Annotated in this window: 212 protein-coding genes and 11 pseudogenes (2 of these 223 running past the window's edge); 108 read left to right on the top strand and 115 right to left on the bottom strand. The window is 62.8% G+C overall.

Annotation, left to right across the window (positions count from 1 at the left end):
- On the top strand, window positions 1-318 hold the 3' end of the coding sequence (locus OKW28_RS08770) for a response regulator transcription factor (protein ID WP_429444814.1). 360 nt of this gene lie to the left of the window's left edge; only the last 318 of its 678 coding nucleotides appear in the window; the start codon falls outside the window, past its left edge; the stop codon is at window positions 316-318.
- A gap of 28 nt (window positions 319-346) precedes the next feature.
- On the opposite strand, the gene OKW28_RS08765 is transcribed toward OKW28_RS08770, so the two are convergent.
- From OKW28_RS08765 to OKW28_RS08730, 8 genes and pseudogenes are all read right to left on the bottom strand, one after another.
- Window positions 347-1090, bottom strand: a complete 744-nt coding sequence (locus OKW28_RS08765) for an SDR family NAD(P)-dependent oxidoreductase (RefSeq protein ID WP_429444811.1) — start codon at window positions 1088-1090, stop codon at window positions 347-349.
- Between the two features lie 22 nt (window positions 1091-1112).
- Window positions 1113-2255: an amidase gene (locus OKW28_RS08760; protein ID WP_429444809.1), complete on the bottom strand. Its 1143-nt coding sequence runs from the start codon at window positions 2253-2255 to the stop codon at window positions 1113-1115.
- Window positions 2252-2770 (bottom strand): nuclear transport factor 2 family protein, encoded by a 519-nt coding sequence (locus OKW28_RS08755; protein WP_429444808.1) that lies wholly within the window; start codon window positions 2768-2770, stop codon window positions 2252-2254. Before OKW28_RS08755 ends, OKW28_RS08760 begins: the two co-directional genes overlap by 4 nt.
- Window positions 2771-2774: 4 nt before the next feature.
- Window positions 2775-3152 carry a hypothetical protein gene (locus OKW28_RS08750; protein ID WP_429444806.1) on the bottom strand — a complete coding sequence of 126 codons (378 nt, stop codon included), beginning with the start codon at window positions 3150-3152 and terminating at the stop codon, window positions 2775-2777.
- A 35-nt stretch (window positions 3153-3187) separates the two neighbouring features.
- Window positions 3188-3656: pseudogene (locus OKW28_RS08745) on the bottom strand (acyl-CoA dehydrogenase family protein); the annotation flags it as partial.
- Between the two features lie 31 nt (window positions 3657-3687).
- Window positions 3688-4062, bottom strand: a complete 375-nt coding sequence (locus OKW28_RS08740; protein WP_429444804.1) for a tautomerase family protein — start codon at window positions 4060-4062, stop codon at window positions 3688-3690.
- Window positions 4063-4071: 9 nt separating this feature from the next.
- The gene (locus tag OKW28_RS08735; RefSeq protein WP_429444802.1) at window positions 4072-4572 is read right to left on the bottom strand and encodes an aromatic-ring-hydroxylating dioxygenase subunit beta; all 501 of its coding nucleotides are present in this window, start codon (window positions 4570-4572) and stop codon (window positions 4072-4074) included.
- A complete protein-coding gene (locus OKW28_RS08730; protein WP_429446898.1) occupies window positions 4569-5852 on the bottom strand; it encodes an aromatic ring-hydroxylating oxygenase subunit alpha in 1284 nt (427 codons plus the stop codon). The genes OKW28_RS08735 and OKW28_RS08730 overlap by 4 nt, the downstream gene beginning before the upstream one ends.
- A gap of 174 nt (window positions 5853-6026) precedes the next feature.
- Between OKW28_RS08730 and OKW28_RS08725 the strand changes: the two genes are divergently transcribed.
- Window positions 6027-6947 carry a LysR family transcriptional regulator gene (locus OKW28_RS08725; RefSeq protein ID WP_429444800.1) on the top strand — a complete coding sequence of 307 codons (921 nt, stop codon included), beginning with the start codon at window positions 6027-6029 and terminating at the stop codon, window positions 6945-6947.
- A gap of 15 nt (window positions 6948-6962) precedes the next feature.
- Here OKW28_RS08725 and OKW28_RS08720 read toward each other — a convergent pair whose 3' ends face one another.
- The 12 genes from OKW28_RS08720 to OKW28_RS08665 all read right to left on the bottom strand — a co-directional run bounded on the left by OKW28_RS08720 (window position 6963) and on the right by OKW28_RS08665 (window position 19455).
- Complete coding sequence (locus OKW28_RS08720) at window positions 6963-7931, bottom strand: PDR/VanB family oxidoreductase (RefSeq protein WP_429444798.1); 969 nt, start codon at window positions 7929-7931, stop codon at window positions 6963-6965.
- A gap of 120 nt (window positions 7932-8051) precedes the next feature.
- Complete coding sequence (locus tag OKW28_RS08715) at window positions 8052-9356, bottom strand: MFS transporter (RefSeq protein ID WP_429444796.1); 1305 nt, start codon at window positions 9354-9356, stop codon at window positions 8052-8054.
- Window positions 9357-9425: 69 nt separating this feature from the next.
- Entirely contained in the window at window positions 9426-10202 is a 777-nt protein-coding gene (locus OKW28_RS08710) for an enoyl-CoA hydratase (protein ID WP_184004534.1), read from the bottom strand.
- Window positions 10199-11407 carry a CaiB/BaiF CoA transferase family protein gene (locus OKW28_RS08705; RefSeq protein ID WP_429444794.1) on the bottom strand — a complete coding sequence of 403 codons (1209 nt, stop codon included), beginning with the start codon at window positions 11405-11407 and terminating at the stop codon, window positions 10199-10201. Before OKW28_RS08705 ends, OKW28_RS08710 begins: the two co-directional genes overlap by 4 nt.
- Before the next feature lie 206 nt (window positions 11408-11613).
- Window positions 11614-12516 (bottom strand): LysR family transcriptional regulator, encoded by a 903-nt coding sequence (locus tag OKW28_RS08700; RefSeq protein ID WP_090808166.1) that lies wholly within the window; start codon window positions 12514-12516, stop codon window positions 11614-11616.
- Window positions 12517-12652: 136 nt separating this feature from the next.
- Window positions 12653-13960: an MFS transporter gene (locus tag OKW28_RS08695; protein WP_429444792.1), complete on the bottom strand. Its 1308-nt coding sequence runs from the start codon at window positions 13958-13960 to the stop codon at window positions 12653-12655.
- 170 nt (window positions 13961-14130) lie between these two features.
- On the bottom strand, window positions 14131-15051 hold the full coding sequence (locus OKW28_RS08690; protein WP_187612472.1) for a LysR family transcriptional regulator: 921 nt from the start codon (window positions 15049-15051) through the stop codon (window positions 14131-14133).
- A 49-nt stretch (window positions 15052-15100) separates the two neighbouring features.
- Window positions 15101-15805, bottom strand: a complete 705-nt coding sequence (locus OKW28_RS08685; protein WP_429444790.1) for an EthD family reductase — start codon at window positions 15803-15805, stop codon at window positions 15101-15103.
- 2 nt (window positions 15806-15807) lie between these two features.
- Entirely contained in the window at window positions 15808-16329 is a 522-nt protein-coding gene (gene hpaC, locus OKW28_RS08680) for a 4-hydroxyphenylacetate 3-monooxygenase, reductase component (RefSeq protein WP_429444788.1), read from the bottom strand.
- A 19-nt stretch (window positions 16330-16348) separates the two neighbouring features.
- Entirely contained in the window at window positions 16349-17566 is a 1218-nt protein-coding gene (locus tag OKW28_RS08675) for an acyl-CoA dehydrogenase family protein (RefSeq protein ID WP_429444786.1), read from the bottom strand.
- Between the two features lie 35 nt (window positions 17567-17601).
- Window positions 17602-18957 (bottom strand): MFS transporter, encoded by a 1356-nt coding sequence (locus OKW28_RS08670; RefSeq protein WP_429444784.1) that lies wholly within the window; start codon window positions 18955-18957, stop codon window positions 17602-17604.
- A 321-nt stretch (window positions 18958-19278) separates the two neighbouring features.
- Window positions 19279-19455, bottom strand: coding sequence for a hypothetical protein (locus OKW28_RS08665; RefSeq protein WP_429444783.1), 177 nt, complete (start codon window positions 19453-19455; stop codon window positions 19279-19281).
- Window positions 19456-19950: 495 nt separating this feature from the next.
- Here OKW28_RS08665 and OKW28_RS08660 point away from each other — a divergent pair, with 495 nt between their 5' ends.
- Window positions 19951-21267: an NAD(P)/FAD-dependent oxidoreductase gene (locus OKW28_RS08660; RefSeq protein WP_429444781.1), complete on the top strand. Its 1317-nt coding sequence runs from the start codon at window positions 19951-19953 to the stop codon at window positions 21265-21267.
- Between the two features lie 13 nt (window positions 21268-21280).
- Window positions 21281-21685, top strand: coding sequence for a DUF3331 domain-containing protein (locus OKW28_RS08655; RefSeq protein ID WP_429444780.1), 405 nt, complete (start codon window positions 21281-21283; stop codon window positions 21683-21685).
- A gap of 561 nt (window positions 21686-22246) precedes the next feature.
- On the opposite strand, the gene OKW28_RS08650 is transcribed toward OKW28_RS08655, so the two are convergent.
- On the bottom strand, window positions 22247-22429 hold the full coding sequence (locus OKW28_RS08650) for a hypothetical protein (protein WP_429444779.1): 183 nt from the start codon (window positions 22427-22429) through the stop codon (window positions 22247-22249).
- Between the two features lie 519 nt (window positions 22430-22948).
- On the opposite strand from OKW28_RS08650, the gene OKW28_RS08645 reads away from it, so the two are divergent.
- Together OKW28_RS08645 and OKW28_RS08640 are read left to right on the top strand one after the other, a co-directional pair.
- Entirely contained in the window at window positions 22949-23305 is a 357-nt protein-coding gene (locus OKW28_RS08645) for a hypothetical protein (protein ID WP_429444778.1), read from the top strand.
- 58 nt (window positions 23306-23363) lie between these two features.
- A complete protein-coding gene (locus OKW28_RS08640) occupies window positions 23364-23576 on the top strand; it encodes a hypothetical protein (RefSeq protein WP_429444776.1) in 213 nt (70 codons plus the stop codon).
- A 480-nt stretch (window positions 23577-24056) separates the two neighbouring features.
- Here the strand turns inward: OKW28_RS08640 and OKW28_RS08635 are convergent, their stop codons facing one another.
- On the bottom strand, window positions 24057-24677 hold the full coding sequence (locus OKW28_RS08635; RefSeq protein WP_429446896.1) for a TetR/AcrR family transcriptional regulator: 621 nt from the start codon (window positions 24675-24677) through the stop codon (window positions 24057-24059).
- A 190-nt stretch (window positions 24678-24867) separates the two neighbouring features.
- Here OKW28_RS08635 and OKW28_RS08630 point away from each other — a divergent pair, with 190 nt between their 5' ends.
- From OKW28_RS08630 to OKW28_RS08615, 4 genes are all read left to right on the top strand, one after another.
- A complete protein-coding gene (locus OKW28_RS08630; protein ID WP_429444775.1) occupies window positions 24868-26376 on the top strand; it encodes an efflux transporter outer membrane subunit in 1509 nt (502 codons plus the stop codon).
- Between the two features lie 56 nt (window positions 26377-26432).
- The gene (locus tag OKW28_RS08625; RefSeq protein WP_429446894.1) at window positions 26433-27599 is read left to right on the top strand and encodes an HlyD family efflux transporter periplasmic adaptor subunit; all 1167 of its coding nucleotides are present in this window, start codon (window positions 26433-26435) and stop codon (window positions 27597-27599) included.
- 12 nt (window positions 27600-27611) lie between these two features.
- Window positions 27612-29153: a DHA2 family efflux MFS transporter permease subunit gene (locus OKW28_RS08620; protein WP_429444773.1), complete on the top strand. Its 1542-nt coding sequence runs from the start codon at window positions 27612-27614 to the stop codon at window positions 29151-29153.
- A 105-nt stretch (window positions 29154-29258) separates the two neighbouring features.
- On the top strand, window positions 29259-30335 hold the full coding sequence (locus OKW28_RS08615; RefSeq protein WP_429446892.1) for an AI-2E family transporter: 1077 nt from the start codon (window positions 29259-29261) through the stop codon (window positions 30333-30335).
- Window positions 30336-30395: 60 nt separating this feature from the next.
- Here OKW28_RS08615 and OKW28_RS08610 read toward each other — a convergent pair whose 3' ends face one another.
- The gene (locus OKW28_RS08610) at window positions 30396-31019 is read right to left on the bottom strand and encodes a TetR/AcrR family transcriptional regulator (protein WP_429444771.1); all 624 of its coding nucleotides are present in this window, start codon (window positions 31017-31019) and stop codon (window positions 30396-30398) included.
- 200 nt (window positions 31020-31219) lie between these two features.
- On the opposite strand from OKW28_RS08610, the gene OKW28_RS08605 reads away from it, so the two are divergent.
- From OKW28_RS08605 to OKW28_RS08595, 3 genes and pseudogenes are all read left to right on the top strand, one after another.
- Window positions 31220-32176 (top strand): LysR substrate-binding domain-containing protein, encoded by a 957-nt coding sequence (locus OKW28_RS08605; protein WP_429444770.1) that lies wholly within the window; start codon window positions 31220-31222, stop codon window positions 32174-32176.
- A gap of 13 nt (window positions 32177-32189) precedes the next feature.
- Window positions 32190-32717 (top strand): paraquat-inducible protein A, encoded by a 528-nt coding sequence (locus OKW28_RS08600; RefSeq protein ID WP_429444769.1) that lies wholly within the window; start codon window positions 32190-32192, stop codon window positions 32715-32717.
- Window positions 32718-32822: 105 nt separating this feature from the next.
- Window positions 32823-33877 (top strand): annotated as a pseudogene (locus OKW28_RS08595) (mechanosensitive ion channel family protein); the annotation flags it as partial.
- A 608-nt stretch (window positions 33878-34485) separates the two neighbouring features.
- Here OKW28_RS08595 and OKW28_RS08590 read toward each other — a convergent pair.
- From OKW28_RS08590 to OKW28_RS08580, 3 genes are all read right to left on the bottom strand, one after another.
- A complete protein-coding gene (locus OKW28_RS08590) occupies window positions 34486-35004 on the bottom strand; it encodes a hypothetical protein (RefSeq protein WP_184004560.1) in 519 nt (172 codons plus the stop codon).
- Between the two features lie 249 nt (window positions 35005-35253).
- Complete coding sequence (locus OKW28_RS08585) at window positions 35254-35733, bottom strand: DUF1348 family protein (RefSeq protein WP_429444767.1); 480 nt, start codon at window positions 35731-35733, stop codon at window positions 35254-35256.
- A gap of 13 nt (window positions 35734-35746) precedes the next feature.
- Entirely contained in the window at window positions 35747-36412 is a 666-nt protein-coding gene (locus OKW28_RS08580) for a TetR/AcrR family transcriptional regulator (protein WP_429444766.1), read from the bottom strand.
- 123 nt (window positions 36413-36535) lie between these two features.
- Here OKW28_RS08580 and OKW28_RS08575 point away from each other — a divergent pair, with 123 nt between their 5' ends.
- On the top strand, window positions 36536-37186 hold the full coding sequence (locus OKW28_RS08575; protein WP_429444764.1) for a YceI family protein: 651 nt from the start codon (window positions 36536-36538) through the stop codon (window positions 37184-37186).
- A gap of 41 nt (window positions 37187-37227) precedes the next feature.
- Here OKW28_RS08575 and tdh read toward each other — a convergent pair whose 3' ends face one another.
- Together tdh and OKW28_RS08565 are read right to left on the bottom strand one after the other, a co-directional pair.
- Window positions 37228-38259 (bottom strand): L-threonine 3-dehydrogenase, encoded by a 1032-nt coding sequence (gene tdh / locus OKW28_RS08570; protein ID WP_090810329.1) that lies wholly within the window; start codon window positions 38257-38259, stop codon window positions 37228-37230.
- A gap of 28 nt (window positions 38260-38287) precedes the next feature.
- The gene (locus OKW28_RS08565; RefSeq protein ID WP_429444761.1) at window positions 38288-39493 is read right to left on the bottom strand and encodes a glycine C-acetyltransferase; all 1206 of its coding nucleotides are present in this window, start codon (window positions 39491-39493) and stop codon (window positions 38288-38290) included.
- Window positions 39494-39630: 137 nt separating this feature from the next.
- Here OKW28_RS08565 and OKW28_RS08560 point away from each other — a divergent pair, with 137 nt between their 5' ends.
- The 3 genes from OKW28_RS08560 to OKW28_RS08550 all read left to right on the top strand — a co-directional run bounded on the left by OKW28_RS08560 (window position 39631) and on the right by OKW28_RS08550 (window position 41942).
- Window positions 39631-40278: a helix-turn-helix domain-containing protein gene (locus tag OKW28_RS08560; RefSeq protein ID WP_429444759.1), complete on the top strand. Its 648-nt coding sequence runs from the start codon at window positions 39631-39633 to the stop codon at window positions 40276-40278.
- 67 nt (window positions 40279-40345) lie between these two features.
- Window positions 40346-40744, top strand: coding sequence for a DUF2471 family protein (locus OKW28_RS08555; protein WP_184073414.1), 399 nt, complete (start codon window positions 40346-40348; stop codon window positions 40742-40744).
- A 115-nt stretch (window positions 40745-40859) separates the two neighbouring features.
- On the top strand, window positions 40860-41942 hold the full coding sequence (locus tag OKW28_RS08550) for a tyrosine-type recombinase/integrase (protein WP_429444757.1): 1083 nt from the start codon (window positions 40860-40862) through the stop codon (window positions 41940-41942).
- A gap of 69 nt (window positions 41943-42011) precedes the next feature.
- Here OKW28_RS08550 and OKW28_RS08545 read toward each other — a convergent pair whose 3' ends face one another.
- Window positions 42012-43241 (bottom strand): DNA-binding protein, encoded by a 1230-nt coding sequence (locus OKW28_RS08545; protein WP_429444756.1) that lies wholly within the window; start codon window positions 43239-43241, stop codon window positions 42012-42014.
- A gap of 1979 nt (window positions 43242-45220) precedes the next feature.
- Between OKW28_RS08545 and OKW28_RS08540 the strand changes: the two genes are divergently transcribed.
- Window positions 45221-46570, top strand: coding sequence for a replication initiation protein (locus OKW28_RS08540; RefSeq protein WP_184057688.1), 1350 nt, complete (start codon window positions 45221-45223; stop codon window positions 46568-46570).
- Between the two features lie 58 nt (window positions 46571-46628).
- Here the strand turns inward: OKW28_RS08540 and OKW28_RS08535 are convergent, their stop codons facing one another.
- The 3 genes from OKW28_RS08535 to OKW28_RS08525 form a co-directional block, all read right to left on the bottom strand.
- The gene (locus tag OKW28_RS08535) at window positions 46629-47684 is read right to left on the bottom strand and encodes a ParB/RepB/Spo0J family partition protein (protein ID WP_429444754.1); all 1056 of its coding nucleotides are present in this window, start codon (window positions 47682-47684) and stop codon (window positions 46629-46631) included.
- A gap of 24 nt (window positions 47685-47708) precedes the next feature.
- The gene (gene parA, locus OKW28_RS08530) at window positions 47709-48371 is read right to left on the bottom strand and encodes a ParA family partition ATPase (protein WP_013092840.1); all 663 of its coding nucleotides are present in this window, start codon (window positions 48369-48371) and stop codon (window positions 47709-47711) included.
- A gap of 718 nt (window positions 48372-49089) precedes the next feature.
- Window positions 49090-50520: an IS1182 family transposase gene (locus tag OKW28_RS08525; protein ID WP_429443949.1), complete on the bottom strand. Its 1431-nt coding sequence runs from the start codon at window positions 50518-50520 to the stop codon at window positions 49090-49092.
- Between the two features lie 213 nt (window positions 50521-50733).
- Between OKW28_RS08525 and arsC the strand changes: the two genes are divergently transcribed.
- Window positions 50734-51093 carry an arsenate reductase (glutaredoxin) gene (arsC, locus tag OKW28_RS08520; protein WP_018424018.1) on the top strand — a complete coding sequence of 120 codons (360 nt, stop codon included), beginning with the start codon at window positions 50734-50736 and terminating at the stop codon, window positions 51091-51093.
- A gap of 55 nt (window positions 51094-51148) precedes the next feature.
- Here the strand turns inward: arsC and OKW28_RS08515 are convergent, their stop codons facing one another.
- On the bottom strand, window positions 51149-52132 hold the full coding sequence (locus OKW28_RS08515; RefSeq protein ID WP_429444752.1) for a sulfonate ABC transporter substrate-binding protein: 984 nt from the start codon (window positions 52130-52132) through the stop codon (window positions 51149-51151).
- Between the two features lie 247 nt (window positions 52133-52379).
- Here OKW28_RS08515 and OKW28_RS08510 point away from each other — a divergent pair, with 247 nt between their 5' ends.
- Together OKW28_RS08510 and OKW28_RS08505 are read left to right on the top strand one after the other, a co-directional pair.
- Entirely contained in the window at window positions 52380-53756 is a 1377-nt protein-coding gene (locus tag OKW28_RS08510; protein WP_429444750.1) for a gluconate:H+ symporter, read from the top strand.
- A 133-nt stretch (window positions 53757-53889) separates the two neighbouring features.
- Window positions 53890-54179: pseudogene (locus OKW28_RS08505) on the top strand (DUF1272 domain-containing protein).
- A gap of 24 nt (window positions 54180-54203) precedes the next feature.
- On the opposite strand, the gene OKW28_RS08500 reads toward OKW28_RS08505, so the two are convergent.
- A complete protein-coding gene (locus OKW28_RS08500) occupies window positions 54204-54416 on the bottom strand; it encodes a zf-HC2 domain-containing protein (RefSeq protein WP_429444748.1) in 213 nt (70 codons plus the stop codon).
- Window positions 54397-55005, bottom strand: coding sequence for an RNA polymerase factor sigma-70 (locus tag OKW28_RS08495; RefSeq protein WP_184052738.1), 609 nt, complete (start codon window positions 55003-55005; stop codon window positions 54397-54399). The genes OKW28_RS08500 and OKW28_RS08495 overlap by 20 nt, the downstream gene beginning before the upstream one ends.
- Window positions 55006-55468: 463 nt before the next feature.
- On the opposite strand from OKW28_RS08495, the gene OKW28_RS08490 reads away from it, so the two are divergent.
- Complete coding sequence (locus OKW28_RS08490; protein ID WP_018424013.1) at window positions 55469-55603, top strand: hypothetical protein; 135 nt, start codon at window positions 55469-55471, stop codon at window positions 55601-55603.
- A gap of 153 nt (window positions 55604-55756) precedes the next feature.
- Here OKW28_RS08490 and OKW28_RS08485 read toward each other — a convergent pair whose 3' ends face one another.
- On the bottom strand, window positions 55757-55972 hold the full coding sequence (locus OKW28_RS08485; RefSeq protein WP_013092833.1) for a hypothetical protein: 216 nt from the start codon (window positions 55970-55972) through the stop codon (window positions 55757-55759).
- A 291-nt stretch (window positions 55973-56263) separates the two neighbouring features.
- Here OKW28_RS08485 and OKW28_RS08480 point away from each other — a divergent pair, with 291 nt between their 5' ends.
- The gene (locus OKW28_RS08480) at window positions 56264-56818 is read left to right on the top strand and encodes an NADPH-dependent FMN reductase (RefSeq protein WP_429444746.1); all 555 of its coding nucleotides are present in this window, start codon (window positions 56264-56266) and stop codon (window positions 56816-56818) included.
- Between the two features lie 104 nt (window positions 56819-56922).
- On the opposite strand, the gene OKW28_RS08475 is transcribed toward OKW28_RS08480, so the two are convergent.
- Together OKW28_RS08475 and OKW28_RS08470 are read right to left on the bottom strand one after the other, a co-directional pair.
- Window positions 56923-58092 carry a hypothetical protein gene (locus OKW28_RS08475; protein ID WP_429444744.1) on the bottom strand — a complete coding sequence of 390 codons (1170 nt, stop codon included), beginning with the start codon at window positions 58090-58092 and terminating at the stop codon, window positions 56923-56925.
- A 235-nt stretch (window positions 58093-58327) separates the two neighbouring features.
- Window positions 58328-60625, bottom strand: a complete 2298-nt coding sequence (locus OKW28_RS08470) for a response regulator (RefSeq protein ID WP_429444742.1) — start codon at window positions 60623-60625, stop codon at window positions 58328-58330.
- Window positions 60626-61229: 604 nt separating this feature from the next.
- On the opposite strand from OKW28_RS08470, the gene OKW28_RS08465 reads away from it, so the two are divergent.
- The 8 genes from OKW28_RS08465 to OKW28_RS08430 all read left to right on the top strand — a co-directional run bounded on the left by OKW28_RS08465 (window position 61230) and on the right by OKW28_RS08430 (window position 69100).
- Entirely contained in the window at window positions 61230-61595 is a 366-nt protein-coding gene (locus OKW28_RS08465) for a response regulator (protein ID WP_429444740.1), read from the top strand.
- A complete protein-coding gene (locus OKW28_RS08460; protein WP_184031036.1) occupies window positions 61588-62211 on the top strand; it encodes a chemotaxis protein CheC in 624 nt (207 codons plus the stop codon). Before OKW28_RS08465 ends, OKW28_RS08460 begins: the two co-directional genes overlap by 8 nt.
- Window positions 62208-63158 (top strand): sensor domain-containing diguanylate cyclase, encoded by a 951-nt coding sequence (locus OKW28_RS08455; protein WP_429444738.1) that lies wholly within the window; start codon window positions 62208-62210, stop codon window positions 63156-63158. The genes OKW28_RS08460 and OKW28_RS08455 overlap by 4 nt, the downstream gene beginning before the upstream one ends.
- Before the next feature lie 238 nt (window positions 63159-63396).
- Window positions 63397-64245, top strand: a complete 849-nt coding sequence (gene hpnD, locus OKW28_RS08450) for a presqualene diphosphate synthase HpnD (RefSeq protein ID WP_429444736.1) — start codon at window positions 63397-63399, stop codon at window positions 64243-64245.
- A 4-nt stretch (window positions 64246-64249) separates the two neighbouring features.
- Window positions 64250-65518, top strand: a complete 1269-nt coding sequence (gene hpnE / locus OKW28_RS08445; RefSeq protein ID WP_429444734.1) for a hydroxysqualene dehydroxylase HpnE — start codon at window positions 64250-64252, stop codon at window positions 65516-65518.
- Window positions 65515-67593, top strand: a complete 2079-nt coding sequence (shc, locus tag OKW28_RS08440) for a squalene--hopene cyclase (protein ID WP_429444732.1) — start codon at window positions 65515-65517, stop codon at window positions 67591-67593. The genes hpnE and shc overlap by 4 nt, the downstream gene beginning before the upstream one ends.
- 3 nt (window positions 67594-67596) lie before the next feature.
- The gene (locus OKW28_RS08435) at window positions 67597-68355 is read left to right on the top strand and encodes a phosphorylase (RefSeq protein ID WP_429444730.1); all 759 of its coding nucleotides are present in this window, start codon (window positions 67597-67599) and stop codon (window positions 68353-68355) included.
- A 259-nt stretch (window positions 68356-68614) separates the two neighbouring features.
- Window positions 68615-69100 carry an acyl-CoA thioesterase gene (locus tag OKW28_RS08430; protein ID WP_429444728.1) on the top strand — a complete coding sequence of 162 codons (486 nt, stop codon included), beginning with the start codon at window positions 68615-68617 and terminating at the stop codon, window positions 69098-69100.
- A gap of 127 nt (window positions 69101-69227) precedes the next feature.
- Here OKW28_RS08430 and OKW28_RS08425 read toward each other — a convergent pair whose 3' ends face one another.
- Window positions 69228-70247: an MlaA family lipoprotein gene (locus tag OKW28_RS08425; protein WP_429444726.1), complete on the bottom strand. Its 1020-nt coding sequence runs from the start codon at window positions 70245-70247 to the stop codon at window positions 69228-69230.
- 2 nt (window positions 70248-70249) lie between these two features.
- Entirely contained in the window at window positions 70250-72865 is a 2616-nt protein-coding gene (locus OKW28_RS08420) for an MMPL family transporter (protein WP_429444724.1), read from the bottom strand.
- 211 nt (window positions 72866-73076) lie between these two features.
- On the opposite strand from OKW28_RS08420, the gene OKW28_RS08415 reads away from it, so the two are divergent.
- Entirely contained in the window at window positions 73077-73679 is a 603-nt protein-coding gene (locus OKW28_RS08415; protein ID WP_429444722.1) for an MlaC/ttg2D family ABC transporter substrate-binding protein, read from the top strand.
- Window positions 73680-73821: 142 nt separating this feature from the next.
- On the opposite strand, the gene hpnH is transcribed toward OKW28_RS08415, so the two are convergent.
- Both hpnH and ispH read right to left on the bottom strand, forming a co-directional pair.
- The gene (gene hpnH / locus OKW28_RS08410) at window positions 73822-74976 is read right to left on the bottom strand and encodes an adenosyl-hopene transferase HpnH (RefSeq protein WP_429444720.1); all 1155 of its coding nucleotides are present in this window, start codon (window positions 74974-74976) and stop codon (window positions 73822-73824) included.
- A 10-nt stretch (window positions 74977-74986) separates the two neighbouring features.
- On the bottom strand, window positions 74987-75931 hold the full coding sequence (ispH, locus tag OKW28_RS08405) for a 4-hydroxy-3-methylbut-2-enyl diphosphate reductase (protein WP_429444718.1): 945 nt from the start codon (window positions 75929-75931) through the stop codon (window positions 74987-74989).
- A gap of 376 nt (window positions 75932-76307) precedes the next feature.
- Here ispH and hpnC point away from each other — a divergent pair, with 376 nt between their 5' ends.
- A complete protein-coding gene (gene hpnC / locus OKW28_RS08400; RefSeq protein ID WP_429444717.1) occupies window positions 76308-77174 on the top strand; it encodes a squalene synthase HpnC in 867 nt (288 codons plus the stop codon).
- A complete protein-coding gene (locus tag OKW28_RS08395) occupies window positions 77174-78346 on the top strand; it encodes a glycosyltransferase (RefSeq protein ID WP_429444715.1) in 1173 nt (390 codons plus the stop codon). Before hpnC ends, OKW28_RS08395 begins: the two co-directional genes overlap by 1 nt.
- Before the next feature lie 90 nt (window positions 78347-78436).
- On the opposite strand, the gene OKW28_RS08390 is transcribed toward OKW28_RS08395, so the two are convergent.
- Both OKW28_RS08390 and hpnA read right to left on the bottom strand, forming a co-directional pair.
- On the bottom strand, window positions 78437-79003 hold the full coding sequence (locus tag OKW28_RS08390) for a hypothetical protein (protein ID WP_429444713.1): 567 nt from the start codon (window positions 79001-79003) through the stop codon (window positions 78437-78439).
- A gap of 122 nt (window positions 79004-79125) precedes the next feature.
- Window positions 79126-80136, bottom strand: a complete 1011-nt coding sequence (gene hpnA, locus OKW28_RS08385) for a hopanoid-associated sugar epimerase (protein ID WP_429444711.1) — start codon at window positions 80134-80136, stop codon at window positions 79126-79128.
- A 138-nt stretch (window positions 80137-80274) separates the two neighbouring features.
- On the opposite strand from hpnA, the gene OKW28_RS08380 reads away from it, so the two are divergent.
- Complete coding sequence (locus OKW28_RS08380; RefSeq protein WP_187617609.1) at window positions 80275-80568, top strand: acylphosphatase; 294 nt, start codon at window positions 80275-80277, stop codon at window positions 80566-80568.
- 103 nt (window positions 80569-80671) lie between these two features.
- Here the strand turns inward: OKW28_RS08380 and egtD are convergent, their stop codons facing one another.
- Complete coding sequence (egtD, locus tag OKW28_RS08375; RefSeq protein ID WP_018423989.1) at window positions 80672-81655, bottom strand: L-histidine N(alpha)-methyltransferase; 984 nt, start codon at window positions 81653-81655, stop codon at window positions 80672-80674.
- A 559-nt stretch (window positions 81656-82214) separates the two neighbouring features.
- Between egtD and rarD the strand changes: the two genes are divergently transcribed.
- On the top strand, window positions 82215-83111 hold the full coding sequence (gene rarD, locus OKW28_RS08370) for an EamA family transporter RarD (RefSeq protein WP_187630216.1): 897 nt from the start codon (window positions 82215-82217) through the stop codon (window positions 83109-83111).
- A gap of 14 nt (window positions 83112-83125) precedes the next feature.
- Here the strand turns inward: rarD and OKW28_RS08365 are convergent, their stop codons facing one another.
- Entirely contained in the window at window positions 83126-83665 is a 540-nt protein-coding gene (locus tag OKW28_RS08365) for a DUF962 domain-containing protein (protein ID WP_429444709.1), read from the bottom strand.
- Window positions 83666-83765: 100 nt separating this feature from the next.
- On the opposite strand from OKW28_RS08365, the gene OKW28_RS08360 reads away from it, so the two are divergent.
- Complete coding sequence (locus OKW28_RS08360; protein WP_429444708.1) at window positions 83766-84473, top strand: Crp/Fnr family transcriptional regulator; 708 nt, start codon at window positions 83766-83768, stop codon at window positions 84471-84473.
- On the opposite strand, the gene OKW28_RS08355 is transcribed toward OKW28_RS08360, so the two are convergent.
- The 3 genes from OKW28_RS08355 to OKW28_RS08345 all read right to left on the bottom strand — a co-directional run bounded on the left by OKW28_RS08355 (window position 84470) and on the right by OKW28_RS08345 (window position 87345).
- Entirely contained in the window at window positions 84470-84787 is a 318-nt protein-coding gene (locus OKW28_RS08355) for a hypothetical protein (protein ID WP_429444706.1), read from the bottom strand. The genes OKW28_RS08360 and OKW28_RS08355 overlap by 4 nt on opposite strands.
- Before the next feature lie 220 nt (window positions 84788-85007).
- The gene (locus tag OKW28_RS08350; protein ID WP_429444704.1) at window positions 85008-85379 is read right to left on the bottom strand and encodes a hypothetical protein; all 372 of its coding nucleotides are present in this window, start codon (window positions 85377-85379) and stop codon (window positions 85008-85010) included.
- A gap of 148 nt (window positions 85380-85527) precedes the next feature.
- Window positions 85528-87345 carry a putative bifunctional diguanylate cyclase/phosphodiesterase gene (locus OKW28_RS08345; RefSeq protein ID WP_429444702.1) on the bottom strand — a complete coding sequence of 606 codons (1818 nt, stop codon included), beginning with the start codon at window positions 87343-87345 and terminating at the stop codon, window positions 85528-85530.
- On the opposite strand from OKW28_RS08345, the gene OKW28_RS08340 reads away from it, so the two are divergent.
- Entirely contained in the window at window positions 87331-87576 is a 246-nt protein-coding gene (locus OKW28_RS08340) for a hypothetical protein (protein WP_429444700.1), read from the top strand. The genes OKW28_RS08345 and OKW28_RS08340 overlap by 15 nt on opposite strands.
- An 82-nt stretch (window positions 87577-87658) precedes the next feature.
- Here the strand turns inward: OKW28_RS08340 and OKW28_RS08335 are convergent, their stop codons facing one another.
- From OKW28_RS08335 to OKW28_RS08295, 9 genes are all read right to left on the bottom strand, one after another.
- Entirely contained in the window at window positions 87659-88384 is a 726-nt protein-coding gene (locus OKW28_RS08335; RefSeq protein ID WP_184073471.1) for a GGDEF domain-containing protein, read from the bottom strand.
- Between the two features lies 1 nt (window position 88385).
- Window positions 88386-88781 carry a DUF1987 domain-containing protein gene (locus OKW28_RS08330; protein WP_429444698.1) on the bottom strand — a complete coding sequence of 132 codons (396 nt, stop codon included), beginning with the start codon at window positions 88779-88781 and terminating at the stop codon, window positions 88386-88388.
- A 19-nt stretch (window positions 88782-88800) separates the two neighbouring features.
- Complete coding sequence (locus OKW28_RS08325; RefSeq protein ID WP_184052787.1) at window positions 88801-89364, bottom strand: SiaB family protein kinase; 564 nt, start codon at window positions 89362-89364, stop codon at window positions 88801-88803.
- 12 nt (window positions 89365-89376) lie between these two features.
- Entirely contained in the window at window positions 89377-90492 is a 1116-nt protein-coding gene (locus OKW28_RS08320) for a SpoIIE family protein phosphatase (RefSeq protein WP_429444695.1), read from the bottom strand.
- A gap of 309 nt (window positions 90493-90801) precedes the next feature.
- A complete protein-coding gene (locus tag OKW28_RS08315; protein WP_184057752.1) occupies window positions 90802-91062 on the bottom strand; it encodes a hypothetical protein in 261 nt (86 codons plus the stop codon).
- Window positions 91055-91804, bottom strand: coding sequence for a DNA/RNA non-specific endonuclease (locus OKW28_RS08310; RefSeq protein ID WP_429444693.1), 750 nt, complete (start codon window positions 91802-91804; stop codon window positions 91055-91057). The genes OKW28_RS08315 and OKW28_RS08310 overlap by 8 nt, the downstream gene beginning before the upstream one ends.
- Window positions 91805-92124: 320 nt before the next feature.
- Window positions 92125-92484: a DUF3564 domain-containing protein gene (locus OKW28_RS08305; RefSeq protein ID WP_129956126.1), complete on the bottom strand. Its 360-nt coding sequence runs from the start codon at window positions 92482-92484 to the stop codon at window positions 92125-92127.
- A 217-nt stretch (window positions 92485-92701) separates the two neighbouring features.
- The gene (locus tag OKW28_RS08300; protein ID WP_429444691.1) at window positions 92702-94414 is read right to left on the bottom strand and encodes an acid phosphatase; all 1713 of its coding nucleotides are present in this window, start codon (window positions 94412-94414) and stop codon (window positions 92702-92704) included.
- A gap of 101 nt (window positions 94415-94515) precedes the next feature.
- Window positions 94516-94812, bottom strand: coding sequence for a hypothetical protein (locus OKW28_RS08295; protein WP_184030734.1), 297 nt, complete (start codon window positions 94810-94812; stop codon window positions 94516-94518).
- 406 nt (window positions 94813-95218) lie between these two features.
- On the opposite strand from OKW28_RS08295, the pseudogene OKW28_RS08290 reads away from it, so the two are divergent.
- Window positions 95219-95700 (top strand): annotated as a pseudogene (locus OKW28_RS08290) (MFS transporter); the annotation flags it as partial.
- A 95-nt stretch (window positions 95701-95795) separates the two neighbouring features.
- Here the strand turns inward: OKW28_RS08290 and OKW28_RS08285 are convergent.
- The 5 genes from OKW28_RS08285 to OKW28_RS08265 form a co-directional block, all read right to left on the bottom strand.
- Window positions 95796-96257 (bottom strand): N-acetyltransferase family protein, encoded by a 462-nt coding sequence (locus OKW28_RS08285; RefSeq protein ID WP_429444690.1) that lies wholly within the window; start codon window positions 96255-96257, stop codon window positions 95796-95798.
- Between the two features lie 142 nt (window positions 96258-96399).
- Entirely contained in the window at window positions 96400-96603 is a 204-nt protein-coding gene (locus OKW28_RS08280; protein WP_429444688.1) for a DUF3562 domain-containing protein, read from the bottom strand.
- A 235-nt stretch (window positions 96604-96838) separates the two neighbouring features.
- Entirely contained in the window at window positions 96839-98137 is a 1299-nt protein-coding gene (locus OKW28_RS08275) for a TAXI family TRAP transporter solute-binding subunit (protein WP_429444686.1), read from the bottom strand.
- 589 nt (window positions 98138-98726) lie between these two features.
- Entirely contained in the window at window positions 98727-99758 is a 1032-nt protein-coding gene (locus OKW28_RS08270) for an AI-2E family transporter (protein WP_429444684.1), read from the bottom strand.
- Window positions 99759-99805: 47 nt separating this feature from the next.
- Window positions 99806-100477 carry a DedA family protein gene (locus tag OKW28_RS08265; protein WP_429444682.1) on the bottom strand — a complete coding sequence of 224 codons (672 nt, stop codon included), beginning with the start codon at window positions 100475-100477 and terminating at the stop codon, window positions 99806-99808.
- Window positions 100478-101014: 537 nt separating this feature from the next.
- On the opposite strand from OKW28_RS08265, the pseudogene OKW28_RS08260 reads away from it, so the two are divergent.
- Window positions 101015-101882: pseudogene (locus tag OKW28_RS08260) on the top strand (IS110 family transposase); the annotation flags it as partial.
- Window positions 101883-102019: 137 nt separating this feature from the next.
- Here OKW28_RS08260 and OKW28_RS08255 read toward each other — a convergent pair.
- Window positions 102020-102998, bottom strand: a protein-coding gene (locus OKW28_RS08255) for an IS5 family transposase (protein WP_429444680.1) whose coding sequence is annotated in 2 segments (ribosomal slippage) — window positions 102020-102082 and window positions 102084-102998 — 978 coding nt in all. Because the reading frame shifts where the segments join, the coding sequence is not laid out codon by codon here.
- 74 nt (window positions 102999-103072) lie between these two features.
- On the opposite strand from OKW28_RS08255, the pseudogene OKW28_RS08250 reads away from it, so the two are divergent.
- From OKW28_RS08250 to OKW28_RS08235, 4 genes and pseudogenes are all read left to right on the top strand, one after another.
- A pseudogene (locus tag OKW28_RS08250) lies at window positions 103073-103216 on the top strand (IS110 family transposase); the annotation flags it as partial.
- Between the two features lie 369 nt (window positions 103217-103585).
- Window positions 103586-104041 (top strand): GNAT family N-acetyltransferase, encoded by a 456-nt coding sequence (locus tag OKW28_RS08245; RefSeq protein ID WP_429444678.1) that lies wholly within the window; start codon window positions 103586-103588, stop codon window positions 104039-104041.
- 200 nt (window positions 104042-104241) lie between these two features.
- Entirely contained in the window at window positions 104242-104691 is a 450-nt protein-coding gene (locus OKW28_RS08240) for an NUDIX domain-containing protein (protein WP_429444676.1), read from the top strand.
- Window positions 104692-104896: 205 nt separating this feature from the next.
- A complete protein-coding gene (locus tag OKW28_RS08235) occupies window positions 104897-105307 on the top strand; it encodes a nuclear transport factor 2 family protein (protein ID WP_429444674.1) in 411 nt (136 codons plus the stop codon).
- Window positions 105308-105326: 19 nt separating this feature from the next.
- On the opposite strand, the gene OKW28_RS08230 is transcribed toward OKW28_RS08235, so the two are convergent.
- Entirely contained in the window at window positions 105327-105467 is a 141-nt protein-coding gene (locus OKW28_RS08230) for a hypothetical protein (RefSeq protein WP_429444673.1), read from the bottom strand.
- Here OKW28_RS08230 and OKW28_RS08225 point away from each other — a divergent pair.
- The 3 genes from OKW28_RS08225 (at window position 105466) to OKW28_RS08215 (ending at window position 107702) form a co-directional block, all read left to right on the top strand.
- Complete coding sequence (locus tag OKW28_RS08225; RefSeq protein WP_429444670.1) at window positions 105466-105921, top strand: GNAT family N-acetyltransferase; 456 nt, start codon at window positions 105466-105468, stop codon at window positions 105919-105921. The two genes, OKW28_RS08230 and OKW28_RS08225, sit on opposite strands and share 2 nt — an antisense overlap.
- 253 nt (window positions 105922-106174) lie before the next feature.
- A complete protein-coding gene (locus OKW28_RS08220; RefSeq protein ID WP_429444668.1) occupies window positions 106175-107197 on the top strand; it encodes a Type 1 glutamine amidotransferase-like domain-containing protein in 1023 nt (340 codons plus the stop codon).
- 112 nt (window positions 107198-107309) lie between these two features.
- On the top strand, window positions 107310-107702 hold the full coding sequence (locus OKW28_RS08215; RefSeq protein WP_429444666.1) for a hypothetical protein: 393 nt from the start codon (window positions 107310-107312) through the stop codon (window positions 107700-107702).
- 171 nt (window positions 107703-107873) lie between these two features.
- Here the strand turns inward: OKW28_RS08215 and catB are convergent, their stop codons facing one another.
- The 3 genes from catB to OKW28_RS08200 all read right to left on the bottom strand — a co-directional run bounded on the left by catB (window position 107874) and on the right by OKW28_RS08200 (window position 110778).
- Window positions 107874-108515, bottom strand: a complete 642-nt coding sequence (gene catB / locus OKW28_RS08210; protein ID WP_429444664.1) for a type B chloramphenicol O-acetyltransferase — start codon at window positions 108513-108515, stop codon at window positions 107874-107876.
- A gap of 247 nt (window positions 108516-108762) precedes the next feature.
- On the bottom strand, window positions 108763-109314 hold the full coding sequence (locus OKW28_RS08205; protein WP_429444662.1) for a GNAT family N-acetyltransferase: 552 nt from the start codon (window positions 109312-109314) through the stop codon (window positions 108763-108765).
- Window positions 109315-109833: 519 nt separating this feature from the next.
- Entirely contained in the window at window positions 109834-110778 is a 945-nt protein-coding gene (locus OKW28_RS08200; protein ID WP_429444661.1) for a LysR substrate-binding domain-containing protein, read from the bottom strand.
- A gap of 124 nt (window positions 110779-110902) precedes the next feature.
- Between OKW28_RS08200 and OKW28_RS08195 the strand changes: the two genes are divergently transcribed.
- Window positions 110903-111997: a tartrate dehydrogenase gene (locus OKW28_RS08195; RefSeq protein ID WP_429444660.1), complete on the top strand. Its 1095-nt coding sequence runs from the start codon at window positions 110903-110905 to the stop codon at window positions 111995-111997.
- 188 nt (window positions 111998-112185) lie between these two features.
- Window positions 112186-113496 carry an MFS transporter gene (locus OKW28_RS08190; protein ID WP_429444659.1) on the top strand — a complete coding sequence of 437 codons (1311 nt, stop codon included), beginning with the start codon at window positions 112186-112188 and terminating at the stop codon, window positions 113494-113496.
- An 81-nt stretch (window positions 113497-113577) separates the two neighbouring features.
- Here the strand turns inward: OKW28_RS08190 and OKW28_RS08185 are convergent, their stop codons facing one another.
- The 3 genes and pseudogenes from OKW28_RS08185 to OKW28_RS08175 all read right to left on the bottom strand — a co-directional run bounded on the left by OKW28_RS08185 (window position 113578) and on the right by OKW28_RS08175 (window position 115465).
- Window positions 113578-114183, bottom strand: coding sequence for a hypothetical protein (locus tag OKW28_RS08185; protein WP_429444656.1), 606 nt, complete (start codon window positions 114181-114183; stop codon window positions 113578-113580).
- Between the two features lie 405 nt (window positions 114184-114588).
- Window positions 114589-115203 (bottom strand): annotated as a pseudogene (locus OKW28_RS08180) (hypothetical protein).
- A 7-nt stretch (window positions 115204-115210) separates the two neighbouring features.
- Complete coding sequence (locus OKW28_RS08175) at window positions 115211-115465, bottom strand: helix-turn-helix transcriptional regulator (RefSeq protein WP_429444654.1); 255 nt, start codon at window positions 115463-115465, stop codon at window positions 115211-115213.
- A 224-nt stretch (window positions 115466-115689) separates the two neighbouring features.
- Here OKW28_RS08175 and OKW28_RS08170 point away from each other — a divergent pair, with 224 nt between their 5' ends.
- Window positions 115690-117957, top strand: a complete 2268-nt coding sequence (locus OKW28_RS08170; protein WP_429446890.1) for a beta-glucosidase — start codon at window positions 115690-115692, stop codon at window positions 117955-117957.
- Window positions 117958-118037: 80 nt separating this feature from the next.
- Here OKW28_RS08170 and OKW28_RS08165 read toward each other — a convergent pair whose 3' ends face one another.
- A complete protein-coding gene (locus tag OKW28_RS08165) occupies window positions 118038-118442 on the bottom strand; it encodes a DUF3224 domain-containing protein (protein ID WP_429444652.1) in 405 nt (134 codons plus the stop codon).
- 83 nt (window positions 118443-118525) lie between these two features.
- Entirely contained in the window at window positions 118526-119476 is a 951-nt protein-coding gene (locus tag OKW28_RS08160) for a LysR family transcriptional regulator (RefSeq protein WP_429444650.1), read from the bottom strand.
- A gap of 82 nt (window positions 119477-119558) precedes the next feature.
- Here OKW28_RS08160 and OKW28_RS08155 point away from each other — a divergent pair, with 82 nt between their 5' ends.
- Window positions 119559-120278: an SDR family oxidoreductase gene (locus OKW28_RS08155; RefSeq protein ID WP_429444648.1), complete on the top strand. Its 720-nt coding sequence runs from the start codon at window positions 119559-119561 to the stop codon at window positions 120276-120278.
- A 23-nt stretch (window positions 120279-120301) separates the two neighbouring features.
- On the opposite strand, the gene OKW28_RS08150 is transcribed toward OKW28_RS08155, so the two are convergent.
- From OKW28_RS08150 to OKW28_RS08140, 3 genes are all read right to left on the bottom strand, one after another.
- Entirely contained in the window at window positions 120302-121711 is a 1410-nt protein-coding gene (locus OKW28_RS08150) for a DHA2 family efflux MFS transporter permease subunit (RefSeq protein WP_429444646.1), read from the bottom strand.
- A 54-nt stretch (window positions 121712-121765) separates the two neighbouring features.
- The gene (locus tag OKW28_RS08145; RefSeq protein WP_429444645.1) at window positions 121766-123028 is read right to left on the bottom strand and encodes a multidrug effflux MFS transporter; all 1263 of its coding nucleotides are present in this window, start codon (window positions 123026-123028) and stop codon (window positions 121766-121768) included.
- A gap of 187 nt (window positions 123029-123215) precedes the next feature.
- Window positions 123216-123545: a hypothetical protein gene (locus OKW28_RS08140; protein ID WP_429444643.1), complete on the bottom strand. Its 330-nt coding sequence runs from the start codon at window positions 123543-123545 to the stop codon at window positions 123216-123218.
- Window positions 123546-123634: 89 nt separating this feature from the next.
- Between OKW28_RS08140 and OKW28_RS08135 the strand changes: the two genes are divergently transcribed.
- A complete protein-coding gene (locus OKW28_RS08135; protein ID WP_429444641.1) occupies window positions 123635-124519 on the top strand; it encodes a LysR family transcriptional regulator in 885 nt (294 codons plus the stop codon).
- A 131-nt stretch (window positions 124520-124650) separates the two neighbouring features.
- Here OKW28_RS08135 and OKW28_RS08130 read toward each other — a convergent pair whose 3' ends face one another.
- The 4 genes from OKW28_RS08130 to metC are packed head-to-tail and all read right to left on the bottom strand — an operon-like array spanning window position 124651 to window position 128112.
- Window positions 124651-125421 (bottom strand): amino acid ABC transporter ATP-binding protein, encoded by a 771-nt coding sequence (locus OKW28_RS08130; protein ID WP_429444639.1) that lies wholly within the window; start codon window positions 125419-125421, stop codon window positions 124651-124653.
- Complete coding sequence (locus OKW28_RS08125; protein WP_429444637.1) at window positions 125418-126068, bottom strand: amino acid ABC transporter permease; 651 nt, start codon at window positions 126066-126068, stop codon at window positions 125418-125420. The genes OKW28_RS08130 and OKW28_RS08125 overlap by 4 nt, the downstream gene beginning before the upstream one ends.
- Window positions 126069-126070: 2 nt before the next feature.
- Window positions 126071-126910, bottom strand: coding sequence for an ABC transporter substrate-binding protein (locus tag OKW28_RS08120; protein ID WP_429444636.1), 840 nt, complete (start codon window positions 126908-126910; stop codon window positions 126071-126073).
- A gap of 38 nt (window positions 126911-126948) precedes the next feature.
- The gene (metC, locus tag OKW28_RS08115; protein ID WP_429444634.1) at window positions 126949-128112 is read right to left on the bottom strand and encodes a cystathionine beta-lyase; all 1164 of its coding nucleotides are present in this window, start codon (window positions 128110-128112) and stop codon (window positions 126949-126951) included.
- A gap of 100 nt (window positions 128113-128212) precedes the next feature.
- Between metC and OKW28_RS08110 the strand changes: the two genes are divergently transcribed.
- A complete protein-coding gene (locus OKW28_RS08110; protein ID WP_429444633.1) occupies window positions 128213-129127 on the top strand; it encodes a LysR substrate-binding domain-containing protein in 915 nt (304 codons plus the stop codon).
- Window positions 129128-129347: 220 nt separating this feature from the next.
- On the opposite strand, the gene OKW28_RS08105 is transcribed toward OKW28_RS08110, so the two are convergent.
- A complete protein-coding gene (locus OKW28_RS08105) occupies window positions 129348-130331 on the bottom strand; it encodes an aldo/keto reductase (RefSeq protein ID WP_429444631.1) in 984 nt (327 codons plus the stop codon).
- A gap of 164 nt (window positions 130332-130495) precedes the next feature.
- On the opposite strand from OKW28_RS08105, the gene OKW28_RS08100 reads away from it, so the two are divergent.
- The 6 genes from OKW28_RS08100 to OKW28_RS08075 all read left to right on the top strand — a co-directional run bounded on the left by OKW28_RS08100 (window position 130496) and on the right by OKW28_RS08075 (window position 135997).
- The gene (locus OKW28_RS08100; RefSeq protein WP_429444629.1) at window positions 130496-131488 is read left to right on the top strand and encodes a LysR substrate-binding domain-containing protein; all 993 of its coding nucleotides are present in this window, start codon (window positions 130496-130498) and stop codon (window positions 131486-131488) included.
- A 120-nt stretch (window positions 131489-131608) separates the two neighbouring features.
- Window positions 131609-132208 carry a cytochrome b gene (locus tag OKW28_RS08095; protein WP_429444627.1) on the top strand — a complete coding sequence of 200 codons (600 nt, stop codon included), beginning with the start codon at window positions 131609-131611 and terminating at the stop codon, window positions 132206-132208.
- Window positions 132209-132287: 79 nt separating this feature from the next.
- Window positions 132288-133739 carry a glycosyltransferase family 2 protein gene (locus OKW28_RS08090; protein WP_429444625.1) on the top strand — a complete coding sequence of 484 codons (1452 nt, stop codon included), beginning with the start codon at window positions 132288-132290 and terminating at the stop codon, window positions 133737-133739.
- 214 nt (window positions 133740-133953) lie between these two features.
- A complete protein-coding gene (locus OKW28_RS08085; RefSeq protein ID WP_429444623.1) occupies window positions 133954-135144 on the top strand; it encodes a Rieske 2Fe-2S domain-containing protein in 1191 nt (396 codons plus the stop codon).
- A gap of 220 nt (window positions 135145-135364) precedes the next feature.
- Window positions 135365-135490: a hypothetical protein gene (locus tag OKW28_RS08080; protein ID WP_260327592.1), complete on the top strand. Its 126-nt coding sequence runs from the start codon at window positions 135365-135367 to the stop codon at window positions 135488-135490.
- 72 nt (window positions 135491-135562) lie between these two features.
- Window positions 135563-135997, top strand: a complete 435-nt coding sequence (locus OKW28_RS08075) for a rubredoxin (protein ID WP_429444621.1) — start codon at window positions 135563-135565, stop codon at window positions 135995-135997.
- A 33-nt stretch (window positions 135998-136030) separates the two neighbouring features.
- On the opposite strand, the gene OKW28_RS08070 is transcribed toward OKW28_RS08075, so the two are convergent.
- Together OKW28_RS08070 and OKW28_RS08065 are read right to left on the bottom strand one after the other, a co-directional pair.
- Window positions 136031-136885 (bottom strand): oxidoreductase, encoded by an 855-nt coding sequence (locus tag OKW28_RS08070; RefSeq protein WP_429444619.1) that lies wholly within the window; start codon window positions 136883-136885, stop codon window positions 136031-136033.
- A gap of 229 nt (window positions 136886-137114) precedes the next feature.
- On the bottom strand, window positions 137115-138053 hold the full coding sequence (locus OKW28_RS08065) for a LysR family transcriptional regulator (RefSeq protein WP_429444617.1): 939 nt from the start codon (window positions 138051-138053) through the stop codon (window positions 137115-137117).
- 120 nt (window positions 138054-138173) lie between these two features.
- Here OKW28_RS08065 and lysA point away from each other — a divergent pair, with 120 nt between their 5' ends.
- Window positions 138174-139430: a diaminopimelate decarboxylase gene (gene lysA / locus OKW28_RS08060; protein ID WP_429444616.1), complete on the top strand. Its 1257-nt coding sequence runs from the start codon at window positions 138174-138176 to the stop codon at window positions 139428-139430.
- 29 nt (window positions 139431-139459) lie between these two features.
- Here lysA and OKW28_RS08055 read toward each other — a convergent pair whose 3' ends face one another.
- Window positions 139460-140380 (bottom strand): LysR family transcriptional regulator, encoded by a 921-nt coding sequence (locus tag OKW28_RS08055; RefSeq protein ID WP_429444614.1) that lies wholly within the window; start codon window positions 140378-140380, stop codon window positions 139460-139462.
- A 114-nt stretch (window positions 140381-140494) separates the two neighbouring features.
- Between OKW28_RS08055 and OKW28_RS08050 the strand changes: the two genes are divergently transcribed.
- From OKW28_RS08050 to OKW28_RS08040, 3 genes are all read left to right on the top strand, one after another.
- Window positions 140495-141262, top strand: coding sequence for a transporter substrate-binding domain-containing protein (locus tag OKW28_RS08050; RefSeq protein WP_429444612.1), 768 nt, complete (start codon window positions 140495-140497; stop codon window positions 141260-141262).
- A 37-nt stretch (window positions 141263-141299) separates the two neighbouring features.
- Window positions 141300-142415, top strand: a complete 1116-nt coding sequence (locus OKW28_RS08045) for a succinylglutamate desuccinylase/aspartoacylase family protein (RefSeq protein ID WP_429444610.1) — start codon at window positions 141300-141302, stop codon at window positions 142413-142415.
- A 257-nt stretch (window positions 142416-142672) separates the two neighbouring features.
- Window positions 142673-143590 carry a dihydrodipicolinate synthase family protein gene (locus OKW28_RS08040; protein WP_429444608.1) on the top strand — a complete coding sequence of 306 codons (918 nt, stop codon included), beginning with the start codon at window positions 142673-142675 and terminating at the stop codon, window positions 143588-143590.
- 109 nt (window positions 143591-143699) lie between these two features.
- On the opposite strand, the gene OKW28_RS08035 is transcribed toward OKW28_RS08040, so the two are convergent.
- A complete protein-coding gene (locus tag OKW28_RS08035; protein WP_429444607.1) occupies window positions 143700-145856 on the bottom strand; it encodes a phosphocholine-specific phospholipase C in 2157 nt (718 codons plus the stop codon).
- A 99-nt stretch (window positions 145857-145955) separates the two neighbouring features.
- A complete protein-coding gene (locus tag OKW28_RS08030) occupies window positions 145956-146303 on the bottom strand; it encodes a hypothetical protein (protein ID WP_429444605.1) in 348 nt (115 codons plus the stop codon).
- Window positions 146304-146503: 200 nt separating this feature from the next.
- Here OKW28_RS08030 and OKW28_RS08025 point away from each other — a divergent pair, with 200 nt between their 5' ends.
- The 4 genes and pseudogenes from OKW28_RS08025 to OKW28_RS08010 all read left to right on the top strand — a co-directional run bounded on the left by OKW28_RS08025 (window position 146504) and on the right by OKW28_RS08010 (window position 154240).
- Entirely contained in the window at window positions 146504-148474 is a 1971-nt protein-coding gene (locus OKW28_RS08025; protein ID WP_429444603.1) for an amylo-alpha-1,6-glucosidase, read from the top strand.
- Between the two features lie 336 nt (window positions 148475-148810).
- On the top strand, window positions 148811-151621 hold the full coding sequence (locus tag OKW28_RS08020) for an MGH1-like glycoside hydrolase domain-containing protein (protein WP_429444601.1): 2811 nt from the start codon (window positions 148811-148813) through the stop codon (window positions 151619-151621).
- Window positions 151622-151731: 110 nt separating this feature from the next.
- A pseudogene (gene zwf, locus OKW28_RS08015) lies at window positions 151732-153352 on the top strand (glucose-6-phosphate dehydrogenase).
- Between the two features lie 63 nt (window positions 153353-153415).
- Window positions 153416-154240, top strand: coding sequence for an ROK family protein (locus OKW28_RS08010; protein ID WP_429444599.1), 825 nt, complete (start codon window positions 153416-153418; stop codon window positions 154238-154240).
- A gap of 137 nt (window positions 154241-154377) precedes the next feature.
- Here OKW28_RS08010 and OKW28_RS08005 read toward each other — a convergent pair whose 3' ends face one another.
- Both OKW28_RS08005 and OKW28_RS08000 read right to left on the bottom strand, forming a co-directional pair.
- On the bottom strand, window positions 154378-154839 hold the full coding sequence (locus tag OKW28_RS08005) for a type VI secretion system amidase immunity protein Tai4 (protein ID WP_429444598.1): 462 nt from the start codon (window positions 154837-154839) through the stop codon (window positions 154378-154380).
- Window positions 154836-155336, bottom strand: a complete 501-nt coding sequence (locus OKW28_RS08000) for a type VI secretion system amidase effector protein Tae4 (protein WP_429444596.1) — start codon at window positions 155334-155336, stop codon at window positions 154836-154838. The genes OKW28_RS08005 and OKW28_RS08000 overlap by 4 nt, the downstream gene beginning before the upstream one ends.
- A gap of 200 nt (window positions 155337-155536) precedes the next feature.
- Here OKW28_RS08000 and OKW28_RS07995 point away from each other — a divergent pair, with 200 nt between their 5' ends.
- Window positions 155537-156103 carry a YbhB/YbcL family Raf kinase inhibitor-like protein gene (locus OKW28_RS07995; protein ID WP_429444594.1) on the top strand — a complete coding sequence of 189 codons (567 nt, stop codon included), beginning with the start codon at window positions 155537-155539 and terminating at the stop codon, window positions 156101-156103.
- A 47-nt stretch (window positions 156104-156150) separates the two neighbouring features.
- Here the strand turns inward: OKW28_RS07995 and OKW28_RS07990 are convergent, their stop codons facing one another.
- A complete protein-coding gene (locus OKW28_RS07990; protein WP_429444592.1) occupies window positions 156151-157146 on the bottom strand; it encodes an aldo/keto reductase in 996 nt (331 codons plus the stop codon).
- 277 nt (window positions 157147-157423) lie between these two features.
- On the opposite strand from OKW28_RS07990, the gene OKW28_RS07985 reads away from it, so the two are divergent.
- The 5 genes from OKW28_RS07985 to OKW28_RS07965 all read left to right on the top strand — a co-directional run bounded on the left by OKW28_RS07985 (window position 157424) and on the right by OKW28_RS07965 (window position 162238).
- Entirely contained in the window at window positions 157424-159604 is a 2181-nt protein-coding gene (locus OKW28_RS07985; RefSeq protein ID WP_429444590.1) for a TonB-dependent receptor, read from the top strand.
- 80 nt (window positions 159605-159684) lie between these two features.
- Entirely contained in the window at window positions 159685-160368 is a 684-nt protein-coding gene (locus OKW28_RS07980) for a Fe2+-dependent dioxygenase (RefSeq protein ID WP_429444588.1), read from the top strand.
- Complete coding sequence (locus tag OKW28_RS07975) at window positions 160365-161087, top strand: PepSY-associated TM helix domain-containing protein (protein ID WP_429444587.1); 723 nt, start codon at window positions 160365-160367, stop codon at window positions 161085-161087. The genes OKW28_RS07980 and OKW28_RS07975 overlap by 4 nt, the downstream gene beginning before the upstream one ends.
- A 110-nt stretch (window positions 161088-161197) precedes the next feature.
- The gene (locus tag OKW28_RS07970; protein WP_429444585.1) at window positions 161198-161887 is read left to right on the top strand and encodes a nitroreductase; all 690 of its coding nucleotides are present in this window, start codon (window positions 161198-161200) and stop codon (window positions 161885-161887) included.
- 36 nt (window positions 161888-161923) lie between these two features.
- Window positions 161924-162238 (top strand): high-potential iron-sulfur protein, encoded by a 315-nt coding sequence (locus OKW28_RS07965; RefSeq protein ID WP_429444583.1) that lies wholly within the window; start codon window positions 161924-161926, stop codon window positions 162236-162238.
- 28 nt (window positions 162239-162266) lie between these two features.
- On the opposite strand, the gene OKW28_RS07960 is transcribed toward OKW28_RS07965, so the two are convergent.
- Window positions 162267-162617 (bottom strand): DOPA 4,5-dioxygenase family protein, encoded by a 351-nt coding sequence (locus OKW28_RS07960; RefSeq protein ID WP_090810310.1) that lies wholly within the window; start codon window positions 162615-162617, stop codon window positions 162267-162269.
- 30 nt (window positions 162618-162647) lie between these two features.
- The gene (locus OKW28_RS07955; protein WP_184052875.1) at window positions 162648-163151 is read right to left on the bottom strand and encodes a GNAT family N-acetyltransferase; all 504 of its coding nucleotides are present in this window, start codon (window positions 163149-163151) and stop codon (window positions 162648-162650) included.
- A gap of 391 nt (window positions 163152-163542) precedes the next feature.
- Here OKW28_RS07955 and OKW28_RS07950 point away from each other — a divergent pair, with 391 nt between their 5' ends.
- The 5 genes from OKW28_RS07950 (at window position 163543) to OKW28_RS07930 (ending at window position 167853) form a co-directional block, all read left to right on the top strand.
- Complete coding sequence (locus OKW28_RS07950; RefSeq protein ID WP_429444581.1) at window positions 163543-163815, top strand: DUF1488 domain-containing protein; 273 nt, start codon at window positions 163543-163545, stop codon at window positions 163813-163815.
- A gap of 875 nt (window positions 163816-164690) precedes the next feature.
- Entirely contained in the window at window positions 164691-165164 is a 474-nt protein-coding gene (locus OKW28_RS07945; RefSeq protein WP_429444580.1) for a hypothetical protein, read from the top strand.
- A 402-nt stretch (window positions 165165-165566) separates the two neighbouring features.
- Window positions 165567-165920, top strand: a complete 354-nt coding sequence (locus tag OKW28_RS07940) for a YciI family protein (RefSeq protein ID WP_429444579.1) — start codon at window positions 165567-165569, stop codon at window positions 165918-165920.
- A gap of 167 nt (window positions 165921-166087) precedes the next feature.
- Window positions 166088-166501 carry a YciI family protein gene (locus OKW28_RS07935; protein ID WP_018423912.1) on the top strand — a complete coding sequence of 138 codons (414 nt, stop codon included), beginning with the start codon at window positions 166088-166090 and terminating at the stop codon, window positions 166499-166501.
- 77 nt (window positions 166502-166578) lie between these two features.
- Window positions 166579-167853: an RNA polymerase sigma factor gene (locus OKW28_RS07930; protein ID WP_429444577.1), complete on the top strand. Its 1275-nt coding sequence runs from the start codon at window positions 166579-166581 to the stop codon at window positions 167851-167853.
- 53 nt (window positions 167854-167906) lie between these two features.
- Here the strand turns inward: OKW28_RS07930 and OKW28_RS07925 are convergent, their stop codons facing one another.
- From OKW28_RS07925 to OKW28_RS07895, 7 genes are all read right to left on the bottom strand, one after another.
- Window positions 167907-168524 carry a LysE family translocator gene (locus OKW28_RS07925; RefSeq protein WP_429444576.1) on the bottom strand — a complete coding sequence of 206 codons (618 nt, stop codon included), beginning with the start codon at window positions 168522-168524 and terminating at the stop codon, window positions 167907-167909.
- Between the two features lie 52 nt (window positions 168525-168576).
- Entirely contained in the window at window positions 168577-169164 is a 588-nt protein-coding gene (locus tag OKW28_RS07920) for a DUF4337 domain-containing protein (protein WP_184030515.1), read from the bottom strand.
- A 124-nt stretch (window positions 169165-169288) separates the two neighbouring features.
- Entirely contained in the window at window positions 169289-170257 is a 969-nt protein-coding gene (locus OKW28_RS07915) for a quinone oxidoreductase family protein (protein WP_429444574.1), read from the bottom strand.
- Between the two features lie 137 nt (window positions 170258-170394).
- On the bottom strand, window positions 170395-173463 hold the full coding sequence (locus OKW28_RS07910; RefSeq protein ID WP_429444572.1) for an efflux RND transporter permease subunit: 3069 nt from the start codon (window positions 173461-173463) through the stop codon (window positions 170395-170397).
- Window positions 173464-173479: 16 nt separating this feature from the next.
- The gene (locus OKW28_RS07905; protein ID WP_429444570.1) at window positions 173480-174631 is read right to left on the bottom strand and encodes an efflux RND transporter periplasmic adaptor subunit; all 1152 of its coding nucleotides are present in this window, start codon (window positions 174629-174631) and stop codon (window positions 173480-173482) included.
- Window positions 174632-174684: 53 nt separating this feature from the next.
- Window positions 174685-176256 (bottom strand): efflux transporter outer membrane subunit, encoded by a 1572-nt coding sequence (locus OKW28_RS07900; protein WP_429444568.1) that lies wholly within the window; start codon window positions 176254-176256, stop codon window positions 174685-174687.
- A 433-nt stretch (window positions 176257-176689) separates the two neighbouring features.
- Window positions 176690-177424: a GNAT family N-acetyltransferase gene (locus tag OKW28_RS07895; protein WP_429444565.1), complete on the bottom strand. Its 735-nt coding sequence runs from the start codon at window positions 177422-177424 to the stop codon at window positions 176690-176692.
- Between the two features lie 126 nt (window positions 177425-177550).
- On the opposite strand from OKW28_RS07895, the gene OKW28_RS07890 reads away from it, so the two are divergent.
- The 3 genes from OKW28_RS07890 (at window position 177551) to OKW28_RS07880 (ending at window position 180436) form a co-directional block, all read left to right on the top strand.
- On the top strand, window positions 177551-179143 hold the full coding sequence (locus OKW28_RS07890) for a PLP-dependent aminotransferase family protein (RefSeq protein WP_429444564.1): 1593 nt from the start codon (window positions 177551-177553) through the stop codon (window positions 179141-179143).
- A gap of 194 nt (window positions 179144-179337) precedes the next feature.
- Window positions 179338-179670 carry a hypothetical protein gene (locus OKW28_RS07885; protein ID WP_184030473.1) on the top strand — a complete coding sequence of 111 codons (333 nt, stop codon included), beginning with the start codon at window positions 179338-179340 and terminating at the stop codon, window positions 179668-179670.
- Between the two features lie 184 nt (window positions 179671-179854).
- Entirely contained in the window at window positions 179855-180436 is a 582-nt protein-coding gene (locus OKW28_RS07880; RefSeq protein WP_429444562.1) for a flavin reductase family protein, read from the top strand.
- Window positions 180437-180442: 6 nt separating this feature from the next.
- On the opposite strand, the gene OKW28_RS07875 is transcribed toward OKW28_RS07880, so the two are convergent.
- The 3 genes from OKW28_RS07875 to OKW28_RS07865 form a co-directional block, all read right to left on the bottom strand.
- Window positions 180443-180940, bottom strand: a complete 498-nt coding sequence (locus tag OKW28_RS07875; protein WP_429444560.1) for an N-acetyltransferase family protein — start codon at window positions 180938-180940, stop codon at window positions 180443-180445.
- Window positions 180941-181079: 139 nt separating this feature from the next.
- The gene (locus OKW28_RS07870) at window positions 181080-182552 is read right to left on the bottom strand and encodes a PQQ-binding-like beta-propeller repeat protein (protein WP_429444558.1); all 1473 of its coding nucleotides are present in this window, start codon (window positions 182550-182552) and stop codon (window positions 181080-181082) included.
- Between the two features lie 508 nt (window positions 182553-183060).
- Complete coding sequence (locus tag OKW28_RS07865; RefSeq protein ID WP_429444556.1) at window positions 183061-183444, bottom strand: hypothetical protein; 384 nt, start codon at window positions 183442-183444, stop codon at window positions 183061-183063.
- A 152-nt stretch (window positions 183445-183596) separates the two neighbouring features.
- On the opposite strand from OKW28_RS07865, the pseudogene OKW28_RS07860 reads away from it, so the two are divergent.
- Window positions 183597-184398 (top strand): annotated as a pseudogene (locus OKW28_RS07860) (AraC family transcriptional regulator).
- Between the two features lie 288 nt (window positions 184399-184686).
- Entirely contained in the window at window positions 184687-186051 is a 1365-nt protein-coding gene (locus OKW28_RS07855) for an MFS transporter (RefSeq protein ID WP_429333238.1), read from the top strand.
- Between the two features lie 74 nt (window positions 186052-186125).
- Here the strand turns inward: OKW28_RS07855 and OKW28_RS07850 are convergent, their stop codons facing one another.
- The 4 genes and pseudogenes from OKW28_RS07850 to OKW28_RS07835 all read right to left on the bottom strand — a co-directional run bounded on the left by OKW28_RS07850 (window position 186126) and on the right by OKW28_RS07835 (window position 190056).
- On the bottom strand, window positions 186126-186959 hold the full coding sequence (locus OKW28_RS07850) for an AraC family transcriptional regulator (RefSeq protein ID WP_429444554.1): 834 nt from the start codon (window positions 186957-186959) through the stop codon (window positions 186126-186128).
- 45 nt (window positions 186960-187004) lie between these two features.
- Complete coding sequence (locus OKW28_RS07845; protein ID WP_429444552.1) at window positions 187005-188498, bottom strand: DHA2 family efflux MFS transporter permease subunit; 1494 nt, start codon at window positions 188496-188498, stop codon at window positions 187005-187007.
- 129 nt (window positions 188499-188627) lie between these two features.
- Window positions 188628-188765 (bottom strand): annotated as a pseudogene (locus OKW28_RS07840) (glutathione S-transferase); the annotation flags it as partial.
- An 88-nt stretch (window positions 188766-188853) separates the two neighbouring features.
- Window positions 188854-190056 carry an MFS transporter gene (locus OKW28_RS07835; RefSeq protein ID WP_429444550.1) on the bottom strand — a complete coding sequence of 401 codons (1203 nt, stop codon included), beginning with the start codon at window positions 190054-190056 and terminating at the stop codon, window positions 188854-188856.
- A gap of 103 nt (window positions 190057-190159) precedes the next feature.
- Between OKW28_RS07835 and OKW28_RS07830 the strand changes: the two genes are divergently transcribed.
- Window positions 190160-191086 (top strand): LysR substrate-binding domain-containing protein, encoded by a 927-nt coding sequence (locus OKW28_RS07830; RefSeq protein ID WP_429444548.1) that lies wholly within the window; start codon window positions 190160-190162, stop codon window positions 191084-191086.
- A gap of 252 nt (window positions 191087-191338) precedes the next feature.
- Here OKW28_RS07830 and OKW28_RS07825 read toward each other — a convergent pair whose 3' ends face one another.
- Window positions 191339-191941 (bottom strand): SRPBCC family protein, encoded by a 603-nt coding sequence (locus tag OKW28_RS07825; RefSeq protein ID WP_429444546.1) that lies wholly within the window; start codon window positions 191939-191941, stop codon window positions 191339-191341.
- Here OKW28_RS07825 and OKW28_RS07820 point away from each other — a divergent pair.
- Window positions 191870-192292, top strand: coding sequence for an IclR family transcriptional regulator domain-containing protein (locus tag OKW28_RS07820; RefSeq protein WP_429444544.1), 423 nt, complete (start codon window positions 191870-191872; stop codon window positions 192290-192292). The genes OKW28_RS07825 and OKW28_RS07820 overlap by 72 nt on opposite strands.
- On the opposite strand, the gene OKW28_RS07815 is transcribed toward OKW28_RS07820, so the two are convergent.
- On the bottom strand, window positions 192287-193222 hold the full coding sequence (locus OKW28_RS07815; RefSeq protein ID WP_429444542.1) for a helix-turn-helix domain-containing protein: 936 nt from the start codon (window positions 193220-193222) through the stop codon (window positions 192287-192289). The two genes, OKW28_RS07820 and OKW28_RS07815, sit on opposite strands and share 6 nt — an antisense overlap.
- 95 nt (window positions 193223-193317) lie before the next feature.
- On the opposite strand from OKW28_RS07815, the gene OKW28_RS07810 reads away from it, so the two are divergent.
- Entirely contained in the window at window positions 193318-194565 is a 1248-nt protein-coding gene (locus tag OKW28_RS07810; protein ID WP_429444541.1) for a DUF1479 domain-containing protein, read from the top strand.
- Between the two features lie 138 nt (window positions 194566-194703).
- Here OKW28_RS07810 and OKW28_RS07805 read toward each other — a convergent pair whose 3' ends face one another.
- Window positions 194704-195789 (bottom strand): LacI family DNA-binding transcriptional regulator, encoded by a 1086-nt coding sequence (locus OKW28_RS07805; protein ID WP_429444539.1) that lies wholly within the window; start codon window positions 195787-195789, stop codon window positions 194704-194706.
- 117 nt (window positions 195790-195906) lie between these two features.
- Between OKW28_RS07805 and OKW28_RS07800 the strand changes: the two genes are divergently transcribed.
- From OKW28_RS07800 to OKW28_RS07745, 12 genes are all read left to right on the top strand, one after another.
- The gene (locus OKW28_RS07800) at window positions 195907-196926 is read left to right on the top strand and encodes a Gfo/Idh/MocA family protein (RefSeq protein WP_429444537.1); all 1020 of its coding nucleotides are present in this window, start codon (window positions 195907-195909) and stop codon (window positions 196924-196926) included.
- A gap of 45 nt (window positions 196927-196971) precedes the next feature.
- On the top strand, window positions 196972-198543 hold the full coding sequence (locus tag OKW28_RS07795) for an acyl CoA:acetate/3-ketoacid CoA transferase (RefSeq protein ID WP_429444535.1): 1572 nt from the start codon (window positions 196972-196974) through the stop codon (window positions 198541-198543).
- On the top strand, window positions 198536-199318 hold the full coding sequence (locus OKW28_RS07790) for an enoyl-CoA hydratase/isomerase family protein (protein ID WP_429444533.1): 783 nt from the start codon (window positions 198536-198538) through the stop codon (window positions 199316-199318). The genes OKW28_RS07795 and OKW28_RS07790 overlap by 8 nt, the downstream gene beginning before the upstream one ends.
- 1 nt (window position 199319) lies before the next feature.
- Window positions 199320-200861: an aldehyde dehydrogenase family protein gene (locus OKW28_RS07785; RefSeq protein WP_429444532.1), complete on the top strand. Its 1542-nt coding sequence runs from the start codon at window positions 199320-199322 to the stop codon at window positions 200859-200861.
- Window positions 200862-200953: 92 nt separating this feature from the next.
- The gene (locus tag OKW28_RS07780; protein ID WP_429444530.1) at window positions 200954-202210 is read left to right on the top strand and encodes an ABC transporter substrate-binding protein; all 1257 of its coding nucleotides are present in this window, start codon (window positions 200954-200956) and stop codon (window positions 202208-202210) included.
- An 81-nt stretch (window positions 202211-202291) separates the two neighbouring features.
- Window positions 202292-203260, top strand: coding sequence for a carbohydrate ABC transporter permease (locus tag OKW28_RS07775; RefSeq protein WP_187632690.1), 969 nt, complete (start codon window positions 202292-202294; stop codon window positions 203258-203260).
- 54 nt (window positions 203261-203314) lie between these two features.
- Entirely contained in the window at window positions 203315-204172 is an 858-nt protein-coding gene (locus OKW28_RS07770) for a carbohydrate ABC transporter permease (RefSeq protein ID WP_376776311.1), read from the top strand.
- Between the two features lie 4 nt (window positions 204173-204176).
- On the top strand, window positions 204177-205283 hold the full coding sequence (locus OKW28_RS07765; RefSeq protein ID WP_429444527.1) for an ABC transporter ATP-binding protein: 1107 nt from the start codon (window positions 204177-204179) through the stop codon (window positions 205281-205283).
- Window positions 205283-206836: an FAD-dependent oxidoreductase gene (locus tag OKW28_RS07760; protein WP_429444525.1), complete on the top strand. Its 1554-nt coding sequence runs from the start codon at window positions 205283-205285 to the stop codon at window positions 206834-206836. The genes OKW28_RS07765 and OKW28_RS07760 overlap by 1 nt, the downstream gene beginning before the upstream one ends.
- Window positions 206829-207608, top strand: coding sequence for a 3-ketoacyl-ACP reductase (locus OKW28_RS07755; protein ID WP_429444523.1), 780 nt, complete (start codon window positions 206829-206831; stop codon window positions 207606-207608). Before OKW28_RS07760 ends, OKW28_RS07755 begins: the two co-directional genes overlap by 8 nt.
- Window positions 207609-207619: 11 nt before the next feature.
- Window positions 207620-209302 carry a GMC family oxidoreductase gene (locus tag OKW28_RS07750; RefSeq protein ID WP_429444521.1) on the top strand — a complete coding sequence of 561 codons (1683 nt, stop codon included), beginning with the start codon at window positions 207620-207622 and terminating at the stop codon, window positions 209300-209302.
- A 9-nt stretch (window positions 209303-209311) separates the two neighbouring features.
- On the top strand, window positions 209312-210481 hold the full coding sequence (locus OKW28_RS07745; RefSeq protein WP_429444519.1) for a dihydrodipicolinate synthase family protein: 1170 nt from the start codon (window positions 209312-209314) through the stop codon (window positions 210479-210481).
- 318 nt (window positions 210482-210799) lie between these two features.
- On the opposite strand, the gene OKW28_RS07740 is transcribed toward OKW28_RS07745, so the two are convergent.
- The gene (locus OKW28_RS07740; RefSeq protein ID WP_429444517.1) at window positions 210800-212110 is read right to left on the bottom strand and encodes an Nramp family divalent metal transporter; all 1311 of its coding nucleotides are present in this window, start codon (window positions 212108-212110) and stop codon (window positions 210800-210802) included.
- 317 nt (window positions 212111-212427) lie between these two features.
- Here OKW28_RS07740 and OKW28_RS07735 point away from each other — a divergent pair, with 317 nt between their 5' ends.
- Together OKW28_RS07735 and OKW28_RS07730 are read left to right on the top strand one after the other, a co-directional pair.
- Window positions 212428-213444 carry a YncE family protein gene (locus OKW28_RS07735; RefSeq protein ID WP_429444515.1) on the top strand — a complete coding sequence of 339 codons (1017 nt, stop codon included), beginning with the start codon at window positions 212428-212430 and terminating at the stop codon, window positions 213442-213444.
- Window positions 213445-213452: 8 nt separating this feature from the next.
- Window positions 213453-214418, top strand: a complete 966-nt coding sequence (locus OKW28_RS07730) for a sterol desaturase family protein (protein ID WP_429444513.1) — start codon at window positions 213453-213455, stop codon at window positions 214416-214418.
- A gap of 1024 nt (window positions 214419-215442) precedes the next feature.
- Here the strand turns inward: OKW28_RS07730 and OKW28_RS07725 are convergent.
- The 3 genes from OKW28_RS07725 to OKW28_RS07715 form a co-directional block, all read right to left on the bottom strand.
- Entirely contained in the window at window positions 215443-215889 is a 447-nt protein-coding gene (locus OKW28_RS07725) for a YybH family protein (RefSeq protein WP_429444511.1), read from the bottom strand.
- Window positions 215890-216758: 869 nt separating this feature from the next.
- Window positions 216759-218741, bottom strand: coding sequence for a phosphatase PAP2 family protein (locus OKW28_RS07720; RefSeq protein WP_429444509.1), 1983 nt, complete (start codon window positions 218739-218741; stop codon window positions 216759-216761).
- 516 nt (window positions 218742-219257) lie between these two features.
- Window positions 219258-219539: a DUF4148 domain-containing protein gene (locus OKW28_RS07715; RefSeq protein ID WP_429444507.1), complete on the bottom strand. Its 282-nt coding sequence runs from the start codon at window positions 219537-219539 to the stop codon at window positions 219258-219260.
- A gap of 88 nt (window positions 219540-219627) precedes the next feature.
- On the opposite strand from OKW28_RS07715, the gene OKW28_RS07710 reads away from it, so the two are divergent.
- The 4 genes and pseudogenes from OKW28_RS07710 to OKW28_RS07695 all read left to right on the top strand — a co-directional run bounded on the left by OKW28_RS07710 (window position 219628) and on the right by OKW28_RS07695 (window position 222338).
- A complete protein-coding gene (locus tag OKW28_RS07710) occupies window positions 219628-219774 on the top strand; it encodes a hypothetical protein (protein WP_429444505.1) in 147 nt (48 codons plus the stop codon).
- Window positions 219775-219972: 198 nt separating this feature from the next.
- Window positions 219973-220095 (top strand): annotated as a pseudogene (locus OKW28_RS07705) (UTP--glucose-1-phosphate uridylyltransferase); the annotation flags it as partial.
- A 462-nt stretch (window positions 220096-220557) separates the two neighbouring features.
- Window positions 220558-221214 (top strand): peroxiredoxin, encoded by a 657-nt coding sequence (locus tag OKW28_RS07700; protein WP_429444503.1) that lies wholly within the window; start codon window positions 220558-220560, stop codon window positions 221212-221214.
- Between the two features lie 56 nt (window positions 221215-221270).
- Window positions 221271-222338: a rhodanese-like domain-containing protein gene (locus tag OKW28_RS07695; protein ID WP_429444501.1), complete on the top strand. Its 1068-nt coding sequence runs from the start codon at window positions 221271-221273 to the stop codon at window positions 222336-222338.
- A gap of 32 nt (window positions 222339-222370) precedes the next feature.
- Here OKW28_RS07695 and OKW28_RS07690 read toward each other — a convergent pair whose 3' ends face one another.
- Window positions 222371-223390: a DMT family transporter gene (locus tag OKW28_RS07690; protein ID WP_429444499.1), complete on the bottom strand. Its 1020-nt coding sequence runs from the start codon at window positions 223388-223390 to the stop codon at window positions 222371-222373.
- Between the two features lie 479 nt (window positions 223391-223869).
- Between OKW28_RS07690 and OKW28_RS07685 the strand changes: the two genes are divergently transcribed.
- Entirely contained in the window at window positions 223870-224487 is a 618-nt protein-coding gene (locus OKW28_RS07685; protein WP_429444497.1) for a dihydrofolate reductase family protein, read from the top strand.
- A 36-nt stretch (window positions 224488-224523) separates the two neighbouring features.
- Here the strand turns inward: OKW28_RS07685 and OKW28_RS07680 are convergent, their stop codons facing one another.
- Entirely contained in the window at window positions 224524-225468 is a 945-nt protein-coding gene (locus OKW28_RS07680) for a LysR family transcriptional regulator (RefSeq protein ID WP_429446888.1), read from the bottom strand.
- 173 nt (window positions 225469-225641) lie between these two features.
- On the opposite strand from OKW28_RS07680, the gene OKW28_RS07675 reads away from it, so the two are divergent.
- Together OKW28_RS07675 and OKW28_RS07670 are read left to right on the top strand one after the other, a co-directional pair.
- Window positions 225642-226859, top strand: coding sequence for an FAD-dependent monooxygenase (locus OKW28_RS07675; RefSeq protein ID WP_429444495.1), 1218 nt, complete (start codon window positions 225642-225644; stop codon window positions 226857-226859).
- Window positions 226860-227050: 191 nt separating this feature from the next.
- On the top strand, window positions 227051-227578 hold the full coding sequence (locus tag OKW28_RS07670) for an acyltransferase family protein (protein WP_429444493.1): 528 nt from the start codon (window positions 227051-227053) through the stop codon (window positions 227576-227578).
- A gap of 313 nt (window positions 227579-227891) precedes the next feature.
- On the opposite strand, the gene OKW28_RS07665 is transcribed toward OKW28_RS07670, so the two are convergent.
- On the bottom strand, window positions 227892-228227 hold the full coding sequence (locus OKW28_RS07665) for a hypothetical protein (RefSeq protein WP_429444491.1): 336 nt from the start codon (window positions 228225-228227) through the stop codon (window positions 227892-227894).
- 260 nt (window positions 228228-228487) lie between these two features.
- Between OKW28_RS07665 and OKW28_RS07660 the strand changes: the two genes are divergently transcribed.
- Window positions 228488-228960, top strand: the start of a protein-coding gene (locus OKW28_RS07660; RefSeq protein WP_429444489.1) for a TIGR03118 family protein. Its footprint extends 733 nt past the window's final position; only the first 473 of its 1206 coding nucleotides appear in the window; its start codon is at window positions 228488-228490; its stop codon lies off the right edge, out of view.

Raw genomic sequence — 228960 nt, 5'->3', positions numbered from 1 at the left:
AAGCCGTACAACTCGCAGCAGATGCTCGAGCGCATTCAACGCGCGATGAAACTCGCGTCCCAGCGTCACGCGAAACACATGCGCCAACTCGAACTGCGTGAGCGGATCAACTCGCTCACGTCGCGCGAGAAGGAAGTGCTGCACGGTTTGATCGAGGGGAAGCCGAGCAAGGTCATCGCGGTGGATCTGTCGATCAGTGTGAAAACCGTGGACGTGCATCGCGCGAGCATCAAGGAAAAGCTCGGCGCTTCGTCGATTCCGACCCTCGTGCGCGGCGTGCTCGAAGTATGGAGCCCGTCGGACGAGCGGCCGGAATGACCCGGCCGCCTCGGCCCTTGCAGACGCATCAGCGCATGTACAGGCCTCCGTTGACGTCCCAGCACGCGCCATTGGCGAAATAAGCGTCACCGGAAGCGAGCATCACCGCGACATCGGCAACATACGACGCGGCCCCGAGCTTGCCGACCGGTAACGCTTCGATCACTTTTGCCAGCTTGTCCGCCGCCACGCTCTCGTGAACGATCGGCAAATCGAGCGGCCCCGGCGAGATCGCGTTGACTGTCACACCGCGCGCGGCGAGATCGCGCGCGAAGACCTTGGTCAGCGTCAGCACGCCGCCCTTCGCGGCCGCATAGTGCGCGCCCGTTGCCGAGCCGCCATTCTGCCCCGCCAGCGACGCGATATTGACGATGCGGCCCACGCCGCGCTGCGCGAAGTACTGCCCGAATACCTGGCAGCCGAACAGAACGCTGCGCAGATTCACGTTGATGACCTGATCGAACTGCTCGGCGGTAATGTCCATCACGGGCACGACCTTCGAGGCGCCCGCATTGTTGACGAGCGCGTCCACGCCGCCCCAACGTTCGAGCAACGCGTCGCGCGCCGCTTCGAAGTCCACCTTGCGCGTGACGTCGAGCCGGATTGCGCAGGCGCTCGAGCCGTCGCTGCTGAGTTCATACGCGAGCGCTTGCGCGGGTTCGATCGCGATATCGGCCAGCGCGACCCTGTAGCCTGCTTCGTGAAAACGACGCGCTACAACGGCGCCAAGTCCGCGCGCGGCGCCGGTCACGAGCACGATTCTGTTCGACATGTTGCTGACCCCTTGATTGCGTTCAGGCGGATTGCGCGAGGCGCGCATCGAGGTGCGCGGCGACCGCGCACACCGTTTCGTCGTCGTTCTTGCGACCGATGATTTGCAGGCCCGCCTTCAGCGTCGAGCGTTCGATCGGAACGGGCAGGCTCAGCGCTGGATGCCCGCTCAGGTTGAACGGCCGGATCAACGACGACATGCCGATCACCGACGTGCCTGCGCGTGCCGCTTCGAGCGTGATCGGCAATGCGGGCAGCGTCGGCAGCACGAGTACGTCGACCCGGTCGAGCGCGCGGTCCACTTCGTCAGTGAACGTGCGGCGCACGCGTTCCGCCGCGTCGAGATCGGCGGCGCTCGTGGCCGCGGCCGCGCGCAGGCGCGCTTCGATATCGGCGCCGAGCTTGCCGCTTGCCACCAGATGGCCAAATGCGCGCGATGTCTCCGCGTTGATCACCGCGAGGCCGGCCGTGAATGCGTCCTTCAGCGACGCGAGTTCGATCGCTTGCGTGGCGAGTTCGGACTTTCCGACAGCGTCGGCGATTGCTTTGGCGATGTCGTCATCCGCGTCGACTGCGACCATGCCAATGCGCAACTGCGAAACGTCTCGACGCGCATCGTCAACGCGAAACGAAGGATCGATCGCCGTCATCACGCGAATCAGCGTGTCCGTCTCGCGCGTAAACGGTCCAACGCAGTCGAGTGTCGTGACGCGCGGCGCCACGCCGTGCCGCGACACGCGGCCGAACGTCGGCTTCAGCCCGATAACGCCGCAGCATGCGGCGGGACCGCGCACCGAGCCACCGGTGTCGGTACCGAGCGCGGCGTCCACGAACTTCTGCCCGACCGCCGACGCGGACCCGCTCGACGATCCGCCCGGAATGCGTGCCGCGTCCTGCGGATTGACCGGCGTGCCGGAAAAGTCGTTGATGCCGGTCATGCCGAACGCGAGTTCGTGCATGTTGGTCTTGCCAGTGACGCGCCAGCCGGCGTCGAGCAAACGCCGCACGACTTCGGCGTGCTCCGATGCAAGCGGTGCGTCGGCAAGCGCGCGGCTTGCCGCCGTCGTCGCGTAGCCGGCGACGTCGATGCTGTCCTTGATCGCGATCGTCGGCGCGTCGGCGTTGTCCGTCGCGCTCAGATCGAATGTCTGCAGAAATGCGCTCATGCCGAAACTCCCTGGGCCGGGTTGACTTGCCACGGTGCATCGAAAAGACGCTCGGTACGGAAATGGCGGATCAGCCATGTCGCGCCCGCATCGTGAGTGGCGGGCACGAAGTCGACTTCGAGGCGCGCCGCGATCAGTTCCGCTTTCGCATCGACATAACCCGAAGCCTGCAACATGATCCAGCGACCCTTCGCCGTGTCGCCGTTCACTTCGATATGCTCCGCAGTCAGAAAGTGGACATTGGTCGCGAAGTGCGGCGTGGGCGGCAGATAACGCTGCAGCATCGCGACGATCTGCGCCGGCCCTTCGAGACGCCCGAACTTGTCCGCGTACTGCGGGCCGATGCCTTCCCAGATCGCGTCTTCAGCGAACAGCGCGACGAGCGCCTCGCCTTCGAGCGCGCGCATGGGCACATCGCACAGCGCCATGTAGCGCGCGATCGTCTTACACACCGCGTTCTGTGCTTCTAGCGCTTTGACGCGCGCGAGCAGCGCGTCGATAGCCGGATCGGTCATCGCGTCACGCATGGTTGGCGACCGCTGGCGGCACCGTCAGCGCACGGCCCACGCGCGCCTCGATCTTGCCGTAGCGCCACAGGTTGTAGTCACCGACCGGCGTCGTCCGATACAGATTGCACACGGCCACCGCGGTATCGAAGTCGGCGACGTCGGCCATGATGTAGAACGTCCACGGCGCGCTATCGGCGTTGCCGACCACGAGCCGATCGTCGTCCATCACGCCCAGCACGCGCACGTTTTCCATCGCTTCGATCGCGTTCAGCATCTTGCCGTACGCTTGCCACACTTCGCCGATCTGTTCGCGCGGCAAGTCGAAGAAGTTCTGCGAGACGCCGCAGCAGAACAGCACACGCAAAGGCAGGTTTCGGTTGTCGCTCATGGGACCATTCCTTGGTTCGATTGATTGAAGAGAGCTCACAGGTAGCCGGGAATCGCCTGCACGCCGACGAACACGGCGCCGGCTCCGTCGTAATTGCCTTCGCCGAGGAAGGCGTGTTGCGTGACGACCATCGCATCGCGCGCGAGACGTTGCAGCGGATGGTTGCGATAGATCGCCTACCGTGCCGCCCAGCCGATACGCGCGGTTCACGACGTCGGCGCCTTCCCGCGCGATCTGCGTGGCCGACAGGCGCAGCAGACTGACCTGATCGGGCGTCACGTCGTTGCCCGCGAGGATCGACTGCCAGACGCTGTCGGTCGCCTCGTAGAAGAACGCGCGCGCCGACCGCAGTTGCGCTTCAGCCTTCGCGAGTTCGATGCGGTAGTACGCGCGGTCCGCGAGTTGCGACGCGCCGGTCGTCGTCTTGCTGCCGCCGGACATCGTGTTGGCGACGTCGAGCGCCGCGCGCGCGAGGCCGAGATTGACGACCGCCAGCACTTTCGCCTGCTGTCCCAAGCCTGAGCGCATCGCGAAGCTAGCGGCCCAGCGCCCGCGCGGTCTTGCCGCCGATGCCGAAGTCCGTGTTGGGAATGTCTTTGATCATCACGCGTGTGGAAGGCAGCGGCACGTCGAGGATCGCCGCGATCGTTTCGGATAGCTGGGCGATCAACGCGACTTTCTGCGCGTCGGTGCGCCCCGCTATCAGGATTGCGATGATGACCGGCAACGCGGCAGGCGTGAGCTTGCCGCCAAGACCGGCGTTCGTTGCCGCCAGCTCCGATAGCAGAATGCGCACGGACTCCGGCGGCGCGGCGATTGCCTCGACGGTCGCATCGGTCAACCCTTGAATCAGCTTCGCCTTGCGTTCGTCTGCATAGCCTTGCGGCAAATAGACTTCGAGTGTCGGCATGATGACCGGTCAGAGCAGGAAGCCGATCGCGCTCAGCGCATCGGTGGAATCGATCAGGCGGATCACTTTCTCGACGAGACGCGGCTCGCCGCTCGCCATGCTGATCTTGTGCGTCAGATCGGCCGCGAAGATCGTCGACGTGCCCCGCTTGTACGCGATGATGATCTGCGACGACTTCACTTCGACCACGTCCGCGCCATCGCTCGCGAGCGTGAAACGCGACACCGTGCGCACCGTGCGCGCGGCATCCGACGCGGATGCCGAATAGCCGGACGTCATGCGCTGCACGCGCAGCTCGCGCATGTGCTGATCGTCGTACGCGTAGTTCAGCGTTGCCGCGTAATCGGTCGCCTTCGGATCGATCGGCACCACGTAGTGGCCCGCCGGGTCCCACAACTCGAGCCACTCGCGATAGTCGCGTCGATCGAGCAATTCGGCTTCGCGCCAGATGAACTCGATCGCGCGCGCAAAGGTCTGGTGGGAAAAGAGTGCGTTTCTGTCGTCCATCATGCCTGCTCCATCATTGCGCGCCATTGCTTGTAGGCTTCGCGCATGCCGGTTTCATCGGTTGCGTGGGCGGTTTTCTCGCCGTTCGCGGCGGTCGTTTCGCGATTCAGACCGCGATTGACGAGGATCGGTACGTCCGGTCCCGCATGCGAGCCGCGCTGCACGCGCTCCCACGCTTCGGCGTCGTCGGGACTGCCGAAGCCGAACGGGCCCTGGAAGTGCTCGTGAATGCGCAGGCGCACGCGGTTCGCTTCTTCAGGACCGCCGTCCATCGCGAGCGCGACGTGGCGAATCTCCGTTTCCTCGGCGGAAATCGGCCGCAGCACGCGGAAGAACGCCATCGACAGCGCGAGATTCGGGAACAGGTTCAGGTTGAAGCCGACGCCCATCAGCGAGCGCACGATGCGGCGCACTTCTTCCGGCGGGTGCTTTTGCGCGAGTTGCGCGGCGAGTTCGCTGAAGCGCTCGGGCAGCGGCGCGCCATCGTCGCGGTCCAGATCGACGATCTCGGGCATCAGCACCGCGAGGCTGTGACCGTTGCCGAGCGAGCGGCAGAACGCCTGGTCGCTCGTCATGAAGCTCGTGATCGCGGCGGCGGTCTCGTCGTCGATCGACTTCATCCACGACTTGTGCACGACCGGGAAGTGGTACAGATCCGTCGTGTTTTCGAGCTGGATCTTCCAGTTGCCCTTGAACTTGAACTTGTGCTCGCCGTTGGCCTTGATCGGATAGCCCGCGCCCTGCTTCATGAACAGGTCGATCCACGGCTTCGCGCCGCCGAGGAAGTCTTCGAGCGGTTCGATCGTTTCGTTGAAGCTCGCGAAAATGAGGCCCTGATAGACGCCCACGCGCAGCTTCTTGAGCGGCAGATCGCCCCTTTCGCATACGCCTTCGTAACCGTCGCCGTACGGCAGAGCGCGCAGCGTGCCGTCGAGCGCATAAGACCAGCTGTGATACGGGCACGTGAAGCCCTTCGCATTGCCCTTGTGCTCTTCGCACACGGTCGCGCCGCGATGCCGGCAGCGATTTTGCAGTACGTTGACCGCGCCGCTCTTGTCGCGCACGACGATCACCGGCTGCCGGCCGATCGTCGTCGTGATGAAATCGCCGGGCTTCTGCAGCTCGCTGTCATGCGCGACCCAGATCCACGTCTTGTAGAAAATGCGCTCCAGTTCGACTTCGAACAGCTCGGGATCGTAGTACAGGGAAGGCGCGATGCGATCGGCCTCGGCGCGCCTGGCTAAAGCGCTGGTGTCGATGGTTTGATAGGTCGGCGTACTCATCGTATGCGGGGGCAGTTGCGTGGTTGGAATGAAGACGCACATCGACGCGACGAGTCGCGTGCAACACATCAGCGCATCCTCTCGTTGACATCAGTCTCGCTTTGCGACGATCATGCGTCAAATCGATTAAAAACAGGTTGTCGAATAAGTTCGGCTGATATCACAAGAGACCCCATGACCTCCATCGACCACGTCGATCTCAATCTGCTGAGAGTGTTTCAGGCGATCGTCGACGAGCGCAGCCTGACGAAAGCGGGCGAACGCCTCGCGCTGTCGCAGCCCGCGGTCAGCTACTCGCTCGGCCGTCTGCGCACGATGTTCGACGATCCGCTCTTTATCCGCACGCGCGCGGGTATGCAGCCGACCCCCGTCGCGCTCGAGCTCGCGGAAATCGTCGGCCACGCGCTCGACACCGTGCGTCAGGCGCTGCGTTACGCGGAACGTTTCGATCCGGCGACGAGCACGCGCACGTTTCGTCTGTCGCTATCGGATGCGGGCGAAATGGCGTATCTGCCCGCGCTGTGCGCGGCGCTGCAGAAGTCCGCGCCGCGCGTGAAGCTGGTCGTCGAGCCATTGCCTGTGGAGGAGATCGAAGAGGCGCTTCGCTCGAGCCGGTTGGACTTCGCGATCGGCAATCTGCCGTCGCTGCTGCCGCGCACGCGGCATAGCCTGCTGTTCGAGGAATCGTATGTGTGCATGACGCGCAAGCGCCGCGACCTGCCGAGCGATGACACGCTGAAGCTCGAACGGTTTCTGGCCGCGTCGCACATCCAGGTGCGCTCCCTCGAACATAGCCACCATGCGCTCGACGACGCGCTGCGCGCGCAAGGCGTCGGCCGCAATATCGCGTTCGCGTTGCCGCACTTCGTCGCGGTGCCTGGCGTGCTCGCCGCGACGGATCTGTTCGCGACGCTGCCCGAACGGCTCGCGCATATCCTCAATCGCGGCGACGCGTTCCGGATCTATGCACTGCCCGTGCCGCTGCCGAAGGCCGCCGTGACGATGCACTGGCACGAGCACTTCCACGAAGACGAAGGCATCGCGTGGATGCGCGGCCTTATCACCGAGATCCTCGCGGGCTTCGAGAAAATGTGATTGCGCGCAGGTAAATCAGAGGTCGAGCACGAGCACGGGGGTTCGCGAGCGCGACACGCAGCAGCAGATCACGCTATTGCTTGCGCGCTCGGCCTTGCTCAGGCAGTGATCGCGATGCTCGGGCTCGCCGCTGACCACATCCACCATGCAGGTGCCGCACACGCCTTCGCCGCACGACGTGTCCACTTCGATACCGATCGACGCGAGCGCATCGACGATCGACGTGTTCGCATCGACTCGCACGGTCTGACCGCTGCTCGCCAATTGCACGTCGAAGCTATCGAGCGATGCTTCGGCCACGGGAGCCGGCTCCGCCTTGAAACGTTCGAGATGAATCGCTTCCGCGGGCAAGCGTTGCTGAGCGCTCGCTACGACAAAATCCATGAACGGCGAGGGACCGCACGTGTAGACATGCGCGTTCGCGCCGGCATCGAGCAGGCACGCATCGAGCGCGGGTTTCAGCTCCTCGGGCTGCACGCCGAAATGCAGCTTCACGTGCCGTGCGAACGGCTCGCGCGTGAGCAGCGTCATGAAGGCCGCGTGCGCCTCGCTGCGGGCGAAATAGTGCAGCGTGAAACGCGCGTGCCGCGCGGCGAGCCGATAAGCCATCGACAGCAACGGCGTAATGCCGATGCCCGCGCCGATCAGGATGTGCTCGTCCGCGCTTTCTTCGAGATGAAAAAGGTTGCGCGGCGCGCCGACCGACAGTTCGGTGCCGACGCTCACCTCTTCATGAAGCGAGCGCGAGCCGCCGCGCGATTGCTCCTCCTTCTTCACCGCGAAAATCTGCGACTCGATACACTCCGGGTCGCCGCACAACGAGTATTGCCGCGTGACGCCCGAAGGACTCGTGACGTCGATATGGGCGCCGGGTTCGTAGCGCTCGAACGGCAGCCCGTCGAGCCGCGAAATGCTGAACGAGCGGACGCCGTGCGCTTCTTCGCACAAGGCATCGACGCGGACTTTCAGGGTTGAAGCTTGCATGATTGCCTTCCGATGTGTTCCTGGGGAGACGATATGCCGAGATTAGCGCCCCGCATCGGATAAGCAAAATAGATTAAAAAACCGTTCTTGCATCAATGCAATTTATTTTATGCTGAAGTGTCAAGCGCCCGACAGCGCGTCCTCCTTGCGTTGCGATTCGCTGCGCGGCTGCGTCGCGTCATTCGAAAACGGTATGTTCGGCTTCGTGAAGAAGCTCAGCACGATGCCGAAGAGCATCACGCCGATCGACAGTACGAACGTCAGATCCCAGCTGTGCAACCGGTCGGCGACCAACCCGGCGATGACTGGGCTCGCGATCGCCGCAGTGAAGCCGGTGCCGCTCATGATGCCGCTGGCCGTGCCGGAGCGGTCGTAGGCGACGTCCATCGGAATCGCCCACATCGGGCCGACGTTCATTTCGTTGAAGAACATCGCCGCGGCAAGGAAGATCAGCGAAATCATCGGATCGTGCAGCAGCACGACGGGAACCAGCGACAGCGCGGTCAACGCCATACACGAGGCCACCAGATAGCTGCGCGCAAGCTTGACGTTGCCGGTCTTGCGCAACAGGCGGTCGCTCACCATGCCGCCGACGAGATCGCCGATCACGCCCGCCACGAATACGCCCGAGGTGAACACCACGGCCTTCCTGATGTTCAGGTGGAACGAATGCATGAAGTACAGCGGCATCCAGTCGAGCATCAGCCACAGGATCCAGTTGTAGCAGAAGTACACCGCCGAGATCGGTGCCATGCGTTTATACAGGCGCATCCACGTGCCGCGCGGATCGACCGGACGCGTCCTGGGAGGCGGCAGTTTATCCAGTTCGGCGCGCGTGATGCGCGGGTGATCGACGGGACGCTCCGTGTAGGTCAGATACCAGAGGACCAGCCAGACGGCGCTCATTGCACCGAGCAGATAGAACGAAAAGCGCCAGTTGAACGCGGTCATCAGCGTGAGGACCAGCATCGGTGCGATGGCGTTGCCCAGCCGCGCGGACGAGTGCGTGATGCCCTGTGCCATGCCGCGCTTGTCACGGGCGATCCACGAGGCCATCGCGCTGGTCGAGGCCGGAAACGTCGCGCCTTCGCCGAGACCCAGCAGCAGGCGCGCCGCGATCAGCGAAGCGAAACCGCCCGCCATGCCGGTCAGCGCGGTCGCCACGGCCCAGATTGCCGCACATGCAAGCAGCGTGCGGCGCGCGCCGAAGCGGTCGCTGACCCATCCGCCGACAAACTGGAAGATCACGTACGGATACGCGAATGCCGAAAAAATGATGCCGAGCTGCGTATTGCTGAGGCCGAGCTCGCTCTTGAACTGCCCCGCTGCCGTACTGACGTTGACGCGATCCACATAGGTGATGAAATACATCAGGCACAACATCACCAGCACGGTGGTGGTGGCCTTCAGCGACAGGCGTTTCATGTGTCGTCCTCCAGATGCGGTTTATTTTTTGTGGTGAAGCCACGCGATTGCGCGTGCGATCCGGGACGCTCAGCCTTTCGGCGTTCCCGAGCCGAAGGCCGCGACGGCGTCGCGGAACCGCTGGCTGCCGTACACCTGCTCGACGAGATCCTCGTCTGCGAGGCTTTGATCGATCACGATGCGCCGCAAGCTCTCCTTGACCGCATGCTGCGTCACGGGCGATAGCGCAACGAGCCGCTCGGCGAGCGCGCACGCCGCGTTGCCGACCTGTTCCTTCGCCGTGACGTCATACACATAGCCGCACGCGTGCGCTTCGGCGGCGCTGAGGAAATCGGAGAGCAGCAGCATCTTCTTCACGCGCGGCACGCCGAATGCCGCCACGAGCCTCGCGAGATTGCGTGACGACAGCGTGTTCGATAACGTCTTTGCGATCGGCGCGCCGAAGCGCGAGCCCTCCGCACAGATGCGGAAGTCACACGCGGTAGCGATGGCGAGTCCGCCACCCACGGCCCAACCGTCGATCGCGGCGACGGTGGGCACCGCAATGCGTTCGACCGCGTCGATCACCTGTTCGACGAGCGCTTCGTATTCGACGCCCTGCGAGCCTGCCGTAAAGTCGCGGAAGTAGTCGATGTCGGTGCCCGAGATAAAGGACTTGCCGCCCGCGCCGCGTAGAACGATACAACCTACGGTTTCGTCCGCGCGGCATTGGTCGATCAATGCCAGCAAGGTCTCGTACATCGGAATCGACATCGCGTTGTGCCGCTCGGGGCGGTCGATCACGATCTGCGCGACCGACTCCGTCAGACGTTCGAGCCTGACTTTCTCACTCGTCGCTTCGCTCATTTCGCGGCCCCGTTGATCTCTGCGTAAAGCTCGTCGTTGTGCTCGCCCAGCCGCGGCGGATGGCGTCGCACGCGCTGCGGCGTACCGAGCATCTTGACCGGAAAGCCGATGTTCTTGACCTTGCCTTCAACCGGATGGTCGATCTCCATGCACATGCGGCGATACTGCGCATGTTCGCTGCTGAAGGCTTGCGGATACGACAGGATCGGTCCGGCGGGAATGCCTGCGGCCAGCATCGTCTCGATCCATGCCTCGCAGTCGCGCTGGCCGAACGACTTCTCGAGCGATTCGATCAGCGCTTCGCGGTTCTTCAGGCGCAGGGAAACGGTCTCGAACTCGGGATTCGTCAGCAGATCGGTCCGCTCCAGCAGTTCGCAAAGACGCGACCACAGCTTCTGGTTGGTTGCGCCCATCACGAAGTAACCGTCGCGCGCCTTCACGGCCTGATACGGCGCGCTCATCTTGTTGCTTGTGCCAAGCGGCGTCGGCTCGACACCCGTTCCCCAGTAGTCCGACATATCCCAGATCGAGAAGGCCATCGCCGAATCGAACAGAGACGCGTCGATGTGTTGCCCCTGCCCGGTCTTCTGCGCGCCGATATAAGCGGAAAGCACGCCGTACACGGCGAACAGCGCACAGCCGATGTCCGCCACCGGCACGCCGGCCTTCACGGGCTTGCCGCCTTTGTAGCCCGTCACGCTCATGACGCCGGACATGGCCTGCGCCATCAGGTCGAAGCCGGGGCGCTGCGACCACGGGCCGCTCTGACCGAAGCCCGAAATGCTCGCGTAGACGATCTTCGGGTTGATTTCACGGATCGTCTCGTAATCGATCCGCAGCCGCTGAACCACGCCGGGCCGATAGTTCTCGACGATCACGTCGGCGGTCCTGGCCAGCTTGCAGAAGAACTCGCGCCCTTCGTCGGTCTTCAGGTCCAGCGCGACCGAGCGCTTGTTGCGGTTCATGTTCAGAAAGCCCATGCTGTCCGGGCCTTTCATCTTGAAGCCCATGGCGCCGCGCGTCTGGTCGCCTTCGAGGGGTTCGACCTTGATGACGTCCGCGCCGAGATCGGCGAGCATCATGCAGGCGAACGGGCCGGCCATCACCTGGCTGACGTCGAGCACACGGATGCCCTGCAGCGGCAACGGCCGGTTGTCCGTATCCGCGTCGTCGCTGGATGGTGTTTGTGCGTGGCTTTGCTTCATGTCGTCTCCTGTTTTTCCTGCCGGGCCGCTGTCGCGCGAAGCGCGTCGCGCGGCCGGCCGTTGCAGCACCGTGTTGGCGTGCGTCAACTGTCGCGCACGCGAGGGTGCCGCCGCAAGAATGCGACGGTCATACCTGGTTTCGCAAAAGACGAAGGGGGTGCTTTGCAGTCGAGGGCGTCGAGCGCAGGAACTGCTGCGCCCGCGCTTCAGCGGCCTGCCACGCGCCGTCCGGCCGTGAGCGCGGCTTCGACGTTGCGCAGCGTCTGCGCCTGCGCATGTCCTTCCACACAAGACAGTACGTAGCTACGTTGATGCCAGTCACCCGCGAGCTCGACGACGCCGAGGCCGTCCTCGGGATGGAAGCTGCGCAGCACGTCGGGCGGCATCAGACCCACGCCGAGCCCGTGCCGCACGACGGCGAGCATCGTGTCGAAACCATTGACCAGATAGTCGCAATCGAAGCGGCGGCCGCGGCTGTGAAACGCGCGCTGCACGGCGGCAAGGATTGCCGAGCCCTTGCCGAGGCTGACGAGCGGAAGCTCGAGCAAGGCGTCGAGCGTGATCGGCTGCGGATCAAGATGGAAATGTGCGCGGCTATAAACGAGCACCAGCCGGTCCTCGCGATAGCGCATTTGCGGCAGATCGAGAAAGCCGCTCTTCTTTTCGTAGATGCCGATGTCGATCATCTTGTCGCGCAACATCTGCTGCACGATGCGGCTGTTCTCTTCGACGATCTTCAGCGAGATGCCCGGATAAGCATTCCGGATCGCGGCGATATCCGCGGCGAGAAACTCGATGATCACGGCTTTCGGCGCGCCGATCACGATGCGTCCGTCGAACCCGCTCACGAGTGCCTGCGCCTCGCTCGCGAGCCGGTCCACCAGCGTGTCGACCTGCTGCAGATAGCCGAGCAGCTTGCCACCCGACTCGGTCATTTCCACGCCGTGCGGTACGCGCCTGAAGAGCTTCGTGCCGAGTTGCTCCTCGAGATCCGACACGCGCCGCGACGCCGCCGCCACCGCGAGCCCCAGCCGGTTGGCCGCCCGCGAGATGCTGCCCTCTTCGACCATCGCGACGACGAGACGAACGGTGGTGGTGTCGACTTTCATGCGCTGACATGAGGAGCGGGTCTTGGGGGAGTGCCATGTTACCGCACTCCTTTACCTCGGACTGCGCGGGCCAAAGCGAAGCCTTCGCGCGATACACGTCACCGCGCGAAGGCTTGCACGCCAGGCAGGCGAAGCATTACGGCTGACGCGTTTCGTGCGTGAACTTCAGCGTCACGACTGTGATGAGACCGAGCACGATGAGGAACACGGCAACCGGCCAGTAGGCCTGGTAGTGCGCGAGCAGAGCTGTCGCGATCAGCGGCGACAGGCCGCCCGCGAAGATCGACGCGACTTCGTGACCGAGCGCCACGCCGGAATAGCGGACTTCGGTGCTGAACAGTTCGCCGACGAGCGCGGGCAGCGTGCCGATCATCGCGCCGTGGCAGACCGCCGTGCCGAGCAAAAGCGCGAGCCAGATCAGCGGCGTGGACTGCGTGTTGAGCAGCCAGAAGAACGGAAACGCCATCACCGCGAGCGACACCGCGCCGATCATATACACCGGCTTGCGCCCGATGCGGTCCGACAGCTTGCCCCACGCGAGCATCGCGCCCATTTCGACGACCATCGCGAGCATCACGCCGGTCAGCATCACCGAATTCGAAATGCCCACGAACTTGCCGTACACGAGCGAGAACGCGAGAAAGATATAGGCGCCGCCGTTTTCCGCGACCCGCAGACCCATCGCCATCAGGATCTCTTTCGGGTGACGCTTGATCGCTTCGAGCACCGGCATATGCGCGGTCTTGCCGGCTTTCTCAGCGTTCTCGAAGTCGCGGCTCTCCGGCAGGTTGTGACGGATGTAGACGCCGAGCGCGAAAATCACGATGCTCGCGAGAAACGGCAGACGCCATCCCCATGACATGAACTGATCGTGCGGCAGCGCTTGCGCCGCGAGGAACGCGCCCGCCGACAGCACGAAGCCGCCGCCCACGCCGAGCTGACTCCACGCCGCGAAATAGCCGCGTTTTTCGGGCGGAGCGTTCTCGCTGATCATCAGCACGCCGCCGCCCCATTCGCCACCTGATGCGATGCCTTGCAGCAAGCGCAAGCCCGCGAGCGCCGCGGGGGCGGCCAGACCGACGTGCTCATAGGTCGGCAACAGCCCGATGCCGAAAGTCGCAAAGCCCATGATCAGTAGCGTCCAGACGAGCGACGCGCGGCGTCCATAGCGGTCGCCGATATGCCCGAACACGATGCCGCCCAGCGGACGCGCGACGAAGCCGATCGCGAACGCGGCAAACGCCCCGATCGTGCCGATCAACGGGTCCGCGTGCGCGGGAAAGAACAGTTGCCCGAGCACGAGCGCAGCCGCGGTGCCGTACACGAAAAAGTCGTACCACTCCATCGCGTTGCCGGCCACTGACGCAATGATGATTTTCCTGAGTGCGCGATCCGACTCTGCCGTGGCGCGCCCGGCCGTGATCGGGGATTGAACGGAGGACATGTCTGCTCGCATCTGAAGTGGGGGGATGGCGGCCTTTCAGAAAAGGCTTCGCACGATACGCAGTGTCGAGGCGACAGATAGTGGCGTCAAATTAGCCGAAAAGCAGGGCGGGTATCAGTGCAGCTAATATGCCCGGCGTGCCCGGCACCCGCGGGCAAGCTCACGGGCGCTCAGCGTGCCGGCTGATGAAACATCGTATGGATGGTCTCGCGCAGCCACGCGATGCCGGGGTCCGCCGCGAACTGCGAGTGGGAGTGCACCTGGATTTCGATCGGCGGCAGCGGAAACGGCAGCGGCAGAATCCGGAACGCCTTGCCGCGGTTGAAGCGCTTCGCGATGCTTTTCGGAAAGATCACGGCAAGATCGGTATTCATCACGATCTCGGGCGCGACGACGAAATGCGGCAGCCGCAGCACGACCTCGCGCTTCAGGTTCAGCTCGTCGAGCCATTGCTCGACCATCCGATGCCCGGTCGCATTGGTGCTCGCGTACACGTAGCGTAGCGCGGTCAGATCTTCGCGGCTCGGCCTCGTCTTGCGCAGCGGATGACCGGCGCGCACCACGCACACGTGCTCGTCGACGAACAGCGTCCGGCTCACGCAGCCCGCGTCGAGACCCGGCACATAGCCGAGCGCGAGATCGACTTCGCCGGCGCGCATCGCCGCGCTGACCGACTCGACCGGCACATTGGCAACCTCGATGCGGATGCCGCGCGCTTCGCGATCGAGCAGCGCGGCGAGCGGGGGCAAGAAGTAGAACTCCGACATGTCCGACATCGACACGCGAAACACCCGTCGCGCGGTCGACGGCTCGAACTTCGCCAGCTGCTGCACGGCTTCGTTGATGATCGCGAACGCTTGCGCGAGCGGCGGATAGAGGCGGTACGCGGCATCGGTGGGGACCATGCCGTTGGGCGTGCGCGAAAACAGCGGGTCTTCGAACAGAGTGCGCAGACGGCGCAGCGCATGACTGACCGCCGGTTGCGTGAGACCGAGCCGATCGCCGGCCGCCGTCAGACTGCGCAGGTCCCAGATCGCGAGGAACACGCGCAGAAGATTCAGATCGGCGATGCCGGGATTCAGCTTGTTCATGCGCAGCTCTCGCAAACTAAGGCACGTCGCTGGCAGCGCGACGCGCCGGTCAATATGCGGCGAGGTTACCGTAGATGCTGCGCATTGCAAAATGCGGCGTTGCCCCGCTGTACGGCGGCAGCGCGTGGAAGTCGCGGCGCATCGCATCGCGCACCGGCGACGCGAGCGCATCGGTGAGCGCGCTCGCATCGTCGAACACGACCTTGTTGCGTTGCAGCGCGCTCGCGCGCGCAAACGGCAAACCGCTGCGGCTGTCGATGCGCGTGTAGATCTCCATTTCGCGCAGCGCCGGCAATCGCAGCATCAACGGCGGATGATGCGCCAGATAGTGCGTAAGCCACGCGTTGAAGTCTTGCGCGACGCCTTCGTATGCGACCAGATAGGTGCAGCGTTGCGCGTTGTCTTCGACCGACGCAGCCTGCGGTGGCGCGAACATGCGCACGGCCATCACCTGCTGCGAGAAGCTTTGCGGGCTGAATTCGGCGCGCATGGCCGAATGCAACGCGTGCGCGATCGCGCCGTCAGGTTCGAGCGCGGCTTCGAGCGGCTCGAGTTCGTCGAAGTACCACTGCAGCGCGCACGACGGCGCATCCGCCGCCGGCGCGATACGCGCATCGACCTGTCCCGCGATCGGCTCGTGCACGATCAGCTTGCGCAGCCCCGCGACTTGCGTGGCGGCCCGCAGCAGCGCGGGCGGGTCCGTGAGCGATTGCCGCGCGTCGCTCGCGCCGATCAGAAAGAGACAGACCTGCATTGTCATGCCTCCTCGCAAGCCGCGACACCGGCACGCGCAAGCCGATGGAACTGCCTGCCGAAGTAGACGAGGCCATCGCCGTCATCGGCCGTGGCGATCCGCTCGATCCGCACGAACATCACCGAGTGCGAGCCCACCGTCTTGCTGTCGACGATCTGTCCTTCGAGGCTCGCGAGCGCGTCGCAAAGCACCGGAGCGCCGAGCGCTCCCGGCTGCCACGCGCATTGATCGAAACGCGCGTCCATCGAGCAACCCGTCATGCCGGCGAACACGCGCGCGAGGTCCTGGCAGTGCGCGCCAAGGATGTTGATGCACAGGTTCGCGTTTTCGTGCATCACGTCATGCACATAGCTCGATTGATTGATGCACACCAGCATGGTCGGTGGCATATCGGTCACCGAACAGACCGCGCTCGCGGTGATGCCGCAGCGCCCGCGCGGACCATCGGTCGTGATGATGTTGACGGCCGCGCCGAGGCAAGCCATCGCGTCGCGGAAGTGCGTGCGCGTTTCGTCGTGCGTCATGACAGTCGCTCCACGTCGCTCAGGGATAGGGCGTGACCGGCGGTATGCCGACGAACAGCGCGCCCGACGCGTCGTAGGTGCCTTCGCCGAGAAACGCGTGTTGCGTGACGACGATCGAATCGCGCACCATCCGCTGCATGCGGCTCTCGCGATAGATCGCGCCGATGCCAGCCATCTTGTACGCCTGCATGACCACCTCGGCACACGTATGCGCGGCATGCGTCGCGGAGAGCCGCAGCAGATTGGCCTCGCTGGGTGATACGGGGTCGCCCGCCATGACCGTGCGCCACGAAGTTTGCGCCGACTCGAAGAAGAACGCGCGCGCGCTGCGCAGATTCGCCTCGGCCTGCGCGAGACCCGAGCGATAGTACGCGCGGTCGGCAAGACGCGGCGCGCCGGTCGTCGTTCTGGTTACGCCGGACATACCGGCCAGCAGGTCGAGCGCCGCGCGCGCGAGCCCGAGGTTCACCGCCGCATGCACCTGTGCCTGATATGCGACGGCGGGGTAGCGGTAGAGCGGCTCGTCGATCAGCGGCGCACCGCCGCGCACGAAGGTCCATTGCTCGTCGACGAACCTGTTTTTCAGGCGCAGATCGTGGCTCCCGGTGCCTTGCATGCCGACCACGTTCCAGTTGTCGACGATCTCGACTTCGCTCGCCGGAAACACGGCCGTGAACGGCTTGCCCGCGTTCGCGTCGCCGACCTTGCCCGGCGCGCCACCGATGCCGACGCCGATCCAGTCCGCGCCCTTGCAGCCGCTCGCGAAACGCCATTGACCCGACACGACGTAGCCGCCGGGCGCACGCTCGGCCGGTTGCAGGGGATACAGACCGCCCGCGAAAACCTGGTCTGGACCGGACGCGTAGATGCGGGCCTGAGTCTCGACCGGCAGCGACGCAAGATACGTGTTCGCGGAGCCAAAGGCCGCGACCCATGCGCTCGAACCATCGGCGATCGCGATGCGTTCGAGCATCGCCAGAAAGTGTGGCGGCGGCAGCGCGTCGCCGCCGAAGCGTTTCGGCGTGCTCGCGCGGAAGATGCCCGCGCGCTTCATCTTCAGGATCATGTCGCGCGGGACGTGTGAAACCGCATCGAACTCGTCGCGGCGACGCTCGACTTCGGTGATCAGGTCATCGAGCGACAGCGGGCCCGAGTATTCAGGGTAGTCCTCCTGCGTGTCGATGATGGGTGCGTCGGCGGTGCAAGCGCGGGCGCTGGCGGTATGAACGGCGTGCATGCGCGTTACCTCTTGATTCAGTGATGTGAACGATGTCAGTCGGTTTCCTGATGCGCTTCGATGCGCATCGCTTTCGGATAGGTCTCCCGGGCGAGCAGCGTCGCGATCACGGTGATCAGGCCGAGCACGCCGAGATACAGAGCGACCGGCGTCGCGCTGCGATAGTGCGCGAGCAGCGCCGTGGCGATCATCGGCGACAGGCCGCCGCCGAGCACCGAGGAGATTTCGCGCCCGATGCCAAGCCCCGAGAAGCGCAGATGTACCGGCAACAGTTCGCTGATGAACGCGGGCTGCGCGCCTTCGAGGATGCCGAGGGTGAGGCTGTTCGCCAGCACGAGGGCCGTGATCACTTTCCAGTATTCGCCGGAGCCGAGCAGCGCAAAGTACGGCCATGCGACGAGCACCATCGCGATCGCGCCGGCGAGATACACGGGCTTGCGTCCGACCTTGTCGGTCAGGTAGCCGAAGAACAGCGAGAACGGAATCATCAGTAGCATCGAAAGGGTCAGGCCGCCGAGCATCCAGCTCGACTTGATGCCGAGGAACTGGCCATACGCGATCGAGAACGCGAAGAAAATGTACGACGCACCGCCTTCGCCGAAGCGCAAACCGAAGATCGTCAGCACTTCGCGAGGACATTGCCGCAACACTTCGATCACCGGCATGCGGGTGTCGCGACGCGTTGCCTTCGCTCGAGCGAACGCGGCGCTTTCGCCGACCGAGCGGCGCATCCACAAGCCCAGTGCGACGAGTGCGGCGCTGCAGAGGAACGGAATGCGCCAGCCCCAGCTCAGGAAATCGGCAGACGACAGGTTCTGCACCAGCAGGAACGCACCGGTCGACAGCACGAAGCCGAGCGCCGCGCCGCACGGGCTCCATGCGGCGAGCGCGCCCCGCTTCGATTGCGGCGCGTTCTCATGGATCAGCAGGATGCTGCCGCTCCATTCGCCGCCCGCGGCGAGCCCCTGCACGATGCGCAGACACACGAGCAGCGCCGGCGCGGCGAGGCCGATCTGCTGGTAGGTGGGCAGCACGCCCATCAACATAGTCGCCGTGCCCATCGCGAACAGCGTCAGCATCGTCACGAGCTTGCGCCCGTAGCGGTCACCGAGATGTCCGCACAGCACACCGCCGATCGGCCGCGCGATGAAGCCGACCGTGAAACCGCCGAACGCGGCGATGGTGCCGGTGAGCGGATCGCTGCCGACGGGGAAGAACAGCTTGCCGAATACCAGCGCGGCGGCCGTTCCATACAGGAAGAAGTCATACCATTCGAGGATTTGACCCAGCACGGCGGTCGTGACCGCACGTCGTACGCCGCTCGTCGCGGCGGCGGATCGGCGTGATGCGAGCGGGGCGCTCAGATCGGAATTCACGGCGTCAGAGTTCATGGCTCAGGGAGAACGAAGATTGAGGTTCCCGCATGACGATGGCTCTACGCAGCGGGGCGAATCACATCCGGACGACATGGCTGCACGATATGAGCGGCGATAAACGCGGTCAAATTCGGGCCAAAAATGGTCGATATGAATGGCGTGCATGGGCGACGCCCGGATCGAGCGACGCGCGAATGGTGAGGAGTTCCAGGATGCGGCGCTACGGTGAGGGTTTGCGGGAGCGGTGGGCGGGATGCGCGACGGCTCACGCGGTGTGCGTCGGAACGGCGATGGGGATGAGGTGCGTCGAAGCGCGCAGCACGTGCTTCGCTGGCTTCAGCGTTGCGGTGAACGATTGCGCTTCGGACCTGCGAGCGCGGAGCGCGTCGGTGTCCAGTGCGCGAAATGCACGCTGGAATGCAGGGTTAAAAGTTGAAGCGAGCCTGTTGAGGTGAGGTTTTCCAGGATGGTGAGGATTTCCAGGAGTCGAGAGAACGACGCTTTGTGCGCCATGGTGAGGAGTTCCAGGAGGTCGACCCCGCATTCGAGACCTCGCGCTCGCGGCAATTGCTCAATCCGGGTAGAACGGAAGCCTTTGGCTCCCGAAAAACCTCACCTGGGGCGATCGCCCACGTTGCTTACGGCGCCTCTCAGTTATCAGTTGTAGAGCGTGGCCTTTGACACGCCTGCCGCGCCGCAATCTCGGACATCGACGCCTGCTCGAACCCCAATTCGCTGATTACCTCAAATGCGGCGTGAACGATCACCTGCCGCCTTTCTTCTGTTTTCACCCTCATCTTCAATGCGCTCCTCCTCCGGTCTGCACGACCGATCAACGACATGGCCGACCGCGGCGACGCCCGTGACCGGCCTTCGACTTTCAATGTTTTGATCTTACCATATCTGAACCGTACAGTTCATTTAACTTGACGCGGACGTCTTAGATAACTATACTGTGCAGTATTGAAAAAGCGAGCAAGGGAGCAGGGAATCATGCAAGAGAGATATTTGACAACGCGCCAGACCACCCGGATCGTCATCGTCGGCGGCGGCATCGCTGGACTTCTGCTCGCGACCAGGCTGGGCAACACGCTTGGCCGCAGCGGCCGCGGTCAGGTCACGTTGATCGACAAAAGTGCAACCCATATCTGGAAGCCCATGCTGCACACCATCGCGGCAGGCACTCGCGATGTCCAGCAACAGCAGGTCATCTATCTCGCCCACGCCCGCGACCACGGCTTCAACTATCAGCCAGGCGAAATGGAAGGCCTGGACCGCAATGCGCGTATCGTGAAGCTGGCTGCGCTGCGTTCGCCGTCGGGGGAGGTCGTGATCGGGCCGCGCACGGTCGAATACGATGTGCTGATTCTTGCGTTAGGCAGTCGCGCCAACGACTTCGGCACACCAGGCGTACTTGATCATTGCCATTTCATTGACAGCCAGACACAGGCTGAAGTTTTCAACGAAGCATTGCGAATCCGTATATTCCAGAGCGTTGTGACGAATAGCCCGTTGCGCGTGTCTATCGTCGGCGCCGGAGCGACCGGCGTCGAACTGGCAGCGGAATTGAGCCGCTTACTCGAAGTGGCGTCGAGTTACGGCGACCCCGGCATCCGCTCACGTCTGCAGCTCACCCTTTATGAAAGCGCACCGCGCGTACTGGCGGCATTTCCGCCGGCGGTGTCGGAGTCCAGCGAGGCACAGTTACGGCATATCGGTTTCACGGTACGAACGGGCACGCGAGTGACCGCCGCCGAACCCGATGGACTCCGGTTGGCCGACGGCAGCAAGCAACCGGCGGATTTGATGGTATGGGCGGCGGGCGTCAAGGCCCCTGATTTTCTAGGCAAACTGGATGGGATCGAGAGCAATCGTTCCAATCAGATCACCGTCAGGCCAACCCTGCAGGCACAGGACGACGACACACTATTCGCCCTCGGCGACTGCTCGACGTTGACGCTCGCCGGCAACGAACGTCCTCTCGCACCCACGGCGCAAGTCGCCACGCAACAGGCACAACACCTCGCGAAGCACTTGCCGGACTGGCTCGGCGGGGGTTCATTGCCCGACTTTGCATTTCACGACTTCGGCGCGCTCGTGTCGCTGAGCGACTACAACGCTTTTGGGACGCTCGGGCAGTTCGGATTCTTCCGCGGCGGGTTTATCAAGGGCCGATTCGCGCAGCTCAGTCACGCCATGCTGTATCGACAGCATCAGCAGGCTTTGCACGGTTTTGGCAAGGCCATGATGCTGTGGACTGCCGAGCGGATTAACGGCTTCGTGCAGCCAAAGATACGGCTGAGCCGAGCGCCGCCTCGCTTTTGACGGGAGTAGTGCCATGGTTCAATGCATGACGGTCGACACCGCATGGCAGCACACGGTCGGCCAACTCGATTTGGGATGCGCGCAACAATTGACGGCTCGGGTCAGGCATATAGTCGATTCGCGTGGATCGAGCCGTCTGCCGGTCAAGAATGGCGACGTTGCGATCGCGCTGCTCGATCGACCCAGTCCACGAACAGCCACCGTATCGTGGAGCGACCCTCGAGGTTGCAAGTACGGCGAGCAGCTTTGGCGCCTTGAAACAGCGAAACGATCGGGTATATGCGCTTTGAGCGGACAAGGCATCGCCGCAGGCGATGTAATCTACCGCCCCACAAAGGTCGAACCGCCTCCCGCAAACGCGGCTGCCATGATGCTCGCAACATTAGTCGAGCTCGCCTTTAGCGATCCATCTTGTTGATTTTCGCGGGCGTGTTTCGCTGTTGATCCTTCCCGGATCAACACTGCGCGACAGCGCAGTTGCTGCCCGCGACCGATCAGTCAACTTGTATCCTCGAGCCACATACAGGACGTCGCCGATGCGCGTGAATGTCGCTTAACAGGTGTGCGAGGGACGTTTGCAAATCTTGCGCGACTCGACGTGTTTAGTTTGTAGGTTGAGGGTGTCGAACGGAGCTTGTGCTGGCCGGCGCGCTACATATCCAGCTAGCCTGTCGAGATCGTCTGGTCAAATCCGCCCCCATGCGAAAGTGATTGTCACGATCTCCGAATCGCGCCGTTATAGACGCGTGGGCAAATGGTCACGAAGGCGAAACCGGCAATGGATCGTGCAAAAAAGTTGCCAATCCGATGTCGGTCAAGGGTCCGGGCACAGCGAAAGTGTTGAACCCCAGCATGGGCCGCGTTCGGCGCTTGATCCGCGTCAAGGGGGAATGGCGGTAACTCCACCAGCCAACAGAACCGTCATAAATGCCCCATTGGGCGAGTGATCGAGTGGCCTTCGTCGTTGCGCGCAGAGGGCTCAGTGCGTCAGGACGGTCGTGTGCGCGGCGAGGCGCTCGACCTCGAGTAGCGCCTGGCCCAGCACATCGATAGCCCCATTCGTGGTGGAGGCCGTAGCAGCGCTGCGCAACGCGTGCTGAACGATGTCGTGAATGACGTCCGTGTTCGATGAACCGATCTGGAACGTGAGTTGGTGTGCCATAAGTATTCCTGCGTAAATAGCGAAGTGTGTGTCAGATGGATGCAGTATAAGCAAAGCGCGCCGCCATTCGACGCGCGTAATTATGAGTTGCAAGATCTTCAATATACGGGTTTGTGCGAACCGCGAATCGCTGGCATCAGAACAACAAGCGGAAGGTATTCCAATATTCACGTAGCGGTCTTGGCAACGAACTTCGATTGAAGCGTGCACGCTCGACGGCTGATCCCGCTTGCGTAACGCCCGGCTGGATAGCGTCGAAGCAAATGTGCTGCGTGTCATTCAGACGGTCCGCACCGCCCTTGCCTCCGGACACACTAAAGAAGCGCGCAACCGCTTCAGCGCAGTCGCGCTACAACCTTGCAGCGACGACAACTATCCGTTGCCCTGGGGATGCTTGTAAGTAGATAGTAAGTGACTAAACTGGCACTCAACGAACTGGCAAACAGCACTCAAGGCCTCGCCAGACCGTTGTTCCCCAAACACCGCGTCTCCATCCGACGCTCGATATGGAGTCTGATCATGCCAAAGTCGAAGACCTTCATCCCCGTCCCTGTTGTCGCGTCGATCTTGTCCTTCTCGACCGCCGCATTCGCTAACAGCAATGGTCCCCAAACGTATGAGCAAGCGGCTTCTCAAGCGGTTCAGCGTCAAACGGTCGGCTACCACGAACGCGCAAGCGCCGATACGCAACATGCAATGGACTTTCAGGCAGTGTTAGCCCGCGTGGAAGCCCAACGACAGGCGTTCAACAACTACGGCGGGGTGACTAGTTCGTCGGCTTCCCTCCCGTCAGACAACGTAGCGTCGGATAAACCCGTCGACTTCAGTACCGCAACAGCGTCCTGGCGTTACAAGGCAACCTTGGCCGCGCGTTGATACGGCCCGCGGCTGCTAATCGCATCAAGATCAATACAACCAACTGTAGAGAATTGAAATGAAAAAGATCTTCCTCGTACTGTTCGCCTTCCTTACCAGCACATCCGTTCTTGCGCAAAACAATCTGCCGCAGCAATTGCCGTCGCAGCAGACAGCGTCCGCCGGGCAACCGTCCACGAAGCAGCTTTCACAAGGTGGGCCGCAGCTTCCGCAACCTCCGCAGCTTCCGACACAAGCGTCGGCGCAAGTCCCGACCCAGCTTCCGAAATAACCCCATATGGCTACGCAACCCGCGCAGCCATACCTGGGGAGACCGGCGAATGTCGCGGCTACTGGGATCCTGTTCGTAGCCGTAGGCGCATGCGATGCATGACGGCGTTTGCCGGCGATTCGTTCATGACGTCCGCAGATCGCTGGCCGCGAGACCGTGGTTGGTTCAGCAATGGACTGCTCTCAACCCTTCCTCAGCAATTCCTCAGCAATTCGATAAGGCGCGGCGTCTTCGCCGGCTGCCTGTGGGTTTCGGCGAGAGCATCGACCGCGATCGGCGTGCGTGCCATCCGGGCATGATCCGGAGTAGCCGTCCACTGGCCCATTCATCGTGACGATTGGCTCCGGAACAGGCTGATACCCATGTCAGGCGTTGCAAACGGCGGATTCGCCGACGCTGTGCAGGGTGAACCGTTCACCTGGCGACACGATGTCGGTTCGCTTGCCGTCTCCCAAGATTCGCGACCGTCCAGGCGACTGCCTATGCGGCGTCAGTCCCGTCCGTCGGCCCATATGCGGCCAGAAACACGTCGACCGCCCTTTGAACGACCTTGGCGATGTTGCGGGAACTGGTATCCGCCGGCACCCCCAGCAGGCAGAGTTCCAGCAACTCCGCTTCATACAGCCCGCGCAGATGGGCTGTCGCGACGGCTGCGTTACAGCTGCGCAGCTTCCCGGCGTCAACCAATTGCTGCAGGAAGTCCGTCACCACTTGCCAGCCGGGCTTCGGCCCGCGCTCATAGAACAGGGCGCCGACGTTCGACCGGCCACCTTCAAGATGCGCGAGACGGCGCACCGCGAGCAGTTGCGGTGTCAGCAGCGCAATCAGACAGTGCTTGCCGAAGCTCACCAGTGCGTTACGAACCGGCACAGTGGTCTTCAGTTGCGCGAGTGCAACTTCTATTCCCCGTTGCGCGGCGACGCCCATGAACTCGGCGAACATCTCCTCCTTCGACTTGAAGTAGTTGTAGAGGGTGGCCTTCGACACGCCTGCCCGCGCCGCAATCTCGGACATCGACGCAAGCTCGAACCCCAATTCACTGAACACCTCAAACGCGGCGTCAACGATCACCTGCCGCTTTGCTTCTGTTTTCACCCTCATCTTTGATGCGCTCCTCCGGTCTGCACGACCGATCAATGACATGGCCGGCGGCACGCCCGTGGCCGGCCTTCGACCTTCAATGCTGCAATTTTACCATACCTGAACCGTACAGTTTATTTGTTGTTGACATCGCCGATTTCGATAACTAGACTGTGCAGTATTGTAAAACGGAGCGAGGGAGCAGGGGATCATGCAAGAGAGCACCGAGGTTGGGATGCAGCACAAACCAGTGAGGCTGGCCGTCGCGTTCGCCTTCGCCATCGTGGCGAGCGCCTGCGCGCAACTGCCTGACATGCCGCAAAAGCCGGTAACGAAGGACATCAGCAGGTATGAGACGGCCCAGAGTCTCGGCGCGGCCGGCGGCAAGCAGGCCGGCACCGCGTCCGCGTGGCCCACCGACCAGTGGTGGCTCGGCTATCGCGATCCGCAACTGAACGGCCTGATTTCAGAGGCGCTCAAGGATGAGCCGACGCTGGCGGCTGCCGAAGCGCGGCTGCATAACGCCGAGGCGTCGGCGCAGGTGGCGGGCGCGGCGCTGCTGCCCGAAGTCAGCGCGCAGGGCTCGGTCGAAAAGAAGAAGCAGAGCTACAACAACGGTATTCCCTCGGATTTCGTTCCCCACGGATGGCGCCCCTACGGCAGCGCCGAGCTCGACTTCAGCTACGAAATCGACTTCTGGGGCAAGAATCGCGCTTCGCTAGCCGCCGCCACGTCGGAACTCGAAGCGGCGCGCGCCGATGCGGCGCAGGCCCGCATGGTGCTGTCCGCGTCGATCGCCGCAGCGTACGCCGACCTCGCGCGTCTGTTCGCCGAGCGCGACAGTGCGCAGGCGGCACTGCAGGTGCGCACGCAATCCGCACAGCTGTTCCGGGAGCGTTTCGCGAACGGGCTGGAAACGCAGTCCGGCGTCAAGCAGGCTGAATCGAAGCAGCAAAGCGCGCAGGCCGACCTGCTCGAGCTGGATGAATCGATTGCACTGGAGCGCAACCAGATCGCCGCGCTGATGGGCGCGGGGCCCGACCGCGGCTTGCGCATCGCACGGCCGGCCGTCGATCTGACCCAGCCTGCCGGCATGCCCGCCAACCTTGGACTCGGCCTGCTTGGCCGTCGCCCGGACGTGGTCGTTGCACGCCTGCGCGTAGAGGCGGCGGCGAAGCGGATCGACGTCGCGCGAGCCGGGTTTTACCCGGACATCACGCTCGGCGCGTCGATCGGCTTCCAGTCGCTTGGCCTGAACATGCTGACGAACGCGGCTTCGCTGGCCGGCAACTTCGGGCCGGCGATCACGCTGCCCATCTTCAACGGCGGACGTTTGCGCGGCGAACTGCGCGGCAAGCGGGCGACCTACGACGAGGCGGTCGCGAACTACGACGAAACGCTGACCAAGGCGCTGCACGACGTCGCTGACGTTGCCGCAAGCAAACGCGCGCTGGCGGATCGGCTGCAAGCGACACAAGCCGCCTACGACGACGCCGCCCAGGCGCACCAGGTCGCGCTCGATCGCTATCGCGCCGGCCTTGCCGGTTACCTCGAAGTGCTGAACGCCGCCGACACGATGACTTCCGCGCAGCGCCAGCTCGCCGATATCCAGTCGCGCACCTTCTCGCTCGATGTCGCGCTCGTGCGCGCACTCGGCGGCGGCTTTCAGGCCAGCACGCCGGCCGCGACCGACGCAACCCATCCCAACAAGCAAAGCTGATTTCAAGGACTCCGATCATGTCTGAAACCCAATTCGTCAAAACCAGCGAGTCGCTGATGCCGGACTCGCCCGCTTCCGCTGCTCCCGTCGATACCGGCGCTGCGGCCGGCGCTCCCCCTTCGAACCGCAAGAAGCTGTTCGCGCTGCTCGGCGGCGCCATTCTCGTCGCCGGTCTCGGGTACGCGAGCTACTGGCACTTCGTCGCCTCGCATTACGTGTCGACCGACAACGCCTACACCGCAGCCGAAGTCGCATCGATCACGCCGGCGGTCAGCGGCATCGTCAAAAGCGTGCCGGTCGTGAATACGGAGCAGGTCCACAAGGGCGACGTACTGGCCGTCGTCGACGACACCGACGCGAAGATTGCGCTGGCGCAGGCCGAAGCCGATCTGGGCCGCGCCGAACGCAAGGTGCGCGGCTATGTCGCGACGGATACGCAACTGAGCGCGCAAGTCAGTGCGCGCGCAGCGGACGAATCCCGCATGGCCGCGCAGATCGCGTCGGCCCAGGCCGACTTTGACCGCGCGGCGATCGACCTGCAGCGTCGCGAAGTGCTAGCCCACACCGGCAGCGTATCGGGCGAAGAGCTGAGCAACGCGCGCGCTGCATCTGCCACCGCCAGGGCGGCGCTCGACGCAGCCCGCGCTGCGGCCTTGCAGGCGAAGGCAAGCCGCGACGCCGCAGTCGGCTCGCTCGAGGCGAACAAGGTGCTGATTGCGGACACGACGGTCGATACCAATCCGGAAGTCCTGCTCGCACGCGCGAAGCGCGATCAGGCCCGCGTCGATCTCGAACGCACCGTGCTGCGCGCGCCGGTCGACGGTGTCGTCGCGAGCCGCCAGGTTCAGGTGGGTCAGCGCGTTCAGACCGGCACCACACTGATGAAAGTCGTGCCGATCGAATCCGTCTACGTCGATGCGAATTACAAGGAAACCCAACTCGGCAAGGTGCGCATCGGTCAGCCGGTGGAACTGAAGTCGGACCTGTACGGCAGCAAGGTCGTCTATCACGGCAAGGTCGAGGGTTTCTCGGGCGGTTCAGGTTCCGCGTTCGCGATGATCCCCGCGCAGAACGCGACCGGCAACTGGATCAAGGTCGTGCAGCGCCTGCCGGTGCGCGTCAGGATCGATCCGGCCGAGCTTCGCGCGCATCCGCTGGGTATCAACCTGTCCATGGAAGCGACGGTCGACACGCGCGGCGGCAACGACGCGCCCGCACACTAAGGATGCGCCATCATGTCTTCCACTCAGGTCAATGACATCGCATTGCCGCCGCTGTCCGGCCCCATGCTGATTGTCGCGGCGTTGATGATCGCCGCCGCCAACTTCGTCGCGGTGCTGGACAGCACCATCGCGAACGTGTCGCTGTCGACCATTTCGGGTTCACTCGGCTCCTCGACCAGCCAGGGCACGTACGTCATCACGTCCTACGCGGTGGCCGAAGCGATCACCGTGCCGCTGACCGGCTGGCTTGCGAGTCGCTTCGGAACGGTGCGCGTGTTCATCACGGCGCTGATCATGTTCGGACTGGGTTCGGCACTGTGCGGAATGGCGACGTCGCTCGGCACGCTGGTGCTGTTCCGTGTTTTTCAGGGGCTCGCGGGCGGCCCGCTCATGCCGCTCTCGCAAACCCTGCTGCTGCGCATTTTTCCGAAGGAGAAGGCCGCCGCGGCGCTTGGCCTGTGGAGCATGACGACACTGATTGCGCCGGTGATGGGCCCCGTGCTGGGCGGTATCATCTGCGACGACTACCACTGGTCCTACATCTTCTTCATCAACGTGCCGGTCTCGCTAATCTGCGGATACGCCGGATGGATGCTGCTCAAGCGCTTCGAATCGGAGAAGATCCGGATGCGGATCGACACGGTCGGGCTCGTGCTGCTGATCATCTGGGTCTCTGCGCTGCAGATCATGGTCGATGATGGCAAGGACAAGGACTGGTTCAGCTCGATGGAAATTCGCGTCCTCGCGATCGTTGCGGTGATTGGTTTCCTCGCCTTCCTCATCTGGGAGCTGACCGAGCGAAATCCCATCGTCGATCTGCGGGTGTTCCGTCATCGCGGCTTTGCCGCGAGTGTGGTCACCATGTCGCTGGCGTTCGGCGCGTACTTCGGCGCCACCGTGCTCACGCCACTGTGGCTGCAGAACAATATGGGGTACACGGCCACGTGGGCCGGGTATGCCCAGGCGACGACGGGCATCTTCGCGGTGGTCGCCGCACCGTTTGCCGCCAGGCTGTCGACGAAGTTCGATGGACGCTGGCTCGTGTTTGCCGGCGTGATGTTGCTCGGCTCGGTGACGCTGTTCCGCACCCATGCGAATTCGGACATGGACTTCTGGCAGGTGGCACTGCCGCTGCTGCTGCAAGGCATCGGCCTGCCGTTCTTCTTCGTGCCGACGACGAGCATCGGCCTGAGCAGTGTCGACGAGCCCGAAACGGCGTCGGCGGCGGGACTGATGAGCTTCTGCCGGACCTTCAGCGGGGCGATTGCCACGTCGGTCGTCAACACGTTGTGGGAGGACAAGACCAAGTTCAACCGCGCGGAGTTGTCGGGCCTGGTCGATCAGGCCGGCCACTTCATGTCCTCGCTGACCGGTTCCGGCTGGAGTGCGGATCAGGCGCAGGCGCAGATCAGCAACATGGTCGAGTCGCAGGCGGTGATGCTCGCCACCAACCAGCTTTTCTTTAACATCGCATGCTGCTTCATCGTCGGCGCGCTGGCGATCTGGCTTGCGCCCAGACCGACGCGTGTCGCGGATACGTCACAGGCACATTGAAGGCCAACGGGGGGCGCGCCCCCTGCCTTCGCTGGTGTTGAATGACGACGACTGATGCCCCCTCGATACGCCGCCGCGTTTGCCTGTCGCGTGCGGGTCACCTGAATACGACTTCCGACCATGATGCTGACTTCCTATCAGCGCCAGATCCTCGTGTGGGGCGCCATCGCCGCTGGCCTCGGTATCCTTCTGTGGATCTTGCGCCCGGTTCTGACGCCATTCCTGCTCGGCGCGCTCATCGCGTACATGCTGCAGCCGGGCGTCGAGTGGCTGGTGCGCCAGCGTGTGCCGCGTGCAGTTGCCGTCCTGCTGATGATGCTCCTCTTCGCACTGCTCCTGACCCTGCTGCCGCTGCTTGCGTTCGCCGTGATGCACAAGGAAGGACCCGAGCTCGCCAAGAACTTTCCCGTTTTCATCGCAGGCCTGAACGCGTGGCTGCAACCCAGGCTGGCACTGCTGGGTGTCAGCTACTCACTCGATCTGGTCGAAGTCCGCCACCTGCTGACGGGCGCCACGATCGGCGACGGCCAGACCGTCATGCTCGCCGCCTGGCGGTACGTGCGGACAGGCAGCAACGTCGTGTTTCCCGTGGTAAGCAACGTCATACTGGTGCCGCTGGTCCTTTTCTATCAGCTTTACGACAGGCACCAGATATTCGCGCGGATGGAAAGCTTTGTGCCGCGGCGCTGGGTCGGCAAGGTCCGGGCACTCGTGACCGAGATGGACCACATGCTGTCGCAATACCTACGCGGCCAGTTGCTCGTGATGGGCGTGCTCGCCGTGTTCTACCCGATAGCGTTGACTCTGGCCGGCCTCGACATCGCGCTGCCCATTGGACTCTTCACCGGCTTCGCGGTGTTCATCCCCTACGTGGGTTTCGCCCTGGGACTGGCCCTTGCCCTGCTTGCCGCGGTTCTGCAGTTTGGCGGCTGGTACGGACTGGCTGCAGTCGCAGCCGTGTACGGAGTTGGGCAGGTTCTCGAAAGCTGTTTTCTTGTTCCCAGACTCGTGGGTGACCGCATCGGGCTGCACCCGCTCGCAGTGATCTTCGCGCTGCTTGCGTTTGGCGAGCTTTTTGGTTTTTTTGGTGTGCTGCTCGCGCTGCCGGTCAGTGCGATCCTGGCAGCGGTGCTGGGCGACCTGCGGCGCCGCTATGTGGCCAGCGCGCTCTATAAGGATTGACCGCCGGTTTGCCCTGGATGTCGATCTGCCGCCCGGACAATGCGGGCGGCAGCCGGATAATCAGTGCGTGGTTGGTGCGGCGTGCGTCGGCCCGTATGCGGCCATGAACACGTCGACCGCTCTCTGGACGACCTTCGCGATGTTGCGGGGGCTGGTATCGGCCGGCACGCCAAACAGGCAAAGCTCCATCAACTCCGCTTCATACAGCGTGCGCAGATGCGCTGTCGCGATGGCTGCGTTACAGCTGCGCAGCTGCCCGGTGTCAATCAATTGCTGCAGGAAGACAGCCACCGTTTGCCAGCCGAGCTTCGGCCCGCGCTCATAGAACAGGGCGCCGACATTCGACCGGCCGCCTTCACGATGCGCGAGACGGCGCACCGCGAGCAGTTGCGGTTTCAGCACCGCAACCAGATAGTGCGTGCCGAAGCTCGTCAGTGCATCGCGAACCGGCGCCGAGGTCCTGAGCAGTTCGAACCCCGCCCGGACTTCCTCCTGCGCGGCGGCAGTCATGAACTCAGTGAACATCTCTTCCTTCGACTGGAAATAGCTGTACAGCGTGGCTTTGGACCCGCCTGCCCGTGCCGCGATCTCGGACATCGACGCCTGCTCGAACCCCACCTCACTGAACACCTCGAACGCGGCGTCAACAATCGCCTGCCGCTTTGCTTCCGTTTTCCCCCTCATCCCGGGCTCTCCTTTTGTTTATGCGATCGATCGACGACGCCGCCGGCGGCGACGCACCTGACCGGTGTTTCCGATCAATACTGACGATCTTATCATAACAAAACTACCCGGTTTATTTGCGTTGACGGCAACAGTGCGTTTCACTATACTGAACAGTATAGTTATAACCCATTTTGACTTACCTTGAATTGCGAGCACTTATGGACCACCTCGAAACGCTGCGGACCTTTTGTACCGTCGTCGAAATGCAGAGCTTCACGCACGCCGCGAATGCGTTGGGCATCTCAAAGGCAGTCGTCTCGCGCGCGATAACGGGGCTCGAAACGAGGCTCGGTGTGCGTCTTTTTCAGCGCACGACCCGGCACCTCGCACTCACTGAGTCCGGGGAGGAGTTTTACGGCGGCTGCTCGCGCGTGGTGGCTGAACTGGACGTGCTCGAGGCCGGTACCGGGCAGCGTGCACGGGAGCCTGCGGGGGTACTGCGGCTCGTCGCCCACACCACCGCGGCGCTGATAGAGCTGCCACCACTGATCGCCGGGTTCCGTGCCCGGTATCCAGCCGTGCAGCTCGAATTGACGCTGGCGGAACGGCCAGTCGATCTGATCAGGGAAGCCTTCGATCTCGGCATCGTGCTGCCGTTCATGCTCACGAGCGAGCTCACGATCACCCGTGCGTTGTGTCGCCTGCCCCTCGCCGTGGTGGGCTCGCCCAGCTATCTGCAGGGGCGCAAGCTACCGCAAATACCCAGCGATCTCGCCGCATTCCGCTTCGTCACGATACTTGCGTCGATCAGCGAACCACAACTGCGGTTCCGGCGCGGTGGCGAACAGATCGCCGTGCCACTCGAACACGACGTGTCGACCAGCAACGCCGCGTTGAACAAGGAACTGGTGATGAGCGGTGCTGGTCTCGGCGCGTTGCCGCTGACGATGGTCGGCAAGGAGCTGGACGATGGCCGGCTGGTACAGCTGCTGCCCGACTTCGAGCTCATGAGCGGGGACGCCGAAATCAGGCTCGCATATCGCAACAGGGGCCTGATGACGGCGAAGGTCCGGGCGTTCATCGACTATGCGACGTCGTACTTCGACGCGCGCGCGGCTCAGATGGCCCACCAGCAGCAGCGGACGGTGGCCGGCGGCAGTGGCAGGCCGTCCTGATTGCTGGATGCTCATGCAAACCTTCCCTACGCTCGTCGTCTGCGAGCATTGTGACAGCGTGTACCGCCGCCGCGCGCTGGCCACGCGCGAGGTGGCGCGCTGCGGGCAATGTTCGGCGGTCCTGTATCGCGCGAGCCAGCTCGATGTCGATCGGTGGCTCGCGCTAACCGTCGCCGCAGCCATCGTCTTCGTGATCGCCAACGTCTGCCCGGTGATCCGGATCTCCCTGCAGGGCCTGCACAGCGAGACGACGCTCTGGCAGTCCGCGGCAGCGCTGGCGCACGGCGCGGTTGCACCGATTGCGCTCGCCACTGCGATGATGATTGTCGTGGTACCGCTTCTGCAGATCGCGCTGCTCGGCTGGGTGCTGGCATTTGCGCGCGCCGCACGCCGGGCGCCGGGTTTCGCATGGAGCATGAGGCTGCTTGCGATGCTGCGCCCGTGGAGCATCGTCGAGGTCGGCGTACTTGGCATGCTCGTAGCGATCATCAAACTTTCCAGCGATGATCGCGGGACTGGGCCGGGCGCTGCTGGGCAGTGACCGACCCTCGTGGCGCCTGACGGTCATGGCCGATCCGGTGGCGCGCGCCATCCAGCCATTCCCCGGATACTTGCCGCCCTGCTCATGCTTTCCGGCACGGTGGAGCAGTTCAACAGAACAGTCGATACCAGTCTGCAGATGACTCTGCTCGGACGCGGAGTGGTCTCGCTGGTGGTCCCGCACTGACCATCGGCGCCGCCCTGCTGCGGGCAAACCGCGTGCGTAATGCGCTGACCGCCGCAGGAGAACCGCCGGAGGTCCGTTCGACCGTCGCCGGGTTGATCCACGCCGGTGTCACCATTGCCGTCGTGGGCTCGCTGTTGTCGCTGCTGACCGGCTACATTTCGGTTGCACGATTCCTGACCTATGAACTCGTCTGGTTTGACCTCGTCCTGTGCAGCTTCTACCTGCTGAGCAGCCTCACCCAGTACATCTGCGAAAACCTCTTCTCGGCGCACCATGCCAGCGGCAAAACCATCAAGCAGCTATTCGGGCTGGACGACATCCACCTCGAACAGGCTTCGACGGTGATGTCCGCGGTGGGCCGCAGCCTGCTGCTGGCGATCACGGTCAGCGCGCTGCCGGTTGGCATCGGCTTGGGGTTTCAGGAAGTCGTCAAGAATTTTATCTCCGGGCTGATCCTGCTGACCGAGCGCCCGGTCAAGGTCGGCGATATGGACAGTATTGCGGGCGTCGAGGGCGACATCCGCCGCATCAACGCTCGCGCAACCGAAATTCAGCTCGCCGACCGGTCCACGGTCATCGTTCCCAACTCCCACCTCATCTCGCAGAACCTGCGCAACGTGACGATGGGAAACCGGACCCAGGGTGTCACGACCCTCACGCTCATCTTCCCGTTGAACATCGATCCCGAACAGGTGCGCGATCTGCTGCTCGCGGCGTACGAAGCGCACCCGTCGATACTTGATCATCCGGCACCGTCGGTCATGTTCAGTCAGCGCGCCGCCGACGGCATCACATTGAGTGTCACCGGCTACGTTCGCAGCCCCAGGATAACGGCCGATACGAAGAGCGACCTGCTGTTCGACATTCTCAAGCGGTTGCGTGCGGCGGCCGTTACGGTGGCGACCCCGCAGACCGTAATTATTCGAGACCTGCGGGAAGTTGACACCGGTAGCTCTGTCGTCTCTCGGGAGTGAAAACACGCTGGCAGCATCTGACGCGCATACAGATATATTCAAACCGGTCTCGCTAACGGCAACCCTAACCGGATCTTCCCTCACGTGTGCGGTCAGCAATTCCAGGAGGTCCTTATCAGCTGCAAACGGTGCGCTGAATCTAAACTGGGGTCGCCCATCTCACGGGTACACCGAGCAGTAGTTTTAGGAGGTCACGGTCAGAACACAACCGCTCTCCTCGTGGAACACATCAAGCGCTTGTTGCAAAGGCTGTCAGTCAACTCAACGGGCACCCCGCCCTTAAACCCAGCAATTTACATCTGGGCGAAATTGTCATTGTTTCAATGACGTTGACCTATACTGAATCGAAGGCCCAGCCAAATATTCAGCGGCAATCATACTCAAATTTTCGCCTTTTCAAGATCATTGCTTCAATTCAGTCGAACGCCGGCAAGCCTCACCGGACAAAGGAAGTCGCAACTGTCATTCGGCGAACGAAGTAATCTGGCACGCGCGAAGCGCTAAATTTTAATAGCCGCATTCCCGCTCAGCAGGGCAAGTCGCAACTGTTTTTCCAAAAATCAGTGTTTTTCTGTAGGTCGCGACTTTTTTGCCAATTGGGAGCTCCGTCAGAACTTTACCTTCAGCTGAAAACCAATCGTAAAGGGCAGATTGTCCGATGGGATCGGCGGAATGACGATGAAGTTCGCGCCGACGCGCTTGTATTCGAGCATCACGATCGGCGCGACCACCGGGCCGATCGTGTGATTGCTGCCAAGCCCCCAGTTGCCATAGTTATAGCCGGAGATGATCCCGCCGATCGCCGCGATCCGCACGATTCCCCAATGCGCGAACTCCGGCGCCCACACGCCGCCGCCGTAGTAGGACGGCCGACGCAGCGAGTTGCGAAAGCCGCCGGCCGTCAGCGCCCACTGGTTGTTCAGCCAGCATTCGACGCCAAGCCCGGGATTGAACTGCTCGAAGTGCGTATCGGGATCGGGGTTGATGTGATACGAGCCGAGCATCGCGTCGACCCATACACCGCCGTCACACCAGTTGCCCGCGTGCGCCGCGGAGACCGCCGCGAAGCTGGCGAAAAGCGCCACCGCGGCGCGCCGGATATTCTTGTTCATCTGCCTGAAGTGCATTTCTTCTCCGTCACCGGTCGAGCGCCGGTGTCATGGTGTTCTGGCGATCCGCGTGCCGCCCGTCGCGCACTGTACCTGAAGCCGTGCGGTCGATGTCGAGGACTCGCTCGGCCGGCCGGGCACGCGACGTGCCCCCGCAGCCGGAACCGCCACGATAACGGAGAACCGATGGCGCCGTGATGAACAAGCGGTGAAGAAGTTCGCGGCGCCCATCGGGTGCGCCGCCGGCGATGAATGTGGTGAGAACGTCTACAGACCGAGATCGGACAGGCTGGGGTGATCGTCGGGCCGCCGGCCGAGCGGCCAGCGATACAAGCGGTCGGCTTCGCGGATCGGCAGGTCATTGATGCTTGCGTGACGATGCGCCATCAGACCATGCTCGTTGAACTCCCAGTTCTCGTTGCCATACGAGCGGAACCAGTTTTTCGAATCGTCGTGCCATTCGTACGCGAAGCGCACTGCGATGCGGTTGTCGGTAAACGCCCACAGTTCCTTGATCAGCCGATAGTCGAGCTCCTTCGCCCACTTGCGGCGCAGAAAGCCGACGATCTCCGCGCGGCCATGCACGAATTCGGCGCGGTTGCGCCACACGCTGTCCGTCGTGTACGCGAGCGATACGCGCTCGGGTTCGCGGGTGTTCCAGGCGTCTTCCGCGGCGCGCACTTTCTGGATCGCGGTATCGCGAGTGAATGGCGGCAGCGGCGGGCGGGCTTCGATCGTATCGGCCATGATGGTTCCTCAGTCAGGTTATGGTGCGCCGCGATGGCGGCCGTTTGGTTGCGGCGGGTTTCGCTGCCGCATCGAGCAAGGTCTTGCCAACCGCCTGCGCGTCGAGCGCCGCATCGGCTTCACCGCTCACGAGCGCCACCGCGATCGCGCCGTCGAGCAGCACGAGCCATTGCCGCGCGAGCGGCGCCGCGCGACGCGCATCGATTTGCGCTTCCACTACGAACGCGACGCATTCGGCACGCACGAAACCGAGCAGCCGTGCCTTGTGTTTGCGCGCGACGACGCGGATCGGATCGTCGGCGGATTCGATTTCGCCGGCCGCGTTCAGAAACGCGCAGCCATGAAAATCCGCCGATGCGAACCACTCGCGCAGCACGTCGAACATGCCGAGCAGGCGTCTGCGCGCGCCCTTGCCGCGCCGTTGCGTGCCGGCGATAAACCAGTTCATCCAGCGCTCGTCGCGCCGTTCGAGCGCGGCCGCGATTAGCGCATCTTTCGACTCGAAATGCGTGTAAAAGCTTTTGCGCGCGGTGCCGGACTGCCGCACGATCGCATCGACGCCGGTTGCATGGATGCCGCCGGCGTAGATGAGCGCCTCGGCGGCATCGAGCAGCCGCTCGCGCGCCGTGCCGGGCTGGGCCGCGTCGTTTGGATCGGTCGGAATCGTTTCGTGTGTCATGGACGAAAAAGTAGAACGATCATTCTCCCTCGTCAAGTTTTTCTTCGAGCTTCGGCGCTGTGGGTGCGCTTGCTGCTATCGTGATGGAGATCGCTTGATCACCGCTCAACCGGAATCGCTTCGATGAAACCATCCTTCGTTCGCACCGCGTGGGTACGCGCGCTGCTCGGCGCAACGCTGCTGGGCGCGGTGGCCTGCACGCCGATCCAGGTGCTCACGCATTCGGTCAGTCAGAACGAGGCGCGCGTTCCGCCCGGACGCTACGACATCGATCAGGACCATACGAGCATCACGTTCGATATCGATCACTTCAAATACACGCGCTTTACGATGCGTTTCGATCGCAAGCAGGGGGAGCTCGACTGGAACGACGGCGGCCTCGACCGCAGCACGGCGTCGGTCGCGATCGACGCCGCGAGCATCGACACGAACGTGCCGCTGCTCGACAAGATGGTGAAAAGCGACAGCATGCTCGACGTCGCGCGCTATCCGCAGATCCGCTTCGCGAGCACGCGTTTCGAGCGCACCGGCGAAGCGCGCGGTACGCTGAGCGGCGATCTGACGATCCGCGGCGTCACGCAGCCGGTCACGCTCGACGTCACGTTCAACGGTTTCGCGCCCGATCCGCTGACGAAAAAGGACACGCTTGGCTTTTCCGCGGACGGTCATTTCAGCCGCGCGAAGTTCGGTCTGTCTACCTGGTATCCGGCCGTCGGCGACGATATTCACGTGCGCATCCAGGCCGAGTTTGTGAAAACGCCCGCAGGCGCGTAAGCGCGCTGCGGGCGTCAGCGTTCTGACGGCGAAGCACCGACTCAGGCAGATGTCCAGTCGAGAATCACCTTGCCGCTTTCGCCGGAGAGCATCGTCGCGAAGGCTTCCTGATAGTCGTCGACCTTGAAATGGTGGGTGAGGATCGGCGACAGATCGAGGCCGCTTTGCAGCATCGCGACCATCTTGTACCAGGTCTCGAACATCTCGCGCCCATAAATGCCCTTGATTTCAAGGCCTTTGAAGATCACCTGGGTCCAGTCGATCGCGGTTTGCGCGGGTGGAATGCCGAGCAGCGCGATCTTGCCGCCGTGGTTCATCGCTTCGAGCATGCCCGTAAAAGCACTCGGCACGCCCGACATTTCGAGTCCGACGTCGAAGCCCTCGGTCATGTGCAGATCGTGCATCACGTCGCGCAACGATTCGCGCGACACGTTCACCGCGCGCGTCGCGCCCATCTTGCGCGCGAGTTCGAGGCGATAGTCGTTGACGTCGGTGATCACGACGTTGCGCGCGCCGACGTGCCTGGCGATCGCGACCGCCATGATGCCGATCGGCCCAGCGCCGGTAATCAGCACGTCTTCGCCGACGAGGTTGAACGACAGCGCCGTATGCGTCGCGTTGCCGAACGGATCGAAGATCGCGGCGAGATCGTCGGAGATTTCAGGCGGGATCTTGAACGCGTTGAAGGCCGGAATCACCAGGTATTCGGCGAACGCGCCCTCGCGATTCACGCCGACGCCGATCGTGTTGCGGCACAGATGCCGGCGGCCCGCGCGACAATTGCGGCAGAAGCCGCAGGTGATGTGTCCTTCGCCCGACACCCGATCGCCGATCGCAAAGCCGCGCACTTCCTGCCCCATCTCGACGATTTCGCCGACGTATTCATGGCCGACGTGCATCGGCACCGGAATCGTCTTCTGCGCCCAGTCGTCCCACTTCCAGATATGAATGTCGGTGCCGCAAATCGCGGTGCGCGTGATGCGGATCATCACGTCGTTATGACCGACTTCGGGCTTCTTCACGTCGGTCAGCGTGAGGCCCGGCCCGCGTTCGAGTTTTGCCAATGCTTTCATCTGCTTCTCCATTCGAATCACGCGGCGATCACGTGGTGATGACGCCGAGCTCGCGGCCGACGCGCGCGAACGCCTCGACGGCACGGTCGATCTGCTCCGGCGTGTGCGCGGCGCTCATCTGCGTGCGGATGCGCGCGCGGCCACGCGGCACCACCGGGAACGAAAAACCGATCACGTAGACGCCTTGCTTCAGCAGCGCATCGGCCATCTTTCCCGCGAGTTGCGCGTCGCCGAGCATCACCGGAATGATCGGATGTTCGCCCGGCACGAGCGTGAAGCCGAGCGCGCTCATCGCGCGGCGGAAATGCGCGCCGTTTTCGCGCACGCGTGCGCGCAGCAGCGCCCCTTCATCGCTGGCGAGCAATTCGAGTACCTTCAGCGACGCCGCCGCGATGCTCGGCGTCAGCGTGTTCGAGAACAGATACGGGCGAGAGCGCTGCCGCAACAGCTCGACGACTTCCTTGCGCGCCGCGACGTAGCCGCCCGATGCGCCGCCGAGCGCCTTGCCGAGCGTGCCGGTAATGATGTCGACGCGCGCCATCACTCCGCAATGCTCGGGCGTGCCGCGACCGTGTTCACCGATGAAGCCGACCGCGTGCGAGTCGTCGACCATCACCAATGCGCCGTACCTGTCGGCCAGATCGCAGATGCCGGCGAGGTTCGCGATGATGCCGTCCATCGAGAACACGCCGTCGGTCGCGATCAGTTTGAAGCGCGCGCCCGCCGCATCGGCTTCCTGCAGGCGCGCTTCGAGATCGCCGAGGTCGTTGTTCCTGTAGCGAAAGCGCTTCGCCTTGGACAGCCGCACACCGTCGATGATGCTCGCGTGATTCAGCTCGTCGCTGATGATCGCGTCGTTTTCGTCGAGCAGCGTTTCGAACAGGCCGCCGTTCGCGTCGAAGCAGCTCGAGTAGAGAATGCAGTCCTCGGTTTGCAGGAACGCGGCGAGCGCCGCTTCGAGTTGCTTGTGCACGGTTTGCGTGCCGCAGATGAAGCGCACCGACGCCATCCCGAAGCCGTCGCTGTCGAGGCCTTGCTTGGCGGCTTCGATCAGCCGCGTGTCGTCGGCGAGACCGAGATAGTTGTTTGCGCAGAAGTTCAGCACGTCGCTGCCGTCGGCAAGACGCACGTCGGCCGACTGCGGACTCGCGATCACGCGCTCGCTCTTGTAGAAGCCGTCGGCGCGGATCTGGTCGAGGGTGCCGCGCAAATGGGCAAGGTATTGGTCACGCATGAACGGGACTCCTGAGAGTGATGGCGCCCGCATTCGCATGCGCGCGGGAAGGGCGGCCTGTTATAGTCGGTTGTCAGCTTTATCGGATATTTTCGTTTTTCCGAACTAAAATCCGGTATATCGAACAACTCTAAACGATGGGTCAGGAAATGGCAAGTTCGGGTACACGCCGCACCGCGTCCAATGCGGCGCCCACCTCCGCCAGCGCGGCATTACCGCCGAGTGCGGCGATTGCGGCGCCGCCGCGCGTCGGCGAACAGATTCAACGGCTGCGCGCCGAGCGGCGCATGACGCTCGACGATCTGTCGCGCGCGGCCGGCGTGTCGAAATCGATGCTGTCGGAAATCGAGCGCGACAAGGCCAATCCGACGATCGCGGTTGCATGGCGGCTGACCAATGCGCTCGGCGTAAGCCTCGATTCGCTGTTTGCGCCGCCGAAGTCGCCTGAGGCAATCGCCGTTTCCGGACCGCACGATATTCCTACGCTAAGCGGTCATGAAGCGAAATACCAGTTGCGTGTGTGGGGACCGATCGAGCTGGCCGGCAAGTTCGAGTGGTACGAGTTGACGCTGCAGCCAGGCGGGGCTCTCGTGTCGAACGCGCACGAGCCAGGCACGCGCGAGCATCTGACCGTGCTGCACGGCTCGATCGAAATCGAGGCGGCCGGCGCGACGAAGCGGCTCAAGGTCGCGGACACCGCGCGCTACGTCGCGGATGTTCCGCATGCGATCCGCAACGTCGGCAAGAGCGCGGCGAAAGCGCTGCTGGTCGTGATTCACGGTTAGGCCGTTCGGCCAGGTTGCGCCTGGTACTGTATGTTTGTACAGTATCAGGTGTCGATTGGAGCCGAGAATGAACAACCTGAAAACCGACCCTACCGATCAAACTCTCGCCGCGCTGCGCTTCCAGACCGCCGCGCGCGATCTCGAACATATCGTGCGCAGCATCGCCGCGCGCTACATCGTCAGGCAAGTGCCGCTCACGTGGCGTCTGCTCCATGCCATCGAAGCCGAGGCGCTGGCCGATCTCGGTTTTGCCAGCCGGCACGACGCGCTGATGCTCGGGCTGTTCCAGCGCCCGTCCGATCTGCCTTATCCAGAAACCGATGACGGCGTGGATTTCGGCACCTCCAACGCATTGCCCGCCGTTTTTGCGTTTGCCGTCAATGCGTACGAGGAAGCGGCGCGCCGGGCGGCGCTGCCACGGCCGGCCGATGCGCCCCTAAAGCGCGCCCGGGCGTGGGGCGGCTAATGGCGGCACCACGTCGGGGTGGCTCGGATCCTCTTCCATTCCTCGCGGTCGGCCTTGCGGCGGTCAGCGCCTACAATACGCGGACCAAACGGTGCAACTAACGGAAGGATTGCTCATGTCACCTCCTCATCTGTCCGACCCCGTTCCCCGTCCCGCGCCCTCTACCGATCTGTTCGATCAGCAACGCGAAGACTGGCGTCGCGACCCGCAGGTCGCGTTCGATGCGTGGCTCGCGAAGCAGCACTTCCGTCGCTCTTCGGCGTTGGTCTATCAGGCTCAGTGGGGGCAGTTTCTCGATTGGCTTGGCGCGCGGCAACAAAGCCTCGCGACGGTCGACACGCCCGCGATCGCCGAATTCGTCGCCAGCCTCGAGATTCGCAGAACGCAGCGGATCCGCTATTTGCGGCTTATCGAGCGCGTGCTCGATCACGTGCGCGAGATCGAATCGGCGTCGACCAACCCGGCTCGTTTCATCGCTCAGGACGGGGAAGCCGCGTGGCGCAATGCGCGCGACAATGAGCCGACCGGGTTTCTCACGCATGCGGAACGCACTGCGTTGATCGCGCGGCTGTTCGCGCCGTTGCCGGCGTTGTCGACCGCGCAGCGCTGGAGAGAGCGACGCGATCGCGCGTTGATCGCGGTGTTTCTGGGCGGAGGACTGAAGACGGGCGAAGCGGGAGCGTTTACGGTTAGTTGCGTGAGAGAGGGCTCGCCGTGGGTCACGATCGAGTCCGCGAATCCAGTGCTGACGCGGCGCACGCGACTCGCGCCGTTCGCAATGGCGATTCTAGACGCCTGGCTAGCGGAACGCCGGCTGACGCAGCTGGCCGGCAAGCTTGTGTTTCCCGCATCGCCGTCGGGCAGGCCGATGCATAAGGCCACGATGCTGCGCGCGGTGGATGCGCTCGTCGATGCAGCGGGGATTGCCACATCGCGCCAATCGCGCGCGAGTCCGCAGACCTTGCGCAACACGTTTGCGGCGGACCTTTTCGAAAGCGGAGTAGAGGCCGAACAGGTCGGTCAATGGCTCGGCTTCGTGCAGGCGGTGTCCGCGAACCGGCTATATCGCGCGTGGCAAACCTGGATTGATCAGCAGGATTCGCCCGCGACAGAGGAGCCGGATCCAGCTGCGGCGCCGTTGGCCGAGCCCCGCCGTGACGGGCGTTTGACGAGGAAAACGGGAGCCGGCGAACCCTGAAGAACCTCACCGTTGCGGTCCCGAATTTCCTCACCTTTGACGTTTTTCCGTTGGATTCGCCGCCTCTGGTTAACGCATCGCGTGGACGGAGCGGGACGACGGCGCGGTGGAGCCATCGTTCGACAGAAACTGGTTCACCGCCGCGAGCCGCGATTCGCCGAGGCCGGAAGAGTGCTCGCATTCCGGGCACAACAGTTCGAAACGGTGATCGACCTGCGACAGCTCCGGCTCACCTTCCTCGCATTTCGGGCATCTCGCGGGCAGCGTCACGTGGCCGTCAGCCGCGGTGCCGATTATGCTCAACTCTTTGCTCGTGAGCCGTCCCTCAGTAACCAGCGAGCACAGCAGTTCGGCGATGGCTGGATCGATGCCCTGCTGGCCACGCAGGGTGGCGACTTCTTTCGTCAGCGCGTCGACTTCGTCCGACTGCTCGCGCAGCTGCGCGTCGAGCCGATCGGCGCGCGCCTTGGCGGCGGCAATCTGCTGAATGAACTCGAATTCCTTGCGGCTCGCATCACGCACGCCGGACTGATACGTCGCGGCCATGCTACGCAACGAGTCGAGTTCGACCAGCATCGGCTTGACGCGCCGCTCGGCTTCGGCCACCGCATCCTTGATCTGCTGTGCATAGCGCTCCGTGCTTTGCCGCAATTCGACGTGCAACGCGTCGATCCGGTCCCGCAACGCAGCATTGGCAGTCTGTTCGTTTTCGAGCCGTTGCCGCAGCGCCTCGTTCTCCTGGTCGAGCCGGCGCATGGTTGCCTGCATGCCTTCGAGGTGAACGCTGCCGTGCGTAGTCGCGCTCGATAACTGGGTTTCAAGTGCGCGAACCCGCTCCCACGCGGCTTCGGCGCGCGCTTCGCTGCGCCTGATGGAGTCGTCGGCCGCATCCCGACGAATTTCCGCCTCGCGTACGCGTAGATCGGCGGCGCTGATCTGCGCGCGGATCTCTTCACGTTCGCCATCGAGCGACGCTTTGGCCTGCACGACCGCTTCTTCGAATAGCGCGCCCAGCAGTGCGCCGGCGCGATCTTCCAGTGCCTTTGGTATCGCGCCCGCTCCGACCTTGACCCGCGACACGCTGCGGATGCGCTCCCAGAAATGATCGATGTCCTTCGGGATGTCGCTCGCGCTGCCGGTTTGCGTGAGATCGCGAACGGCCGCCATCGATGGCCGGATGCCGAGATCGAAAAAGAGCCGTTTGCATGCATGCAGCGACAGATCCTGGCGGCGCACGCCCTGCGCACGCATCGATTCAAGCTCGTCGCGAATGGCTTGCCGCTCCTGATCCAGATTCATGTTTACCTCGATGCGGCTCGAATTGGATGGATCATAACAATTTACGTAGTGTTTGCTACTGATTTATCGGTGGCGAACGGATTGGCGTATACCGACGAGCTTTTGCGTGCAAATTGCGATAGTAAACACGCGCCTACCGTTTTTCACCGTGAAACAAAACGAAGAATAGCTAATAAGCCATTGTATTAGAAGAATTTTATTTGATTTTCGCATGATCGCGCACTGTTTCACGATTGATCGGCAATGGCTGCGGGGTGGTGGGCTTTGTTTCACGGGGCTCGCGGGTGTAAGGCTTGAGAGTAATAAAAATAAACACCTTTGAACCCTTGTTAAAGACGTTAACGACTCGGCGAACCGTTATCTGGCGGGGCTTTCAGGCCAGCAAGGTGAAGCTTTGCGGGAGCCTTGGTGAGGGTCTGCGGGAAACTCGAGTGATGGGGTTCGGGAAGCTCGGTGAGCGGCTCCGGGACGGAACGTGAGCGGGTTCAGGAATCACCGTATACGTGGGGTTTGGGCAAAGGTGAGGTTTTGCGGGACTTCGCAGCCGCGAAGCGCCCGACACCCCTCGAAAGTGTCTGTTCGGTTTGGTCTGCAGCAAGGTGAGGGCTTTCGGGAGGCTCGCGAGCGTGGTTTTTTGCCGGTTTTTTGGGGTGGTTAACCGCTTTGGTGAGCCGTGGCGGGAGAAAACGTAAGACGAAGGTGAGATTTTTCGGGGCGCGGGGTCCAGTTTTGCTTTCTTTTTGAGCATCCATACTGCTGAGGTGAGGTTTTACGGGAGTCAGGAACCGCTGGCGATTGGAAAGGTGAGGGGATTCGGGGAACTGGCTGATCAGCTAGATCCGCGAGCTGATTTGGCCGGTGATTCCGTCAAAGGTGAGGCTTTTCGGGAAGGTCTGGATAGGGTTCTGCGCGTTAAGGTGAGGAGATTCGGGACTGAAACGCGGGCTATCGGCCGGAGATGCCCGGCGGATGGCGATTTGCGAGTGTAGGGATACCTGGTCTGTGATTGCAAAGGTGAGTCTTTTCGGGAGATTCATGGGGACGCAATGAAAAGTGCCGCGGTGCGAAAAACGGGCTTAAGGTGAGATTTTACGGGGACACCGGTGGTTCGAGCGCTGGATGGGATTATCGCAAGTCACGGAAATCATTGATTTTTTTCTGTCCTCCGGCAAAGGTGAGAGTTTTCAGGAGTTCTTTGGGAGGGGGCGCCGAGGCCTCCGTAAACGTCAAAGGTGACGCTTTTCAGGGGTTGCATTGGGGAAATGCGGTACTGGCGCGGCATGAGCCCGTGTCGTGTTGTGCCGTTCTGCGGTGCTACGGTGAGGTTTTTCGGGAGCATCGGAGCGGTGAGGATTTGCCTGTGGTTGGATCTCCCCTTTTTCGGCAGCTTCGGACGAAGCTCGAAGTCAAAACAGGTGGTTAACGCCGGCAGGTTCTCGGTAGTGAGGGCTGAATCGTCAGCGGAGGCACCAGGCAGTCGAATGGCGCGCCCGACGATAGGAAGCTTGATGCACCCGACAACAGGGCTGACGGGGCGCCCGTCGCTGGCCCACGCCGCGTTGCGGGCCCAATACCGTGCGGGCATTCCATCTATCGATCCGGACTGTGCGTCGGCCGGCAGCACGCGACGATCGACGAAACGATCGCGAGGCCGCACGACGAAGTCATCACCCGCCCCGGACACCAGCCGTTTACACGAGGTTCTCGAAAAAATCCGCGAAAATTTTTGAGGTGAGAAGATTCGGGATCAAGTCCTCCCCGTTGCGGCACGCGGCGAAACGAGCCGGATTCGCAAACGCCTCGACCGGCAACGGGAGCCCGATTCTGGCGGCACGCACAGGAGGTGAGGGTTTTCGGGAGTTGCTCGAGGTGAGTTGCGCTTCGTAAACTCGCTTCACCGGCAATGGTGAGATGGGCGCTATAGACGCGTATCACCACAGCCGGTATGCTTTCGCGAAATCTCCTCCTCACCCCGACGCATGGCCACGAAGCGCGCGAAAAAGACCGATGTTGTCAGCCCGAGCTCGGCTGAGCTGCGCAAAGCCGTCGAGGCGATCGCGATCCAGCCCAAGAGCGGCAAGATCACGCTGCTCACGCGCAAGCTATTTAACGTGTTACTCGCGGTGGCCCAGCAAGCGGATGAATCGGGCGACACCTATCGGGCGCTTCTGTCCGACATCGTTGCCAATTCCGCGTTCGATTCCAATGACACCGCGCTCGTCAAGGAGCATCTGCGCCGCATGGTGTCGGTGCAGGTCGAGTGGAGCACCGGCACGTCGAGTCAGAAGCCTGGCCGCAAATGGGGTATTTCGACGCTGATTGCGGACGCGGAAATTCTCGAAGATCCGACTACGCGTCGCGTCTGGGTCGAGTTTTCGTTTGCGCCGAAGATCAAGAAGAAACTGCTCGATCCGGTTCAGTATGCGCGGCTGAGTCTGCAGTTCCAGAGCCAGCTGCGCAGCAGCGCGGGCCTCGCACTCTACGAGATCTGCGTGCGCTACCTGACCAACCCCAGCCACCTGACGATGCGCGAGACCTGGGAATGGTGGCGGCCGATTCTGTCGGGGACGCCGGATACCGAAGCCGGCGACGAGGCGAAGCGCGAGTACAAGTATTTCAAGCGAGACTACCTGCGCCCGGCCATCGCCGAGGTCAACGCGGTCACGAACATTTTTGTCGAGCTGATCGAGCATCGCGAGGGTCGGCGCGTCGCTGAAATCCAGTTCCGCGTGACCGAGCGCAAGCAGCCGATGCTCGCGCTCGACGAACATCCGAACGTGTTCGACAGCACGCTGGTCGACCGGATGGTGAAGATCGGTATTCCGCTCAAGGAGGCGCAGACGCTTTATGCGGACAGCGAGGAGAACCGGATCCGCGCGGCGCTGCAGATGACCGAGCAGCGTATGCGCAGCACGTCACTGCCGCCGGTGCGCAGTGCGCCGGCGCTGTTCAAGGATGCGTTGAAGAAAGGCTATGCGCCGCCGGTCGAGGCGCTGCCCGCGGGTGGCGGCACCAGCAAGGCCGCGGCGTCGCCGGCCGACGATCTGAAGGCGCGTCTGCTCGGTGAATACTCGGCTTACCGTCGCAAGCAGGCCTACGAGTTGTACAACGAACAGGGCGAGTCGGAGCGCGATATCGCGCGACAGTCGTTCGAGGAAGATGAATTGCCGGGACTCGGCACGCACATGCGCGACGACTGGCGGCGTCGCGGGCTCGACTCGAAGATCGTCGAAACGGCGTTCTTCGACTGGCTCGCGCGCAGGACCTGGGGCGAACCGACCGACGGCGACCTGCTCGCCTTTACGCTGAGCCAGTCGCGCGCGGCCTGATGGGTCGATAACTGCCTTTGAAATCCAGGCGGCGGTGCATGCGCACCGCCCTCACGTCTTACTTCAGCATCTTCTCGATCTGCCGCAGGATGTCGTCGCGCTTTTCACGCGTGAGGCCTTTCAGGCGCAACTCGAGCCGGTCGTCCCCATACGACTTCAGATCGCCGACCGACACACCACCAAGCTTGATTTCCAGACGTTGCGCGTAGCGCTGCCGGCCCGCCGGGTTGGCGCTTTCCTGCGAGGTCGCTCGGCCTTTGACAATGTCGGCGACCTGGCGTGTGCTCAGATCGTCGGAAAGGATCCGGTTGATCAGTCGCAGTGTCGCCTCCGCGCCGCGAGCCGTGTGGTAGCGGCCCACCTGATACGCCATGTTCGAGCCGAAGCGGTCAGGGCGCGCGACCATCTCCTGCATCACGGTTTCCGGGAGTTTGGCGATGGACAGCGCGACTGCGACCGTCGATTCGTCGAGGCCGAGATGTTCGGCCAGTTCCTTCTGGCTCTGGAAATGCCGCTCGTCGAGAAAGCGTCGCCACACGACCGCGTTGTCGAACACCGTCTGCGAGTCGCGCTGCACGTTGAGGTCGTAACCGAGCTTGTAGCTCTGGATGCCGATCGGCAGATCGATGACTATCGCTTTCACCGACTCCTTGTTCGCTTCTTTCAGCGCACGCACCCGTCTGCCGCCGTCACTGACGAAGTAGGTGCCAGGGTTGTCATAGTCGGGAATGACGTGAATCGCCTGCTGCTGCCCCTGCTTCGCCAGATTGACGGCAAGCTCCGCAATCGACGACTTCACATAGAAGTACCGTGGATTGAACGGGCTCGGCTTGATCGTCTTGAGCGCCAGTTCGATGATCTGGCCGGGACGATAGCCGTGTTCGAGCCTCCAGGCGCGGTAGGCCGCCGATTCGTTGTCCGGATCAGGAATCTCCGCGTCCTGCAGACGCGACGGCAAGACGGCCGGAATCGGACGCCCGGCGATCACGGGAGTTTTCGGCTCGTTACTGACCAGGCCGTCGATCGCATTCAGACGGTCGAGCGCGGTGCGCTTTTCGCTGCTGGTCGTGTCAGGACGTGCTTGAAAGCCTTTGGCGAACTGGGACGGTTTCATTCAGGGTCCTTTATGCGCATAAATTCACGGGAGCAAGGCGGCGATCTCGTTGGCGCACGCCCGCACTTCGAGCGCGGCGAGCTTCGCGCCGCGGTCGTTCATCTGAAGCACCGTTTGCCCTAACGCCATTGCCTGCTTGTAGGCTTCGCGCGTGGGAATCTGGGTCTTGAGGAGAGGGAAGCCGAGTTCTTCGAGCGCGCGCTTCAGTTCGCGCGTCAGCATCCGTTTCTCTTCCGTCTTGTTGAGCAGGAACACGGCTCGCAGGTCTTCGTTCATGACCTGCGCTTGCTGGACCAGCTTGACGAGCCCGATGCTCGACCAGTAATCGGCAGGGGACGAGGAAGTTGGGATCACCGCGACGCTCGCCGCGAGCAGAACGACGCCCGAGACTTTTTCGGTGATGGAGGGCGGGCAGTCGACGACGATGATGTCGTAATCAGCCACGAACTTCTTGATCTCGCGATGGATCTGGCTGCCTGCTTCGGACAGGTTGACGACGGCGAATGGAATACCGATGTCGCCGTCGGAGGCAGCACTGGCCCAGTGAATCAGAGTGTTTTGGCCATCCGCGTCGACGACGAGAACGCGTTTGCCTTTCTCGTGAAATGCAGCGCCGAGATGCATCGCGATGGTGCTCTTCCCGACCCCGCCTTTCTGTTGTGTTACCGCGATGATTTCTGCTGCCAAATTTCACCTCCTCTTTTTAGACGCAAATGGATTTTACCTGGTTGAATTGCTATTTCAAATGATTTGCGTAAGCGCAGTTCGGAAATTGGCCATTCGGCAAAGGGTTTATGCGCATAAAGAGGCATCGAACGTGTGCCTGGGGTCTTGCGGGATATCAGAGCAAGCGTGGACTGGGGCTTAAGCGTTGCTGATCGCTGCCCGGCGGCGGCAAAGGGAAAGTAACGAGTGCTCGCGTACTGCGTGCACAGTCGTCGGTGACTGTTCGCGATTCTCGGGCTGATGTGCAGAGAAAAGGAGCGCACGTGTCTGAGCGACCAAAGGGGTGAGAGGTGCCAGACTTTATGCGCATAAAGTTCGCGTGCCAATTGGCCCGGAGGGACCATTCGTCATGAACTCGTCCGACGCCAATTCTCCCCAGACATGGCGGCAAGCGGCAAACGTGCATCCGGCACCTCATCAGCGGGCGATATAGGTTGTCGTTTGAATCGCGCCCGCGCGAGCAAATCTCAGGGGGACTAGAACTCAGGGTGCCAGCATTAAACTGTTCACACGCGCCTCGAAGACAGCGTCGGTTTATGCGCCAGACTGTGTCAAAACGCGTGGCCACTGGGAATTGACGAAACCTGTTCCGGCGCATGTCGCGGCTTGTCGTTTGCGGCAATCTGAACGCAAACCACAACCGAACATATCGCAAAGGCTCAACAACCCCGTACGGGCATCACGCCCGCATCGCCTTCATAACCGCTTCTGAACCGAGTAGCTTGATCACTCGCTTCATGTTGTACGCCAGCACGTGCAAGCTCATCTCCGTACTCACCCGCTCGATGGTCCGTGTCAGGAAATGAGTGGCGCCCATCCATGCCTTGATCGTGCCGAACGGGTGCTCGACAGTCTGTCGCCGGATGCGCATCATCTCAGGCGCATGATCAAGTCGCGCCTGCATCTCATCGAGAACAGCCTCGTGCTCCCAGCGTGTCACGCGACGTTGAGGACCCGGCGTGCAATCCCCCTTTAGTGAGCATTGCTGGCAATTTGAACTCCAGTATTTACTGATCTTCAGACCGCGCTCAACAGTTGAGAATCGCCAGATGAGCCGCTGGCCCGCCGGGCACCGATATTCGTCCGTCTGTGCGTTGTAAATGAAGTCATCCTTGCCGAAGCGGCCATTAGCCGTTGCGCTCGATGTCACCGGTTTGGGAACGAGCACGCTTATTCCAGCCTCATGACATGCGAGTATCTCCTCGCTCTTGTAGTAGCCGCGATCCGCAACTGCGGTGAGCTTGTCGACGGCCATCTCATCACGCGCCAGCTTCGCCATCGACGTCAACTGATCACGATCAATGCCATCATTCGTAACGACGTGCGCGACGATCAGATGGTGCTTCGTGTCAACCGCCGTCTGGACGTTGTAGCCGACGACTCCCGTTCCTCGTGTCTTCATCGAACGGGCATCGGGATCCGTGAGCGACACCTGTCGGTCCGGTGCTTCGTTCAGCTTAACCTCGATTTCCTTGAGGCTTCGCATCTGTTCCTTCAAGGCCGCGATCTTGTCTTGCAGTCGCTCTGTTCTGGCCTTCGCGATTGCAGGCTCCTGACGATCGGCTGTGTCCATCGCCTCGAGATAGCGAGCGATACTTGACTCGATGTCGCGCATGCGTCGTTCGAGCTTGGCGCTTGTGAAGTTGCGATCACGATGGTTCACCGCCTTGAACTTGCTGCCGTCGATCGCAACGAACGCTTCAGCGAAAAGGTCCAGACGCTGGCATAGCATGACGAACTGACGACAGACGCTGCGGATTGCTTTGCCGTTGTCTTTACGGAACCGAGCAATGGTCTTGAAGTCCGGCGCCAAGCGGCCCGTGAGCCACATCAGTTCGACGTTGCGCTGAGCCTCGCGTTCAAGGCGACGGCTGGATTGAATACGGTTCAGGTAACCGTAGATGTAGATCTTGAGCATCACCTCCGGATGATACGAAGGCCGCCCTGTCAGCGCTGGCTCAACACCTTCAAACCCAAGCTTCTGAAGATCAAGCTCATCTACAAAAACATCGACTACACGCACGGGATTGGTGTCCGTCACGTAGTCGTCAAGTGCTTCAGGGAGGAGAAAGCTTTGTGTACGACTGTCGCCTTGAACGAACCGCTTCATCTCGCCCATCCTCCGCTATCGGATGAGCCATTTTAACCTGTCAAAATGGCGTTTTGACACAGTCTGGCGCATAAACCGACCCACCTCGCCGATGGTTCGAACAACGCGGATGCCGCAGTCATCCCGCGCCTCGTCATCAAGTCACCCGCTAAAATTCCCGAACCCTTCTAACCGTCACAGCAACCTTCAACGGCGTAAGCCCCGAATCCAGCCATGATCACCATCTACCACAACCCGCGCTGCTCCAAATCTCGCACGACCTGCGAACTCCTCGCGAACACCTACAATCCCGCAAACGAAGCGACGGAAATCGTCGAATATCTGAAGAAGCCACTCACCGTCGCAGAGCTTGAGAAGCTCAATGCTCAACTCGGCTGTCCCGTCCGCGAAATGATCCGCGACACCGAGGCTGAATATAAAGAGCTCAATCTTGCCGACACGTCGCTGACGGACGCCCAGCTCTATGAAGCATTGGCGAAGCATCCGATTCTGTTGCAACGACCGATCGTCGTCAGAAACGGACGGGCTGTCATCGGCCGCCCGCCGGAAAATGTCGCTGCGCTTTTCGCCTGATCGCGCGACCGTCGAAGTAAAACGATGTGGGCAATGCCGGACTCGAACTGCTGCGCTAGGCTTTGCCGGACAGCGCGGCATCCTTGGTCACGATCTTCGTCGGAATCAGATGCAGTTCGGTGAACGTATCCGCGATGCGCTGTTGCTCCGCAAGTACGTTCGCGTCGACGGGCTTGTAGATATGCGCGTAATGCCGCAAGCCTGATTCGATCACGCTCGCGTCGAGCCCTTGAATTGGCGCGAGTTGGGCGGCGGCCTCGCTGTAATGGCCGCGCACCCACTCCCCTTCCCTGCCGACTTCATCGATCACGATCGCAAGGACGTCGCCGTTCTGTTGCGCGAAGGGCCGCGCGCTCAGAAAGAACTGGTGGTGACTCACGATACCCTTGGCATCGGCGAGCTGCCGCGCGTTCGTTTGCCGCCTGGCGGCTTCGAGGAACGGATCCCAGATCGCCCACGCATCGACCGCACCGCGCTCGAAGGCCGCGCGTGCATCGGCGGGCGGCAGATACACGGGTTGGATCTCGCTGAACTTCACGCCGTTCTTCTGCAACGCGGCGACGAGAAACCAGTGCACATCCGAGCCCTTGTTCAGCGCAATCTTCTTTCCCTTCAAATCGGCCAAGGTTTTGATTGGCGCGTCCGGATGCACGAGGATGCCTTCGGCGTGCGGCGTCGGAATTTCATACGCCGTGTAGACGAAATTGGCACCCGCAGCCTGCGCGAACACGGGCGGCGCTTCGCCCACATAGCCGAAATCGATCGCGCCGACGTTCAGCCCTTCCAGCAATTGCGGCCCAGCCGGAAACTCGGTCCATTTGACCGCGATGCCAAGTGGCGCAAGCCGCTTTTCGAGCGTGCCGTGCGCCTTCAGCAATACCAGGGTGCTTGCGGCTTTCTGATATCCGATGCGAAGTTCTTTTGCATGTTCATCGGCGGCAAATGCGGCGGCGGAGAAGACCGGCAACGCGGCGGCGGCCAGCGTTGCGCCTACGCCGGCCAGAAACGTACGGCGCGTCAGCAGCGGATCACGGGACATGAGAATACTCGTCGAAAAAGAATTTAACGGACGCCAAAAGATGGTCCGATTGGCTCCGACGATAATTCGTCTGCGGGCCTGGACGAACCGATAAATTCGCATAAGCAAATCATGCGGCAGTAGCGAAGCATTGCCCAAAGCCCAACCTATCCCCTCCCGCTACAATCGACCGGCAAAACAAGCGCCCGCGACCACCAGTTCGCGGCTGCATCGATCAACTGCAAACGAAGAGAGGAAAAAAGCCGCCGTGCCTGTAACGACAACACTGACACCGTGGGCCGCCCACGACACCCAACTGATCCTGTCGTGCGCGCTTGGACTAGCACTGGTCATCATTTTCATCAGCGTGCTGAAGCTCGCGCCGTTCCTGTCGATCCTGGTCGGCACCTTCGCGGCGGGCTTCACGGCCGGCCTGCCGCTCGAAGCAGTCGCGAGCGCGTTCAGCAAAGGCGCCGGCGCATTGCTCGGCGACGTCGGCATCATCATTGCGCTGGGCGCGATGCTCGGTGCGTTGATGGCCGAATCGGGCGCCGCCGACCGGCTCGTGTCGACGATCCTCGCGCACTCGACCCCGCGCACGCTGCCGTGGATGATGGCCGTCGTCGCGCTGCTCATCGGCCTGCCGCTGTTCTTCGAAGTCGGCCTCGTGATGATGGTGCCGATCATCTTCGTCATGGCGCGTCGCGCGCAGCAGCCGATTCTGCGCATCGCGATTCCCGCGCTCGCCGGTATGACGACGCTGCATGCGCTGCTGCCGCCGCATCCGGGTCCGCTGATCGCGGTCAGCGCGTTGCACGCCGATCTCGGTTTGACGTTGGGCCTCGGCCTGATCGTGGCGCTTCCCGCAGTGGTCCTCGCCGGTCCGCTGTATGGCATCTGGCTGTCGAAACGCATGCACGTCGTCGAGCCTGAAGAAATGGGCAAGCTGTTCACCGCCGAGCAGAACGGCTTCGAGCCGCCGGGCTTCGCGATCTCTCTGATCACGATCCTGCTGCCCGTCATTCTGATGCTCGGCCGCACGGTCGCGAAGCTGCTGCTCGAGCCCGAAACATTGTTATTCGAGACACTGAATTTTCTTGGTGAGCCGCTGATCGCGCTGGGTCTCACCGTGCTGTTCGCGGTGGTCGCGCTCGGCTGGTCGCGCGGCATGGCGCGCGAGCGCGTCGGGGGCATTCTGCGCAAAAGCCTGCCGCCGATCGCCGCGCTGTTGCTGACGATCGGCGCGGGCGGCGGCCTGAAGCAGGCGCTCGTCGCAGCGGGGATCAGCGCGACGATCGGCAAGATCGCGGTCGGGGCGCATATGCCGCTGATCTTGCTCGCCTGGTTGATCGCCGTCGCGCTGCGTCAGGCCACCGGCTCGGCGACGGTCGCCACGACGACGACGGCCGGCATCGTCGCGCCGGTCGTCGCGGGCCTCAGCGCGACGCACAATTCGCTGATGGCGCTCGCGATCGGCGCCGGCTCGGTGTTCTTCTGCCATGTGAACGACGCCGGCTTCTGGATGGTCCGCGAATATTTCGGACTCCAGCTTAAACAGACTGTGCTGGTGTGGTCGGTCTTGCAGACGATCGTATCGGTCGTCGGTCTCGCGTTGACGCTCGTGCTGTGGAGCGCGTTGACGTGAGCACGGCGCGCGCGACAGCCTCACCCATTTGGGCAGCGTATTGACGCGCGCACAGCGGAACACGCGCGCAGAACCTCACGCGACGCCAGGCAGCAAGCCGCGCCTCGCGTCATCAACAACAGGAGCCACGGTCATGCTCGAATTGCGACCAACCTGCGAAGGCTGCGGCAAGTCACTTCCGCCGAACGCGCCCGACGCAATGATCTGCACTACGAATGCACGTTCTTCGAGGTCTGCGCGCTGACGAGGCTGCGCAACGTGTGTCCGAATTGCGGCGGAAATTTCGCGCATCGGCCGATTCGCACCCGCGCGCAACTCGCCAAACATCCGGCGCGTGCCGATGCGCATCCTGTCGGCATCGATGAAGCATCGCATGCCCGCTTTTTCGAACGCTATCGCGACGTGCCGATCGGCGAGCGCTGAACTGCGGTGTTGCAAAGCGGCAAATCACTCGTCGCCGCTCACCTCTCCATCCACGTTCGCCACTCCGCTCGCCACATGCGCGGCGACCCGCAGCAGGCGGATCTGTTTGCGATAGTTCCGGCACCCGCTGCAGGTCGGCAGATGCAGGCGGATCGCGAGCCATTCGCCAGTCGACAGGGAGCGGTCGAGCGCATCGGATAGCAGCCGCGTGATCTCCTTACATTTCCCCATTCGCATCCTCGCTGGATAGGCCTTTTTCGCTCAGACACGTGCGCAGCCGCAGCCGCGCGCGATAGATCAGCACGCTGCAATGATTCGCGTTGATCTGCAGTTCCGCGCAGATCGCCGCGATGTCGAGGTCGAGAAACTCCCGCATCATGAACACGCGTCCAATGTGCTCGGGCAAATGCTCGAGGCACATCTCGAACAGCGTCCAGAATTGCTGCTGGCGCAATGCGGTTTCGGGTGTCGGCCACGGACGCGGTTTGGTCTCGCGCGACCAGTGGCCGTTGTCCTTGAAGAGCTCGCGATCAAGCAGCGCCTCGCCGTCGAGTTCGGCTTCGAGCGCCGACAGATTGACCGTGCGCTGGCGCGCGCGCAGCGTGTCGACGAGCTTATGGCGCAGGATGCCGAACACCCATGTCTTGTGCTCCGACTGCGCGGCGAAACGCGTGGCCTGAGTCCACGCGGCGGTGAGCGCTTCCTGCACGGCGTCCTCGGCGGCCGCGGCGTCGCGCAATTGCAGACGGGCGAAGCGCACGAGGTCACGCCGCAATTGCGCGAGATAAATGGGATCGTCCAGCGAGGGAGCGCCTGGCTGCGTCACGCCATGCTCCGTCGCTGCGCTGTCGGCAGCGCGCTGCGCTGCGCGTGTCGTCCTGAAACGTCGTGATTCATGAGCAGATGGTCGTCCTCGCACGGTTTGCGGATGCGTGCGCCATTCTCCCTCACGTTCTTGCCCTAGCGAATCGGTATTGAACATATGCCCCCTGGCAATCGATGCCTGAGGAGCTTCGTCGCGCGGCGCGGCTGCTTATGACACCGGAAATTAATTGTTGCAAGAAATGATATTTCGAGCCCGCGCGCGACAAGGGTTTTGGATCGCCACACCGACCGACCAACGCGTCGCGGTCGACCACCAATTCAACCCAACCATCCAATAGCGATTTTTTCAATTTATAAAATAATGTCTTCTCATCTTCGCTGTTTGTGGACGCGGGCCCGCTCGCTATTCTTCACGCCATCGATCGCATCAGATCGCACAACCCACACACAAGAGGACGCACACCATGAAACGCATTTTCTCCGCCCTGATCGCTTCGGCCGCGCTGTTCGCAGCGGCTTCGGGTGTCGCTCACGCCGACGCTCCGGCTTCGACCTGCAACGGCCCGGCGTCGTACTGCAACGTATTTTTTGGCAACTGATCGGCACGTCGAAATACGCAGCAAGGAAGCATGAGAAAAGGGCGCCGGCAACGGCGCCCTTTCATATTCCAGTATTCAGCATTCGGCCTGCATGGGAATACGGCGGCGTCAAGCGGCCCCTTCTAGCCACGGCCGACGGACAACCCGCGAGTCCTAGCGGCTCGGCGCCTTCCCTCCGCCATCGAGTCCGGCGCCCGTGCGCCACACCTGTTTGCCTTGTTCCGACAACTCGCCGCAGCTATGCGTGGCATCGGCTTCGACGCCGTCGACGGCCATCTCGCCGCCCGCCGGCTCCTGCGCGCGCTGCCGCGCTTTCTTGCGCGCGGCGACCGCTTCGTCGTGGGATTTTCCTGCGTAGTCGAGACTCATGATCCGGTCCTCCAGAAATGTCGATGATGTCCATTTGCCTCAAATCGCCCTGGCCCGAAGGCATGCTTGATTGGCAAGGCAAAAGTTCCACTTATCCACAAGGTTATTCAGCGAATCTGTGGATAACTTTTCGAGCCGCGAGGTTATCCACCGACAGGTGCCGCAAGAATCCTTCCCGGTCCGCTATGACCTGGCCAAATCCGCCAGGGCCTGGGCGTTTCGCGCGGCTTTTGCCTATGATGGACAGTTCGTACTCTCTGCGCGTCGAGCGCCTTACCTGAGGAAGCGAACATGGCCTATCACATTGCAGTTGTCGTCGGCAGCCTGCGGCGGGATTCCTTCAATCGCCAGCTGGCTAAGGCGGTGATTTCCCTTGCTCCAGCCGATTTCACCTTCGAATACATCGATATCGGCTCCTTGCCGCTGTACTCCCAGGACTACGACGCCGACTATCCCGAAGCCGGCAAGAAGCTCAAGGAGCGCGTGCAAGCCGCGGACGGTCTGCTGTTCGTGACGCCCGAATACAACCGCTCGATACCTGGCGTGCTGAAAAACGCGCTCGACTGGGGCTCGCGGCCGTGGGGCACCAACTCGTGGGCCAACAAGCCCGGCGCGGTGATCGGCACCTCGGTCGGTGCGACCGGTAGCGCGCTCGCTCAGCAGCATCTGCGCAACGTGCTCGCCTATCTCGACGTCGCGGCGATGGGGCAGCCCGAAGTGTTCATCAAGCACGATCCGGCGGTGATCAACGAAAAAGGCGAGATCGTCAACGACGGCACGCGCAAGTTCCTGCAGACGTTCATGGACCGCTACGTCACGTGGATCAAGCGGCACGGGGCGGTGTAGCCGAGCCTCAGCGCCGCTGACCGCGTCCTGACCATCCGCCGAAGCAACGCGAACACAGCGCGCGCCGCGTAAGGCGGCCGCGCTCGTGTCGCTCGGCGCATCGCCTACACGTGGTGATGGCCGGTCACCCGCTCCCAGCCGTGACGCACCGCGAGCTTGAAGCGCTCCCACGTGCTGTCCGGCGACGTGGTTTCCCAATGGCGGCGTGCTTCGGGCTCGATCTCATCCCACCGACGATTGCGGAATCGCGCGTCGCGAGCGATCTCCGCGCCGTAGCGATAGGCCGGCACATAGTCTTCGTAGCGCGCGTTCGCGGCGGCGTACTGCTCGTCGTAGTGCGCGCGGAAATCTTCTTCGTACTCCAGATATTCGTTCGGCATCTGCGCGCCGGGACCGGTGCCCGGCTGCCCGCCTTCGGGGACGATGTCGGACGGCTGCATCACCGCGCCCGAACCTGGTACCGAGCCGGCGGCGATCGCGCTGCGTCCCGCATCGCCGGCGAGCGGATCGACGATGGGTTCGTTGACCGGATCGCTCATCGGCCGTTCGCTGATCGGCGGCGGCGCGAACGGCTTGGCGGCGGCGCCGATGTCCGCCGGCGGCATGGCGGTCAGCGGATCAGGGCGCGGGGTGGCGGGAGGGGACATGGTGTCGGGTGCGGTCGTACCGGTCGCCGAAGTGGCGCCCGTCGCGCCGGCGATTCCGGTCGATTCGGTCATGGCCGCCGCACCCGCTGCGCCGCTGCTCGAACTCACGCCCGCCGCCCCCGGTGTCGCAGTGGTGTCGCGCATCCCGGGCGTCGCACCCGCCTCGGTCGTTACGCTCGACGTGCGCGGCGTTCCCGGCATCACCGCGCCGATGCCCAGCTCATCGAGTATCGAGTGGTCGCGGTCGGTGGCGGACGGCGTGTCCGCCTCAGGCGGGCGGTCGCCGATATCCGTCGCGCCGAGCCGCACGAGCGTATTGCGCGCCAGCTCCGCATGCGACTGGCTCGCCGCGTGGACACACACGAGCACCGCGCCGCGCCGCATCGCCTCGGCATAACGCGCGGTGTCCGACGAGCGCGGCCCGGTCGAGAACAGGCTGGCGAGAAAGCGCTCGATATTCGCGAGCACGCCCGCGTTGGCGACTTCGCTGGTGGCCGAGCCAACCGAAGGTTCGGCGTTCGCCTGCAACTCGATCTTCTCGCGCGCAAAGCCGGTTTGCACGAGCGTGTCGCGGGCGGTTTCGGCCTGCATGTAAGTGTCGAATAAACCAATCACGGTATGTTGCATGGTTGTCTCCCGGCATGTTCTGCTGGAACGGGCGACGCTCGCGGCGGCGTCCCTTTGCCGTCTGCAGGCGAGCAACCTTCATGCCCCGCACCGCCGCGCGGCGCCGCCGCGTCCCATGCCCAGCCGCGCTGCCCGGCGTGCTACGCATGACGCGGGCTCACGATGTAAAAAGCGCGATGTGTAAGCGCCGCGCTTTTTACAAGGCCTGGTAAATGACGCCGGCACGGCGCGGACATCAGGTATCGGCCGGATGCGTGGCGGCATCGTCGCTCGTTTGCACGGCGTCGTGCTGGATCGTTTCGAGCAGTTGCTCCAGCAGTCCGATATCGAACGGCTTGGACAGCACGCGCACGTTCACGTGCCGCGCGCGGTCGAGCTCTTCAGCGTAGCCGGTGACGAGGATGACCGGCAGCTGTGGGTCGAACCTGAGCACCGCTTCGGCCAGATCGATGCCGTTCATCTTGCCGGGCATGTGAATGTCCGACAGCACCAGATCGAACGGCAGCGGCTCGCCGGTGCTCGCACGCTTCGCGCGGGCGTCGTCGAGTACACGCAGCCCCGTGTCGGCGTTGAACACGCAGGTAACCTGATGACCCATCATCTGCAGCAGCGCCTCGGTGCCGGCGGCGACTTCTTCGTTGTCCTCGACGAGCAGCACACGCAGACCCTGCGGCACGCCGCTTTCGGTCGCTCGCGCCGCTTCTGCAGGTCCGGCCGTGTGCGGCTCGGTCGACGCGCGCGGCAGATAGAGCCGCACCGAGGTGCCCGCGCCGATCGCGCTGTCGATTGCCGCGAGCCCGCCCGAGCCCTCGCAGAACGCGAAGACCTGCGGCAACCCGAGTCCCGTGCCCATGCCTTTGGGCTTGGTCGTGAAAAGCGGCTCGAACGCGCGCGCGAGCACGTCGGGCGCCATGCCGGCGCCGGTGTCCTCGAGCGACAGTTGCACGAACTCGCCGGTCAGCGGAAAGCCGTCCTCGTGACGGAACACGACATTGCTCGCGCGCACCATGAAGCGCCCGCCGTTGGCCATCGCATCGCGCGCATTGACGGCGACGTTGATCAGCGCGAGCTCGAGCTCGGCGACGTCGACGCGCACCGGCCAGGTATCGTCGCCGCTATTGATCACGAGCGACACCTTCGCGCCGAGCGATGCGCGCAGCAGTTCGCGGCACGACGGCAGCCAGCGTTCGAGCGACAGCGTCTCGGTGCGCAGCGGCTGCTTGCGCGCGACGCCGAGCAGCTGCCGCGTCAGCGACTGGCCGCTCTTCAGCGCGCGCTCCATCGCCGACAGTTCGCGCTCCAGTCCGCCGACGCCGCGCCGTCGCACGATCTGCACGTTGGCCGACAGGATCATCAGCAGGTTGTTGAAGTCATGCGCGACGCTGCCGACCAGCGTGCCGAGCGCTTCCATCTTGCGCGACTGGCGGTAGGCGGATTCGATCGAGCGGCGCATCGATGCCTCGGCCTGCCAACGCTGCCACGCTTCCTCTTCGGCGCCGAGGCGGCGCAGCGACAGCCAGATCACGCACCACAGCGCGATCGACGGCGTGAACATCGACAGGACCAGCACGCTCAGGTGCTTGTACCAGGCGGCCCAGATCGCCGACGTGCGATAGCCGCACAGCACGTAGACCGGATACGAGCCGACGTGCCGGAAGGCGACGATCAGGTTGCCGCCGGCGAAGCTCGAGCGCATCCGCACGACGCCGGAGCGCTGCCCCTGCCTGACCGCTTCGGCGAACGGCGAATCGGACGCAAGCGCGGTCGGCTCGCGTGGGCCGCGCGGGTAATGCGCGAGCACCGCGCCGTCGGTGCGCACGAGGCTCATGATGATCGGCGTAGCGTCGCTGCTGCCGAGCAACTCGCGATAGAACGCGTCGAAATAGCTGGGCCGCAGCGCGATCGACACGACGCCCGCGAACGAGCCATTGGGCGCCTGGCGCTCGACGCCCATGTTGAACACCTGCTCGCCGCTCACATGTCCCGTCATCACTTTCGACACGTGTTCCAGCACGTTGCCGTCGCGGATGCCGACGAAATCGTCGCGCTGGCCGATCGAATTTTCCGGCGACGGATACACGCGGCTGCTCACGAGCAGCGCGCCCTGCTGGCCGAAGATCGACACCGAGGCTACCTGCGGATAGCCGCCGCCCATCGTGCGCAGCTTGTCGTGAATCGTGTGTTCGCGCGCGCGGATGCCGTCGTCGTCGAGGCCGTCGGTCAGATCGACGATGCGCGAGTTCAGCGTCTCGTTCATGTCGAACACCTTCAACGCGTGTTCTTCGGCGACCCGCACCGTGCGCAGCGCCAGATCGGTGGCGTCGGCCTCGCGCGAGCGCAGATCGGCGAATGCCATCGCCGCGACGTAGACGAACGGCAGCACGATCGCCGCGACCAGCAGCGCGATCAGCGTGATGCGACGCACCTGGAAATTCTGTTCCGGCACGGTGGGAAACGACGCGTCGTCCTGCTCGCGGGCAGGACGACGCGAAAGACGGCCCGCGCGCGCGGAGTCGACCCGGTCTGATGTCATTGTCGTTGACGCGAAAAGTCGTTCGGATGTGGCAGCCCCGTATCGGGCCGTTGCCGGCACCATGCCGCCTTCAGAACAAGCATAGACGCAGCACGGAAAAACTTGCCGCAAAGCGTGGGGGATGGGCGTCCGCCCTGCCGGCCGTTCTTTAAGAGCGGCTTTAAAACAGCGACGAATCGGGAAGCGCAAACGTACACAAAAGGATAAAGATAAAAAAATGTCCGCCCCGACGATAGATCTGTTTCTGAAATTCGCCTAGCAGAGAAACAGATCGTTACCGTCAGCGATTCTGGCGAGTTGCTTTTGCGCGACTTTACTTCGACAATCCTCGCACGATAAAAAGGCCGTTGCCACCTCTGTGCGCCGGATCGTCGAGGTTCGCCAAACGCGTCCTGCTGCATTCGCACCCCCTCTCGCCAAAGGCAATTGCAATTCGACAGGCGCCACTGTACCTGGTCGTGCATCGGTCGGCATCACGCGAAGGTGTGCCACCCTCCGCTGTCGTGACGAACGAAATACGCACACAACCAGGCGCGGAAAGCGCGCAGATGAACCAGCCGATTCCTTTATCCGACCCGCCCAAACCGCCCGACCCGCCGTTGCCATGCTCCCCATTGTGATCGCCGACGATTCGCTGCTCGCCCGCAAGTTGCTCACGAAGGCACTGCCGCCCGACTGGGCAGTCGACGTGTCCTACGCGACGGACGGGCACGAGGCGCTCACGCTATATCGCGAGGGCAAGGCATCGGTGATGTTCCTCGACCTGACGATGCCGGACATGACCGGCTACCAGGTCCTCGAAGCGTTGCAGCACGAGGACCTCAACACCTTCGTGATCGTCGTTTCCGCCGACGTGCAGCCACTCGCCCAGCAGCGCGTGCGCGAGCTCGGCGCGATCGCGTTCATCGCCAAGCCGGTGACGCCGGAGGCGGTCCTGCCCATCCTCAAGGAGTACGGCTTGTATGTCTGAGCCCGCCTTCACCGAAGACCAGCGCGACGCGCTACAGGAAATCGCCAATCTCGCGATGGGCCGGGCCGCGACGCGGCTCGCGGGCCTGCTCGATTCGTTCATCGAACTGTCGGTGCCGCGCGTGCGGATGGTCGCGGTGAGCGACGCGGCGCGCACGCTGCGCGAGATGACCCATATCGACGACACGGTCAGCGCGGTGCGTCAGGGCTTTCGCTCGGACATCAAGGGCGAGGTGCTGGTGATCTGTCGCAGCGACAGCATCGCGCAGCTGTGTTCGCTCGTCCGCGACCCGTACGCGCGTTCGAGCTACGAGGAGGTCGGCGAGCGCGAACTGATGCTCGACGTCGCGAACCTGCTGTCCGGCGCGTGCGTGTCGTCGATACTCGACCAGCTCGGCCGCACGCCGGTGTTTTCCGCGCCGGGCATGCTCGGCGACACGCTGACGCTCGACGAAGTGTTCCAGCCCGGCGTGCTGCAATGGCAGGTGGCGCTGCTCGTCGAAGTGAATTTCGCGCTCGAACATCAGAGTTTTCGCGCGCATCTGGTGATGCTGATGGCCGAAGAATCAATCCGTCACATGAATGAAGCGCTCGATGCGCTGCTGTCCAGTATATGAACGTCTCCGTGGATTCGTTGAGCGACCTCGTGGTCGAGCGGGTCGGTTTTGGCATCTTCGTGCTCGACCGTGAACTGAACGTGCTGATGTGGAATCGTTTCATGCAGGACCATAGCGGCCTGTCGGCGGAGCAGGTGGTCGGCCACTCGATCTACCAGAACTTTCCGGAGCTGCCGCGCGTGTGGCTGTCGCGCAAGATCGAGAGCGTGTTTCAGCTCGGCAGCTTTGCGTTCAGCTCGTGGGAGCAGCGCCCGTATCTGTTCAAGTTCGATCACGACCGGCCGATCACCGGTGGGGTCGACTTCATGCAGCAGGACTGCACGTTCATGCCGCTGATGCGCGGTCGTGAAGTGGTGGCCGTGTGCGTGACGATCTCCGACGTGACGCATGTGAGCATCGTGCAGCGCGAACGCGAGGAGGCAGTTGCGAAGCTGCAGGAGTACGCGAATCGCGACGGACTGACCGGCATCGCGAACCGGCGCTTTTTCGAAACGCGGCTGCGCGACGAGTTCACGCGCTGGCAGCGCTACGGCGGCGACATGTCGATGTTGCTGTTCGACCTCGATCACTTCAAGAAGATCAACGACCAGTTCGGTCATGGCGTCGGCGATACGGTGCTGCGTGTGATGGCGCAGCGCGTCGCCGGCGTGGTGCGCGCACAGGACACGTTCGGGCGCTTCGGCGGCGAAGAGTTCGCGCTGCTGCTGCCGTGCACGCCGCTCGACGACGCGATGCTGGTGGCGGAGAAGATCCGTCGCGTGATCGAGGAAACGCCGGTCGAGCTGATTGGCACCAGCGTGCCGGTCACGGCGAGCCTCGGCGGCGCGACGGCGCGCGCCGGCGTGCCCGCCTACGACGTGCTGATCAACGAGGCCGACGCGGCGCTCTATAGCGCAAAGCGTCAGGGCCGCAACTGCGCGGTCGCGTTCCGGCTCGCGGGAGCCTGATTCGCTAGCGGGGGCGGCGCGGTCGAGGCCGCCGCGCCGCGCCCGGCGGCCTTCCTTTCCGTCCCCCTATTGACCGGCGAAACTGCGGTCACCGGCAAAGATTGCTATACTTTTCGCCGTTTCCGGCCGCCCAGCCGGATGTTTCGCGCGTGTCCGCGCGCGCGGGCCCACGGCCCTGCGGGTTGGCATAAAAACCTCTTTGAACGCCTTTCAGCGGGCGCCTCCAGCGGAGATCGTCTTGGCTGTTTCCAATCTTGTCGTGGACGATACTGAAATCGACGCCGCTGCCGCCACGTCCGGCAGCTCGTTTTATCTTGCGATGCGCATCTTGCCGGCGGCGCAGCGCGATGCGATGTACCAGGTCTACGCCTTCTGCCGCGCCGTCGACGACATCGCCGACAGCGACCTGCCGCGCGCCGAGCGCGCGGCAGGGCTCGAGCAATGGCGCGCCGAGATCGACGCTTGCTACGCCGGCCAGCCGCGCGCGTCGCTGCGCGCGCTGACGCGGCACATTCACACGTTTCATCTGCAACGCGAGGATTTTCACGCAATGATCGACGGCATGGCGATGGATGCCGCCGCCGACATCTGCGCGCCCTACGACGCCACGCTCGACCTCTATTGCGACCGCGTCGCGAGCGCGGCCGGCCGTCTGTCGGTGAGGATATTCGGGATGCGTGACGAGCCGGGCCGGCTGCTCGCGCACCATCTCGGCCGCGCGCTGCAGCTCACCAACATCCTGCGCGATATCGACGAAGACGCCGTCATCAACCGCTGCTATCTACCGCGCGAGCTGCTCGCGCGCGAAGGCATCGCGGCCACGGACCCGCGGCAGATCGCTGACGATCCGACGCTGCCGCGCGTCTGCGCGACGCTCGCCGAGCGCGCGAAGCAGCACTTCGCCGAGTCCGACGCGATCATGGATCGCGAGCCGCGCGCTCAGGTGCGCGCGCCGCGCATCATGTCGGGCGTCTATCGCGTGCTGCTCGAGCGCACGCTGGAGCGCGGCTTCGACGTTCCGCGCACGAAGGTCCGCAAGCCGAAGCTGCGCCTGCTGTGGATCGTCGCGCGTTACGCGCTTTTCTGAACTGATGCCGAAGCTCGTCCACGTGGTCGGCGCGGGCGTGGCCGGGCTCGCCGCCGCCGTGCAACTGCAGCGGCGCGGCGCGCGGGTCGTGCTGCACGAAGCGCAGGATCACGCGGGCGGCCGCTGCCGTTCGTACTACGACGCGAAGCTTGGTGCGACGCTCGACAGCGGCAATCACATCGTGCTGTCGGCCAATGCCGCGACGCTCAACTACGTGCGCGCGATCGGCGCCGCCGACGAACTGGTCGGCCCCGCGCAGCCCGAGTATCCGTTCGTCGATCTGGCCACGCGTTCGCGCTGGAGCGTGCGTCTGTCGCCGGGGAGTTTGCCGTGGTGGATTTTCGATGCGCACGCGCGCGTGCCGAACACGGGCCCGACCGATTACCTGTCGCTCGTGCCGCTGCTGTTTGCGAAACCGGGCCGCAGCGTCGCGCAGACGATGCGCTGTGACGGTCCGCTGTGGGAACGGCTGCTGCGGCCGCTGCTGCATGTGCTGCTGAATCTGGAGCCGCGCGACGCGTCGGCCGAACTGACCGGCGCGCTCGTGCGCGAAACGCTGCTCGCGGGCGGGCTCGCGTGCCGGCCGCTGGTCGCGCGTAATGGTCTTGGCAGCGCGTTCGTCGATCCGGCGCTGCGTCTGCTGCAACATGGCGGCGCGACGATCCGGCTCGGTTCGCGTCTGCGCGACATCACGTTCGCGGCCGACCCGGCCCGTGTGCAGGCGCTGCATTTCGACGATGAGAGCATCGCGCTCGGCGCGAACGAGGCGGTGATTCTCGCGCTGCCGCCCGAAGCCGCGGTGGCTCTCGTGCCGGGCCTGCGCGCGCCGACGCGTTTCGCGGCCGCGCTTAACGTGCATTTCGCGGTCGAGCCGCCGTTCGGCCTGCCGCAGATCACCGCGCTGCTGAACGGAACGGCCGAATGGTTGTTTGCGTTCGACGACAGACTGTCGGTGACGCTCAACGGCGCCGAGCGGCTCTTCGACACGCCGCATGACGCGCTGGCAGCGGCCGTCTGGGCCGAGGTCGCGCAGGCGGTCAATCTGCCGGTCGCGCCGCTGCCGCGCTGGCAGGTGGTGATGGAATCGCGCGCGACGTTTGCAGCGCTGCCCGCGCAGGAGACATTGCGGGCGGGCACGCGCACTCGCTGGAACAATTTGCTGCTCGCGGGCGACTGGACGGCCACCGGCCTGCCCGCGATGCTCGAAGGCGCGATCCGCTCCGGCCAGAAGGCCGCGGATACGCTGCTGAATCAACCGATGGAACGCAGATGAACGACTTATCTCACACCCAGCCGCTCGACGCGGCGCTGCCCGAAGCCGCCGATGCGGCGCCGAACCTGGCCGAAGCTGCCGTGGTTGCCAACGCGCCCGCCGTGGCGGACGCATTGGCAACCGCAACGCCGGTGCCCGTGCAGGGCGCGAGCGCGCTCGACGCATCGATCACGCGCGCGACCGATGCGATCCTGGCCGCGCAGCAGCCGGACGGCCATTGGGTCTACGAACTCGAAGCCGACGCGACGATTCCGGCCGAATACGTGTTGCTGGTCCACTATCTCGGCGAAACGCCGAACCTCGAACTCGAACAGAAGATCGCGCGTTATCTGCGCCGCATCCAGTTGCCGAACGGCGGCTGGCCGCTCTTCACCGACGGCGCGCTCGACATCAGCGCGAGCGTGAAGGCGTACTTCGCGCTGAAGATGATCGGCGACCCGGTCGATGCCGAGCACATGGTGCGCGCGCGCGACGCGATCCTCGCGCACGGAGGCGCGGAACACGCGAACGTGTTCACGCGAATCCTGCTCGCCCTCTTTGGCGTGGTGTCGTGGCGCGCGGTGCCGATGATGCCGGTCGAGATCATGCTGCTGCCGGTGTGGTTCCCGTTCCATCTGTCGAAGGTGTCGTACTGGGCGCGCACGGTGATCGTGCCGCTGCTGGTGCTCAACGCGAAGCGGCCGCTCGCGCGTAATCCGCGCAAAGTGCGCATCGACGAGCTGTTCCGCGGCGCGCCGGTGAACACCGGCATGAACGAGCGCGCACCGCATCAGCACGCGGGCTGGTTCGGCCTGTTCCGTTGTGTCGATTCGGTGCTGCGCGCGGTCGATGGCCTGTTGCCGAAGGCGACCCGCGAGCGCGCGATCCGCGCGGCGGTCGCGTTCGTCGACGAACGGCTGAACGGCGAGGACGGCCTCGGCGCGATTTTCCCGGCGATGGTCAACTCGGTGATGATGTACGACGTGCTCGGCTATCCGGCCGATCATCCGCATCGCGCGATCGCTCGCAAATCTCTCGACAAGCTGCTCGTCATCAAGGACGACGAAGCCTATTGCCAGCCTTGTCTGTCGCCGGTGTGGGATACGTCGCTCGCCGCGCACGCTTTGCTCGAAACCGGCGAAGCGCGCGCCGAACAGGCGGCCGAACGCGGGCTCGCGTGGCTGCGTCCGCTGCAGATCCTCGACGTGCGCGGCGACTGGATTTCGCGCCGCCCCAACGTGCGGCCGGGCGGCTGGGCGTTCCAGTACAACAACGCGCATTTCCCGGATGTCGACGATACCGCGGTGGTCGCGATGGCGATGCATCGCTCGGCGGCGCTCACGCAATCCGATGTGGATCGCGAAGCAATTGCCCGCGCGCGCGAATGGGTGGTCGGCATGCAAAGCAGCGACGGCGGCTGGGGCGCGTTCGAACCGGAAAACACGCAGTACTACCTGAACAACATTCCGTTCTCGGACCACGGCGCGCTGCTCGATCCGCCGACCGCGGACGTGTCGGGCCGCTGTCTGTCGATGTTCGCGCAGATCGGCGAGCTGCCGCAAAGCAGCGAGCCGGCGCGGCGCGCGTTCGACTACATGCTGCAGGAGCAGGAGTCGGACGGCAGCTGGTATGGCCGCTGGGGCCTGAACTACATCTACGGCACATGGACCGCGCTGTGCTCGCTCAACGCGGCCGGCATGTCACACGACGACCCGAGCATGCGGCGCGCGGTGCAATGGCTCGTGTCGATCCAGAACGACGACGGCGGTTGGGGCGAGGGCGGCGAGAGCTACAAGCTCGACTATCGCGGCTACGAGCGTGCGCCGAGCACCGCGTCGCAGACAGCCTGGGCGCTGCTCGGACTGATGGCGGCGGGGGAGGTCGATCAGGAGGCGGTGGCGCGCGGTATCGACTATCTGCAGCGTGAGCAGCGCGAGCATGGGCTGTGGGACGAAACCCGGTTTACCGCGACCGGCTTTCCGCGCGTGTTTTATCTGCGCTACCACGGCTATCGCAAGTTCTTCCCGCTGTGGGCGCTCGCGCGCTTCCGTCATCTGAAGCGCAATGGGCTCACGCGCGTCACGGTCGGGATGTGACGGATGTCCGTGTCGATGACGCCGTCCGTGGGGACGGGCGATAGCGGCTTGCCGGTGATCGTCGTGACGGGCATGGCGTTCGAGGCGCGCATCGCGCGCGGCGACGGCAGCGTGCGCGTCGAAGTCGTGTACGCGGCGCGCGCCGATCTGCTCGAGCGTGCGCTGAACGCCGCGGTCGCTCGCGGCGCGGCGGGGATCGTCAGTTTCGGCACGGCGGGTGGGCTCGCGCCGGATCTGCAACCGGGCGCGCTGATCGTCGCGGATGCATTGCATGGGCCGTTCGGGCGTATCGACACGGATCGGCAATGGGCGGAGCGGATTGCCGCCGCCGTGACCAACGTCAGGACGGCCGAAGGGCTCGCGGGACGTCTGCGCCGTGGCGCGATGGCTTCGGTCGCCGCGCCGCTGATCACCGCCGAAGACAAACGCGCGCTGCACGAATCGACCGGCGCGCTCGCGGTGGATATGGAATCGCACATCGCTGGCGCGACCGCTGCCGCGCACGGTCTGCCGTTCGCCGTGTGTCGCGCGATCGTCGATCCGGCCTGGCGCACGCTGCCGCCGGCCGCGACCGCTGGTTTGCGCGACGACGGCAGCACCGCCCTCGGGCCAATTCTGCGCGAATTGCTGCGGCAGCCGTCGCAACTCGGCGCGCTGCTGCGCCTCGCCGGCGATGCGCGCGCCGCGCGGACTACGCTGGTCGAGGCGCGGGAGGCCTTGGGGAAGGGCGGCGCGCTGCGGATCGCGGGCGTCAGCAGTTGAGCGACGGGGATGGCGGTTAGCCATCCCGACTGCGTCTGGGGCCGGCAGCAAGTCGCTAGCGGACGTGCCTCCGAGACATCGCCCGAAGCGGTTGACCACTAGCGGTGGTCCATCGTGGGACCCCAAGACTATCAGCACGATTAATTACGCAATTTTGAAATATTAGGGAAAACCCCTACTTTTGGTACAATGCTAGTGTTAACCCTTAGGTCCCGGCGCACGACGCGCCCTCCCGGGAGCCTCAGACACGGAGTGCCAAATGAATTTCCACACGAGAAAATGGGTCAAGCCCGAAGACCTGAATCCCAACGGGACATTGTTCGGCGGCAGCCTGCTACGCTGGATCGACGAAGAAGCCGCGATCTACGCGATCTCTCAGCTGGACAATCAGCGCGTCGTGACCAAGTTCATGTCAGAGATTAACTTCGTCAGTTCGGCACGCCAGGGCGACATCATCGAACTGGGCATGACCGCCACGCATTTCGGCCGCACGTCGATCACGCTGCGCTGCGAAGTGCGCAACAAAATCACACGCAAGAGCATTCTGACGGTCGAGAAAATGGTATTCGTCAATCTCGACGAAAACGGCGATCCGGTGCCACATGGCCGCACGCGTATCCGTTATGCGGACGAGCAGTTCGCTCACTATCGCGCGAACTCCAAGCCAGTGCCGCAAACGGCACCAGTCGCGGCGGTCGAGGAAGATCGGGGCGCGGCGCGCAGCGACGTCGAGAGCCTGCACTGAGCGGGTTGCAGCGATGCCCGCGGGCTTGGGCGGGCGACGTTTGGCTGTACTTCCACGCGGGGCACCCATCGAGGGCGCCCACTGTGCCTTGGAGCGCTGGATCGACGTGCCCAGATCCCCTAAAGCGTTATTGCGGGGCCGACGCCGGCTCAGCAGGCACGGCTGGCGTACCGCCCGCGCCACTGTCACCCGGATCGGTGTAGTTCGGCAGATCCCCGCTGGGCGCGTTGGTCGCTCCACCGGAAGCCCCATTGGGCGCCGGCGAGGACTCACCCGGATCGTTGTAATTCGGCAGCGCGCCGGGCGCGCCCTTGGCCGCGCCGCCTGCTCCCGAAGCGCCATTGGGCGTCTCGCCCACATCGCCCGGATCGGAGTAATTCGGCAGGCCGCCCGCCGGCGCACCTGCCGCAGGGGCAGCAGCCGGGCCCGTATCGCCGTGATCGTCGTAGTTCGGCAGCGGCGGAGGGTTATTGCTCGTGCCGCGCAGCCGCGCGAGGCGCTGCTGCACAAAGGCATCACGCACGAACGAGTACTTGTCGAGCGCGGCCTGCTCCAGAAGGCTGGTCGCGCCGAGCAGATCCGAACGTGTGCTCACGAACTGCAGCACGTATAGCGGATTGCGGGTTGCGGGTTCGATATAGTTCAGCGGATTGAACTTCACATCGACGACGAGCCCCATGCTGTCGCGCACCGAGCTCGGCCCGAACAGCGGCAGCACCAGATACGGACCCGACGGAATGCCCCAATGCCCGAGCGTCAGACCAAAGTCCTGATGATGCTTGGGCAGACCGGCCGGCGTCGCCCAGTCGAGCAGGCCGCCAATCCCAAACACCGAGTTGAACGCGAAGCGCATGATGTCTTCGGTCGCATCGGTGATCTTCAGTTGCAGCAGCGCGTTTGCGGCGTTGGTGAGGTCGCCGAGGTTCGAGAAGAAATTGCTGACGGCGGTGCGCAGCGGCTGCGGCGTCACTTTCTGGTAGCCCTTCGCGACCGGCACCGCGATATAGCGATCGACTCCGTCGTTGAAATTGAAGATCACCCGGTTCACCGGCTCGAACGGATCGCCCGGCTTGCGGTCCGGAGCGGTCGCGCAGCCGGAAATGAGACCCGCGGCGGTGAGCGCCAGCGCGGTGTTACGCAGCTTCATGCTTATATTCCTTTTTGCTTCCCGCGACGTTGACGCGGCTTGCCCATCAGCACCGGCTGGAAAACCACCGCGCCGATCAGCGTGCAGAACAGCGAAAGCACGAGCAGCCTCCCCATGCTGGACGTGCCCGGATGGTGCGACAGCCACAGGCTACCAAACGCGGTGGCCGTTGTGGCGGCGCTGAACAGCACCGCATGCGTGAGGCTCGACTGCAACAGGCCGGTCTGGCCGTGGCGCCACGCCATCACGAAGTAGATCTTGAACGCGACGCCGACGCCGAGCATCAGCGGCAGCGCGATGATGTTCGCGAAGTTCAGCGGCATGCCGAATACCACGCACAGTTCGAGCGTGACGATCGCGGACACCAGCAGCGGCACCAGCGTGCGCAGCACGTCGCCGACCCGGCGCAGTGCGATCCACAGCAGCACGGCGATCGACAGCAGCGCATAGACGGCCGCCTGCAGGAACGCCTTGATGATCGTGTTGGCCGAATGCAGGATCGAGATCGGTCCGCCGATCGCGCCGGGCTCCGCCCTCTTCACCGCGTGCGCGAAGCGCGCGAGCATCTGGTCGTCGTTTGGATCGACGCCGGGCGGCACCTTCGGCGCGATATCGACGAGCGCATGACCGCCCTTGCCGATCCACATCGCGGTGATGCCTGGCGGCAGGGTCTGCTGGGTTATTTCGCTCGGCTGCAGAAGGTTCTCAAGCTGCTTCAACGCGATGCGCAGCGTGTCGGACATCGCGACTTCGGCGCGGTCGCGCGTGGCGGCGTCGGCGGCGGCGAGCTTTTGCAAGGTCGCGGACAGGTGCTGCGCATCCGCCGCGCCCGGGCCCGGATGGTCCTCGGCCGCGAGCGACAACTGATTCGCCGCGCGCTTCAATGCGGCGACGCGCAACTCGTCGGTGGCTTGCGGCGCGGGCTGCTGTTGCAGCGCCGGCAGCAGCTGTTGCGCGGCGCTCGCGATCAGCATCATCTTCTGCTGCTGGTCGGCCGGCACGAAGGTGCTCAGCGTGTTGACGCGGCCCACTTCCGGCAGCTTGCGCAGTCGCTCGGCCATCGCGTCGGCGTCGACAAGCGACGGCGCCAGCGCCTGCACGTTGTTCACCGCGGCTTCGGGCGAATCCTTCAGCGACAGCAACGTTGCCATCGACTCGGTGTGCGGGTCCTTCAGATGCAGCGGATTGAAGTCGAAACGCAGGTGCGTGAGCAGCGGTGTCGCGCCGATCACGACGAGCAGCGTGCCGATCAACACCGGCTTGCGATGACGGTCGAGGAAGTCGTCGACGGGCTCGAGCTGCTTGAAACCGGGCGAGGCGACTTCGCCCGGCGGATTGAAGAGCTTCAGCAGCGCTGGCAGCAAGGTCATGTTGGTGAGGTACGCGACGAACATGCCGACGCCCGCGATCTGGCCAAGCTCCGACACGCCGCGATAAGCGGTCGGCAGGAACGAGAAGAAGCTCAGCGCGACTGCCACGGCCGCGAGCGTGAGCGGCACGCCGATGCTGTGCGCAGTGTGCATCAGCGCGGCCGACAGCCGGTCGTCGCGGTTGCGCTCCTCGCGATACTTGACGCCGAACTGCACGCCGAAATCGACGCCGAGCCCGACGAACAGCACCATGAACGCGACCGAAATCATGTTGAGCGCGCCGACCATCAACAGGCCGAGCGCGGCCGTGATCGCGAGGCCGACGAACAGCGTGATGAACACGGCCGCGATCATGCGGCCCGAGCGCAACGCGAGCCACAGAATGATCAGGACGACGATGAAAGTGCCGATGCCGTTCAGCACCGCACCGTCCTGCACTGACGCGAACTCCTCGTCGGCGAGTGGCTGCTCGCCGGTCAGGCGGATCGTCGCACCGTAGCGCTCCTGGAGATGCAGCGAGACCGCGGTTGCGCGAATCGCCCTCGACGCGCTCGCGCCCGGCTCCAATGCATCGTAGTTGACGACCGGCTGCACGACGACAAACGAGCGCGCCGGATCGGTGGCGGCGCTTTTATCGACGAGTGCGCGCCACGATAGCGCGGCGGGCTGGCCGGCCAGCACGCGATCGAGCGTGTTCGCGCTTTGCGCAAGCAGCCGGCTCATGTCAGGGAGTTTGACCTGGCCGAGTTGCAGCGGCAGCAACAGGGTCGTAGTCAGCGTGCCGGCGAGACCGGTCAGGCTCGGATCATGCGCAAGTTGATTGACGAGCGGGCGCGACTGCACGAGTTGCGAGGTGGTGGACATCACCTCGTCGGTGGACGGAAACAGCAGGCCGTTGTGTTCGAAGAACGGGCCGCCGGCGGGCTGCGAGACCGACGTGAACTCCTTCGGATCGGCTCTGAGCGCGGCGGTCAGCGCGTTGGCGGCGGCGTCGGCGAATTCGGGCGCGCGCGCCTCGACCACCACCAGCACGGTGTCGCCACGGTCGGGGAAGGCAGCGTCGAGCGCGTTCTGGACTGCCGCCCATTGCTTGTCGGTCTCGATGAGACGGCTGATGTCCGTGTTGATCTTGAAGTTATGCGCGACGTATATGCCGCTCAGGACAGCGAGCACGATCGACAGCGCGATGATCCTCAGCGGATGACGCACCGAATACGCGACGAGACGGACGATAGATGACTTCAGCATGTAGGCGGACGTGGCCTTATCACGGGTGTTGTTTTTGACGAAGGTGCATAAGTATACAGAGCCCGGGCAGGCAAGCCCGACTTCGGTAGCAAGTACGGCTCCTGACGGCTTCGTCCGGATGGGAACGTAATCCCCGCTATACTGGTGTACCTCTCTTTAGCCGCGGGGCTGCGGCCCGTCGGCGCTACTTCTTTCGAGTCATGACAAGCGTATGAAACGATATCTGACTGCTTTTCTGGCTGCGGCCGTGGTATCCACGGCGGCGTTTGCGCAGAGCGCACCCGACGCGGTGGTAAAAAGTGCAGTCCAGGGCACGGTGAGCGCAATGAAGGCTGACCCGCAGGCGCGCGGCGGCGACATGGCGCAGATCACCCAGGTCGTCCAGACGCACTTCCTGCCCGCCACCGACTTTCAGCGCACCACACGTATCGCGGTAGGCAAGCCGTGGGCGACCGCGACGCCGGAGCAGCAGAAGCAACTGTACGAGCAGTTTACGCTGCTGCTCACGCGTACCTATGCCGCATCGCTGTCGCAACTGCGCGACCAGGACGTGAAGTTCCAGTTTGCGCCGGTCAGCGTGCAAGGCGGCGCGACCGACATCGTCGTGCAATCGCACGTGATCAGCAACGGCGGCGATGACGCGATCGACTACCGGCTCACCAAGGGGCCGTCGGGCTGGAAGATCTACGACATCAACATGATGGGCGCGTGGCTGATCCAGGTGTATCAGACGCAGTTCGCCGACCAGATCGCCAAAGGCGGCATCGACGGGCTGATCAAATTCCTGACCGCGCATAATGCGCGCGGCGCGTAAGCGGGTCGGTCGACAGAAGTTTCAATTGGTAAAAGAAAAGCGCGGTTGCCTTGATTGGCCACCGCGCTTTTTTTCGAGTTGCTGGCGCTAACGATCAGGCGCAATACAGGGGCGGCGCGCGGCCGCTCTCCTGTCGAACGCCTCAGTGCGCGGCCGTCGCGGTCTCCACCTTCTTGCCCTTGCCGGCGCGCGTGATTTCTTCGAGCTTGATCTCGACGTGACGCGAGAACACGTACTCGGCGGGACGCTGCTTGTCGAGCGGAATGTCCTGCGCGAACGCGCCCGTGGTTTTCGGGCCGCGCATGCTGACCTTCAGCGCCTTCAGCGGATGCGCAACCGTGTCCATCACGGCCGTCGCTTCGAAACCGCAGTGGACCATGCAGTCCGCGCACTTCTCGTAGTTGCCGGTGCCGTACTTGTCCCAGTCCGTGGTTTCCATCAGTTCCTTGAAGGTCTTCACGTAGCCTTCGCCGACCAGATAGCACGGTTTTTGCCAGCCGAACACGGTACGCGCCGGGTTGCCCCACGGCGTGCATTCGTAGGTCTGGTTGCCCGCGAGGAAGTCGAGGAACATCGCCGACTGGCTGAACGACCAGTTCTTGCCATTGTTGCCGCGCTTGAAGATTTCGCGGAACAGCTGCTTGGTCTTGTCGCGGTTCAGAAAGTGCTGCTGGTCCGGCGCGCGCTCATACGCATAACCCGGCGACACCGTTATGCCGTCGACGCCCATCGGGCCCAGCGTGTCGAAGAACTTCGCCACACGTTCCGGCTGCGCGTCGTTGAACAGCGTGCAGTTGATGTTCACGCGGAAGCCGCGGCGCTTCGCTTCGCGGATCGCGGCGACGGCCTTCTCGTACACACCTTCCTGCGACACCGAGTGATCGTGCGATTCCTTGTCGCCGTCGAGGTGAACCGACCACACGAAGTACGGATTCGGCTCGTAGTCGTCCATCTTCTTTTCCATCAGCAGCGCGTTCGTGCACAGGTACACGAACTTCTTGCGCGCCATGATGCCCTTGACGATCTGCGGCATTTCCTTGTGCAGCAGCGGCTCGCCACCCGCGATCGACACGACCGGCGCGCCGCATTCGTCGACGGCCTGCAGGCATTCTTCCAGCGACAGACGCTGATTCAGGATCGGGTCCGGATAGTCGATCTTGCCGCAGCCATTGCAGGCGAGATTGCAGCGAAACAGCGGCTCCAGCATCAGGGCGAGCGGATAGCGTTTGTTGCCGGAGAGATGCTGGCGCATGATGTATGCGCCGACGCGGACTTTCTGTAGCAGCGGAATAGACAAGGCGTCCTCCTTAAACTTCGCGTGCAGCGAGTGGTTGCATCAGTTTCGATGGCAACTTGAATTCGACTTTTTCTTCACGGCCCGCCATCGTCGTGACATCGACGGGCCCCCATGCGCGTAGCGCATCGATTACGTTTTCGACCATTTCTTCGGGTGCCGACGCGCCGGCCGTGATGCCGACCGTGTGCACGTTGGCGAACCATTCCGGCTTCACTTCGGAGCCGTCGGCGACGAGGTAGCTCGCCACGCCGCTCTCGCTGCCGATTTCGCGCAGCCGGTTCGAGTTCGAGCTGTTGGTCGCGCCGACCACCAGCAGTACATCGACCTCTTTGCTCAATTCGCGCACCGCTGCCTGGCGGTTCTGCGTTGCATAGCAGATGTCGCGCGTGTCGGGACCGACCATGTCGGTAAAGCGGCGCAGCAGCGCGTCGATGATGCCGCGCGTGTCGTCGACTGACAACGTGGTTTGCGTCACGTAGGCGAGCGGTGCATCGACCGGCAACTCGAGTTTCGCGACTTCTGCCTCGCTCTGCACGAGCAGCACCGTGCCGGGGATCTGGCCGATCGTGCCTTCCACTTCGGGATGGCCGGCGTGGCCGATCAGGATCAGCGTGCGGCCGGCGGCCACGTACTGACGACCCTGTACGTGCACCTTGGTCACGAGCGGGCAGGTTGCGTCGAGCACGTCGAGGCCGCGCGCTTCGGCATCACGTTCGACGGTTTGCGCAACACCATGCGCGCTAAATATCGCGACGGCACCTTGCGGCACTTCATCGAGTTCCTCGACGAAACGCGCGCCCTTCTGGCGCAGATTGTCGACCACGTGACGGTTATGGACAATCTCATGGCGGACATACACGGGCGCGCCGTGTTGCTGTAACGCACGATCGACGATTTCGATTGCGCGGACAACGCCCGCACAAAAGCCGCGGGGCTGAGCAAGGATGACTCGCATAAGTTGGCGAACTCCGACTAACGCGGGTTTCGAAGAAGTCGTGAAACTGACTTTATCGCCGCGCTCATCTTGATTAGTTGACGTCTTGAGCCCCGGCGACCGGCCGGTACAGCAAAACCAAACGCGCATTCTAACGCTATCGGGGCCACTTTGCTTTTTGCTGTGGCCCGTGTGTTGGCCGCTTGCCGCAGCCGCTGGGCCGTGCGGACGACCGGGGCGGCGAGCGTTACAACGATGTAAGGAGTCAGCGCGGGATGGCCTCGTAACGCGCCCGACCATGACCGCACACTGCACCGTCACGACGGAACCCTTAAACTACCGATCCTTGCCGCGCGGACATCGCGCTGTATTACAGAATGGTTTCGAGGCTCGCTGGATGGACGTCGATCAGCACGAAAACTTTCCGATCGCGAGCGTGTTGCTGCCTAAGGCCCTACGCGCGCCTGTCGGTATTATCTATCAGGTCGTGCGCACTGCGGCCGATATCTCCGCAGAAGGCCAGCGGAGCGCCGCCGAGCGGCATGCCCGGCTGACCGATTTCCGCGCCGGGCTCGACGCGATCGCGCAACGGCGCGCCGCGCCCGTGCATGCGCTGTTGTTCGGCAAGCTCGCTGGCGTGATCGCGCAATACGAGCTGCCGCTCGAACCGTTCTACGATCTGCTCGACGGCTGCGCGCAGGACATCGATACGAATCGCTATGCGGATCGCGCCACGCTCGTCGACTATTGCCGCCGCTCGGCGCATCCGGTCGGGCATCTGCTGCTGCATCTGGTCGGCGCGGCGACGCCGCGCAATCTTGCCGACGCCGACGCGATCTGCACGGCGTCGCAGCTGATCAGCTTCTGGCTCGACGTCGCCGCCGACTGGCAACGACAGCACGTGTACCTGCCGCAAGCCGATTTGCGCCGCTTCGGCGTGACCGAGGCGCAGATTGCCGATGGTGTCGTCGACGATGCGTGGCGCGCGCTGATGGCGTATGAAATCGCGTTCGTGCGCGCCACGCTGGTCCGCGGCGCACCGCTCGCGCTGCGCATGCCGGGGCGGCTCGGCATCGAGCTGTGCGGCGCGGTGCATGCAGGCTTTCGGTTTCTCGAGCGCACCGAGCGCGCGGATTACGATGTGTTCCGTGCGCGCCCGGTCCTCAATCTGTTCGACTGGTGCGTGGTGGCGGCGCGCACCCTGAAAATGCGACTATCCAGACGCGTCGGCATGGCGGCGCGCTCAATCGAGGGTAATGCTTAATGGCGGCGGTCCTGTTCGTTCTTTCGTGTGTTTCCCTGCTGATCTGGTGCGTGCTGCTGTTCGCGCGTGGCGGCTTCTGGCGCGCGCGCCCCGCCGCGCCGCTGGCCATCGCGGCGCGCGACGCATGGCCGGCCGTTGCGGCCGTCGTACCGGCGCGCAATGAAGTCGACGTGATCGCCGAGGCGGTCACGTCGCTGCTCAAGCAGGACTATGCAGGCGCGTTCCACGTGATCGTCGTCGACGATCACAGCACCGACGGCACCGCCGACGCCGCGCGTGCCGCAGCGCTGCGGCTGCAATGTCCGGAGCGCCTCACCGTGCTGAGCGCGAAGCCATTGCCCCCAGGCTGGTCCGGCAAGATGTGGGCGCAGTCGCAGGGCATCGAGGCGGTGCGCACGCTCGATCTGCCGGCCGAATTCCTGTTGCTGACCGATGCCGACATCGGCCATCCCGCCGAGGCGTTGACGCAGCTCGTCGCGCGCGCGGATGCCGAAAAGCGCGACCTCGTCTCGCTGATGGTCCGGCTGCGCTGCGATTCGTTCTGGGAAAAGGCGCTGATTCCGGCCTTCGTGTTCTTCTTCGCGAAGCTGTATCCGTTCGCGTGGGTCAACAATCCACGCAACCGCACCGCGGCCGCGGCGGGCGGCTGCATGCTGGTGCGCCGCGCGGCGCTCGAGGAAGCGGGCGGCATCGAGTCGATTCGCGCCGAGCTGATCGACGACTGCAGTCTTGCCGCGCGCATCAAGCATCGTGGCACCGGCCGTCATCCGATCCGGCTCGATGTGGCGGCGAAGAGCGTGTCGCTGCGTCCCTACGATAGCTGGCGCGACATCTGGAACATGATCGCGCGCACCGCGTTCACGCAGCTGCGCTACTCGCCGCTACTGCTCGCGGGCACGCTCGTCGGCATGGCGATCATCTATCTGTTGCCGCCGGTCGCGGCATTGATCCTCGGGCCGCTCGGCTGGCCGGCCTGGATCGCGTGGGCGGCAATGTGCTGCGCCTATGCGCCGATGCTCGTCTACTACCGGCGCTCACCTCTGTGGGCGCCGTTTCTGCCGCTCGTGGCGCTGTTCTATGTCGGCGCGACGTTCGCATCGGCGGTGCGCTACTGGCGTGGCAAGGGTGGGCAGTGGAAGGCGCGCGTGCAGGCACCAGTGCAGGAGCGCTGATGTCTGGCGATGGCCGAAGCACTCGTCGGATGCAGAAGGCAGACGTAAAAAAAGCGGCTCCAGGCCGCTTTTTCTACGTAGCGCGTTTCATCATGCGTTCGTCAGCATCATGTACATCTGGATCACGATGTCCGGCGAGAACGTGAACGGCACCCAGCCGTGGCCGGTGTGGCGCATCACGAGCAAGCGGTCGCCGTTCGACTGCTTTTGCACGGCCATCATCGGATTCTTCGTCGAGACGAATTGCCAGCCCGGTGGGATGCCTTGCGGCTGCTCCGGCGTCATCGACGCTCGTGCGTTCGACAGTTCCTCGATCAGCCGGCTGATCTGGTCCGGGCGTAGCGCGACGGTCTGCTCGCCGATCGTCATCGTGATTTCGTCGCGCGCGGGGCGGTTGATTTCGAGCGTCGGCTGGAATTGCGGGGCGGCCGGCTTATCGATCGCTTCGGCGTTCGTTTCTGCGTTTGCTTCGGTGCTCGCGGGCTGTTCCGCTGCCGCTTGCGCCGCTGCTTCGTGCGCGGCATGCTCCACCGCCGCGGGCGATGCCGCAGCGTCAGCGCTTGTCTCGGGAGTGTTCTCGGCCTGCGTGGGCACGACAGCCTGAATGAGCTGATCGACGCCCATTTCCAGCGCGCCGAGCTGTTCGTGAAGATTCATGCGAGGTTTCTCAGGTAGGACCCGCAATTTTACCTGCTGCGCGCAGGCTTGGACCCGTCGCCGGCGCGGGACTTGTAACAAAATGCTTACGGCCGCTGTTCAGCCCTTCACTTATCCCTTGATCACCGCTTCAGATACCCCGCCTGCCGGAACCATTCGAGCGCATCGGCGAGCCCCTCGCGATAAGGCCGCGCCCGATACCCCAGCTCCTGTTCCGCCTTCGCCGACGTGAAATACATCTTGTTCTTCGACATCTTCAGTCCGTCGAGGGTGACGAAAGGCTCGCGCTTCGTGAACTTGGCAACGGCTTCCGCGCCCATCGCGAGCGGATACAACGGCCAGCGCGGCAGGCTCAGTGTCGGTGCCTTGCGGCCGGTCAACGCCGCGATATCGGCGAGCATCTGCTGCAACGGCAGATTTTCGCCGCCCAGAATATAGCGCTCGCCGATCTTGCCGCGTTCGAGCGCAAGGAAATGACCGGCGGCGACGTCGTCGACGTGCACGAGGTTCAGCCCCGTATCGACGAATGCGGGAATCTTGCCGAGCGCCGCCTCCAGAATGATGCGCCCGGTGGGCGTCGGTTTCACGTCGCGCGGGCCGATCGGCGTCGATGGATTGACGATCACCGCGGGCAGACCGTCCTCGGCGATCATGCGCTCGACCGCGCGCTCGGCGAGCACCTTGCTGCGCTTGTAGACGCCGATCGCCTGGTCGGCGCGAAGCGGCGAGGTTTCGTCGGCGGACTGGCCGGAGCTCGTCACCTTCAGCGTGGCGACGCTGCTCGTATACACGATGCGTTCCACGCCTTCCTTCAACGCCGCGCGCATCGTCGCCTCGCTGCCTTCGAGATTCGCGCGCTCGATCTCGCCGGGGTCCGGCGCCCACAGCCGATAATCGGCGGCCACGTGCAACAGATAGCGCACACCGCGCAGCGCGTTGCGCATCGATGCTTCGTCGCGCATGTCGCCGACGACGATTTCCGCGTCGAGCGATTCGACGTTCTTGCGCGGACTCGTCGCGCGCACCAGCACGCGTACGCGAAAGCCCTTGCTCTGCGCGATGCGCGCCACCGACGAGCCGACGAAGCCGGACGCGCCGGTCACGAGCACGAGATCGCGATTCTGTTCGGTCATTCTGTTTTCATTTCCTGCGTGACGGTCGACGGATTGTACGTGGCGCGCGCAAAGGATGGGCGTTGCCGAGCGCGCTCGCCGCGACGCGACTAGAATGCCGGCTTGAAAGACTGTCAGGCATTAAAGGGAGGTAGCGGCATGGCCCCGGATCTGGATGAGCGGATCGAAACGTATTACGCGCGGGTGCGCGGCACCGTGCAGGGCGTTGGCTTTCGGCTTGCGACGGTGCGCCAGGCGCACGCGCTCGGCATCAAGGGATGGGTCGCGAATCTCGACGACGGTTCGGTCGAGGCGATGTTGCAGGGACCGGCCAATCAGATCGACCGGATGTTGTCGTGGCTGCGTCACGGACCGCCGGCGGCGCGCGTGACCGAAGTGAGCGGCGAGGAGCGCGCGACGGACAGGCGTTACGAGCGCTTCGAGCAGCATTGAGCTCGAGCTGCGCGAGTTAAAAAAGCGGCGGACCGTCCAGAGGAGGGCGCGCCGCTTTTTCGTTTATGCCTTTATCGGCCGTTATTTGCCGCGTGGTCGGCGCTTACCGGGCCACCAACAAACTCTCCGCGAATCCCCACTCATCCTCGATCCATTGATGGCTGCACACGAAGCCGGCGCCATCGACGATCGCGGGCAATTCTTCCGCGCGATACTTGTGGCTGCTTTCGGTCCAGATCGTCTCGCCTTCCTTCAGCGACACCGTCAGCTTTGCGGCGCGCACGTGAGCGGTGATATCGCGCTTCGCGCGCAGATGCATCTCGATGCTGCGCGCGTCCGGATTGAAGCGCGCCACGTGCTCGAATTCATCGAGCGGAAAGTCGCCGTCGAGTTCGCGGTTGATGCGCGCGAGCAGGTTCAGATTGAACGATGCGGTTACGCCGATCGCGTCGTCGTAGGCTGCGACCAGCACCGGCGTGGGTTTGATCAGATCGGTGCCGAGCAGCAGCGCGTCGCCGGGCGCGAGCATGTTGCGGATCTCGCGCAGAAAACGCGTTGCCGCGAGCCTGCCGAAGTTGCCGATCGTGCTGCCGAGAAACAGCACGAGCAAACGGTCGCCGGGCGCGCGCTGCCGGCTCACTTCGGCGAGACCGGCCAGATAGTCGCGCTCATAACCGACGATCGAAATCCGCTCGATGTCACCGAGTTCGCGCCGGCACAACTGCAACGCACTGCGCGAAATTTCAATCGGGCAGTAGGAAGTAGGGCGTTTTTTACACAGCGCCTCGAGAATGCGCCGCGTTTTACGGCCGCTGCCGCTGCCGAGTTCGGCGACCGTGACGTCATGCGGCAAATGCTCGACGATGTCGGCCGCGTGCTTCGCGAGCAGACGTTCTTCGGCGCGCGTGACGCCATATTCGGGCAATACGGTAATCACTTCAAAAAGTGCGGAACCGACCTCGTCGTACAGATACTTCGACGGCAGCTCTTTCTGCGGCGTATGGGTGAGGCCGGCGTACACGTCGGCGGCGAAGGCGCGACGCAGTTCGGAAGGCGAGTTGCTGAGCGATAGGGCTGGCTGGGTCATGCTGGCTCCAGTAGTCACATTCGATGAGCGGGATTGCTGCCGGACGGTGACATGCGCGATGAAACGCAGTTGAGGCATGCCGTGGGCGAGATGCGCGGGCGGTAATTCGTGGCGGCCTGACAGACTGCGCTCGAAGCTGCATTCGCCGACCCGGCTCGTGAGTGCTGCTCGTTGCGTGCCGCTGTGGACGTCGTTGTCGCGCGGTGCGGCCACAGCGTGCAAATTCTTCGGTAGCAAGATTCGCGCGAGGCGAGGACGAGCCGGAAATGGCTTCGCCGGCCGCGGCGCACGAAGTTATGTTCTAGTGCATCGACGCGCGACGCGCACGACCAATTGCAGCCGACTGACGAAAAAGCGCAAGCCCGTTGGCGAATAACCCGTCTAGAATGCCCGTTTTCCTACGGTTTTGCACCGCCGCTTCAGAACAACAACGCAGCGTCTGCCGCTTTGCCCGCGTGGCCGCCTGCTCACGAGACATCATATTCATGACGACAACGAACGCCGCGAGCCTGCGTCGCGCGCCGCAAGCCCACGCGTCACACCGATTCCCGACCGCGCAATGAATCACAACGACTTCAGGCGCGGGATCGCATTGTCGGTCGGCGCGTCGGCGATGTTCGCATTATTGTCCGCTTACGCGACGCTGCTCAAACCGCTGTCGGGCCTCGACATCTTTGCGTGGCGCATCGTGTGGACCGTGCCTGGCGCGCTGCTGCTCGTCGCGGTGCGCAAGCGCCTGCCGATTCTGCGCGCGCTCGTTGTCCAAATGATGACGCAGCCGAAGCTCGGTGCCGCGATGGCCGTGGCTGCGGGCCTGCTCGGCGTACAGCTGTGGCTGTTTCTGTGGGCGCCGCTGCATGGGCGCATGCTCGAAGTGTCGCTCGGCTATTTCCTGCTGCCGCTCGCGATGGTGCTGGTCGGGCGCTTCCACTATCGCGAGCGGCTCGACGCGTTGCAGTGGCTCGCGGTCGCGTGCGCGGCGGTTGGTGTCGCTCACGAGCTGTGGGTGACGGGCGCGTTCTCGTGGCCGACGCTCGTCGTCGCGCTCGGTTATCCGCCTTATTTCGTGGTGCGTCGTCAGATCAATCAGGATTCGCTTGCAATGTTCACCGTCGAGATGGCGTTGCTGCTGCCGGTGGCCGCCGTGTGCATTCTCAGCGGCGGCTCGCTGCAAGCGATCGCCGGCCGCGCCGAAATGTGGTGTCTGCTATTGCCGGGCCTCGGTGCGTTGAGCACGCTCGCGCTAGCTTCGTATCTGAAGGCGAGCCGACTGCTGCCGGTCGCGTTGTTCGGCATTCTCGGCTACGTCGAGCCTGTGCTGCTCGTATTCGTGTCGATCACGCTGCTGCGCGAAACGCTGAGCGTCGCGCAACTCGCGACCTATGTGCCGATCTGGATCGCCGTCGCGCTGACCGCGCTGCACAGCGTGCGCTTCGTTCGGTTCGCGTCGAACTGAACTACGGCGCTCGCTCAGCGATGCGCGTCGGTCCGCCGCGGATCGATGCGCGTCGGGCCTACCTCAGCCTCGATCGCATCGCGCAGTTCGGGGCGCCAGCCGACACCGAACAGCGCTTCGGCGAGCACGAATAGCGGGCCGATCAACAGGCCGATCACGTCGTCGACGAACGCCGGCTTGCGATGTTCGTAGGCCACGTGGCCTACGAACTGGAACACCCAGCCGACCACGAACAGCCCAATGCCGGTCGCGAGCCACACGAGCGTCGTTTGCGCGGCGATCCACTCGCCGAACCCGACACAGAGCGCCGAGACGCAGGCCATCAGCACGCCGAGCGGCACGTCGAGCGCGAGGTAGTAGACGGTCGCCGCCACGAACAGCAGCCACGCCGGCGACAACGCGACCGGGAACATCCCGGCGCCAAACGACGGGCGGCTCAGCAACACCGCGAGCGCGAGCACGATCATCGGAATGCCGACGAAGTGCGTGGCGATATTGCGCCGGTCGCGATGGTAGGCCGCGTATTGCGTCAGTTGCTGCGTCAGCGTTCTCATCAGTGCCGCTCCTGTGTCAAAGTCAGCATAATCGCGGGCAGCGGATTTTCAAACCATCGGGTAGCCGACAATCAGCAACGACCGTCCACGGATACCGTCCATGACAGAGCGTTTTTCATCGAAAGAGCTTGGCGGGCTGCTCGACCGCAGCGCGTGGTTTCGCGCCGCGCCAGCCGATCTGCGGGTGCAATTGCTCAACGCGGGGCGCGTCGAATCTCTCGCGGCAGGTCAGCGGCTTTTCACGCGCGGCGCTGCCGACGACGGCCTGTACTGTGTGCTCGACGGCCTCGTCAGAATCGGCGCGGCGAGTTCGAACGGCAAGGAAGCGTTGCTCGCGGTGATCGAGCCGGTGAACTGGTTTGGCGAGATCGCGCTGTTCGACGATCGATCGCGCACCCACGACGCCTATGCCGAACGCGATACCGCGCTGTTTCATGTGCCGCGCGCGGCGCTCGCCGCGTTGCTCGAGCGCACGCCGGCTTACTGGCATGCGTTCGGTCTGCTGCTCGCGCACAAGTTGCGTCTGGCGTTCGAGGCGATCGAGGAAGCCGCGCTATTGCCGGCCGCACCGCGTGTCGCGCGGCGCCTGTTGCTAATGGCGGGCGGCTATGGCGAACCCGGCTCATTGCGCAACGTGCTGAAGGTCCGGCAGGAAGACCTGGCGATGATGCTCGCGTTGTCGCGGCAGACGATCAATCAGGTGCTCAAGCACTTCGAGACGCAGGGCGCGTTGAAGCTGCGCTATGCGGAGATCGAAATCGTCGATGCCGGCAAGCTGCGTGAACAGGCTCTCGTCGAGCGCATTTAACGCGCGCTCGGGTGGCTGACGCGACGTTTCAATGGACCGATCGTCGCGGCGGGCAACGTGGTGAGCAGCATGTGCAACGTGAAGTGGAGATCTTCGCGCGCGATGTCGAGTTGCACGCGGTCTTCTTCGCGCACGGTTTCCGTGTTGACTACATAGACGCCGAGCGGCGAATGAAGCAGTGCGCGCAAGTGAGCGTGCGGCAGCGTCAAGAGTAGAAGCGCGCGCGCCGACGGAAACGGAATGACGTTGCTGTGTTGAACCTGCTTGCTGGCAGGTTGCGGCGAGAGCTTGTCGAGCGATTGGGTAAGAGCCATGTGATGCGGCGTTCGTGCGACGCGATGGTGAATTGGAACAATTCGAGAGTAGTCGTCCGCGAGTAAAGACGGTGCAAAAATTCGCGCGTCTGTCGGCAAAAAGATACGATGGGGAATGACGCGCCACAAAGAAAAAAAGGCGAGTCATAAGACTCGCCCTCCCTGAACGGCACAGTCCGGCTTCGATCAACTTCTATTTGAACAGCACCTGCATGGCCGGTCAGCGCCGAAACCGATCACGTGTTATTGCGTTATTGGTCGTGTCGGCTTTCGCCGGGGCAGTGCTGGCCTCTTTCGCACTCTCCGTTTTAGTCTTCGCTGCGCTCGTTTCGACGGCATTTTTGGCCGTGGACTTGTGGGCCTTCTTCGTATGGGCGGAAGTCTTTTTCACGTGCTTTTGCGTAGCTGCTTCGGCAGGCGCTTTCATTGCGGTCGCGCCGGCTTGTACCGCGGTGCTTGCCTTCAGATTCGCCTGGCCGGTGGCTGGCAACTGCGTGGTTTGCGCGGGTTGTTCGGCAGACGGTGCGGCCGTTTGAGCAAAGGCGGTCGACACGAGCAGTGCGGAAGCAACAGCGGCGAAAAGCGTCTTCATGATGTGACTCCAGGTTGAATCGGTGGATTCGTTTGTCGCGGCTGAATCATTTCAGCGCTGCCGGTTTAACGTAGGGCGGAATACAGGAGTTGACGCCGCGCTGGTGACAAAACGTAAGTAGTGCGTCAGCGCGGATACATGTTGCGACTCACAAAGCGAATCCCCGGAAAGGCGCCACGCTCAATGAAGACGCGACCGCGGTCTTGCCGAGCAATTGCGCTAAAGCCTCCGGCGAGACCGCTGGGCTAAACAGGAAACCCTGGGCCACCGTGCATCCGTGACGGACCAGAAACTCGCGCTGGACATCGAGCTCGACCCCTTCAGCGACGATATCGAAGCTCAGCGTTTCAGCAATCGCGATGATGGCAAGCGACAGAGCTTCGAGTTCCTTGTCCCTGCCGATTTCGCAAACGAAGGCGCGATCGATCTTGATGCGGTCGACGCTAAAGCGTTTCAGATAGCTGAGGCTCGAATAACCCGTGCCGAAGTCGTCGATAGCGATGGACACACCGAGTTCGCGCAGTTCGCGAAAAGCCCGTTGCGCTTCTTCAGCGTTGCGCATCAACGTGCCCTCGGTGACTTCGAGCTCCAGCAGTTCGGCGGGCCAATCGGCATCGTCGAGTGCCGAGCGCACGACGCCTGGAAGGTCCGCCCGTTCGAGTTGAAGTGGCGAAACATTGACCGATATGCGCACGGGCGGAAGCCCCGAGCGTACCCATGCGCTCGCCTGCAGACACGCCTGCCGCAATACCCACGTGCCGATGCTCTGGATCAGACCGGTTTCTTCGGCAAGCGGGATGAAGACGGCCGGCGAGACTTCACCGAGTTCGTCGTCGTGCCACCGCAAAAGTGCCTCGGCACCGACGATGCATCCGGTTTTCATGTCGATTTGCGGCTGATACGCCAGATACAACTCATTGGCTTTCGCCGCGCGCCGCAGTCGCGTCGTGAGCCGCAACTTCTCGGCGGCCGCCCGGCTCAGCTCCGGTTCGTAGAATTGATACCCGTTTCTCCCGCGCGATTTCGCCACGTACAACGCGGCATCGGCATTTCGCGTGAGCAGTTCCGGCTGGTCGCCGTCTTGTGGAAAAGTACTGACGCCGATGCTTGCTTCGAGATAAAGCTCGTGCTCGCCGATGCGATACGGCTCGCTCATCTCGTGAATGAGCGTGTCCAGCATTTCGGTGAGTTGCTTCGCGTCGGCCCGTTCCGCGACGATGACGAATTCATCGCCCCCGTAACGCGCGACGAAATCCGTTGCGCGCAGCAGACGCTGAAGCCTTCGCGCCACGGCCTGTAGCAGCAAATCGCCAATGCGGTGTCCGAGCGAATCGTTGACGTCCTTGAAACGATCGAGATCGAGGAACAGGACGGAAACGTTCTGACCTGTCGCTGCCGCGCGGACGAGTGACTCTGAAAGATGTTCGCCGAGCAGCACCCGGTTGGGCAGATCGGTCAGTGCGTCGTATCTTGCTTGATGCTCGAGTCTTGTGAGCGAACGACGAAGATGCGCTCCAATGCGCCCGTTCCCGTGAATCAGCGAAAGCAGCAACAAGGCCGAAGCGACGCCGCAGCTCAACAGCATGCGCGTAAACCACTTCCCATCCAACGAGGATTTGCTGACGACTAAAGCGACCTTGACGTCGGCCGCGAGTCGTACGTCGACGACCCGCTCGAGAACGCTATAGAAATAGGCGTCGATTTCTTCGAGTCCGGGGTCGCCCACTGCCACACTGCCGGGATGTTCCGCGATCTTGCGCGCAAGACCAAAGCTCAGCTCGCTAAGTCTGCCGATCATGTCGTCCAGATCCGACAGCCTCGATATGCATTCCTGATTCTCGCTGCAGCTCTCGCGCGCGTCGTGCGTCAACGCGAGCAGTTCCAGCATCGGAAAGCTATAAGCGGCGCGGTTGTAAAGCGGCACCGTTGCGATCGAGGTGTAGAGCGTCGCATGCTCATCGAGCATGACTTGCTGAACCTGGTCGAGGTCGTGGCGCAGCCGCCCGGAAGCCTGGATCGTCCGAAGCGAACTGTCCTGCTCGCTGCTCTGGCGGATTGCGAGGAAGGTACTCGTCGCAATGACAGCGAGAATGGCAAGTACGGCTATGACAGTACCGGCTTTGCGCGTTGCTTCCTGTCCCAAGGCCCTTCCCTTTCCGTCAACCCGGCGCGGGCGAACACCTACCCGCCCGGATAGTGAATGTTTAGGTGGCTGCATGACTTGCCTTAGGGCGCTCCGGATCTGCCTGTAACGGCGCGCTATGGGTCTGCTTATCCGCCTATCGATCGGCAAATTCCACGCGGTTGCGCCCGCTTCGCTTGGCGCGGTACAGAGCCGCATCGGCGAGGCCATATGCGGTGTCGAAACAGGTTCCGACCTCGTTGATGCTGACGCCAAAGCTGGCCGTGATGCGGCGCTCGACGGGTGGAACGACCAGCGAGTCACCGATGGCTTCTCGCATGCGCTCGGCAAGAATGGCACCGCTGGCCGGTTCATGACCGGGCAGCAGCACGGTGAACTCCTCACCGCCCACTCGCCCGATGAAGCCTTGTTCCCCGACGATTCTGCGCAGACAATCGACGACCCCCGAAATGACCGCGTCTCCGGTGGGGTGGCCGTAGTCGTCGTTGATTCGCTTGAATTCGTCGATGTCGAGGATGATCATCACCGCGCTGCTGATGCGCAAGACCTTGGTGGTCCGTTCGATCACGGCACTGCGGTTCAGTACGCCCGTCAACGCGTCGTGCGATGCGCGATACGCCAACTGCTGGGCCAGCGCCTGCATCTCGCGTTCGGCCCGGTCGCTGCGGCCGATCAGGCGCCGTGTCTCGCGCATCAGGCGCTGGAAGTGCTCGATCAGTTCGCCCAACGACTGGCGATACTCCGCGGGGTCCGCATCGATGATCGAATGCATGGCCCGAGCCTTTGCCAGCGCGGTGCTCTCGTTCTGGAACAGATCGGGTGCGCCGCCCGAGGACACGTCAAGGGAAGAGGTCGAACGCACTTTACTTTCCCTGCTGCGCAATGGGACGATCGGTGAACTCGATCGCGCGGAAATCGGTTTTCAGTTCTTCGCCGAATTCGGCAATGGTCTCGTCTTCCTCGTCGCGATACCAGTTCATCGACACCCGGCTTCCCGATTCCGCCGCCTGATCGAGCGCGTCGAAGATGCTGAACAGCATTTTGGTACTCGAGCTATTGAAGTACGTCAGCGCGACGTCGATAGTGATCTCGGCCCCGGCGTTCGCGGCGAGGTATTTGCGCATCTGCTCGATGATCGGCGCGTAAAAGGCGGCTGCGTTCTCGGGGTAAGACTCTCCCCTGATCGACAACGCGTGTTGGTCGAAGCGAAAATCGACTTCGGGCGACGTCGTCGTCGCGGGGATGTGTAGGTTTTCCATTGTTCGTGTGCCTTCCTGCTCAGATGATGGCCATGAGGCAAAACAGCGTGGTGCCCGGTTCGTCGGCACGCGGATGAAAAGCGAATTCAAGCGGCGCGCTCGCATCGCGCGCCATCGTCAGGAAGCCGAGCCCGGCGCCCTTGCTGTCTTTCGGAGCGTCGGTGCGCAATGAAACCTTGTACGCTTGCTTGATTTCTTCGAGTGACATGTTGCGCAGAGGCTCCAACCTGCTTCGCAGGTCCTCGACTTCGGCGGTCGCGATGGGATTGACGCACAACATTACGTGATGTTCGCCGTGCCTGGAGATGCACACCGCGCCCTCGCGTATCTCGCCTGCCCGTTCGCCACCGGGCTCCAGCGCGTTCGACGAGTAATGAACGATGTTCTGTGCCAGCTCGATAAAGGACGAGAAGAGTTTGCGGCGAGTAGGACCGCTGACGCCGGCGACTTCGAGCTGCAGTTTCACGACTTCGCCCATCGACGCGACGATGTTATGGGAGAAGTAGCCCTTGTGATAGAAGAGCACGTTGCGCCGCTGGGCGAGTTCGAAAAAGGCGCTGTCTTGTTCTGGTAGTTGGGACATTCTGGGAATTCGCTAAATGCGGGCGCAGAAAAGCGTGACGTCGTCACGGCGCGGTTGCTTGCCTTGCCACTCCGCGAGCGCGAGCCGGACGCGCTCGCAAATCGCCGCCGGAGTTTCGGCACGGTTTTCGAGAATCAGGTCGAGCGCACGGCGCCGGCCGAAAGAAATGTTGCGCGGGCCGCCGATCTGATCGGCGAGGCCGTCGGTATAGATGAACAGCAGGCTGCCCGCCGTGACCGGAATCGAGCGCAAGCTCCACGCATAGTCGGCGCGACTGTCCACATAACCGACACCCATGCGGTCGGCGCCGATCGTTCGGAACTCCGCGGCATCGGGCGACAGGATGTGCAGAGCGATCCTCGCGCCGGCAAAATGCAGCACGCTCTCCGTGGCATCGAACCAGAAGAGTGCGGTATCCAGACCGTCGTTGGATTGGGTTCCTTCGTCGGCACTGTTCACTTGCCCAAGCAAGCCCTTGACGTTTTGATTGACGGCCGCCAGTAGCGCGGCGGGGTCGCGCGGACCGATCTGTTCGAGCGCCTTCGACAGTGACGCCGAAGCAAGCAAGGTCATGAAGGCGCCCGGTACGCCATGGCCGGTGCAATCGGCAACAGCGCCAAACCAGCCGTTCGGAAAGGCCGCGAAATGATAGAAGTCGCCGCCGACGACGTCGCGAGGTTCCCAGACCATCGCCGCGTCGCGCAGCTTCATCGACAGGGTCTCGCTGGAAGCACGCAACATGGCGCGCTGTATCACGCTGGCGTACTCGATACTCTGCATGATCTGGCGGTTCTTCTCCGCCTGCATTTCCGCGACCGCACTGATAAGCTGCAGACCACTGCCGAGACCCGAGAAGAGTCCGTCACGTGTCACGATGAAACCATCGACCAGCGCTTTTTCTCCGGCCTCGACGGTCCTGAACGTCAGCGCTTCGATGCTCACGTCGGCGTCGACGATGAGCGGTTCCTTGTCCATGAACGCGATGCAACTCTTCTTGTCGTAAAGCTCTCGATGGAACGGCTTGCTCATTTGCGACATGAAGATATCGCGGTTGATCAGGCCGATGGGACGGTGGTCATCGATGACGGCGAGACTCTGCATGTCGCGGCGCGCTGAGAAGATCTCCATGACCACGGAGTTGGGATCTTCAACGTCTACGGATGGAACTTCCTGGCACAAGTCTCCGGCAGTGCACGGATTACCCTGTGCGGAAGAACGGCGAAATCTCGAGAACGCAGCATGCATGGCGACGCCAGTCGATGTGTGAAGAAACCTCGCACGCTAAGGTTTCTCTATGTACATTATGTGACAGAGGGGAGGCGATCCGCTCTATTGGCGCCAGATTAGAAAACTGGCGGTCACGCAAAGGTTTGCGTGCCCGATATCAGTAAAACTTACGATCTGCGAGGTTGCGCAAATGCAACGCCGCCGAATCCGTTATTGAAACGGGTTCTGCACGATACCCGGTTTAGCATCCGGCTCGTCCTGCACCTTTGCCGGTAAATCCTTCTGCGCCTGCAGGCTTGCGACGATCGCATCGAGCGCTTCCTTCAACGCGAGCGCCGCCTTCAGTCCGCGTTGATCGCGCGTCAATTCGAGCGTGCCGTTCAGCACGACACGCGTCGTGCCATTGCTGAGCGTGAGCGCATCGCCTTGAATGTTGAGTACGTCGTCATCGTTCGAATAGGGCTTAAACACCTTTCAGTCCTCCTGGCCGCTGGTCCTTGAGGTTGTCCGGAATGCCCGGAAAGCGGATGCCCGACATCGCTTCGAGTTCGTGAATCGTGCGGATGTCGTAGCGGTTGGTCGCTACATTATCAACCACGACTGCGAAGGCCAGTTGACGCGACGGCACGTAGACGACCTTGTACAACTGGGTGGGCACGAACACGCGCGTCGTTCCGATCGTCTGCAATTGTTGGCCGGTGAACAGCGGTCCGGTGACGACGTACGTGTCGTCGTAGGCGAGTGCGATCTTGCGCACGGCAGTTTCGATGCGTGCCCACAATCGTTGGTTGTTCTGACGATTTTGCGGCACGATGTTCGCGAGCGAGAACGATTGCGCCATCGCCTCGTCGTTCCACCGATTACCCGCCGGACTCATATGACCGCGATCGAAGCCGCTGCGTTTGTAGTCGGCGAGTGTCGCGCCTTCGCCTTCGGGCAGACGCGCGTCTTCGAAGAACTTGTTGGTGCGCACCATGTCCTTCGCTTCTTCGATGTGCTCACGCGTCAGATGCTCGGCAGACCACAGCGGACCGTGCGTGATACCCGAATGCAGCACCGCGAAATCGCTATAACAAAGCAGGCGCGTTTTCGGCGCCATCCTCTGATTGGTGAGGACGGGCCATTGCGCATTCGGCGTGAATCCGGCGCAGGAAGGCGCCGCGCTCGCATGAGCGGCGACGACGAGTAACAGACTGGCAAGCCACTTCTTCATGTGTCGGTGGTTCAATGAACGGGGACGCAAGTATAGCGTCGTGGCCCGCATCGAGCGACTGCACAATGCGAATCGAAGGAAGGGAATTGGAAGCGGTAGAGGCGACGTGCGCCGGACAAAAAAGTGGGCCGCTTTGCAGCGACCCGAATGCGTGGACTTCCGAATCTACGCACGCAATCTTAAGAAGGTCTTAAGGCTTGCGAGATCGCGGCACGTTATGTTCGATTGCGCACGAACAGATTTACGCGTACGAACAGTGCTCGTGCAATGAGCCGGAAGTTTCGACCGGAAAAGAGTAGCGCGACGAATCGCGCCAGAACTTAATTACCGAACACGCTGTTTTCAGCGTGCACTTTTTGACGATCCACCGCCTGCAAACGCCAGAAGCCGCTAGTCGCCTTGCGTGTTTGCAGCGCGGTCCATGCAGCGGCGCCTTGCGCGGCGCTCACTCGCTCCTTGCGATCGACGTGCAGACCGCGCAACGTACAAAGCGGCGCGTCGGCGCTCGGTGCGCACAGCGTGGTCACGCCGTTTTCGTCGCGCAGTTCGCCCCATGGGGGCAGGTCGATCCCTTGATGCGCTTCTCTCGACCACCGATGTTCATCGGTATCGAGCCAGAGCACAGCGTAATCATGGCTTACGGTGGGATCGGAACCGTTAATCAGGATGGTCAGTCGCATATCAGTTCCGTTCATAAATTGCGAAGGGCTTTATCAGTCTAGGCGGCGCGGCGCTTTATGCAAGACAAAGGCATGATGTGCGAATGGAAAATCAAGTCGCCAAAAGGTTTGACGAGGTACGGTGAATCCTTACTGCGCCGCGGCGTACGGGATATGCATGCAGTAACGACCACATGCAGACCGCGAGCCGCGACAAATCAACGCAGCCGAGGGTGGCTCAAGCGAGATCGAGCGAAGCGGTCAGATCGCCGAGCGGCGCGAGTCCGTTGCCTGCGAATGCCTTGTCGCGCGCGACCACGCCATCGAGTGGCGCGAGTCCATGCACACGGCTAATGAAACGCAGAATCGAGTTCGTGTCGTACACGGTGTGATCGACATAACCCTTCTTCGCCAGCGGCGAGATCACGAGCGCGGGAACGCGCGAACCCGGACCCCAGCGATCGCCGATCGGCGGCGCGACGTGGTCCCACCAACCGCCGTTCTCGTCGACGGTGACGATCACGACCGTGTTCTGCCATTGCGGGCCGCGCTGGATGTGCTCGATCAGCGTCGAGATGTGACGGTCGCCCGAGGCGACGTCCGCATAGCCCGCGTGCATGTTCAGGTCGCCCTGCGGTTTATAGAACGTCACGGTCGGCAAACGTCCCGCGTCGATGTCGGCAATCAGGCGATTGGTCGACGCGTCGTTACCCATGCCGCCGTCGCGCAGATAGCGGCGGCGCGCGGCGGTGCCCGGCGCGTAATTGGCGAAGTAGTTAAACGGCTGATGGTGGTACTGGAAGTCGGGCATCGACCCCGTATCGCGATGATCGAGCGCGAATTGCCACGCGCCGCTGTACCACGCCCAGTCGATGCCCTTGCCGGTGAGCCGGTCGCCGATCGTCGCGTAATTCTGCGGCGGCATCACCCGCGGGTTCGACGGATCCGCGAAAGCCGGGTCGCCGCCTTCGGCCGGACGCACGCTGCTCGGCTGATACGGCGGCGCCATCGTGTTGACTGCGTAGCCGTCGGCGGTGAAAGCGCCGTCATTGACGAACTTCGGCGGACCGTCGAGCGCCGACGCAGGCGAATTGGGCGCGAGCTTCAAACGGGTGCCGGTCGGATCGTCGCCTTCCACGACCGACACCATCTTCTTCGCCGGACTGTTGTGGATGTCCGGATAGTAGGGCGCCTGCGCCGAGATCAGGAAGATATGGTTCAGCCAGGAGCCGCCGAAGGCGGCCATGAAGAAGTTGTCGCACAGCGTGTACTGCTGCGCGAGATTCCACAGACGCAGCGTGTCGGCGGAATTGCGGTAGTGCCCCATCACAAGGCCGCCGGAATCGCCCCACGCGGCGAACTGGTTGTTGCGCCCCGCGTTGATCTGCATCTGGTTCTGATAGAAGCGATGGATGAGGTCGCGCGTGATCACGCCGGTCGGCAGCGGCGCGCCGTGCGCGTCGACGATGCGGAACGGCCGGTTGCGCAGATGATCGAGATCCTTTTCGCCGATCATGTAGCGCTTGCCGTCCACTTCCTGCGCCTGCGGCACGAGCCCGCCCCAGATCTCCGGCAGCCGCGGCAGCGGCGTCTTGCCATCGCGGTCGAGCTGGACGTATTGCTCGGCGGTGACCGCGTCGAGCGGATGCTGGACGCCGGGGTAGTTGCCGTACAGGTTCGCGAAGCTGCGATTCTCCGCGTAGATCACCACGATGTTCTTCACCTGATCGTGCAGCGCAGCGTCGAGCCGCAAGTCGGCGGCGCTGCGCGGCGGCCCGTTGCCCGCGAGTTCCTCGCCTGTTTTGCAGCCGGTCAGCGCAAGGCCGAGGCCGACCGCCGCGAGACCGGTCAGGACGCGCCGGCGTTCGGGATCGTCGGGGGCGTCGTTGGTGCTATCGATTGAATCGGGGTTGCCCAGTTTCGGCGGCAGGTGAGGATCGTGGTCGGTCATCGGTGAGTTCCGAAGGAGACGTGACGGTCGCATCGGCGCCGCTCGAAGCGGCGCGCGCGACACCGGTTACGGGTCCGCCGAGGCTGGCAGGCCTCGCGGCTTTACGGCAGCCGACGCTTGACGCGCCAACTGTGATGCGTGGCATCGACGGCCAATAGTAGCCAGTGCCGTGCGTCGATCGGATGACGTTTTTGCGTCGCATAACGGTCGACGGTCAATTCGAGTTCGTCATGTGCGCGCCGATGGCAGGTGGCGTGCGCACCGGAACCGTCCGCGAATTCGACGCGCGCCTCTGCGACGTTTGACGCGCAGGCCGGCTCGGGAAGATTCGCGATGCGCACCGCGCAGCCCGGATAAAGATGCGAGTCGGCAACCTGAATCTGGACCGCGTTGGACATGACGTGGCCTCCTACGCTTGGGCGGCGCGAGCGAGCGGCTGGAATACACCGCGCCGCCGGACCGGATCAAAGCATAGCACCCCGCATGGCTGATTCGCCGCATGCTTCGCGCATCATCCTGAATTGAACCCGATGAACCGCATAGAGACGGCAGCCAGGATGGCAAAAGAAGAGCAGACAGGAGTGGGACGCAGGCAGGTCAAACCCCGGGCGGCGGCAGCCTCCGCGGCACAACACCAACCGGCGCAGTCGCACGCGCAGAGCGCGGACGTGTCCGCTTCCGCCAACGACGACGGCGCCGGCGGATCGACATATCTCGTGCCCGGCCTCGAACGCGGCCTGCGCTGTACGAAATCGTGCTCCCGATCGGCCTGCTCGCGTCGAGCGCGCTCGGTGCCTGGATCGTGCCGCGCTTCGGCTGGCAGGCGATGTACTTGCGGTCGCGGCGTTGGTGCTCGGCGTGCTCGGATCGCTGGCCTGCGCGTTACTGGTCGACAAGGTGGGACGCAAGCCGATCATCAGTATCTCGTTCCTGCTTGCGCGTTGTCGCTGGCCATGGCGGGTGTGTTTCACGGCTCGTCGGTGTACGTGGTCGCAACCTGCTGCGCGCTGGCGCTCGGCTTTCTCGCCAGCGGCTTCATCGCGGCCTATGTGTACACGCCGGAGCTGTACCCGACCAGCATCCGCGCGATGGGCTGCGGTGTCGGCGGCGCGTGGCTGAAGGTAGCGGCGATCTTCGCGCCGGCGATCGTGTCGAAGACGATTATCGGCGGCAACCTGGAAGTGGCGTTCTATATCCTCGCCGCCGTGCCGTTCCTCGCGGCGGTCGCGGTGCACTTCCTCGGTATCGAAACCAAGGGCAAGGTGCTGGAGCAGCTCGAGGCTTGACCGGGACTGCGTGATGACCGCTTGAGCAGTAAAACGAAAGGCGCACCGGGTGGTGCGCCTTTCGTCTTTGATGAGCCTTGATGAAGCGCTGAGCGCTAAAGCGCTTTGCGATAAATCACGAAGCCGGACTTATCCGCGAGCTTGTCATAGAGCTGCATCGCGGTGTGATTCGTCTCATGCGTCTGCCAGTAGACGCGTCGCGCACCGTCGGCTTTTGCGCGCGCATAGACGGCCTCGATCAGCGCGCGGCCGACACCCTTGCCGCGCTCGCTATCGAGCGTGTACAGGTCCTGCAGATAGCAGATCGGCCCCGCCATCGTCGTATGACGGTGATAGAGAAAATGCACGATGCCCTGCAACTGCCCGGCGCGTTCCGCGACGAACGCATGCATCGGCTCGTAGCCGTCGAAAAAGCGATTCCACGTGATTTGCGTGATCTCGCGCGGCAACGCGCTCTCGCCCGAGCGGCCATAAAACGCGCTGTAGGCGTCCCATAGCGGGAGCCATGCATCGAAATCGTCACGGGTGACGGCGCGAATCTGCAGCGGGGCGGACATGTGGGCGGCTCCTTTGGAAAGCTGTGGAACCGCCAGCATAAAAAATTTGCGACGCGATTGTTAGCTCCACCCCACGCGCAAAATCTGGAGCCACGACGCGTGCGACAGTGCGGTGAGCCGATGCATCACCGCATACCGCGAGTCAGTGCTTGCGATGTTGCTTGTGAAGCAGCTCGTTGCGGACCTTCTTCGCGGCGAACAGCGGCACGTAGTCGAACACGCGCGCCTCGTTCCGGAATTCGGCGAGCGTATCGGCGTACATGCGCGATACCGTTTCCGCGGGCGTGTCGGTTTCCTCGGCGATGCTTCGGACCACTTCGTCTACATTCGGCTCAGGCTGGGACATGGTCTCTCTCCGGGTAGGACGGCAGGCTGGATGGATGGTACGCGGACGGTAGGAGTCCATTACAGGATGCGAATCGCGAGCGCGCCAATTGAATCGACCTATCGTTCGACTGATTTCACAGAGATTTTTTTCTTGCGCTGCGGCAAGCGCCCCCGCGGTGAGGCCGTGCGGAAAATCAACTGGGTGCGCGGTGGTGAATACCCGGGAAACGCACAGGGCTAAGCGACCGCCGTCTCTACCTCTGCACTTTCTGCGCTACATGCGCGATCCGGTCGCGCACGACGCCGATCGCCTGCTTGAGCGCGTAAACATCCTGAAAGTAGCGATACGGAATTCGGATCTGGCTAGCATTCGCGTCGATGCTTTCAATCTCCTCACTCCATTGCGCGATCTGCGCGCGAGACGGCTCGGCGTTCCTCCACACTTCGTCCTCGAGCGCCTTGATCGCCCGGTACCACACGAACAGGCGCTTCTTCATACGCGCTTCGAGCATGCGCGGCAGCGCCTGCGCGAGGCCGATCAGCAGCGCGAGGAACGGCACCAGAATCAGCAGCCGCCGTTCGATCAGACTCGCGAGCCAGAACGGCAGGTAGCGATACAGAAACGGCCGGCCCGATTTGAAGTACCGCACGCTTTCGTCGGAGATCGGGAATTCTTCGGTGTTCACGTTGGGGAACGTGCCGAGCGGCGTGAAGTAGTCCTCGGCGCCGTGCACCGTGCGCGCCGCGTCGAGCAGCAGATAGACGAGCGCCGGATGCAGCGTGTCCTTCGACACGAGCAGCGCCGTCGCCGCAAGCAGCGTGACGTCGCTGCGCGGCAGATCGTCGGCGACGCTCGTCGAGGCACGCGGCAAGATGATCTTCGACAGCGACGGGAATTTTTGCGCCAGTGCATCGGCCTGCGCGAAGCTCATCAGCTTCAGGTTGCTGGTGAGCAGCGTGTGCTGCATGTCGGCGTCGGGCCGGCCAATGAAGAATGCCGCGTCGACCTGACCGCTTTCGAGCCCCTGGTATGCGGCGTTCGCGTCCATCTGCAGCAGCGTCGAGTTCTGACTCGTGACGCCGCTATAGCCGAGCAGCACTTGCGAGACGTTGAGCAACCCGCTGCCTGGCACGCCCATCGAAATGCGCTTGCCGCGCAGTTGCGACAGCCGGTCGATCGTCGCATCGCCGCGATAGAACACCCAGATCGGCTCGTACGACACGGCGGCGATGGTTTGCAGATTGTCGGTGTCATTCGGACTGGTCGTGCCCGACTGGATGAAGCCGACCTGATAGGCGCTGTCCGGGTCCGCGAGCCGCTGGTAGTTTTCGACCGAGCCCGACGAGCTACGGATGTCGAGCTTGATGCCTTCGCGCTTGAGCAACGGCGCGTAGCGATCGGCGAAGCCGCGATAGATGCCGCCGTCCGCGCCGGAGGTGATGACGATCGTGCGCTGGAACGCGGGCTCGAGTACGAGCGCGAGCATCCAGCCGAATGCGGCGATGAGCACGATCGCGCCGACGATTAGAAGACGCCGGCGCCGCCGCGTCATCGGGGTTCTCGGGCTGCGCGACAGCGCGGGGTCTGGTCTCGGCATCGTTACCCGGTTTGGTCAGGTCCGGCCTTGGTGACTAATGGGATGGAGGCGGTCTCTATTTCCTCAACTTTACGATATCAGGGAGATTTATTCGATATTTGTCACCCTGTCTGAAAATAGAAATCGGGTGGCACACGTAGTTGCCGTTAATGAGATTGGCAAATGGCGAGGTTGCCCAGCGGACTCGACACATGACTGGAACCGGGTTGCTGGGCCAGGGCGCCCAGCAGAAAACGTGGTGTGCTGGAACCTTCCGATCAACCTGAACTTTGAAATGCAACGTGCAGGAGTACATCATGGCGACAGACGCGACGATCGAAGCAGCAACGCCAGAATAATTCGACATCCTTAAAGGACCGATGGGGTGCCGGCGCGCATAATCGCAGCGGTTGACGCATTGGCCGCGTAGGTCAAGGAAGCATGCGACGCGGCCATTGCCACCCGCGAAGCGGTCAGAGCCGACGACGTGGCGTTCATTGGTCGAGATGCCCGTAACCACCGTCAAGATTTGTCAAAGCGGGACGTCACCGACAGCCGAACAACGTTAGTCATCGTTCGTCAGGAGAACTGCGAAACGACGTGTCGATTCGAACGTGGAAAACGCAATGACCAGGCCGACGGTGATCGGCACTGCGAGGAAGGCGCCCGCGATGCCCCAGATCGACGACCACACCGCCAGACTGATCAGGATCACCGCGGGGCTCAGGTTCATTGAGCCGCCCATCAGCCACGGGTCAAGGAGATGGCCGACCACGAAGTTCGCGAGCGTGAGCGAGATGAACAGCACGATCGCCGCGTTCCACTGGCCGAACTGCAGCGCGGCGAGCAGCGTCGGCACCGCGACCGAGATCCACGAGCCCGCATACGGGATGAAGTTCAGTAGGCCGGCCAGCACCGCCCAAAGCTCCGCGAATTCGAGTCCGACGAGCCGCATGCAGATCCAGCTCGCGATGCCAAGGATCGCGCCGAGCAGGGTCTTCATCGCGAGATAGACGCCGATCTTCGAGTTGATCTCGTCGATTACCGACACGATCCGCGTCGAGTCGCCCGCGAAGTTCACGAGCTTGCGGCGGTATTTCGCGTGCTCGATGAGAAAGAACGTCGCATAAAGCAGCACGACGATGATCGCCGCGAGCAGCGACGACACCGACGACAGCGTGGCGGTTATGATCGCCTGCACGTTGACGCTCGCTAACAGATCGCGGCGGATCGCAGCCCAGTTGGCCTCCGTTTCGATGTGCAGCAGCGCGGCGAACTTCGTAAACAGTACGAGCAGCGTCGCCTCGTACTTCGGCGCGACGGCCATCAGCCGGTCCCTGTCGGACAGCAGCAGGTCGACCGACAGGTAGACCGTGAAGAGCATCAGCGTCGCAGCGATCGCGTGGCGCAGGCCGTCCCGCAGGCGTGCACCGAGGTAGGGAATGCGGCGCAGCAGGTTGGCGAGACCGAAGACCACGTACGTCGCGATGATGCCGAACGCAATTGGCACCAGCACGGGGCGGCCGACATACAGTCCCCACCCGAGCAGTGTGGCGAGCACGGCCGCACATGTGCATTTCAGCAGACCCGGGTTCATGCGTTTCCTCGCGAGCAGCGCTGCCTGGCGGGTTGTGGGCCGCCGCGTCAGTCGCAGCGGGACTTTTCGTCGGATAGCGTCGGGTCGGTGGTGCGGCGCTTGCGCCGTCCTCGCCACAGCAGGCTGACGACGAACGCGACGACACCCGCGCCGATCACGATCGCCATCGCAGCCGGCAGGTGCGAGCGGACCCACGGCACGTTGCCGAAAAAATACCCGGAACCCGCAAGTGAGCCTATCCAGATCACCGCGCCACCGGTCGCGAAGCGCACGAAGCGGCGAAACGGCATCTTCGTCGCGCCGGCGAGCGCGGGCGCGACCGCCCGGACGATTGCGATGAACGGAGAGTACAGCAGCAGCGCGGCGCCATGACGTAAGTAGAGCGCGCGCGTTCGCGCAGTCACCTTGTCGATCCAGCCGCTGCGCTTCGGGTTCCATACCGACGCGACGGCACGTGCCAGCGCATAGTTGAACACTTTTCCTGCAACCGCGGCCGCGACCAGCAACGGCGCGAGCCACACAGGCTGCAGCACGCCGACGGCAGCGAGCGCGCCGGACAGGAACAGGAGCATGTCCGCGGGCAGAATGACGAGCGGCAGTACGCCGACACTGCAGAAGACGATCGCCCCGAGGATTGCGTAGGCCAACGGGCCATGCTGGACCAGCAGCGCTTCGAGGTCCTGGTCCAGTTGCAAGACGAATTGCACGAACGTGGCCATGTGTGCCGGCTACGTGTCCGTTGGTGGAGGGGGAAGTATAGCGGCAAGCCCGCAGCAGTCCCGCACTGTGTGCCTGGCGGGCGCAATCGCGTTGCGCATCTTGACGTCGCGAGCAGCCGGCCACGGCTGTATGGTCGCATCTTTCGCGCGTTTCTCAACGCCGGGCGCCGCCGGCGACGGAAACCGTCGGGGCAATGCTTTCGTGCCGGCCGTCCCGTTCGCGTGCAGCCGCATCGCGAGATTTTGGTAGTACGCCAACTTTACCGAGTAGGGGTGAAAGCCGCGCAGACAGGGCCGCGCCGAAGTCAGCAGTTTGACAGCTTCCTGCTGGGCATTACAGAGGCCAGCGACACATCAAGGAATCGGAAGCGCCGCGCAGAAATGAGTCTGTGATCGACCGTTAACTGATCGAAGCCGACATCTCAATGTCCTAATTACGACCTTTGCGAAGGGCCGTATATGGACTCCTCCTCGCCCGACTAGCGCACGGCGCATGATTAACGACGTGTTCGACCGGTCAACGAGGAGGAACCCGAGATGGACATTATTCGCGTTGGGATTGATCTCGCAAAAAACGTTTTCCAGGTGCACGGCGTCGATCGAAGCGAGAAGCCGGTGTGGCGCCGCAAGCTTACCCGTAGGGAATGGCTGGACGTCTTGCAGCGAACCGTTCCTTTGCGCGCCGTGATAGGGATGGAAGCCTGCAGCGGTGCACATCATTGGGCGCGGCGTCTTCAGGTGATCGGATACACGGTCAAGCTGATCGCCCCGCAGTTGGTGAAGCCGTACGTCAAGAGTAACAAAAACGACGCAAACGACGCCGAAGCTATCTGTGAAGCGATGAGTCGGCCAGGCATGCGTTTCGTCGCCGTCAAGACCATCGGGCAGCAAGACGTGCAGGCAGTTCACCGCGTTCGCGCCGGATTGATGGAGCAACGTAACGCAAAGGCAAATCAGATCCGCGACCTGACTTCCGAGTACGGCATCGTGGCGCCCAGAGAGATTCTCCAGTTGCGCCGCGCTGTTCCTGTTTGGTTGGAAGACGTGAACAGCGGTCTGAGCGACCGTTTCCGGCGCCTGCTCACGGGGCTGTGGGAAGATCTGCGTTCCCTGGACGACCGGATCCGCGAACTCGACCGCGAAATTGCCGCAATTGCTGCAATTGCCGCATCCGATCCAGTAGCTAGACGTCTGCAGCAACTACGTGGTATCGGGCCGATGGTAGCAACCGCGCTAATCGCAACCGTGGGCGATGCCAGACAGTTCGCCAATGGCCGACAGATGGCCGCGTCGCTCGGAACGGCTGCTAGGAATTAGTAAGGGAGGCGACGCCTACGTGCGCTGCCTGTTAATTCACGGTGCGCGCGCGATGATCCAGATGGCCAGACGACGGACTGATGCACTAAGGCAAAGCTGAACAAGCGGGTAAATCGGCGACGTGTCAGCGATTTGAACTTCGCCAAGTGATGAGGCCGAGCTTAAGCCCTTGCTTTTCGGCCCTCGCAGGCCTGTTGGGCGGGCACTTTGCCCGCCTTTCGCCCACTATGGGCGTACCGGTGCCATCAGTTTCTTGCGCGACAGGTAGACGTTCGCCAGTGCGAGCGCGACGAAACGCCCGGTTGGCGTTCTTTGCCAGCCCTCGATAGCGCACCTTGGTAAATCCCCACAGGCGCTTCACAACCGCGAAGACGTGTTCGACTCGCGCCCGGATCTTCGACTTGTTGCGGTTCTTGCCGCGCTGCACCTCGTCGACTTCGCCGCCCGCACGGCGCGTGCGCTGATTGGTATAGTCGCGCGCCCTGGGCGCCTTGCTGTGGATCAGTGCCTTCTGGCTCGCATAGGCGCTGTCGCCGTAGACGCGCCGCTCCTGCCCGTGCAGCAATTGCGGCAGTGGATGCTTGTCATGCACATTGGCGGGCGTGAGCACCGCGCTGTGCGCCAGGCCGCTCTGGCTGTCCACACCGATGTGCAGCTTGGCGCCGAAATACCATTGGCGACCCTTGCGGGTCTGATGCATCTCGGGGTCGCGCGCCTTCTGCTCATTCTTCGTCGAGCTCGGCGCGCCGATGATCGTCGCGTCCACGATGGTGCCGCTTTTGAGCTTCATGCCGCTGGCCTGAAGGACCCGGCCGACTTCGGCAAACAATTGCTCGCCCAGTTTGTGCGTCTCCAGCAGGCGCCGGAATTTGAGCAGCGTCGTCGCATCGGGCACAGCTTCGCAACCCAGGTCAATTCCGGCAAAGCGACGCAGGCTGGCGCTGTCGTAGAGGGCCTCTTCGCAAGCGAAGTCGGCCAGATTGAACCAGTGCTGCACGAAGTGGATCCGCAGCATGCGCTCCAGACCAATTGGCGGGCGGCCATTGCCGCGCTTCGGATAATGCGGCTCGATCACCGCGCACAACTGCGACCATGGCACGATCGCATTCATCGTGTCGAGAAACTCGTCGCGCCGCGTGCGTTTGCGGTGGGTCTCGAAACCCGCACCTTGATCGGCTGCCATCGCCAGCGTCTGCTGTTTCATCCTGTTCTGCCTTCCTCGTTTAATCCGATCTCTATAACGCTTGACGTGCCAGATTGGTGGACTTAATCAGTGTTGCCCTAAGTCTGTGGATTATGCGCATAGCGGGAGACCGGCACCCGAATATTGCAGCCGTGGCACTGGCAAACAAGACGGCTCGAATTGCCTGGGCGATGATCACAAGGGAAACTGACTATCAGCCGGAGCTTGCTGCGCACTGAAACCGAGAGCAACCAGCTGTACCTTCATCCACGATTGCCAAACAAGCCGCACGATGGCCAACAGGTCGAACCGGCGCTGATCAAACCCGCGAAGGACCGAGGCCTCGAGCCCGTAGGAGCGATTGGGAGTCAGCGCGCGAATAGCCCATCAGGGTCCGTTGCCTCGCAGAGGCACATTTGTACGAGACCGGATATACGTGAGCGATCGACAATGAGGCTTGATAGGCGACATGTTTGCAAACGAGGAGGAGTCCATATACATATACGGACCTTCGGCCCCAAAGTGCAAATTGGTGACAATCGATTCGGCGCGATAGTATTCGCACAAGAAGTAAGCCTCGCGAATCCTTTGACCGGAAGCCGTTCCCAATGAACATCGCCTTTTCCGATACAACCGAGTCCGACGCCGACACACTGGTCGCCATCCGTATCGCCGCGATGCGCGAGAGTCTGGAGCGCATCGGTCGTTTCGACCCGCAGCGTGCCCGCGAGCGCTTCCTCGGGTCATTCGACCCTGCGCGGTGTCGATTCATAGAGGTCGATGGCGTTCGGTCGGGCTTTATCCTCATTCGCCCACAGGCAGACTACTGGCTACTGGACCATCTTTACATTCTGCCGGCGCACCAAGGGAAAGGAATCGGCGCAGCCGTCTTGCGGGACGTCTTCGCGAATGCCGACGCGCAACGCATGCCAATCCGCCTCTGTGCTCTACGAGGCAGTGATTCAAACCGCTTCTACCAGCGGTATGGATTTGTAAAGGCTGACGAAGGAGAATGGGATATCTACTATGTGCGTCAGCCAATCGAAACACAGGAAGAAAGCTAGGCTGCATTGGTATTCATAGGGCGCGGCCCATCGCTGGAGTCGGCGACAGAAGTTCGAGCGTCCAGACGCCTAACCATGTACTGCGGAGTTCGGCCACTTTCGGCCGTTCGACAAGGCCGTTCAGATCCGCGACAATCGCCTCCGATGCCGAGGTTCGGTTTTCCATCTCAACGGTTCGACTTTCCTATGCGGGTGGCATTTTGAATGACGAGAGCTACATCGGTTGGTTAAGACAGAAGGTCGGTAATGGTTTGATACTGAGCCCGTCGGTTGCGGCCGTGATTCACGATCACGAGGGCAGACTTCTCTTGCAAGAGAAATCTTCGGATGAGGCTTGGAGTTTGCCAGCTGGGGGAGTTGAACTGGGTGAAAGCCCCCAAGAAGCAATTGCCCGGGAGGTGATGGAAGAGACCGGATACGCCATCCGCATTCATGGCATTCTCGGCGTCTTCGGCGGCCGAGCATTCCGATACACGTATCCCAATGGCGATCAGGTTGAATACGTTGCGACGTTGTTTCAGTGCAAGATCACTGGCGGTTCCGGAATTCCTACCGACACCGAAACCAAGGTCACCCGGTATTTCAAAAGGCACGAAATGCCCGAACTGGCATTACCGTATTCGATCGACGATTTGTTCCGCAAGTTCTAAAAGCTGATGGCAAGCCAGCTACGCGTGATCGGCAGCGGCCGGCGGCGGAGGCGGATTCAACCGGTCGCAGCCTCGCGAGGCTCAGGCCGCATATGCCAATCGCATGAGGCAGCGCGCGGCCACTTTGAGACGTTCGACACGACCGGCCGAATCGTCGACAATCAGCCTTCGAAATTCTCTTAATTCAGACTGACGCAGAAGAGCTATGACAGCAACTGTTACTGATATCTCGACGCTCGTCCACGAATTTTGGACACTCATGGGCTCAAACGACTTTGCGTCAGTCGAGTCAGTGCTAAGTGAGCAATTCATCCTCGAATGGCCCCAGTCGAACGAACGCATCAGAGGCGCGGCGCGGTTTGCGCAAATGAACTCGGAGTATCCGGCAGAAGGGCCCTGGCGCTTTACGGTGAACCGAGTCGTCGCCAACACCGGTCATGAAGCAGTATCCGATGTGACCGTTACCGACGGTGCGTTGACGGCGCGAGCCATATCGTTTTTCTCAGTCGAAGCCGGGAAGATTACTAAGATTGTCGAATACTGGCCCGAGCCTTATGCTGCGCCCGTCAATAGAGCGCATCTTGTTGAGCTCATCGACGAGGAGAGCCCATATTGACTGGTGTGTCGTGGCTAGATCACCGGCACGGACCGGCCAATTTGAGACCTTCGACAACGCTGGATAGATCGTCGACAATGGTCAAATGAATACGGATAGCCGTCGTCTTCGCTCGTCGTCCGGCAATCTGCTCTCCCATTCGACCCGCTTCTTCAGCCATGACTATCGCCTTCGAATCACCCGATCAACCTGACGTGATCGCCCTCATTGCAGATCTGGACGTGTACCAAGACACCCTGTACCCGCCGGAGAGCAGGCACGCTCTCGACCTCGCATCGTTGAAGCTTCCTAATGTCCTGTTCGCCGTTGCGCGGGACGTTGAGGGTCACGCAATCGGCTGTGGGGCGATAGTCCTCCACTCTGATTTTGGCGAACTCAAACGCATGTACGTAAGTCCTCGCGGCCGAGGTCAAGGTGTCGCGAAAAAGCTCATGTCACAGCTTGAGTCGCGGGCAAGAGACGTTGGGTGCAAGCTGATCAAGCTCGAAACCGGACCGTACCAACACGAGGCGCTGGCGTTGTACGAATCAACTGGCTATGAGCGTCGGGGACCGTTTGGCGATTACGCGAACGACCCGCTGAGCGTGTTCATGCAGAAACGCATTGCCACGTGAGACGTGGCTTCGCACGGATACGCGATATTTCCGAGCAGGTTCGAAACCATTTGCGGGCGTTGAAGTCTTGCTGCCGCTTAACCTTTTGCTATCGGATGCACGCCGCCCGTAATTTCGATGCGCCGGCCGCACATGCAAAACGCATGAGACCCTGACCGGCCAACAGCGGACGATCGACCTCAGCGGACAGATCGCTGACAATGTCAAACTGTTATGTCTTGCATGCGATGACGTTATCCGGGAGAGGGTTTATATGCGACGAATTCTTGCGATTGGTGGATTTTCCAACGGCGAGTCGGAGTTGCTCGCCGCTACATATATTCGCGACCTGACCGGGAAACCAAATCCCAGAATTTGTCTTCTCTCTACCCCGGCCGCTGACCCGCCAATGTTAATCAATGATTTTGATGCCATTTACGGGAAGCTCGGTTGCCAAACCTCCAACGTTACCTTCTACGGCGTGGCAGGCACCCACTGCGTTCGGGCGGATAATGCCGCAGCGCATCTGCTTCAGCAGGACGCGATCTTCGTCAGCGGCGGCAATCCACGATGCGCATTGGCGCTGTGGAAAGAGTGGGGTCTGGTGCTCAGACAAGCGTGGGAAAGTGGCGTCCTGTTGTCCGGGATGAGCGCTGGGGCGATTTGCTGGTTTGACCATCACGTACCGTCGCCAGCCAATCGCAATCTTCCGCTTCCCCCCGGCCTCGGAATTCTACCGGGCAACTGCGACGTCCATTTTCATGCGGGTGACGGAACTCGCCGAAAAGAACTACTGCAAACGATGCGGATACTCGCGATGCCTTCGGCGATCGCAATCGACGACGATGCGGCGGTATTGTATGAGGGCGACGCTATCGCAGCGGTGCTATCCTGGCGCGAGGGTGCTACTGCATATCAACTGGAAGGCCATCCTGACGGGGTGACCGAACGCCCGTTGCACGCAAAGGCGATCGGCTCGCTTCGCTACGAACCCGAGCGTCGACCGATTTCCCTATCACTTGCGGCGAAGGAAGCGTGCGTTGGACGATATCAACTTATGAGCCCGATGGAGGTACTGATCACCATTGAGGGTGAACAACTCTTTGCCCAATATGGCAGTCAACCAAAACACGAGATTTTCCCGGAAAGCGTAGATCGGTTCTTCCTGAAAATCATCGATGCTCAAGTGACCTTTGAAAAAGACCGAAGTGGGAGAGTCGCTTCGCTTGTCCATCATCAGAACGGTCGTGATACGCGTGGCGTGAGACTTCAAGATAAAGATAGCAATGGGCTGTGATCGGCCAACAACGGCATTCGACGCGGCGCCTTGAACCGGCGACAATTATTTAGCGTCGATTCTAACGATCCGACGTCTTGAACGCTTTATCGAAGCCAACGTGGGGCGTGAAATGAAAACTGATTGGCGATTGATTCGTGAAGTTTTAAATGCGGCTATCGATAGCTGCGAGCGTTTGGAACAGGCAGGCTATGCCGCAGAGCACCGCAGTCGTTCTGTCCAAGTAAACGGACAGCAAGTGAGCGTGCAGGAGTTCCTGATTAGCGCGTGGACGTTACCCGAGGGTGCCCGCTACGAAGTAATCCGGGCGCGTCAAGACAAGGATCTCGACCTACCTTATGTTCCGGAAGCGGCGCGGATTCTCACTGCGGTAGCCGCCGCATGTGCAGAACTTATAGGCGCTGGGGATATGCCACCGGCCGAACCGTATATGCGGGGAATGATTGATTGGTATCGGAACCACTTCGATCCCAACGTGCAACGCGCAATTTCGACGGCCCCCTAGCCGCGTGGGTGGTCACAAGGATCAGGAGGTCGAACGTCCGTTTTGTGGAACGTCGAAAGTCCGAAGTGGGTCGGTTTGGTGCGTTCGCCGTCGGCCCGCGTTCGGCCAACATCGGCCAGTCAAGGTCAATGCCCAGATCGTCAACTGCGTGCGTGTCGGTCGACGCGAGTGTTAGCGACCCGATAACGATGAGTTGCTCCAGCGTTCATACAATGCTGCGATATCCGTGGCACAGAGCAACTTCATCGACTTGGCGATCTCGTCCAGCGGCCAGTCCCACCAGTTCATCTCAAGGAGCATCCCGATCTCATCGTCCGAAAAGCGCTTTCGGATCGGCTTTGCCGGATTCCCGCCGATGATCGTATAGGGTTCAACGTCCTTCGTGACAACGGCGCAACTCCCGATCACGGCACCGTGACCGATGTGAACACCTGGCATGATCATCGTTTCGGAACCGATCCAGACGTCATTCCCGACAACCGTATCGCCGGCGGGTTCGAATGCATCGCAGGCGTCAGCAAACGCCGGTTCTTCCGTCATGTAGAAGAAGGGAAATGTGGTTACCCAATCGTTCCGGTGCCCCTGGTTGCCCGCCATCATGAACGTCGCACCACTTCCGATAGAGCAGAAGCTACCGATGATCAGCCTGTCGACACCTGTGCGGTCTGGCAACAGGTAGCGTGCACAGTCATCAAAGGAGTGTCCGTGATAGTAGCCAGAGTAGTAGCTGTAACGCCCCACGATGATGTTGGGATTGGTTACCTGCTCTGAAAGCGGCTTCCCCTTGAAGGGGCTGTCGAAGTAATTCTTCATAAAGGGACCACGCTGTAGTCTGGGGTGCGTTTATCGTTCGAGCACGAAGGTTACGAGGAAATCCGGTAGCGGCAAACCTGAGCCGTGCGGCAGAATCTTTTCGTCAATGACGGTCGGGACCAGTTTCGCCGGTTTCAGCCAACTCCGGTCAGTCGACGCCGCCGCGTAAATTCGCGACAATCAGAGAGAATTCCGGTCGCTCACGGCGCAGCGTCAAGCTCACATCCTGGCGTCAGCCAGTGGTCATCTACGCCCGACGATCACATTCGAGCAGCCCGTACAGCGCGCTATCCGACACCTCATCGCCAACTATCCAGCGATCACGCAACAACCCTTCGCGGACAAATCCGAGCCGTTCGAGAAGAAGCGCCGAGGCTACATTTCGTGGGTCGATATCCGCCTCAATCCGGCGTAAATTCAGCGTGCCGAACGCGTGCTCGATCAGCGCGGAAACCGCCTCACTCATATATCCGTTTCCCCAATGCTTGCGTTGCAGACCAAAGCCTATCTCCGCGCGTCGGCATTGCTCGTCTGCATGAAAGAGAGCGCAATCACCGAGCACTTCGCCGGTTGTCTGCAACTCGACTGCACAGATGAAGTCTTGGCCGCCAGTTGACCTCTTCAATTTACGTGCGACTCGATCCGTTGCCTGATCCAGGGAAGTCATCGCCGGAAACGAAAAATAGCGCATCGCTTCCGCGTCCGACCAGATCGCGAACAGTGGTTGCGCGTCTTCATGACGAAGCGGCCGCAGAACGAGGCGTGGGGTAGTCAGCGTGACGGGCTCGAATAATGGCATGACGAGGGCAGGGCACCGGAAATAGATGACCCCATTAGAACATGTGGGTCGAGAGCCAACAACCGCACGCATCGAACCGCGTGGCAGCACAGCCTTTGTGCGGCCACTTTCGCGATTTACCTCTGTCGCTTATCCTTTGGACTGTCCGTTGGCAAGATTAATCAATATTTTCGCAAGGTCGGGAGGGTCCGTGTGGCTCGTGGATGGACATTTAAACTGGACCTGTGTTAGCGAAGCGCACGCGGCACTTGTTGCCACGAGGCAAACTGCCAGGAAAAGCGCCTTATTCGACAACATAGTATCGGGTGCCGTCATCAACGCGGATACCAATGCCGCGACGGAAACGGATACGGATAGTAACGCGCACACTATCGAACCCAGCCCATCAAGACAAGCAGTACTCGATTTCCAGATAGTGACGATCCGCTGACAAGGCCGTCCAGATTGCGATTCAGCTTCTCGCGAGCGAGAAACAACCTCTTCAATGTGATGCAATGTGTCGGGTAGCTCCACCTCGAGTCAACCGCTGTGCTGCACTACGCCCCCACCCCCCACCTCACCTCCCAACTCCCGCGCAATAAACTCCACGAACGCGCGAATACGATTCGACATCTGATGCCGCGGCGAATACACCGCGAAGATATCCGCGTTCGGTGTGTCGTGATCGGGTAGCAACTGGACGAGCGATCCTTCCGTCAGATACTGCCGGATGTCCCATTCCGCGCGCATCAGGATGCCGTGTCCTTCGAGCGCCCATTTGACGGCGATCTCGCCGTCGTTGGTGGTCAGCGTGCCCTTGATCCGCACCGCCTCGGTCTTGCGCGCGGCGCCGCGTCCCGAGGTCAGCCGCCACACGCCGTACGCTTCGTCGCCCTGACGAATGCCGATGCAGTTGTGGCGCGTCAGATCGTGCGCCGTGAGCGGCATGCCGTGCGCCGCGAGATACGACGGCGCCGCGCACAGCAGACGCCGGTTCGGCGCAAGCCGACGCGCGACCACGCGCGTATCGGGCGGCTCGCCGAAGCGGATGCAGACGTCGAAGCTGTCGTCGGTAAGCGGCGGGGGCGTGACCGACAACTGCAGTTGAACCGACACCTGCGGATACCGCGCGACGAAGCGCGAGATCGCCGGCCCGACATGGCTGCGCCCGAAGCCGAGCGTCGCGTTCACGCGCAGCAAGCCCTTCGGTGTCTTCTTCGCCGAGCCGAGCAGTTCGGCCAGTTCGTCGATCTCGTCGAGAATCCGCCGCGCGCGGTCGAGGTATAGCTCGCCTTCGGGCGTCAGCATCATGCGGCGCGTCGTGCGGTTCACGAGTGCGACGCCCGCGCGCTGCTCCATCTGGGTCAGGCGCTTGCTGACGGCCGCCGCGGTCAGCCCCAGTTCGCGTGCGGCTGCGCTGAGGCTGCCGCTCGCGGCGAGCGTCGAGAAAAAGCCCAGATCGGCTGGCTGGACGGTGTCGCGCATCGTCTTTTCCGTGCCTTCGCATTTGTGAATGCAAGTTAAAGATGCTTTGAGTTTAGCACCGGTTTTTACCCGTGGGATCGCGCTAGAGTCCACTCACGCCATTCCCCAAGCACAGGACGCAGACATGAAGACCTATCGCATCGCAACCATCCCCGGCGACGGCATCGGCAAGGAGGTCGTGCCGGCCGGCGCGCAGGTGCTCGAGGCGCTCGCGAAGACCACGCACGCCTTCACGTTCGAGTTCGAGAACTTCGACTGGGGCGGCGACTACTACCGCCAGCACGGCGTGATGATGCCGGCCAACGGGCTCGACGCGATCCGCAACAAAGATGCGATCCTGTTCGGCTCGGCGGGCGACAAGGACATTCCCGATCACATCACGCTGTGGGGTCTGCGACTGAAAATCTGCCAGGGCTTCGACCAATACGCGAACGTGCGCCCGACGCGCATCCTGCCCGGCATCGACGCACCGCTGAAGTACTGCAAGCCCGAGGATCTGAACTGGGTGATCGTCCGCGAAAATTCGGAGGGTGAATATTCGGGCGTCGGCGGCCGCGTGCATCAAGGCCATCCGATCGAAGCCGCGACCGACGTGTCGATCATGACGCGCGCCGGCGTCGAGCGCATCATGCGCTTCGCGTTCCGCCTCGCGCAGTCGCGCACGCGCAAGCTGTTGACCGTCATCACGAAGAGCAACGCGCAGCGTCATGCGATGGTGATGTGGGACGAGATCGCGCTCGAAATCTCGAAGGAGTTTCCGGACGTCACGTGGGACAAGGAACTCGTCGACGCGGCGACCGCGCGCATGGTCAATCGTCCCGCGACGCTCGACACGATCGTCGCCACCAATCTGCACGCCGATATTCTCAGCGACCTCGCGGCCGCGCTCGCCGGCAGCCTCGGCATCGCGCCGACCGGCAACATCGATCCGGAGCGCCGCTATCCGTCGATGTTCGAGCCGATCCACGGCTCCGCGTTCGACATCATGGGCAAGGGGCTCGCGAATCCGGTCGGCACGTTCTGGTCGGTCGTGATGCTGCTCGAACACCTCGGCGAATTCGACGCGGCCAGGCGCGTGATGCAGGCCGTCGAGGCGGTCACCGCGAACAACGCGTTGCATACCCGCGACCTCGGCGGCACGGCCACGACCGCGCAGGTGACGGCGGCCGTGTGCGCGTTCATCGAGCGGGCGGCGACGCCCGCGGCAAACGCGGCTTGAGCGCCGGCTTCGCGCGAACTGAACCGGACTGAGCGGAACCGGGCGCAAACCAGGCGCAAACCAGGCGCGCGGTCTACACCCTGGCCATCACGTGGCCGGCACCCAACCTTGACTCGACTAGCTCGGCCCAACGTCGGCCGGCGCGAGGCTCGCGCGCGGTCCACTGCCGCGCGCCGCAGGAGGAGACAATGACTTCGGAACTCGAAAGCCGGGTGTCCCGCAAGCTGATGCTGCGGATCATCCCGTTCGTCATGCTGTTGTACTTCGTGAGCTTTCTCGATCGCGTGAATGTGGGTTTTGCCGCGTTGTCGATGAACAAGGCGATCGGTCTTTCGCCGACCGCGTTCGGCCTCGGCGGCGGGCTCTTTTTCATCGGCTATTTTCTGTTCGAAGTGCCGTCGAACCTGATCCTGCACAAGGTCGGCGCGCGGCGCTGGATTGCTCGCGTGATGGTGTCGTGGGGGCTCGTGTCGCTCGCGTCGGCGTTCGTCGTCGGGCCGACCAGTTTCTATGCGCTGCGCTTCATTCTCGGCGTCGCGGAAGCGGGCTTCTTTCCCGGCATCATCCTGTATCTGAGCCTGTGGTTTCCGGCGCGGCAGCGTGCGGTCGCGGCGGCATGGTTCATGGCCGCCGCGCCGATCTCGACCGCGATCGGCTCGCCGATCTCCGGCGCGATCATGAAGCTGCCGCCGATTGCCGGACTCGTCGACTGGCAAATGCTCTACATACTCGAAGCATTGCCCGCGATCATCCTCGGCTTCTGCGTGCTCAAGTATCTGACCGACAAGCCCGCGCAAGCCGAGTGGCTGCAGCCCGAAGAGCGCGACTGGCTGATCGCGAGGCTGAAGCTCGAAGCCGACGCGCGGCACGCGCATGCGGGCCACACGGCCGGCGCGCTCAGCGCGTTGCGCGATCCGCGCGTGCTCGCGCTCGCGCTGATCTACTTCGGCACCTCGGCGGGACTTTATACCCTCGGCTTATGGGCGCCGCTGATCATCCGCCAATACGGTTTCGGCACGTTCGAAACCGGGCTGCTCGCCGGCGTGCCGAGCGTGCTGGCGGTGATCGCGATGGTGCTATGGGCGAAGCACTCGGATCGCACCGACGAACGTACGTGGCATGTCGTGATTCCGTGTGCGCTTGCGTGCTTCGGCTTCGTGTTCGCCGGTAATGCGACCACCGCGTTGATGATCGTGCTTGCGCTCGTCGTCGTGAACGTGGGAATCAGCGCCGCGAAGGCGCCGCTATGGGCGATGCCGAGCATGTTCCTGTCGGGCGCCGGGGCGGCGGCGGGCATTGCCATGATCAACTCGATCGGCAATCTCGGCGGCTTCGTCGGGCCGTTTGCGATCGGCTGGCTCAAGCACGTGACGGGCGGCTATACGGCAGGGCTTTACGTGGTCGGGGCGACGTTGGCGGTGTCGGCGGTCGTGACGCTGATGTTGAGCCGGCAGACGAAGCATGCGCCGGTCGCAGTGGGCGAACGGCCGGGGCATTGAGCGAAGCACCGATGAAGCGAGCGCGCCGCCGGTTGAAAAGCCGGCGGCAACCGCGAATTCATCCGATACGTCAGTACCCCACTACCGGAAGCCGTAGACCAGAACCTTCTTCCCTTCGAACGCCTCCTGCACACCTTGCACGCAATCCATCGGGCAGCTGTAGCCGTCGGGGGCCGACGCGGCCGACGGGATGCTCGCCCGATAGACGACGGATTCGATCTGCGTGCCGTCCGAAGTGACTACGATGTTCAGGTCGGTCACGACGCCGGCTGGCACGGGTCCTCCGGCGGTATAGACAATCGACATGGTGCCGGTGCAATCGGAGTTCACCGAATAAGTGCCTTTCTGCGCCGGATTGAAGGTTATCTGCCCACCTTTCGGCACGCCGTTGATGCTCCCGAAATCGGTGCGGGTAAATTTGCCGTTGCCGTCGAATGTCACGAGGGCGACGTCATCGAGGATCGACTGGGTGGCGAACGGATGCAGCACGTTGCTCGAATCCAGCAACCCAAGGATCACGCCGTGACCGATGAACCCATAGGGTCCTTTTAGCGTTGCGTTCGAGCAAAGACCGCCGCTACCGCCACGGCCCCGGTCGCCGTCATCACCACCGGCCTGCGCGGTGCCACTGAGCGACAGAAGTGCAACGGCTACAGCCGACCAAATGCTTAATTGCCGGGTCTTCATCTTCATCTCCTTGTCAGCGAATCAGGCGCGTGAAATCGCGGCGTGCAAGGGGCCTATCGGCTGCCGGATCAGGCGCCTGATTCAATGAAGCAAAAATAGTCGATGTGAAATGGCCGCAGCGATACCTGGTCGCCGTCGCGTGAGGGACCAGGGGTGGGCCAAAGTGGTGAATGGCGAAACGCTTTCACCAAGCAGTCGTATTTCGCTCGGTGTCGGCGGATACGTGCGGAAGGGATGCACGAAAGTCCGCGCAATGGTGACTTCGTGGGTCAGCCACGCCTGAAAGTCGCATAGCGAAAACCAGTGTAATCGATGCTACTTGCGGCGACCTGATGAATATCGGACAAAAGGAAGGCACATTCAGATCGCGCGCTGCGAGTCGTGGCGCTGTCTTTCGGCAGCCCCTCACCGAACCTTGTCCTCGGAATACGCTCGCACCCGTCGACGCCGCACCACCATCAGCAAACAAACCCCACTTGCCGCCACGACATTCACCGCCGGATAAAACGCCACGGCCACACTCCATTTCGGCAGCGCAAGAATCGCGAGCGCATATTTAAAAACACAGAGCGCAAAGTACAAGAGACTCTCGCTCCACGGATCACGAATAGTCTTGCGCACCGTCGGCGCGAGGCCGACGAGTTCGATCAGCGTCACAAGACAGATGGACAACGTCGGATCATTGGTGAGTGTTCAGAGCGGAATAGCCGACAAGGCAGCGGCAAGGCAAAGCCAATCAAAAGCGGTCCGCTGCCGTTCACCCCGAAAGACGCTCGATACGAGAACAAAGAAGCAGGTGGCCGCGATCGCCGCCGTACACCACGCCGAAGGACCCGCACCGGCGACGAACTGGCCGACGGCCGCGATCGCCGTGACGACCGACCAGATTAGCCACGTGAACAGATGCGGGCGTACGGTGCCGCACCAGATCGCAAGGCCATAAGGCAGAAACGCGACTAGCGAAACGATCGCCCCCACGACACCGAACAGTCGAGTCATGTCCTGATCGATGCTCATCATAGGACGATCACACCCGGCATCGCCCCCGATACCGCGCCGGCGGCGCCCCACATGCACGCGTAAAAAACCGCGCAAACGCCGTCGTCGAGGCAAAGCCGACCCGTTCGCTAATCTCGCTGATCGACATCGGTGTATGCGCGAGCAGCATGCGTGCTTCGTCGATACGCATTTGCATCAGCACGTCGCTGAAGGTTTTGCACTCCGCCGCGTCGAGCAACCCTCGATAGATGCGCGCTGAAACGGACTTCTGACGCAAATCCACTTTGCCTCCTCCGGTCGAAACCTGTCTGCGGGTTTTCCTGACTCTTCATCGGTCAAGTGCTGCACCTATCGGTCAAGCGCGTTTCGGGCGCATCCCTAGAATTTCTTTCGGCGCATTACCACGAGCGCTTAGCGTAACAGGACGCGTCACGTGCCGGTAGCGCGTCGATACAACGTTACGCAATGCAAATCACATGACCGACAACGACAACACGGAGCGAGATGATGAGAAGGAAGCTGACGATACCCTTTGCCGCAAGCGCCATCGCCTGCGGTGTCGCGCTGGTGCTCGCCGCCTGCGGCAATGGCAGCAACATCAGTGACCCGCCGTTGCCGTCCGATCCCGATGCGCGCGCCGATGCGCGTGCCGCCGCGCTCGTCCAGAAGATGACGACCGCCGAAAAGATTCAGCTCGTGCACGGCGTGGGCATCCCCAACGCGGGACTCGGCGGTCCGTATCCGGCCGGCGTCAACGGAGCCGGCTACATTCCCGGCATCGCGCGGCTCGGCATTCCGGGCCTCGCAATGGCCGATTCGGCCGGCGGCGTCAATGTCGTCAACTCGAACGCGACGGCGCTGCCCGCGCCGGTGGCGCTCGCGGCAAGCTGGGACCCCACGCTGGCGAACCAATATGGCGCGCGTATCGCGACCGAGTTGCGCGTGCTCGGCTATGGCGAAGGTCTCGGTGGCGGCGTCAATCTCGCGCGCGAACCACGCAACGGCCGCACCTTCGAGTACATGGGCGAAGATCCGGTACTGACCGGCACGCTGAGCGCCGCGCGCACGATCGGCACGCAGGCGCAGAACGTCATCGCGACGATCAAGCACTACGCGATGAACGATCAGGAAACGAACCGCATGACCAGCAACTCGGTCGTCGACGAACGCACGATGCGCGAAACCGAACTGCTCGCGTTCGAACTCGGCGTCACGCAGGGAACGCCCGGCAACGTGATGTGTTCGTACAACCTGGTGAACGGCGTTTACGCGTGCGAAAACCCGTATCTGCTGACCACCGTGCTGAAGAACGAGTGGGGCTTCAAGGGCGTGGTGCAGTCGGACTGGACAGCCACGCACAGTACGGTCGCCTCGGCATTGGCTGGCCTCGATGAAGAAGAGCCTGGCGATCTCGGCGGCGGAGCGTCGATTCCGGGCTTTACGCTGACGTCGTATTTCAACACCGCGCTGACGAGCGCGGTCAACGCCGGCAGCGTGCCGATGTCGCGACTCAACGACATGGTTCAGCGCAAGCTTCGCACGATGATTCGCTATGGCGTCTTCGATTCGCCGCCAACCACCGGAGGAAGCGTCGATCAAACCGCGGGCAATGCGCTCGCGTTGCAGGTCGCGCAGCAATCGTCGGTCTTGCTGAAGAACGCGGTGGCGAGCGTCGATTCGCAACCGGTGCTGCCGCTGAACGCGGTGGGGCTATCGTCGATCGTGGTGATCGGCGGTCACGCGGATGCGGGCGTGCTGTCGGGCGGAGGCTCGGGCGCGGTGCCGGCGGCCGCGGGCAACGCGGTGTCCGGTTGCGTGTCGCCGTCGCCGCTGTTGAGCACCTGCGCGACGTGGTACAAGTCGGCACCGCTGGCCGCGATCCAGGCGAAGGCGCCGAACGCGAGCGTGACCTTCGTCGACGGCACGAACGCGGCGACAGCGGCGACCGCCGCCGCGAAGGCGGACGTGGCGATCGTGTTCGCGACGCAATGGGAAAGCGAGGGCGCGGATCTGCCGAGCCTGAGCCTGCCGAGCAATACGACTGACAGCTATAACCAGAGCTACGATCAGAACGCGCTGATCAGCGCGGTCGCGGCGCAAGCGAAGCGCGTGATCGTCGTGCTCGAGAACGGCAGCCCGGTCCTGATGCCGTGGCTATCCAACGTGCACGGCGTGCTCGAAGCGTGGTATCCGGGCGTGCAGGGCGGCCAGGCGATTGCCGATCTGCTGTTCGGCGCCGTGAACCCGTCCGGCAAATTGCCGATCACGTTCCCGATGCAGGACCCGGATCTCCCGCAACCGACGATCTCGGCTACCGATACCACCGTTACCTACAGCGAAGGGCTCTTCATGGGTTATCGCTGGTATGACGGCAAGCAGATCGCGCCGCTGTTCCCGTTCGGTTATGGGCTGTCCTACACGAGCTACAGCTACTCGGGCCTCAACGCGCAAGTGGATGCGAGTGGCAACGTGAAGGTGACCTTTACCGTCAAGAATACGGGCTCGCGCTCGGGCGCGGAAATCGCCGAAGTTTATGCCGCGTTGCCGAGCGGTCTGGGCGAACCGCCGAAGCGTCTGGTCGGCTGGCAAAAGGTCGCGCTGCAGGCGGGGGAGTCGCAGCAGGTCAGCGTATCGATTGCGCCGAAGCTGCTGTCGACGTGGGACGCGACCAACCACGTGTGGAAGCTCAACGGCGGCGTCTATCAGATGATCGCGGGGGCTTCTTCGCGCGATCCGAATGCGTTGACGGCAGTGGTGACGATCGCGGGGCATTGAGCGCTGAGGTTTTGAACTGGAAAGCCTGGTAGCGGGGTACGGGGTCGAGCGCCGTATCCCGCCGGCACGCGTTCGGCATGTCAGTGGCCGGGCAGACGATAAGCGAACTCGTACGAATGCGCGCCGTCGACGATGTCGATCTTGAACTCGCCTTCAATGCCGCTCAGCTCGCCCGTGCCTGAATCCGGCACGACCGTCACCGCCAGCGCCGCTGCGCCGCGATTCATCACGCCGATATGCTGCAGCACGAACGTGCCCTGCTTGCCCGCCAGCGTGCCAGTGACCTGTTCGAGCGCGACATAGCCGGCCGAGCCTTTGACGTTCGTCATCGCGCTCAGCATTTGCCCTTGGGTGGTCGCGGCGAGATCGCCGGAGATCTGCTTGTCGATCGACATGCGGCCGAGCTTCGATTCGGCCTCCGCGTTTTCGAACGGCATCGGTTGAAGGGAGACGATGAAGGTGCCTTTTGCGACGTGGTGAGTCATCGGAATTTCCTCCTGGCTTGAACGGGCGACGGCGAAGCAGCGAAACGAACCGTGACGCTTCCGAACCGTAGCACACGTCGCTGTCAGTGCTCTGCACGCGCAGTGCCGTCGCTCGTGCCGAACGCGTCCGCGAACTCGCGCTTCAACCACGCGAGCGCCGGGTCCTGGTCGTGCGCCGCGGCCCACATCAGCGAAACCTCGTAGTCCGGCACCTCGAATGGCAGCGGACTCAGCGCGAGACCGAGCGTATCGCGCCAGACGCGGCCGATGAACTCCGGCACCGTCGCGATCGCCGCCGTGCGTTGCACGATGAACGGACTGGTCGCGAAGTTCGAGCTCGAAAACACGACGTCGCGCTTCAGTCCCTGCATCTCGAGTCGTTCATCGATGAAGCCGCGCAGCTCGGCGCTGAACGAAGTCAGCACATGGCGGTGGCGCAGAAACTCGTCCATCGACAAATGCTTGCGGCGCGTCCTGACGAGCTGGGGGTTGTAGACGCTCACGAAGCGCCATGAAAACAGCGGCGTGAGTCGCTGCCACGGCACGCATTCGCGGAATACGCCGACCGCGAGTTCGATGGCGCCATCGTCGAGCATCGCGGCGGCGCGCGTCGAATCTGTGGAGCGCGCGATCAGCTTCACGCCGGGTGCGGTGTCGGAGAGGCGCGCAATGATCTCTGGCATCAGCAGCAGTTCGAGCGAATCGCTGAGGCCGATGCGGAACACCCGCTGCGCGCGGGCCGGATCGAAGACGGACGGCTGCGTGAGCGCCTGATGCAGCGATTGCAGGAACGGCTCGATCTGCCGCGCGAGTTCGAGCGCGCGCGGCGTCGGCGTCATGCCTTGCGGCGTGCGCACGAACAACTCGTCGCCGAACGTCTCGCGCAAGCGCTTCAGCGCGCCGCTGACGGCCGGTTGCCCAAGAAACAGCCGCTGCGCGGCACGCGTGACGCTGCGCTCTTCCAGCAGCGCGCGGAAGGTCAGCAGCAGGTTCAGGTCGAAGCGGCGAAAATCATTTTCAATGATGTTGGCCATGACATTAAACGATTTGAGTGATGGGCTCGCACCGCGCATTCTACTGCCACGAGGTCTTCCGTTCACACTCAGGAGCAATGACATGGACTGGCAAAATCAGAAGGTCGTGGTGCTAGGTGGCTCGTCGGGCATTGGGCTCGCGCTGGTGAAGCGGCTCGTGACGGCTGGCGCGAGCGTCGTCGCGGTGGGGCGCGACCGCGCCAAACTGGACGATGCGCTGATTGGCATCGGTGGACAGGTGACAGGCGAGGCGCTCGATTGCGCCGATCGCGCGGCGCTCGGACACTTCTTCGGCGGCCTCGGCCGGATCGATCATCTGGTGATGACGCTGTCGGGCGGCGAAGGCGCGGGGCCGTTTGCCGAACTGGATCTGGCCGCGCTGCGGCGTGGCTTCGAGGCCAAGTTCTGGCCGCAGCTCGAAGCCGCGCAGACCGCGCTACCCACCCTGCGTCGCGACGGCAGCCTGACGTTTCTGACCGCGATTTCGGCGCGCATCGCGAATCCGGGCACGGCGGGTCTGGGTGCGATCAACGGCGCGCTCGAAAGCATGATCGGCACGCTGGCGCGCGAGCTTGCGCCGCTGCGCGTGAACGCGGTGTCGCCGGGTGTGATCGATACGCCGTGGTGGGACAGATTTCCCGCGAGCGTGAAGAGTGAGCTGTTTCGGCAGCAGAGCGAAACGCTACCGGTGCGGCGCGTCGGGCAGGCCGACGATGTCGCGCACGCGCTGCAGTTTCTGCTGGAGAACACGTTTATGACGGGGGCGGTGATCGAGTGTGACGGCGGCTTGCGACTACTGTGAAGCACGGGCGCGGGAATGCGTGGTCAGGCGTTCTTCGCCCGCTGAACGCGAACCGGCAGAAACATCGCCGCCGCGAAGCACAACAAATGCAGGCCGGCCAGCAGCACGAACGTCGGCAGAAAGCGGCCGGGCTGTGCACCCGAAACACCGTGCAACGTCGACGCTATCACCATCGAAAGCAGCGTCGTCGCGAACGGACCGCCCACTCTCTGCGCGATGTTCAACGCAGTATTCGCAACCGCGAGCCTTTCTCTCCCGATCGACGAATACGCGGCCGAGATCGACGGCACGCTGATCGTTCCCTGACCGACGCCCGCAAAGAACAGACCGACCGCGGCCCATCCGGCGGAGAACGAATCAACGCTCAGCCACAGAAACACGAGCGTGCTCAGAAACGCCAGCAGTGCGCCGCCCGCCGCGAGCGCGCGGCAGCCGAGCCGCTCAGTCAACCATCCGAGCAACGGAAACGAGCACATCATGCCGACGCCGGTTGCCGCGAGCAGGCCGCCCGCGTGCGCGGCCGACAAACCGCAGCCCGCGATCAGAAAAAGCGGCACTGCGAGCTGCCGTCCATACATGATTCCGTTCGCGAAGAACTGCGCAAGTGCGGCGACCGAGAACGTACGTGTCGCAAACATGCGCACGTCGATCAGCGCGGTATGGCCTTTGCGCGCCGCGTACAGCACGAAGCCGGCGAGAAAGGCGACGCCCGCGAGCAGACACGCCAAGCCCACCGCTCGTGGCGCGTCCTGAAGTCCATAGACAAGCGCGACGAGCCCAGGGGAGATCAACGCAAAGCCGGTGAAATCGAACGGTCGCTTTTGCGACTCGGCGGCATCGCGCGGCAGCAGCAACACCGCCATCGCGACGCCGAAAGCGCCCACCGGAACATTGATGAAGAATAGCCAGGGCCAGCTCGCGTGCGCGAGCACGAGGCCGGCCAGCACCGGGCCGAGAATCGGACCGAGCAGAATGGGTAGCGCGGTGTAGCCCATCACCCGCTCGAGGTTCTTGCCGGCCACGCGTCCGATCATCATTTGTGCCATCGGCACGAGCACACCGGCAACGAGGCCCTGGAAGATGCGCGCGCCGATCAGCTCGCCGATCGTCTGCGCCGCGCCGCACAGCATCGACGCTATCGTGAACGTCGAAAAGCAGAACAGATACAGCCGCTTCGCGCCGATGCGGTCGACCAGCCAGCCGTTGAGCGGCAACATCAACGCCATCGCGAGCAGGTAGCCGCTGACGATCCACTGCGCGGTAGCGATCGACGCATCGAGCGTATGGCCGATCGCCGACAGCGACACGTTGACCAGCGTCGAGTCCATCTGCGACATGAACGAGCCGATCGACACGACCGCCGCGACTTTCCACATGGTCGGATCGATCCGCGTGGAAGCGGATGCGGAGGCGCGCTCGCGCATGCCGTTCATCGCCCCGCGCGTAGGCGGATCATGGTCCGGCGCAGGCTCATGTTCAATGCCGGCTCACGCTGCCTTGCCGCTCGCGGTCGCCGCGGCCGCAGGCTGTATCTGCTCAAGATGGCGCAGGAGCTTCGTCACCATCACGACGACGACGAACGCGAGGACCACGAAGAACAGCGCGAGCGGTGTGAGCACCTGCACCGACACGAAGCCGGCCAACCCCATCATCGCCGACGACACCAGCAGCAGCGCGCAGCCGAGAATCGCGCTCGTCAGACCCGCGATGTGCGGGAACAGCGAGTTGCCCTTTGCCATCAGCGTCGGATACATCGCGCCGGCGCAGAAGCCCATCACGAGCACAGGCGTCGCGAGCGTCCACACGCGCAGACCGACCGTCAGCGCGAGCAGCAGCATCGCAAGCGACGCGGCCGCCATCAGCCGTGCGCCGACGCGCAGCCGCTGCTCGGCGCTCGGCAGACCCGGACCGTGCAGGCGATTCGACAGACCGCCAAGAAAGTACATCATGCCGATGCCGAGCGCGAGGTAGCCGAAGAAGGTCGGCGGCTTGTGCAGCGTGGTCTGCACCATGAACGGCCCGACGATGTTGAACACGAGCAGGATGCTGTAGCACAGGCCCTGCGCGAGGAAGCAGCTCTGGAACACGGGGCTCGCGAGCACTTTGCGCGCGTTCGCGGTCAGCGTGCGCGGTTCGAGATGGACGGGCTTCGGCAAGGTCTCGCGATAACGCCACAGCAGCGCCCACATCACCAGCGAATAGATCAGCAGAAACACGAGGCACGCGCGCCAGCCGAACGCGGTCTGCAGATGCGCGCCGATCACCGGCGCGACGATCGGCGCGAGCCCCCACGCGATTGCCATGTACGTGAACGCATGCAGCAAGGCCTGACCCGCGAACGAATCGGTGATGATCGCCTTCGCCAGCAGGTTCGTGCTCGCGATGCCGAAGCCCTGCAATGCGCGGGCGAGGATGAACGTCTCGAGATTGGGCGCCGCGAGCGACAGCAGGCAGCCGACCGTGTAGACCGTCAGACCGAACGCGAGCACGCGCTTGCGGCCATACGCGTCGGCGATCGGACCGAAGATCAGCTGACCGAACGCGTAGGCGGCCATGTAGCCGGTGACGCTGGTCTGGATCGCCTGCGGCGAGGTGCCGAAGTAGCGCGCCATCGCGGGCAGCGCGGGCACGTAGATGTCGATGGCGAGCTGTCCGGCGGACGCGAACAGGCAGATCAGGAATAGCAGGAAGCGCGGCGAGTTCGGGGCGGAGTCGGCGGAAGCGGGGTGGTCGGCGGTGGCGTGGCTCATGGGTGCATCGAAAGGGAACACTGGCGGCGCGGGCATCGGTGCGTTCGGATATCGAACGGAAAAGGCGCGAATGCCCCCGGCATTATCGCCGCGTATTGTGCCCGTGGTATGGCAGGAAGTGGGATAGTCCCTGGCGGGGGTGTGGGATGGCGCGGCCGACGAGCGCGCTATCCCGCCGCAACGAGGCTCATTTCGCGCAGTCCTCGATCGAGCGCAGCAACGCGCCTTGGTCTGCCGGGTCCTGGAAGAACGCGACGAAGCTCGCATGCTCGTCGTTTGCGATGCGGCCGGAGCAGTCCTTGCCTTTGAGCGGGGGGCGAGACGCCGTCCAGATCATCGCCATCACGGCGAAAGCCAGCACGATGCCTGTAAAGACGAGCCCGAGCAGTAACGACCTGGCGTCGTCCGATATTGCGTCTAGCCGATGCGAAGCCTCCCGCGGCTCGCAACTTCTGGTTGAAGGTGAGTTCATGCCAATGGCCCCGATGGTGAGCGTTGAAAAAACCAGCGCCACCATCTTCTGTCTGCACGTAAGATTGGAAAAGTTGAGTTTACTGACCGCGTGATTCAGCTTTTCTGACCAATGCCATTCCGATTCCCATTCCGATGAGAGAAATCAGTCTCGACCGCCTGCGCACCCTTGTCGTCGTCGCCGACCTCGGCTCTTTCGCCGAGGCCGCTCGCGTTCTGCATCTCGCGCCGCCCACGGTCAGTCTGCATATCGCGGATCTCGAAAGCCGCGTCGGCGCGCCGCTGTTGTCGCGCAAACGCGGTCAGGTGCGGGCCTCGGCGATCGGCGAGACGCTGGTGGCCCATGCGCGTCAGATGCTGGCCAATGCAGAGCAGGCACTGGAGGACGTGCGGCGACAGGTGGAAGGGCTCGGCGGACGGGTTCGGCTCGGCGCTTCCACCGCGGCCATCGCGAATCTGCTGCCGCAGGCGTTGGAACGACTGGCCGCCGGGCATCCCGGCATCGATGTGCAAATCGCCGTGCTGACTTCGCACGAAACGCTGACGCGACTCGCCCAGGAGTCGCTCGACGTGGGCATCGTGGCGCTGCCGCAAGCGCCGCTACGAGGGCTATCGATCGAAACATGGCGCCGCGATCCGGTGGTCGCGTTCATGCCGGCCGGGTGGACGTGTCCAGCTCGCATCACGCCGCAATGGATCGCCGCGAAGCCGCTGATTCTGAACGACGCGACCACGCGGCTTTCGCGTTTGACGACGGAATGGTTCAGCGCGGCGGGGCAGCACCCCACGCCGCGCATCCAGCTCAACTACTCGGATGCGATCAAGAGTCTCGTCGCAGCGGGATACGGCGCCGCGCTGCTGCCGCAGGAACCGAGCCGCTCGTCGGCCGACGAGCGCATCGTCACACGTGCGCTGCGCCCGGCGTTATGGCGGCAGTTGGGCCTGGCCTTTCGCGCGGGTCCGGTGGAGCGTCCGACTCAGTATGTGCTCGACGTATTGCGGAGTTTGCGGTTGAGCTAGCGGGCTGTGTTACGTCGCCGACGCTTTCCGCCTCTCCTGCTCCTCGCGATAAAGCACGAACTCTTCCGCCAACGCTTTTGCAACGGAAGCCCTACGCGTGATTCAAGACGGTGTCGCGGCGTACTCAATACTCAGGTCTCGATCAGATGCAGAAACTGCCTTACCCGTGAACTGCTGCCTTCACCAAAGAAGGCTTGCGGTGTCGTGTCTTCGGCAACCACGCCGCCATCCATAAAAACAACCCGATCCGCTACATCTCGCGCAAACCGCACTTCGTGCGTGACGATCAGCATCGTCATGCCCGCTTTGGCAACGTCGCGCATGACGGTCAGGACATCCTCCCGCAGCGCTGGATCGAGAGCAGACGTGGGCTCGTCGAAGAAGATGACCTCTGGATCCATCGCGAGCGCCCGCGCGATCGCTACGCGCTGCTTCTGACCGCCGGACAGCCGTGCCGGATATTCGTTGGCTTTTGCGGCCAGGCCAACCCGTGTCAGCAGGTGAATTGCGCGCTCCGACGCTTGCGCACGAGGGACACCCTTCACGCTGAACGGACCTTCCATCACGTTTTCCAGTGCTGTCCTGTGCGGAAAGAGGTTGAACGACTGGAACACCATTGCGGTGCGCTGGCGGATCGCGCGGATCTTCTTCTGATTCTGGCGTGACGGTTTTGACAAATCGTTGCATTCGACATCAATGCCGCATACTGTCACGCTGCCGGCATCCGGTACCTCGAGGAAGTTCAGTGAGCGCAGCAGCGTGGTCTTGCCCGACCCGGAGGGACCCATTACAACGACAACCTCGCCTTTCGATACGCTGAAATCGACGCCGCGCAAGACCTGGTTGTTGCCAAATGCCTTCGAAAGTCCACGGACTTCAATCGACCTGATATCAGTATTCATACAAAACGCCTCGAAATGCGATTCTCGAGGACGGTCTGGACTATCGTGAGAATCTGGTTGATGCCCCAGTAGATCAGGCCGACCATCAGGAACATTTCCATGTAGCGGAAGGTGGAGGCGCCGACCTGGTCGGCGACGCGGGTCAGTTCTACCACCGTGATTGTCGAAGCGAGGGATGTATCTTTGATTAGTGCAATCATGCGGCTGCCGACAGGCGGAATGGCGATGCGTAGTCCTTGGGGAAGAAGAACCCGCGACATGGCTTTCCAGTAACCCATGCCCAGCGACATCGCAGCTTCCCACTGGCCCGTGTCCACCGCGTTGATGCCGGAACGGAAGTTCTCGCTCAGATACGCGGCCGAAAACAGCGTGAGCGCGAGTAGCGCGGCGGGAACCGGTTCAAGTGTCAGACCGTACCGGGGCAAACCGAAATAGATCAGCAGTATCTGCACGAGCAGCGGCGTGCCACGGAAGATGGATACATATGCGAATGCGAACGCGCGTAGTGCACCTATGCTGGAGATACGAGCCAAGGCGACCAGCAACCCTAGCGTCGAACCGAGCACAAACGACAACAAACCGAGAAAGAGTGTCATCAGCACCGCACTCTTTAACAGCGGAAGCGAGCGCATGAAAAGCTCGATCATGACTACTCCTTGTGCGCCTTCGCTTTGGTGATCGTGCCGGGCATATCGTAATCCCGCCCGACCCACTTCCTGGCAATGGCCTCGATCGTCCCGTCAGCCATCATGTCTGCAATCGCCTTATCGACCGCTGCGAGCAGGGCCGGTTGGCCTTTCTGCAAAGCCGGCGCTGATAGCTGGTAGATCAAGGGTTCGCCCACTTCCTTGACCGGTAAATGGTTGACGTTGGCGTACTTCATGCCGCCGAAGTGCGAAATGATCACCGCGTCGATACGTCCATTGCCCAGATCGCTGAAGACGAGTCCCCCGTTATCGTACGAACGGATGTCGGAGTCATGCAGGTGTGCTCGTGCCCATGTTTCATTGCTCGAGCCAGTGACCACTCCCACTCGCTTGCCTTTAAGGGTTTCCTTGCCCTTAATGTCTGTGTTGCCGGCAGGTACGAAAATGCGGAAATCCTCCACGCCGTATGGATCACCGAAATCAACCTGTTGTTGCCGTTCAGGCGTAGGTGTGAGATCGTTCATCACAAGGTCGTACTTGCCCGTCTTCAACCCTTCCACGAAGTTCTTGAACGAATCGGCGACGAATACTACGTTCGGCACGCCAATGCGCTTGCCGACTTCCTTTGCAATTGCAACGTCATAGCCGACAGGTTGATTGTTTTCGTCAAGCATGCTCCATGGGGGACTACTCTGGGTGTTGGCCACGCGCAATGTGCCACTCGCCTTCGCCTGCGCGAGAAGATCCGCTGCCTGCACAGTAGCCGGTGAACTGAATGCCGCGCAAAGCGTCACGAAACTCGCTATCGTGACAAAGCGTCCCCATCCCTTGATTGATTTCATCTCGTACTCACTCATCCAGGTAAATTGAGTTAAAAAATCTACGCAGCGGTTGCTCGGGCGCGTCCGAATGCGTCAAGACCGGCATTCAGATCCGCAAGCAGCATCGCCGGGTCCTCCAACCCGATCGAAAGGCGCACGATAGGCTGGTCGGTAAGCGGGAACGCACGCTCGGCCTGCAACGGGGCCGGGTAGTAGGCAGCGAGGCTATGCACGCCTCCCCAGCTCGCCCCGATGGGGAAATACTGGAGCGTATCGAAGAATGCGTTGAACGCGTCGTCCGCCGCGGGCTGGAGGATCAGGGAGAAGAGACACCCGCTGCTCGCAAAATCCCGCTTCCAGATGGCATGACCGGCATCGGACTGCAGTGCCGGGAACAGCACCTTGCTCACTTCCGGGTGACGTTCGAGTTCCCTCGCAATCTGCAGCGTTGAGGCGCTCTGGGCAGCGAAGCGGACCTTCAGGGTTTGCAGGCCGCGCATGACGAGGAAGCAGTCATCAGGGCTGGTCTGCTGGCCGAGAACGCTCTGCGTCTCGCGCAAAGTCGCGTAGTAATCCGCGTCGTTCATGCTGATGCAGCCCACCAGTAGATCCGAATGACCACCAAAAAATTTCGTCGCGGCTTCGACGCTGAAATCCACACCATGTTCGAGCGGTTTGAAAGCGAGCGGGCTTGCCCAAGTATTGTCCATCATCGTCAATACGCCGTGACGTTTCGCGACTTCGACGATCGCCGGAATGTCGGGCATCTCCATCGTCACCGTCCCCGGCGACTCCATGCAGATCATGCGGGTGTTGGGCTTGATGTACTTTTGAATCGCAGCCCCGATTGCCGGCGGATACAGTTCGACCTCGACGTCGAAGTGCGCCAGCCACTTATGCGCGAATGTCTTGAGCGCGCCGTAGCAGGCAGCGGACACCAGCAGGTGATCGCCGCCGCGCACGAAGCCCATCACGGTCGTCATCAGCGCGGATTGACCGGAAGGCGTCACCACGCAATGCGCGCCACCTTCGAGCTCGGCGATGCGGTGCTCCAGTTCACGAGCCGTTGGCGTTCCGGTGATGCCATAGCTGTAACCGTCCGGTTGCCGCTCCTTGCGGCGCGAAAACTCGGCCAGAGAATCGAATACAACCGTCGATGCCCGCACGACGGATGGGGACAGGCTGCGGAACGGCTGCGGCGCCTTCTGGGGATTGCTTGTCATCTTGCTCCCGGTGATGCCTCGTGGTGGATTGATGATCGAAGTTTACTTTCACCCGGGATTGCATCAACATCGGAAATAATTAGCTCAATAAGTCTAGGTTATGCGAATCAGGGATATTGAAGTGTTCAGGGCGGTCATGAACGCAGGAAGCACGAGCAAGGCGGCGGCCCTGCTCGGCATTTCGCAACCGGCTGTCAGTCAGGCCATCAGGCGTCTGGAAACCATGGCGGACTTCGGCCTGTTCGAGCGGATACGCAGCCGGCTCGTTCCCACCCAGGAAGCCGTCGCCCTGATGCGTGAGGTTGACCAGTACTTCCGCGGATTCGAGGTCATCGAGCATCGAATCCGTAGTTTGCGGTCCTACGGATTGGGCCGGATGGCGATCGCCTCTCTGCCGGCACTGGGCACAGGCTTTCTGCCACGTGTCATTGCGGCGTTCGATGCCCCGTCCAGAAACGTGCAAATTTCGCTACAGGTGATGAGTTCTCGCGAAGTGCATGAGAAGGTCTCGGCTGGACAGGTGGATTTCGGCCTGATGTCCGACGAGATGTCGATGGCCGGCCTCGAACACTCGGTGTTCGCGCGTATGCGGGCTGTCGCAGTGATGAACTCACATCATCCTTTGGCCACGCGTGCTGTCATCGCTGTTGCGGACCTGCCTGAATTTCCTTTCATCGCGTTGAATCCCGAAGACAGCACCAGGCTACGCCTGGACACGCAACTCACGGCACGCGAAATCCGTCTCAAACCGGTCGTCGAGACGCCGTATTCGCACACGATCTGCGAACTGGCGCTCGCGGGAGTCGGTATAGGAATCGCTCATCCGCTCGTGACGTTGGACTTCGCAGAGCGGGGGCTCGTCGTGAAGCCGATCGACATCGAGGTAATGTTCACAGGAGTGCTGGTGTTTCGCCCTGGTACCCCACTCACGGAAACCGCGAGGCAGTTCATGCGGCACATGAGAATGCAGCTCGAACGTGACCAGAAGGCGCTCAAAAGGGCGCTGGCGAATTGATCGGATAGAAATCGGACACGCTGATCGCTACATCGCGCCTGGCCTCGTCACGTTCGACACCGCGTTCGAGCGACGGCTCGAACGCGCGCAAGCGCAAGGTGAACTCGATGCTGCCGCGAGTCCCGCGCTGATCTGCGGGGCGCCAGCCAGAACATAGGCCAAAACACCAGCTAACAGGCGGCGCAAGTCTCACGACTAAGGCGCCGCGACCGCGCATCGCCTAGCGGTTGATGAACTGCTGAAGTTGCGCCGGATAGCGCTCGCCCGTCACCTTGATCTGCTCGAGCGCCGCTTCGATGTCGGCGAGATCCGCCGGTGACAGCACGACGCTCGCGGCGCCGACGTTCTCCTCGAGGCGCGGCAGCTTCGTCGTGCCGGGAATCGGCACGATCCACGGCTTTTGCGCGAGCAGCCATGCGACTGCGATTTGCGCGCGGGTCGTGTCTTTGCCGTTCGCGATCCGGCCAAGTACGTCGACGAGCGCCGCATTGGCCTTGCGGTTTTCTTCCGAGAAGCGCGGCACGATATTGCGGAAATCGCTCTTGTCGAAGGTCGTGCGTTCGTCGATCGTGCCGGTCAGAAAGCCTTTGCCGAGCGGGCTGAACGGCACGAAGCCGATGCCGAGTTCTTCGAGGGTCGGCAGCACGCTTGCTTCGGGCTCGCGCCACCACAGCGAATACTCGCTTTGCAGCGCCGCGACGGGCTGCACCGCGTGCGCGCGGCGGATCGACTCCACGCTCGCTTCGGACAGGCCCAAGTGCCCGACCTTGCCCGCGGCGATCAGATCTTTCACCGCGCCGGCAACATCTTCGATCGGCACGTTCGGATCGACCCGATGCTGATAGAACAGATCGATGCGGTCGGTTTTCAGGCGCTTGAGCGCGGCATCGGCGACGGCGCGAATGTTTTCCGGGCGGCTGTCGAGCCCCTTTTTCGTGTCGCCGTCACGAAAGCCGAACTTGGTCGCGATCACCACCTGATCGCGAAACGGCGCGATCGCCTCACCGACCAGTTCCTCGTTCACGAACGGGCCATAGGCTTCCGCGGTATCGAAGAACGTGACACCGTGCTCGAAGGCCGCGCGGATCAGTTCGATGCCGGCCGATTTTTCCGTAGCGGGGCCGTAGCCGAAACTCAGGCCCATGCAACCGAGGCCGAGAGCGGATACTTCAAGGCCGCTTTTGCCGAGTTGACGTGTTTGCATACGATGCTCCAGTTGACGCGCCGAACCCCGGCCGCTGCCAGGACCACGACGGTTGGGATGCGGGACGAGCCACGCAGGTCGTGGCACTGGAAGCGAGTGTAGGTTGCTGTGCGTGACTCAACAATATCTCTATACTTGCATGAGCTATTGAATCGAATTCACAAATGCCCAATTCCAGGCCGCCACGCGCGGGCCCCGCCGAACTGACCGCCTTCATCACGATCGCCGAGCAGCGCAGCTTCAGCGCGGCCGCGCGCGTGCTCGGGCTGTCGCCGTCGGCGTTGAGTCACGCGATGCGCAACATGGAATCGCGGCTCGACGTGCGGCTCTTCAATCGCACCACGCGCTCGGTCGCCTTGACGGAAGCCGGCGAGCAATTGCTACGACGCGTGCGTCCGGCGCTCGCGGACCTCGACGACGCGGTGGTGGAAGTCACGGCCGCGCGCAACCGGCCGTCGGGCACGATCCGGATCAGCGCTTCGGAGGCGTCCGCGAAACAGCTCGTGCAGCACGTGCTGCCGGATTTCTTCGCGCGCTATCCGGAGATTCACGTCGAGTTCGTGGTCGATTCGAGGCTCGTCGATATCGTCGCCGAAGGACTCGATGCGGGCATCCGCGTGCTCGAAGACGTGCCGCGCGACATGATCGCGATCCGCTTCGGGCGCGACATGCGTCTCGCGGCGGTGGCGTCGCCCGAGTATCTCGTGCGTCATCCCGCGCCCACGGCGCCGCACGATCTGATGCTGCACCGTTGCATTCGCTTTCGCTTTGAAAGCGGCACGCTGTATCGCTGGGACCTCACGCATCGCGGCAAGAGCGTGAGCATCGACGTCGATGGGCCGATGACGCTCGGCAATCTGAACCTGATGGTCGAAGCGGCGTTGGCCGGCATCGGCATCGCCTGGGTGCCGCTCGACCATGTAGCCGAACATGTCGCGAGCGGCCGGCTCGTGCAACTACTGCCGGAGTGGAGCCCGACGTTCGCGGGCTTGTGCCTGTACTACCCGGCCAACCGTCATCCGCCGAGCGCGCTGCGTCTGTTCGCCGAGGCGGTGCGCGCGTGGGGCGAGCGGCAGTTGAGCGATGAGCGGGACAAGGAGGCGCGGCGTCGCGTGAAACGAGGCGGTGCCCGCAATCCAAAGCCCGAAACAAACTGAAACACGCAGGTTGAGCGCTTTGCGGAATAAAACGGCACAGTTGGGCGTTTGCCTGATACCGGTAGCGTCGATTTTCAAACAACTTTCGCGGCATTCATCGCCCTCGCGAACGGAACAACCATGAACACCCAAGCGAATTCCCTGACCGATTCGATCGATGCCTCTCGCCCGCCGCGCTATACGCGCACCGCGATGACGCTGCACTGGCTGATCGCGTTGCTGATGTGCGTCAATGTCGTGCTCGCTCTGTCCGCTGATTCGCTGCCCGACGACTGGGTGCGTCCGGTGATCGACACACACAAATCGATCGGCATCACGGTGCTCGGGCTCGCGCTGCTGCGCATCCTGTGGCGCGTGTCGCACAAGCCACCGCCGTTGCCGCGCGAGTTTCCGTCGTGGGAAAAGATTGCCGCGCACCTCGCGCACTTCGCGCTGTATTTGCTGATGATTGCGTTGCCGCTGTCCGGCTGGCTGCACGATTCCGCGTGGAAAGACGCGGCCACGCATCCGATGCAGTGGTTCGGCCTGTTCCAATGGCCGCGCTTCGGCTATGTGATGCATCTCGACCCGACACTGAAAGAGACGTTGCACGATCGCTTCGGCGCGCTGCATGCGTGGCTCGGTTATGCGCTCTATGCGTTGCTGGCGATGCATATCGGCGGCGCGCTCAAGCATGAGTGGCTCGATCGCAAATCGGTGTTGAAGCGCATGACGCCGTGAAGCCGCGGCGTGTTTTTGACGGCGCGCGAACACAGCTTCGCCAACTAACCGCAACCCAGCTGAACCTGAAACACTCGCCTTGAAGAAGACTCTCGAACAGGCACTCGCTGTCGCGTCGCCGCGCATTCTGCCGCGTCGCGCGACGCTATCGAGCACGCTGATCCATTCCAGCGTCGTCATGCTGTGGGCACTGCTGTTCGCGCGAGCATTCTTTCTGCGTGGCGCGCTCGCGTGGTCGACCGGTATTGCGTATGTCGTATATGACACGTTGCTGCTCGCGTTCGTCACGTGGAAGTCGTTGCCGCTCACGCGCCGCACGGCGCCGCTCGAAGTCGACCACGAACGGCGCGAGTTGCCGGGCATGGGTGTCATCGTCGCGTCGCGTAACGAGGCGGCCGTGTTGCCGGTCACGCTCGCCGCGCTGCTGCGGCAAACGCACGGCCCTGCGCAGATCGTGATCGCCGACGACGGCTCCACCGACGCCACCGCCGAACTGCTCACGCAACGCTTCGGCCTCACGCCCGCCGCCGATGGCGTGCTGAGCGCGCCGAGCTCGCTGCATCCGAACCTGTTCTGGCTGCGCGTGCCGCACGGCGGCAAGGCCCGCGCGCTGAACGCCGCGATCACCGTGATGACGACCGACACCGTGATGACCGTCGACGCCGACACGCTGCTCGACGACGACGCCACCTACGCGATGCGCGCCGCGTTCGCGAGCGAGCCGTCGCTCGTCGCGGCAGCGGGCATTCTCGTGCCGGTCTGTGGCAAGTCGCTGTCGGGCCGCGTGTTCCAGTGGTTCCAGACCTACGAGTACATGCGCAACTTCATCGCGCGTTTCGCGTGGATGCGCGCGGACAGCCTGCTGCTGATCTCGGGCGCATTCGCGTCGTTCCGGCGCGATGCGCTCGTCGCGGTCGGCGGCTTCGACCCGCAGTGTCTGGTCGAGGATTACGAACTGATTCACCGGCTGCGCCGCTATTCGGTGGATCACGAGCTCGGCTGGGACGTGCGCGTGGTCGGCGAAGCGCATGCGCGCACCGATGCGCCCGACACCCTCGCAAGCTTTCTGCGCCAGCGCCGCCGCTGGTTCGCGGGTTTCCTGCAGACCCAGTACTGGAACCGCGACATGACCGGCAATCGGCGCTACGGCACGCTCGGCATGCTGATGCTGCCAGTCAAGGCGGTCGACACGATGCAGCCGATTTACGGCCTCACGGCATTCGCATTGCTACTCGGTTTTCTGTTCGGCGGACACGGGGCGATCGTCGTGTCGATCTTCAGCGTGATCGGCCTGAAAACGGCGATCGATCTGGCGTTTTACCTGTGGAGCATTCATCTCTACCGGCGCTGGACCGGCGAGCGCAGTGGCAACAGTCTCGGCATGGCGATGCTTGCGGCCGTTGCGGAGCCGTTCACGTTCCAGCTCGCGCGTCATCTGGGCGCCGCGCTCGGCTGGCTGCATTTTCTGCGCGGCGGCCGCACGTGGGGCGTGCAACGGCGCTCCGGGCTCGTCGCGGTCGACGAGGATTGAGCAGCTCGAAGGGCAGGTCAATGTTTCTGTAGGGCGGGTGTGGTAAAGGTAGCTCGTTCACCCTGATGCGCGCGGCTGCGCAACGTGTGCTGCGACGCATCGCGCATGCCGGCGAAAGTGCCATGCGGCGGCTGCATCAAGTAGACTGGTGAAGATGCCGCACTGCCATGCAGCGCGGCAACCTTCCATCAGCTGGTGCACGGAGGCTTGACCTATGCATGCAGTTCCCCCGCTCGAACAGGAACAGGAATCCGCAGGCGCAACGCTCGCTGCCGCGTCTGCTCAAGCCACTCACGAGGCGCCGGTGCGCGATCTGCGCCGCGTCGCCATTCATCCGGATTACTGGTACCCACTCGCGTGGTCGCATGAAGTGAAGCGCGGCAAGACGCTCGGCGTGACCTTCGCCGGCGATCCGATCGTGCTCGCGCGCACCGAGAGCGGCAAAGTGTTCTCGCTGGAAGATCGCTGCGCGCATCGGCAGGTGCCGCTGCATCAGGGCGTGGTCGACGGCGAATCGATTCGCTGCGGCTATCACGGCTGGACCTACGACTGCTCGGGCAAGTGCATCGACGTGCCGTACCTCGGCCGCGAGCGTCTACCGAACGGTGTGCGCTCGTATCCGTGTCAGGAAGTGGAGGGACTGATCTTCGTGTTTCCCGGCGACGCCGCGCTCGCGGAGGAGCGGCCGTTGCCGGGCTTTCGCTCGGTGTCGGACCCGAAGTACAAGACGCGCCGCTTCGGCCGTCCGGTCAACTGTCATTATTCGTTCATGCACGAGAACCTGATGGACATGAATCATCAGTTCCTGCATCGCCGCCAGATGGGGCGCATGCGCGCGCGTTCGCTCGGGCGGCGACGCGGTGAGGGCTGGGTCGAGGTCGACTACACGTTTGCGCGCATGGAGGGGCAGCAGCCGCTAGGCGAGGCGATGGTGTTCGGCGAGAGGCGCAAGACCGGTGGCTCCGGCGACAAAGACGTGATGACGATCCGCACCGAATACCCATACCAGACCCTGCAAATCCGCAACGACGAGCAGACGCTGGTGATGGACCTGTGGATCGTCTATGTGCCGCTCGACCGCGAGCAGCGCACCAACCGAACGTTCGGGCTGCTGTCGATCCGCAAGCCCGGCATTCCCGGTGTGATGAATCTCGCATGGCCGCTGCTGGTGTGGTTCACCGAGCGCATTTTCAAGGAGGATCGCGAGATCGTCGAGGCGGAGCAGCGCGCCCACGATTCGCAGGGAGCGGACTGGAATCATGAGGTGTTCCCGGTCATCAACGACTTGCGCGCGCTGCTGCGCGAGTGCGGCACGCCGGACCAGGTGGTCGGCGCGGGCACCGGCGATACGGCGGTGATCCGTTTCTGGGATTCGCGTCACGGCGATCCGCTCGCCAAGACCTGAGCGCGGCGCGGGTGTGTTCACCGGCGCCGCGCACCCCGTCCCGTCACGGCTTTCCCCCTCGCCGGGAATTAATCCATCTCCCCACGGTAGACAATGCGCGGCGCGCGAGCGGCGATAATATCGCCCGGTACTTTTATTGCACGCGAGTTTGCGTCAATCGACATTCGTCGCGTCAGCACCCGTGTACCATTGCGCTTTTTCCGAACTTCAAGATTCGCTCGTGACCACGCAACAAACCCCCACCAACTCGCGTAAATCCCTCACTCTGCTGCAGTTGCTTGGCCTGATCGGCGCCGCTGGCCTGATCGCCTCGATCGCGCTGAATCTGCTGGTCCACGCGCACTGAAGCAGCGCCCGCGTCGCGCGGGCAGCCTTGTGCCGGCGCGCGTCGCCGGCTTTCTCGAGATTTTTGATTGCCATGTACAAGAAGGGCGTAGCCGTAGAAATCCAGTTTTCCCCCGAGCGGCTCAACGACGGCGCCGGCGATCCGTACTGGATCGATCTGACCCACGACGAAGCGCAGCGCCTGCTCGACAGCCTGAAGGCGCGGCTCGCGGGAACCGGTAACGGCACGGTCGCGCCGCTCGTCGTGAGCCTCGATGCGACGGCGCGCACGTGCGCGGCGGATGCCGCTGCGACCGGTACGCCCGATGCGCCGTCGGCCGCGAACGTCGCCACAGCCGACGACTTCAAGCAATGGGTCTGCGTGATCTGCGGCTGGGTCTACGACGAAGCCGCCGGCGTGCCGGACGAGGGCATCGCGCCGGGCACGCGCTGGGCCGATGTGCCGGCCGACTGGCGCTGCCCGCTGTGCGATGTGGGCAAGGAAGATTTTGCGCTGGTGGAGTTTTAAGCGGCGGGCCGAGGCTCGCCTGATAAACCCGCTCTACGCCGTCCCTTCCGGATAATCCGCCCCCTCGCTCGTCGCTCGCCAGGTGTCGAAATCGCCGCGCAGAAAGTCGAGCTTCCTGTACGCGAGATCGAGCGCGGTCTTGCCGAGCAGCAGACGCAGCGGCGGCGCGTCCGACAACGCCGCATCGATGATCGCCTGCGCGGCGCGCACAGGGTCGCCGGTCTGCTTGCCGCTACGCGCTTCGGTCTGTTTGCGGCGCTCGCCGGCGGTCGACGCATAGTCGTCGATCAACGTTGCCGACTGCTTGATCGACGGACCCGCCCAGTTGGTGCGAAACGGCCCCGGCTCGACGATCAGCACGCCGATGCCGAGTGGTTTCACTTCCAGCGCGAGCGATTCCGACAGCCCTTCCACTGCGTACTTCGTCGCATGGTAGTAGCCGGTCGCCGCGAAACTCGCAATCCCGCCAATCGACGACACGTTGACGATCAAACCGCTGCGCTGCTCACGCATGATCGGCAGCACGGCCTTCGTGATGTCGACGAGGCCGAACACGTTGGTCTCGAACATTGCGCGGACTTCGCTGTCCTCGCCTTCCTCGATCGCGGCCAGATAACCGTAGCCCGCGTTGTTGACGAGCGCGTCGACGCGGCCGAAATGGCGCTTCGCCTGCGCGACCACGGTTTCAATCTGCGCGCGATTGGTCACGTCGAGCGGCAGCACCAGCGCGCGCTCGCCGTGCCCCTCTGCGATGTCCTTCACTTTCGATGCATCGCGCGCGGTGACGACCGCGCGCCAGCCGCGTTCGAGCACGAGCTTCGCGAGTTCGCGGCCGAAGCCGGTGGAACAGCCTGTGATCAGCCAGACGGGATTGTCTCGATTCATCATTTGGAACACTCCTGTTGAGGGTCTATGACGTGAAGACTGGAAAACGGCGCTAAAAACGGCGCCCCGATGCGGCGCAGACGCGCGGCGCGTCGATAATCGGTATGCGGGTGATGTCAGCTCGACGCGTGCCCGGTTCGCGCGGCGGACGGTTCGGGCGGTGGCCCCGCGCGAACGCGCGCGGCGCCGCGCGGATTCGCCGGGCGATGAAGCGGGGACGCCGCCGTGACTGCTATGAATGCGATGACCGCTTGGGGCTGGTGTGGCGCTTCAATTGTAGTCGCAGCGCGGCGGCTTCGCTTTGCAGCGCGCCGACGAACGCGTCCGCGAGCGGATGCGCGGGCCGGTGCTCGGGACGGATCACGCTGACGCGAAACGGCAGCGACAACGCGAGCGCCCGGATATGCAGATTGTGACCCGCGAAATCGAGCGCGGTCAGCGGATTGACGATCGCAATGCCGAGCCCTTGCCGCACGAAGCTGCACACGGACACCGCGGTCGGCGTTTCGATCAGCAGGCGGCGCGCGATGTCGGCTCGCGCGAACGCTTCGTCGATTTGCAGGCGGTATGGATCGTTCGCGGACAGGCTGATGAACGCCTGATCGGTGAAATCTTTCAATGCGATCACGCGTTTCGCGAGCAGCGGGTGAGCGTCGGGCAGCACACACACTTCATCGACGGTGATGAGTGGCGTGAGCCGCGTGCCGGGCGGCGGCGCGTCGTGCTCGGTGAGGCCGAGGTCGTAGCGCTGCGCGGTCAGCCATTCTTCGAGAAACGGCGACTCCTGCGTCGCGATCGATACGCTGACGCCCGGCTGCATATCGTGAAAGCGTTTGACGGCGCCCGGCAGGATCGAATGCGAAAACACCGGCAGCGCGATCACGGACAGCTGGCCACCCTTGAATTCGCGCAGCGCGGCCGCGGTCGACGCGACGCGTTCGAGCCCGACGTACGCGCGCTTGATCTCGTCGAACAGCGTCAGCGCGGATTGCGTGGGACGCAGCCGGCCCTGCACTCGCTCGAACAGCGCGAAGCCGATGCGTTGTTCCATGCGCGCGAGTTCGCGGCTCACGGTGGGCTGCGACGTGAACAGCATCTCGGCTGCCTTGGTCACGCTGCCGGCCGTCATCAGCGCGCGGAAGATTTCGATGTGCCAGTGCGTGAGCGCCATGGCGGGTCCGTGGTATATCAAAAGTGAATAGGCGAGCAATAGATTGGTATTTTACTGAATGATCGCCGCGGATCATCATGTCGGCTATCGCTTTCGCAAAGCTTCGACATGCAACCGACCATGACGCCATTCGACTCCCATCAACTCGCCGACCTCGCGCGCCAGCACGGCACGCCGCTATGGGTCTATGACGCCGACACGATCCGCCAGCGCATCGCGCAGTTGCGCAGTTTCGACACGATCCGCTACGCGCAGAAGGCCTGTTCGAACGTGCACATCCTGAAGCTGATGCGCGACGAAGGCGTGATGCTCGATGCGGTCTCTTTGGGTGAACTCGCGCGCAGTTTTGCCGCGGGCTATGCGGCTCAACCCGCATCGAACGGGGGGCCCGAAGGCGTCGTCTTCACCGCCGACGTGCTCGACCACGCGACGCTGGCGACCGTGCTCGACGAGCGAATCACGGTCAACGCCGGCTCGCCCGACATGCTAGAACGGCTCGGGAGACACGCGAGCGAAGGCCATCGCGTGTGGCTGCGGATCAATCCCGGCTTCGGTCACGGCCACAGCAGCAAGACCAACACAGGCGGCGAGCACAGCAAGCACGGCATCTGGCGCGATGACTTGCCACGCGCGCTCGAACTGGTGCGGCGCTATCGGCTGAAGCTCGTCGGGCTGCATATGCATATCGGCTCGGGTGTCGATTACGGGCATCTCGCGAAAGTATGCGATGCGATGGTCGATGCGGTGTCGCAACTCGATCAGGATATCGAGGCGATTTCCGCGGGTGGTGGTTTGTCGGTGCCGTATCGCGATGGCGAGCTGAGTGTCGATACCGCGCATTATTTCCGGCTGTGGGACGACGCGCGGCGCTGCATCGAAGCACGCGTCGGGCATCGCGTGCGACTCGAAATCGAACCGGGGCGCTTTCTGGTCGCGCAGGCAGGTGTACTCGTCGCCGAAGTGCACGCGCTGAACCGGCGGCCGTCGCGGCAATTCGCGTTGCTCGATGCGGGCTTCAACGACCTGGTGCGGCCGTCGTACTACGGCAGTTATCACGAGATCAGCGTGCTTCGGCGCAATGGCACGCCGAGCGATGCGCCGGCCGGCTCGTTCAGCGTGGCGGGGCCACTGTGCGAAGCCGGCGACGTGTTCACCCAGGCGCAAGGCGGTGTCGTCACGAGCCGGTCGATGCCCGCGCCTCGAGTGGGGGACCTGCTCGTGTTCCATGACACGGGCGCGTACGGCGCGTCGATGTCGTCGAACTACAACAGCCGGCCGCTCGCGCCCGAGGTGCTGATCGAGCGCGGCAACGCGCGGCTGATCCGGCGCAGGCAGCGCATCGAAGAATTGATAGCGCTCGAAGCAACGGCGGCTTGAGCGGCGCATTGGAGTTCAACACTCAACGCTCAATGCGCCCGCACCGCGCGCGTGTACGACGCGATCATCGTCGCGAACTCCTGCACGGCTGGGGTCAGCGGAATCGCGGCGCGTTGCAGCAGACAGACGTTCTGCTGCAACGCGCGCTCGCGCACGGGGATCGTCGTCAGCACGTCCGCGAACGGCCCGCGCTTCGCGATGACCGATGATTCGAGGGACAGGCAATCAGTCGCGGCTACCAGGTGCAGCGTCTCGTACAAGCCCTCGACGGTCGCGACGATCTTCGGCGGCGGCAAGCCGTAGCTGTCGAACAGATAGCTCAACCGGTTGACGTGCGGCTCCTCGGTCAGATTCGGCGAGCGCGTCGTCACCCACGTGCAATCGACGAGTTCGGCGAGCGACTTCGCGCGCGCCTTCGGATGACCGCGCCGGCACACGATCACCGGGTCGGACGGATAGAGCGGCGTGACCGACAGATCGGCGGTGTCGGTCTGCTTCGATACGAGCGCGACAGCGAAATCCAGCGTTCCTTCGCGGATCCACGAAATCATCATGCGCGACGTGCCCGTGCGCAGATGCACGGCGACGCGCTCGAAGCGCGCACGAAATTCCATCAACACGGGCGCGAACGCGTCGACGAGCGGCTCTGTCGTCATGCCGAACGTGACCTCGCCCACGTAGTCGCCGCGCAGTTGCCGCACGTCCTCCTCGGCACGCTCGCATTCACCGAGGATCGCGCCGGCCCGCTGCAGCAGCCGCTGGCCCAGCGCGGTCAGCGCAATGCCGCGATTGGTGCGCGTGAACAGCGTTGCGCCGAGCATCGATTCGAGGTTCTGCAACTGCTGCGTGATGCCGCTTTGCGCGATGCCGAGCGCGCGCGACGCCGCGCGGATGCTGCCATGCTCGGCGACCGCCGTGAACGCGCGCAGCTGGGAAATCGTCAATGCCATGGCGACAGGGTTTGGTGATCGGTAAAAGTGATCATGATAGTCCGAACGAGACTTCTTTGAGGCGCCACCGCGGCTTACGATCACGCTGTCCTGATCCGCTCATCGTCGCCTTCCATGAAAACTCCACTGATGACTCTCTGTGCCGCGCTGGCTTTCAGCAGCGGCGCGTTCGCCGCTGACGCCAACACGTTGCGCCTCGGCAACGATCCGACCTATCCGCCGATGGACTCGAAGGCGCCCGATGGCAGCCTGAAGGGCTTCGACGTCGATCTCGGCAACGAGATTTGCCGGCGCATCCACGCGCATTGTCAGTGGGTCGAACTCGAGTTTTCGGGCATGATTCCGGCGCTGCAGGCGCGCAAGATCGACGCGGTGGTGTCGTCGATGGCGATCACCGAGAAGCGCGAGCAGCAGATTCTGTTTTCGTCGAAGCTGTTCCAGTTCAAGTCGCGGCTGATCGCGCGGCAAGGCTCGTCGCTCGCGCCTACGGCGAGCGGACTTGCCGGCAAGCAGATCGGCGTGCAGTCGGGCACGCAGTTCGAAGGCTACGCGCTGAAGAACTGGACGCCGCTCGGCGCGAACGTGGTCGCCTACAAAAGCCAGGACGAGGTGTTCGCCGATCTGCAGAACGGCCGGCTCGACGGCGCGTTGCTCGGCACCGTCGAGGCCGATTACGGCTTCCTGCGCACACCCGCGGGCAAGGGCTTCGCGTTTGTCGGCGAGCCGCTTTCGATGGGAGATCGCGGCGTCGGCATCGGCTTGCGCAAGGACGAAACCGCGGTCCAGGCATCGATCGACGCGGCGATCGCGTCGATGCGCAAAGACGGCACCTATGCACTGATTGCGAAGAAGTACTTCGACTTCGATCCGTACGGCAATTGATCCAGATTTCCAACATTATCTTCGCGGTTTTCCATTCATGAACAGGCAATCGATTCCGCTTGTGTCGCCAGCAATCGGCACGCACCGCGAACTGGTGTCGTTTCATTTCGGCCCGGCCAATAGCGGGCAGAAGATCTACATCCAGGCGTCACTGCATGCCGACGAAACGCCCGCGATGCTGACCACGGTGCTGCTGAAGCGGCGTCTGCGGGAGCTCGAGGAAGCCGGCGCGCTGAACGCGCAAATTGTGCTCGTGCCGGTGTCGAATCCGGTCGGGCTCAGTCAATACGTGTTCGGGCAGTTCATCGGCCGCTTCGATCTCGGCAGTGGCAAGAACTTCAACCGGCATTTCGTGCAGTTCGCAAAGCTCGTCGCGAATGCGAAAGAGGCGCTCGGCGCAGACGCGAACGAGAACCGCCGCATCGTGCGCGAGCTGCTCGCGGCCGAACTCGCGCAACAGAAGCCGCTGACCGAATTCGAGTCGCTGCAACTGGCGCTCTTGAAGTTGTCGTGCGACGCGGACGTCGTGATCGATCTGCATTGCTCGCTCGAAGCGGCGATGCATGTGTACACGAGCGAAGCCGCTTGGGCCGAGTTCGAGCCGCTGTCGCGCTATCTCGGCGCAGAGGCGTCGTTGCTCGCGACCGATTCGGGCGGCGGCGCGTTCGACGAAACCCACAGCCTGCTGTGGTGGACGTTGCAGCAGCAGATGCCGGCGAGCAAGCCGGTGCCGACCGGCTCGATCGCGGTGACGGTCGAATGCCGCGGCCAGCGCGACGTGTCGTATGAAGTCGCGCAGCAGGATGCCGACGCGCTCGTCGACTATCTGATGTGGCGCGGCGCGATTCGGGGCGAGGCCAAGCCGTTGCCGCCGCTGCTGTCGCCGGCGACGCCGCTCGCGGGCAGCGAGCAGTTCTCTGCGCCGGTGAGCGGGATTCTCGTGCACCGCGCGAAGATCGGCGACAAGATCCGCGTCGGCCAGCCGCTGTTCGATATCGTCGATCCGCTGACCGACGAGACGACCACGATCGCGAGCCAGACCGAAGGGGTGCTGTACATGCGGCGCGCGATCCGTTTCGTGACGGCCGGTGCGCCGCTCGGTCGCATGACCGGCACGCGGCCGATCCGAACGGGCGTGTTGCTGGGCGCCTGATCGCGTAACGGCTATGCCGGACTCGGCATCCAGGGGCCGCCTCGAAGCCTCGCGCAACGATGCTGACGGGCGCCTCAGCCGCCTTGCCGCGAAGTAGCCGGCGCCGCCCGGCCGGCGATCCGGCGCCTCGCCTGTTGTGCGGATTTAATCTCTTTCAGCCACGAAAAAGCCCAAGCCCGCCTCCGGATAAAGGCCGATACTCGTCGTCATACTCAACGTGAGTCGGCGCGGCCGGCTTTTTGAAGGAGACGGACAAAGTGAGCAAGGCTATCCAATGGAGCGGGGTATTTCCCGCCGTCAGCACCCAGTTCAAGCCGGATTTTTCGCTCGACATCGACGCGACGCACCGCGTGGTCAGCAATCTCGTCAAGGACGGCGTGTCGGGTCTGGTGGTCTGCGGCACGGTTGGCGAAAACACCTCGCTGAGCACGTCGGAAAAACTGCAGGTGATCGAGGCCGCGCGCGACGCGGCTGGCGGCAAGGTGCCGGTCGTCGCGGGTGTCGCCGAGTTCACGACCGAGTTCGCGCGGCAGACGGTGCGTGAAGCCGCGCGTGTCGGCGTCGACGGCGTGATGGTCATGCCGGCGCTCGTCTATTCCGCGAAGCCGCACGAAACCGCCGCGCATTTCCGCTCGGTCGCGAGCAGCACCGATCTGCCGGTGATGATCTACAACAACCCGCCGATCTACAAGAACGACGTCACGCCGGACGTGCTGATCGCACTGCAGGACTGCGAGAACATCGTCTGCTTCAAGGATTCGTCGGGCGATACGCGACGCTTCATCGATCTGCGCAACGCGGTGGGCGACCGCTTCGTGCTGTTCGCCGGCCTCGACGACGTGGTGGTCGAAAGCATCGCCGTTGGTGCGCAAGGCTGGGTGTCGGGCATGTCGAACGCGTTCCCGAAGGAAGGCGAGACGCTGTTCCGTCTCGCGACGCAGAAGCGCTTCGATGAGGCGCTGTCGCTGTACCGCTGGTTCATGCCGCTGTTGCACCTCGACGCGCGCCCCGACCTCGTGCAATGCATCAAGCTGTGCGAGGAACTGCTCGGCCGCGGCAGCGCCGTCACGCGTCCGCCGCGCCTCGCGCTGCAAGGCGACGCGCTCGCCGAAGTCAAAGACATCGTCGCCAAGGCGCTCGCCACGCGTCCGGCGCTGCCGGACGTCGGTCTCTAAGCACCGCGTTTCAATACGAGCCTCAAGAAACATCGGCACCCTGTCCGCCACGTAGGCGGGACAGGATGCCGAATCAGACTGCGAGTAAGCGTAGCTGGCGGTTGTTGCCTCAACTCGCGCTCAGCACCGGCGCAACCGCAGCCGGATCGCTGATACTCGGCCGGCCGTTCTCGACGTGACCGGCAAAGCGGCGCGAGAAGCTCGCGTCGTCACTGCTCGTCACCGTCAGGTCGTACCAGTGATGGCTCGACGCAAGCACCCAGCCTTCCTCGATACGCGCATTGGCCGGCACGACCACGGTGCGCGGGCGCGCGCCGTACGCGTTGTCGATCACCGTCAGATGCGCGATGCCGCCGCCGCTGTTGGTGAACTTCAGGAACACGTTGCCATTCGCGACGTCGTATTGCGCGGTCACTTCAGGCCGCGCCGGCTGGTTGTCGCCATGACCGTTGCCATGGCCATTCTGCGTGCTTTGCGTGCTCGCCTGGGTGTTGCCCGCGAACTTGCGCACGAAGCCGTTCGGGCCGAACACGTCGAATGCATACACGCCGTTCGTCGTGCTCAGGTCGAACGTGTCGCTGAGCGACTTGCCCGCTTCGACCGTGTAGCGCCACGGACCGTCGTTGCGATTCGTCGCGTACACGTAGAAGTGCGCGCCCTGGTCGCCGGTGTTGCCGATCGTGATTTCGAACGTGTCATTGCCCGCGTTCGCCGCGCCGTTCACATGCAGTTCGTACGGCAACGCGCGCGCGAAACGGATGCCCGCTTCCTGCGCATCGACCGGAGTCGGCGTCGTCGGCACGGTCGGCTTCGGTTGCGTCTTGCACTGGTTGTCGGCCATGCTCATGTAGTTGCTGGTGTCCGGCAGCGACGGCATCTTCGCATCCGGCGTGCGGAAGTCGAACGCGGTGGTCAGGTCGCCGCATACCGCGCGACGCCATGCCGTGATGTTCGGCTCATGCACGCCGAAGCGCGTTTCGATGAAGCGGATCACCGACGTGTGATCGAACACCTGCGAGCACACGAAGCCACCCTTGGTCCACGGCGACACGATCGTCATCGGCACGCGCGGGCCGAGGCCGTACGGATAGCCGTCGGCGGTGTAACTGCCGCCGCGCAGCGGATTGACGACATTGTGGATCTCGCCGTCGGTCGTCACCGTCGACTTGCCCTGCGCGGACGTCGTCGGCGGTTGCGGCGGCACGAGGTGATCGAAGAAGCCGTCGTTCTCGTCGTACATGATGAAGAGCACGGTCTTGCTCCACACCTCGGGGTTCGACGTCAGCGCGTCGAGAATCTGCGACGTGTATTCGGCGCCGTACGCGGGCGTGTAGCTCGGATGCTCCGAGTAGGCGGCCGGCGGGCACAGCCACGACACCTGCGGCAGCCGGTTCGCGAGCACGTCGGCTTTCAGGTCGTCGATCGTGCGCACGGTTTGCGCGCGCTCGTAGAGCGGCGAACCCGGCTGCGCGTTGATGAAGTTCGTGAAATTCTGCAGGATGTTGGTGCCGTAATTGCCGTTCAGCGGATCGACGCCCGACGTGCCCTGCTGATAGATCTGCCACGAAATGCCCGCGGCCTGAAGACGCTCCGGATACGTGGTCCACGACAGCAACTGATAGTTCGGCGGACCATCGCCGTCGACCCAGTCGTTGTTGTCGAGCAGCGGGCCGCCCATCGTGCCGGTCGGGTCGACCATGCCGGTCATCAGATACGCGCGGTTCGGGTGCGTCGGTCCCGGCAACGAGCAGAAGTACGCATCGCAGATCGTGAAGGCGTCGGCGAGCGCGTAGTGGAACGGGATGTCGCTACGCAGGTGGTAGCCCATCGTCATGTCGGTCTTGTTGGCGGGCCACTGGTCGTAGCGGCCGCCGTCGATCGCGTAGTGAGTCTTGTACCACGTGTGATCGAGATCGCCGACGCACTGCGCGCTCGTCGTCGCGGTGTTCAGATGGAACGGCAGCACCGGCTTGGTCGGGTCTTCCTTCGACGGCTGATTCCACACCGGCAGGCCGCTCGGCAGCGGAATCGGGAAGCGGTCGTTGTAGCCGCGCACGCCGCGCAGATGGCCGAAGTAGTGGTCGAACGAGCGGTTCTCCTGCATGAACACGACGATGTGCTCGATATCGCGAATCGTGCCCGTGCGCGAAAACGCGGGCACGGCGAGCGCGTTGCGGATCGACTCGGGCAATGCGGTCATCGCGGCGGCGGCGCCCGCGGATGACGCCACGGTTTGCAGGAAACGGCGACGGCTAGTTGATGTCATCGAATATCACCTTCTGCGTAGGGGAAGAATGGCGCGCGTGAGCGTGCCTTGGGGTGTTTCGTTGTCGGTTACGCGTTGCTCTTGCTGATCAGTTGCGGACTAGTTGTTCGCGCTGTCGCCGGGCGCGTAGCGCATGACCGGCGCGACCTGCTGGCTGTCGGCCGCGAGACTGGCCTGGATGTTTTGCGCGATCGCGTCGGTGGCGGCTGCGCCACTTGCCGCGTTGCTTGCCGTGTTGTTCGCCGTGTTGTCCGCGAATGGCGCTGAGGCGTTGGGAGTCGCCACTGCCGCTGCCGTCATTGCGGGGCGTTGCGCCGCGTCGTTCGGCGCAAGGGTCGTGGTCGTCGCGTTGCTCGTGGAAGAGGAGTCGTCCGCGCCGCAACCGTTCAACGCTATCGTGGCAAGCACCAGCAATGCGGCGCTCGCGATGCAACTGATTTTTCTCATGTCTGCATCCGGTTCGATGAAAGCGGGTGCAGTCTCTATTCCTTTCAAGAAATAATTGTGAAACGTTTGCGCTCGGCATAAGTTTCGATAAATCGTCGGTTGATCGAAAGAAAATGGAAAGTATCGGGAAGGTCAATGTTCATGGCGCTGCCATCTGCGCTATGTTTGCTGCTTTATCGTCCGCGCATGAGCACGATTCAATGACTCGCATCGATTCACCCATCGACATCTCGCAACTCGAAGACGAATGGCTCGAAGCCGACGGCTTCGGCGGCTTTGCTTCGGGCACGGTCGGCATGTTGCGCACGCGCCGCTACCATGCGCTGCTGCTAGCCGCGACGCGCGCGCCGGGCGGGCGCCTGGTGCTCGTCAACGGCATCGAGGCGTGGGTCGAGGCGGGCTGCGAGCGCTTCGCGTTGACCATGCAACGCTATGGGCCTGACGTGATCTATCCGGATCTGCGCGGCCGCCTTGCCAGCTTCGACACCGCGCCGTGGCCGACGTGGCGCATTCAACTCGGTGCGCACGCGGCGATGATCGCCGACGTGTTCGTCAGCAAAGCGACGTGCGAAACGGTATTGCGCTGGCGGCTCGAAGGCGGCGAACTCGATGCGCCCGTGCTGAAGATCAGACCGCTGCTGTCGGGCCGTGACTATCATGCGCTGCATCACGAGAATCCGGCCTTCAACTTCGGCGCGCAAGTCAGCGCCGATCAATCGTGCGCGAGCTGGCAAGCGTATGGCGGACTGCCGGTCGTGCGAGCGGCGACGAACGGCGCCTATACGCATGCGCCCGACTGGTATCGCAACTTCTGCTACGTGCGCGAGCAGGAGCGCGGTCTCGATTGCAGCGAAGATCTCGCGACGCCCGGCGTGTTCAGCTTCGATCTCGCGGAGGGCGACGCGGTGATGATTCTGAGCGCGTCGAGCACGTCCGCCACCGAATGCGCGAATGACAAAGCCCAAACCACCGCCCACGCCGCCCAACTCGCCCACACCGAACAACAACGCCGCGCCGCACTCGGCTCGCGCCTGCAACGTTCGGCCGACGCCTACGTCGTCACGCGCAACGAAGGCCGCACGATCCTCGCGGGCTTTCCGTGGTTCACCGACTGGGGCCGCGACACGTTCATCGCGATGCGCGGCCTGCTGATCGAGTCGAACCGTCTCGACGATGCCGAAGCGATCCTGCTCGAATGGTCGGGCACGCTGTCCGAAGGCATGCTGCCGAACCGCTTCCCCGACTACGGCGACGCGCCCGAATACAACTCGGTCGACGCGTCGCTATGGTTCATCGTCGCGGTTCACGACTATCTGGCGACGCCGCATGCGGGCGCGCAAACGCGCGCGCATCTGCAGCAGGCCGCCGAAACGATCCTGACCGGCTACACGAACGGCACGCGCTTCAACATCGGCATGTGCGCGGACGACGGCCTGCTGCGCGCCGGCATCCCCGGCGTGCAACTGACGTGGATGGATGCGAAAGTCGGCGACTGGGTCGTCACACCGCGCATCGGCAAGCCGGTCGAAGTGCAGGCGCTGTGGATCAACGCGCTGCGAATCGCGTCAGCATGGAACCCGCAGTGGCGGCAAGCTGCCGAGCGCGCGACGCTCGCGTTTCGCCGGCGCTTCGTCGATCCAGCCACCCAGGCGCTGTTCGATAACGTCGACGTCGATCATGTGCCGGGCACGGTCGACCGCTCGATCCGGCCGAATCAGATCTTCGCGGTCGGTGGCCTGCCGTTTCCGCTGCTCGAAGGCGCGGCGGCGCGCGCGGTGGTGGGTCAGGTCGAAGCGCAATTGCTGACGCCGCTCGGCCTGCGCACGCTCGCGCCGTCCGATCCCGCCTATCGCGGCCGCTACGGCGGCGCGCCGCGCGAACGCGACGGCGCCTATCATCAGGGCACCGCGTGGTTGTGGCTGATCGGCCCGTTCGTCGAAGCGTGGCTGCGAGTGAATGGCGCGAGTGCCGATAATCTCGGGCAGGCGAGGGCGCGTTTTCTCGCCCCGCTGTACGCGCATCTCGATCACGCGGGCCTCGATCACCTGTCCGAGATCGCCGACGGTGACGCGCCGCACGCGCCCGCCGGTACGCCGTTCCAGGCCTGGTCGCTAGGCGAATTGCTGCGCGTCGAAAGTCTGCTTGCCCGGCTCGAGCACAACGGCGCGTAAACCGCGCTACGATGTGGGTCCCACCGTTAGGGTCTGTTTACATATGGAACGCACGTGCGTTGCCGGGAGAAGGGCCGCTCGCAAGGACTGCGACGCCGCGAATACTGGACGTATTCGCAAGGAGCATGACGCAGCGAGCGGCCCTTCTCGCGGCAACCCCAGTTCTGGATTTCATTGCAGGGGAATGCCCGCTATCGGGCGCATGGCGGCGTCGCGCGTCGCTCACGTGGCGTGGCCACGCAGCGCTCCTTGCTCCTTGCCATGCGCCCGATAGCGGGCATTCGCACGTGCGTTCCATATGTAAACAGACCCTGGACCTGTTGCAAGGACGTTTTCATGCCACCGCTGCGCGCTGCCAATCTGCTCGCCACGATCGAAGGTTCCCGCGTGCATTCGCCCGAATGCGGCCATTGGCAGCGCTGGGGGCCGTATCTGAGCGAGCGCCAGTGGGGCACGGTGCGCGAGGACTACAGCGCGAACGGCACCGCCTGGGACTCGTTTCCGCACGACCATGCGCGCAGCCGCGCCTACCGCTGGGGCGAAGACGGCATCGCCGGTTTCGGCGACGACCGGCTCAGCTGGTGCGTGTCGCTCGCGCTTTGGAACCGCAATGACCCGATCATCAAGGAGCGCCTGTTCGGCCTGACGAACTCGCAGGGCAATCACGGCGAGGACGTCAAGGAGCTGTACTTCTATCTGGACGGCACGCCCACGCATTCCTACATGCGCATGCTGTACAAATACCCGCATGCGGCCTATCCCTACCAGGACCTGATCGACGAAAACGCGCGCCGCGGCGGCGATATGCCAGAGTACGAAGTACTCGATACCGGCGTGTTCGACGATCAGCGCTATTTCGACGTCCAGATCGAATACGCGAAGCACACGCCCGACGACATCGTGATGCGCGTGACGATCGAAAATCGCGCGGACGAAGCGGCGTCGCTCGATGTGCTGCCGCAAATCTGGGCGCGAAACTCGTGGTCGTGGAAAGAGAACAAGGACAAGCCGAAGCTCGTCGCCGGTACCGGTCATGATGGCGCGGTGCGTCTGCTTGGCCATCACCATGTGCACGAACCGATCGTCGTGAGCGCGTGGTCGAAGGACGCGCCGGAACTCGCGTGGCTGTTCTGCGAGAACGACACCAACGTGAAGCGGCTGTTCGGCATGGACGGCGCGGGCCCGTTCAAGGACGGCTTCAACGACTACCTCGTGCACGGCGACGCGAACGCGATCCGTCACGACGCGGGCACCCGGGCCGCCGCGCATGCGGCGCTCGAGCTCGGGCCGCACGGACGCGCGGTCGTGTATCTGCGCTGGCACCCGCAATCTGCGACCGATGAAGCGCCATTCGATGCCGACGCGTTGATCGCGCGCCGCCACGCCGAAGCCGACGAATTCTATGGCGCGTTGCAACACGAGATCACCGACCCCGATGCGCGTCTCGTGCAACGTCAGGCGCTCGCCGGCATGCTGTGGTCGAAGCAGTACTACCAGTACGACGTGCAACGCTGGCTCGACGGCGATCCGCTGCAACCGAGCCCGCCCGCCGCGCGCAAGCACGGCCGCAACACCGACTGGCGGCATCTGTGCAACGCGGACATCGTGTCGATGCCGGACAAGTGGGAGTACCCGTGGTACGCGTCGTGGGACCTCGCGTTTCACGCGGCCGCGTTCGCGCTGATCGATCCGGCGTTCGCCAAGAAGCAGTTGCTGCTGCTCGTGAAGGATCGCTATCAGCACCCGAACGGCCAGTTGCCCGCTTACGAATGGGCGTTGAGCGACGCGAACCCGCCGGTCCATGCATGGGCCGCGTGGCGCGTGTACGAGATCGACCGCGCGCTGACCGGCAAGGCGGACCGCGATTTTCTGGAGCTCGTGTTTCACAAGCTGCTGCTGAATTTCTCGTGGTGGGTGAATCGCAAGGACGCCGACGGCCACAATATTTTTCAGGGCGGTTTTCTCGGGCTCGACAACGTCGGCATCTTCGACCGCTCGTCGCCGCTGCCCACCGGCGGCCACATCGACCAGGCCGACGGCACCGCGTGGATGGCCGCGTATGCGCTCGACCTGATGCGTATCGCGCTCGAACTCGCCTACGCGAACCATGTGTTCGTCGATATTGGTGTGAAGTTCTTCGAGCACTTCCTGTACATCGCGGAAGCGGTCAGTTGCGACGACGGCTGCGACACGGGCCTGTGGGATAGCGAGGACGAATTCTTCTACGACAAGCTGCGCCTGCCCGACGGCAGCAGCATGCCGATGCGCGTTCGCTCGATCGTCGGACTGATACCGCTATTCGCCGTGCACGTGCTCGAGGAGCGTTTGCACGGCGGCTTGCCGAGCTTGCGCGAGCGCCTCGTGTGGTTTCTCGAGCATCGGCCCGATCTGGCGAAGCTGGTGTCGCGCTGGAACGAACCCGGCAAGGGCAACGCGCTTTTGCTGTCGCTGCTGCGCGGGCATCGGATGAAGGCGTTGTTACGGCGCGCGCTCGACGAAAGTGAATTTCTGTCCGATCACGGCGTGCGGGCGTTGTCGCGTTGCCATCGCGATCATCCGTTCGTGTACCAGCACAACGGCAACAGCTTCTGCGTGAAGTATCTGCCGGCCGAATCCGATACCCGTGTGTTCGGCGGCAATTCGAACTGGCGCGGGCCAGTGTGGATGCCGGTCAACTATCTGCTGATCGAATCGCTGTACGAGTTTCATCGCTATTACGGCGATGATTTCCGCGTCGAGTATCCGACCGGGTCGGGCCAGAAGTTCTCGTTGAGCGAAATCGCCGACGAACTCGCGCGCCGCGCGACCACGCTGTTCCTGAAGGACAGAAACGGCGAGCGGCCGGTGATGGGTGCGTATCCGCTGCTGCAGGCGGACCCGCGTTCGCAGGATCTGATCCTGTTCCATGAGTATTTTCATGGCGATAACGGTCGTGGCGTCGGGGCTTCGCATCAGACCGGCTGGACCGGGCTCGTCGCGTTGCTGTTGCAGCCGCGCGCGATGGCGGCATCGGGCAACGTGCCGCTGGCGGGGGAACCGGCGCCGGCGCCCGCGCCGATTCCGGTGCCGGCGGCTTCTGCATCCGCGGTAACGCCGGCGGTGGTGAAAGAACCGGTACCGTCGCTCGCGGCCACGACGACGAAGTAGGCACGCCGCGCGCTAACGCGCGAACGCGATTGAACTGTGCGGCAGCGCCCGTGGTCTTTCATGTATCGCCGCGTTCGTTCTATCGGCTTACCAAGGTCCAAGTGAATCCCATGTCGACCACACCGAACCCTTCCGCTTCTCCCGATCAACACAACGCAACGCCCGCCCTGAGCTGCAAGCTCAGCGCGAGCCGGTACGACACCCTGTCGTCGCCGGCCGGCAAGAAGCCCGCGCCGCCATGCACGCTCGTGATCTTCGGCGCGGGCGGCGATCTGACCAAGCGTCTGTTGATGCCGGCGCTCTACAACCTCGCGGTCGATGGCCTGCTCGACAACAGCATGAAGATCATCGGCGTCAATCACGGCGAGCGCGAAACGCGCGAATGGTGCGACGAACTGCATACCTCGCTGCAGAAGTTCGCCGCCGACAAGGCCAGCACCTTTCACGCCGGCAAGCTCGACGACAACGCATGGAACTGGGTCGCGCAGCGCCTCGAATACATGGCGGGCGAGTTCGAATCCGACGATACGTTCGCGAAGCTGAAGCAGAAGCTCGATCAGTCGAAAGGCGGTAACGCGATCTTCTACCTCGCGGTCGGCGCGCGTTTTTTCAAACCGATCGCCGACCGGCTCGGCAAAGCCGGCCTGCTGAAGGAAGGCGACGGCGCGAACGGCGGCTTTCGGCGTCTCGTGATCGAGAAGCCGTTCGGCACCGATCTCGCATCGGCGCGCGATCTGAACGGGCACATCCTGTCGTATGCGCGGGAGTCGCAGGTGTACCGCATCGATCATTTTCTCGGCAAGGACACTGTGCAGAGCATCCTCGCGGTGCGCTTCGCGAATGCGATGTTCGAGCCGGTCTGGCGGCGCGAGTACATCGATTGCGTGCAGATCACGGCGGCGGAAACGATCGGCGTCGAGGGGCGCGGCAGGTTCTACGAGCAGACCGGCGCGTTTCGCGACATGGTGCCCAACCACCTGTTCCAGCTGCTCGGCATCGTCGCGATGGAGCCGCCGAATTCGTTCGACGCCGAAGCCGTGCGAAACAGGAAGGCCGAGCTGTTCGACGCAATCCAGCCGCTGACGCCCGCCGACGTCGTCTTCGGCCAGTACGAAAAAGGGCCCGCCGGCGTGGGCTATCGCGAGGAGCCCGACGTCGCGCCCGGCAGCACGACGGAAACCTACGCGGCGGCGCGCGTGTTCGTCGAGAACTGGCGCTGGGCCGGCGTGCCGTTCTATCTGCGTACCGGCAAGCGGCTCGCGGTGCGCCGCACCGAGGTTTCGGTGCAGCTGAAGCCGGTGCCGTTCCGCCTGTTCCGCGATACGCCGGTCAACGCATTGACGCCGAACGTGCTGACCATTCGCATCGATCCCGAGCACGGCTCGAGTTTCGATTTCAACGTGAAGGTGCCGGGGCCGGGTGATGCAGGTCGGTCCGGTACAGTCGTCGTTCAACTATGGCGACTTCTTTGCGGAAAGCGCGAACGTCGGCTACGAGACGCTGCTGTACGACTGCATGCATGGCGATGCGACGTTGTTTCAGCGCGCCGACAGCATCGAGACGAGCTGGTGCGCGGTCGACGACGTGCTGCATCCGAGGAGTGGCGGCGCGGTTGCCGTGCGCGGCTATGCGGCCGGCAGCGACGGGCCGGCCGAAGCCGACGCGCTGCTCGCGCGCGATGGCCACGCGTGGCGCCCGTTGCAGCAGAAAGCGCCCGGTGGCAAGTCGTAGCGGCACCTTTGAAGCAACCCGCAGACCCGCATCACAACCGCCTCAACACAATCTGGAGACATCGTGGCAACACGCAACAAGTACGCAGTGAAAGGGAATGCGCCGAAAAGCGGCAGCGGGCACATCCTCGCGATCGACGTCGGCGGCACGGGCCTGAAGGCCGCGATCATCGACGCCGACGGGCAGATGAAAACCGAGCGCGTGCGCGTTGCGACGCCGCATCCGTGCACGCCGGATCAGCTGGTGGACGCGCTCGCGCAACTCGTAGCTCCGCTCATCGAGCAGGTGCGGCCAGTCTGTATCTCGATCGGGTTTCCGGGTGTCGTGCGCAACAACCGCATTCTGACCGCGCCGCACTTCGGCATCGAAGGATGGCACGACATTGCGCTCGCGGATTCGCTCGCGCAGCGCCTGGGCGGACTGCCGGTGCGGATGATCAACGACGCCGAAATGCAAGGCTTCGCGGCGATCGAAGGCCACGGCCTCGAATTCGTGCTGACGCTCGGCACAGGCGCCGGCACCGCGATGTTTCGCGATGGCGAGCTGATGCCGCATCTGGAGCTCGCGCATCATCCGGTCAGCAAGAAGGGCGTCGCGTACGACGAATACATCGGCGAGGCCGCGCGCGAGCAGATCGGCAACAAGCGTTGGAGCCGGCGTGTCGAGAAGGTGATCGGCATTCTCAAGTCACTGGTCAATTACGACAAGCTGTGGATCGGCGGCGGCAACGCGGCGCGCATCAAGTTTTCGCTGCCGGCGAACGTGGCGACCGTATCGAACGACGCGGGGATCGAGGGCGGCGCGAAATTGTGGCATCCGCTTTCGGTGCGCGAGACGCGACAGTATCCGGAGGCGACGCAGAAGACGGGGCGGTTCAAGCCGAAGTGAGGCGGTGGATTGCCGCTGCCATCACGTATCCAGTGCCGCGGCTCCACGTCCAAGGGTTCATATCAACCCATCAACGATTGCCGAGGCGATCCGTGCCCGAACACTGGTCAGCGCTTCGACGCTGGACGTGCTCATAACTACTTCGGCTTTGCTGGCAACGGATTATCCTGTCTGTAAGTGCGCCTGGGGTTAATGACCAAATGCTTGACCTGTGCGTCCAATTCCTTACTGTGATACAGGTCCAGACACTTCAGGAAATCGAAACGGACACCTTCAGTTTCCGATTCAACCAGCGGGTTTTGATAATTTCGCGCCAGATAATTGTCCACCAAGGTTTTGATCGCGTCTGGAGCCTTCTCCAAGTCAAAGTAAGTCCAGTCTCGCAATGCACTGACGCTGCTTCCCGCATCCATAGCAGCGTCTTTGTCGTTCCTGTAGGCGTTCGCTATACAAGTAGCCAGAACCATGTCTTTGTAATTCTGTGCATAAGTACGTGCTCCAGCTTGTGGAGTCGCACGTTGATCGCCTTTTGCATAGCAAGCAGACATGCCGAAGATGAGGGCCGAGGCAGTTAGGATGCCAACCCCAACCTTCTTCACGGCAAACTCCAGAAGTTCGCGCGGTCAGTGCGATACTTCGCCTCAGGTTCGTTGAAATAGCAGTGGTCGTAGCAGGCTCTGCCGTCGAACAATGTCGCATGCCCTTGAGCATCCGACCAACCTGAGACTTCAAAAAGAATCAGCCCCTTCCTGCCAGCAAGCACTCCGCCTCCAGATGGCGGGTACTTGACGACTTCAGGTCTTCCCCACCGCTGCTGAAGGAAGGCAATCAGATTTTTGACGCGGAAAAAATACTGCCGCTTATCTGCTCCCGATACTGTCTGTCCTGGAATGTTCGGAATAGTCAAACCTGCGTGGTTCAAGATGTAACTCATCCGTACTGCGCAGGTATTGTTCCAGCGTTGATTGGGATCAGGGTTGTTGATGTTCTTCTCAACGTACCCGCCAATTACTTTTGCAACCTTGGCACCTGAATTTGCAGGGTCGAATATTCGCTGGGAAGCGGCCCACGCAGCAGTGAAATGAGGTCGAGTCATTTGCTATCCTTGATTTTCGGCTTCAGTAAGATCGTCGTTGTGCGGTTGCCGATGACCGTTTCGGCCTACGAGCTATCTGTTTGATTTGCACAACCCCATCCGCAATATGCCGCCTCTTCCATCTCAAAACAACATTCTCGTTATAGTTGCTCTCTGAACTGCAAAGCTCTCAACGGCACGTCCAACCCCGGAGACTCCCAATGACTCGCATCCACCTGACCCTCGCGCGGCGCCTCCTCTCCGTCGGCGCGTGCGCGCTGCTCGCCTACGCGAGCGCGCATGCGTATGCGGCACAGGCCTTCGCGGTGTCGTCGCCGGGACTGGCCGATGGCGGCACGCTCAACGCGAGCCACGCGGCGAGCGCGAACAATTGCGGCGGCGGCAACGTGTCGCCGGCGCTGCAATGGCATAACGCGCCGGCCGGGACGAAAAGTTTCGCGGTGACTATCTTCGACCCCGACGGCGCGAAAGGCCTCGGCATCGTGCACTGGATCGTCTATGGCATCGCGCCTACCACGACCGGACTCGCCGAAGGCGAAGCCGCGCCGGCGGGCAGCGTGGCCGGCACGAATCGCACCGGCGGCCCCGGCTATTACGGCCCGTGTCCGCCCGTCGGCGAGGTACCGCATCACTACGTGGCGCAGGTCTATGCGCTCGATCTGTCGCCCGACGCATTGCCGGCCGGCTTGACGCGCGACGCGTTCCACGCCGCGATCAAGGATCACGTGCTCGCCGCGACGAGCACCGTGCTGCGCTACGGACGATGAAGACGCGCGGCCGAACGCCGGGCCGCGCTTGATCTGCCGGCGGGCGCCTAGCGCGCCGCGTCCCCCCAACGATACTGCACGCTCGCTTCATCGAGCTGGGTCTTGATCGCGGCGTCGAGCGTGAACTCGGCCGCCGCGAGCGTATCGCTCAACTGCTCCGCGCGGCTCGCACCAATGATCGCCGACGTAATCAGCGGATTCGCGAGCACCCACGCAAGCGACGCCTTCGTCAGCGATTCGCCGGTCGGCGCGACGATCGCCTTCAGCCTTTCGATCGTGTCGAACTCGCGCTCATGCCAGTAGCGCTCCTGATACATCGCGCCAGCCTTGCCGACGCTTTCGGTGAAGCGCCCTTCGGCGGGCGTCGCGTCGAGCCGGTGCTTGCCGCTCAGCAGTCCGCCCGCGAGCGGGTTATACGGCATCACGGCCAGTTGCTCCTCGGCGGCCAGCGGCAGCAGCTCGCGCTCGATCTGGCGAAACAGCAGGTTGTAGCGCGGCTGGACCGACACGAAGCGCGCGACGCGTAGCACGTCCGCGCGCCCCAGTGCGCGCGCGAGCCGGTAGGCGAGAAAGTTCGACACGCCGATATAGCGCGCCTTGCCCGAGCGCACGATCGCATCGAGCGCTTCGAGCGTCTCGTCGAGCGAGGTCTTCGCGTCGTCGGAATGGAGCTGGTACAGGTCGACGTAGTCGGTGCCGAGGCGCTGCAAGGACGCGTCGATCGCATCGAGCAGGTGCTTGCGCGACGCGCCCTGGTCCCACGCGGCGGGCCCCATCTTACCGACCGCCTTGGTCGCGACGATGAAGCGCTCGCGTTTGCCCTTCAGCCAGCGTCCGACGATTTCCTCGGTGCGTCCGGCCAGATTTTCGTCGCCGCCGAGCGGATAGACGTTTGCGGTATCGATGAAATTGACACCGGCGTCCGCGGCCGTGTCAAGGATGCGGTGCGATGCGGCTTCCTCGGTTTGCAGCCCGAAGGTCATGGTGCCGAGACACAGGCGCGAAACGGTCAGGCCGGTGCGGCCGAATTGGCGATATTGCATAAAGTCGACTCCAGAGGGAAGGAATGCGCTGCCGAAGCGATGAAACTACATTGTTGTAAAAAGGATAAACCGAGTCGCGATTCGGTGTGCCTGACGCACGCCGGGATTGCTGACTTCCAGTAGATATGAAATGATAGCGATTCTCATTTAAACCTAGCCAGCCATCCCGTCATCTCCATCTCACACTACGGAGAGCGGCAGCCAGCCATTTGCGGCTTTGTCATGAATTCGACGTCAGTGATGCGAATTTGACAAACGCATTTCTGACGGGATTTCCATGCTCAATCTCACGCCGCTCGCGACAGCGCTAGCGCTCGCTTTTGCCATTCCTTTGGCGACCCCGGCGCTCGCGCAAAGCGCGCCGCAGAACGCACAAACCAACGCCCGGAACAACACACCCGCCGCCGCGCAGACGCTGCCGACCATCGGCGTGCAGGCTCAGGCCGTTCAGCAGGACTTCCAGGCCGACCGGGCGACCGTCGGCGCGAAGACGCCGACCGCGCTGCGTGACATTCCGCAGACCGTCACCGTGATCAATCGCGACCTGCTCGCCTCGCAGGGCGCGACGTCGTTTACGGACGCGCTGCGCAACGCGCCCGGCGTGACGATCGGCGCGGCCGAAGGCGGCCAGATCGGCAACAACATCAATCTGCGCGGCTTTACCGCGCAGAACGACATCTATCTGGACGGCTTTCGGGACCGCAATCAGTACTACCGCGACACGTTCAATCTTGAATCGCTCGAAGTGCTGTACGGTCCGTCGTCGATGCTGTTCGGCCGCGGCTCGACCGGCGGCGTGATCAACCAGGTCAGCAAGAAGGCGAACCTGACGGACTCGGCGGAAGTCTCCGGCATGATCGGCACCGACGACCGCTACCGCTCCACCGTCGACGTGAATCACAAGCTCACCGACACCTCGGCGATCCGCCTCAATGCATTCGGCCAGAGCCTCGGCTCGACGCGCGACGTGATGAAGAACAAGGACTTCGGCGTCGCGCCGGAACTGCGCTTCGGCATCGGCACGCCGACCGAGATCACGCTGTCGGCGCTGATCCAGCGCAACCACGACATGCCCGACTACGGCATCCAGGCGCTGAACGGCCGCCCGTCGCCGGTACCGAAGAACACGTTCTACGGTTTGACCAGCGACCGCACGATCCAGGACGTGCAGATCTTTACCGCGGCGATCAAGCACAAGTTCTCCGAGGACCTGACGCTGACGAACCAGACGCAGATCTCGCACTCCATGACCGACGCGCGCGAAACGGCGCCGCAAGCGGTGCTGACCGGACCGCTGTCGTCCAGCACAGCGTTGACCAACGGCAACTTCACGACGCTGTCGCCGTCGCAGCTGTTCATCAAGCTGCAGAGTCATGACCGCGTGATCCAGAATCATGCGATCTACAACGACACGATGCTCGAATACAAATTCGACACCGGACCGATCAGGCACGACCTGATCGCCGGTGTCGAAGTGGGCCACGACAGCTATACGAACCAGGCGTACACGCGCAACAACCTGCCGATCGTGCCGATGCTCAATCCGCCGATCATGGGCACGCCGTCGAACGTGACGACGACGGTCGGCAACTACGCCGATTCGAGCGCGAACGAAATTGCCGCTTACCTGAACGACACGATCACGCTGACGCCGCACTGGAAGCTGATCGGCGGTGTGCGCTGGGATCGTTTCTCGGCGGGAATCCGCAATACGATTAGCGCGCCGGCTTACGCGAGCCAGACCAACTACTTCACGAGCGTGCGCGCCGGCGTCATCTATCAGCCGACCGACTGGCAGTCGTACTACGTTTCGTACGGCACATCGTTCAACCCGTCGCTCGAAAACCTGACGGTCACGAACCTCACTCAGAACCTCGCGCCGGAATCGACGAAGTCGTATGAAATCGGTGGCAAGTGGGATCTGTTCGGCGGCAACATGTCGGTGACCTCGGCGTTGTTCCGCGAGGAAAAGGACAACGCGCGCACGCAGGTGTCGTCGACCGAGTACCAGCTGGCCGGCGACATTCGCGTCGACGGCTTCCAGGCGGGCGTGACGGGGCACATCACCGACAAGTGGCAGATTTTCGGCGGCTACACGTACATGGACGCGACGATCCTGAAAGCGGCCGACGGCACGCAGGGCCACACGCCGGCCAACACGCCGCGCAACACGCTGACGTTCTGGACCACGTACGCGATCACGCCGCATTGGGAAATCGGCGGCGGTCCGATCTACATGTCGCCACGTTATGCGTCGAATACGAACTACGTGAAGGTGCCGGGCTACACGCGTTGGGACGCGACCGCGGCCTATCACGCGAAGAAGTACGACGTGCGCCTGAACCTGCTGAACCTCACCAACAAGTACTACTACGACGCGTTGATTCCGTCTGACGGCGGACGTTCGGTGCCGGGCATCGGCCGCACGCTGCTCGCGACGTTCAACTACCGCTTTTGATACGCGCTTTTGATACGCACTGAGCGCATGCGTACGGCTTGCCGCTTCTGCAAACGGCAAGCCGACGCGAAGGACACACTATGTTGCTGCACATTCCGAAGGTACTGGACGCCGGGCAATTGCGCTTCATGCGCGAGCGGCTCGATCGAGCCGGCGACGCGTGGGTCGATGGCCGCGCGACCGCGGGCTATCAGGGCGCGCCGGTCAAGCGCAATCAGCAGATTGCCGAGCACTCGACGCTCGCGCGCGAACTCGGCGATGTGATTCTCGCGGCGATCGAACGCAATCCGCTGTTCATCAGCGCGGTGCTGCCCAATCAGGTCTATCCGCCGCTCTTCAACCGCTACGAGGGCGGCATGCAGTTCGGCAGCCACGTCGATGGCGCGGTGCGCGTGCTGCCGAACGGCGTGAAGCTGCGCACCGACGTGTCGGTGACGCTGTTTCTCAGCGCGCCCGACGAATACGACGGCGGCGAACTCGTGATCGAGGACACCTACGGCGTGCAGCAGGTGAAACTGCCGGCCGGCGACATGATCGTCTATCCGGCGACGAGTCTGCACCAGGTGACGCCAGTCACGCGCGGCGCGCGGGTGGCGAGCTTCTTCTGGGTGCAGAGCCTCGTGCGCAGCGACACGCATCGCGCGCTGCTGTTCGACATGGACACCGCGATTCAACGGCTCAATGCCACCCATGCCGACGAAACTGCGCGACGCAGCCTCGTCGGTTGTTATCACAATCTGCTGCGCACCTGGAGTGAAACGTGAGCGTATCGGACACCCTCGACATTCAACCGCCCGCGGCCGGCGAACATGACGCGCAGGAGCCGCGTCGGCGCGATGACGATGAACTGAAATCGCGCCAGCAGCGCTCGCGTCGCGCGACCTTCATCAAGTGGCTGCGCAAGGTGCATGGGTGGGTTGGACTGTGGGGAGCGGCGCTCGGTCTGCTGTTCGGCACGACGGGCTTCTTTCTGAATCATCGCGGCGGTCCGCTGCGCGTCTCGACCGGCGAGCCGCAGGTGTCGGTGATGCAGGTGCCGCTGCCGCAACCGGCGCCGCAAACGCCGCGCGAGCTCGCGAAGTGGCTCAAGCAGGAGTTGAAGATCGCCGGCAATCCGGGGCGCGTGCAGAAGGAAACCGAGCATCCGGTCGGGTGGGGCGATCGCAGCGTCGTGCAGCCCGAGCACTGGCAACTGAGTTTCGGGTCGCCGAAGGAAAACACGTCGGCCGAATACTGGGTCGGCAACAACAGCGTGACGATCAAACGCAGCGCGAACACCTTTCTCGCGATGCTGACGAACATGCACAAGGGTGTGGGCTTGAGCGTTGGTTGGGTGCTGCTGATCGATACGCTCGCGGGCAGCCTGATCCTGCTGTCGTTGACGGGCGTGCTGTTGTGGACCGAGTTGAACAAGCGCAAGACGGTGGGGCTCGCGCTCGTGGTCGGATCGATTGCGGCGGCGGTGGTGTTGGGGACGATGTAAGGGCGCAGCGCAACGCTTCGGGCGACGCCTGCGCGCTGGCGGGCAGGCTTTGAGCGGTCCGCGCTAGAATCGTCGCAGACCTACTCCGCAGGCTCTGCCGCCATTCGCCGATGACCTCTCCCGCGAACCCCGTCGACACCGCGCTGACCACGCGGCGCTCGGTGCGCGCCTTTCTGCCGACACCGGTGCAGCGCGCCGACATCGAAGCGATTCTCGAAGCCGCCAGCCACGCACCGTCGGGCACCAACACGCAGCCGTGGAAGGTGTACGTGCTGACGGGCGAATCGCTCGCGCGTCTGTCGCGCGATCTGCTCGCGGCCTACGACGATCCGCAGCGCGACGAGCTTTACCAGGAGGAGTACGCGTACTATCCGCGCCAGTGGCAGTCGCCGTTCATCGACAGGCGTCGCAAGATCGGCTGGGACATGTATAGCCTGCTCGGCATCGAGAAGGGCGACAAGGCGCGCATGCACGAACAGCACTCGCGCAACTTCCGTTTCTTCGACGCACCCGTCGGCCTGCTGTTCACGATCGATCGCAGCCTCGAGCGCGGCAGCTGGCTCGACTACGGCATGTTCCTGCAGGCGATCATGACGGCCGCGCGCGGACGCGGTCTCGACACCTGTCCGCAGGCCGCGTTCATGCAGTTTCATCGACTGATTGCCGGACATCTCGGCATGCCCGAAAACGAGCAATTTGTGTGCGGCATGTCGCTCGGTTTCGGCGACCCCAACGCGCCGGTCAATACGCTGCGCCCCGAGCGCGAACCGGTCGAGCGCTTCGCGCGCTTTCTCGATTGAACGCATCCCTCAGTCCCCACCCAGAGGCAAACGAAAATGAAAACATCGCGGCGCCATTTCCTGTTGGTCAGCGCGGGCGTCGGCTCGTCGCTCGCGCTGTCTCGGGTCGCGTTCGCCGCGACCGTTCCCAATGCGCTCAGCGAGAGCGATCCGCAGGCGCAGGCGGTCGGCTATACCGAAGATGCGTCGAAGGTCGACAAGGCCAGATTTCCGAACTTCGCGGCCGGGCAATCGTGCGCGAACTGCTCGCTGTTCCAGGGCAAGGCATCGGACGCATACGGCGGCTGCACGCTGTTCGGCACTAAACAGGTCGCGTCGCGCGGCTGGTGCAGCGCGTATACGAATATTTGAGCACGCCGCCGTAGCGTTCGCAGCGGTGCTATAGCAGCGCCTTCAGCACGAGTTCGTGCGAGTGGCCAATCCACACGGCGGCGTCGCGATGATCGCGCAGCGCGTCGCCGGTGTTCGGATGCAGAAAGACATCGAGCGCGCCGTGATTGAGCGTGAGCCAGCCGACCACGTCGGCGAACTGCGTGTGCGCGAAGGCGAGTTGATACGACCACATCGGATGCGGCCCGACCGGCCGTTCGTGGAAGCGCCCGATCTGCAGTTTGTCGCCCCAATGCGCGTCGATCTGCTCGCGAAACGCCCAGGCGGCGTCGCGGCTCGCCGGGTCGAAGTAGATGTGCGCGTGCCAGCTTTGTATCGCTGAAGCAGCGCGAAAAGTCATATCAGGGTTCATTGCCAGGCTCGTTCCGTATCAGTCTTTATCCGACATTCGTTCTGCTTCGCTTTCCGCCGGCGCGCGCGCTGCAAGGCGCATGTGAAACTGTGTCTGATCCTCGCCGACGATCTCGAAGCCAAGACGATCGTACAGCCGTTTGGCGGGATTGCCCTTGAGCACCTGCAAGCTGACCGGCAGCGCTTCGGCCGCGGCGGCGCGCAGGATCGTGCGCAGCGCTTGCTCGCCGATGCCGCGACCCTGTAGCGCCGGCGCGATCTGCAACTGCACGACGAACCATTCGACGTCGTTGCGATGCGCCTTCAACAAGCCCGCGGGCGCGCCGTCGATGCAGACCACCTGCGCCGCGTCGTAGCGATGCAACAGGCGCGCGCGATGGGCGTCGTCGTCGGTCGGCTCGCCGGCGCGCGCCAGGTGTTCGGTCATCGTCGTCTTGCGCAGTTCGAGCAGGAAGGCTTCGTCGTCTGGTTGCGCGGGGCGCAAGGTCAACCCGGATCGTTGGTCGGGGAGTTGGGCGGACATGTCGGCAAGGTGGTGGCGCGCGATGAACGTGCGAAGCGCGAGTAAGAATTGTCGTCGATTGTCGCGCCGGCTGCGCTTTTTTACCACGCGGCTATGTTGCAGTCTTCTCACCTTGCGATGCAGGGCGAACGCTCGATGCGGCGAGGCGCCGCTTGCTGCGTTGTGTGGCATGCGCTTTGCTCCAGCTTGATTCGCTTTTCGCGGGCACGGTCGTCGACCCATCGCGGCCGCGCTATCCGCACCACCGTACGAACAGACAAGACGAGGCCTCCGACGATTGGCGCGCGAACGTTCGCTTCCCGCGTCACCCGATGCGGCGAGCGTCCAGATGGTTATCCGGGGACGTTCGCGTTATGCGGCGAACGTCGTAATCAACGTTGCGAGGTGGGCTATGACGATGATCGAGGCGGTACCCAGCGTCTCGGCAGATGGACGCGCGGTGATTTTCCAGCTTTCGTCGCGGGGACGAGACCTTGAATGCGCGGTCACGCGCGAGGCGCTCGAGCAGCACTTCTGGCTGCAACACGGCGCGGGCGAGGCGCGCGTTCTGAAGACGTTCGCGGATGGGCGCAAACGTATTACGGCGATCGCCGAACGAAAAATGCTCGCGCGTCCCGGTGAGAAGGTCTTGCTGACGATCGACGATTTCTCCACACGCGGTTGACGTGCGTGGCGCGGCGCGCGTCATCGCTCGACGCCGCACATGCGATGACGCGGGCGCGACGGCACTGGCTCCGCTCGGCCTGAACCCGGCCGGCTTCGCACTTCCCGTTTTTCTCTCAGGCTTTCGCAGCACCGTTTCGGTGCAATCGCTGATTTTCACATCGAGCGCTCCGTAGGCCCGCTGTTACATCGATTCGCCAAATTAACCCACCAAAGCGCTTCGTTTCGCTCAATTGCTTTCGCACGTGCGCGCATACACTCTTTTCCATGGAGCGAGGAATCACCGACCTCCATCGATGCGATCTTCCCCTCGTGTCGGATTTGAACCGTACCGTTGATAAGTAGTCTGCAGTTCGCAGTTCGCAGTGCGTATCTCGCAGTTGGCAGTCCGCAGTTGACGCAATTCAAGCGCGCAATGCATCGAGCACGAGCGCGAAGCAACAGGGGTAGCGGCCAGAAGTAGCAGATAGCGAGGACCGGCCCACATGCAGTCGCAATTGAAGTGGTAGTTTGAATCGGCAGTTTGAAGCTTCCTGTCGAGCGGTAGAAATTGCCGGTGCAGTACACGTAAGCAATAGCTTTGCAGGTTAGGTGGTTATAGGTTGGCAGGCATCCACGCGCCTGCTCGGCCGTTCCATCCTCTCAGCCCTGTTCCTCGCGGAACAGGGCTTTTTTTCGTCTCAACGAAGCGGGCTTCTTGTTTCTGGCGGCTTCGAACCGATATGCCGAAATTGCGTTCTTCGATACGTTCGAAGAACGGGCGCGTCGCATGGCGTGAACTGTCGGGCGCGAAATACGTCGGACGTTTGAGCGCGGCGTTTGCCGCCGTCGCGTGCCGAAGTCCGGGCGCGCTGCCGAAAGAAGGAGGTTGAATCGATGTCCAGCAAGTCGCGAGTTCACAAGCCCGGCCGCACGGCCATGTCCCCCTTGCTGCGTTCTCTGACCCAGAGCCGCACCGCGCACGCGCCGGTCACGCAGACCCTGCTGTTGCAGGCCTACGCCGCGCTCGATGCATTCCGCCGCGGCCACGGCGCGCGCATTCTGCACACGACGCTGAGCCGGCATTTGCTGGTGTCGCAGGAACTTGTGCATGCCGGACGGGGCGCCGACGCGCGCGCCGACATCGAAAGCGCGCATGCGGCGATGGTGCGGCTCGATGCGCGCGAGCGCCAGACTGGCCGCTGGTCGCTCGCAGACGACGACTACGCAAGTCTGTGCGCGGCGCTAGCGATTTTCGACGGACAGTTGTCGGCGGCGTCGCTGAGCGAGCTGGCGAGCGCGGAAGCGAAAATGATCGAAGGTTTGATGCGTTCCGCGCGACTGCGGGCGCTGGCGGGAGCGGCGGTTTGAGCGGCACGCATCTGGCGGCGCGCATTTCGAAAGCGTCGCGGGTCACCGGCGCTGCGCTCAATGCGCTATCGGCGAGCCCGAGCGAGTGGCTGCCCGCTGCGCTGCGTTTCGTCGAACGGCTGATACGACCGTTTCAGCGCGGACGTGAATGGATTACGGACACATTGAAAGCGGCATCGACGTGTCGCGCGAGGCCGACCGATGCGCGTGGCGCGGCTTGTTACGAGTGTCCGTAGAAGTCCCGCCGGGCGCGTTTGCCGCTGCGATTCCCGCTTGCTAGACTGGCTGCGCCTGCTTGCCGCCTACCTGCTTGCGTACCTCCTGCATACCGCCGAGGCCAGGCGTCGCTGGCGTCGTTGCGATGCCGACCCGCGCATACAACCGAGCCCTATCGGAGACATCATGTCCTACATGCTGCTGATCGTCGAACCCACGGACCAACGCGAGGAGCGCGGCGAAGCCGCGGGCCGCGACCTCTACGACGAGATGGTGCGTTTCTCCGAGAACCTGAAAGCGCGCGGCAAGCTGCTCGCGGTCGAGTCACTGACTTCGCAGAAGGACGCCGTGCGCGTGCAGGTCCGCCATGGCGAATCGAAGCTCGTCGACGGGCCGTTCGCCGAGGCGAAGGAGATGATCGGCGGCTTCTTTCTGTTGAACTGCGACAGCCGTGAAGAGGCCGTGACGATCGCGCAAACCTGCCCGGCGGCGTCGTGGTGCACGGTCGAGGTGCGCAAGCTCGGACCGTGCTTCATCTAGGCACGCGTCACTCCCACTTCACCAGCTTCGGTGTTTTCCCTGGGATGTCGGGACCGCCGCGCGTGTCGATCGGACCGTGCATCGCGCGTCGTGTGAGTAAGGGGCGAGCCGGCATGGCCCCGCCAGAATCCACTCACGACCAACCACTAACAACAAGGAGCAACGACATGCGATTCATGATCATCGTAAAAGCCACGGCCGCGAGCGAAGCCGGCGAGATGCCCGAACCGTCGCTGATCGCGGCCATGGGCGCCTACCACGAAGAACTCGCGAAGGCCGGCGTGCTGCTCGACGCGACGGGCCTGCAGCCGAGCTCGAAAGGGTGGCGCGTGCGCTATAGCGGCGGCAAACGGAGCATCGTGGACGGGCCGTTCGTGGAGACCAAGGAGCTGATCGCGGGCTACACGTTGATCCAGGTGCGCTCGCGCGACGAGGCGATGGAATGGGCGCGGCGTTTTCCGGCGCCGTTCGGTGAGCACGCCGATGGCGAAATCGAAGTGCGGCAGCTGTTCGAACTCGACGACTTCGAGCCGGGGCCGGAAGTCGAGCGCTTTCACAAGCTCGAAGAAGATCGCCGCTGATTTGATGGACTACGTCTGGGAGCCCGCGTACATGTTCCTGAACGCGCAACCGCCGGCAGCAGGTGAAGGCTGACGCCGTGACGATACAGGCCACCCATCGTGCGATCGACGCTGTCTGGCGGATCGAATCCGCGAAGGTCATCGCTCACGTCGCGCGGATCGTGCGCGACGTGGGACTCGCCGAGGAACTCGCGCAGGACGCGCTGGTGGCCGCGCTCGAGCATTGGCCGGACGCGGGCGTGCCCGACAACCCCGGAGCGTGGCTGATGACGGCCGCGAAGAACCGCGCGCTCGATCGCCTGCGCCAGGAAGCGCTGCATGCGCGCAAGCGCGAGGAGCTCGGCCACGATCTCGACGCGATCGAAGCGCACGTGGTGCCCGATTTCGTCGATGCGCTCGACGCCGCGCGCGCCGACGACATCGGCGACGATCTGCTGCGGCTCATCTTCACCGCGTGCCATCCGGTGCTGTCGACCGATGCGCGCGTCGCGCTGACGCTGCGCCTGCTCGGCGGCCTCACCACCGACGAAATCGCGCGCGCGTTTCTCGTGCCGGAGCCGACCATCGCGCAGCGGATCGTGCGTGCGAAACGCACGCTGTCGGCGGCGCGCGTGCCGTTCGAGGTGCCGCAGGCGGACGCGCGCGCGGCGCGGCTCGCGTCGGTGCTGCAGGTGATCTACCTGATTTTCAACGAAGGTTATTCGGCCACGGCCGGCGACGACTGGATGCGCCCGACGCTATGCGAGGAGGCGTTGCGGCTTGGGCGCGTGTTGAGCGGACTCGTGGCCGACGAGAGCGAGGTCCACGGTCTCGTTGCGCTGATGGAGATTCAGGCGTCGCGTACGCGCGCGCGCACCGACGCCCAGGGGCGCCCGGTACTGCTGCTCGATCAGGATCGCAGCCGCTGGGACCCGCTGCTGATTCGCCGCGGCCTCTCCGCGCTGGACAACGCGCATGCGCTCGGCGGCGAGAGCGGGCCGTATGCGTTGCAGGCGGCGCTCGCCGCGTGCCATGCGCGAGCGCGCCGCGCCGAGGACACCGACTGGGCGCAGATCGTCGCGCTCTACGATGCGTTGGCGCAGGTCGCGCCGTCGCCGGTAGTGGAGTTGAATCGCGCGGTCGCGGTGGGGATGGCGTTCGGGCCGGCGGCCGGACTCGAGATCGTCGATGCGCTCGCCGCCGGTTCGGCGCTCGCGAATTATCACTGGCTGCCGAGCGTGCGCGGCGATCTGCTGGTCAAGCTTGGACGCGTCGACGAAGCCCGCGCGGAGTTCGAGCGCGCCGCGGCGATGACGCGCAATACGCGCGAGCGCGAGTTGTTGCTGGAGCGTGCGCGCGGGCTCGCGGATTGAGGCTGGCACATTGGTGCTGGCACATTGGTGCTCACGCACACGTCAGTGCCGCCTCAACGAATCAGCTGCCGCATCCCCAACGCAACGATCAAGCCGCCGCACACACGATCCACCCACACCTTGCCGCGCCGATAAGCCGACGCGATGCGCTGATGCGACAGCGCCAGCGCGACGAACCCATACCAGCTGCTCGCGACGACGAACACCATGCCGAGCATCGCGGCGAAGGTGCCGGTACTCACATGCGCTGGCGCCGCCGACGAAAATACCGCGGCAAAAAACGCCATCGACTTCGGATTCGCAATGTTGGTCGCGAAGCCCTGCGCGAACGCCTGCCTGAAGCCGCCCGCCGGTGCCTTGACGAGCACCGCTTGCCGCGCCGCCGAGGCATTGAAGATCAACCGCCCGCCGAACCACAACAGGTAACACGCGCCCACGATCCTGACCATGAGCGCGAGCCACGGGAACGCGGCGAACACGATGCCGACGCCAAGAATCGCGCAGCTGGCCCAGAACAGATTGACGAGCACGATGCCGGCGACCATCGCGAGCGCTTCGATGCGCGTCGCCGAAGCGGCCTTGTGTGCGACCGCGACGAAGTTCGGGCCCGGACTCACCACGCCCGCGACATACACGGAAAACACGCCGACCACGGCGGACCCATCGATCACGACACACTCCCGATTGCAAAGCTCTGGGTGAAAAGTAACGCGAGCATCCCGCTCATAGCCCGAAGAACGCCGCGCCCGCGGTCAAGACGCCCACTCCCGCGACGAGGTACGACAGATTGCGCAGCCAGTTCTTGCGCGTGAGCAGCGTGATCGCGCACAGCGCAATCGCGACCTGAATCAGCAGCGTCGCCTGAGCCCAGCGATGATGGCCATGCAACAGCGTTTCGCTGCGCGTATCGGCGGCGACGACCTGTTTTTCGATCGCTTCTGCGTTCGCGCGGATCGGCTCCTTTTGCTGCTTGTATTTCTCGACGTCGGCGACGAACTTCGCGTGCGCGTCGCTATTGGGCGCCGACAGCGCCGCGCCGAGTTCCGCGAGGTTTTCCTTTTCGCCCTTCGCCTGGTAGTAGCTCCACTGGTTCGACGCTTCGGTCTTCTTGATCGCGGCTTCGTTCTTGAAGAACAGCGCGAGGTTTTCGGCGTTGCCGCTCTGGTACGCGCACAGCGCGCCGATCGTCGCGAGGATCGCGGTCATCACGGCCATGCGGCTCGCGAACGGATCGGCGTCGTGATGTGCGGCGTGGCCGGCGTGTTCGACGGCATGGTCGTGCGGACCGTGTACTTCATATTCTTCAGACATCAGATTCTCCGAGGCAATGCTTTTGTCGTTCTCGCCGGACGGCGTGGGCGCCCGGCGGTCGCAATCTTAGCGCGTCGCGGACGCCCGGAGGCCGCAGCTTCAATGCACCGTGCCAGAGGGACGGTTATTGCATGCGGATCACGACGCGCCCGCGCGTGCCGGCGGCGACCGCCTCGTAGGCTTCGCGCGCGCGGGCGAGCGGGAATTCCTGCGCGATCGCCGGGCCGCTCAGCTTGCCGTTGTCGAAGCCCTCGACGAGCGCCGTCATCAGCGGCGCCGATTCCGCGACGCCGAGCTTAGCGCTGTCGACGCCGAGCAATTGCGTCTCGTTGTGATAGAAGTCGATCAGATCGAACTCGACGCGGCGCTTGCCGGTCCCGCTGATTTCGAGCACGCGGCCGCGCCGCTTCGCGAGACTCAGTGCGGTCTCGAACGCGACACCGCCTACCGTGTCGTACACGACTTCCGCGCCCGCGCCGCCGGTCAGCTCGCGCACGCGTGCGGCCGCGTGTTCGTCGAACGCCACGTAGGCGTCGATCAGGCGGCCCGCGGGCGTGGCGGGATCGAGCGGCCGGCGGTCGACGGCGATCACGCGCGCGCCGCGTGCTTTCGCGATCTGCACGACCGCGCCACCGACACCGCCGCTCGCGCCAAGCACGGCAATGGTCTCGCCGGCCTGCAACTTTGCGTATTCGACGGTGCCGAGCCACGCGACAACGAAGTTCACGCCGATGGCCGCTGCCTCGACGTGGCTCAACGCCACGGGCTTGCGCGACAGCGCCGCGACCGGAATGCGGAGGTATTCGGCGTGCGTGCCGTCGCGCGTGAAGCCGATGTCGCCGCCGGTCCCCCACACCTCGGCGTCGAGCCACGCGGCCGGGCCGTCCACCACCACGCCGCTGAAGTCGCGCCCGGGCGTGCGCGGCAGCACCGTATGTTCGAAATGGCCGGACACGTTCTTCACGTCGCTCGGATTGACCGAGGCCGCCATGACCCGCACGACCGCATGCTCCGCGTCGGCCTGCGGCGTCGGCAGATCGACGTATTCGAGCACTTCGGGGTTGCCAAAAGATTTGAACTGAATCGCTTTCATCGTGCGTGGCTCCGGTTGGTCTTGCGCCGCGTTGCGCAGCGAATGCACCGTAGTCTAAATGACGCGAGTAAAGTTATCAGGACAACGGCTTTCAGATTTCGGGCAACCCGCGCGCCGGGTACGCGATCACCCATGCTCTAACCCGCCTGACCCGCCTCGTCGGCCTTCGGCGCCTGAGCATGCCGCTGGTGTTCGGCGGCCAGAAACATGTACATCGCCGGCACGACGAACAACGTGAACAGCGTGCCGATCGACATCCCGGTGAAGATCACGAGCCCCATTGCGTTGCGGCCCGCCGCGCCCGCGCCCGACGCGATCACGAGCGGCACCACACCGAGCACCATCGCCGCGGTCGTCATCAGGATCGGGCGCAGCCGCACGCCCGCCGCTTCCTCGACCGCTTCGCGCTTCGCGCGACCTGCGCGCTGCAGTTCGTTGGCGAACTGCACGATCAGAATGCCGTGTTTGCTGACGAGCCCCATCAGCGTGACGAGGCCGACCTGCGTGTAGATGTTCAGCGTCGTCAGGCCGATGTTGATGAAGATCAGCGCGCCGAACAGCGCCATCGGCACCGAGATCAGGATGACGACCGGATCGCGGAAACTCTCGAATTGCGCCGCGAGCGCGAGGAACACGATGATCGTCGCGAGCAACAGCGTGATGACGAAGCCGCCCGACTCCTGCACGAACTGGCGCGACTCTCCCGAGTAATCGGCCGAGTAGCCGGCCGGCGCGACCTGCGCGGTCGCCTGGCGCAGAAAATCGAGCACCTGGCCTTGCGAGACGCCCGGCACGATGACGCCGGAGATCGTCGCCGAGTTCAACTGCTGGAAGTGGTTGATCGATTCGGGCACGACGCTGTGCCGCAGATGCGCGACCGTCGACGCCGGAATCACGCTGCCGTCCGGCGTGCGCAGATAGTAGTCGAGCACCTGCGACGGATTGAGCCGGTCGGTTTGCAGCACCTGCGGAATCACCTTGTACGAGCGTCCCGCAATCGAGAAGTAGTTGACGTAGCCGCCACCCAGCGCCGAACCGAGCGCCTGTCCGACGTCGCTTTGCGACAGCCCGAGCGAGGCCACCTTGTCGCGGTCGACGACGAGCACCGCTTCCGGCTTGTCGATCTTCAGGTCGCTATCGACGAAGAAGAACATGCCGCTTTCTCGTGCTTTTTCGAGCACCGCTTGTGACACCTCGTTGAGGTTTTCGAACGGCTCGGTCGTGCTGATCACGAACTGCACCGGCAAACCCTGCGAGCCCGGCAGCGGCGGAAACTGGAACGCGGCGACGCGCGCCCCCGCGATCTGATTCCACTTCTGCTGCAACTCCTGCTGCAGCACGGTCGCGTTCTTGCCGCGCTGATCCCAGGTCTTGAACAGCACGCCGCCGATGCCCCGGTTGATGGTCGGCGAGCCCGTGAGCTGGAACATCTGCGAGTATTCGGGCAGCGACTTCGAGGCGTCGAACACCTGGTCGGCGTAGGTCTGCATCTGCTGGATGGTCGCGTTGGGCGGCCCGATGATCTGCGACAGCACGACGCCCTGGTCTTCCTGCGGCGCGAGTTCCGACTTCGAGGTCATGAACAGATACACGGTGCCGCACAGCAGCAGCGCGCCCATGATCACGAACACAGGCCAGGTATCGAGCGTCGCGTGCAACAGGCGGCCGTAGCCGCGATGCACGCGCTCGAACTGGCGGTCGACGAAACGCGTGAAGCGCCCTGACTGCTGCTCGACGCGGAAGAAGCGCGAGCACATCATCGGCGACAACGTGAGTGCGATCACGCCCGACACCGTCACCGCGCCCGCGAGCGTGAACGCGAATTCGGTGAAGAGCGCGCCCGTCAGCCCGCCCTGGAAGCCGATCGGCGCGTACACGGCGATCAGCACGACGGTCATCGCGACGATCGGGCCGCCCAGTTCGCGAGCGGCGATCAGCGCGGCGTCGAACGGTGTCCTGCCTTCGTGCTTCATGTGCCGATCGACGTTCTCGACGACGATGATCGCGTCGTCCACGACGAGCCCGATCGCGAGCACGAGTGCGAGCAGCGTGAGCAGATTGATCGAATAGCCGAGCACCTGCATCACGAAGAACGTGCCGATCAGCGACAGCGGCATCGCGATCAACGGCACGATCACCGCGCGGAAGCTGCCGAGAAACAGGAAGATCACGATGGTGACGATCACGAGCGCTTCGACGAGCGTTTTGATCACTTCCCTGATCGCGGTGTTGACGAAGTCGGTCGCGTCATAAACGATGTCGCCTGTCATGCCGGTCGGAAACTGCTTCTGCAGATCGGGAAACAAGGTTTTCACGCGCTTGGCCACGTCGAGAATGTTCGCGTCCGGCGCGACCTTGATGCCGATGAACACCGACCGCTTGCCGCTGAACGCGACGTTGAAGTCGTAGCTGTCGGCGCCGAGCACGACGTTCGCGACATCCTCGAGACGCACGATCGAGCCGTTCTTCTGCTTGACGACGAGCTGCTTGAAGTCGTCGACGGTATGCAGGTCCGTGCCCGCTTCCAGGTCGACGCTGACCATTTGCCCCTTCGTCGTGCCGAGCGTGGCGAGATAGTTGTTGTTGCCGAGCGCGGTGTACACGTCACTCGCGCTCACGCCGTGCGCGGCGAGCCGCGCCGAGTCGAGCCACGCGCGCATCGCGAACTGCCGCCCGCCGAGCACTTCGGCGGTCTGCACGCCCTGGATCGAATCGAGCTTTGGCTTGACCACGCGCAGCAGGTAATCGGTGACGTTGTTGCTTGGCAGCACGCTGCTGTAGAAGCCCATGTACATCGCGTCGGTGGTCTGCCCAGTCTGCACCGTCAGCACCGGCTGCTGCGCCTGCGGCGGCAACTGGTTGCGCACCGAGCCGATCTGCGTGTTGATCTCGGTCAGCGCGCGGTTCGCATCGTAGTTCAGACGCAGCGTCGCGATGATCGTCGACACGCCCGTGATGCTCGTCGACGACATGTAGTCGATGCCCTGTGCCTGTGCGATCGCCGCTTCGAGCGGCTGCGTGATGAAGCCGGCGATGGTGTCCGAGTTCGCGCCGTAGTAGGCCGTCATGATCGTGACGACCGCGTTCTCGGTCTGCGGATACTGGCTGACCTTCAGCACCGCGAGCGCGCGCAACCCGAGCACGAGGATCAGCAGGCTCACGACCGAAGCGAGTACCGGCCGGCGAATGAAGATGTCCGTGAACATGATCGGGTGGCCTCGCTTATTGTTCCTGCGGCGTCGGATTCGGACTGTCCGACGGCTGCACGCGGTTGTCGATGATGAGCGGCGTGCCGTTCTTGAGCTTGATCTGGCCGCTCGTCACGACCTGCGTGCCGTCGTCGATGCCCTTCAGAATCGCCACCTGGTCGCCGCGCGTCGGCCCCGGCGTCACGAACACCTGCTGCGCGACGGGAAGCGTCTTGCCCTGCGCGTTGGGCTGCGTGCCGGGCTTCACGATGAACACGGTCGCGCCGTACGGGTTGTAGGTGATCGCCGTTTGCGGCAGGGTCAGGTAGCGCTGTTCGGCGCCCGAGTCGATCTTCACGTTCGCGTACATGCCGGGCAGCAGTTTGCGCTCGCGATTGTCGACGCTCGCTTCGATCTGTACGTTGCGCGTCGCGCTATCGATTTTCGGGCTCATCGACTGGATCTTGCCGGTGAAGGTTTTCCCGCTGTACGCGTTGGTATCGACGTTGACGGTCGCGCCGATCGCGAGCTGGCCGAGCTGTTGTTGCGGTACCGAGAAGTCGGCGTAGATCGGATCGATGGCTTGCAGCGTGACGATCGCGTCGCCGGGATTCAGATATTGCCCCGGATTGATCGTCGTGATGCCGAGGCGCCCCGCGAACGGCGCACGAATCGTCTTCTTGTCGACGAGCGCCTGCTGTTGCGCGACCTGCGCCTTCTTGCCCTTGAGGTCGGCCGCATCGGCGTCGAGCTGCGCCTTCGCGATCGCCTTGATGTCGTACTGCGCGCGGTCGCGCTCGTAGACCGTCTGCGCGAGTTGGGCCGCGGCCTGCAACGATTGCAGCAGCGCGACGTCGCTGTCGGCGTTGAGTCGCACGAGGATCTGTCCGGCTTTCGCTTCCTGCCCCGACACGAACGCGACCTCGCGCACGAGGCCGGCGACTTCGGTCGTCACGTCTACGCCGCGCACCGCGCGCAGGCTGCCGACCGCCGCGAGCTGCGGCTGCCACGACTGATAGTGGATCACCACCGCCGAGACCGTGGCGGGCGGCGCGGTGTTCGCCGCCATGAACTTCGCGAACATGTGCGCGCGGAACAGGTTGAAACCGACCAGCGCGGCGAGCAGCAGGCCGACGCTGATCAACATGATCACCATCCGCTTTGTCATCGGTTTTCTTTCGGCCATCGTGATGTCCTTGCTCGGCTTGGGGCGAGGGCTGGGGTTGCGTCAGGGCACGGTCAATGTGGCGTTGCGGCGGTTGCCGTCGTTGCTGATGGCGACGACGTGTTCGACGCGCTCGCCGACGCGGCGGCCGGCGCGGCCGCGGACTCGGGCGCGGCGGCATTCCACCAGCCGCCGCCGAGCGCCTGGAACAGCGCCGCCGTGTCGGCGTAACGCGCGGCCTGCGCCTGCGCGAGACTCACGACCGTTTGCTGATACTGGCGTTGCGCGTCGAGCAGCGCGAGGTAGCTGACGCCGCCGACCCGATACTGTCCGCGCGTCAGTTCGAGCGAATCGCTCGCGGCGCGCGACGCGTCGGTCTGCGCCTTGAGGCCGGTTGCGTCGTGTTCGAGCGCGCGCAGCGTGTCCGCAACGTTCTGGAACGCGAGCAGCACCGTCTCGCGGTATTGCGCGCCGGCCTGCTCGTAGGCGGCCTCGGCCGCGCGCTTCTGCGCGCTCAGCTGGCCGCCGTGAAAGACCGGTTGCAGCAAGCCCGCGCCGATGCTCCAGATCGTGCTGCCGGCCCTGAGCACCTGCGCGGGCGTCAACGCTTCGGCGCCGTAGCTCGCGGACAGCGTGATCTGCGGATACATCGCCGCGGTCGCGACGCCGACCTGCGCGCTCGCCTGATGCAGCGTGGCGTCGGCGGCAAGGATGTCGGGGCGCTGGTGCACCAGCGACGACGGCAGGCTCACGGGCAGCGTGTCGGGCAGCGAGAACATGTCGAGCGTGAAGTCGGGCACCGAGGTATCGCTCGGCAGCTTGCCGGCGAGTACTGCAAGCTGATGGCGCGCCTGATCGAGCTGCTGATGCAGCGGCGGCAGCGTCGCGCGGGTCTGCGCGAGCAGCGTTTCCTGCGCGAGCACTGCCGTGCGGCTCACGCCGCCGAGTGAGAATTGCTGGTCGAGCACGTTCAGCTGCTGCTCTTCCTCGGTAGCGATCCGCTCGGTCGCGTCGATCTGCGCGCGCACCGACGCTTCCTTGACCGCCGCGGTCACGATGTTGGCCGATATCGTGAGATAGGCGGCCTGCAGCTGGAAGCGCTGATAGTCGATTTGCGCATGCAGCGCTTCGAGTTCGCGCCGCGCGCCGCCGAACACGTCCAGCTTGTACGAGACGTTGACCGACGCGTTGTAGAGATTGAATTCCTCGACGAGGCCGGGCTGGCCGAACGCGATGCCGTTGATCTTTTCGCGCGTGGCGCTCAGTTGCGCGTCGACGCTCGGCAGCAAGGTGCCGCCGGCTTGCGCGGTGTAATTCTCGCGAGCCTGTCGCAACGCCGCCTGCGCGGCGGCCATGTTCGGACTGTTGGCGATCGCCTCGCGGATCAGCGCGTCGAGCGGCTCGCAATGAAACAGCGTCCACCACGCGGCGGGAATGTCCTGGGCCGGCGCGAAACGCTGCGGCAGGCCTGCGGGGCCGGGCGCGGAGGCGGTCTGGTCGGGCAGCGGCGTGGTGGTGAAGGTGTCGGTGACCGGCGCGGGCGGCGCGTGGTAGTCGGGGCCGACCATGCAGCCGGCCAGCGCGACGCAGCTGCACAGCGCAACGTAGAGGCGCCGCCAGACAATCCGCTGACTCACGTCGATCATCGATCTACCTTGTATCGCCAATGGCGGGTGGACCGGACGAAGATGTTCAGGGCACCCGAACGTTCTTGGAGTTGTCTTGCCGACGCTGGAATTTACCATGCACGGCGCGAACCGCGCTTGGCCTCGCGTTCGCTGGCGGACGAAGGTGGATACGAGATCACGTAGGAGGGTGATGATGGCAGGCGGTGCTACCGCTGTCTGCCACGCCCGGCGCGGCATTCATGAAAATTTCACGGATTCGGGCACGCGGTTGGCTCGGTTGGGGATACCCATGGTGATCCAGTTTCCGGGACCCACCCGTGCTCGCTCATTTGCCTCCGTCGGCGCCGCGCTGGCGGGGTCGGGTGTCGCGTACGGCGGAGCTTTGTGTTTGGCGAATATATCGCGCTTGACGAACTGGTCGAGTTGTTGCCTGGTTATCGATCGTCTGGTTTTACGGGGCCTCGTCCGCCGCTCGGCGCTGCGCGATCAGATCGGCGAGCCGCTCGATCTGCTGCCCTTGCGCATCGAAATTGCCCGCGTCGAGCCACCGCTCATAGCACGAGCGCAATGCCGGCCACTCGCTGTCGATGATCGAAAACCACGCCGTGTCGCGATTGCGCTCGCGATAGACGATCGCCTGCCGGAAGATCCCCTCGAACGTAAATCCATAGCGCAACGCGGCCTTGCGCGACGGCTCGTTCAGCGAATCGCATTTCCATTCGAAGCGCCGATAACCGAGCTTGTCGAACACTTCGCCTAGCAGCAGGTACATCGCATCGGTCGCGATGCGCGTGCGCTTGAGCCGCGGCGAATACGTGATGTGGCCGACTTCGATCACGCCGTTGGCCGGATCGATCCGCATCAGCGAGAGCGTGCCGACCGGCTTGCCCGTCGCCAGGTCGATGACCGCGTAGTGCAGCGGATCTTTCGATGCCGCCATCTGCGTCAGACGCTCACGATAGGCCGCGAGGCTGTCGAACGGGCCGACCGCCAGATAGGTCCAGTCGCGGCCGTCGGTGGCCGAGCCGTACGCGTCGAAGAGGTCGGCCGCGTGGCGCTCGACGTCGACCGCTTCGAGCCGGCAATAGCGGCCGCCCAGCGGCTCGCGGCCCGGCGGCTGCGCGCCGTGCCAGCCGGGCAGGGGCGCGCCGATTGGCTGGCCGTAGGCGTTACGTGTGGGTTCCATGTCTGTTCTCCTGTCGATGAATGGGCGATGCCGGAGGATGCCGATGCGTGTCGATTCAGGAACGATACGGCAAACGTGGTATGTTCAAAAGATCCACGACGTGCTTATTCGATAGGTCCAGCCACCATGATCGAAATCATCGGACCGCTCGTCCATGCGGACGACGCGTTCGCCGCGAGCGGGGCCAGCGGGGCCAAGCGGCCCGCGCCGCTGCAAAAGCAACTGATCGAACGTCTGCAGCAGGCGATTCTCGCCGGTCGTCTGCCGGCCGGGTCGCTGCTGCCGTCGTCGCGGCTGCTCGCCGCCGAAATGGGCGTGTCGCGCAACACGGTCGTGATCGCTTACGAGCATCTCGCCGCGGTCGGCTACGTGATCGCCGATCGCCAGGGCACGCGCGTGAGCCCGCTGTCGAGCCCCGCCGCGCGAGGCGAGCGGGCGGCGGCGTCGGGCGCGCTGGAGGTCGTATACGCGGCGCGCGTCGAGCAGTTCGCGGCGTCGCACAATCACGCCGACAACGGGTACGCGCTGACCCCCGGCACGCCCGCGCTGGACCGTTTCCCGCTTGCCGCGTGGCGGCGCGCGCTCGAACGTGCGATGGAGCGCGCATTACCGCGCGCGCTCGGCTACGGCACGCCGGCCGGCGAGCCCGCGCTGCGCGACGCGATCGCCGCGCATCTGCGGATGGCGCGCGGCGTGCGCTGCAATGGTTCGCAGGTCGTGATCACCGAGGGCGCGCAGGAGGCGCTGAACCTGTGCGTGCGACTGCTGACCAATCCCGGCGATGTCGCATGGATCGAGGACCCCGGCTATCGCGGCGCGAAGGCCGCTTTCAACGCGGGCGACTTGCGCACGCTGCCGATTCCCGTCGACGCCGAAGGCATGGCCGTGCCGGCCGACGCGTGGCACACGCATCCGCCGAAACTGATCTACACGTCTCCCGCGCATCAGTATCCGACCGGCGCGGTGCTGTCGGTGGCGCGGCGGCTCGCGCTGATTGCCGAGGCGCGGCGCTGCGGCGCGTGGCTGATCGAGGACGATTACGACGGCGAGGTGCGTCACACCGGCGAGCCGATCGCGAGCATGCAGGGCCTCGTCGACGAGGCGCCCGTGCTGTACGTCGGCTCGTTCAGCAAGACGATGTTTCCGGCGCTGCGCATCGGCTTCGTCGTGCTGCCGCGCGCGATCGCCGCGCACGCCGCTGTTGCGCTGCAAGAGATGCTGCGCGGCGGGCATCGGCTGGAGCAGCTGGCGCTCGCGCATTTCATCGAAAGCGGCGAATTCGGGCGGCATCTCGGGCGGATGCGGCGGCTGTACCGCGAGCGGCAGCAGGCGCTGCGCGACGCGCTTGCCGAGCATTTTCCGGCGGCGACGATTCTTGGCGGCGATTGCGGCATGCATCTGACGCTGCGGCTGCCGGCGTCGCTCGACGATCGCGCGCTCACGGCGCGGGCGCAGGCGTTGGGGTTGAATCCGCGCGCGCTGTCGGGGTTTTCGATCGGGGCGTCGGAGCAGACGAACGGGCTCGTGATCGGGTATGGCAATACGGAGGCGGAGCGCTTGGGGCCCGCGGTGAAAGCGCTGGCGGAGGTGGTGCGGCAGATGGACGGCGAGGCGCGACCGGCTGCGAGGCGCTCGGCAAAACGGGGCGGAAAAACCGTCGTCCGGCCCCGCAAAAAACTCGCCCCGCCACGCCGTACGCCCGCCACTCCGGGCATGTAAGTTTTACGTTTGTCCGCCTGGCCCATGTCGCGCTATCGTGTCGTATGCGTGGCGACTTCGCAGTTCCGATGTGCTGATTTGCCCGCATGTGCCGCGCTTGCCCGTCCCGTCGCGCGGCGGTGTGGCGCCAGCGATGGGCACGAACAATGCGTTCAGTGTGGTTATCGATGACGATCTATCCGACCGGAGACGACATGAAGGAAATCGAACCGACCCCGTGGTTTGACCTTGCCATCCATACGCCCGTACGCGAAGGCTGGTACGAAGTGCAGTTGGCGAGCGGGGACACGGCGTTTGCGAAATTTGGCGACGGCGTGTGGACCGAAAAGCCGTTGCTCGTATTCACGCACTGGCGCGGCCTGTCCGCCGATCCCTCGAAAGCCGCGGACGGCGCGGCCGAGTCGGTCGGCGCCGAAGCCACCGCGGCGCAAGGCGTGCGCGCCGCCTGGAACGCGTTCTTCCCGGGACTCGGCGACGAGCAGCACAAGCCGCTCAATGCGGTGCCGAACGGCAAGGCGCCACATTGAGGATCCCTTGAAATTCGTTTGAAGTCCGGTCGGGCGGCGGCTTGTGGGCCGCCGCCCGGTAGCTCGATTCGGCCGCCATCCGCGCGTGGTTCGAATCGCTCTCGTATCGCTCGGGCCTGCGCCGCATCGCATTTCTTCCACCCCGCTACAATCAGCGTCATCCTTTCGACGCCATCACGATGCTATGAACGCCACCCGAGAAACCGTGGAATTGTCGCGCGCGACTCAACTGCTCAATCACGGACCCGTCACGCTGATCACGAGCGCACACGATGGTCGTTCGAACGTGATGGCCGCGTCATGGGCGATGCCGCTCGACTTCAATCCGCCGAAGGTGGTGGTGGTCGTGGATAGCCGCACGCTGACGCGTCGCCTGATCGAAGCGAGCGGCGTGTTCGGGCTGCAGTTGCCGAGCCGCGGTTTCGCCGCGCAAACGCTCGCGGTCGGCACGCACGCGGGCGTCGAACTCGACAAGTTCTCCGCGTTCGATCTCGAGACCTTCCGCGCGCAAAAAATCGACGCGCCGATGCTGGCCGGCTGCATCACCTGGATGGAATGCAAGGTGATTCCGGACGACAGCCAACGGCACGATCTGATCATCGGCGAGGTGGTCGCCGCGTATGCGGATAGCCGCGTGTATTCGCGCAACCGCTGGCATTTCGGCGACGATCCCGACCTGCGCACATGCCATTACGTGGCCGGCGGTACCTTCTTCGCGACGGGCGATGCATTCGAGGTGGCGCCCATCGCGGCCTCCGCGCAGTGACCGGGCTTAGGTGCTCCGTTCGGTTTCGCCTTCGGCGAATGCTTTGAGCGCGTCGCCGGCGAGACGATAACGTACCCATTCGCTTTGCGGATTCGCGCCGATCGACTTGTAGAAGCCGATGGCCGGCTCGTTCCAGTCGAGCACGCTCCATTCGAATCGACCGCAGCCCGTTTCGCAGGCGATCTGCGCGAGATGGCGCAGCATCCGTTTGCCCGCGCCGCTGCCACGCGATGCGGGCGATACGTACAGGTCTTCCAGATAAAGCCCCTGCTTGCCGAGCCACGTCGAATACGAAAAGAAGTACACGCAAAAACCGACTGGCTCGCCGTTCATTTCGCAGATCAGCGCTTTCGCGGGCGCGCCCTCGGAAAACAGGCTCTTCTCGATGTCTTCGACGCCGGCGACGACTTCGTGTTCGGCTTTTTCGTAGATCGCGAGTTCGGTGACGAAGCGCAGGATCAGGGGGGCGTCGGAAGCGGTGGCGGGGCGGATGTGGATCGTCAAGGTCTAGTGCTCGGTGAGTTCGGTGATGACTGCCGGCCGGCGGGCGCTACGCGCCAAATGCGCCGGCTTCGGAACAGACTCACATCGTAGCAAAGAGCCAAAGGCCCCGCCGCGAACAGACCGGGACCTCAGGTGTTTCCTACAGACCGAAGGCGAACAATTTCAGCGGCCCCGGTCCACTCGTCGAGCCAGAGCCCCAGAACACCACGCCGTCCGCAATGGCCGGCCCGGCATTGCATGCACCCCCGCTATTGAATGACCACAGGACTTTTCCGTTGGAAGAATCGAGCGCGTACATCGTGCCATTCGTATAGTCGAGATTGCATCCGAAGACCACGCCATTGGCGACACTGACGGCTGCCTCCGCGCGGCTTCCGAGCGGGTCCGGCGTGGTCCACTTCACTGCGCCGGAATTCGCGTTGAGCGACGCCCAACCGCCAGACGTGGTGGTGCCACCGCCGTTCGCCAATTGCCATACGCCTGGCGTCGTTCCCGCTCCGGTCATTCCGCTATTCGATACCGCAACATAAATGAACTGGCCATCGTTGGCCGATCCCCACTGAAGACCGCCTGTGAGTCCCCCAGGGGCGACCTGCGTGGACCAGCGCAGAGCGCCTGTGTCTTCATCGAAGGCCCAGAACATCCCGCTCTTCTGCCCCGCGCCGACCAGTCTGCCAGCATTGCCGTTGCCACCGAAGAGCATCGGTCCTTGCGCGAAGTCCCAGTCCGGACCTTTCGGATTGGGACAGTTGGCGTTCGGCGGAAGGGTGAAGACGCCCGGGACGTTGAGGCCGCAGCCGACATTCCACGTGTCGTACGGCAGACCGCGCGCGGACCATTTGACTGCGCCCGTGGTCATGTCCAGCGCAAGGATCGAGTCGAAGTGATCGTTCGGATCGATGCACGAGGTCGGCGTGCCGCCACTGTTCATGCAGTCGAGTACGGCCTGAGGCACTGCCCAGTTGTTGCCGGAACCCATGAACACCGTATTGCGATCGACGTCGACGGCGCCCGTGCTTCCCCAGACGGAGCCGCCGAAATAACCCTTCGGTATCGTGTATGTTTGCCATTTGATTGCGCCGGTCGCGACATCGAGTGCGACGACGCTGCCGCGGAAACTCCACTGCCAGGCAGGCGGAGGGACATAGGCGGCCATCAATTCTTCGTTCGATGTGGTTCCTACAAAAGCCGTACCGTTCGCGATGACGGCAGACTGCGTGACCATTGAATAAGTGGTTGAATCGACTTGCGTGTGCCAAAGCCGCAGGCCAGTGTTCTTGTCAACGGCAAAGACCTGGGCCGGTTGCGGACTCGACAGTTTGCCGCTTTGATTGCCGAGTATCAGTACGTTTCCGGAGATGGCGGGAGTTGCGCGCGCGTAGTCGTTGGGGATGTTCGTATAGGACGATACAAGGTTCTTCCAGATCAGCTTGCCGGTCTTCCTGTCGACCTTGTACAGATAGCCCGCGGAATCCGGGAAATAGGCATAGCGGTCATCGAGGGCAGGGGTCGCCGTCACGTTTCCGCTTGTGTCGGCTGCCCAGAGTTTGTGAATGGAACCTGCTGTCTTCGGACTAATGGCCGATTCATTCGCCTGATTTCGGGAGTTCATCAAGCCGTTACCCGAAGTCGTCCAATCGGTCGCATAGGCAATGCTGCTCGTTGTTAAACCAAATAGCAGCGCACACGCTGAACACAACGTGTCAGTTCTCATGTCGTCTCCTCGGGAATTATTTGGAAAAGCTGCGTTTGCGTTTTTGCGAAGCAGGAATACAGATAGTTAGAAGACCAGGTAAACAATTTATAGCGGTGGGGTGGGGCAATCGAAAATATAGTGAACGTCCGATCAGGGCGCATGGGCGGAATGTGCGAAATCGCACAGAGCACGTCATATCAGGCACAGTGCTTTATCGCTGTTTTCTACATTGCGAAGTTATTTCGAGGGATTCATGCTATTTGCATGAAACGAGTTCGCGCTATGGTTGTGAATCGAATTAATAAGGCGCGATCCGACGAGGAGAGAATCTCATTTCCGGTCTTTAAGCCCGACCGCAATTCGCGTAGTCACCAATGAGCGCGCGTTCGGACCGGAAGAGAGACCGAAACGGCACTGCCGCGCTTCAACCCTCCGGCAACACCGACTTACCGCGCCGCTTTTTCGGCTTAGGCTCGACACCCACTCGCGGGTCCCGCTCCAGCACGAGTGCCGTCAACTGCTCGACAGTGTCTTCAAACGCAGGATCCTCCTGCGGCACGTAAAGCCATTTCCCAAGCACCGGGTGAGGCCGCAACGCAGGCACATCGGTAATCAGAGCAGCATGGCGTTCCCGCGACGTACAGACGAGAAGCCCATTCCACGGCTTATCGCGATCGGCGGCAACCAGGCACAATAGCCCATCGATATACGCAGCGTCGCTACCAAACATCCGCCGACGCATATACGTCGGATCGCGTTCGAACGCGTCGAAGATCCACAGGAGCGAATTGCTGATCGAAGAGGGCATCGGCGGACAATCTCAGGAAGCGCGGGTGAACGAAGATAAGTTTACGTAAATTCTCCAGGCGCGGCAGCGAGCCAATTGAAGATCGAGCAAGTCCGGCTAGGTAAGATGTGTCCAACCTCGGCGACTATATCGAAACTCGCACGATCCAGACCATGTTAGCTCACACAGACGCCGCCGCTGCCTACACGAAGCGCTTCGAAGCCGTTCTCGCCTATATCGATGCAAACCTCGAGGGCGATCTGTCGGTCGACGCGCTAAGCCGCATCGCAAACTTCTCGATGTTCCATTTTCATCGACAGTTTGTCGCGTATGTCGGCGTGCCCGGTTCTCGATGCCGCGCTCGACGCCGGGTTTGACAGTCCCGAAGCCTTCAGCCGTGCGTTCAAGCGTGCGTTCGGCATGGCGCCGAGCGCGTTTCGACGACATCCAACATGGCAATTCTGGAGTGCGAGTTTTGTTGTTCCCTATGTTTCGAGGAAACTGACCATGCAAGTGAAAATCGTCGATTTTGCGGAAACCCGCGTTGCCGCGCTCGAACATTGTGGTTCGCCCGGACTCGTCAACGAGAGTGCGCGCAAGTTCATCCATTGGCGTATTCAAAGCGGACAATCACCGGTGGCGTCGAGCCGGACCTTCGGCGTCCCGCACGGCAATCCAGACACCGTGCCAGCGGATGAATTCCGTTTCGATATCTGCGGAGAGATCGACGAGCCGGTCGCGCCGAATCTCTATGGCGTGCGCGAACTCGTGATGCCCGGTGGACGCTGCGCGGTGGTTCGGCACGCAGGATCGACCGACCACATCGGCGAGACGATCTACCCGGTCTATCGCGACTGGCTGCCTTCGAGTGGCGAAGAGTTGCGGGACCATCCGCTGTTTTTCCACTACCTGAGCGTCTATCCTGAGACGCCGCTGGATCAGTGGCAGACGGATATCTACATTCCGTTGGTGTGATTGGGGAATGGGGTGTGACGAGCATGTGAGATGCCTGTAGTGCGAAGCAAGTCGCTCCCCATTCTTCGCGAAAGCTCATGTCCGAAGCCGCGGTTCGTTCGAATTCCAATTCGATTTCGGCATCGGTATCAATTGCATGAGCGCGGGTTGCGGATTGCTAATTCGGCAAAAAATGCAATTTCGAAATGTCTCTGTTTTCGCTGCACGTATCTCGCGTCCTCACTGGAACCACGCAATACCTCAAATGTCAAAAAAAGATGTCACCCGTCCATTTTGGGGAGATATCAAATGGCTGCCACGCAATCAGGGGCGGTGCCCCTCTCGGATGAGGAGGCTCGGCGCCAGTTGCGCCGTGCTGTCATCGCCAGCACGATTGGTACCACAATCGAATGGTATGACTTCTTCCTGTACAGCATTGTCACGGGTCTTGTATTCGCGAAACTGTTCTTTCCTGAATCGGACCCGCTCGTCGGCACACTGCAAGCTTTTCTGATTTACGCTGTCGGCTTTATCGCGCGGCCGGTGGGCGCGGCGATTTTCGGCCACTATGGCGATCGCATCGGACGTAAAGCCACGTTAATCGTGACGCTGTTGCTGATGGGACTCGCGACGTTTGCCGTGGGCTTTGTTCCGACCTATGCGACGATCGGTATCTGGGGGGCAATCCTGCTCACGGCGCTGCGCTTCATTCAAGGTGTGGGCGTTGGAGGCGAGTGGGGCGGTTCGGTGTTGATGTCGATGGAGTGGGCACGTACCAACAAGCATCGCGGTTTCATCGCGTCCTGGCCGCAGTTCGGCGTACCGGCGGGATTGTTCGTCGCGAATCTGGTGGTGCTTGCCATCAGTCAGATCTCCGGCAGCGCATTTCTCACCTGGGGCTGGCGGGTGCCGTTTTTCCTCAGTATCGTGCTGGTCGCGATCGGCCTCTATATCCGCTTGAGTATCCTCGAGACGCCTATCTTCGCGAAGCTGCTCGCTGAGCGCAGGATCGAAAAGGCGCCGATGCGTGAAGTATTGCGCCGGCAGCCGAAAGACATTCTTCTGTCGGCTCTTGCGCGTATGGCGGAACAGGCGCCGTTCTATATTTTCACGGCCTTTATATTCACCTATGGTGTGATGAGTCTGGGCGTCACACGCGATCTGTTGCTCACGGCAGTGCTGGCCGCTTCGGTGCTGGAATTCTTCACGATTCCGCTGTTTGGCCACGTGTCTGATCTGATCGGACGTCGACGCATGTATGTGATCGGTGCCGCTGCTGTCGGGCTATTCGGCTTCCTGTACTTTTTCATGGTTGGAACCCATAACCCGATATGGATCTTCGCGGCCATCGTACTTTCGCTGGTGCCGCATGCGATGATGTATGGTCCCCAAGCCGCGTTGATCGCCGAATCGTTCACGGGGCGCTTGCGCTACAGCGGTGCGTCGATGGGCTATCAGTTGGCTTCCGTCATCGCTGGCGGTCCGGCACCGTTGATTGCGACGGCGCTTTATGCTTACTTCCATTCGGGATTTGCGGTGGCGTGGTATGTCTTCGCATGCGCGGTGATTAGCGTGGCCGCCGCCATGCGATTGGGCGATTACACGAATAAGGACATTTCGCGGGAATACGACGACGTGCATGCATTGCATGACAGCAGACATGCCACTCCGTGAACGATCAGGCGGATGGCCGGCCACAACGGCCATCTGCAACGGCCATCTGCAACGGCCATCCGCCGAATCGACCATCAACTTTTCAGCGGCAACCAGACTTCGACTCCACCCATCCCCGTCACCGGGTCGAACTGCTCGCCATACCGTTCGAAATGCGGCGCATCGGCAGGCACGTGCCCTGACGCGGGCAACCACTGATTCCAGATCGTATTCATCGTGCGACGAATGCCTGAGATGTGCTCGCGATGAGTGAACACCGCATACCGTTGCGCGGCGATGCGCACACGACTCAACTCTGGCGGCAACGCGGAAAAATCGCTGACTTCGACGCCGCACATGTAGTCGAAGTTACCCAGTTCATCGGCGTTATAGCAAACGCCATAAGCCACCTTGCCGACCTGTCCCGGCACCCTGCCGTACCAGGCGCCAAAGCGCTGCCAATGGGATGGGATCGCCTTGCTGCTGTCGCACGTATAGCGCTCGCTCAGTCCAGCGACGAGAAACGCTCGCGCGTCTTCGAAGCGCGGCGGGTCCAGATGGCTGAGAAGGGTTTCGTCCATTTTGATCGGCTCCACAATGGTCAGGTTGTCGAGATGACCCCGCGCGCGCAGCGCGTCGGGCGTGAGCCCGAACTGATCGCGAAACGCGCGCGTGAATGCTTCGTGAGAGCCGTAGCCGGCGTCGAGAGCGACCGCGAGGATGTCGGGCGCACCATCGGCCAGACGTCGTGCGGCCTCGCTCAAACGCCGTGCGCGAACGTAGCGCATCACCGGCATCCCGGTGGCCGCTTCGAACGCGCGCGCGAGGTGAAAGCGCGATACGCAGCCACAGCGGGCGATGTCGTCGAGCGTCAACTCGCCGGCGAAGTGGCTTTCGATATACCAGAGCGCTTTTCCAACCGGGTTCATCTCGGCTCTCATGTCAGCATGAAGCCAGCATAGTCAGCGGCGAACTCACGCATTTGATCGCGCTTGCGGTTTTGCAGTCGCGGCGGAGGGCCGAGACGATTCCGCCGCGTCACCATGCACGCCCGCGGCGCTACCCGCCTGCCCCGGCCTCAGCAACAGCCCACCCAGCACGCCGGCCGCCGCCGCAAAAACCGCCCCAAACAGAAACGCGACGTGATACCCGCTGTTCAGCGCAGCCGCGGCACTCGACGACGCCTGCATCGCCTCGCTACGCGCCGCGGCAAGACTCGCGAGCACGGCAAGCCCGAGCGCCCCGCCCATCATGAACGATGTATTGACGATGCCCGACGCGAGGCCCGAATCGGCGGGATCGACGTCGCTCATTGCGGCGAGCAGCAGCGGATTGAACGCGATGCCCGCACCAAAGCCGAGCAGCAACATGCCGGGCAACACGTCGGGTACGAAGCTGCCGTCGACGGGCGCACGCGCGAACAGCGCAAGCCCGCAAGCAGCGATCAGCAGGCCAGCCGCGAGCGGACGACGCAGCCCGAAGCGCATCACCACGCGCGCCGACAATCCCAGCGAAAAAAGTCCCATGATCAGGTTCGCGGGCAGAAACGCGAGCCCCACCTGCAATGGCCGATAGCCGAGCACGCGCTGCAGATACAGCGCCGAAATAAAGAACCACGCGAACATCGCCGCCGCCCACAACACGCCGACCAGGTTCGCGGTCGCGACATTGCGCAAACGCAGCAGAGCGAGCGGCATCAACGGGTGTTCGATTCTCGCCTCGATTGCGAGGAACACGGCAAGCAGCGCGAGCCCGACGAACAGCAGGCCGAGCGTTTGCGCCGAAGTCCAGCCCGCTTCGTTGCCGTTGACGATCGCATAGACCGCCAGCATCAGCGATGCGGTCACGCTGAGCGCCCCGGCCACATCGAGCCGTTCGCCATGCGCGTGGCCGCGCGCAGCGGGCAATAGCGCGAGGCACAGCGCGTACACCGCAATGCCGATCGGCAGATTGACCAGGAAGATCCAGTGCCAGCTCAGCAGGTTGGTGAGCAGTCCGCCGAGCAGCACGCCGATGCTGCCGCCGCCCGCGCAGACGAAGCCATACACGCCCATCGCCTTCGCGCGTTCGCCGGCTTCGGTGAACAGATTCATGATCAGCGACAACGATACCGCCGAGACGATCGCACCGCCCAGGCCCTGCACGGCGCGCGCGGCGACCAGCAGCACCTGCGAATTCGCGAGGCCGCAGGCGAGCGAAGCGAGCGTGAAGAGCGTAATGCCGCTGAGAAACAGCTTGCGGTGTCCGTACAGATCGCCAAGCCGTCCGCCGAGCAGCAGGCAGCCGCCGAACGTCAGCATGTAGGCGTTGACGACCCACACGAGCGAAGTTTCGCTAAAGCCGAGATCGGCTGCGATGGACGGCAGCGCGACGTTCACGATGGTCGTGTCGAGTACGATCATCAGTACGCCGAGGCAGAGCACGATTAGCGCGAGCCAGCGTTGCTTGCCGTGGAGGGAATGGGTCATGCGGACGCCCCTTGACGCGGATTCGGTCGATCACCGACGATGGGTTTTCGAGTCTAGCACCCGCACATTTAGCGTCCAACTACGAAATCCTGGGCGGCGGCGCTGCGCGAAGCCGCGCGCGGTTCCGCTTCAATCGCCGCCGAGGATTTCGTATTTGCCGCCGCGTTCGAGCGCGCGCTGATACGCGGGCCGCGCGTGAATGCGCTGCAAAAACGCGCTTATCGCGGGCAATTGCGCGGCGACGCCGCGGGCGTTGATGGCTGTGAGCCGGCATAGCGGACTTCGAAGGTCTTGCCTGCAAACAGCGGACGGTCGGCGGGTGCGTTCGTGATGCTGATCTCCGGCAGAGAAGGTTTCAGTGGGCAAGTTCCACGGGTTCGGCGGTACGATCGGGCAGGCCTTCGCGCTGGTCGAGGGATCCGCTCAGGGCGGTAAGCGCGAATGCGCCGAGCGTGACTGCGGCGGCGATCCATGGCGTGTGGCCGAGGCCGATGTGCGTGACGATCAGCCCGCCGAGCGACGAGCCGCCCGCGACGCCGAGATTGAACGCAGCGATGTTGAAGCCGGACGCGACATCGGTGGCCTCGGGAGCGAAGTGGCGCGCCTGCTTGACGACGTACACCTGCAGGCCCGGCACGTTGCCGAATGCGACCGCGCCCCAGCAGAGCATCGTCAACACGGCGAGCCACGCGTTGTGCACGGTGAAGGTGAGGGCGAACAGCACGGCGGCGAGCAGCAGGAAAATCCGCTTGAGCGCCTTGACCGGGCCGACACGATCGGCGAGCTTGCCGCCCCAGACATTGCCCGCCGCGACCGACACGCCATAGGCGACGAGCACCAAGCTGACTTGCGACGGCGTAATGCCCGAGATTTGCTCGAGTAGCGGCGCCATGAACGTGAACGCGATCAGCGAGCCGCCGTAGCCGACAGCGGTCATTGCATAGACGAGCAGCAGCCGGGGTTGCGCGAGCACGCGGAATTGCTGGAAGAGCGGCGCGGGACGCGCATGCGCGAGATGCCGGGGCACGAAGGCGACAGCCCCGAGAAACGCAACCAGCCCGAAACCCGCGACGACGAGAAACGTCGCTCGCCAGCCGAAATGCTGACCGATTACGGTGCCCAGTGGAATGCCGGCGACGAACGCGACCGTCATGCCGCTGAACATCGTCGCGATCGCGCTCGCGGCCTTCTCCTTCGGTACGAGCGTGGTCGCGATGATCGAGCCCACCGAAAAGAACACGCCGTGCGCGAGGCCCGTGAGAATCCGTGCGACGATCAGCGACTCGTAACTCGGCGCGCGCCATGCAACGAGATTGCCGACCGTAAACAGCGCCATCAGACCGGCGAGCAGCGTCTTGCGCGGCAGGCAGCCGGTCAGCGCGGTGAGGAGGGGCGCACCGATCGCAACACTGAGCGCGTACAGGCTCACGAGAAGCCCGGCTGCCGGCAGGCTGACGCCGAGATCAGACGCGATTGTCGGGATCAGGCCAACGATCACGAACTCGGTCGTGCCGATGGCGAAGGCGCTGATGGTGAGCGCGAGAAGAGCGAGCGGCATGGCGGTCGATCCGGAACATGAGTGGAGACCGGCGCAGTGTGCTCTCTTTACTTTTGCGGAAAAACCAGGTTATAAATGAAATTGTTTTGATTTGAAATCAACAATGAAAATCACACTGGACGAATTGCAAACCTTCGCGGCCGTAGTCGATACCGGGTCGATCACCGCCGCCGCGCAGCAGCTCGACCTGACTGTGTCGGCCGCAAGCCGTACACTCGGCCGGCTCGAGGAGAAGCTGAAGACGACGCTGTTGCGCCGGACCACGCGCCGGCTCGAATTGACCGAGGAGGGGCGGGCGTTCCTGCAGGACGCACGGGCGATCATCGAGTCGGTGGAAAGTGCCGAGGAACAGATGGTGGCGCGGCGCGAGAAACCGTCGGGGCGGTTGCGGGTCGACGCGGCGTCGCCGTTCATGCTGCATGTGATCGTGCCGCTCGTGCAGGGCTACCGCGAGCGTTATCCTCAGGTGGAGCTGGAACTCAACAGCAACGAGGGTGTGATCGATCTGCTCGAGCGGCGCACCGACGTCGCGATCCGGATCGGCCGGCTGAAGGATTCGACGCTGCATAGCCGGCTCGTCGGCAACAGCAGGCTACGCATTCTCGCGAGTCCGAACTATCTCGAGGTGAACGGCCAGCCGCGCAAGGTCGAGGATCTCGGTAAGCACGCACTGCTCGGCTTCAACCAGCCGGAGTCGCTGAATGTCTGGCCGTTGCTGGGCGCCGATGGCGAACCGTACCGCATCGCGCCCACGGTCTGGTCGTCGAGCGGCGAGACGCTGAGGCAACTCGCGCTCGAGGGCAACGGGATCGTCTGCCTGTCGGACTTTATGACCATGCAGGACCGCGAAGCCGGAAGGCTCCTGCAGATCCTGACGCGCCACACGCAGGACGTGCGGCAGCCGATTCATGCCGTTTATTACCGGAATACGGCGATCTCATCGCGGATCGCGTCATTCGTCGATTATCTGATCGAGACGCTCGGCAGCGGAGCGCCGGCGCGGCCGGCGGCTGCGTGGGCGGATCAGTGATGGACGCCTGAGGCACGATCATCGCCGGACCGAGCGGGGGTGGGAAACACGTTCCGGCATACGAGCGCAACGGCGTCATCGCGGACGATGCGCGAGGCGGTTCAAATAGTAAAGTATGGCGCGAGCAGCACCGGGCTCCAGTCGGCGCGCAACACTGTTCAGTTTGCCAGCACGCGAGTCCACGAGACTGTCGTCGGCCTGCACAGGCTGGCGCAACGCGGTGGCGTGCTTCGCGCGAAACAAGCGTACTGGTCAGTTGCTGCCGTTTTCGACAAGCGTTTTCAGACCGCCGAGTCCCGCGCGGTAAATTTGCTCATAGTGCGAAACGAACTCACGTGTCTTGCTTGCGTCATCAGGCAGAAAGTGGCTGGACCACGTTGCAACCGAGCGTGCATCGCCATCGTCGTGAACAGATACCGGGCCGACATAGCCGGACACGGAATCCGGGCCTTCGACGAGCGCATAGCTATACCGTCGGCCGGCTTCGTTAAAGTCAAGCAGACGCTCGATGATGACGACGGAAGGTCCTGAATCCGGCGACTGAAGTGTGAAACGGCACGCACATAAAGTCCTGCAGAAAATATGAAATGTTCTGAACCGGCAATAAAGTCGGACCGCGTCGCGATCAGTCGCGACCCTGCACAGAGATGTCGAGCATCGCGAGACTGTTATCCATAGGGAAGCGAGCTCGTTGACACGCATCGCGAGACGCACGAGGCCGCGCTTGACCTCCGATACGGCCGGGGCCGTCCGCGGCCCCTGTTTCTCGGCGCCGCTCCAAAAGTGATCCTGTCCACGTTTCCGAAGGCCAAGCTGGCGGTTCTGTTCGATCAGTATGCCGAAGAGATCGCGCAAAGCGGCTTGGGGCCGACACTCGACGAGTTCCGGGCGTCGCTGCTCAAAATCCGACGCGCGGGCTTTTATCTGTCGAGGGACGAACTGGAAAACGGCGTTTCTGCACTGGCGTCGCCGCTGTTCACGGACGATTCCGGTGAAGCGGTCGGATCGCTTGCGGTGATCGTACCGACGCAGCGACTCGAATTTGCGAATCTGGACCGGCTCGTAGAATCGATCCGGGAGGCAGCGGCGCGAACCTCTCAGCGCGCGCGGTCATCGAAAGTAGGGGAGCCGGGGCCGCAGCTTCGTCGCACACGATATCGCGAGTCAAGCGGTCCGCTTAGTCACCACGCTGAACGCCATTCATGAGCGGTCCAAGGATGGCGACCTAGCCTCCAGTGTCAACGGGGCATTCAGTTGATGTCGGGGCTGACCAGCAAACTCTTTCCGATAGGCCGCGGGAGTCGTCTTTTTCAGCGCGCGAAATTGACGGTTGAAATTGGCAACGTTGGGAAATCCTGAATGCGCCGCGATGACCGACACGGGCCATGAGGTGTCCGCGAGCATTCGACATGCGTGACCGATTCGCACACGGCTCACATACTTCCCGACACTTTCGCCGATATGTTGAACAAAGTATCGATTGAGTGTGCGCTCTGAAAGGGTCGCGGCGGCGGCTAATTCCGCCAGTGTCAGCCGTTCGGCAAACCGTGCCTCGATAACTGCTAACGCCCGATTTACCCGCTCCGGCTCGTGTCCGGAGGGCCGCCCCACGTTGCTCTGATCGAATGCGTTGGGGGACGCGAGTGGCCGTGCCTCTTCATCGGCCAATGTGCACAGGATGTCCAGCGCAACGCTGAGTCTCTCTCTGGGAGACGCTGACAAAAGACCCTCGAGTCGGCTACGCACCGTTGCCCCGGCTTCCGCTCTGAACGCAAGGCCGCAGGCAGCGCGTCGCAGAAGCCGATGAAGTGCTTCGTACTCCGGGCAGCAATCGGCCAGTCGTCGCGCCCAGTCGCCTTCGAACCAGATGACGATAGCGACCTGCGGGGCGCTGTCGTCGATCGAACGGTTCGACGACCAGGTATGAGGCAAGTCCGGCGGGACGAGCACCAGGTCATCGCCCTCGTACCCGGCGATCGAGTCACCGATGTAGCGCTTGCCACGGCTATTCATCGTCAAGGTGAGTTCATATTCCGGGTGATGGTGCCATTCGAACGGAATACGCGGAAGCTTCCGGTGATAAACCCGCACGGAGCATCCGGCGCTCATCTCGACATGTTCGTATAGAGGCTTCATGGCTGGAATCGCAAAGAAGTTGACCTTATTGTATCACCTGTCCATCGTGGCCCAGGCTAAGCTTCAGTCATCAAAGAACACCAGGAGACGCCACCATGGAATCCCTTCACATCGACGATTTGCCGACCGCTATTCGGGCGGTTAAAAAGCTGTTGCGCGCCGGCCTTCCGAACTATAGGGAAGTATTCCAGCAGGTCGAAGCTGATATTCAGCGCAAGGTCGCTACCATCGTGGAGCAGCGTGCCCGCGGTGACTCTGTCATTCCTGAAATCCAGTTTGCGGATATCGCGGCTGACCGGGTGAGCGCCGCGCAGATCGCATCGATCAAGGATCGAGGGGCCTGCGTCGTCCGGGGGGTGTTCAGCCGCGAGCGCGCTGAAGGCTGGGACGCGCAGGTCGCTGAGTATGTCGAGTCCAATGACCTCGACGAAAAACTCGCGCATCGTGCAGAAGACAAGTACTTCGGCAACCTCGCTTCGAGCAAGCCCCAGATCTATGGCATTTACTGGTCGAAGCCTCAGGTCGAAGCGCGCCAGGCGCCCGAACTCACTCAGACGCGCGTCTTTCTGAACCGCCTCTGGAAACACGACAGCGAAGGACGCGTTCATTTCGATCCGGACCGCGTTCCGGTGTACGCGGACCGGCTGCGACGTCGCCCCCCCGGCTCCGAGTCGCTCGGGCTGTCTGCTCATTGCGACGGTGGGTCAGTCGAACGTTGGCTTGACGACAATTTCCGGCGTGTTTATCGACACGTGTTTAGTGGCGACTGGCGCCGCTACGACGCGTTCGATGCCGCATATCGCCCCGAGGCGAGAGAGATTCCGTCACCGACTGTCTGTTCGATGTTCCGTACTTTCCAGGGCTGGACAGCGCTCACTCCGCAAGGTCCGGGAGACGGCACGCTTCAACTCGTGCCGATCGCGAACGCGATGGTGTACATATTATTGCGCGCCCTTCAGGATGACGTGCCGGACGACGATCTGTGCGGCGCCTTGCCCGGGCGCGCACTTTCGATCAAGCCGGAATGGCATGGTCCGCTTCAAGAAGCGTTGTCCTCCATTCCACTGATGCAGGCAGGGGACACCGTCTTCTGGCATAGCGACGTGATTCACGCGGTCGAAGATGCTCATCATGGCAAGGGCTACAGCAACGTCATGTACATATCGGCTGCGCCAGCGTGTGCAAAGAACGACGCCTACCTTAAACGCCAGTTGCCGACCTTTCTCAACGGAGATAGCCCGCCGGACTTTCCTGCGGACAATTTCGAAGTCGACTTTGTCGGACGCGCGGCGGAGGCAGACCTGACTGAACTCGGCAAGGACCAGATGGGCTTCACGCTGTGAAACGCCGTCGCTGGGGGTTGAAAGGCAATCCACCGATTCGTAGGCGGGTAGCCCGGTCGGTTCGGGGTTAGCCAGACGGCCCGCCACGATCCGGCCAGCCCCTCTGGCTGACGCGCGATGCATCAAGGGGACAGAAGTCTATTGCCGCTGGCCTGCAACGCGACGTTCTGTGCGGGCGGGATCGATCGACAGAGGCGGGTGGCGCCCCGCGGAGCCCACGCTTGATTCCCTGACGACTAGCTGCGGAATGGCGAAGTACTGCACGGGTGGTTCTTTTCCGTCCGCCGCTGGATCGAGCCTGGCCAGCAGCGTCTCACTCGCGATCGTGCCGAGTTTGTCCGCTCCGGCGGAAAGAGTAGTGAGCGGCGGATTGGTATGTTCTGCCGCCACCACATTGTCACAGCCAACGACCGCGAGCGCCTTGCCCGCACGTTTGCCCATTCGGTCCAGCTCATGCAACACGCCAAACGCAACCTGATCGTTGTAGCAAACCACCGCCGTCGGACGAGGCCGCATCTCGAAGATGGAGCGGACAGCCTTGCGACCGCCCTCCGGAGTCAGTTCAACGTCGATGATCCACTCGTCGGCGACAGGCAGGGCATGGCTGGCCATTGCCGTGAGATAGCCCTGCCTGCGCTGGTTCGCAACCGCATACCCCGTTCGATTGCCGGCGAATGCGATACGTGTGTGGCCCTGAGCAATCAGATGTTCCGTCGCGAGAGCGAATCCAAAGCTGTTGTCGACTCCGACCGTGTCGACATCCGTGCCCATCGGTCGCATGACAAGGACAAGTGGAATTCCCCAGGACTTGATCTCGTCCGGCAGTTGCTCAGGTGTTCCCAGCGCAGGAGACATGATCAGGCCGGCCACATTCTGTTCACGCATCGATTGCAGAACACGGGTTTGGGTCGCGACGTTTTCGGCAGTGTGCGCCATCAGCGTCGTGTATCCGGACTGCGCGAGTACCCGCTCGATGGCGACGAGCAACTCGACAAAGAAGGGGTTAGTCAGATCATTAATGACCATCCCGACGATGGTACTTCGGGTCCCGCGCAGGTTTGCTGCGCCGCGGTTATAGACGTAGCCGAGTAGCTGGGCTGCCGCCCGAACTTTTTCGGCCGTCTCCGCCTTGATTTTTGGGCTCTGCTGGAGGACCAGCGAGACCGTCGACTTGGATACGCCCGCAGCCGCTGCAATGTCCTGAATCGTCGGAACTGTTTTCATGTTGCTTTGCACAATTGGAACGTTCCAAAAAGTATTTGACACGGTGAAATGAGTCTACTACAGTTTGTTGGAACGATCCAATAAACGCTAGTTGGAACGTTCCAATGGAGAGAGACAATGACTTCCAAGATTCGCTGGGCGCTAATCGGCGCCAGCACGATAGCCGACGAGTGGATGGTCAACGCGATCCGGTCGCAGCCGGACGGCACGATCGAAGCGGTCGTCAGCGGCAGCGCCGGGCGCGCCCGCGAGTTCGCGGACAAGCATCGAATTTCGAAGTCGAGCACAAGCCTTGATGAGATCCTCGCCGATCGCAACGTCGACGCCGTCTACATCAGCAGCACGAACGAAAAACACCTGCCTCAAGTTCTGGCGGCCGCTGCCGCCGGCAAACACGTGCTCTGCGAAAAGCCGCTTGCGCTCTCAGAGGCTGACGCGAGCCAGATGATTGAAGCGTGCGCCGCCCATCAGGTTGTCCTTGGCACGAACCATCACCTGCGGTGTGCCGCGACACACCGCCGTCTGCGTGAACTCATCCGTTCAGGTGCGCTCGGCTCGCTGCTGTACGTGCGTGTCTTCCACGCGGTCTCCCTACCGCCGCACCTCCGCGGCTGGCGAATCGAGCGCCCTGATGCGGGTGGCGGCGTCGTGCTGGACATCTCCGTGCACGACGCTGACACCCTTCGCTTCATTCTGGATGCAGAACCCGTCGAAGTGAGCGCGATGACCTCGTCGGGAAGCATGGGTACCCAGGGCCTCGCCGACGGCGTGATGGGAATCATCCGGTTCAGTAACGGCGTGCTTGCCCAGATTCACGACGCGTTCACCGTGCCGTACGCGCCGACCGGCCTCGAGGTCCACGGGACCGAAGGCTCGCTCATCGCACGCGACGTGATGACCCAGCGCGCCGTCGGAGAAATCGAACTGCGTTCAGCAGCAGGTTTCGAAATCATCGAGGTCGTCCACCAGGACCTTTATGTCACCGCGGTCGCCCAGTTCCATCGCGCTGTTCTCCTCGGTGAGGATCCCGCAGCCACCGGCCGGGACGGATACCGGTCACTGGTTACCGCGCTTGCGCTTCAAGAGTCGGCTTCAACTGGTGCACACGTCGCCGTCCCGCAGCAGTTCGCGCGCTGAGTCAGTTTGAGGAGATCTATTGTGGGTTCCAGCAAAGTTATTTCGATGGCGACTGCCGCAGGCCTGATCAACGATGGTGACGTTGTGACCGTCAGTTCGTCGAGTGGCCTGGGCTGCCCCGACGCCATGCTGGCGGCGATCGGGACGCGCTTTGAAACCGAAGGCCATCCTCGAGCACTTTCGCTGCTGCATCCGATAGCAGCTGGCGACATGTATGGCGTCAAAGGCGTTGATCATCTGGCGAAGCACGGTCTTATCAAGTCGATCATCGCCGGTTCGTTTCCCAGCGGCCCATCGAGTCTACCGATGCCCGACATCTGGCGGATGGTGGTCGACAATGAAATCCGCGCATACAACCTGCCGAGCGGTGTGATGTTTGACATGCATCGGGACGCGGCCGCGAAGCGCCCTGGTGTCCTCACCAAGGTGGGGCTCGACACTTTCGTCGATCCGGACCGGCAGGGCGGCGCAATGAACAGTCTCTCGGAATCCGAGCCGATCGTGGACAAGGTCACGTTCGCGGGCGAGGAGTGGCTCTTCTTTCCGAATATCGTGCCGCGCGTCGCTATCGTGCGTGCCACCACAGCGGATGAGCGGGGCAACCTGTCTTACGAACACGAAGGCGCGCTGCTCGGCGGCCGCGACCAGGCGCTTGCAGTGCGCAACAACGGCGGCATTGTCATCGCACAGGTCAAGCGAGTCGTGAAGGCAGGGTCGCTCGGTACGCAGCAGGTGCATATTCCGTGCAACCTCGTTGACTACGTGGTCGTGGACCCCGAGCAGAAACAGACGACGCAGATCGAATACGACCCGGAGATCAGCGGCGAAATCAAGGTTCCGGACAGCGAATTTGCATTTGCCGACTGGAACGCAGAAAAGGTGATTGCCCGTCGCGCAGCGATGGAAATCGCGGACGGAGACGCGGTGAATCTTGGCTTCGGCATTTCGGCCAACGTTCCGCGCATTCTCCTTGAAGAAGGACTCAACGGCCGGGTGACGTGGGCCATCGAGCAGGGTGCGGTGGGCGGTATGCCGCTGCTCGGCTTCGCCTTCGGTTGCTCGGCAAACGCCGACGCGATCATGCCGTCGCCTTCGCAGTTCATCTACTTCCAGGGAGGCGGCTTCGATGTTTCGCTGCTGTCGTTCCTGCAGATCGACCGCAACGGCCACGTGAACGTATCGAAGCTGCCCAGCAAGCCGTACCTGACTGCCGGATGTGGCGGCTTCATCGACATTACGACGCACGCGAAGAAGCTCGTCTTCTCGGGATTTTTCACGGCCGGCGCGAAGCTGGAGGTCGGTCACGGACGGCTGACGATCCTTCAGGAAGGCAAATCGAAGAAGTTCATCGGCGACGTCGACCACGTCACGTTCAGCGGCCGCATGGCGCAGCAGCGTGGTCAGCAGGTGCTGTATGTGACTGAACGCTGTGTGCTGCAGCTCACGAGGGACGGTCTTGAAGTGATCGAGGTCGCGCCCGGCATCGACCTGAACAGGGACGTGCTTGAGCAGGCGGATTTTCCTTTGATTGTCTCACCGGATCTGAAGACCATGAATGCCGCGATTTTCAGCGAATCGCCGTACGGACTGCAACTCAGGGAGGTGCATCGTGGCTGATATCGATGGAATCCGGTTTGAGCGCAGCGGCGCAGTCGCTCTTGTCACGTTGAATCGCCCCGAAAAGCTCAATGCCCTGACCCCGCCGATGCTGATGCGTCTGGAAGCGGTCGCCGCGGATCTCGATACGTGGACCGATGTGCGCGCCGTGGTCCTGACTGGCTCGGGAACGAAGGCTTTCTGCGTGGGTGCGGACATCAATGAATGGTCCGCGCTGGCGCCTCTTGATATGTGGCGTCAGTGGGTACCGCGCGGACACAGGATCTTTGATCGTTGGGCTGCGCTTCGTGTGCCGGTCATCGCAGCTATCAATGGACACGCACTCGGAGGCGGGCTGGAGCTTGCCGCGGTGGCGGACATCCGGATTGCAGACCCTGCCGCGACCTTCGCGCTCCCAGAGGCGGGTATAGCGACATGTCCGGGTTGGTCTGGCACGCAACGGCTTGTCTCGGTCATTGGGGCGAGCAAGGTCAAGATGCTCGCGCTCACCGGCAGACGCATCGACGCCACGCGCGCTCACGCGATCGGTCTGATCGACGAGCTTGCATCAGCGGGCGGTGCATTGAACGCCGCGCTGGAGATGGCCGAACAGATCGCACGTCTTGCGCCCGTGTCGGTGCAACTGACCAAGCAACTGGTGAACGCGGCAAATGGCGAGGGTGCTGCGGCCACCCTTGAGGCAATGGCGGGTGCATTGGCGGCAACAACCGCGGATGCGCGTGAGGGAATGCTGAGCTTTCGCGAAAAGCGACCGGCGAATTTTGAGGGTAACTGACATGACGACTGTAGACACAAATCCTGAACTGGCGCCGTTGCTTGTGGCGTCTCGTAAGACTGACTTTGAGGTGTATCACGGTCGCCTCTACATCGACGGGCAGTGGCGCGATGCCGGTGACGGCGAGCGTGTCGAGCGGCTCAGTCCGGCTCACGGCGAGCTCGTCAGCACCTATGCCGTGGCGACGCCCGAGGACGTCGACGCGGCGATCGACGCAGCCCATCGTGCATTTCACAACGGCCCCTGGCCAAAGATGAAGGGAGCGGAGCGTGCCCGCGTGCTGCTGGCGATCGCGGATGGCATTCAGGCGCAGATTGAGCGTCTTGCGCTGATCGAATCGCTGGAGAACGGCAAGCCGCTCACCCAGGCGCGCGCGGAGGTCGCCGGTTGCGTCGATCTGTGGCAGTACGCTGCGAGCCTTGCTCGCACCACCAGCGGTGACGCCTACAACACCTTGGGTGAGGACATGCTTGGATTGGTGTTGCGTCAGCCGATTGGTGTGGTCGGGATCATCACGCCATGGAATTTTCCGCTGTGGATTCTGTGCCAGAAACTGCCATTCGCGATGGCAGCAGGCTGCACATGCGTGATCAAGCCTAGCGAACTGACGTCTGGCACGACCGTCATGTTGATGGAGATCCTTGAAAAGGCAAGCGTGCCAGCCGGAGTCGCGAATGTCGTGACGGGCAAGGGCTCACGCGTCGGTCAGCCTCTCGCCGAGAGTCCACGGGTCGACATGCTCTCGTTCACGGGTTCGACCCACGTGGGGTCGATGCTTGCTGGGGTGGCCTCGAAGAAACTCAAGAAAGTCGCCCTGGAACTGGGTGGCAAGAATCCTCAGATCGTTTTCCCGGACTGCGACTGGGATGCCATGGTGGACGCGGTCGTGTTCGGCGTGTACTTCAACGCTGGCGAATGCTGCAACAGCGGTAGCCGGGTTCTCGTGCATGAGTCCATCGTAGAGCGGTTTGCCGCTGCTGTTATCGAGCGTGCCCGCGAAGTGCCTGTCGGCGACCCGCTTCATCCTGATGCGAAGGTCGGCGCGATCGTCAGCGAACAGCAGATGAACGACATCCTTGGTCATATCGAGACCGGTGTCTCGGCAGGTGCGAAGGTGCGTCTCGGCGGCGGGCGTTACGCAAGTGCTAACGGCCTTTATCTGCAGCCGACCGTCCTCACCGATGTCACGGCAGACATGGGTGTCGCAAGAGAGGAAATTTTCGGCCCTGTCTTGAGTGTCATCGCTTTCCGCGATCTGGATCATGCCATCGAAATCGCAAACGACACTGCGTACGGCTTGTCGGCCGCGGTGTGGAGCAGCGATATCGATACCTGCCTGAAGGTCGCACGCGGTGTCGACGCAGGGACGATCTGGGTGAACACCTTTCTCGACGGATATCCGGAACTTCCGTTTGGCGGATTCAAGGCCAGCGGCGTCGGACGCGAACTCGGCAAGCAGGCGGTCGAGGACTATACGGAGACGAAGACGATTCAACTGCATATCGGAGAACGCAAGAACCTTTGGCTGCCGGCGAAGAAATAGCAGGTAAGAAATGAGCCTCGGGCGGAAGGGGCCGCCGGGAAAAAGACTGAAAACCCTCTCCATCAGAGAGAGCAACCCATCTGGAGTGAGACATGTTGAGGAAGACACTTTTTGCACTCGTGGCAGCCATCGCCGTCAGTGGCAGCAGCACGGCATCGGCGGCCGACACCAAAACCGTCGAAGTGATGCACTGGTGGACCTCGGGCGGCGAAGCCCGTGCGCTGGAGGTATTAAAGGACGGATTGAAGCAGCGCGGATACGCCTGGAAGGACGCGCCGATTGCAGGGGGCGGCGGCGAAGCAGCGCGCACGGTGCTGAAAGCTCGCGTTGCATCCGGCAATCCGCCTGACGCCATCCAGATGCTCGGTTTTACCATTCCTGAATACGCGTCGCAGGACTTTCTGACCAACCTTGATCCGATCGCCGCAAAGGAAGGATGGGACAAGCTCGTGCCGGGTCCGATTCAACGTTTCTCGAAGGTCGATGGTCATTGGGTAGCGGTGCCGGTCGATATTCACCGGACCAACTGGATCTGGGCGAACAAGAAGATTTTCGATCAGTTGCATCTGACTCCGCCGCAGACGTTCGACCAGCTGGTTGCCGATGCCGCCGTGATTCGCAAGGCTGGCTACACGCCGCTCGCCCACGGCGGGCAACCGTGGCAGGAAGCAACGATTTTCGATAGCGCCGTCATGTCTGCCGGCGGCCCGAAATTCTATACCCAGGCGCTCGTCAATCTCGATCCTGCCGCGCTCGGCTCAAAGACGATGGAAAAGGCATTTGACCAGATGCGCGCGCTGCGCGGTATGGTCGATCCGAATTTCCCGGGGCGTGACTGGAACCTCGCAACATCGATGGTCATCAACGACAAGGCCGCGATGCAGATCATGGGCGACTGGGCGAAGGGTGAGTTCGTGAACGCTGGCAAGAAGGCCAATGTCGACTACCTGTGCTTCCAGTATCCCGGCACCCAGGGCGACTTCATCTTCAATACTGACCAGTTTGCGACGTTCAAAAAGAGCGATGCCAGCGTGCCTGGTGAATATGCGTTCGCGTCGACCGTGATGGACAAGGGCGTGCAGGCGAAATTCAATCAGATCAAGGGAGCGATTCCGGCGCGTCTCGATGTGCCTTCCGATGGGTTCGACGAGTGCGGTCAGAAATCGATGGCTGATCTTCGCACTGCGCTGAAGAGCGGCACGATGGTGGGCAGCTTCGCGCACGGACACGCAATGCCCGATGGGCCGAAGAACGCGGTCTATGACGTCGTCACGCATTTCTTCAACACCAACGAGTCATCTGCCGATGCGGTGAAACAGCTGGTCGACGCTGTCAACAACGCCAAGTAGGCCGTACACCGTCTTAAAACTCACGGGGGCGCCAGCGTGCCCCTGCGAAGACCCGATGCTCCCGAAGTAGAGGTGGTTGCCATGCACACTACACACCGGACCGTCCATACCTCGTCACGAGGTACTACGGACGAATCCCAGCTTCACGACAAACGCCGGTCAAGCCTGAGAAACCGGTTCGAGCAGGTATTGCCAAAGCTCGTGTTGTCGCCCACGTTGATTACGACGCTGATCTTCGTCTACGGCTTTATCGTCTGGACCACGGTCCTGTCGTTCACGCGCTCACGCGCGTTTGCCAATCTGCACTGGGGCGGCCTGATGCAGTACGGACGCGTCTGGGCACATCCGCGCTGGCACGTTGCGGTCACCAACCTGGGAATCTATGCATCGCTGTATGTCGTCCTGTGCATGGGGATCGGGCTGGGCCTCGCCATTCTTCTCGACCAGCGCATCAGGGCAGAAGGCGGTCTGCGCGCGATCTTTCTTTATCCGATGGCGATCTCCTTCATCGTCACGGGGACGGCCTGGAAATGGATACTGAATCCCGGTCTCGGGCTGACGAAGCTTTTCCACGACTGGGGTTGGACCGGTTTCAGGTTCGACTGGATCATCGATGATCGAATGGCCATTTACACCGTGGTCATCGCCGCGGTGTGGCAGGCGTCCGGCTTCGTCATGGCGATGTTCCTCGCAGGCTTGCGGGGTATCGATCAGGATATGGTCAAGGCCGCGTCGATCGATGGGGCAAGAATGCCGGCTATCTATCGACGCATCATCATCCCGCAACTGCGGCCGGCTTTCGTTTCCGCGTTCGTCATCCTCGTTCACCTCGCGGTCAAGAGCTATGAACTGGTGGTGGCCTTGACAGGCGCAGGTCCCGGCTATTCGACGGAGTTGCCCTCGACGTTCATGTACTCATTCACCTTCACGCGAAACGAGTTGGGAATGGGAGCGGCGAGTGCGGTCATGATGCTGTGCACGGTCGCGGCGATCATGGTCCCGTATCTCTATTCAGAGCTTCGTCCGCGCAGCGGCAGCGGCTCGCATTAGTCCAGTCAGGAGATCGTCATGTTGAAAAAAGGCTGGGACTCGCCGCAAATGGTGATGGGTAAGCATAACTACGTATCGAGGATCGTGATCTATGGACTGCTGGCGCTTTTTGCCGTCGTCTATCTGATCCCGCTCGCGGTAATGATGCTGACGTCGTTCAAACCTCTTTCGGAGGTGTACAGCGGAAACATTCTCGCGTTGCCACGTGCGTGGACACTGGAGCCGTGGCTTAAAGCCTGGGGGGAAGCGTGCGTTGGCCTCGATTGTTCCGGCGTGAAGGGGTTTTTCTGGAACTCGACGCGGATGGTCATTTCCGCCGTTGCGATTTCTACCTTCCTTGGCGCGCTCAACGGTTACGTGCTGACCAAATGGCGATTCAAGGGCGACAACATCCTGTTTGGACTCGTTCTGTTCGGATGCTTCATCCCGTTCCAGATCGTGCTTATTCCGATGGCTACCTTCCTCGGGAAAATCGGGCTGGCCCAGTCCATTACGGGTCTCGTGTTCGTGCACATTGTCTACGGTCTATGCTTTACGACTTTGTACTTCCGTAACTTCTATGTCGCGTTTCCCGATGAACTGGTGAAGGCCGCGATGATCGATGGCGCGCGCTTCTTCAGGATCTTCCTGCGCATCCTGTTGCCGTGTTCCGGCGCCATCATCACTGTAACGGTGATCTGGCAGTTCACCAATATCTGGAACGACTTCCTCTTCGGTGCTTCATTTACGACGGGCAGCACGGCGCCTATTACGGTCGCACTGAACAACATCGTGAATACGTCGACAGGCGTGCGTGAGTACAACGTTCAGATGGCAGCCGCCGTGATTACCGCGCTGCCCACTCTTCTGGTCTATGTGATCGGCGGCCGCTATTTCGTGCGCGGCATGATGGCCGGTTCGGTAAAGGGGTAAGGAAATGGCTTCTCTGCATATTTCAAATGTCCGCAAGGCCTACGGCCCGACGGAAATCCTGAAGAACATCAACATCGATGTGACCGATGGCGATTTCCTTGTACTTGTCGGGCCGTCCGGTTGCGGAAAATCGACCCTGCTGTCGCTGATCGCGGGACTCGACACTATCTCCGGTGGGGAGATCCGGATCGACAACGACCGTGTGAACGACCTGCATCCCAGCGAGCGGGATATCGCGATGGTCTTTCAGAGCTACGCCCTGTATCCGAACATGACGGTCGGCCAGAACATCAGCTTCGGTCTCGAGATGCGCAAAGTGTCGAAAGTGGAGAGGGATAAGGCCGTAGCAGACGCTGCAAGACTGCTTCAGATCGAGCACCTGATCAAGCGCCGCCCGGGCCAACTCTCGGGCGGTCAACGGCAGCGTGTCGCCATGGGACGGGCGCTGGTGCGGGACCCGAAAATCTTCCTGTTCGACGAGCCGCTGTCCAATCTTGACGCAAAACTGCGCGTTGACATGCGCACCGAAATCAAGAAGCTGCATCAACGGCTCGGCGCGACCATCGTGTACGTGACTCACGATCAGATCGAAGCGATGACACTCGCGACCCGGATTGCGGTGATGAAGGGGGGCGTGATCCAGCAGTTCGGCACGCCAGCCGAGATCTACAGTACGCCGGCCAATACCTTTGTCGCGACGTTCATGGGCTCCCCGTCGATGAACCTCATTCCGGCAGTGCTCTCAGCCCGGAACGACACACTCGGTCTGACGATGGGCGAAGGCAGTGCAGCGGTTAGCCTTGATCTGCCGGACCAGTCCGCCGCAGTCGCGCGATACGCGGGCAAGAAGGTGATCGCCGGTCTTCGGCCAGAAGCGATCGGTGTGGAATCCTCGCGGGTCCCGGATGCGGTGCGCGAGATAGCGGTGAAGGTGCTGGTCATGGAACCCACGGGACCGGACACGCTGGCGGCCCTTGAAATGGGCGGGGTCGAAGTCGCTGCCCGGCTTGGCGCCGACATGCCGCATAGCCCGGGCGAGCACTGCAACCTGCGGGTCGATCTGTCGAAGCTGGTCCTCTTCGATGCGCAAACGGAAGAAAGGATAGCGTGATGCATGCCGATGTCGTGATCATTGGTTCGGGCGTCGGCGGCAGCGCGATTGCCCTGCAACTCGCGGGTACGGGTGCCAGTGTCGTAGTGATCGAGCGGGGCGACAATCTTCCCCGCGAACTGCAGAACTGGGATGCGGAAGCCGTATTCGGCCAGCTCCGGTATCGCACGCGCGATACTTGGCTCAACGGCGCTGGCGAGCGCTACCGCCCTGGCCAGTACTACTTTGTCGGCGGGCATACGAAGTTCTTCGGTACCGCCATGTTCCGGCTGCGTGAAGCCGACTTCGAAGAACTCGCGCATGAGGAAGGTGTGTCGCCCGCGTGGCCCATCGCGTACCGGGACCTCGAAAAATACTACGACCTGGCCGAGGAACTCTTCGGCGTGAGAGGGTCCGCTGGTCAGGATCCGACCGAGCCGCCGAGATCCGTCAATTATCGTCATGGACCGATACCTGACGAACCTGTGATCGGCAGGCTCCGGGAGAAGCTTCGGCAGCAGGGCCTGCATCCGTTCTTTATGCCGGCTTCGGTCGATTTCGGCGACGGCGGCGCGTGCGTGCGCTGCGGCACATGTGACGCTTTTCCTTGCCGCATTGACGCGAAAGGAGACGCCGAGATGTGCCTGTTGCGCCCCGCGCTGAATCAAGGAGGCGTGTCCCTGCTGACGGGCGCACGCGTGACACGACTTGTGACCGACCCGACAGGGCGAAGAATTTCGAGCCTCGAAGTTCAGACGCGGGACGGTCCGCTTACGGTCACTGGCGACACGTTTGTGCTGTCGGCAGGGGCGATCAATAGCGCCGTTCTGTTACTCGCCTCGGCTAACGACAAATTTCCGAACGGGCTTGCGAACACTTCGGGAGCGGTCGGGCGGTACTACATGAACCATAACTGCACCGCGATTCTGGCAATCGACCCGAGGACGGTCAACGACACCCGTTTTCCGAAGACGCTTTCGGTCAACGACTTCTACTTTGGCGGCGTGCATGACCGGTGGCCGCTGGGCAATCTGCAAATGCTGGGAAAAATCCGTGAACCGATGCTTCGTGGCGCGCTTCCGTATGTGCCGAGGAAGCTTCTGGAATACATAAGCCGTCACAGTGTCGACCTTTACGCGATGTCGGAAGACTTGCCGAGCGCCGATAGTCGCGTAGAGCTAACGTCGTCCGGTGACATCCAGCTCACGTGGAATCGCACCAACCTTAAACCGCATCGACGCTTCGTGCAGAAAACGAAGGGTCTGCTCAAGGATGCGGGCTATCCGCTGGTCGTGAGCAGACGCTTTGGCGAGGACACGCCGTCCCATCAGTGTGGGACGGTCCGGTTTGGCAGTGACGCTGGGTCCGCGCCGCTCGATCCGTTCTGCAAGGCTTATGACCACCAGAACCTGTACGTCGTTGATGCGAGCTTTTTCCCATCGTCTGCTGCGGTCAATCCAGCACTGACAGTGGCAGCGCAGGCTCTACGGGTCGGCGAACACCTTCGTTCGGAGCTGACGCGCAGCCGCACGGCTAGCGGAGACCACGTTTTTGACGGAGACCGACATGCCTGATGACGCAATGCAACCTCTCGCAGCGCTCGTCACGGGCGGCCGCCGCGGAATCGGGCGCGCGATCGCTGTCGAACTCGCGTCGCGCGGCTACGACGTGGCCATTACCGACATGGTCGATGACAAAGATACCGCTCTGACGCTAAGGGCGATTGAGGACCAGGGACGGCGGTCTCTGTTTGTGCAGGCCAATTTGCAGGATGTGGCGTCCCACGCGCGAGTGCTCGAATGTGTGCTGGCGTGGTGCGGCGATCTGGATTGCCTGGTGAACAACGCGGGAATCGGCTCGCCCGCGCGCGGTGATCTGCTGGATGTGACTCCGGAGGCGTTCGACACCGTGCTTGGAGTGAATCTGCGCGGAACCTTCTTCATGACTCAGGCGGTTGCTCGCCATATGTTGAGCGCAGAGTCAGATCGCCCGCGCGCGATTATCACGGTCTCGTCGGTATCGGCCACGATGGCGTCACCTGAGAGGGCCGAGTATTGCCTCTCGAAGTCCGCTTTGCCGATGATGACAAAACTGTTCGCACTACGCCTTGCTCATGCAGGTATCCCGGTTTTCGAGGTGCGGCCTGGGATTATCCGGACGCCGATGACCGAGGCGGTTGCGCAGAAGTATGAGGCGCGTTTCAAGGAGGGGCTCGTTCCCATGAACCGTTGGGGCGAGGCTGACGATGTCGCGAAAGCGGTCGGCCAGCTTGCGGGCGGTGCGTTGCGGTTTGCCACAGGCAGCGTGCTCCAGGTTGATGGTGGCCTCTCGATTTCTGCCTTTTGAAGGTGAGCAGCATGAAGACCGATAGCTACGACTACATCATTACGGGCGGAGGGTCGGCCGGTTGCGTACTGGCGAATCGCCTGAGCGCCGATCCTTCCGTGACGGTTTTGCTGCTTGAGGCTGGCGGCGGCGACCGGAACCCGCTTTTTCACATGCCCGCTGGTTTTGCGAAGATGACCAAAGGCATCGGGTCATGGGGCTGGCATACCGTGCCTCAAAAGCATCTAAATGACCGGGTCTTGCGCTTCACACAAGCGAAAGTCATCGGTGGCGGCTCGTCGATCAACGCGCAGATCTATACGCGCGGCGTGCCAGCGGACTACGACGAGTGGGAGAGCATGGGTGGCGCAACGGGCTGGAGTTACCGCGATGTACTGCCTTATTTCAAACGATCGGAGAACAATCAGCGCTTCGCGAATGAATATCATGCCTATGGTGGTCCGCTAGGCGTGTCAAACCCGATCAGTCCTCTGCCGATCTGCGAAGCGTTCTTCCAGGCGGGTCAGGAGATGGGCATGCCTTTCAACGCCGACTTCAACGGCGCTGAACAGGAAGGCCTCGGCTACTATCAGCTGACGCAGTTCAACGCGCGGCGCGCATCGGCATCCGTCGGGTTCCTTGACCCGATCCTCGGGCGGCCGAATCTCACTGTCAGGTTACAGGCACGGGCGCTACGCGTGATCGTCGAAGGAGGACGCGCAGTCGGCGTAGAACTGGTCAGTGGAACCGACCGCACGCCAGTTGTCGTGCGAGCGAGGCGCGAAGTGATCGTGTCTTCCGGGGCCATTGGATCCCCCAAGCTGCTAATGCAATCAGGCATCGGTCCGGCCGATCATTTGAGGTCAACGGGTGTACCCGTCGTGCATGACATGCCGGGCATCGGCTCAAATCTGCAGGACCATCTCGACCTGTTTGTCATCGCTGAATGTACTGGCGATCATACGTACGACAAGTACAACAAACTCCAGCATGCAGCGTTGGCAGGCCTGCAGTACCTGCTCCTGAAGAAGGGCCCGGTTGCTTCGAGCCTGTTCGAGACGGGCGGCTTCTGGTATGCGGACGGAATCGCTGCGACACACGCCCGGTCGCCCGACATCCAGTTCCATCTCGGCCTGGGTTCAGGGATCGAAGCGGGCATGGCGAAACTTCGCCATGGCGGCGTCACCTTGAATACCGCGTATCTCCGGCCCAAATCGCGCGGCAGCGTACGTCTGGCAAGTGCCGATCCTGCGACAGCGCCGCTGATCGACCCGAACTACTGGTCGGAGCCGGAAGACCGCCATGCAGCGCTCAGGGGCCTGCGCCTTGCGCGCGAGTTAATGAATCAGCCCGCGTTGAAGCGTTTTGTGCAGACGGAAGTCCTGCCCGGTCCGCGTGTCAACACGGACGACGAGTTGTTTGATTATGCGTGTGCCAATGCCAAGACCGATCACCATCCGGTCGGTACGTGCAGGATGGGGCGCCCTGAGGACGAACATAGCGTAGTCACACCTGACCTGCGAGTGATTGGCATTGACGGACTTCGCGTTGTCGATGCCTCCGTGATGCCGCTCATTCCGTCGTGTAACACCAATGCACCGACCATCATGGTCGCGGAGAAGGCAGCCGATCATATCCTCGGTCGCATCCCGGCGCCAAACGCTGTGCGTGCCAAACGAGGTGCGAACGAGATCCCGACATCGACCGCCTTCTGAGAGATAGCCATGAAAATCCTTCTGCCAACCCGTAATGGCGAATTGATTCCGTATACGTTGAAGACCTTGGAGGAGAACATCACGCTGGAGTCGAAATGTGAGTTCAATCGCGTGGCATACGCTGCAGCGCATGTCGTGGTTGATCCCGCGCTCGGCTATGAGCCGTGGTCGGACGCGCCGGCGATCGATTGGGACAGGACGCTCGCGTTTCGGACCTATCTGTACGGCCTCGGTTTCAAGGTTGCCGAAGCCATGGACACCGCGCAAAGAGGCATGGGTCTGGGCTGGAAGACGGCGTCCGAACTCATTCGCCGAAGCATCGCGCACGCGAGAACTATCCCAGGAGCGGATCTAGCCTGCGGTGCTGGCACCGATCATCTGGAAGACCGGCGGCATAGCCTGTCGGATGTGATCGAGGCGTACAAGGAGCAATTCGAAGTCGTGGAAGCGGCCGGTGGTCGGGCGATCATGATGGCGAGTCGTACGTTGTGCGCCGCAGCCCGATCGCCTGATGACTACAAGAAGGTGTATGACGCTGTACTTGCCGAGAGTCGCAACAAAGTCGTGCTTCACTGGCTGGGCGAAGCATTCGACGCTTCGCTCGCAGGATACTGGGGCAGTAGTGACGTTCGCGCCGCAATGGCAACTGTACTCGACATCATCCGCCTGCATTCGGGCAAGATCGAAGGCATCAAGATTTCGTTGCTGAACGCCGAATACGAGTGCGAGCTTCGCGCCCAGTTGCCGGACGGCGTGCGGATGTATACCGGTGACGATTTCAACTACGGCGATCTGATCGCAGGCGACAGCACGGGCATATCGCACGCGTTACTGGGCATATTTGATCCGATTGCACCAGTCGCGGCGAAAGCGCTGGGCCAGTTGGCCAGAGACGATATCGCGGCCTACCACAACACGATGCGACCCACGGTGGCGCTGTCGCGTGAGCTCTTCAGTTCGCCGACACAGTACTACAAGGCGGGGGTTGTCTTCCTCGCGTGGCTGAACGGACATCAGGACCATTTCTCGATGGCCGGCGGCATGGAGTCGGCGCGGTCGGTGCTGCATTTCGCCGAAGTGTTCCGGAAAGCGGACGCCTGTGGCGTGTTGATCAGGCCCGAACTCGCCACGCAGCGAATGAAAGCCTTCTTGCAGGTGCGGGCAGGAATCGTCCAATGAACTGGATCGCAATGGCTGCGGACCGGATTGCGCGGTGAGAGGCGGTCGCTGCTGGTGTGGTGCCTGTTGCCGTCCAACCGTCAGGGCCGGAGGTGCCAGCGAACCTGTTGCGCATCTCCCTGGTGTTCGCGCAACCTGTTGTCGAGCACGTCCTGCCTCGGTTGGACGTGCGCCACGCCAACTGCAACATCATCGACAAGCCGTTTTTGGAGCAGGAGCTCTGGTCCTCCAAGCGGTCAGTCGATGGCTAGCGAACAAACTTCGCCGTCCATCGCACCGGGAGCGCGGCCCATCCCGAAAGAGTCCGGATGGGCTGCATCAGCGTGCAGGCATGCCCGGAATGCTGACGCCGAACGACTGAAGCAATAGCACCGCATTCAGCGCGAGGATGACGACCGTGGCGGCAATCGCTGCAATGTCCGTTAGCCGTCTATTGACGAACTCGCCCATGATGTCTTTGCGGCGGGTGAAGAGCACCAGCGCCACCATCGGGATCGGCAACGCAAACGAAAGAACGACCTGACTGATCACCAGCGCCTGGGTGGCATTCACGCCGAGGCCGACCACCACGAACGCCGGCACCATGGTCACCAGACGTCGCACCCAGACGGGAATCCGGAAACCGACGAAGCCCTGCATGATCATCTGGCCAGCCATGGTGCCGACAACGGAGCTGGAGATACCCGAGCTGATGAGCGAAATCAGGAAAAACGCCGCCGCGCCCGCACCGAGCAACGGCGTGAGCGTATGGTAAGCAGTTTCGATTTCCGCGACGTCGCGATGGCCGGCATGGAATGCCGCGCTGGCCATGATTACCATGGCCATGTTGACGAGACCTGCGAAGAAAAGCGCGACGATGACTTCCCGGTTCGAAAAACGCAGCAGTGCGCGGTGCTCGCTCGCGTTGCTCGCCGGAGTCCGGCCCTGAGTCAGTCCGGAATGGAGATAGATCGCATGTGGCATCACGGTGGCGCCCACGATACCGACCGAAACGGTCAGCGCTTCCCGGTTCGGCATTGAGGGCAAGATCGAGTGCAATCCGGCCTGTCCCCATGCGACGGGCGCAATGAACAATTCGACCAGGTAACACAGACCGATCACAGCAACGAGCGCGCCGATGATGATCTCCATTGGCCGGTAGCCGCCTTTTTCAAACACGAGGATGCCGTATGTCACCACGGCGGTCACCGCCATGCCGGCCATCAACGGCATTTTGAGCAGCAACGCGAGGCCGATTGCGCCACCGAGAAATTCGGCCAGGTCGGTTGCCATCGCAGCCACTTCGCTGACACACCACATGACGAAGACGGCCTTGCGCGGCAGTTGCTCGCGACACATTTCCGCCAGATTACGGCCCGTCACGATGCCGAGTTTGGCTGAGAGCGCCTGGAACAGCATGGCGATCAGGTTGGCCATCAGTACCACCCACAGCAGCGTGTACCCAAACTGGGAACCGGCCTGGATGTTGGTCGCGAAATTGCCTGGGTCCATGTAGGCGATCGAGGCAATCACTGCGGGTCCGGCGAACAGCAGCGCAGAGCGCAAGCCGCGTCGTTTGCCGGCCAGCACATCGCGAATCGCAACAGTCGTGCGATCTGTGAGCGTATTTTTGCCGGCAGTGCTGTTCATGGACACTTCCCGACTTCTCTGGACGAACGTGGCACTGCTATTACTCCAGGTTCTTTAGCGCGTGATGGCAATATACAACGGCCAAACTCCGCGGATGATCGGGGCGGGTGCTGCGCCAAGCGCGCCCGGGGCCGCGGGAAGCTCGGTCAAATACAGCGGAATCGCATGCGCATCGTCAGCTTCGCCCGAAATTTGTTAGGCTACTGACAGGAAGCGGTTGAGCATCGCTCCATATCAGCGCCATTCGCAATTCGTCCTTGCGTGACGGTGAATCCATCCAGCAGAATGAGTGGCTAATTCTCTCATGCATGCCCTCCATGAAGCTTTCACGTCGCGAAGTACTTGGCCGTAGTCTGGCCATTCCCCTGAGTCTCGGCCTGTCGCCTTTCCTCGCCCTTCGTTCAGGTATCGCCAGCGCGGCGCCCCCCAATCTCGCTATCGTGATGAATTCCGGCGAAGCCAGCGTTTCGGTCATCGACATGGCGTCGCACAAGATCGTCCGGACATTGCCGACCTTGCGCGAACCCAGTCACTGGGCGCTTTCGCGCGACAGAAGCAAGCTCTATATTGCCGACGCCAGCGGCAATGCACTGTTCATTGTCGACCCGCACACCGGTTTGGCGCTTGGCCACAAGGTGATCGCCGATCCGTACCAGCTTGGCTTCACGCCGGATTTCCGCTACCTCGTCGTCAATGCACTGCGGCTCAACTATGTCGACATCTACCGCCCCGACGACCTGACGCTCGTCAAGCGCTTCTCTCCCGGCGGCATGCCGAGCCACCTCGACTTCTCGCCGGACTCGCGCTGGAGCTTCAATTCGATGCAGGAGTCCGGCACGCTCGTTTCATTCGACCTGACGAACCTGACGATCCGCTGGAAGTCGAAGGTCGGATCGACCCCCGCTGGCGTGCTCTGGCACAACGGCAAGGTACTGGTCTGCGTGATGGGCAGCGACCATGTGGCGGAAGTCGATCCAGTGACGGGTAACGTGCTGCGGCGGGTGAAAACCGGCGTCGGCCCGCACAATGTCTTTCTTACGCCCGACGGCGCGACGCTCTACGTGAGCAACCGGATCGGCGGCTCGCTGGTGGCGCTCGATCCAACCACCCTCGAGCTTCGTCGTACCTATCCGTTCCACGCTGCGGGGCCAGATGATATTGCTGTTGGCCCCGACGGCAAGCTATGGGTGACGCTGCGTTTCCGGGAGCAGGTCGCCGTACTCGATCCAGCCAGCGGCAACTATGAGACCATTGATGTCGGACGCTCGCCGCACGGCATCTTCCTCACCACCGAAATGAGCCGCCCAGGTCTCGTTACCGCCGAAACGCTCTAACGCCCATCATGCTGATATTTCTCGACAGATTCTTCAATATGCTGGCCGGTGAAATCGACCAGCATCTCGTTCTGCCGTTGCTGTATCACTTCGGCTGGATGCAATGGGAAGAGCTTTCCTTCGACTGGGCGCTGATCTGCGTCTATGGCCTCTTCGCGGTCATCGTCACGTATGCGGTTTGCTGGCCGCTCGAAGCACTCTTTCCGATCGAACGCTGGGATGACCGCAAAGCCGTCGTAACCGACGCGTTCTATACGATCCTCAACCGCGTCGGGGTGTTGCCTGTCGTCAGTTTCCTGCTGTTCTACCAGGTGCAGGTGTGGGTGAACGGCTTCGTGGTCGATCACGGCTACATACCGCCAACGCTTGAGACGTTGATACCGCCGCTTCTCGGACATCCGGTCATTACCTTCATCGCGTACGCGCTGATTCTGGACTGTGCCGATTACTGGCGTCACCGCCTGTCGCACTCATACCGTAGCTGGTACGCACTGCATGCGTTGCATCATGCGCAGCGACAGATGAGTTTCTGGTCGGACGACCGCAACCATCTGCTTGACGACCTGGTCGCTGCAATCTGGTTCGGCATCGTCGGCCTCGCGATCGGTATTCCGCCGCTGCAGTTTCCGCTGCTGTTCCTGTTCATGCGCTTCATCGAAAGCCTGAGCCACGCCAATATCAAGCTTTCGTTCGGCTGGCTCGGGGACCGGTTGATCGTCTCGCCACGCTTTCACCGGTTGCATCATGGCCTGCGCGCGGCCGGCCGCAATTCCTGTAACTACGGCGCCGTCTTCCCGGTCTGGGACATCGTGTTTGGTACAGCGGACTTCTCCGCCGAGTACCCGCCTACAGGCGACCGGCGCGCACCGGAATCGATGGCCACGGGCGGCTACATCGCACAGCAACTGGGCGGCTTGCAATTTTTCCTTGAACAGTGGCGGCAACCGGCAAAGGCTCGCCGCAGTTCCTCCTGAGAACATCCCTGCATTGCGCCAATGCCCAAACGGGCCGGTTCATGTGCGCCTGGATTTGGTCCGGACCGGCTGGTGCAAAGAACCTGTCAGTAGACCGTAAAGCATCTGCTCTGTGCCTTTGAACCTGAGGTGCGATAATTGCAGTTGCTGGTTTCAGAATGCCCGGATACCGGCATCTACCCGCTCTATCCAGCTATCCTCAGTTCAAAGAGTTCGAAGTGGTAGAGACTGTCAAGCAAAGATCAGGGCAAATACACGTCGCGATACGGCCTGCGCTCCGGCAACATAGGGGGCTGTCTCTCCCCGACGCGACGCGCCCGTCAAGGCACCCATGGAGTGAAAGATGTTGCGCAGAACCAGTTCCTGGTTTGTGCGTTACACGCCCCGCGCGCACGCTCGCGCGTAAAGCGATCGGGCTGGCAATCCTTGTCAGCGGTTCCGCAGTGATTGTCGTGTATCTGCTACGACGCGTCTCCGATGGCTAAACGTCAAAGACAGGCGTGGCGCATTTGATTTCCAGGCAGTCCCGCGATGCAAACGTCGGGCGTCTGGAGCTACAGAGCAGCGCCCTCGCGGCTGGCAGCCCGACGCTTCGACTTCCTTTCCCTGGTGTTCAGGCGCGATCACCGGAGGCACAAGGCAGCCGTAGTGTTAGAACGGGCAGCGCAGGTGACGCAGTGACGTACCTGCTAAATCTGGTTGGCGCTGACAGTTACGGTATGGCCGTGAGTGCCGCAATCTCGATGACAACGTCTGTCACTTGAATGGCCGCGTTCGCGGAGTCAGCGGTCGCTCGCATAATGCCGTTAGACGTCTCAAACTGGCCGAAATGCGTCTTGTCTGGCACTCGGTGTTCTGAACTGCCGCCATCGGAGAGCATCCCTTCTCCGGGGGGAGCCCAGCCTGGACGACGAGCGCCAGCGGGAAGCACTCAGAACACCGGCTCTTCTCAGGCGCTACGAACCGTGGAAACATGGCCTTCGATTCTAAAGGTGAACAAACGTCGATTTGGCTCGCCCGTCGGTCACTGCGCCGCGTTCCACGTATGCGCGGTCGTGCGCCATTTCCCATCCGCGCCCTTGGTCATGACCTTCACCAGAACGCCCTTATAGGGTGTCTTCTTGCCATCTTTTTCCGCGACAGCCGTCCAGTTCGCGGTCTCGTACATCACGTTGCCGACGCGGTTCGCCTGCACGACATCGATCGTATGATCGTGTACGCCGGCGTCGAAGTAGCTTTTGAAGAGCTTCTCGATTTCGGCGCGTCCCTGAACGGTCGTTCCGTTGCCGGGCGAGACCACCGCCTTATCGTCGTACATGGCGGCAAGCCCGTGAGCGTCTCCCTTATTGAAAGCCGCGTTCCAGGCAGTGTTCGCTCGGTCGATCACCTCGTCATGCTGCGCCAGCGCCGGTTGCGCAGCTGCAAGTGCCAGCACAACGCATGTGGCGAATTGTCTTGAGAACTTATTCATCACGTAGCTCCAGGTGGCAAAGTCGCTGAACGGGACGACGCGTCAGCGTGGTTAAGGAACTCCTCAAACTCGCATTCGGCGCGCGCCAGTATGTGGTTCGATGCCAGTCGACCGTCTGCGTGTGGAGTATAGAAACCGGGCGTTCGCGTAATCAATTAACTCGGAGATAAATGATCGAAGGTAGCGCACGGCAGCCAGCTATACGGCGTGCCGCTCGGACGCGCGCTCGGTGGCAAGACGAGATCGCCGTGGCACGACGGCTGAACGAGCGACCACGAAAGGCACTGGATTACGAGACACCAGCTGAACGATTCCATCGAACTATTGCATCGACCGGTTGAATCCGCCGGGGAAGGCAGACGTTCGACGCGGCCATGAAGCTGCAGGCGCCCTGGGTCAATAGCCTTTCAGACGGCATCCAGACCAGGGATATGGACGCAACCCGCCGTGTCGTGACAGCGCTGTGAAACAAACTGCAGGGAAGCGACGAACTTGAACAGCGAGATTGACGGCGGAAGATAGTGGAAAGCCGACGGTCGTTGTTCACGCATAACGAATCTGCAAAGAGTCGATTTGCAGGTGGCCGGCGATGTGACGCATTTGCGCCTGGAGTTAGAGGCCGTCGTCCGGATTGGAGCGGACGCTTTGCGCCGGCTGAAGTACTGCTCATCGATAAGGCGCAACAGCTTACGCTCACGGCTCCCGAAATGACGGCACTGGTGGGCGGCCTGCGCGTGCTGAGCGAGGTCTACGCGAGCGCGGTGCGGACCTCATGGATGACGCGCATCGCGATCCAGCCCGGCATCGATCATCCGCGTTACAGACAGCGGGTTATCCGGGCGACGCATAGCCAAGCCAATATGGCCGGATTACGAATCGATGTGCACCGACACGCCGGTCGACGAGTAGACCGGCGTCGCCTTGTGGCCGTCGACCGTGATCGTCGTGAACTGCTTCGTCGCCCCGTTGCCATCGATCAGATCGATGGTGTCGCCGACCTTGGGCGCATAGCCGCTCACGAACTTCACGTGTAGCGTGCCGCCGGCGATGGTCAGCTGATTACCAACGTGCAGTTGACCGGCGCCTTTACCGTCAATGTCGAGTTCGAGTGTCGTGCCGGCGAGCTGCGTGTACTTGCCGACGATGGACACGGGCGACGCCGCCGCAATGGTGATGCCACCCGCACCCACATACACGTCGCCCGTGCCGAACGCATTCGGAGAATCGGCCTCGAGCACGCCGCCACTTACCTGGGAGCCGCCCGACCAGGTGTTGTTGCCGCCGAGCTTCAACGTTCCGTTACCCTGCAGCGTCAACTTCCCTGCGCCGGCAATGTCGTTGCGCCACAGATCCGACGCGTTGAATCCGCCCTGGGACGCATCCATCGAAACGATGACGCTGCCATGGAACGCACCATATCCGTCCCCGGCTGCAAACATGTTGAGGCGGCCCCACCCTTCCGCATCGTCCATGACCGGATAGCCGGAAGGAAGCTCGGTCGTTTTGAGCACCACGCGGCGCTGCTCAGCGCTCAGATACGGAAAGCGCGTCTCCAGTAACAGCTCCGCACCCTTCGGCACAACGGGAGGCGCATTGGTCGATTCGATCGGAGCAAAGCCGAACGTCATACGGCGAGTGAAGTCCGCTTTGTTCGTCGCGTAGTCGGCGAAGCGGTCCGTCGCTGCCGTGCCGGAGTGGGCGAAAGCGGTGAAGCTCGTCGAGCTGGTATTCGTCGACTGCATCAGGGCCGCGTGCGCCTGGCTAAATGCGGCGCTCTTCAACGTGGCGTTGCTCGGATCGGAAAGATTCGCAGCAGTCGCCGCAAGTGCAAACATTCGACCAGCAATGACGTCGAGCGGCGAGTGCATACCGGCGAAAATGCGGTTTTCGCCAAGTTCGAGGCCGCGGCTCGCCATCTCCTGGAACCGCTCCGGCAGCACGTAGGCCATCGTCATCGCGTCGCGCATGGCCTCCGCCTCGTGACCGCTGATAAATCCGCCATCGGTCGAAGGCGTGGTGCTCTCGGCAGGCACCAGAGTCGGATCTACCACGACACTCGTGCTCCAGCGGTATGGCCGGGCGTATTTGTAGAAGCGCTTGGCCGGCTCGGTGGACGCGTTGTTGCCCATGATGTTGAGCAGGTCGACAACCTGGCCGAAACTGGTGTTGCCGCCACTGCTGCCGACGCCGATGTTGTTGCCGTTGTCGTTGTACAGAACGGTCGTCGCATCCGCCGGAATCGACGTGATGGTCGTTACCTGCTGCGCCGCCGCGCGCCACGCATTGGTGAGCGGTCCCATGCCATCGGTCACGCTATAACCTTTGCCGCGCCGGTCGTCGTAGTAGGCTGCGTCGGCCTCCGCCTGAGTTCGGTTGGTCGTCTCGGTGACCACGAATTGAATGTTTGCGGAATGGACGGCACTGTTCACGACAGCCCCACCCGGCGTACCGTCATTGGGTAGTCCTGTCCACGTGGACTGCACGACAGCCGGAAAGGAACCATTGGCGGGCGCGGAGACGCCCGCATCGACGATCTCGGTCAACGGTTGCCAGATGTCGAGGAATCGCGAGACGACACGCACGCCCGCATTCGTGGCGAGCGTCGCATATCGCGCATCGCCGCGCTGGTTAGTCGCAATCGTGTCGACGAACGCGGGCACGTCGGGGATTGCGGCGTTGTCGACAAAACCGGGGTCGGCAGGGGGCGCCGGGATCGAGGCCGTCGCCGTCGTCGTCGAAGTGTTCGAGGCGGTCGGCGTAGAAGAATCATTGCTACCACCGCACGCGGCTAGTGCCGCCACGCTTGCGAGCACCGTGAGGCGCAGCGGGAGAGAGACGCGAAAATGAGGCATCACGAGACTTTCTTGTGGTTGTTGGTGGCGTCGGATTGTGCGGGTGAATTATGACGGCATTGTTGCGACTGATTACGTGGTATCGGATATCGTGGCGCGATTCGCAGGTATCCCGGAAGACCTGGTGGTGGAAGCTGCACATGCGTCGCAGACGTGTGAACGCAGAACTCCTTAGTATTTGATTGCGGCTCATCCACATTCGCGAAGCATGCGAAAGGTTTCATTCCGCGAGGTATTGATGCAATGTCGATTCGGAACGCCAACCACAGGGCGATCCATTAACGGACAACCGTTTCGCGTGAGCCTAAAACCACCCCTTTACCGTCGCCACTCGCCAGAGGACAAACATGACGAGGCCTACCGACGCGGCGGTCAACAGAATGAAGTCAATCGAGCGCACCAGCTTTTTCATATCGACGTTGGAGCGGACGCGCGACGTCCGCATGAGAGCCGGAAGTTAGGCGTGTGGAAGTACCGAAACGCGCTCGTATGGAATGTCGAACGCACACCAGCACTTCAGTGATGCGAGAAAAGCGCGTTATCTGAGGGCGTTGCGAAGGAAAGGCGATGTCCGGATTGCGAATTCACTACCGGCCCTGAACCGTAGTCGTTATTCGCGTGTGCCTGCCGCGGGCTGCTCTCGTCCGGATAGTGCACTTTCGACTGATGGAGCGTGCCGTTCTGTTCCGCCTGTATGACGCTCGCTTCCACCTCGGAGCGAGTGAGGGGCTGCGCCGACGAGAGCGCTGGAATGGCGATTGTGGTTGCAAGGATCGCATGAGCGATAAGTACTTTCATAAGTTGGCTCCTTGATGAATAGGCAAATTTCGATGGATCGAATGGACCACGCTAACTGCATTGAAAGCGAGTCGATCTTCGCGCTGAGATGGACCGCGAACAGATAGCGATCGACGGGGTGCCCGGTATTCAGCGCGTGGATATGAAGGTACGCCCTGCAACCTTAAAAGCCGCTTATCCCGTCTCCGAAAAATGCGCGGCGTTCGCCAGCCATGTTCCGACCGTTTATCGATAAAAAGGCGATCTGGCAGTCGTCTTTGACGAACCGGGTTCGCCTGACTCGCCAGGCACTGCGGACTGACCCGCCGCAATCGCGAATATCCGCACTGCGCCGCCAAACCGGGCCATCATGGCGAGCATTCAGCCGATGTTTTTCGAGCGGACGGAAGCTGCGTTTGTTGCAAGCGCTTCAGTACCGCACGCTTCGACGCGCCTCGCCGAGCTCGTGCAAAGCATCAAACCGCCCATCGTCAACTGCATCTATGTTCGGCAGGCCGAGCCGCTCGGACTCGGTCACGCGGTGTTGTGCGCGCAAAAGCTGATCGGCGACGACCCAGACGACGAGACGGCCACGCCGGGCACCACGCATTAGCGCCCGGCATTGGACCACCGAACGGTCTGATCAAATCAGGGTCGGTAAATCCGTGCGCTATCGAACACACGCCGGCGCGTCGAATGTCCATGATTTACCGGTAAACGTCATTCCCCTAAGCCGTTTCGAAGTGGCCAGCCGGACTGACTTCGATGGGTGTCAGCATGGCTTGTGCGTAACGCGCTATATTTGAAATCTCACTGCGCGATGCGGCAACGCTCGTACTCGCCCGACAGGTGGCGATCTCGAGCTTCTTCGGCACGGCGACGCCCTACTTGTCGCGCGTGTATGCGCCGCGAAAGCTTCATCTATCGTTGTGAGCGTTGGTGATTTTCAATCCCCGAGATTAACCGGGCTCGTGTTGGACCGATGCAGACAGGCCTGGCTCGGGTCTTCCTCTTAACCACGACTTCACAGGACGGCAATATGTCACTTCGTATCAATGACACCGCGCCCAACTTCACCGCGCGGACCACGCAGGGCACCATCGATTTCCACGACTGGATCGGCGACCAATGGGCGGTCCTGTTCTCTCATCCGAAAGACTTCACGCCAGTTTGCACGACTGAACTGGGCTACATGGCGAAGATCGAGCCGGAGTTCACCAGGCGCAACGCGAAGCTGATCGGGTTGTCGGTCGATCCGGTCGAAGACCACGAAAAATGGGCCGCGGACATCGAGGAAACGCAGGGCGCCGCCGTCAAATACCCGATGATCGGCGACACCGACCTCGCGATCGCCAAGCTGTACAACATGCTGCCGGCCGACGCGGGCGATACCAGCGAGGGCCGCACCGCCGCGACCAACGCGACCGTGCGCTCGGTTTTCATCATCGGTCCCGACAAGAAGATCAAGCTGACGCTGACCTACCCGATGAGCACTGGCCGCAACTTCGACGAAATCCTGCGCGTGCTCGATTCGATCCAACTGACCGCCAAACACAAGGTCGCGACGCCGGTCAACTGGAAGCAGGGCGAAGACGTGATCATCACGTCCGCGGTCAGCAACGAAGAGGCGCAGCAGATTTTCCCTGGTTTCAAGACCATCAAACCGTATCTGCGCACCACCAAGCAACCGGGCTGACAGATGTGCACGGCGGCCGCTTGCGGCCGCCTCGCCGACTTTCCTAAGGGATACAGATGATTTTTCGTCAGCTGTTCGATCCTGCTTCGTCGACCTACACGTACTTACTCGGCGACAGCGGCGAGGCGGTGCTCATCGACCCCGTCTACGAGCAGGTGCCGCGCGATCAGGCGCTGCTGCGCGAGCTGGGCCTATGGCTGCTCACGACGCTCGATACCCATGTGCACGCTGATCACGTAACCGGCGCATGGCGCATGCGTTTGCGTTGCGGCAGCGAGATCGGGCTTGCCGGGGTCGTCGAGGCGAAAGGCGTCACGCGACCGCTCGCGCATGGCGATCGGATCGACTTCGGCACGCGTCATCTGACCGTGCGCGCAACGCCTGGCCATACGAACGGCTGCCTGACCTACGTGCTCGACGATCTGAGCATGGCCTTTACCGGTGACAGCCTGCTGATTCGCGGCTGTGGCCGCACCGATTTCCAGCAGGGCAGTCCGCAGCAGTTGTTCGCGTCCGTGCGCGAGCAGATCCTGTCGCTGCCGGACGACTGCCTCCTCTATCCCGCGCACGATTATCGCGGCATCACGGTGACGAGCGTGACCGAGGAGCGGCGCTTCAATCCGCGTCTGGGCGGCGACGTCGACGTCGGCGATTTCGCCGGTTACATGAACAACCTGAATTTGCCGCATCCGAAGCAGATGGCGGTCGCGGTGCCCGCAAACATGCGTTGCGGGCAGCCGGAAGGCGGCGCCGAAGTTGCGACCGAAACGCCGGATTGGGCACCGTTGACGCTGCGCTTTAGCGGCGTGTGGGAAATCGAGCCGATGGCGCTGCTCGAGCATGGCGCCGCGTTTCAGATCGTCGATGTGCGCGAGGCGCCCGAGTTCATCGATCGTTTGGGTCATCTGCCGGGCGCGAAGCTGGTGCCGCTGTCGCAATTGACAGGGCGGCTCGATGAACTGGAGCGCGAGCGGCCGGTGGTCGCGGTGTGCCGGTCCGGCGTGCGCTCGGCGCAGGCAAGCGTGTTGCTGACGAAGGCGGGGTTCGGCAAGGTGGCGAATCTTGCCGGTGGGATGCTGCGGTGGAGGACGGAGGGGTTGCCGGTTGCGTCGGATAGTGTTTGAGGGGGAATCGGCGCTTCGGAACTCCCACAAGCTCAGCCTTGGCCTTGGCGACAGCCTCGGCCTTGCCCCAAAGCCGCGCCAGCCTTCGAATAGCCAGCGCTCCGCTGCGCCGGCCGCGTGACCAGCCAGATCCCCCCGCATACGAGCACCAGCGCGACGAGATTCTTCAATTCCATGATGTTCTCGTTCAGACATATCGCGGATAGCACGGTACCGAACACGGGCACCAGGAAATTGAAAACGGTAGCTTTGCCAACCTGGTTATATTTCAGCAGAAGACTCCACAAGGTGAAGGCCACTGCGGACAGCAAAGCGAGATAGGCCAGCAATGCCATCGATCCCAGCGTGAACGCGTGCAACGAACCACCGGTCGCGTAGCCCGCCGCAAGCAGAGCGGCGCCGCCAAACCCGAGTTGATGACCCGTCATGACCATCACGTCCATGCTCTGCGAAATGCGCTTTCCGTAAATCGATGCAGCGGAAAGCACGAATGCGGCAATAACGATAAAGCCTTCGCCGAGCAAGGTGAACGCAAATTCAAACTGACCGCCGCCAAAATTAACGATCACCACGCCGACGAATCCCAGCAGGCATCCAAGTGCCTTGCGTGGCGAGACCTTATCGTTCTCGTAGATGAAATGAGCAAGCAGCGCACTGAAGAAGGTCGTTGTCGAATTCAGGATCGAACCGCGAACGCCGGTCGTGTAGGCGAGACCGATATAGAAGAAAACGTATTGAATGGCCGTTTGCGTGAAACCCAATAGCATCAGTTGTCCGCTATGGCGCCGATTCAAATCGAAAAGAGGCTTCTTCGAGAGGGTAGCGAGAATCAACAACAACAGTCCCGCGAGTACGAACCGGTAGCCTGCGAAGATCAGCTTTGAAGGAATATCGTTTTGCGTGATTCCGAGCAACGCATAGCCAATTTTAATTGCCGGGTACGAACTGCCCCACAGCAGGCAGCATACGGTCGCCACAATGACGAGCACTTTCGGTTGGGTGAATAACCGCGCGGAATCGCGCGATCCGGTTGTTGCTGAAGGTACGGACATGTTTCTGGTGATGTTGTCTTTGTGCACTGTGTGGGCAGGCCACAGCAGTGCTTTTTTATTGCTGTATCGCTTTTTTGCCTTTCAGCGATACCGCATGAAGGCTTTGCGAAATTGTACGCAAATGGAATTGTAATATCAGGCGGATGCGGCTGCTTCGCGTCTTGGCACGCGTCGCACGGGCACGCCAAATACGGCCGCTGAGACTCATCGGCCATCGAACAAAATGCCACGGGCGACCGGACGTTACGCCGGCTGCTATGTCCGCATCACTGTGTCGGGCGATCTTCCGACCATGCGCTGGCGAGTGGTGCGCACCTTCACACCTGCGGCGCAGGCACCCGTGGGTCCAGTCATTGTGCGCCGACCGCGCGATGCTCGCTCGCGCGGCTTCACCCGGTGCGGACGTCGATTGTCGATCCGCACGCGACTAGTTCGTCGTATAGATGGAACCGATCAGGTTCATCGCCCAGGAGCACATCATGCGCAAGCACATCGTTTCCATGTTCCTCAGTCTGGATGGCGTCGCTCAATCCCCCGGCGCGCCCGAGGAGGATACCAGTGGTGATTTTCGTTTGGGTGGGTGGATCGTCCCTTACGCCGACGAAGCGGTCGGCGCAAGTGTGCATCATCTGCTCGCGCAGCCGTTCGAGTTGCTGCTAGGGCGTTGCACGTACGACATATTCGCGTCTTATTGGCCATATGTACCGGCCGATTCACGCAACCACGACATGGCCGACCAGTTCAATCAGGTCCGCAAGCACGTGGCCACGCATCGATCCGATACGCTCGATTGGCACAACAGTCATGCGCTGAACGGAGACCTTGCCGACGCGATACGCGCGCTGAAACTTCAGGACGGTGCCGATCTATTGACGTTCGGCAGCGGCGACATGGTGCGCCAATTGCTGGCGGCGGGCCTCGTGGATGAACTCCAACTCCTGATTTATCCCGTCATGCTCGGGCACGGCAAACGCCTGTTCGGCAACGACGCACAAGCGTCCGCCTTCACGCTGGCACACGCGACGAGCACCCCCGGCGGCGTGCTGATCACGCGCTACGCCCGCAACGGCGAAGTCCGAACCGGAACGTTCGAGTAAGCGCGAAGCTTCCGATCGACGCTTACAAACGAAGGCCTATTTCTTCCTCACGTCCCGCGCTCGCCTGCCACGCGCCACGGTATCGGCGAACAGATCGATCACGACCTCGCGCAGCCAGCGATTGCCTTCATCCTGATGGACGCGCTCGTGCCACAACAAATGGATCGGCGCGGCGGGCAGCGTCATCGGCAGCGCGCGCAGGCTAAGCGAGAACGGCGTGGCCAACTCCAGAGCGAGGCGCTCGGGCACCGTGGCGATCAGGTCGGTACGTTGCAGGATGTAGCCGACGCTCATAAAGTGCGGCACCGTCAGTCGCACCTGACGCCGCACGCCGCGCCGTTTCAGCCACTCGTCCACTTGACCGTGGCCGGTGCCGGCCGACACCACCACCAGATGCTCGGCTTCGCGCCACGCGGAAAGCGTGAGCGGCGCGTCCTCGAGTGGGTGAGCGCGTCTGAACAGACAGACGTAGCGCTGATCGAACAGACGCCGCTGATAGAAACCCCCCTTCAACTGCGGCAATAGACCGATCGCCAGGTCGACCCGGCCGTCGGCCATTTCGTTGCTCAGATTGACGCTCGTATTGCGCACCGTATTCATCGCGATGCCTGGCGCGACGCGCGACAATCGTTCCAGCAATGCGGGCAAAAACACGACTTCGCCGATGTCGGTCATGCCGATCGTCATCGTTCGCATCTCGCGCAGCGGATCGAAGCCCGTCATCGGATTGAGCGCGGCGTGCAAGGTGGCGAGCGCCTGCGAGACCGGTTCCGCGAGACGCAGCGCGAACGGGGTAGGCACCACGCCGCCCGGCGCGCGCACGAACAGCGGATCACCCAGCAGGCGGCGCAGCTTCGCGAGCGCATTGCTGACGCCCGGCTGGCTCATGTTCATTTGCTCGGCGACGCTCGCCACGCGCCGCTCCTGCATCAGCCGCTGGAACAGCAGCAGCAGGTTGAGATCGAGATCGCTCAGTTCCATGGTCTCGGCATGACCTAAGGTCATTCATTTCAGTGATGAAGTAGATTCATTTCATCTTATTGAGCAATGATCGTCTAGTGCTGAAAATACCAACACGGTATCCGCATGCGACGCGCCGAGCGCGCGTTCTAGAGTGGCCCAAATCGATAAACCCGCATATCGGAGACACAATCATGAACCGGATGGATCTGAGCATCGCGATCGTCGGCGCCGGCATCGGCGGCCTTACGCTGGCGCTCGCACTACGCGAACATGGCATCGATGCGCAACTCTACGAGCAGACCGATGAGTTGCGCGAAGTGGGCGCGGCCGTCGCACTGTCGGCCAACGCGACGCGCTTTTACGAGCGCATGGGGCTACGCTCCGCGTTCGAAAACGTGTGCGCCGAAGTACCCGGGCTCATTTATCGCGATGGCCGCAGCGGCAGCGTCATTGGACATCATCGCGGCATGCCCAGCTATCGCGAGCAGTTCGGTGGCTCGTACTGGGGCGTTCATCGCGCCGATCTGCAGGCGGTGCTGTCGAAGGCAGTTGGTCTCGAGCACATCGAGCTCAGCCATCGCTTGATCGATCTCGTGCAGCATCCCGAGCGCGTGAGTCTCGCGTTCGACAACGGTCGGCGCATCGATGCCGATCTCGTGATCGGCGCCGACGGCGCACGCTCGATTACGCGACGCTGGATGCTCGGCTACGACGACGTGCTGTATTCCGGTTGCTCGGGCTTTCGTGGCATCGTGCCGGCCGAGCGCATGGACCTGTTGCCCGATCCAGAGACGATCCAGTTCTGGGTCGGGCCCGGCGGCCATCTGCTGCATTATCCGATCGGCGACAAGGGCGATCAGAACTTCCTGCTGGTCGAGCGTCATCCGTCGCCGTGGCCGTCGCGCGACTGGGTCATGCCGTCGACCGAAGGCGAGCAGCTGCGCCTGTTCAAGGACTGGCATCCGGCCGTCGTGCAGATGATCACGGCCGTGCCGATCAGTCAGCGCTGGGGCCTGTTTCACCGTCCGCCGCTTGGCCGCTGGAGCAAGGGCCGCGTGACGCTGATCGGCGATGCCGCGCATGCGCTCGTGCCGCATCACGGCCAGGGCGCCAACCAGTCGATCGAGGATGCCGTGGTGCTGGCCGCGCAACTCGCCAAGGCGGGCCCGGGTAAGTGGCGGGAAGCGCAGGAAGCCTACGAGCGTCTGCGCCGGGGCCGCACGCGCAAAGTGCAGTACGCGTCGATCAGCACCGCGGACGTGTTGCATCTGCCGGACGGCCCCGCCGCGCAGGAACGCAACGCGCGGCTAGGGGCGCGCGACAGCATACTGCAACACCTCGACTGGATTCACGATTTCGATGCGCTCGCGCAAGAGCCGAGCGCGCGGCAAGGGGGCACGTGGCTTTGAGCCTCTCCATGAGGCTTCAATAGGGAGGCGGTGGGCCGCATGCTCATGCCAGGCGCCGCTCTCCAGCCACGACGCGTCACATGCACCCATTGACCGAGTCCGTGACGACGGTCGAACCAAGGCGCAAATTGTCTCTCGCCACTGCATATCCGGCCAGATAGCCGGCGGGTCCGATATCCACCTCGTCCCCCATGCCCGCGATAAAGGCCTGTCCCAACGTATGGGGTCTTCAACTCGGGTACTTCGCGAGCTATGTCGTGTTATACGCGGCGGGTTGCTGTACAGCCCGATCGCATTGGATCGAACGTTTGCCGGAACGCCAAGTCGGGCTATGGTGGCGCGTCACTCTGATCACGTTACCTATATTGCCGCTCGTCTACTTTCTTGGCGCATACCTTCCTGAATTGCGCGGTCGTCCGCTGGCAATCGTCTACACGTTCTGGGAGCCATTTGTCGCGTGGGGAACGATATTATTTCTCGCAAGCAATTTCCAGCGACGCTTCGACAGACTCGTTGGCGCGTGGCAGCCGCTGTCGCGACGTGCCTACACGATCTACGTTATTCATCCGCCCGTTCTGGTTGCCGTCGCGTTGGCGTGGAGAAACGTACCCGCAGCTCCTCTGCTGAAGTTCGCGGTCACGGGTAGCGTCGCTTGCGCGTCGTGCTATCTGCTTGCTGGACTTTTGCTTCGATTGCCCAAACTGGCATCGATATTGTGAAAAATGGGTTCGCGTGTGACAGCCATACGCTCATGCACGGCATCGAGTGACCGACAACGCGGGACCTACCGGCTCTGCGGCCTCTGATGCGAGCCGTAAATCCTGGAGTTCACGCGTTGCCTGGAAACCCGGCGCGTAGTTCCCGGTGGAGAAATGTCGAATAGCGACAGCATGGAACCGCGTAGATCGGTCGCATTAGCTAGCGCCTGATATCCGGGAAACTGCGCGCCGGCCGCAATTGCACCTATGTCGCTGCGATCGCAGCCCTTTGTGCTTGCGCTGATTCGCGGCTGACGGTCATTTCTACCAGCTGTTAATGGCCGGTAGCGGCTGGCGACACCACGCTTGGGGTCGCCAGCGTGTTGTTGCTCTTGGGAGCGGCGGTGGTGTCAGACGTCGAGCTGCTATTGCTGCTCGGCAGGCCCGAGTTCGGCGCCTTGGCGCCCATGCCGCTGTCCGTGTTGGTGGTGCCTGGCATGCCGTAGCCGCCCGTCGTTGCGCCGTTCATCTGGTTCGACGGACTAGCCGTGCTGCCGGCTGTGCCGGTCGAACCGCTGCCGCGCTGGCCTCCGGCCGCCTGCGCATAAGCGCCGCCCGACAGCGAGAGTGCGGCGACGGCCGCGACTAGTGTGATGGTTGCCTTGCTCATGATCCGCCCCTCCTTGATTGGACTGGAAGATAGACGCAGACAGTTGCCGCCTGCGCTACAGGAATGTCGCAAACAGCGTGCCGCGTGCTTTTGTAGGTAGCGGAGCGATCGGCGGCGCACAGAGTGGCGGTCGTGGGGCGAATCCAGCCATTGGATCTCACGAGATCTGCCGCGAAATAAGCCCGCTCTCCGCCGGAATAAACCCGGCGCCGTTCTCGTTCATTGACCGTTAGGTCCTTTGCGCAGAACAAGGAGCGGTCATGAAGTCTCTACTCGCTATATTCGGCGTCCTTGCATGCGGCGCGGCCGTCGCAACTCTGATGTCATGCGGCGGCGGTGGCGGCGGTGGCAGCGGTGGCTCGAGTTCGAGCAGCGCGAGCCCACCCGTCCAGTCGTCATTCACAGCGACGGCCCTCGTATCCGATGGCGCGGTGCCCGCTGCACACACCGACGCTAATCTGAAAAACCCTTGGGGCGTGGCCTTCAATCCCAAAGGTTTCGTCTGGGTCGCGGACAACGGCACCAACGTCGCGACGCTCTATGACGGCAATGGCGTGCCGCAATCGCTGGTCGTCACGATACCCGACGGCAAGAACGGCTCCGCATCGCCCACGGGCATCGTTTTCAATGGAACACAAAGCTTCCGCGTCACGGAAAACGGCAAGTCTGGAGTCGCTGCGTTCATCTTCACGGGCGAAGGCGGCACCATCACCGCCTGGGCGCCCGCCGTAGG

Source organism: Paraburkholderia sp. 40 (assembly GCF_050434105.1).
Taxonomy (GTDB): domain Bacteria; phylum Pseudomonadota; class Gammaproteobacteria; order Burkholderiales; family Burkholderiaceae; genus Paraburkholderia; species Paraburkholderia tuberum.
The sequence above is the reverse complement of the archived record's forward strand: the minus strand, read 5'-3'. Positions and strand labels throughout refer to the sequence as shown.

Bases quoted from the DNA above. Each gene is read 5' to 3' on its own strand.
- OKW28_RS07895 (WP_429444565.1), bottom strand. From the start codon at position 177,424: ATGGAACCCACACGTAACGCCTACGGCCAGCCAATCGGCGCGCCCCTG.
- OKW28_RS08305 (WP_129956126.1), bottom strand. From the start codon at position 92,484: ATGCGACTGACCATCCTGATTAACGGTTCCGATCCCACCGTAAGCCAT.
- OKW28_RS07940 (WP_429444579.1), top strand. From the start codon at position 165,567: ATGTCCTACATGCTGCTGATCGTCGAACCCACGGACCAACGCGAGGAG.
- OKW28_RS07980 (WP_429444588.1), top strand. From the start codon at position 159,685: ATGTTGCTGCACATTCCGAAGGTACTGGACGCCGGGCAATTGCGCTTC.
- OKW28_RS08330 (WP_429444698.1), bottom strand. From the start codon at position 88,781: ATGGAAAACCTACACATCCCCGCGACGACGACGTCGCCCGAAGTCGAT.
- OKW28_RS08085 (WP_429444623.1), top strand. From the start codon at position 133,954: ATGCATGCAGTTCCCCCGCTCGAACAGGAACAGGAATCCGCAGGCGCA.
- OKW28_RS07960 (WP_090810310.1), bottom strand. From the start codon at position 162,617: ATGACTTTTCGCGCTGCTTCAGCGATACAAAGCTGGCACGCGCACATC.
- OKW28_RS07885 (WP_184030473.1), top strand. From the start codon at position 179,338: ATGAAGGAAATCGAACCGACCCCGTGGTTTGACCTTGCCATCCATACG.
- OKW28_RS07920 (WP_184030515.1), bottom strand. From the start codon at position 169,164: ATGTCTGAAGAATATGAAGTACACGGTCCGCACGACCATGCCGTCGAA.
- OKW28_RS07665 (WP_429444491.1), bottom strand. From the start codon at position 228,227: ATGAGCAAGGCAACCATCACACTAGTCGCGGCCGTCGCCGCACTCTCG.
- OKW28_RS08690 (WP_187612472.1), bottom strand. From the start codon at position 15,051: ATGAACAAGCTGAATCCCGGCATCGCCGATCTGAATCTTCTGCGCGTG.
- OKW28_RS08170 (WP_429446890.1), top strand. From the start codon at position 115,690: ATGAGAAGGAAGCTGACGATACCCTTTGCCGCAAGCGCCATCGCCTGC.
- OKW28_RS07850 (WP_429444554.1), bottom strand. From the start codon at position 186,959: ATGAACCCGGTTGGAAAAGCGCTCTGGTATATCGAAAGCCACTTCGCC.
- OKW28_RS08300 (WP_429444691.1), bottom strand. From the start codon at position 94,414: ATGACCGACCACGATCCTCACCTGCCGCCGAAACTGGGCAACCCCGAT.
- OKW28_RS08415 (WP_429444722.1), top strand. From the start codon at position 73,077: ATGAAACGATATCTGACTGCTTTTCTGGCTGCGGCCGTGGTATCCACG.
- OKW28_RS07745 (WP_429444519.1), top strand. From the start codon at position 209,312: ATGAAAATCCTTCTGCCAACCCGTAATGGCGAATTGATTCCGTATACG.
- OKW28_RS07735 (WP_429444515.1), top strand. From the start codon at position 212,428: ATGAAGCTTTCACGTCGCGAAGTACTTGGCCGTAGTCTGGCCATTCCC.
- OKW28_RS07800 (WP_429444537.1), top strand. From the start codon at position 195,907: ATGACTTCCAAGATTCGCTGGGCGCTAATCGGCGCCAGCACGATAGCC.
- OKW28_RS08345 (WP_429444702.1), bottom strand. From the start codon at position 87,345: ATGCTCGATGAGCATGCGACGCTCTACACCTCGATCGCAACGGTGCCG.
- OKW28_RS08765 (WP_429444811.1), bottom strand. From the start codon at position 1,090: ATGTCGAACAGAATCGTGCTCGTGACCGGCGCCGCGCGCGGACTTGGC.
- OKW28_RS08525 (WP_429443949.1), bottom strand. From the start codon at position 50,520: ATGAAGCGGTTCGTTCAAGGCGACAGTCGTACACAAAGCTTTCTCCTC.
- OKW28_RS08640 (WP_429444776.1), top strand. From the start codon at position 23,364: ATGAAAAAGATCTTCCTCGTACTGTTCGCCTTCCTTACCAGCACATCC.
- OKW28_RS08025 (WP_429444603.1), top strand. From the start codon at position 146,504: ATGACTCGCATCGATTCACCCATCGACATCTCGCAACTCGAAGACGAA.
- OKW28_RS08135 (WP_429444641.1), top strand. From the start codon at position 123,635: ATGAGAGAAATCAGTCTCGACCGCCTGCGCACCCTTGTCGTCGTCGCC.
- OKW28_RS08395 (WP_429444715.1), top strand. From the start codon at position 77,174: ATGGCGGCGGTCCTGTTCGTTCTTTCGTGTGTTTCCCTGCTGATCTGG.
- OKW28_RS08420 (WP_429444724.1), bottom strand. From the start codon at position 72,865: ATGCTGAAGTCATCTATCGTCCGTCTCGTCGCGTATTCGGTGCGTCAT.
- OKW28_RS08000 (WP_429444596.1), bottom strand. From the start codon at position 155,336: ATGACTCGACCTCATTTCACTGCTGCGTGGGCCGCTTCCCAGCGAATA.
- metC (WP_429444634.1), bottom strand. From the start codon at position 128,112: ATGACAAGCAATCCCCAGAAGGCGCCGCAGCCGTTCCGCAGCCTGTCC.
- OKW28_RS07740 (WP_429444517.1), bottom strand. From the start codon at position 212,110: ATGAACAGCACTGCCGGCAAAAATACGCTCACAGATCGCACGACTGTT.
- OKW28_RS08500 (WP_429444748.1), bottom strand. From the start codon at position 54,416: ATGCGAATGGGGAAATGTAAGGAGATCACGCGGCTGCTATCCGATGCG.
- OKW28_RS08380 (WP_187617609.1), top strand. From the start codon at position 80,275: ATGGCCCCGGATCTGGATGAGCGGATCGAAACGTATTACGCGCGGGTG.
- OKW28_RS08065 (WP_429444617.1), bottom strand. From the start codon at position 138,053: ATGGCGCTCACGCACTGGCACATCGAAATCTTCCGCGCGCTGATGACG.
- OKW28_RS08540 (WP_184057688.1), top strand. From the start codon at position 45,221: ATGGCCACGAAGCGCGCGAAAAAGACCGATGTTGTCAGCCCGAGCTCG.
- OKW28_RS08730 (WP_429446898.1), bottom strand. From the start codon at position 5,852: ATGAGTACGCCGACCTATCAAACCATCGACACCAGCGCTTTAGCCAGG.
- OKW28_RS08265 (WP_429444682.1), bottom strand. From the start codon at position 100,477: ATGGCCACGTTCGTGCAATTCGTCTTGCAACTGGACCAGGACCTCGAA.
- OKW28_RS08725 (WP_429444800.1), top strand. From the start codon at position 6,027: ATGACCTCCATCGACCACGTCGATCTCAATCTGCTGAGAGTGTTTCAG.
- OKW28_RS08670 (WP_429444784.1), bottom strand. From the start codon at position 18,957: ATGAACTCTGACGCCGTGAATTCCGATCTGAGCGCCCCGCTCGCATCA.
- OKW28_RS08645 (WP_429444778.1), top strand. From the start codon at position 22,949: ATGCCAAAGTCGAAGACCTTCATCCCCGTCCCTGTTGTCGCGTCGATC.
- OKW28_RS07970 (WP_429444585.1), top strand. From the start codon at position 161,198: ATGACCTCTCCCGCGAACCCCGTCGACACCGCGCTGACCACGCGGCGC.
- OKW28_RS07995 (WP_429444594.1), top strand. From the start codon at position 155,537: ATGACTCGCATCCACCTGACCCTCGCGCGGCGCCTCCTCTCCGTCGGC.
- OKW28_RS08650 (WP_429444779.1), bottom strand. From the start codon at position 22,429: ATGGCACACCAACTCACGTTCCAGATCGGTTCATCGAACACGGACGTC.
- OKW28_RS08425 (WP_429444726.1), bottom strand. From the start codon at position 70,247: ATGAAGCTGCGTAACACCGCGCTGGCGCTCACCGCCGCGGGTCTCATT.
- OKW28_RS08755 (WP_429444808.1), bottom strand. From the start codon at position 2,770: ATGACCGATCCGGCTATCGACGCGCTGCTCGCGCGCGTCAAAGCGCTA.
- OKW28_RS07680 (WP_429446888.1), bottom strand. From the start codon at position 225,468: ATGGAACTGAGCGATCTCGATCTCAACCTGCTGCTGCTGTTCCAGCGG.
- OKW28_RS08390 (WP_429444713.1), bottom strand. From the start codon at position 79,003: ATGAATCTTCACGAACAGCTCGGCGCGCTGGAAATGGGCGTCGATCAG.
- OKW28_RS08125 (WP_429444637.1), bottom strand. From the start codon at position 126,068: ATGATCGAGCTTTTCATGCGCTCGCTTCCGCTGTTAAAGAGTGCGGTG.
- OKW28_RS08655 (WP_429444780.1), top strand. From the start codon at position 21,281: ATGGTTCAATGCATGACGGTCGACACCGCATGGCAGCACACGGTCGGC.
- OKW28_RS07720 (WP_429444509.1), bottom strand. From the start codon at position 218,741: ATGCCTCATTTTCGCGTCTCTCTCCCGCTGCGCCTCACGGTGCTCGCA.
- OKW28_RS08535 (WP_429444754.1), bottom strand. From the start codon at position 47,684: ATGAAACCGTCCCAGTTCGCCAAAGGCTTTCAAGCACGTCCTGACACG.
- OKW28_RS08360 (WP_429444708.1), top strand. From the start codon at position 83,766: ATGACAGAGCGTTTTTCATCGAAAGAGCTTGGCGGGCTGCTCGACCGC.
- OKW28_RS08435 (WP_429444730.1), top strand. From the start codon at position 67,597: ATGTCCGTGTCGATGACGCCGTCCGTGGGGACGGGCGATAGCGGCTTG.
- OKW28_RS08130 (WP_429444639.1), bottom strand. From the start codon at position 125,421: ATGAATACTGATATCAGGTCGATTGAAGTCCGTGGACTTTCGAAGGCA.
- OKW28_RS08365 (WP_429444709.1), bottom strand. From the start codon at position 83,665: ATGAGAACGCTGACGCAGCAACTGACGCAATACGCGGCCTACCATCGC.
- OKW28_RS07695 (WP_429444501.1), top strand. From the start codon at position 221,271: ATGATTTTTCGTCAGCTGTTCGATCCTGCTTCGTCGACCTACACGTAC.
- OKW28_RS08750 (WP_429444806.1), bottom strand. From the start codon at position 3,152: ATGAGCGACAACCGAAACCTGCCTTTGCGTGTGCTGTTCTGCTGCGGC.
- OKW28_RS08460 (WP_184031036.1), top strand. From the start codon at position 61,588: ATGTCTGAGCCCGCCTTCACCGAAGACCAGCGCGACGCGCTACAGGAA.
- OKW28_RS07795 (WP_429444535.1), top strand. From the start codon at position 196,972: ATGGCGACTGCCGCAGGCCTGATCAACGATGGTGACGTTGTGACCGTC.
- OKW28_RS07935 (WP_018423912.1), top strand. From the start codon at position 166,088: ATGCGATTCATGATCATCGTAAAAGCCACGGCCGCGAGCGAAGCCGGC.
- OKW28_RS07855 (WP_429333238.1), top strand. From the start codon at position 184,687: ATGGCTGCCACGCAATCAGGGGCGGTGCCCCTCTCGGATGAGGAGGCT.
- OKW28_RS08620 (WP_429444773.1), top strand. From the start codon at position 27,612: ATGTCTTCCACTCAGGTCAATGACATCGCATTGCCGCCGCTGTCCGGC.
- OKW28_RS08035 (WP_429444607.1), bottom strand. From the start codon at position 145,856: ATGACATCAACTAGCCGTCGCCGTTTCCTGCAAACCGTGGCGTCATCC.
- OKW28_RS08030 (WP_429444605.1), bottom strand. From the start codon at position 146,303: ATGAGAAAAATCAGTTGCATCGCGAGCGCCGCATTGCTGGTGCTTGCC.
- OKW28_RS07865 (WP_429444556.1), bottom strand. From the start codon at position 183,444: ATGCCCTCTTCGATCAGCAATTCGCTCCTGTGGATCTTCGACGCGTTC.
- OKW28_RS07905 (WP_429444570.1), bottom strand. From the start codon at position 174,631: ATGGCCGAAAGAAAACCGATGACAAAGCGGATGGTGATCATGTTGATC.
- OKW28_RS08710 (WP_184004534.1), bottom strand. From the start codon at position 10,202: ATGAGCGAAGCGACGAGTGAGAAAGTCAGGCTCGAACGTCTGACGGAG.
- OKW28_RS08105 (WP_429444631.1), bottom strand. From the start codon at position 130,331: ATGCAAACACGTCAACTCGGCAAAAGCGGCCTTGAAGTATCCGCTCTC.
- OKW28_RS08185 (WP_429444656.1), bottom strand. From the start codon at position 114,183: ATGAAGACCCGGCAATTAAGCATTTGGTCGGCTGTAGCCGTTGCACTT.
- OKW28_RS08275 (WP_429444686.1), bottom strand. From the start codon at position 98,137: ATGACGCGGCGGCGCCGGCGTCTTCTAATCGTCGGCGCGATCGTGCTC.
- OKW28_RS07815 (WP_429444542.1), bottom strand. From the start codon at position 193,222: ATGAAGCCTCTATACGAACATGTCGAGATGAGCGCCGGATGCTCCGTG.
- OKW28_RS07690 (WP_429444499.1), bottom strand. From the start codon at position 223,390: ATGTCCGTACCTTCAGCAACAACCGGATCGCGCGATTCCGCGCGGTTA.
- OKW28_RS08270 (WP_429444684.1), bottom strand. From the start codon at position 99,758: ATGAACCCGGGTCTGCTGAAATGCACATGTGCGGCCGTGCTCGCCACA.
- rarD (WP_187630216.1), top strand. From the start codon at position 82,215: ATGAATCACAACGACTTCAGGCGCGGGATCGCATTGTCGGTCGGCGCG.
- shc (WP_429444732.1), top strand. From the start codon at position 65,515: ATGAACGACTTATCTCACACCCAGCCGCTCGACGCGGCGCTGCCCGAA.
- OKW28_RS08590 (WP_184004560.1), bottom strand. From the start codon at position 35,004: ATGCACTTCAGGCAGATGAACAAGAATATCCGGCGCGCCGCGGTGGCG.
- OKW28_RS07770 (WP_376776311.1), top strand. From the start codon at position 203,315: ATGGGTAAGCATAACTACGTATCGAGGATCGTGATCTATGGACTGCTG.
- OKW28_RS08100 (WP_429444629.1), top strand. From the start codon at position 130,496: ATGCCCAATTCCAGGCCGCCACGCGCGGGCCCCGCCGAACTGACCGCC.
- OKW28_RS08735 (WP_429444802.1), bottom strand. From the start codon at position 4,572: ATGATGGACGACAGAAACGCACTCTTTTCCCACCAGACCTTTGCGCGC.
- OKW28_RS07830 (WP_429444548.1), top strand. From the start codon at position 190,160: ATGAAAATCACACTGGACGAATTGCAAACCTTCGCGGCCGTAGTCGAT.
- OKW28_RS08430 (WP_429444728.1), top strand. From the start codon at position 68,615: ATGAATTTCCACACGAGAAAATGGGTCAAGCCCGAAGACCTGAATCCC.
- OKW28_RS08220 (WP_429444668.1), top strand. From the start codon at position 106,175: ATGCGACGAATTCTTGCGATTGGTGGATTTTCCAACGGCGAGTCGGAG.
- OKW28_RS08095 (WP_429444627.1), top strand. From the start codon at position 131,609: ATGAACACCCAAGCGAATTCCCTGACCGATTCGATCGATGCCTCTCGC.
- OKW28_RS08165 (WP_429444652.1), bottom strand. From the start codon at position 118,442: ATGACTCACCACGTCGCAAAAGGCACCTTCATCGTCTCCCTTCAACCG.
- OKW28_RS07785 (WP_429444532.1), top strand. From the start codon at position 199,320: ATGACGACTGTAGACACAAATCCTGAACTGGCGCCGTTGCTTGTGGCG.
- OKW28_RS08720 (WP_429444798.1), bottom strand. From the start codon at position 7,931: ATGCAAGCTTCAACCCTGAAAGTCCGCGTCGATGCCTTGTGCGAAGAA.
- OKW28_RS07900 (WP_429444568.1), bottom strand. From the start codon at position 176,256: ATGATCGACGTGAGTCAGCGGATTGTCTGGCGGCGCCTCTACGTTGCG.
- OKW28_RS08550 (WP_429444757.1), top strand. From the start codon at position 40,860: ATGTCACCTCCTCATCTGTCCGACCCCGTTCCCCGTCCCGCGCCCTCT.
- OKW28_RS08285 (WP_429444690.1), bottom strand. From the start codon at position 96,257: ATGTCCGCCCCGCTGCAGATTCGCGCCGTCACCCGTGACGATTTCGAT.
- OKW28_RS07950 (WP_429444581.1), top strand. From the start codon at position 163,543: ATGACGATGATCGAGGCGGTACCCAGCGTCTCGGCAGATGGACGCGCG.
- OKW28_RS07870 (WP_429444558.1), bottom strand. From the start codon at position 182,552: ATGAACTCCCGAAATCAGGCGAATGAATCGGCCATTAGTCCGAAGACA.
- OKW28_RS08485 (WP_013092833.1), bottom strand. From the start codon at position 55,972: ATGAGTCTCGACTACGCAGGAAAATCCCACGACGAAGCGGTCGCCGCG.
- OKW28_RS07710 (WP_429444505.1), top strand. From the start codon at position 219,628: ATGGACCGCGAACAGATAGCGATCGACGGGGTGCCCGGTATTCAGCGC.
- OKW28_RS08190 (WP_429444659.1), top strand. From the start codon at position 112,186: ATGACTTCGGAACTCGAAAGCCGGGTGTCCCGCAAGCTGATGCTGCGG.
- OKW28_RS08205 (WP_429444662.1), bottom strand. From the start codon at position 109,314: ATGCCATTATTCGAGCCCGTCACGCTGACTACCCCACGCCTCGTTCTG.
- egtD (WP_018423989.1), bottom strand. From the start codon at position 81,655: ATGACCCAGCCAGCCCTATCGCTCAGCAACTCGCCTTCCGAACTGCGT.
- OKW28_RS08480 (WP_429444746.1), top strand. From the start codon at position 56,264: ATGGCCTATCACATTGCAGTTGTCGTCGGCAGCCTGCGGCGGGATTCC.
- OKW28_RS07725 (WP_429444511.1), bottom strand. From the start codon at position 215,889: ATGAATAAGTTCTCAAGACAATTCGCCACATGCGTTGTGCTGGCACTT.
- OKW28_RS07730 (WP_429444513.1), top strand. From the start codon at position 213,453: ATGCTGATATTTCTCGACAGATTCTTCAATATGCTGGCCGGTGAAATC.
- OKW28_RS08160 (WP_429444650.1), bottom strand. From the start codon at position 119,476: ATGGCCAACATCATTGAAAATGATTTTCGCCGCTTCGACCTGAACCTG.
- OKW28_RS08575 (WP_429444764.1), top strand. From the start codon at position 36,536: ATGAAACCATCCTTCGTTCGCACCGCGTGGGTACGCGCGCTGCTCGGC.
- OKW28_RS07955 (WP_184052875.1), bottom strand. From the start codon at position 163,151: ATGTCCGCCCAACTCCCCGACCAACGATCCGGGTTGACCTTGCGCCCC.
- OKW28_RS08200 (WP_429444661.1), bottom strand. From the start codon at position 110,778: ATGCGCGACACCGTCCAGCCAGCCGATCTGGGCTTTTTCTCGACGCTC.
- OKW28_RS08715 (WP_429444796.1), bottom strand. From the start codon at position 9,356: ATGAAACGCCTGTCGCTGAAGGCCACCACCACCGTGCTGGTGATGTTG.
- OKW28_RS08465 (WP_429444740.1), top strand. From the start codon at position 61,230: ATGCTCCCCATTGTGATCGCCGACGATTCGCTGCTCGCCCGCAAGTTG.
- OKW28_RS08230 (WP_429444673.1), bottom strand. From the start codon at position 105,467: ATGGCTGAAGAAGCGGGTCGAATGGGAGAGCAGATTGCCGGACGACGA.
- OKW28_RS08605 (WP_429444770.1), top strand. From the start codon at position 31,220: ATGGACCACCTCGAAACGCTGCGGACCTTTTGTACCGTCGTCGAAATG.
- OKW28_RS08150 (WP_429444646.1), bottom strand. From the start codon at position 121,711: ATGAACGGCATGCGCGAGCGCGCCTCCGCATCCGCTTCCACGCGGATC.
- OKW28_RS08685 (WP_429444790.1), bottom strand. From the start codon at position 15,805: ATGCAGGTCTGTCTCTTTCTGATCGGCGCGAGCGACGCGCGGCAATCG.
- OKW28_RS07780 (WP_429444530.1), top strand. From the start codon at position 200,954: ATGTTGAGGAAGACACTTTTTGCACTCGTGGCAGCCATCGCCGTCAGT.
- OKW28_RS08760 (WP_429444809.1), bottom strand. From the start codon at position 2,255: ATGAGCGCATTTCTGCAGACATTCGATCTGAGCGCGACGGACAACGCC.
- OKW28_RS07880 (WP_429444562.1), top strand. From the start codon at position 179,855: ATGAACGCCACCCGAGAAACCGTGGAATTGTCGCGCGCGACTCAACTG.
- OKW28_RS08295 (WP_184030734.1), bottom strand. From the start codon at position 94,812: ATGTCCAACGCGGTCCAGATTCAGGTTGCCGACTCGCATCTTTATCCG.
- OKW28_RS08560 (WP_429444759.1), top strand. From the start codon at position 39,631: ATGGGTCAGGAAATGGCAAGTTCGGGTACACGCCGCACCGCGTCCAAT.
- OKW28_RS07760 (WP_429444525.1), top strand. From the start codon at position 205,283: ATGCATGCCGATGTCGTGATCATTGGTTCGGGCGTCGGCGGCAGCGCG.
- OKW28_RS07985 (WP_429444590.1), top strand. From the start codon at position 157,424: ATGCTCAATCTCACGCCGCTCGCGACAGCGCTAGCGCTCGCTTTTGCC.
- OKW28_RS08215 (WP_429444666.1), top strand. From the start codon at position 107,310: ATGAAAACTGATTGGCGATTGATTCGTGAAGTTTTAAATGCGGCTATC.
- OKW28_RS08630 (WP_429444775.1), top strand. From the start codon at position 24,868: ATGCAAGAGAGCACCGAGGTTGGGATGCAGCACAAACCAGTGAGGCTG.
- OKW28_RS07810 (WP_429444541.1), top strand. From the start codon at position 193,318: ATGGAATCCCTTCACATCGACGATTTGCCGACCGCTATTCGGGCGGTT.
- hpnA (WP_429444711.1), bottom strand. From the start codon at position 80,136: ATGACCGAACAGAATCGCGATCTCGTGCTCGTGACCGGCGCGTCCGGC.
- OKW28_RS08545 (WP_429444756.1), bottom strand. From the start codon at position 43,241: ATGAATCTGGATCAGGAGCGGCAAGCCATTCGCGACGAGCTTGAATCG.
- OKW28_RS08705 (WP_429444794.1), bottom strand. From the start codon at position 11,407: ATGAAGCAAAGCCACGCACAAACACCATCCAGCGACGACGCGGATACG.
- OKW28_RS08610 (WP_429444771.1), bottom strand. From the start codon at position 31,019: ATGAGGGGGAAAACGGAAGCAAAGCGGCAGGCGATTGTTGACGCCGCG.
- OKW28_RS08355 (WP_429444706.1), bottom strand. From the start codon at position 84,787: ATGGCTCTTACCCAATCGCTCGACAAGCTCTCGCCGCAACCTGCCAGC.
- OKW28_RS07675 (WP_429444495.1), top strand. From the start codon at position 225,642: ATGAACCGGATGGATCTGAGCATCGCGATCGTCGGCGCCGGCATCGGC.
- OKW28_RS08470 (WP_429444742.1), bottom strand. From the start codon at position 60,625: ATGACATCAGACCGGGTCGACTCCGCGCGCGCGGGCCGTCTTTCGCGT.
- OKW28_RS08695 (WP_429444792.1), bottom strand. From the start codon at position 13,960: ATGTCCTCCGTTCAATCCCCGATCACGGCCGGGCGCGCCACGGCAGAG.
- OKW28_RS08565 (WP_429444761.1), bottom strand. From the start codon at position 39,493: ATGCGTGACCAATACCTTGCCCATTTGCGCGGCACCCTCGACCAGATC.
- OKW28_RS08120 (WP_429444636.1), bottom strand. From the start codon at position 126,910: ATGAAATCAATCAAGGGATGGGGACGCTTTGTCACGATAGCGAGTTTC.
- OKW28_RS08070 (WP_429444619.1), bottom strand. From the start codon at position 136,885: ATGATGAATCGAGACAATCCCGTCTGGCTGATCACAGGCTGTTCCACC.
- OKW28_RS08195 (WP_429444660.1), top strand. From the start codon at position 110,903: ATGAAGACCTATCGCATCGCAACCATCCCCGGCGACGGCATCGGCAAG.
- catB (WP_429444664.1), bottom strand. From the start codon at position 108,515: ATGAAGAATTACTTCGACAGCCCCTTCAAGGGGAAGCCGCTTTCAGAG.
- OKW28_RS08045 (WP_429444610.1), top strand. From the start codon at position 141,300: ATGAACAGGCAATCGATTCCGCTTGTGTCGCCAGCAATCGGCACGCAC.
- OKW28_RS07990 (WP_429444592.1), bottom strand. From the start codon at position 157,146: ATGCAATATCGCCAATTCGGCCGCACCGGCCTGACCGTTTCGCGCCTG.
- OKW28_RS07670 (WP_429444493.1), top strand. From the start codon at position 227,051: ATGCCCGCGATAAAGGCCTGTCCCAACGTATGGGGTCTTCAACTCGGG.
- OKW28_RS07755 (WP_429444523.1), top strand. From the start codon at position 206,829: ATGCCTGATGACGCAATGCAACCTCTCGCAGCGCTCGTCACGGGCGGC.
- tdh (WP_090810329.1), bottom strand. From the start codon at position 38,259: ATGAAAGCATTGGCAAAACTCGAACGCGGGCCGGGCCTCACGCTGACC.
- OKW28_RS08055 (WP_429444614.1), bottom strand. From the start codon at position 140,380: ATGGCATTGACGATTTCCCAGCTGCGCGCGTTCACGGCGGTCGCCGAG.
- OKW28_RS08515 (WP_429444752.1), bottom strand. From the start codon at position 52,132: ATGTCCCGTGATCCGCTGCTGACGCGCCGTACGTTTCTGGCCGGCGTA.
- OKW28_RS08675 (WP_429444786.1), bottom strand. From the start codon at position 17,566: ATGCACGCCGTTCATACCGCCAGCGCCCGCGCTTGCACCGCCGACGCA.
- OKW28_RS07750 (WP_429444521.1), top strand. From the start codon at position 207,620: ATGAAGACCGATAGCTACGACTACATCATTACGGGCGGAGGGTCGGCC.
- OKW28_RS08600 (WP_429444769.1), top strand. From the start codon at position 32,190: ATGCAAACCTTCCCTACGCTCGTCGTCTGCGAGCATTGTGACAGCGTG.
- OKW28_RS08455 (WP_429444738.1), top strand. From the start codon at position 62,208: ATGAACGTCTCCGTGGATTCGTTGAGCGACCTCGTGGTCGAGCGGGTC.
- OKW28_RS07765 (WP_429444527.1), top strand. From the start codon at position 204,177: ATGGCTTCTCTGCATATTTCAAATGTCCGCAAGGCCTACGGCCCGACG.
- hpnC (WP_429444717.1), top strand. From the start codon at position 76,308: ATGGACGTCGATCAGCACGAAAACTTTCCGATCGCGAGCGTGTTGCTG.
- OKW28_RS07700 (WP_429444503.1), top strand. From the start codon at position 220,558: ATGTCACTTCGTATCAATGACACCGCGCCCAACTTCACCGCGCGGACC.
- OKW28_RS08580 (WP_429444766.1), bottom strand. From the start codon at position 36,412: ATGACACACGAAACGATTCCGACCGATCCAAACGACGCGGCCCAGCCC.
- OKW28_RS07945 (WP_429444580.1), top strand. From the start codon at position 164,691: ATGTCCAGCAAGTCGCGAGTTCACAAGCCCGGCCGCACGGCCATGTCC.
- OKW28_RS08280 (WP_429444688.1), bottom strand. From the start codon at position 96,603: ATGTCCCAGCCTGAGCCGAATGTAGACGAAGTGGTCCGAAGCATCGCC.
- OKW28_RS08340 (WP_429444700.1), top strand. From the start codon at position 87,331: ATGCTCATCGAGCATGACTTGCTGAACCTGGTCGAGGTCGTGGCGCAG.
- OKW28_RS08245 (WP_429444678.1), top strand. From the start codon at position 103,586: ATGAACATCGCCTTTTCCGATACAACCGAGTCCGACGCCGACACACTG.
- ispH (WP_429444718.1), bottom strand. From the start codon at position 75,931: ATGCGAGTCATCCTTGCTCAGCCCCGCGGCTTTTGTGCGGGCGTTGTC.
- OKW28_RS08350 (WP_429444704.1), bottom strand. From the start codon at position 85,379: ATGAAGACGCTTTTCGCCGCTGTTGCTTCCGCACTGCTCGTGTCGACC.
- OKW28_RS08475 (WP_429444744.1), bottom strand. From the start codon at position 58,092: ATGCAACATACCGTGATTGGTTTATTCGACACTTACATGCAGGCCGAA.
- OKW28_RS08585 (WP_429444767.1), bottom strand. From the start codon at position 35,733: ATGGCCGATACGATCGAAGCCCGCCCGCCGCTGCCGCCATTCACTCGC.
- OKW28_RS08320 (WP_429444695.1), bottom strand. From the start codon at position 90,492: ATGGAGATCTTCTCAGCGCGCCGCGACATGCAGAGTCTCGCCGTCATC.
- OKW28_RS07915 (WP_429444574.1), bottom strand. From the start codon at position 170,257: ATGAAAGCGATTCAGTTCAAATCTTTTGGCAACCCCGAAGTGCTCGAA.
- OKW28_RS07685 (WP_429444497.1), top strand. From the start codon at position 223,870: ATGCGCAAGCACATCGTTTCCATGTTCCTCAGTCTGGATGGCGTCGCT.
- OKW28_RS08700 (WP_090808166.1), bottom strand. From the start codon at position 12,516: ATGAAAGTCGACACCACCACCGTTCGTCTCGTCGTCGCGATGGTCGAA.
- hpaC (WP_429444788.1), bottom strand. From the start codon at position 16,329: ATGACGCACGACGAAACGCGCACGCACTTCCGCGACGCGATGGCTTGC.
- OKW28_RS08625 (WP_429446894.1), top strand. From the start codon at position 26,433: ATGCCGGACTCGCCCGCTTCCGCTGCTCCCGTCGATACCGGCGCTGCG.
- OKW28_RS07890 (WP_429444564.1), top strand. From the start codon at position 177,551: ATGATCGAAATCATCGGACCGCTCGTCCATGCGGACGACGCGTTCGCC.
- OKW28_RS07775 (WP_187632690.1), top strand. From the start codon at position 202,292: ATGCACACTACACACCGGACCGTCCATACCTCGTCACGAGGTACTACG.
- OKW28_RS07715 (WP_429444507.1), bottom strand. From the start codon at position 219,539: ATGAAAGTACTTATCGCTCATGCGATCCTTGCAACCACAATCGCCATT.
- OKW28_RS07805 (WP_429444539.1), bottom strand. From the start codon at position 195,789: ATGAAAACAGTTCCGACGATTCAGGACATTGCAGCGGCTGCGGGCGTA.
- OKW28_RS08740 (WP_429444804.1), bottom strand. From the start codon at position 4,062: ATGCCGACACTCGAAGTCTATTTGCCGCAAGGCTATGCAGACGAACGC.
- OKW28_RS08635 (WP_429446896.1), bottom strand. From the start codon at position 24,677: ATGAGGGTGAAAACAGAAGCAAAGCGGCAGGTGATCGTTGACGCCGCG.
- hpnE (WP_429444734.1), top strand. From the start codon at position 64,250: ATGCCGAAGCTCGTCCACGTGGTCGGCGCGGGCGTGGCCGGGCTCGCC.
- OKW28_RS08235 (WP_429444674.1), top strand. From the start codon at position 104,897: ATGACAGCAACTGTTACTGATATCTCGACGCTCGTCCACGAATTTTGG.
- OKW28_RS08110 (WP_429444633.1), top strand. From the start codon at position 128,213: ATGCGAATCAGGGATATTGAAGTGTTCAGGGCGGTCATGAACGCAGGA.
- OKW28_RS07845 (WP_429444552.1), bottom strand. From the start codon at position 188,498: ATGACCCATTCCCTCCACGGCAAGCAACGCTGGCTCGCGCTAATCGTG.
- lysA (WP_429444616.1), top strand. From the start codon at position 138,174: ATGACGCCATTCGACTCCCATCAACTCGCCGACCTCGCGCGCCAGCAC.
- OKW28_RS08075 (WP_429444621.1), top strand. From the start codon at position 135,563: ATGTACAAGAAGGGCGTAGCCGTAGAAATCCAGTTTTCCCCCGAGCGG.
- arsC (WP_018424018.1), top strand. From the start codon at position 50,734: ATGATCACCATCTACCACAACCCGCGCTGCTCCAAATCTCGCACGACC.
- OKW28_RS08140 (WP_429444643.1), bottom strand. From the start codon at position 123,545: ATGGTGGCGCTGGTTTTTTCAACGCTCACCATCGGGGCCATTGGCATG.
- OKW28_RS07835 (WP_429444550.1), bottom strand. From the start codon at position 190,056: ATGCCGCTCGCTCTTCTCGCGCTCACCATCAGCGCCTTCGCCATCGGC.
- OKW28_RS08020 (WP_429444601.1), top strand. From the start codon at position 148,811: ATGCCACCGCTGCGCGCTGCCAATCTGCTCGCCACGATCGAAGGTTCC.
- OKW28_RS08145 (WP_429444645.1), bottom strand. From the start codon at position 123,028: ATGAGCCACGCCACCGCCGACCACCCCGCTTCCGCCGACTCCGCCCCG.
- OKW28_RS08665 (WP_429444783.1), bottom strand. From the start codon at position 19,455: ATGGCGCACAAAGCGTCGTTCTCTCGACTCCTGGAAATCCTCACCATC.
- OKW28_RS07910 (WP_429444572.1), bottom strand. From the start codon at position 173,463: ATGTTCACGGACATCTTCATTCGCCGGCCGGTACTCGCTTCGGTCGTG.
- OKW28_RS08155 (WP_429444648.1), top strand. From the start codon at position 119,559: ATGGACTGGCAAAATCAGAAGGTCGTGGTGCTAGGTGGCTCGTCGGGC.
- OKW28_RS07965 (WP_429444583.1), top strand. From the start codon at position 161,924: ATGAAAACATCGCGGCGCCATTTCCTGTTGGTCAGCGCGGGCGTCGGC.
- OKW28_RS08555 (WP_184073414.1), top strand. From the start codon at position 40,346: ATGAACAACCTGAAAACCGACCCTACCGATCAAACTCTCGCCGCGCTG.
- OKW28_RS08310 (WP_429444693.1), bottom strand. From the start codon at position 91,804: ATGAAGAAGTGGCTTGCCAGTCTGTTACTCGTCGTCGCCGCTCATGCG.
- OKW28_RS08325 (WP_184052787.1), bottom strand. From the start codon at position 89,364: ATGTCCCAACTACCAGAACAAGACAGCGCCTTTTTCGAACTCGCCCAG.
- OKW28_RS08490 (WP_018424013.1), top strand. From the start codon at position 55,469: ATGAAACGCATTTTCTCCGCCCTGATCGCTTCGGCCGCGCTGTTCGCA.
- OKW28_RS08225 (WP_429444670.1), top strand. From the start codon at position 105,466: ATGACTATCGCCTTCGAATCACCCGATCAACCTGACGTGATCGCCCTC.
- OKW28_RS08050 (WP_429444612.1), top strand. From the start codon at position 140,495: ATGAAAACTCCACTGATGACTCTCTGTGCCGCGCTGGCTTTCAGCAGC.